The sequence below is a fragment of the Streptomyces sp. NPDC111606 genome, assembly GCF_055656945.1.
Genome location: NZ_JBVKBY010000003.1, coordinates 398587 through 622113, shown reverse-complemented (window position 1 = coordinate 622113; position 223527 = coordinate 398587). Strand labels below are relative to the sequence as shown.

The window sequence follows — 223527 nt, the reverse complement described above, 5'->3', positions numbered from 1 at the left end:
GTATCGCTCGTCCTTGGTGAGGGTGTCGCCCTCGCGGCCCTGCTCGTGGTCATTGCCGCCGGTGATGAAGTGCACGGTCAGCCGGCCTTCGCTGATCCGGTCGAGGGTGGCGAACGTCTTGGCGGCGAAGGTCGGATACGAGACGTTGGGCCGGTGCGCCAGCAGGATCTGCAGGCGGTCCAGCCGGCTCGCGATGTACGCGGCGGCCGGTGCGGGGTCCGGCGATCCGGAGCCGTACGCGAACAGCACCCGGTCCCAGCCGTGGTCCTCGTGTGCCCGGGCCAGGCGGAGGGTGTAGTCCTTGTCGAAGGCGGCGCCGGAGCGCGGCGTGGTTTCGGAGCCGTTGTTGGTGGCGGCTATACCGAGGAACTCCACCGGCATGGGTATGACCTCTCGGAAACGCGCACACGGACAGGCGTGACCGAACTGCTTGTGCGCAAAGGTGAATGGGCGACTGAATTCAATGCGAGCGTGACGACGCGAAGCGTCGAAAGACGGTGCTACGGCAGCGCGCGAAAAAGGAGAACTCGGCCCGCGACGGGGTCACCGAGGGAGGGAAGGGCCGGTCAGAGGGCCCGCTGCCGAATCAGGCGCAACACGCCGCGGACCACACTCGACCGAAGTCGATGTGATCGCGCGAGACCAAGCGCAGCTGGGCAGTCATGCGACTAATTGAGCAGTACATCGTGCTCCCCGTCAAGCAGATCCCGGATGACGGAACACGTGGACAGCCGTCTCAAAGCTTGCTGTTGACACATCGATGGCGTGGGCACATACGATCGACGGCGGACCGGCTGCGCGTTGTGCGGCAGCCTCTCCGGCCGCGTTGAGGGACGCGGCGAGCGTGTCGACGCCGATCCCCGGCCGCACCGAGTGCCCCTGGGGTCACCCACGCCTGCGTTCCCTCCCCGGAGAGCCTCCCCATGGTCACGTCGCCCGATCTCACGTCCGGCCCCGCAACGAAGAGTCACCCGGTACTCGCCACCGACCTGCCGCGGATCGTCCCGCGCCGGCACGTCGGCCGGTGGCTGACCGCCGCCGCCGCGCTGTTGCTCTTCGCGATGGTGCTCAATTCCGTGGTCCGCAACGACGCCTTCCAATGGGACGTGGTGGGCCGGTACTTCACCACGGCCGCCGTGCTCGACGGGCTGCTGCTCTCGCTGTGGCTGACCGCCGTGGTGATGGTGCTCGGCTTTCTGTTCGGCACCGTGCTCGCGGTGATGCGGCTCTCCCCCAACCCTGTGCTACGCACGCTGAGTTGGGGTTATGTGTGGGTCTTCCGATCCACACCCCTGCTGGTGCAGCTGCTGTTCTGGTTCAACATCGGCGCCCTGTATCCGACGCTCGGCCTCGGCATCCCGTTCGGCCCGGAGTTCCTCACCTTCAAGACGGTCAACCTGCTCGGTCCCACTCTCACCGCCGTCATCGGCCTGACCCTGCACGAGACCGCCTACGCGGCCGAGGTGGTGCGCGGCGGCATCCTCGCCGTGGACGCGGGGCAGACCGAGGCCGCCCAGGCACTGGGGCTGAGCAGACGCCGCACCCTGCGCCGGATCGTCGTACCGCAGGCCATGCGTTCGATCGTGCCGACGGCCGGGAACATGCTGATCGGCACCCTCAAGGGCACCAGCATCGTCAGTGTGCTGGCCGTCCACGACCTGCTGTACTCGGTGCAGTTGATCTACAACCAGACGTACCAGATCATCCCGCTGCTGATGGTCGCCACCCTGTGGTACATCGCGGTCACCACGGTGCTGAGCGCGGGCCAGTTCTACGTCGAGCGGTACTACGCGCGCGGCAACTCACGCACCCTGCCGCCCACTCCGCTCCAGCGGCTGCGCGGCCACCTGACCGCCGTACGCCTTCGGCTGCGGGCGGCGACGGCAGCCGACGCCCGCCCGGCGATCGGCGGTGACCGGTGAGCGCCGGCTCTTCCGCGGCGGTCCTGGTCGTCGTGGGCGCGGGTCCGCGTGCCACGGGCCTGCTGGAGCGCATCGGCGCCAACGCCCCCGAACTGTGGGACGGGGAAAGTGAGTTGCGCATCCACCTGATCGACCCGCACTCGCCCGGCCCGGGCCGGATCTGGCGGGACGAGCAGTCCGCGCTGCTGCGGATGAACTCGATGGCGGAGGACGTCACGATGTTCACCGACGAGTCGTCCACCATCGACGGTCCGGTACGCCCCGGGCCCTCGCTCGCCGAGTGGGCGGCCCAGTTCTCCGGCCGGGGCCCACGCCACGCGCCCCACGCCGAGCCCGCCGACCCGGAGGTGCTCGCCGAACTGCGCTCGCTCGCCGGGACGGACTTCCCCACCCGCCGGGCCCAGAGCGCCTATCTGGACTGGGTGTTCCGCAGGGCGCTGGCCCAGCTGCCGCCCACCGTGACGGTCGAGTGGCACCGCACGACCGCGACCGCGGTCACCGGTCCCCCGGACGGCCCGCAGTACGTTCACCTGGCCGACCGCGCCACCCCCCTCACCGCCGACCTGGTGGTCCTGGCGCAGGGGCACATCGGCTCCACCCCCGCCGCCGAGCACCGCGACCACGCCGCCTTCGCGCGCCGCCACGGCCGCTTCCATCTGTCACCGGAGTTCTCCGCCGACGCCGACCTGTCCGCGCTGCAACCCGGCGAGCATGTCGTCCTGCGCGGCTTCGGGCTGGCCTTCATCGACCTGATGGCGCTGCTCACCGAGGGCCGCGGCGGCACCTACCGCACCGAGGCCGACGGCAGCCTCACCTACCTGCCGTCCGGCCGCGAGCCCGTCCTGCACGTCGGATCGCGGCGGGGAGTGCCGTACCACTCCAAGACCCGCTACCGGCTCCAGGGCCCCCGGCCGCCGCTGCCCCGGCACTTCGGTCCCGATGCGGTCGACGCGCTGCTCGCCGAGGGGCGCCCGCTGGATCTGCGGCGCGATGTGTGGCCGCTGATGGCCAAGGAGATCGGCTTCGGCCACTACCACGAGCTCTTCCATGCCCACCCCGAGCGCACCGCCCTCCCCTGGCCGGACTTCATCGCCGCCTACGACCGTCTGGACTGGTACGCCGACGCCATGGCCGACCTCGTAGCCGCGGCCGTACCCGACCCGGCGGACCGGCTGGACTTCGAGGCCCTGGACCACCCCCTGGACGGTCTCGCGTTCCCGGCCCCGGACGCCTTCCAGGAGCACCTGCGGGACCGGATCGCCGGGGACGTCGCCCGCCGCGAGGACCCGGAGTTCAGTGCCGACCTCGGGGCGTTCCTCGCGCTGCTCTCCATCTACGGGCAGCTGCCCCGCCTGGTGGCCGGCGGACGGCTGACCGCTCGGTCCGTCGCCGAGCAGCTCGACGGCTGGTGGCACGGATTCTTCAGCTTCCTGGCCTCCGGGCCGCCCGGCTTCCGGCTGCGCCAGCTGCTCGCCCTGTCCCGGGCCGGAGTCGTCCGCTTCCTGGGCGCCGGCATCCGGATCGGCACCGACGAGACGACCGGCACCTTCACCGCGGCCGGCCCCACCCTCCCCGGCCACACGCTCCACGCGACCGCCCTGATCGAGGCGTATCTGCCCCGCCACTCCCTGGACCGCACCGAGGACCCCGTCCTGCGTGACCTGCACCGGGCCGGCGCCCTCACCGAGGAGGTCATCGCCGACCCCACGCACACCCACCGCTCCGGCCTGCTGGCCGTCTCCGCCGCGGACGGCCATGTCCTCGACCCGTCCCTCGGCGGCACGCACCCACGCCGCGTCGCCCTCGGCGCCCCCACCAACAGCCGGGCCGTCGCCGCGTTCGCCCGCCCCCGCACGAACGCCCCCGCCTTCCGCCAGAACGACGCGGTGGCCCGTGCGCTGCTGTGTGCCCTGAGCTCACAGTTCCCAAAGGGAGAGATGGCAACGTCCACTATGTGAAATCCCTCTTGGGGTGAGCGCCACCTTCTGCCACGATCCCCATCAACCAGGTAGGAAAACTAGGAATCGGTGGGGTGGGGTGGCCATGAGTTCGCGCGAGCACGCACGCCTCGTCCCGCCCCTTCTGACCTCGCGTCGCCACATCGACTTCGCGCGTACGTCAAGCGCCATCTGTCGGCTCGTCTGAAGCCGTTCGCGGAGCCTGCCCGCGCTCCGCACCAGCGCCACTGTTCTCCGACGTACTTCCGCGCTCCCCTGTCACTCATCTCCGAGAGGACACCTCCGTGTCTGCCGCAAGACCGCTCAACACCCTGCGCACCCTCGCCGTCATAGCGGCGCTCCCCCTGCTGCTGACCGCTTGCGGCTACGGCGCCGACTCCACCGACGACGGCAAGCAGGCCGAGGTCGCGGCGGACGCCAAGAAGCTCTCCGTCGACGACGTGAAGATCGGCTACTTCCCCAACCTGACGCACGCCACCGCTCTGGTGGGCGTCCAGGAGGGCCTGTTCCAGAAGGAGCTCGGCGGCACCACGATCAAGCCGTCGACGTTCAACGCCGGCCCGTCGGAGATCGAGGCGCTGAACTCCGGCTCCATCGACATCGGCTGGATCGGCCCGTCCCCCGCGATCAACGGCTACACCAAGGCGGCCGGGAAGAACCTGCGGATCATCTCGGGGTCGGCCTCGGGCGGGGTGAAGCTCGTCGTCAACCCGGAGAAGGTCAAGTCCCTGAAGGACGTCAAGGGCAAGAAGATCGCCACGCCGCAGCACGGCAACACACAGGACGTGGCGCTGCTCAACTGGATCTCCGAGCAGGGCTGGAAGGTCGACGCGGAGAGCGGCAAGGGTGACGTCTCGGTCGTCCGCACCGACAACAAGATCACCCCGGACGCCTACAAGTCCGGCTCGATCGACGGTGCCTGGGTGCCGGAGCCGACCGCGTCCAAGCTGGTCGCCGAGGGCGGCAAGGTGCTGCTCGACGAGGCCGACCTGTGGCCCGACAAGAAGTTCGTGATCACGAACATCATCGTCCGGCAGGAGTTCCTCAAGGAGCACCCGGACGTCGTCGAGGCCGTGCTGCGCGGTTCGGTGAAGACCAACGAATGGATCAACGCCAACCCGGACAAGGCCAAGGCCTCCGCGAACAAGGCCCTGGAGGAGCTCTCCGGCAAGGCCCTGCCCGCCGAGGTCATCGACCCGGCGTGGAAGTCGATCACCTTCCTCGACGACCCGCTGGCCGCGACCCTCGACACCGAGGCGGAGCACGCCGTGAAGGCCGGCCTGCTGGAGGAGCCCGACCTGAACGGCATCTACGACCTCACGCCGCTCAACAAGGTCCTCAAGGCCGACGGCAAGGACGAGGTCGACGACGCCGGTCTCGGCGTCAAGTAACCACCGCATCCGCTCAGTTCCCAGGAGGTGACGACCATGGCCACCCCGACGGCCACGACCGCGAAGGTCGCCGAGGACGCCGCGGCGGTGACGTATGCCGCGCGCGTCGAGCATGTCTCGAAGTCCTTCGCCGGCCCGACCGGGCAGCAGCTCGTCCTCGACGACATCACGCTCGATGTCGCACCCGGCGAGTTCGTCACCCTCCTGGGGGCCTCCGGCTGCGGCAAGTCGACGCTGCTGAACCTGGTCGCGGGGCTGGACCTGCCGTCCACCGGTTCGATCGGCACGGACGGCCGGCCCGCCCTGATGTTCCAGGAGCACGCACTGTTCCCCTGGCTGACCGCCGGCAAGAACGTCGAGCTCGCGCTCAAGCTGCGCGGGGTCGCCAAGGCGGAGCGCCGCCCCGAGGCGGAGCGGCTGCTGGAACTCGTCCGGCTGCAGGGGGCGTACGGCAAGCGGGTGCACGAGCTGTCGGGCGGCATGCGGCAGCGGGTCGCCCTTGCCCGCGCGCTGGCGCAGGACAGCCGGCTGCTGCTGATGGACGAGCCGTTCGCGGCGCTGGACGCGATCACGCGTGACGTGCTGCACGACGAACTGACCCGTATCTGGCGGGAGACGGGGCTGTCGGTGCTGTTCGTGACGCACAACGTCCGCGAGGCGGTGCGGCTGGCCCAGCGTGTGGTGCTGCTGTCCTCGCGGCCCGGCCGGATCGCGCGGGAGTGGACGGTCGACCTCGCCCATCCGCGCCGTATCGAGGACACCGCGGTCGCCGAGCTGTCCGTCGAGATCACCGAAGAACTGCGTGGGGAGATCCGCCGCCATGGCCGGCACTGACAACCGCGTCGACACCAAGGTCGACGTCACCAAGGACGGTTCCACGACGGCCGGGGCGCCGCAGGATCCCAACGATCTGGCGGGACTCGAGGCCGGGCTCGACGCGCTGGACTCGGTGCAGGTGAGCCGTACACCGTTGCGCGAGACCCTGGTCCGCAAGGTGTTGCCGCCCGTCTCCGCGGTCGCGTTGGTGCTGGTCGTCTGGCAGTTGCTGGTGTGGGCCGAGGTCGCACCCGACTACAAGCTGGCCTCGCCGTCCGACGTATGGGGCGAGGTGCGCGAGGCCTGGCTCCAGGGCACGCTGCTCGACTACATCTGGACGTCCGTCTCACGCGGCCTGCTCGGCTTCCTGCTGGCGCTCGCCATCGGCACGCCGCTCGGCCTGCTGGTCGCCCGGGTGCGGTTCGTCCGGGCGGCCATCGGCCCCATCCTGTCCGGCCTCCAGTCGCTGCCGTCGGTGGCCTGGGTGCCGCCTGCCGTGCTGTGGCTGGGCCTCAACAACTCGATGATGTACGCCGTGATCCTGCTCGGCGCGGTCCCGTCCATCGCCAACGGCCTCGTCGCGGGCATCGACCAGATCCCCCCGCTGTTCCTGCGCGCCGGGCGGACCCTGGGCGCGACCGGGCTGCGCGAGGCATGGCACATCGTGATGCCGGGTGCGCTCCCGGGCTATCTCGCCGGCCTGAAGCAGGGCTGGGCGTTCTCCTGGCGCTCACTGATGGCCGCCGAGATCATCGCCTCCTCCCCCGATCTCGGCGTCGGCCTCGGCCAGTTGCTGGAGAACGGCCGCAACAACAGCAGCATGCCGCAGGTGTTCCTGGCCATCTTCCTGATCCTCCTCGTCGGAATCGCCATCGACCTGCTGATCTTCAGCCCGCTGGAGCGGCGGGTGCTGCGGGGGCGGGGTCTGCTGGTCACCCGCTGAGAGGCGGGTCCACGACCGGCCCGGGCGTCGGACACCCAGCGGGTCCGCGGACGGTGGCGGACCCGCTGGGCAGAACCGTCGGCCCGGCGGGTCACGGTCGCTTCGGTGGCTGGATCCACCCCAGCGACCGCTCGACGGCCCGCTTCCAGCACTCGTACTCCCAGTCCCGCCGCTCGTCGTCCATGTCCGGCAGCCACTGCGCGGCGCGGTGCCAGTTGCGGCGCAGGACCTGGAGGTCCGGCCAGTAGCCGGCCGCCAGACCGGCCGCGTAGGCGGCACCCAGGGACACCGTCTCGGCGACGAGGGGCCGTACGACGGGAACGTCGAGCACATCGGCCAGGATCTGCATGAGCAGATGGTCAGACGTCATTCCTCCGTCGACCTTGAGCTGCTTCAGGGCGAGCGCGGAGTCGGCGTTCATGGCGTCGACGACCTCCCGGGTCTGCCAGCCGGTGGCCTCCAGGACGGCGCGGGCCAGATGGCCCTTGGTGATGTACGACGTGAGTCCGACGATCACGCCGCGGGCGTCGCTGCGCCAGTGCGGCGCGAACAGACCCGAGAACGCGGGGACGATGTAGCAGCCGCCGTTGTCCTCGACGGTGCGGGCCAGCGTCTCGATCTCGGGGGCGCTGTGGATCAGGCCCAGCCGGTCGCGGAACCACTGCACCAGCGACCCGGTGACGGCGATCGGGCCCTCCAGCGCGTAGATGGTGGGCTGGTCCCCGATCTTGTACGCGACGGTCGTCAGCAGCCCGTGTTCGGAGCGGACGACGTCGGTGCCGGTGTTCATCACCAGGAAGCTGCCGGTTCCGTAGGTGCACTTCGCCTCGCCCGGCGAGAAGCAGGTCTGCCCGAACAGGGCCGCCTGCTGATCGCCGAGGGCCGCCGTGATCCGCACGCCGGGGAGCAGGGCGCTCGCCTCGCCGTAGCTCTCCGCCGAGGACCGGATCTTTGGCAGCATCGCGCGTGGCACGCCGAAGAAGGCCATGAGCTCCGCGTCCCAGGTCAGCGTGCGGATGTCCATGAGCATGGTGCGGCTGGCGTTGGTGGCGTCGGTGATGTGCAGGCCGCCGTCGGGGCCGCCGGTGAGGTTCCAGATCAGCCAGCTCTCGATGGTGCCGAACAGCACCTCGCCGTCGCGGGCGCGCTGCTCCAGCCCGTCGACGTTGTCGAACAGCCAGCGGATCCGGGGCGCGGAGAAGTACGTCGACGGGGGCAGCCGGCAGCGGTCGAGGAAGAAGTCGTCGCCCGGGTCGCTCCTCAGCTCGTCGACGAGCGGGGCGGTTCGGGTGTCCTGCCAGACGATCGCCCGGACCAGCGGGATGCCGGTCCGCGGGTCCCAGAGCACGGTCGTCTCGCGCTGGTTGGCGATCCCGATGGCCGAGATCTGGCTCGCCTCGATCCCGGCGTTCGACAGTGTCTCGGGGACGATCCGCTGGAGGTTGCGCCAGATCTCGACAGCGTCGTGCTCGACCCAGCCGGGCCGGGGGAAGAACTGCTGGTGCTCCCGCTGGGCGACCGACACCAGCCGCCCGCCGTGGTCGAACAGGATGCAGCGGGTGGACGTGGTGCCCTGGTCGATGGACATCACATACCGTTCAACCATGATCGGCCCTCCCTTCCGATGTGTCGCGGAGGTGCTGGGGGCCTACCAGCGAGCCGCGCCCAGGTCTCTGGAGATCGCGCGTGCCGCCTCCCTCAGCACGGTGATCAGGGCCGGCAGCGGCCGGCCTTTGGAGTCGCAGATCCGCTCCACGGCCCCGGACACGCCTATCGCGCCCACCACGAGACCGCCCTGTCCCCGGATCGGCGCGGCAATCCCGGCTTCGCCCATGCTCATCTCCTGTACTTCGGCGCCCCAGCCGAGGTCCCGTATCTCCGCGAGCGCCCGGTTCAGCTCCGAGGGGTGGACCAGGGTGTGCCGGGTGTATCCCTCCGGTTCGTCCTCCAGCAGCGGCTCCACCGGGGTCGCTCCGAAGGCCAGCAGAACCTTGCCGAGCGAGGAGGCGTGCAGGGGCAGCAGCGCGCCGACATCCAGGGTCTGGAGGGTGTCGTCCGGCCGGAAGACGTGGTGGATGACGAGCACCTTGCCCTCCAGGGGCGTGCCCAGGCGTACGGCCTCCCCGCTGCGGGCGGCCAGGGCGTCGGCCCAGTTGATGGAGCGCGAGCGCAGTTCGTTGACGTCGAGGTAGCTGGTGCCGAGGTGCAGCAGGGCCGCCCCGAGCTGGTATCTTCCGGTCGCCGGGTCCTGCTCGACGAAGTCCACGTGCTGCAGGGTCCGCAGGATTCCGTGGGCGGTGCCCTTGGCCAGCCCCAGCGACGAGGCCACCTCCCCCAGCCCCAGTCGGCGGGATCCGCCGGCGAGCAGTCGCAGGATCGCCGCCGCCCGCTCGATGGACTGGACTGGGCCGGCCATGAGGCGATGGTAGTCCCAGTTTTTCCGTTTTGGGACTGTCGTTCGGTAATGCCGACCCAGGTTCGTTGACCGGTGGATTCTCCTTGTTTAGCGTTCCATGACGCCTACGCCCCGACCTGGGGCCGGCAGGGACCGCCCGAGGAGGACAGATGACTACAGCGCAGCTCGCCGCCGCGCCTCGTGGGGAGGTCGAGCACGTCTTCTCCCTGCCGCACGTCCCGGGGGCGGTCGCCGGCATGCGGCGACGTGTCCGTGCGGTGCTGTCCGACTGGAATCTGACGGCCGACTGCGCCGCCGACGTCCTGCTGGTGGTCTCGGAGCTTCTCACCAACGCCATCGTCCACGCCGTGCCGCCGGCGACGCTGCGGCTCTCGCGGAGCCCGCTGGAGGGATGCGGAACGGTACGCGTCGAGGTGACCGACCTGGGCCCCGCCGCACCGGCGGTGGACCCGACCTCCACGATCGACCCGGACGAACACGGCCGCGGCCTCGACATCGTCAACGCACTGGCGTCCCGCTGCGGCGTCCACGTCCACACGGGCGGAACCAGCCGCTGGGCCGAACTCCCCTCGACCTGAGACTGATGGAGGCAGTGGGCGTGCGCCGGGTCCGTCTGCACGACGCACGACATGTCCGCCTGTCCTGGATGGCGACCAACGACGTGCCCCATACCCTCGTCTCAGCCCGGGCTGGGCTGGGCTGGCGCAACGATCTGTCCTTCACCAAGCGGGTCTACGTCCACCCGTGGAAACTTACGAGACGACACTCCAGAAACGGTCAAGGGCCTCGTCCCACCGAAGTGAAACAAGGCCCTGACCTGCGACTACATGGTGCTGTAGTAGTCGGGACGACAGGATTTGAACCTGCGACCCCTTGACCCCCAGTCAAGTGCGCTACCAAGCTGCGCCACGTCCCGATGCCTGTCGCGCGACGAACCGCGTGATCATGCAGGTCAACCCTACCTCACGGGTACCTCGACCCAGCCGGTCCGGCCCCTTGACCCATTATTGCTGTCGCCTATGATTGCTTAACTCAAGGAGGGTCGGTCCGCTGCCGGGCAGGCCCACGGGCCGCGATCGAACGGATGCCACATGTCCCTCCTGACCCGGCCCGCGGTGGCCGGCCTTGTCGCCAAGGTCATGCAGCGGGTGACCGTCATGGCGGACCGGCGTTCCGGCGGCCGGGGTTCCGCCGCCGCCTCGCACGCGCGCTTTCCCGAATTCCCGCGCAGGGTACGCGAGTTGACGATTCCCACGTCGATCGCCCCCGCCCGGGCCACGGTGTATCTGCCCGCCCGTACCGAGCCATCCCCGCCGGTGCACGTCAACTTCCACGGCGGCGGATACGTCATGACGCTGACCGAGCTGGACGACCCCCTGTGCAGGTTCCTCGCCGCGGAGACGGGGGCCGTCGTGATCAATGTGGACTATGTCGTCGCGCCGCAGCATCCGTTCCCGGCGCCGACCCGGCAGGCGTACGAGATCGTTCGGTGGGTCGCGGCACACGGCGCCGAGGAGGGGTGGGACGGCGGGCGGCTCACCGTGGGCGGGCAGAGCGCCGGCGGCGGGCTCGCGGCGGCCGTGGCGCGGCAGGCCTTCGAGAAGGGCGGGCCCTCGATCGCGCTGCAGGTGCTGCACTATCCCCCGCTCGACCTGGCGACGGGCGTCCGGAACAAGCGCGCCGCCATTGCCAAGCCGATGCTGCGGCCCTGGATGGGCGACGTCTTCGACACGTCGTACGTCCCGGATGTGCGGCGGCGTCTCGATCCGCTCGTCTCCCCCGCGCACCCTTCGGACACCGCGGATCTGAAAGGCATCGCCCCTGCCCTGGTGATCACCGCCGAACACGACCTGCTCCGGGCCGAGGGCGAGCGTTACGCGGAGCGACTCCGGGGCGCCGGTGCACTGGTCGACCACCATGAGGTGCGCGGCGCCGATCACGGGTACGACGGGACCGACGACGACAAGGCGCTGGACGTTTACGCGATCATCGCCCGGCGACTCCGGGAGGCCGTGGAGGCCTGATGGGGCCGTCCGGAGGCGGGCCTGGGTGATTGGGCCTGGGCGACGGGCCTAAGAACCCAGCCCGCTCTGCCCGTTGGCGACCGCGGGCTGCCTCTCGCCGGTCACGCGGGCCCCGGCGCTCGCCACGGGCACGCGGTACTCGTCCGGGGACGGGACGCGCACCTGCACCGGGACCACCGGCACCACCGGCACGACGACCGAACTCCGGTCGGCCGAAGGCCAGATGGGCTGAGCAGCCGGGCCGCCGGACGTCGGGGTGGCCCGGCAGCCTCGCCAGGGCCCCCCGGACCTCCCTGCGCCGAATCCCGACATCAGCAGGGCCACGGCCACGACCACCCACCACGGCAGGCCCGCCTTGGCCATGAACGCGACGACGGCTGCCAGCGCGAGAAGTGCCGTCACGTCCTGCTCCCCCTTTACGGAATAACTCACCAGCCCCGGGCGCACCGAAAGGCGCCCTCCATCACTACGGGCATATGACGCAACAATACGCGAGACCGTCGTATAACCCAGTTCGGCTCATCTGTACATATGGCTCGTCAGTACATATGACGGGCGGTCAGTGTGCTCCTACGAGTTTCTGCTCGCTGTCGCTCCCGGCGGTCCGTTTCGAGCCGCGCAGTGCCGCGATCCCGATGAAGACCATGGACGACAGGCCGGCCAGGGCGAACGCGGTGAAGCCCCAGTTGCCCTTGTCGGCGGCGAGCAACTGGCCGCCCAGCCAGGGCCCGAACACGGCGCCGAAGCGGCCGATGCCGGAGGTCCAGCCGACGGCGGTGGCGCGGTTCTCGGGGCGGGAGCGGATCGAGACGGTCGCGTAGATCATGGTCTGCGCACTGTTCAGGAACACCCCGGTCAGGAACACCACCGCGAAGGTGAGCACCAGCGGCATGTGGACGCTGAGCAGGAAGACACCGGCGGCGGTCAGCGCGAACCAGATCGCCGAGATCCGCGGGGCGCCGAACCGGTCGGAGGCGCGGCCGGCGACCAGCATGCCGACGATGCCGCCGAGGTTGAACAGGACCACGAAGGTCAGTGCGGAGCCGAGGTTGTAGCCCTCACCCCGCATCAGGGTGGGCAGCCAGGTGGCGACGCCGTAGACGAGCAGGAGCCCGCCGAAGGAGGCCGGCCAGTACAGCAGGGTCTGGCTCCACTCACCGCCGCGGAACAGGCTGACGAGGGAGTTCCAGCGGCCGGCTGTGGCCTGCTCGTCTGCGGGGGCGGCCGGCAGTGCGACCTCGTAGCGCCGGGCCAGCTCGCCGGCCTCCTCGCTGCGGCCCTTGGCGACCAGGAAGCTCAGCGACTCGGGCAGGAACTTGGCCAGGACCGGCACGAACAGCAGCGGGAGCACGCAGAACCAGAACGCGGCCCGCCAGCCCAGGGGTTCGACGATCCACAGGGCGACATACGCGGAGAGGATGCCGCCCGCGTGGTGGGCGGTCATCAGCATGCCGATGGTGAGAGCGGCGCGGCCGCGCGGGGCGTAGTCGGAGACCATGCTGATCGCGGTGGGCAGCAGACCGCCGAGGCCGATCCCGGCGAGCGTGCGGCCGAGGCCGAACACCCCGACGCTGCCCGCCATCGCGCACAGCCCGGAGGCCAGCGAGAACAGCGCGACGCAGGCGACCATCAGCTTCTTGCGGCCGATCCGGTCGGCGACCGTGCCCGCGGTCAGGGCGCCGACCAGCATGCCGAAGGTGGCGTAACCGCCCAGGTCACCGGCCTGGTCCGGGGTGAGGCCGAGGGCCTTCTGCGCCAGCATGTGGGGCAGCACCGAGCCGTAGATGAACATGTCCAGGCCGTCGAAGAGGACGGCCAGCCAGCACAGGCCGACGGCGAGCACGGCCAGTCTGCCGACGCGAGCGGTTGGGGAGGGGGAGGAGGACATCCTTGTTTTCCTCTCGTGCGTTGTGCGCCAGACGCTAAGGAGCCGGAGGCCGAAGAGTCAACGTTTTTGTCAACAATCTCAGCGACAATCCAGCGCGCCTGGAAAAGCCTGAATGACCCGAACAACTCGAAAGCCCCGAAGGGCGCGCCTTCTCAGAGGACCGGCGGAGTCCCGTGCGTGTGGAAGGACTCGATCGTCTTCAGGCCCCATGCCTGCCCCTTGGCCCGTTCGGCCTCGGTCCAGGTGATCAGCGGCCAGTCCGGGGCCAGCACCAGCCGCGTGAGCGGGTTGCACAGCTCGATGCGATTACCGCCGGGCTCGTAGACGTACAGGAAGAACGTCTGCTGGATGGCGTGCTTGTGCGGGCCGGTCTCGATGAACACGCCGGTGTCGATGGCGAGGTCGGCGGCGCGCAGGATGTCCTCGCGGGTGTCGGCCGCGAAGGCGATGTGGTGCAGCCGGCCTGCGGAGCCGGTCCAGTCTGAGGTGTAGACGACGTCGTACGACTTGTCGGTGAAGGTCAGCCAACGCGCCGCGATCTTCCCGGAGTCGAGCCGGATCTGCTCGGTGGGCCGGGCGCCCAGCACCTGTTCCTGGAACTCGGCGTTGGCGAGCACGTCGGCGGCGAGGAAGTTGACGTGGTCCAGCCGCCGTACGCCCACGCCCCGGTTGGGCTTGGCCTGCGGCTGGTTCTTCAGCGCGGGCTTCAGCTCCGCCGGTGCCCGGTGGTACTCGCTCTCCCAGTAGAGGGCGTGTTCGTGCCCGTCGGGGTCGGTGGTCAGGTACAGCCTGCCGATGCCGGGCTCGTCCTCGACCCACTTGCCGGAGCCGCCCGCCGCCTCGATCGCCTTGATACGGCGGTGCAGTGCCTCCTCGCTGGAGGTGCGCAGAGCGAGCCGGCCGAGGCCCGGCTGTTCGCGGGCGGTGAGGACCAGGCTGTGGTGCTCGTAGTCGTCGAAGGTCCTCAGGTAGGCGGTGTCGCCGTCCTGCCCGTTGACGGTGAGGCCCAGGAAGTCGGCGAAGAAGGCGACGCTGGCGTCCAGGTCCGGGGTGAACAGCTGGGCGTGGCCGATGTGGGCGATGTCGCCGAGCGGCGGGGTCATCGGGAGCCTCCGGGGGTGGGTGCGGGCAGTGGAGCCGTCTCGGCGGACCGGGGGAAGACGGTGCCGTCGAAGATCTTGCGGGCGGTGCGGACGACAGCCGTACGGCGGGCTGCGGGCAGGCCTGCGGCGTCGGTGCCGAGGCTGCTTTCGATGTCCAGGAATCCCGAGGGGTGTTCGATGCGGACCCGGTCGCCTTCGGGAGGCAGTTCCGCGAGATCCACGCCTACGCCCCCTTCGACGCGCAGGCCGGCGGCGACACCGGCCGCCCCGAGCACGCCGATCGACGTGTGGCAGCGGACCGGGATGAAGGTGCGGGTGGTGATCGCGCCGCCGTGACGGGGCGGGGCGAGGAGTGTGAGCTTGGGGACGGTGGCGTCCGAGACGTCACCGAGGCCCATCAACTCCCCGGCCAGCGAATGGAGTTCGCTCAGACGCTCGGCGAGCGCCAGATCCGCTTCCAGCTCCTTGGGCGTCTCGTGGCCGGTGACCTTGAGCGCGGCGGCCTGCACGAGGACGGTCGGCATGCCGTTGTCCACGCAGGTCACCGGGATGCCGGCGATCTCGTCGCGGACGTTGCCGGTGGGCAGCAGCTTCCCTGCACCGGGCGGGAATTCGATCACCACGGGGGCTGCCGTGCCGGGTACGCCCGAGATCTCGGCGTGCCCCGTGTAGTCGACGCGACCGCCCGGGGTGGGGAAGGCAGCCGTGGCGAAGTCGCCGGTGTTGACCATGCGGATGCGTACGGAGGTCCGTTCCTCCCCCGCCGGGACGAGACCGCGCTCGACGGCGAACGGCCCGATGCCCGCGAGGATGTTCCCGCAGTTCTGACGAGCGCTCACCTCGGGTCTGTCGACGGCCACTTGAAGAAACACGTAGTCGACATCCGCCCTCGGGTCCGATGACGGCGAGACCACGGCGACCTTGCTCGTGAGCGGGTGCGCGCCGCCCAGGCCGTCGATCTGCCGCTCGTCGGGGCTGCCCATCATGCGCAGCAGCAGCGCGTCGCGTGCTCCGGGGCCGGCGGGCAGGTCCGTGGCCAGGAAGTAGGCGCCCTTGGAGGTGCCGCCGCGCATCAGCATGCAGCGGACCTCCGTCGGCCCGGTCACGGCTGCGCCTCCTCACGGACGTACTCGTCGTAGGACTTGTACGTCACACCGAGCCGTACGAGGGTCTCCCGCAACCCGTAGCGGTCCAGGCCGAGTTGGCCGTCGAGGAAGGCGGCGCGGGTCGCGGCCTCCTTGGCCTCGCGGGCCTCGGCCTTCGCCACTGTCCCCCGGGCGCGCTCGCGGGGCACGACCACGACACCGTCGTCGTCGGCGAGGATCACGTCGCCGGGGCGCACGACCTGGCCGTCGATGGCGATCGGCACGTTCACGGAGCCGCCGGTGGCCTTGACCGTGCCCTGCGAGGACACCGCCCGCGACCAGGCGGCGAAGCCCATGTCGCGCAGCTCCTGGGTGTCGCGGATGCCCGTGTTGAGCACGACACCGCGCGCACCGCGCTGCTGGAGGGCGGTCGCGAACAGCTCCCCGAACAGACCGTCCGTGCAGGGCGAGGTGGTGGTGACGACCAGGATGTCGGCCTCGCCGCACTGCTCCACGGCGGCGTGGATCATGAGGTTGTCGCCGGGCCGGCTGAGCACTGTGACGGCCGTACCCGCGACCCGTACGCCCTGCTGGACGGGACGAATCGACGTCCCCAGCAAGCCGGTTCGGCCCATGGCCTCGCTCACCGTCGCCACGCCGAAGCCGGCCAGCGCGTCGACGTCCTTCAGCTCCGCCTTGGGCGGGTTGGTGACGATCACGCCGCTCATGCCAGCTCCTTCGCGATCTGCGGGAAGGGACGCATGTACGCCTCGGCCATGGTCCTGTGGGCCAGACCCAGGTTGGGTCCGGCGTTGCGCTTGAGCTGGACGCCGCGGCGGACGGCGAGGTCGGTGTAGTAGTCCCACAGGTGCTGCTGGGCGCCGAGGCACTCCATGGCCGCGCGCTTGGTCTCCCACACCTCGGTGATGTCGAGCAGGACCTCGGGCCGGAAGCCGCTCATCTCGGGCTGGTGCGGCTCGAAGTAGAAGACCGGCGGGGCGCCGATGATGTCGCCGACGCCCGGGTAGCCGATGGCCTGCGCGAGGATCCGGGCCTCGAGGGCCATGCGGTTGGCGGCCGGGTGGTCGCCGTTGTACGGGTCCTCGGCCGGGTGGGTGAGCACCACGTCGGGCTGGGTCTCGCGGTGCACGGCGACGAGTTGGTCGGTCAGCTCGGCGGTGGCGATCAGCGGATAGTCGCCGGCGTCGAAGAAGCGGACCTCGGCGCCGAGGGTGGCGGCGGCACGCTCGGCCTCGCCCTGGCGTATCGCCTTGATCTCCTCCAGCTTCCTGCCCTCGCGCCAGGCTTTGGCGGACTCGCCGCGTTCGCCGAAGGTCAGGCAGGCGATGGTCACCTTCTCGCCCCGGGCGGCGGCCAGGGCGATGGCTCCACCCGCCCGCCACACGAAGTCGCCGGCGTGCGCGGTGATGACGAGGGTCGAGCGGGGTGGGGATGGGGGTCCCCCCGCGCGAGGTTGTTCGAGCGAGGGGGAGGGCGCATCGGCGTGCGTCATTGCGGGTCTTCTCCTTGGGTGACAGGTGTGCGCCCGCCCTCTGACGCGCCGTCACGCGGCGACGTGCACGACTCAGTCGCGCAGCGCCTCGATCACGCTGCTGAGGTGGGCGCGGACGGCCTCCTCGGCCGCCTGCGGGTCCCTGGCCCGGATCGCCTCGATCATGGCCAGGTGCTCGTTCAGGGAGTGCTGCGGACGTCCCGGCCTGAGCGCCAACTGGAAGCGGTGGCGCACCAGTTGTGCGTTGAGCCGCTCCAGCAGCTCCACGGCCGTGCGCTGGCCGGAGAACTCCCGGATTCTGGCGTGCAGTTCCTGGTTCAGCTCCGAGTACGTCATCGGCTCGCCGTCGGCCACGGCCTTGGTCATCGCCGCACCGAGGTCCGCCAGCCGGCTCAGCTGCTCGTCGTCGGCCGCGACGGCTGCCTTGGCCGCGCACAGTCCCTCCAGGACCATGCGGCACTCGGTGATGGCGACCGCTTCCTCCACGGTCACCACCCGCACCCGCGAACCGCGGTTGCGGATCCGCTCGACCAGTCCCTGCGCCTCCAGATCGATGAGTGCCGCGCGGATGCTGGCCCGTGTCACACCGAACTGCTCGGCGAGTTCGTTCTCCACCAGCCGCTGAGCCGGTGCCATCTCGCCGTGCAGGATCGCCTGCCGCAGCTGCGCGAGCGCATGCTGCTTGGCCTGCTCTCCGGTGCTCGGACGGGCTTCCTTCGGCATGTGCCCTCCCTGAGTGAGTGCCTGTCGAACGTAAATCTAGCCAAACAGAATTGTCAACAATTTTGTCTGCCGTATTGAGCGCAAGGCCGGGCCGCGCACGGTCCCGGGGCACGCGGTGACGACGGAGTGTCCGCTAGGCGCCGCCGACACCCCACACCTTGTCCACGCCCCCGCCCCGCTCACCCCGGCTAGGGTCGCCGCATGACGCACAGCTTCGTACTGCACATCCCCGACGCCGAGCTCGAACCCGAGCCCCTCGACCCCGAGCAGATCGTCTCCGGCACACCCGAGGTGACCGGCAAGGTGGTCTGGGAGTCGGAGGACGGGCGTCAGGTGCGGGGCATCTGGCAGATCACGCCCGGCGTGGTCACCGACACGGAGGCCGACGAATTGTTCGTCGTCATCAGCGGGTCGGCCACCATCGAGTTCGAGGGCGGGCCGACGCTGACGGTGGGGCCGGGCGACATGGCCGTACTGCGCGAGGGCGACCGTACGACGTGGACGGTGCACGAGACGCTGCGCAAGGCGTACGCGATCAACCAGTGAGCGGGGGAGCCGTCGAGCCCCGGACCTCCAACGTCGGTGCCGAGAGGCGGACTTCACCCGCTCCCCCACCGCCGTCGAACCGTTCGAGCAGACAGCGGGCCGCGCGCCGGCCGACCTCATGGCTGGCGTTGTCGACGCTGGTGAGCCAGACGTGCCGCAGGCGGGCGATGCTCGTGTTGTCGTAGCCGACGACGGACAGGTCGCGCGGCACCCGCAGCCCCGACTCGTCGGCCGCGGACAGCGCGCCGATGGCGGCGATGTCGTTGACGGCGAACACAGCCGTCGGCCGGTCCGCCCGGCTCAGCAGGCGGACCGTCGTGCGGTAGCCGCCCTCCTCGGTCATGTCGCTCGGCTCGACGACCGTCTCGGCCGCGAGGCCGTGCTCGCGCATGGTCGCCTCGAAGCTGCTCCGGCGCAGTTCACCGACCGCGCCGTACCCCGCGATGTGCGCGATGCGCCGGTGCCCGAGGCCGATGAGGTGCTCGGTGACCAGGCGGGCGCCCCGCTCGTCGTCGTTGGCGACGACGTCCACGCCGGGCAGCCGCGGCTCACGCGCGCCCGCCACCACCACCGGGAGGCGCTCGGCGACCGCCCCGAGCGCGGCAGGGTCCGGCAGCGTGCCGACGACGATCAGACCGTCGACCCCGAGGTCCAGGAAGGGGCCGGCCGGGTCCTGTCCGGTACGGCGGTTGAGCCGGGCGTCGGCCAGGAGCATGTGCAGGCCGTTGTCGTGCAGGAGCGAGTTCAGACCGTCGAGCATGTCGACGAACCAGGGGTTGCGCAGGTCGTTCAGGAGGACACCGACCGTTCGGGTGCGCTGCTCGCTGAGGCTGCGCGCGGCGGCGTTCGGGCGGTAGCCGAGCTCGCGCACGGCCCGCAGGACGGCCTCCCGCTTCTCCGGGCGCACCTGGTCCGAGCCGCGCAGCACCAGCGAGACCAGCGACTTGGAGACGCCGGCCCGGTCGGCCACATCACGGATCGTCGGCGCTCTCATGGACATGGACCGTTCCATGCGGTGCTCACCTTGTCAAAGGGGCCGGGAAAGGGTTGACACCGGTGCCAGGCCGCACCCAAGGTGAATTGGACAGGAGATGGACCGGTCCAAACAGACTTCAGAGTCCGCGAAGGCGGGCGCGAAAGAGAAGGGCTGCCATGGTGGATACGCTCGGTGTCGCCGTCGTCGGATTCGGCTGGATGGGGCGGGTGCACACCCAGGCGTACGCCCGTGTCCCGCACCATTACCCGCAGCTGGCCCTGCGTCCGCAGCTCGTGACGGTCGCCGAGGAGGTGCCCGGCCGGGCCGAGGAGGCCGCCGCACAGTTCGGGTTCGCCTCGACCACCCGTGACTGGCGCGAGGTGGCCGCCGACCCGCGTGTGCGGGCGGTCAGCATCACCGCGCCGAACTTCCTGCACCGCGAGATCGGCGTCGCGATGGCCGAGGCCGGCAAGCACATCTGGATCGAGAAGCCGGTGGGCCTGACGGCCGCGGACGCCCAGGCGGTCGCCGCCGCCGTCGCCAAGGCCGGCGTCCAGGGCGCGGTCGGCTTCAACTACCGCAACGCACCCGCCGTGGAGGCGGCCCGCGCCCTCATCGCCGCCGGCGAGATCGGCACCGTCACCCACGTGCGCGTCCGCCTCTTCAGCGACTACGCCGCCCACCCCGACGGCGCCCTGACCTGGCGGTACGAGAGGGAGCGCGGCGGCAGCGGGGTACTGGGCGACCTGGCCTCGCACGGCGCCGACCTGGCCCGCCATCTGCTCGGCGACATCGCCTCCCTGACCGCCGACACAGCGATCTTCCTCCCGGAGCGGGCCCGCCCCACCGGCGCCACGGCGGGCCACAGCCGCGCCACGGGGGGCGAACTCGGTCCCGTCGAGAACGAGGACTACGTCAACTGCCTGCTGCGCTTCGCCTCCGGCGCCCGCGGCGTGCTGGAGGCCTGCCGGGTCTCGGTCGGCGAGCAGAACAACTACGGCTTCGAGGTGCACGGCACCAAGGGCGCGGTCTTCTGGGACTTCCGCCGGATGAACGAACTCGGCATCAGCCGCGGCACGACCTACCAGGACCAGCCGGTCAGCACGGTGTACGTCGGCCCGGGCGACGGCGAGTTCGGCGCCTTCCAGCCGGGCGCGGCGAACGCCATGGGCTACGACGACCTCAAGGTCATCGAGGCGTCCCGCTTCCTGCGCTCGGTCGCCGAGGGCGTCCCGCACGGGGCCACCCTGCTGGACGCGGTGCACAGCGCCGCCGTACTGGACGCTATGGCGCGCTCGGCCGAGAGCCGCGCGTGGGTGAGCGTGGACGCGTAGCCGGGGCGGTCAGGAATCGGCGCGCGGGCGGGCGCGCAGGCCGAGGGAGACCTTCAGCGGAACCAGGACGAGCCACCACCAGACGGCGGCGGCCCCGGCGACCAGCGTCAGCGGGATGGTGAGGAGGAACACCGTCACCGTCACGGCGAGATCGAGGGCGTACAGCCCGAAGCCGCCCACGGGAGTCACGTCGCCGCGCAGCCACGGGCGCCGGGCCAGTACGGCGACCAGGGCGAGGTGGGCGGCGCCGAGTGCCGCGACCGACGCGGCGTAGATCGCAACCGAGACGGGGTCGCGGCCGTACTCGGAGATCAGCCTGGTGGGGAACGGCAGCAGTGCCGCGATGCCCAGGCCGAAGACGGACAGGGTGATGATCTGTCCGTCGATCACGCGGACGGTGCGGAAGATGTTGCGGTGGTCGCGCCAGAAGCTGCCCAGCACCACCACGCTGAGGGCGTAGGCGCCGAAGTCCGGGACCAGATCGCGCAGCGCGTCGTGGTACTGCCGCTCGGTCAGCTCCCGCGGCACGTTGATGTCCAGGACGAGCAGGGTGATGGCGATGGCGAACACGCCGTCGGCGAGCGCCACCAGCCGTTCGGGCCCACCTTCCGGGTTCGATTTCCACATGCGCACGACGGTAGGGAGCCGGGGCGCGGCGAGCGGGCGTACACGCCCGGGACACGGCCGCGATCGTCACCCGATGGGCGCGGGCATGTTGTACGGGGTCACCACCTGGATCGCCGACGGCAGCGTGGGTCCCGCGGGCGGCAGCGCGCCGTGGGCCCGCATGACGATGTGGCAGGCCTCGCGCATGTCCTGGCGCAGGTCGTGATGGAGGACCGCGGACAGCCGGTGCTCGCGCAGCAGGCGGGTGTTGTCCTGGTCGAGGTCGTGCGCGACGAACACCGCGCACGGACGTCCGAGGTCCTCGAAGGCCCGCAGCGTGGCGATGTTGCCGCCGCCGATCGAGTAGACCGCGCGGATCTCCGGGTCGCGCTCCAGGGCGGCCCTCACCAGGTCGTACTGGGTGGCGTCCAAGCCCTGCCCCTCGGCGAGTTCGACCAGTGTGCGCTCGGGGTGCCGGGCGCGCATGGCGCTGCGGAAGCCCATCTCGCGCTCCTCCTCGTTGCGGAAGAAGCCGCTGCTGAGGCTGGTGAGGACATGGCCGGGCCGGTTTCCGAGCCACTGGCCCATGAGGTACGCGGCGGTCGCGCCGGCGGCCCGGTTGTCGATGCCGACGTAGGCGAGGCGCGGTGTGGCCGGCAGGTCCGTCACGAGGGTCACCACGGGAATGCCGGACTCCGCGAGCCGTGCGACGGCGGCGGTGATCTCGGGGACGTCCGGGGCCTTCAGGATCACGCCCTGCGAACCGCGCCGACCGATCCGGTCCAGTGTCCTCGTGAGCTCCTCCACCGGGCCCGTCTCGCGGAAGTGGAAGCGCGAGCGCACGACGGCCGGATGCAGGGCCGGCAGCTCGGCCTCCAGGGCGGCCCGTACGGCCGTGGAGAACCGCTCCGGCGTCTGCATCACTATGTCGATCATGAAGGTACGGCCCACCAGCCGGACCTGTGTGCGCTGCCGGTCCAGGTCGGCTATCGCCTGGCGGACCTCGCGCGCGGTGCTCTCACGCACCCCGCCCCGCCCGTTCAGAACCCGGTCGACCGTGGCCTCGCTCAGGCCCGCCTGACGTGCGATCTCCCGGATCGGGAACGGGTGACCCATGCGACGGCTCCTTGAGGGGTTTTTGATGGTCGTCTGCTGGTTGTTCGACGGGATTGTCATGACAAGAATGGCAGCGCTGAGTCGCCCCTGTCACCGAGAGGACGCCGATGTCCTTCACCCCCGTACACCGCCGGGCCTGGCTGTCCGAGCACGACTGCGACCTCGCCGACTTCCGTGAGGTGGTCGAGCGGACCACGGACCTCGCCGACTACCCGTACGCCTCCTTGGTGGAGCGCAACGTCCTGATCTACGACAGCGACCGCCTCCGCAAGGCCGAGGACGGCAGGGCGGTGCGGGCCGAGCTGGTGCGCGCCCTCACCGAGGGGCCGGGGATCGTGGTCTTCCAGGGCGCCTTCACGGACCCCGAGATCGTCGACCGGCTCAGTGCCGTGTTCGACGCCCTGATCGCCGAGCAGCGCGCCTCGGGCGCGAGCGCCGGGGACCACTTCGCCAGGCCGGGCGCCAACGACCGGGTCTGGAACGCGTTGGAGAAGGCAGCCCTCTACGACCCCGAGGCGTTCGCCGACTACTACGCCAACGACATCCTCGCGCTGGTCTCCCGCGCCTGGCTCGGCCCCGGCTACCAGGTGACCTCGCAGGTGAACGTGGTCAACCCGGGCGGCGCGGCGCAGACCGTGCACCGCGACTACCACCTGGGCTTCCTCTCCAACGAGGTCGCGGCCGCCTACCCGGCCCATGTCCACGTCCTCTCCCCCGTGCTCACCCTCCAGGGCGCCGTCGCGCACTGCGACATGCCGGTGCAGTCCGGGCCGACGATGTACCTGCCGTACTCGCAGACGTACGAGCCGGGCTACCTGGCCTGGCGACTGCCCGAGTTCCAGGAGTACTTCGAGGCGCACCACGTCCAACTCCCCCTCGCCAAGGGCGATGCGGCCTTCTTCAACCCGGCGTTGTTCCACGCGGCCGGCACCAACCGGTCGGCGGACATCCGCCGCATGGCGAACCTCCTGCAGGTGTCCTCCGCGTTCGGACGGGCGATGGAGACGGTCGACCGCGAGGCCGTCACGAACGCCGTCTATCCGGTGCTGCTGGCCCGCGCGGGCGTGGACGAGGCATGGACGGCGAACGTGATCGCCGCGAGCGCCGAGGGCTACCCCTTCCCCACGAACCTCGACAGCGATCCGCCGGTCGACGGCCTGGCCCCGCCCTCCCAGGCGGATGTCGTACGGCGTGCGCTGCGCGAGGCATGGACTCCCGAGGCTCTGCGGGACGAGCTACGGGCCGGCGCCGAGCGGCGCCAGAGCTGAAAGGACCCGGAAAGACATGGGACTTCTCGACGACAAGGTCGTCCTCGTCAACGGCGGCAGCCAGGGCGTCGGCGCCGCCATCGCGCGGGCCGCCGTGCGCGAGGGAGCGGTCGTGGCCGTCACCGGGCGGCGCACCGAACCCGGTGAGGCCCTGGTGGCCGAGCTGGCCGCCGCCGGGGGCAAGGCCCTGTTCGTGCGGGCCGACCTGTCGGACGCCGAGCAGGCGAAGGCCTCCGTCGCCGAGGTCGTCGACGCGTACGGCCGGATCGACTGCCTGGTCAACTCGGCGGGGCTGACCTCCCGGGGCACGCTGCTCGACACCACGCCCGAGCTGTTCGACCAGCACATCGCGATCAATCTCAGGGCACCGTTCTTCGCCATGCAGGCCGCCGTCTCGGACATGGTCGCCCGCCAGGCGCCCGGCACGATCGTCAACATCATCACGTCCTCGGCACACGGCGGGCAGCCGTTCCTCGCGCCGTACGTCTCCGCCAAGGCCGGCCTGATCGGCCTCACCCGCAACGCCGCGCACGCCCACCGCTGGGACCGGGTCCGCATCAATGGCCTCAACATCGGCTGGACGGCCACCGAGGGCGAGGACGCCACGCAGAAGGCCTTCCACGGTGCCGACGACGGCTGGCGCGAGTCGGCTGCCGCCGGGCTGCCGATGGGGAAGCTCGGGCAACCGGACGAAATCGCGGACTTCGCGGTGTTCCTGCTGTCGGACCGGTCCGGGGTGGTGACGGGATCGGTGATCGACTGGGACCAGAACGTCCTGGGCGGCCTGGACTGAAGCAGGTGAGCCCGTCCGGCGATTGAGGACGAGCGCGAAAGGCGACCGGGGCCCGGGGCGGAGCCCCGGCAACGAACAGCAACCACACACCAAGAAAGCAGCAGAGCTCATGCGTATCGGAATCCTCGGCCTCGGCCGCATCGGCGCCTTCCACGCCGAGACCCTCTCCGGACTCGACGCGGTCGATTCCCTCGTCGTCACCGACCCGTTCGCGGACGCCGCCAAGGCCGCCGCGGAGCGGTTCGGCGCCGAGGTCGTGGACTCGCCCGAGGCCCTGCTGGCCGCCGGCGTGGACGGCATCGTCGTCGCGGCGGCGACGGACGCCCACCCCGCGCTGATCCTGGCCGGCGTCGAGGCCGGCATCCCCGTCTTCTGCGAGAAGCCCGTCGCCAGGACCATGGCCGAGGGCGTCGAGGTACTGAAGGCAGTCCAGGGCAAGGACGTGCCGATCCAGATCGGCTACAACCGCCGCTTCGACACCGGCTTCGTCAACGCCCGCGCCGCCGTGCAGAGCGGCGAGCTCGGGAAGCTGCACACGGTCCGCTCGACCACCCTGGACCCGGCGCCGCCGCCCGCCGCGTACATCGCCGCCTCCGGTGGCATCTTCCGGGACTGCTCGGTGCACGACTTCGACATCATCCGCTGGGTGACCGGCCGCGAGGTGACCGAGGTGTACGCCGTCGGCGGCAACAGGGGCGCCGACTACATCAAGGAGGCGGGCGACGCCGACACCACCGGCGCGATCCTCACCCTGGACGACGGCACGATCGCGGTCGTCTCCAACTCCCGCCACAACGCCCGCGGTCACGACGTCCGTATGGAGATCCACGGCTTCACGGACTCCATCGCGGTCGGCCTGGAGGACAAGCTGCCGCTGCGCTCGGTCGAGCCGGGCGTGACCTTCCCGGCGGGCACCCCGCACGACTTCTTCATGGACCGCTTCACCGCCGCCTACCGCGCCGAACTCACCGCGTTCACCGAGGTCGTCGCGGGTACCCGGCCCTCACCGTGCACGATCGAGGACGCCCTGGAGGCGGGCTGGATCGCCGACGCCTGCACACTGTCGCTGCACGAGCACCGTCCGGTGACGATCGAGGAGGTACGGCAGGGATGAACGATTCGGGCCGGGAACCGCTGCGCATCGGGGTACTGGGCGCGGCACGCATCACCGAGCTCTCCCTCGTCGGCCCGGCCCGGACGACCGGCCACCGCCTCGTGGCGGTGGCCGCGCGCGACCGGGCCCGCGCCGCGGCGTTCGCCGACGAGCACGACGTGGAGCGGGTGGTGGACTCCTACGCCGACCTGCTCGCCGACCCCGAGGTCGAGGTCGTCTACAACCCGCTCGCCAACGGCCTGCACGGGCCCTGGAACCTCGCCGCGCTCGCGGCCGGCAAGCACGTCCTGACGGAGAAGCCGTCGGCGAGCAACGCCGAGGAGGCGGCCGAGGTGGGGGAGGCGGTCGCGAAGTCCGGAAGCGTCTTCATGGAGGCGTTCCACTACCTCTTCCACCCGGTCACCCGGCGCCTGCACGAGATCGTGGAGAGCGGTGAACTGGGCGAGTTGCAGCGGGTGGAGACGCTCGTCGCGATCCCGGCCCCCGGCGACCTGGACCCGCGCTGGTCGCTGCCTCTAGCGGGCGGCGCCGTGATGGACCTCGGCTGCTACAGCCTGCACGCGGTGCGGATGCTCGCGCCCTGGGGCGGCGGTGCGCCGCGCCTCACCTCCGCGCGGGGCGGGGAGCGGGCCGGGGCTCCGGGCGTCGACGAGTGGCTGGACGCCGAGCTGGAGTTCCCCGGCGGGGCGACGGCGTCCGCGCGCTGTCACATGGCGTACGGCGAGCTGGAGATGAGCTGCCGGATCGTCGGCTCGCGGGGCGAGGCGTTCGCGCCGAACTTCGTGCTGCCGCACCGCGACGACCGGGTCGTGGTGCGTACGGCGCAGGGCGAGCGGACGGAGCGGCTGGGCACACGCTCGTCGTACACCTACCAACTGGAGGCGCTCGCCGCGCACATACGCCGGGACGCCCCGCTGGCGCTGGACGCGGACGACGCGCTGGCGACGATGTCGCTGATCGACGAGGCCTACCGGGCGGCGGGGTTCGAGCCGCGGCCGTGCACGACAGTAGGTTGACGCCCGAACCGCGGGGATCCCACCGTGCTCGCAGTGTTCAGCCGCCCTGGGGTGTCGCCGTGCGCAGGGGCGCCGCCGGGCCGGCGGTGAGCCCGATCAGGCGCAGTGTGAGGAGGACGGCTGTCGGACCGGCCACGGCTCTTCCTCCCGTGTGCGGGAACGGTGCCGGACGGGGCAGGTCGAGCGGGCAACGGCCCTCCGTAAGCGGCATCGGCCGGGACCACGGTCACGGCACCGTGGCCGGTGCCCGCTCGCGCACGAACGAGCACGACAGCTCAGCTCTCCCGCTCATGCGGGATCGACCGCACGCTATGGGCGAGCGGTTAAGGGAGCGCAAACGCCGGATAAGAAGACGCCGTGCGGGGCCCGACCGGGTGGGAGGACGTCAGGGCCGGTCGGGGCCCTGACGGTCAGTGGACGGACGAGGTCATCCCGGAGGCCTCGAGCCGCTCCGGGTCCGCCCGCAGGATGGCCTCCTGGGCGAGCCTCAGTGCCGGCCCGGGCTCGACCCCGAGTTCCTCCTTGAGCACCCTGCGCGCGCGGCGGTACACCTGCAGCGCGTCTCCCTGGCGGCCCGCCCGGTACAGGGCGACCATCAGCTGACGGTAGAAGGGCTCCCGCATGGGGTGCTGCACGAGCAGGCCCTTCAGCTGCTCGCACACCTCATGATGCCGGTCGAGTGCCAGCGAGGAATCGATGCTCAGCTCGGTGCAGTTCAGCCGCTTCTCCTCCTGCACGGCCGCGAACGATTCTATGTCCAGCGACCCTGGAATACCCTCCAGAACAGGTCCTCGCCACAGGGACAGTGCCCTGTGCAGGAGCTCGGATGCGTGCTGGAAATCGGCCGCCAAGTACCGTTCCCGGCCACGACTGTAGAGCGTTTCGAATTCATGAGAATCGGTCACCGCGCCGCTCAGATCAAGAATGTACCCGGGCGGGGTCGTGACGATCGGGGATGCTTGCTGATCGCCATTCAGCAATTTCCGCAGCTGTGAGACGTACACGCGCAGGCTGGTAGACGCGCAGCGCGGCGGCTCCCGCTCCCACAGTTCCGCCATCAGCTTTTCCCCCGGCACCGTCTCACCCGCCCTGACCAGCAGAAGGGCGAGGAGTTTGGCGAGCTTGGGCGGCTCGGGTGTGAGATCGGCGCCGCCGCGGGACACCCGCAGCCGCCCCAGCAGCGCATAGTGCAGAGTGTGGTCAGGCACTAAAGGGGACAGGGACACGACAAACCCCCCGAATGCGTGGAACGCATTCAACTAATCTTCGGATCCCCCGTCCGCCCCTGGTCTGGGGGCGGCACAATGATCAGCGATTTCGTCGCTATGGCGTGCAGCATATGCGAGGTTGTTCTTCGGTACCAGTCTCGCTCGTTACACGGCCATTAAGGAGAATGAAATTCGGCGGTCCGACGACATGCAGCCGGAAAGAAATCGGCCGCCTCCCACGAACCGCCGGACGGCTCTGAGCCGAGCAGCCCGGCCCGCGGGGAGCGGGCCGGGCTGTTTCGAGCTGGATGTGCCGCGGACCGGCCGCCGCCGGTCAGATCGCCGCCGGCCGGTCCGCCCCGAGAGTCTCCAGCAGCCAGGAGAAGAGCCGGTCGTGGAACAGGCGCATGGCACCGGAGTGGCAGTGCGCCCCGCCGCCCTCGTCAGCCGTGAAGACGTGCAGCGTCTTGGGCGAGTTCAGCCCCGTGTACACCTTCTTCGCGTGCTCCAGCCCGGTGAAGAACAGGTCCTCCTCCGCGTCGAGGACGAGCACGGGACAACGCACCTGGCCGATCACGTCGGACAGGGCGAACGCCGGTAACCGGCGCAGCAGTTGGGCCGGGGTCTCGGCGTCGAAGGTCCACAGGGCTTGCCGCAGCATCCAGCGGGTGAAGGTCTGCTGCGCGGCAATTCCCCACATCACCGGGTTGGCGAAGTCGTCGTGCCCCTGCTCGACCCACTCCAGCACGAACGGCGGCAGCGCCACGACATCACCCAGCTGCCAGACGGCGTCGTGGGCGACGCAGCCGGCCAGCCGGTGCTCGAACGCGGCGGCGCGCACGGCGAGCAGGCCGCCGAGGCTGGTCCCGACCAGGACCAGGCGGTCGGGGTCCACACCCGGCAGGGACAGCGCGTGGTTCACGACCGGCGTGACCACGTTCTCCCAGTCGGCCCTGAAGGCCAGCCCTTGGTCGCGAAGGACCGAGCCCTGGCCCGGCCCTTCGAAGCACAGACAGTCGTAGCCGTGGGCGATTGCCGCGGCCGCCACGAAGAAGTAGCCCTCCTCGAGGGTGGAGTCGAGGCCGCCGTGATGGATGACCATCGGCCGCGGCTCGTCGGAGTCATCCGCCCGGTACAGGTAGCCGGGCAGCGAGGTGTCCTCATAGGGGATGCGCACGAACTCCGGTGGCCGGTCCATGAGTTGGGCGGCGTCGGCGAAGGTCTCCCGGGACAGCCGCATCAGCCGCAGGGCCTCCAGGTCCCGTGCGTTGTCGCGCTGGAAGAACTCGGCGGTCCGGTAGTAGTTGTGTGCCCGCAGCAGTGCGGCGCGCGCGTCGTCGCGGCGGCCCTCGCCCAGTGCGGCGGCGCCCAGCCGGTGGGCCCGTTCGGCGAGGGAGGCCCATTGGTGCCGCCAGGCTTCGGTGTCGCCGTTCGGGATGCGCGAGGCGACCGCGACGACCTCGCCCAGCTGCGCACCGCCGTAATCGGCGTAACCGGCGGTGCGCAGCGCCTGGTAGTCGAAGGCGGGGTCGTCGAAGAGGAATTTCATGGCTGCGGCTCCTGTGGTGGTGGGGAGTGCTCCGGTGCTGTACCGGGTCCCGCTCCGGCACAGGTCGTGCGGGTTCCGTTCAGGAACGTGTCGACGATCGTCTCGGCGAACGCACTCGATTCCACGGTGCGTTGACGCAGGATCAGCCGGGCGGCCATCGGTCCGGTCAGGATCTCGACCGCATCCTCCAGATCGAGGTCGGCGAGCAGCTCACCGCTGTCGACGCCGTCGCGCAGCGTCGCCAGCAGGGCCTCACGCCGGGCGGCGGTGACGGTCTGTTCGAATCGCTCCACCAGTTGCGGGCGGCGCACCGCCTCACCGAGCAGGCTGCCGATCAGCCGGTGCAGCGGGGTGTCCTGGCCACGGTGGCGCAGCTGGTCCACGAGGGTCACCAGCTTGTCCCGCAGGCTGAGTCCGGTCAGCGGCGGCACGGGAAGGTCAAGGGTGCTCAGCGCGGCGAGCACCAGTTCCTCCTTGTTGCGCCAGCGGCGGTAGATGGTGGCGCGGGCCACCCCGGCTCGCTGGGCGACCAGGTCCATGGACAGGTCGCCGAAGCTGCACCCTTCGCTGAGCAGGGCGAGGGTGCCGTCCAGGATCGCCCGGTCGGCGGCGGGATCGCGCTGGCGGCCGCCCCGGGCCGTGCGTCCCGGGGCGGCTGCCGATCGGTCGAGGTGTGGCGGCATACGGGTTCATACCTCCGCGGTGTGGGGTTCTTCGGCGGTCGCCTCCTCGGCGCCGGGCGTGCCGGCGGCTGTACGGGAGGGCAGGAGCAGCAGGGCGGCGAGGGCACCGACGAGCGTGACGCCCGCGGCGACGAGGGACGTGAGGTGCATGGCCGAGACGAACGCGTCGACCGCGCGGTCCTCGATGGCGGCGCCGCCCGGGCCCAGTTCCCGCGCGGCGGTGAGGGTGGCGGCGACGGACTCCTCCGCCGGGTCGCGGATCGCCGCGGGCAGCAGCGCCAGGTGGTCCTCGATCCGGGAGCGGTAGGCCACGGAGAGCACCGAGCCCAGGACCGCGACGCCGAGGGCGCCGCCCACCTGCCGAAAGGTGGTGCTGACCGCCGCTCCGGTGCCGGACCGGCCCGGGCCGACGGCGGACATGGCGGCAGAGGTCGCCGGGGGCATCACACAGGCGATGCCGACGCCCATCGCGAACAGGACGGACTCCAGGACCCAGACCTCGGTCCGCTCGTCGACGGTCGCGACCGCGAGGAAGCCGAGCGAGGTGAGCAGCATCCCGCCGGCGCACACCGGCCGGTCCCCGATCCGCTTGGCGGCGAGCGTCGCGGCCGGTGCGAACGTCAGCTGGGCCACCGCCAGGGGCAGCAGCAGGAGGCCGGCCTCCAGGGGCGTCCAGCCGCGCACGCTCTGGAGGTAGAAGACCAGGAAGAAGGTGGCGCCGAGCAGGCTGAAGAAGACCAGCCCGATGACGGCCACGGCGGCGCTGAAGCGACGGTCGGTGAACAGGGCGAGGTCCAGCGCGGGGCACCGACTGTGGTGTTCCCAGACGGCGAACAGGCCCAGGACGGCGAGGCCGCAGAGCATCGGCACCCAGACGGCGGTGTCCGCCCAGTCGCCGGACTCGCCCCCCTTGATCACGCCGTACACCAGGACGGTCAGGCCGGCGACGGACAGGGCGACGCCGAGCGGGTCGAGGCCGCCGCGCCCGGGGTCGCGGGACTCGGGTACGACGAACAGCGCGGCTACGGCGCCGATCAGCACGATGGGCAGGTTGATCAGAAACACCGAGCCCCACCAGAAGTGCTCCAGCAGCACGCCACCGGTGACGGGGCCCAGCGCCACAGCGAGTCCGGCGGCGCCTGCCCAGACACCGATGGCCTTGGCCCGTTCGGCGGGTGGGAAGACGGCCATGATGATCGCCAGAGTGGCGGGCAGCACGAGCGCGCCGCCGACGCCCAGCCCTGCCCTGGCGACGACGAGTTCGCCGGCGCTGTCCGCGTGGGCGGACCACAGGGAACAGCCACCGAAGACGACGAGCCCGGCCAGCAGCGTCCGCTTGCGTCCCCAGCGGTCGGCGAGCACACCGGTGGTGAAGAGCAGGGCGGCGAAGACGAGCGTGTAGGAGTCGATCGACCACTGCAACTCGCTCTGCGTGGCCCCCAGGCCGACGGGTGCCGGCTCGGCGAGGGTCTTCAGGGCCACGTTCAGGATCGACGTGTCCAGGACGACGAGCAGGAGGCTGACCAGCAGTACCGCCAGCACGCGCCACCTGTGCGGGTGCGCGGCCGACGGGATTTGCTCGGCAGGCTTGAGGTGAGGCTGAGAAGTCACGGATTCCGCTCCTCGTAAAGAGGGGGTGCGTGAGCTGAGTGCCGTTCTCGTGCCGTGTACTGCCGACGCTAGACCTGGCAACCAATCGAGTCAACGGTGTATCGAAACATCCGTGACTCGATTGCCGGTTGCTGTGCATCCACCGGAACTCGGCTTGACGAAAGGGCGGTTACAGACCGTCAGGACCCAGCGCCGCGGCAACGAGGAACCGCCCCGCCACTCGGTCACAGCGCAGTCGCCAACCCGGCGCCGCCTCAAGGGACCACCAGCCGTCGCCGTGCGGTCCGGGGCGAGGGCGCAGTCGTGCGAAGTCCCACGCCAGTCCGACGCCGTGCGCCTTCGTATAGGCCTCCTTGAGCGTCCACAGACGCACCAGCCTCTGATTCCGCTCGGCCGGCGGCAGCCCGGAGAGCTCCGCCAGCTCCCGCGGATGACAGAACCTATCGGCCAGTCCTGGCGTCAGCAGCGGGCGGTCCGACACCTCCACGTCCACTCCGATCAGGCGGCCGCGGGCGGCCCCCACCACCAGCTTTCCGGCCGTGTGGCTGATGGCCACGTCCAGCCCGGGAGGCTCGTGGAGGACGGGCCGCCCACTGCGGTCGCGGCCCAGCACGACCCGGTCCGGCTCCACGCCGGCCACGGCGGCAACGGTGTGGCGCAGCAGCAGCCGCGAGCCCAGCAGCCGCGCCCGCACGCGGGGTTCGCGTGCCGCGCAGTACCGCGACCAGTCCGGCCCGAGGAGTTCGCGCGCGCCGGGGCCGGGATGTCGCCCCCAGTCCACCGGCCGGCCGTGGCAGACGGCGTAGCCGTGCCGCCGCGCGGCCTCCTGGACCGCACGCCAACCCACCGCGGGCAGCGGACCGACGGGGAGGGGTTCGCCCCTCACAGGAAGAGCGTCCTGTTCGACCATGACAACCCCTTCTGTCACCCCGTGACCGGCACCCGGTGACCGGCACCCCGTGCCAGGACTGAATGTGCCACTCCGTGCACACACCGTTGTACCGGCTCCCGACGGCGTCGTCCGCTGAACCCCAAACCCTTGACGTGCGCGCCAATTTCCGCTTTACGCCGGCTTTTCACGGCGCATCGAGGCTGAGAGACGCCGGATGGCACTCGGTGCCTCCCGGACGTTCCACACCACACCGGTCACCGACCGCCGAAAGGAATGCCTGTGGCTCACCAGCTTCAGCACCGAACGTTGACCGACGCCGTACGCGCCGGCGTGGACCGCCATCCCGAACGTGCCGCGTTCGTGTATCTGCACGAGGACGGCCAGGCCATGCGATCCGAAGAGATCGGCTACGCGGAACTGGACCGGCGGGCGCGTCTCGTCGCCGCCCGGCTGCACCACGCGTCCAAGGGCGACCCCTCCCGCCCGGTCCTGTTGCTCTATCCGCCGACCCTGGACTTCGTGACGGCCTTCCTCGGCTGCTTCTACGCCGGGCGTACCGCGATTCCCGCGCCCCTGCCCGACGAGCCGGGCGAGCGGCTGGCACGGGTCAGCGGCATCCTGCGGGACGCCGGGGTCGGGGCGGTGCTGACGCTCCCCGAGTTCCGGCAGGCCATCGGGGCCTGGCTGGCCGCCGCCGGAGAGCGGGACGTGGTGTGTCTGTCGACCGGCCCGGACGACCAGGACGGAGCCGATCCCGACCTGTGGGTACCGCCCGTCGTGCGCGACACCGACGTGGCCTTCCTCCAGTACAGCTCGGGCTCCACCAGCGAACCCAAGGGCGTCATGGTCACGCACGCCAACCTGGCCGCCAACGAGGAGGCCATCCGCACCGCGATGCGGACCCCGGAGGGTGTCGTGGCGGGCAGCTGGCTGCCGCTCTATCACGACATGGGGCTCATAGGGATGACCCTCCAGCCACTGTGGGTGGGCGGTACCAGCGTGCAGATGTCACCGGTCTCCTTCATCAAGCAGCCACACCGCTGGCTCCGTATGATCCACGACTATCGCGTCGAGGGCACCGCCTCGCCCAACTTCGGCTACGACCTGTGCGTCCGGCGCGTCACCGAGGAGCAGTCGGCGGGGCTGGACCTGTCCAGCCTGCGGGTGGCGCTCAACGGGGCCGAGCCGGTGCGCGCCGACACCCTGCGCGCCTTCGTCCGGCGCTTCGCCGGCAACGGTCTGCGCGCCGAGTCCCTGCTGCCCTGCTACGGCCTGGCCGAGAACACCCTGCTGGTCTCCGGCGGCGACACCGAGGCGCCGCACCTCGAACTCACCGTCGACGCCGTCGCGTTGGAGCAGGACGAGCTGCGGCCCGTGCGCAGCGACCGCCCGGCCCGGACCCTCGTGGGCTGCGGCCGGCCGAAGGACACCGAGATCCTGATCGTGGACCCGATGACCCGTCAGGCGCTGCCCGGCGGCCGGATCGGCGAGATCTGGCTGCGCGGCCCCTCGGTGGCCGCCGGCTACTGGAACCGGCGCGAGCTCACCACCGAGACGTTCCAGGCGGTCACGGCCGACGGCCGGGCCGGCTACTTCCGCACCGGCGACCTCGGCGCCCTGCTCCACGAGGAGCTCTACGTCACCGGCCGGATCAAGGAGATGCTCATCCAGCACGGCCGCAATCTCTACCCGCAGGACATCGAGCAGGCCGTCCAGGAGTCCGGGGAGGCCTTCCGGCGCGGCGGCGGCGCGGTGTTCACCGTCACCGACGAGGCGTCCGACCGCTCGCACGTGGTCGTGGTGCAGGAGCTCACGGCCCGCGCGGGCGGCAGCGAGGCGGACCTGATCCGCCTCGCAGCCGACGTCCAGGCGCTGCTCAGCCGGCAGTTGCAGCTGCCCGGCGTGAGCGTGGTGCTTGTCCGCCCCGGGGTGATCCGCAAGACGACCAGCGGGAAGACGCAGCGCACGCTCATGCGGCAGTTGTTCCTCGACGGCGCCCTGCCCGTGCTGCACCAGCGCCTCCAGGAACCGGTCGCCGCCCTGTTCCCCGCCCCGGACCCGGCGCCCGAACCCACCGCCGCCGTGTCCTCCAGCAGCTGAGATCCGGAAGAGAGATGCACGCCATGAGCATCACCGACCAGTCCCTCACCCCCGTCGGCACCGCCCCCGTGGACCAGCCGTCGCCGCACCCCGGCGCCCCGGACCTCGAAGGGTGGCTGACCGAGCGGGTGGCCTTCCATCTGCGCCGGGCCTCCGAGGAGATCGACCCGGACACCCCGCTCGCCGACTACGGCATCGACTCGGTCGCGGCGATCAGCATCTGCGGCGAGATCGAGGCGCACGTCCGGCTCGCGGTCTCCCCCACCATCACCTACGACTTCCCGACCGTCCACGCGATCAGTGAGCACCTCGCCGAGCGCCTGGCCTCCGGGGACCCGTCATGACCGAGCGCGAACCGATCGCCGTCGTCGGCCTGGACTGCCGCTTCCCCGGCGCCCGCGACGCCCGCGAGTACTGGTCGCTCCTCATGGACGGACGCGACGGCACCGACCGGGTTCCCGGCCAGCGCTGGGACGCCGACCGCTACCACGCCGCCTCGTCGACCGCGCCGCAGAGCGCCTCCGAAGCCCGGCCGCCGGGCCGCAGCAACACCGTGCGCGGCGGGTTCATCCAGGACCCCGACGCGTTCGACCCGGGCTTCTTCGGGATCTCTCCGCGGGAGGCCGCGGCCATGGACCCGCAGCAGCGGCTGCTGCTGCAGTGCTCGTGGCGGGCCATCGAGGACGCAGCCGTCGCCCCGCAGGACCTGGCCGGCACCGACACCGGCGTGTTCGTCGGGGTGATGGCCAACGAGTGGGCGTATCTCCAGCTCGCCGACTACGACAGGATCACCGCCCGGTACGGCTCCGGCAATGGCTACTTCATGGGCGCGAACCGGGTTTCGTACCACCTCGACCTCAAGGGCCCCAGTCTCGCCGTGGACACCGCCTGCTCCTCCTCGCTCTACGCCGTCCACCTCGCGATGGGCTCACTGCGCTCCGGGGAGTGCGACTACGCGCTGGCGGCCGGGACCAACCTGATCATGACGCCGGTCATCAACATCTTCTACACCCAGGCCGGCCTCTCGGCGCCCGACGGTCGCTGCAAGCCGTTCAGCGCCTCGGCCGACGGCATCGGACGGGCCGAGGGCGTGGCGGTGCTGGTGCTGCGCAGGCTCAGCGACGCCCTGACGGACCGTCAGCCCGTGTACGCCGTGCTGAAGGAGACCGGGATCAACCAGGACGGGCGCAGCAACGGCATCACCGCGCCCAACCGCTGGGCGCAGCAACGGCTGATCGAGTCCGTCTGGCAGCGGGCCGGCGTCACCGCCGACGACATCCGGTTCGTCGAGGCGCACGGCACCGGCACCCTGCTGGGCGACCTCATCGAGGCGCAAGCGCTCGGCGAGCTGACCAGCGGCCGCAGCGGCGGCAGCGTGGGACTGGGCTCGGTCAAGAGCAACTTCGGGCACGCCGAGGGGGCGGCCGGGATCGCCGGGCTGATCAAGACCGTGCTGGCGCTCCACCACCGCACGGTGCCGCCCAGCCGGTTCGCGGCCGACGCGAACCCGAGGCTGGACCTGCCCGGGCGCCGGCTCTCCCTGCTCAAGGCACCGCTCAGGCTGCCGTCCGGCACCGTGCACGCCGCGGTCAGCAGCTTCGGCATGGGCGGCAGCAACGCCCACGCCGTGCTCGCCTCCGCCCCCCGAGCGGTGCATCGCGGCCGCGACCGGGCGCCCGGGGTGTTCACGGTCTCCGCCCGGTCCCCCGAACGGCTGCGTGCCAATCTGCTGGCGCAGGCCGACGCCCTGTCACGCCGCCCGGAGAACCAGCTGGCGCAGCTGTGCTGGACCAGCAATCGCGTCAAGTCCCGCCTGCCGTACCGGGCTGCCGTCGCCGCCGCCGATCTGCCCACGCTGGCCGCCGAGTTGCGCAAGGCCGCGGAGCACGTCGAGGAGGCCGCCCGGGTGGACGGCGGGCGGCGCGCGGCGGCGTCGGTGGCGTTCGCCTTCACCGGGCAGGGCGCCCAGCACCCCCGCATGGCCGCGTCCTGGTACCGGTCGTTCCCCGCCTACGCACGGCATTTCGACGAGATCGACAAAGTACTCGCCCCGCACACCGGACGGTCGGTGCGCGACCTGGTCCTCGACGGCGATCCGGAGGTCCACCGGGCGCGCTCGGCCCAGCCGGCGCTGTTCGCCGTGGGGTACGCGATGGCCGCCGCCCTCGTCGAGTCCGGGATCGCGCCGTCGTACGTCCTCGGGCACAGCATCGGTGAGTTCGCCGCCGCCTGCCTGGCCGGTGCGCTGGACGTGGCGGACGCCGCCCGGCTGGTCGCCCGGCGCGGAGCGCTGATGGAGGCGCTGCCCGGGGACGGCGGGATGCTCGCGGTGAGCATGGGTGCCGCGGAGGTCGAGTCGCTGCTGGTGAGGCGGCGGCGGCTCGGCCTGGCCGCCGTCAACGGACCGGGCAGCACGGTGGTCGCCGGGGACCTCGGTGAACTGGCCGCACTGGAAGAGCAGTTGGCCAAGCGTGGGGTGGCCGCCCGGCGGCTCACCGTCTCCCATGCCTTCCACTCGCCGCTGATGGAACCCGTGGTCGAGGACTTCCGCCGGGAGTGCGCGGACGTGCCCGCCCGGGGACCACGAATTCCGCTCTTCTCCACGGTGAACGGCCATCAACTCACCGGCGGGGAAACCATGGACGCCGACTACTGGGCCCGGCAGATCACCGCGCCGGTGCGGTTCGCCGATGCCGCGAGCGCTCTGCTGGCCGCAGGCGTGACCCACGTGGTGGAGATCGGCCCGCGGGCGGTGCTGACCCCGCTGCTGGCCCGGCTCAAGCCGGACGCCGGTCACCCGGTGCGCCTGCACGCCGCCCACCCGGGCGAGCATGCCTCGGACCACCGGCCCCAGCAGCTGTTCGGTGAGCTGTGGTGCGCCGGGCTCGCGCCGGAGTGGGACGTGCTGTACGCCGAGGCCGACCGGGTGCCCCGCCGACTGCCGCCGTACGTGTTCGACGACTCGTTCCGCGCCTGGCGCACCGGCACCGCCCCGGGCCTCCCGGAACTGTCCGCGCCTGACGTCCCCCCTGGCGCGGACACCGCGGTCCGTGGGGGTGCGGACCGCGGCGAATCGTGCCCGCCGGCCCCGGCGGCTGACCTGCCGGACACTCTCAGCGTCCTGACACGCCAACTGGTGTGCCGGGTCGGCGGGCACGACCCCGAGCAGGTGCACGACCACGACCGGCTCCACGAGGACCTGGGCTTCGACTCGATCCGGGTGATGGAGCTCAAGGCCCGGATCGAGGACGCGCTCCCACGACTGGGCACTCTCCCGATCGAAGACCTGCTCGCCGGCCTGCGCACCGTGGGTGACCTCGTCGGGTTCCTGCGCGAGAGGCACGTCGCCGAGGGCACCGCGGCTCCTTTACCCACAACCCCGGAAGGAACCCGCTGATGACCGCACCCACCGTCCATCTGGCCTCGGTCGGCACCTGTCTGCCCGGTGACCCCGTGGACAACGCGACCCTGGCCAAACTCGTCGGTGTCGACGAGACCTGGGCCGAGATGTTCATCGGCAACGCCACCCGGCACTTCACCGTCGACCTCCCGACCGGAGAGGTACGGCACACACTGGCCGACATCGCCGCGACCGCCGCCGACCGGGCGCTGACTCAGGCCGGTCTGGAGCCGTACGACATCGACTGCGTCGTCATGGGCACGGCCACGCCGGACCAGCTGATGCCGGCCACGGTGAACCTGGTGGCTGACCGGCTCGGCATCGACAACGTCCCCACCTACCAGCTGCAGTCCGGCTGCGCCGGCGCCGTGCAGGCCCTCGACGTGGCCCGCACGCTGCTGCTCGCCGAGCGCTGCGGCACGGTGCTGGTGATCGGCGGCGACGTGTGCGCCAAGCACCTGGAGACGGATTTCGACCTGGGATCGCGCACATCGGCCGAGCTGGTCAACTACGTGCTCTTCGGCGACGGCGCCGGCGCGGCCGTGCTCAGCAATGAAGCGCTCGGGCAGCGCGTCGTGATCCGTCAGGTGCTCAACCGGCTGGTGGGGCTGGGCCGGGAGCCGGGCCAGGTCGTCGACTGGTTCGGGCTCGGCGACCGGCACACCGACCGCACCGCCGTCTTCGAGGACTACAAGGCGATCGAGGAGGCGGTGCCCGCGCTGGCCCAGCAGACGTTCTGGGAGCTCATGGAGGACCTGGGCTGGGGCACGCACGAGCTGGACTTCCTGCTGCCCCCGCAGCTGTCCGGCCGGATGAGCGACCGCATCTCCGACGGCATGCCCGCCCCGAACGCCCGCCGCGTCAACGTGGTGCGCCACGTCGGCAACAACGGCAACGCGCTGCCGTTCCTCCAGCTGGAGGAGCTGCTGCGGCAGTGGGACGGCCCCGGGCGCGCCCTCGCCGTCGCCATCGAGTCCAGCAAGTGGATCAAGTCCGGTGTCGCACTGGAGCGTTCATGACCGCGACCAGGAAGCACCGCACACCCGACCCGGCGGCCACCTGGCACGACCCCGAGGCGTTGAGCGCGCTGCGCGCCCTGCACCGCGCGGGCAGGCTCCCGGCGGAGTACGGCTCGGTACGGTCCCTGCTGTCGCGCATGCCGGTGGCCGACCTCCCGGCCGCGGGCCAGCTGCTGGCCCGGCTCGATCCCGAGGAGGTGTGCCGCCACGCGGAGGTGCCGGTGGTCACCGCCACCGTCACCGGCCACTCGACGGTGGCTGGGCTGGTGGCTCCCCTCACCTCCGAACTGGCCCGGCACGGGCTGCTGCTGGAGGCGAAGGTCTCGCCGTACGGCGCCTACCTCCAGGATCTGATGCGCCCGGCCACGGCCGTCGAGGACCAGCCACAACTCACACTCTGCGTGCTCGACGCGCACACCGTCTTCGACGACGTCACGGTGCCGTGGCGAGCCGAGGACGTGGAGGCCGCCGCACGGGCCAGGCTCTCGCTCCTGACCGGCGCCGTGCGCACCCACCAGCAGGCCGGCCGGGGCCTGCTCGTTCTCAACACCGTGCCGCTGCACCGCCGTTACACCCACCAGCTGGTCGACCTGCGCTCGCGGGCCCGGCTCGGCGCGGTGTGGCGGGAGTTCAACGGCGGGCTGCTGACCCTGGCCGAGCAGTACCCGGGCGTGGTCACCGTGGACCTCGACCCGCTGGTCGCCGAGGGCGTACCGGCGTGCGAACCGCGCATCGCGCAGTACGCCCGGGCCCGGCTCTCCGACGCGCTGCTGGCCGCCTATGCCCGGGAGACCGCCCACGTCGTACGCGCCCGCCTCGGCCGCACCCGCAAGTGCCTGGTGCTGGACCTGGACGGCACGCTGTGGGGCGGGGTGCTCGGCGAGGCCGGGCCCGGTGGCATCGAGCTCGGCGCGGGCCTGCGCGGTGAGGCCTTCCAGGAGTTCCAGCGGACGGTGCAGCAGCTCGGCGCGCAGGGCGTACTGCTCGCGGTCAGCAGCAAGAACGACGCCGAGCTGGTCCGCGCGACGCTGCGCACCCACCCGGGCATGCTGCTGCGCGAGGACGACTTCGTCCGCGTCAACGCCAACTGGAAGGCAAAGCACGACAATCTCCGCGACATCGCGGACAGGCTCGGGCTCGGCCTGGACAGCTTCGTCTTCGTCGACGACAGCACCTTCGAGTGCGGGCTGGTCGGCGAGCAGCTGCCCGAGGTCGCCGTGGTCCGCGTCGACGAGGAGCCCGCGCTGCATCCCGCGGCGCTGCTGGCCGACGGCTGGTTCGACATGTTCGAGCTGACCGAGGCCGACCTGGAGCGGGCCGGCCGCTACCGCACCGAGACGCTGCGGCAGGAGTTCCGTGAGGACGTCGGCTCCTACGAGGACTATCTCGACGGGCTCGGCCTGGAGGTCGACCTGCGGCCGCCGGACGAGTCCGAGATCGCTCGGGTGTCCCAGCTGACCCTGCGCACCAACCAGTTCCACCTGGCCACCGAACGTCTGCAGGCGGCCCAGGTGTCGGCGCAGGTGGACCGCCCGGGGCACCACGTGCCCGCCGTACGCGCGCGTGACCGGTTCGGTGACCACGGTCTGGTCGGCGCGCTGTTCCTGCGGCGTGAGGGAGAGGTGCTGCGCATCGACAACTTCGTCCTGAGCTGCCGGGTGTTCTCCCGCGGCATCGAGAGCGCCTGTGTGGCGGCGGTGCTGCGCTTCGCCCGCGACACCGGAGCGAGCGCGGTGACGGGCCGCTACCTTCCCTCGCCCCGCAACGCGGCCTTCGCCTCCTTCTACGCCAGCCACGGTTTCGCCCCGGTCGGCACCGACCCGGACGATCCCGAGGCCGTCTTCTTCCGGCACGACCTGACCGATATCGCGCCCGCCCCTGCCCATCTGCGGCTGCACGCCGCGTTCGGGCCGTTCGACGGAGACCCGACATGACCACCGCCCTCGCCGACATCGCGGAGTTCCGCCTGCTGCTGGAGGAGGAACTCGGCCTGCACGTCCGGGCCGACGACCTCGATCGCCCGCTGGACGACTTCCCCGACTGGGACTCGGTGCTGCTGCTCAGGCTCGTGACCGTCGTGGAGGACGTCGTCGGCCGACGCGTCCCGGTGGCCGACGTGCTCCAGGCACGCACGTTCCGCCAGATGTTCGAGGTGGTGGCCGGCCCGTGACCACCCCTCGGCCCGACGCCGCGCCCGACGCCCCCGACACCTGCCTGCACTTCCACGCCTTGTTCCTCGACACCCAGCTCGACGTGTTCCTCTCCCCCGGCCTCGGCAGGCAGGTGCGGGCCGGTCTCGCCCGCTTCCTCACCGGCCGCGGGAACAGCCGGGCGACCGACGGCACGCCCGATGCCCCGGAACGGATCCCGGAAGAGAAAGGAGCGGCCCGATGATTCCTCTCGCGGAGCTGCGGAGGTTCGCCCTGCCCCACGCGCACGCCCAGGGCATCCCCGCAGATGTCATCGACCGGGTGATGCGGAGCCTCAGCACGGACGTCGGGGACGAGGGCCCCGACGCCTGGGTGCACGAGTGGTCGTCGCTCGGCATCGCGGCCGAGGCCCGCGGCCGCGACCTGGACGCCGTCCGCTGCTACGCGATGGCCCGTTTCCCCTACGTCGACGGGCCGTTCCGGCAGGCGGCGCAGAGCGCCTGCGTCGAGGCCTTCGACCGCTGGCGCAAACGAGTACGCGGCATCTCCCGGCTCGACCTGCCCTACGGGGAGAAAGGCTTCGCCTGCTGGGCCGCCGGCCTGTCCACCCAGAACAGGCTCCCGCTCATCATCGTCCTGGGCGGCATCACCGGCACCAAGGAGCAGTGGGCCCCGGTGCTCGCCGGAGCCGACCGGCTCGGCGCGGCCGTAGTGGTCACGGAACTGCCCGGCGTCGGCGAGAACACCCTCACCTACGGAACGGACAGCACACGCATGCTCACTTACCTCCTCGACCTGCTCGGCCGCGCCGCCGACGCCTCCCGCACCTGCGTCGTGGGCCTGAGCTTCGGCGGGCATCTCGCGCTGCGCCAGGCCCTGGAGGACGACCGTATCCGGGGGCTGGCCACCGTCGGGGCTCCGGTACGGGACTTCTTCGTCCGCGCCGCGGACCACACGCCGCTGCCGCGCCTGGTGAACCTGACCCTCTCCCACGTCATGCGCACACCGGTGGACCGGCTTCCGGCCGCCCTGGCCGACTGGGAGCTGGACGAGGAGCGGCTCACCCGGCTGCGCACGCCGGTCGCCTACGCGGCGAGCCGCGCCGACGAGATCGCGCCCCCCTCGGACGTCGAGCTGCTGGAGCGTACCGTGCCGCACCTGCGCCTGGTGGAGAACGACGTCCTCGGCGGCCGGCCCGACCGGGCGGCCGAGACCCGGCTGTGGCTGCTGTCGCAGGCGCTGCGCATGACCGGCACGGCGGGTACCGTACGCCGGGCCGCCTCGGCCCGCGCCCGCGTCCTGCGCGCCCGCCACCGCCTCGCCCGTACGTCGGCCGGAGACCCCGCATGACGACGAGCGCCTCGGTCTCCTGCCTGAGCCGGGCGCCCCGTCCGGACGCCCGGCTGCGGCTGTTCTGCTTTCACCACGCCGGCGGCGGGGCCTCGTTCTTCAGTTCCTGGGACCGGCGCGTGTCGTCGGACGTCGACGTCCTGCCGGTGCAGCTGCCGGGCCGCGAGGCGCGCTACCGCGAGCCGCGGTACCAGGACGCCGGGGAGGTGGTCGACGCCCTCGGGCGTGACCTCGCTCCCTGTCTCGATGCGGGACCGTGGGCCGCGTACGGCCACAGCATGGGCGCCCTGCTGTCCTTCGCGCTGGCTGCGGCCCGGCTGCGCGCGGGCGGGCGCGGTCCGGATGCGCTGTTCCTGGGAGCTTACGCGGCCCCGCACTGTACGCCGACGCTGCCGCCGCCCGACCGGTACGAGGACGGCGAACTGGCCCGCCTGCTCGTGGACTTCGGCGGGCTGGACCCGCGGTTCCTGGGGCGGGCGGACTGGCTGCGGGTGCTGCTGCCGATCCTCCGCGACGATCTGCGGATCTGCGCGAGCCACCAGCGGGCGGGGCTGCCGGACCCGGACGACGAGCGGGCCCGGCTGCCGCTGACCGTCGAGGCGTTCGCCGGCACCGACGACCCGCTCGTCGACCCGGCCGCCGTGCGGGCCTGGGGGCGGTATGTGCACCGCTTCCGACTGACTCCGGTCCCCGGCGGCCACTTCTTCCCGCGCGAGGCGCCCGACGCGTTCTTCGACCGGCTCAACCGTTCGCTGGCCCGGCTTCTCGCGGAGCCGGGGGCACCACCCGGGGCACCCGGCTGATCCGCCGCCGGACGTCCTCGGCATTCTTCTCGTACAGCGTGCGCTGCTCCTGGATGCCGGGCATGACCCACAGCGGCCGCGCGGAGGCGTCGGCGAACGCGAGGCCGTGGTCGTCGGGCCGCAGCCCGGTCAGGGTGAGCTCGAACGACTCCAGGTAGTCGATGTCACCGGCCGCGGTGAGCCGGAACGGCCGGTCGTGGCCCGGGTAGATCAGATCGGACACCGTCAGGACCCGCTCGATGCTGTGGGCGGCCTGGTCGGCGTCCCAGAACACCAGGGGGTTGCGCCTGGTGCGGGCGACGTACGCGAAGTGCAGGGCGTCACCGGTGATGGCGGCGCGGCCGTACTCGGTCTGCACGATCACGCCGATGCTGCCGGGCGAGTGGCCGGGCAGGCCGATGACGCCGACCCCCGGGATGATCTCCTCCCCGTCCGTGACCTCGCGGACGGGGAGCTGTTCCAGCAACAACCCCGTCCAGGCGGGCGTGGCCCAGTCGTTGGCGTGCGGGAGGTGCGCGTACCGGCGTTCGTCGGGGTGCAGGACGAGGGTGGCCCGCGGGAACAGGTCGACGTTCTGGACGTGGTCCCAGTGGGCGTGGGTGAGGACGACGGTGTCGATGTCCTCGGCGGTGAGGCCGTGTCGGGCGAGCGCGTTCCGGAGGAAGGGGCGGCGGCCGACGTGGGCGGCGTCGATGATGATGTTCCTCTCCCGTCCGGCCGCGTCCGGACCGCGGACCAGGAACACCCCGCAGAAGGCGGGATAGCCCTGGTCCGTGTCGATGGCGAAGCCGGGCAGGAGGATGTCGATCGTCGGCATGGAACTCCCTTGGGTGGTGGGCGTGTCGGGCTGTGGACGTCTGGTCCGCCTGCATGGGTGCCGGGACGGGTGGCCCGCCTGAACGGGTCCTGACTTCACTGCTCGTGCAGGGCGGCACGGATCGCGTCGAGGCAGGCCGGGTTGACGAGTGTGGACAGGTCGCCGGGTGCCTCGCCGGTGACGAGGCCGCGGACGAGCCGCCGCATCACCTTGCCGTTGCGGGTCCTGGGCAGCTCCGGCACGGCGACCACCCGGGCGGGGCGGAACGCGGCGCCGAGCGCACCGGCCACCCGCCCGCGAATCCGCTCGGCCTCCGTCTCGCCCAGCGACCGGCCGTCGGCCGGGACCGCGAAGCACCACAGGGCCTCCCCCTTGACAGGGTGCGGGATGCCGACCGCGGCCGCCTCGGCGACAGCCGGGTCGCCGACGACGGCGTCCTCGACCTCGGTGGGCCCGAGCCGTTTGCCGGCCAGCTTGATGACATCGTCGAGCCGCCCGTGGACGAACCACTCGTCGCCGGTGCGTGAGACGAGGTCGCCGTGGGACCAACGCCCCGGCCTGGGGCCGAAGTAGGTCTGGGCGAAGCGTTCGCGTGCCCGCCACAGCCCCCGGGTCATGCCCGGCCAGGAGCGCTCGACGACCAGCTCGCCGAGCTGCCCCTCCGGTGGCTGCGCGCCGGAGTCGTCCTCGACAACCGCGGCGATGCCCAGGCAGGGGCCCGCGAAGCCGCACGGCGACTGGGGCAGGGTGGGCGCGGAGGCGAGCAGGGATCCGCCGGCCTCGGTGCCGCCGCAGATATTGATCACGGGGCAGCGTTTGCCGCCGAACTCGGCGAAGTACCAGCGCCAGGCGTCCTCGGTCCACGGCTCCCCGGTCGAGCCGAGGAGCCGTAGCCGGGAGGGCACGACCGGGTCGCGCGGCTCACGGCCCATCAGCATGCGGGCCAGGCTGGGCGAACTGCCGAAGACGGTGACCTCGTGGTCGTCGAGCAGGTGCCGCAGGCGGGTGACGTCCGGGTGGTCGATCGCGCCCTCGTAGGCCAGGACGCAGGCGCCTGCGAGGGTGCCGCCCAAGGCGATGAGCGGGAACATGATCCAGCCGGGGTCGGTCACCCAGAAGACCACGTCGTCCGGCCGCAGGTCGAGGTTGTACCGGGTCTCGCTGCCGACCTGTGCCGGGAAGCCGCCGTGGGTGTGGACCGCGCCTTTCGGGCGGCCGGTGGTGCCGGAGGTGTGCAACAGGAGGAACGGGGCAGTGACGGGCACCGAGACGACCGGGACAGGTTCGGCGGCGGCCAGCCGGTGCCAGTCCGTCGTCGCGAGCCCGACGCGGTCGTGGCCGCCGGGCCCTGAGGGCACCGTTCGCCCCTCCTGCTCGCCGCCTGCGGGGGAGGGCCTCTCGGATGTCTCCGGCTCACCACGCTCGCCACCCACCGAAGGTGGCCCGCTCGGCTCCCGCACGACGACGAGATGGCGTACGCACGTGGCGCTCTCCAGTGACGTGCGGGCCACCGCCGCCATGTCCTGCCGACGCCCCCGCCGGACGGCGTCCCCGGCGGTCACCAGGACCCGGACGTCGGCATCGACGAGCCGGATCGCGATGGCCTCGGCGCCGAACCCCGAGAACAGCGGAACCAGTACGGCACCGATGCGCGCGCAGGCGAAGAGCAGGACGAAAGCCTCGGGACCGGGAGGCAGGTAGCCGGCCACGCGGTCCCCGGACATGACACCGAGCCCGCGCAGCCCGCCGGCCACCCGGGCGCTGTACGCGGCCGCTTCACCGTAGGTCAGCACCCCGCGCGAGCCGTCCTCCCGCTCCCAGCGCAGTGCCGGAGCCTGCCCGCTCCCCTGCCGCACCCGGCGCTCCAGACAGGAGTCCACGAGGTTGGTGTACGCGCCCGGGAACCAGCGCGTGAACGCGATGCCTCCGGATTCGTCGCACACGCACAGCGGCGGCCGGTGCCAGACTATGCCGATGTCCTGCACGGCCCGCTCCCAGAACCACTCGGGGTCGGCCGCGGACCTGGCCTGGAGCGCGCGGTAGCCGCCGTCGACGCCGTGCCTGCGGCAGAACGCCGTGATGTTGCTCCGCTCGGTGAACTCCCGCGTCGGATACCAGGCGTACGCGCTCATCGGGCCGCGCTCGGATTCTCGATCAGTGCGGCGATGCCCTGGCCGCCGCCGATGCACAGGGCGACCACGGCCAGCCGGCCGCCGGTGCGGCGCAGTTCGTGCGCCGCCTTGAGCAGCAGGACGCATCCGGTGGCGCCGATGGGATGGCCCAGGGCGATCGCCCCACCGTTCGGGTTGACCCGGTCCGGTTCGAGCTTGAGGAGGTCCATGACGGCCAGGACCTGGGCTGCGAACGCCTCGTTGAGTTCGATCACGTCGATCTCGTCCAGGGTGAGGTCGTTGCGGCGCAGCAGGGTGCGGATCGCCTCCGCGGGGGCGACGCCCATGATCTCCGGCTCCAGCGCCGTGACGGCGGCGTCACGCAGTCGGCACAGTGGTGCGATGCCGGAGTCGAGGTCGGCCGCGCGCATCAGGAGCACGGCGGCGGCACCGTCGTTGATGCCGGCCGAGTTCCCGGCGGTGATCGTGCCGTGCTCCGCGAAGACGGGGCGCAGGCCCCCGAGTTTCTCCTCCGTCGTACCGGGCCGGGGGTGTTCGTCCCGCTCGACGATGCCGTGCGCGGTGGCCACGGGCACGATCTGTTCCTGAAACCGTCCCTCCTCCACGGCGATGGAGGCGCGCCGCTGGCTCTCGGCGGCCCATCGGTCCTGGCGCCGCCGCGAGATGCCGTACCGGTCGGCCACCGCCTCGCCCGTCATGCCCATGGGGTAGTCCCCGAAGGGGTCGGTGACCAGGGAGACCGTGCCGTCGATGGTCGTTCCTTCGGTCAGCTCGTCGGGGGCCCGTTCGCCGTAGTCGAGCAGCGGCTGACGGGTCATCGACTCGTTTCCGCCCGCCACGGCGACATCGGTCGCGCCGAGGGTGAGGCTCTGCGCGGCCGACCAGACCGCCTGGAGACCTGATCCGCACAGCCTGTTGACGTTGTACGCGGTGGTCCGCACGGGAAGCCCGGCACGCAGTGCCGCGCGCCGGGCGTTGAACGCGTCGGGGCCGACCAGACCGACACAGCCCAGGACGACTTCGTCCACGGCGCCGGGTTCCAGTCCGCCGCGCAGGACCGCCTCCCGGATCACTACGGCTCCCAGCTGGTGGGCGGGCACCGAACTCAGATCGCCTTTGTACCGGCCGATCGGGGTGCGGGCCCCGTGGACGACGGCGATGTCTACGGGCATCGGGGTCACTCCTTCACTGAGGGCTCCGCGTCCGTGCCGAACGCGGGGGACGCCACCGGGGGTTCGGGCAGCAGGGCGAGGGCGTCCCGGTCCGGACGGATCAGGAACACCGAGAGGACGGCACCGGTGATCAGCAGGCCGGCGGTCAGGTCGAAGGCCCGGCCGTAGCCGACGGCCTCGGTGGGCGCGGCGTCGATGATGCGGCCGGTGACGTAGGGGGCGAGCAGGCTGGAGAGGGCGGCGAGGGCGTAGGACAGTCCCAGAGCCGCGCTGCGTCGTCCGGGCGGGCAGATGTCCGCGATCGCCGCGTTGGTCAGCGGGGTCTGTCCGTTGCCGGCGGAGAACGCGAGTACGAGCAGCGGCAGCAGGACGACGGGGCCGACCCGGGTCGTCAGGAGCAGGCAGACACCAGCCAGGAGCGGAAGTGACGCGCCCATCAGCCCCTGCGCGACCCGGGCGGTCACCCCTCGCCGCAGTAACCGGTGCGCGACGGCTCCCGCGGTGAGGACGAGCACGGCCATCGACAGGGCGGGCAGGCCGACGATCCCGCTGACCTCCGCGTCGCTGAAGCCGGCCTGTTCCTCCAGGAACAGCGGGAGCCAGGCGAAGCCCAGGGCGAGCGTCCACATGACCGCGAACGCCGAGAACGTCGCCCCCAGCCAGGTGCCGGTGGTGACGACGCGCCAGAACGGCACGGACGGCTGCTCCTTTGCCGCCCTGGACGGTTCGTCCTGGGCGGGGCCGAGGCGTGCGGTGTACGGGCCGCCGCCGCCGAGCCTGAGCCAGACGACGGCCCACACCACCCCGACGGCCCCGAGCAGGCCGAACGCGGCCCGCCAGCCGAGGCTGTTACTGACCAGGACGACCAGCGGGGCGGCCAGGACGGTGCCGCCGGCGGCACCCGCGACCACGACGGCCGAGGGAAGGGCACGCCGCTTCTCCGGGAACCAGGTGAAGGCCGTGTAGTTGGCCAGGGGGTACCCCGGCCCCTCACCCGCACCGAGCGCCACCCGGGTGGCGACGAGCGCCGCGAATCCTGTGGCGGGGAGGAGGATCGGCAGCTGGGCCGCCGCCCAGACCAGGGCGAGCACGGCGAGCAGGGGCCGGGGACGGATGCGGTCGCCGAGAAAGCCGACGGAGACCGCCGAGAGGCTGAACAACAGGTAGAAGCTGCTGGCGATGGTGCCGAACTCGGTGGCCGTGAGGTCGAGATCGTCCTTGATGGGGCCCGCGGTCAGACCGAGCACGGCCTTGTCGGCGGCGTTGATCACGATGAACAGCGCGAGCAGGGTCAGTACGGTGCGCCTGCGGCGCCGGGTGTCGTCCGCGGCGGCCGGCCGGGTGTCCGCTTCGACGGTCATGCCAGGGACAGCCGTTCGTCGAGCCAGTCGAACGTACGCTGGTGGAAGCGGAGCGCCGCGCCCTCCTGGCAGTGCTCACCGGCCCCTTCGGCGTCGGTGAACATCGTGAACTCCTTCGGGCAGCGCAGCGCGCCGTGCACCCGCCTGGCCTCACCGTGGCAGATCACGTCGTTCTCCGCGTCGAGGACCAGGGTCGGGCAGGTGACATGCTCGGCCGCGCCGTCGAGGTTGTACGGCGCGCAGGCGCGCAGCGCCTCGGGGGGCGTCTTTGCCCCGAAGACCCACATGCCGTGCCGCAGGAACCAGCGCACTCGCGTGCTCTGCACCATGCTGACGTCCAGAGCGGGCCCGGCCACGTCGTCGCGGCCCTCCGCCACCCACTCGGCGAGGTAGGGCGGGATGCCGCGGAGCGGGAGCTCGTAGAAGTCGTAGATCCCGTTGTGCAGGACGCACGCGGCGAGGCGGTCCTCGAACGCGGCCGCGCGGGCGGCCAGCAGCCCCCCGAAGCTGGTGCCCCACAACACGAGCCTCTCAGGGTCCACTTCCCGACGGGTCAGGGCGTGGTCGACCACAGGGCCGACCACGTGTTCCCAGTCCGGCCGGAAGACGAGTCCCTGCTCCCGGCGGACGGACTGCTGGCCGGGTCCTTCGAAGGCGAGCACGTGGTAACCGCGGCGCAACGCGCCGCCCGCCACCATGAAGTACAGCTCCTCCAGGGTCGAGTCGTAGCCGCCGTGGTGGATCACGGTGGGCAGTCGGCGGGCCGCATCGCCGGCTCCGTCGGCGCGGAACAGGTATCCCGGCAGGGTGGTGTCCTCGTAAGGGATCTCCAGGCGCAGCGCGGGCACGTCGAAGAGTTCGGCCGCCCGTGCGAAGGTCTGCCGCGAGCACCGGGCGAGCCGGTCCGACTCGGTGTCGGCGTCGCGGTTCTCGACGCGGAAGAAGTCCGCGGTCCGGTAGTAGTTCGAGGCCCGCAGCAGTGCCTCACGGGCGCTGACCCTGTGGCCTGCGGCCAGCGCCTCGTCGCCGATGCGGTGGAGGCGTTCGGCGAGCGCGGTCCACTCGCGGTACCAGGCCTGCTCGTCGCCGTCCGGGATGTTCCGGCAGGTGACGAGGACCTCGCCGAGGTCCGCGCCGGCGTAGGCGGCGTGCCCGGCGGTGCGCAGAGCCTGGAAGGAGAACGCCACATCGTCGAAGAGGAACTTCATCGTGACCCCCTTTCCCGGACTTCTCCGGGGCGGAACGGAACGGACCCGTTCCGTCTCGCCGCGGAACGTACACCCGGCCTCGGCGGAACGCAACCGTTCCGTTCGGTGTTAATCTCGCGCGGTGGACTCCACCAGCAGGAACACGTTCGACCGCAGGCCCAGCGGCTCGGCGGTGCTACGGGAATCCGTGACCGAGACGATCAGGCGGGCGGTCTTCGAGGAACTGGCCGAGACCGGGTACGCCCGGATGTCCATGGAGGCCGTGACCCGCCGGGCCCGTGTCGGCAAGGCGGCCCTCTACCGCCGCTGGCCCGCCAAGGAGGCCATGGTGGTGGAGTTGGTCTCGGAGGCCGCCGCCGCACACCTGCCCGCGACGGCCGACTCCGGGGCGCTGCACGACGACGTCGAGCGCTTCATCCGGCACACCATGGCCGACCTGCGGCATCCCCTCGCCGGCCGGATCATCCCCGACCTCGTGGCCGAGTCGGCCCGCAACCCTTCCCTGCGCGAGGCGCTGCACGAGGCGGTCCTCGGTCCCCGGCGCGCGGCTGTGGCGACGCTCCTGCGCCAGGCGGTGGACCGCGGCGAGTTGCCCGGCGACATCGACATGGGCCTGGCCGTCGACATTTTCGGAGCTCCGCTGTACTTCAGGATGCTCACGGTCGGTGGCCCCACCGACGACGCCTACGTCACCCGCCTCACACACGCCGTCCTCGCGGCGCTCGCCGCCAGCCGCTGAACGCTTCTGCGCAGCGCCGAGGGGCCGTGGGCCGGAGCCATCGGCGTGAAGCGATGCCCTTCCGCGTCAAACTGGTCGGCGACAGTGGCCCGTTGGGTCCGGCCACCGGGTCCGGTGATCTCGACGCGGTCACCGATCCGGGACTGCCGGATTCGTGCCGAGGCCGCCTCGCAGCGCACGCTGAACCGGATCTCGATCCCGGCTCCCCCACCGGGGCGCCGACCGGCCATGGGTTTCTGGGGGTCCCGGCCGCAGCCTTGTTCCGCGGGTCCCTGGCCGCACAGGCCGGTTCGCGGCAGCCCGGCGGCGCAGGGACGCGGTCCTGGCATTCCGGGACGGCACCTCCCCGTCCAGGGCCACCGCCGGCCGGACCGGCAGCACACGCCACAGGCCCTGGCCGGTCCCCGGCAGGCGCCGGCCCGTTACCGGCGGACGCCGATCCCGTCTCGACCGGGGTGGCACCTGCACCCTCACTGGTACAGCGCGGGCCTGTCGACGAGTTCCACAGCGACCCGGCCGCCCTCCTCCAGCGCCCGTACGGCCGCCTCGCACACCGCGGCCACGGCGTACCCGTCCCACGCCGTGGGGCCGGTGACCTCGCCGCGCCGGGTGGCGTCGACCCAGGCCTGCACCTCACGGTCGTAGGCGTCGGCGAACCGCTCGATGTAGTCCTGGGCGATGATGCCGCCCCAGCGGCCGGCCGCGTTGGTGACCATGGCGTGGCCGTCGCCGACGCGGGCGGTGCCGCGTTCGCAGACGACCTCGGCCTGGACCTGGTAGCCGAAGCCGCAGTTGACGAAGATCTCGACGTCGACGATCGCCCCGCCGTCGGTTTCGAAGACGACGAACTGCGGGTCGCGGATGCCGTCCGGCGCGTTCGCGGACGGGGTCGGGGCGAGCACGGTGACGGCCGTGATCTCGTGGCCGAGCAGCCAGCGGGTCACGTCCATCTCGTGCGTCACCGAGTCGTTGATGAGCATCTCGGACGTCCAGCCGGGCGGGCTGGCGACGTTGCGGTGCCGGTTGTGGAGCATCAGGGGACGGCCCAACTGGCCTGTCTCCAGCAGGGCCTTGAGCTTCGTGTACTCGGCGTCGTAGCGCCGCATGAAGCCGACCTGGACCCGGCGCCGGCCCAGCTTCTGCTCGGCCTGCAGGACGCGCAGCGCGGACGCCGCGTCGGGGGTGAGGGGTTTCTCGCACAGCACCGGCAGATCGTGCTCGAAGGCCGTGAGGAGTGCCGCCTCGTGGGCGGGCCCCGGCGAGGCGATGATCACCGCGTCGACGTCGGCAGACGCCATCGCGGCCGCCGGGTCGGTGTGGGCGGAGCAGCCGTCGACGCGGGCGGCCACCGATTTGGCGCGTTCCGCGTCGACGTCCACGACGGCGGTCACCCGTGCCCCGCTGATGACCTCCTGGACACGGCGGACGTGGTCCGCTCCCATCTTTCCGGTACCGATGACTGCGACTCCGAGCGTGTGCGGACGCTGGGTCATGGTGATCGGCCGTCCTTTCGGGTCGTCAGGCGCCGCAGGACCTCAGGAACTTGCGGGTACGGACCGCGATGGGCAGGGGCCTGTCCGGCTCGCAGGGGTACATGTCCTGCTCGACGATCGCGAACAGGTCCACGTTCAGCTTCTGCGCGGCCGTCAGGACCGGCCCCAACTCCGGTACGCCCGCCGGGGGTTCGCACATCACGCCGCGCTGGACGGCGGGTCCGAACGGGATCTCGTTCTTCACCACGTCCGCGAGGATCTCCGGGTCGACCTGCTTGAGGTGCAGATAGCCGATGCGCTCGCCGTAGGTCTCTATCAGCTTGACGCTGTCACCACCGCAGTAGGCGTAGTGGCCGGTGTCCAGGCAGAGGTTGACCAGGTCGGAGTCGGTCGAGTCGAGGAAGCGCTCGACGTGGGCCTCGGTGTCGATGTGGGTGTCGGCGTGCGGGTGCACGACGATGTCGAGGCCGAACTGCTCCTTCACCTCGTGACCGAGCCGCTCCATGCCCTTGGTCAGATGGGCCCACTGCTCGCCGGTGAGCTCCGGCGGCTCCAGGATCTCGGCGGTCTTGTCGTCGCGCCAGAAGGACGGGATGACGACCAGGTGCTTGGCGCCCATGGCCTGGGTGAGACCGGCGACCTGGCTGACGTGCTCCCAGGTGGACTCCCAGACGGCGGGGCCGCGGTGCAGGCCGGTGAAGATCGTGCCCGCGGACACCTTCAGGTTGCGCCGGTTCACCTCGTCCGTGAGCCGGGCCGGGTCGGTCGGCAGATAGCCGTACGGGCCGAGTTCGATCCACTCGTAGCCCGCTTCGGTGACCTCGTCGAGGAAGCGTTCCCAGGGCACCTGGACGGGGTCGTCGGGGAACCAGACGCCCCAGGAGTCGGGGGCCGAGCCGACCCGGATGCGGTCCAGCACAGGGGGCATGTCAGGACTTCCCTTCGGAGGATGCCACGGGTGCGGTGAGGTCGGCGGCTTCGGGGAGTTCTTCGACGTCGACGCCGCGGACCTGGGCCAGTTCGTGCTTGAGGGCGGCGAGTTCGGTGCCGCCGGCCATGTGGTTGGTGAGTTCTTCGAGGCTGACCTCGTCGCGGGAGGCGTTGAGTTCCATGGTGCCAAGGCGCAGGACGCTGAAGTGGTCGCCGACCATGTAGGCGTGGTGGGGGTTGTGGGTGATGAAGATGACGCCGAGTCCGCGGTCGCGGGCGGCGGCGATGTACTTCAGCACGACGCCGGACTGCTTGACGCCGAGGGCGGCGGTGGGCTCGTCCAGGATGAGGACGCGGGCGCCGAAGTAGACGGCGCGGGCGATGGCCACGCACTGGCGCTGGCCGCCGGACAGGGTGCCGATGGGCTGTTCCAGGTCGTCCAGGACGATGCCCATGTTGCGCAGTTCCTCGTCGGCGGTCTTCTTCATCGTGTCGATGTCGAGACGGCGTACGGGCCAGGGGCCCTTGGTGATCTCGGAGCCGAGGAAGAAGTTGCGCCACACCGGCATCAGGGGGACGACAGCGAGGTCCTGGTAGACCGTCGCGATGCCCTTGTCCAACGCCTCGCGGGGGGTGGAGAAGCGCACCGGTTCGCCGTCGACGAGGAACTCGCCCTCGGTGTGCTGGTGCAGCCCGGAGATGATTTTGATGAGGGTCGACTTGCCCGCGCCGTTGTCACCGAGAACACAGGTGACCTGGCTCGGGAACACCTTCAGGTCGACGCCGTGCAGGGCACGGATGTTGCCGTAGGACTTGCCTGCGTTGCGCAGATCGACGACCGGGGCGTCCTTCTGCGGGGTCTTGTCCTGCAGGACGGCACCGTGGGTGCCGGTTTCGTTGCTTGTCATTCGGGTCACCTCCGGGTCGCCGTGCGCTGGACCCACAGATTGATGAGGACGGCGCCGAGGAGCATCACGCCGAGGAAGGCCTTGAACCAGTCAGGGTTCCAGCCGGCGTAGACGATGCCCTGCTGCACCAGGCCGAACATGAACGCGCCGAAGACCGGCCCGATCGCGGAACCGGCGCCACCGGTCAGCAGACAGCCACCGATCACCGCGGCCGCGATGTAGATGAGCTCCTGACCGACACCCTCACCGGACTGGACGGTGTTGAACGAGAACAGCTGGTGCATGCCGACGAACCAGGCGCCGAAGCCGACCAGCATGAACAGTGAGATCTTCGTGAACGTCACCGGCACACCGACGGCCCGCGAGGACTCCTTGTTGCCGCCGACCGCGAAGATCCAGTTGCCGTACTTGGTACGCAGCAGCACCCACGTGGCGAGCGCAGCGAAGACCAGCCACCACACGACGGTGATCTTCACCTGGACACCGCCGACGTCGAAGGACGAGGCGAAGATCGCCTTGGCCTGGTCGAAGCCGTCCATGTCGCTGATGTCGTCGGTGGCGACGTTGCCGGTGATCAGCTTGGTGACCGCGAGGTTCACGCCCTGGAGGATCAGGAACGTGCCGAGGGTGACCAGGAAGCTCGGCAGACCGGTCTTGACCAGCAGCCAGCCGTTGAACAGACCGACCGCGAGGGACACGATCAGGGCGACGATCACACCGACCCAGACGTTCATGCTGAGCTGGTAGGCGACCATGCTCGCGGTCAGGGCCGAGGTGATCACGGCGACGCCGGCGGACAGGTCGAACTCGCCGCCGATCATCAGCAGCGCGACCGGCAGGGCCATGATCCCGATCGTCGACGACTGATACAGGATGTTCGCCATCGAGCTGCCGTCACGCACGGCCGGGGCCGTGATGAGGAAGAAGATCAGCACCGCGACGGCGCCGAGGAAGACACCGACTTCGGGACGGGCGAGGAGGCGCAGCGCCAGGGGGCGCTCCTTGGTCCGCCCGTCGGATTCCTTGCCGGGGCCGGAGGCCGGCGGTGTGGTCACCGCCGGCTCAGCCTGTCGGGTCATGCTCATCACCGGGTGCCCTTCGCGGCGAACTTGTCGATCACGTCGACGTTCGTCTTGTCGACGAAGGCCGGCCCGGTCAGCACCGGGGCCTCGCCGCCGCCCATGTAGTTGCCGTTGTTCTTGTAGAGCCACAGGGAGTCGATCGCCAGGTAGCCCTGGAGGTAGGGCTGCTGGTCGACGGCGAACTCGATGTCGCCCTTGCTGATCGCTCCGGTCAGCTGCTTGTTGAGGTCGAACGTGGCGACCTTCGCCTTGCTGCCCGTCTCGTCGACCGACTGTGCGGCCGTCAGCGCGAACGGGGCGCCGAGGGCGACGACGTAGTCGATGTCGCTGTCCGTCTTGAGCTTGGCGGTGATCGTGGACTTCACGGACGGCATGTCCGTGCCGTTGACGTTCAGGGTCTCGGTCGTGCCCTCGAACGTCTTCTTCACACCGTCACAGCGCTGGGTGAGGCCGATGTTGCCCTGTTCCTGGATGACACAGACGGCCTTCTTGGCGCCCTCCTCGTTCAGGCGCTTGCCGAGCGCCTCGCCGGCCACGGTCTCGTCCTGGCCGAAGAACTCCATCAGGCCGAGCTTCTGCCAGTCGCTCACACCGGAGTTGAGACCGACGACAGGGATGTTCGCCGCCTTCGCCTTGCTGACGACGTCCTTCATCGCGTCCGGCTTGGCGAGCGTGATCGCGATGCCGTCGACCTTCTGGTCGATCGCGTTCTGCACCAGGTTGGCCTGGTTGCCCGCGTTCGGGTCGGCGGAGTAGACCAGCTTGATGTTGTCCTTCGCGGCGGCCGCTTCGGCGCCCTTGCGGACGATGTCCCAGAAGGTGTCACCGGGCGCCTGGTGCGTCACCAGGGCGACGGTCATACGGGGAGTGGTGGCCTTGCCCGCAGAAGCGTTTTCCCCACCCTCCTCGGCCTGCTTGCCACCGGAGCTGCTGGAGCAGCCTGCGAGGGTCAGCGCAGCCGCGGCAGCCAGAGCCACCATGGGGGCCAGCTTGCGGGAGCGGGGGTAGTAGCGGTCCATCTTTCCAGCACCTCACTGTGCGACGGGTGTGCGACGGGGGGAAAGGGATGATCACTGGATCCGAGACCCGGACCCTTGGGAAGTCCGGGTCGTATGTCGTGGAACACGGCGGGTTCGCTGACACGGGATCCAATCCCTGGATGCGCCCGCTGTCAATACTTTGTTAAGACATCATTTCACGCTCAGGTCCGAATGTAAGTACAAACTATTGACAGCGTCGGCCTCCACGACCTACACCTTGGGGGCGGCAGGCCCGATGGGACCCGCACCCCCAGTCCAGCTGTAGGAGCGTCGCGCATGGCCGAGTCAGCCAAGTCCTTCGACTTGATCACGATGGGAAGGATAGGAGTCGATCTCTACCCCCTGCAGTCTGGCCTACCTCTGACGCAGGTGGAGACGTTCGGCAAATTCCTCGGAGGCTCGGCCGCGAACGTCGCGGTGGCCGCCGCTCGGCTCGGTCGCGACACCGCCGTGATCACGCGCACCGGCGACGACCCGTTCGGCGCGTACCTGCACGAGGCCCTGAAGGACTTCGGCGTCGACGACCGCTGGGTGACGCCCGTCGCGGCGTATCCGACGCCGGTGACGTTCTGCGAGATCTTCCCGCCGGACGACTTCCCGCTGTATTTCTACCGGCAGCCTAAGGCCCCTGACCTGGAGATACACTCCGACGAACTCGACTACTGGGCCATCCGCTCGGCCCGGGTGTTCTGGATCACCGGCACCGGCCTGAGCGAGGAACCGAGCCGCTCGGCCACCCTCGCCGCCCTCAAGGCCCGCGACAAGGCGGGCACGACGGTCTTCGACCTCGACTGGCGGCCGATGTTCTGGCGCGACCCGGACGAGGCCCGCCTGTACTACGCCGAGGCACTTCGGCACACGACGGTCGCGGTCGGCAACCTCGACGAGTGCGAGATCGCCACCGGCGTCCGCGAGCCGCGCGCCTGCGCCGAGGCTCTGCTGGCGGCCGGCGTGGAACTCGCGGTCGTCAAGCAGGGGCCCAAGGGCGTGCTGGCGGTCCACCGCGACGGCACGGAGGCCGAGGTGCCACCGGTGCCGGTCGAGGTGACCAACGGCCTCGGCGCGGGCGACGCCTTCGGCGGCTCGCTGGTCCACGGGCTGCTGTCCGGGTGGGACCTGGCCGAAACCATGCGGTACGCCAACGCCGCCGGCGCCCTCGTCGCGTCCCGCCTCGCCTGCTCCTCCGCGATGCCCACCGAGTCCGAGGTCGAGAGCCTCCTCGCCCAGGCGTCATGACGGCCGACCGAGCCACCCCTGAACGGAGCTTTCCTTGAGCATCAGCATCCCCGACCTCACCGCGGTCAGAGCCCGGCACCCCGAGGCGATCGCGGAGGCAGCGGCAAGCCGGGTGCGCCGCCCGCTGGTCGGCGACAGCGGCCGCATGATGATCGTGGCCGCCGACCATCCGGCACGCGGCGCGCTGGGCGTCGGTGACCACCGGCTCGCGATGGCCAACCGGGCCGATCTGCTGGAACGTCTCTGCACCGCGCTGTCCCGGCCCGGCGTGGACGGGGTGCTGGCCACCGCCGACATCCTGGAGGATCTGCTGCTGCTCGGCGTCCTCGACGACAAGGTTGTCATGGGCTCCATGAACCGCGGTGGCCTGGCCGGAGCGTCCTTCGAGATGGACGACCGCTTCACCGGCCACCGCGCCGAGGACATCGCCCGGCTGCGCTTCGACGCGGGCAAGCTGCTGGTCCGTATCGACTACGACGACCCGGGCTCGCTCACCACCCTGGAGTCCACGGCTCGCGCCGTCGACGCCATGGCCGCGCTCCAACTGCCGTTGTTCGTCGAGCCGTTCATATCCCGGCGGGTCGAGGGCAAAGTACGCAACGACCTCTCCGCCGAGGCCGTCACCAAGTCGATCGCCATCGCGTCGGGCCTGGGCGGCACCTCGGCGTACACATGGCTGAAACTGCCCGTCACCCATGACCCCGACGACATGGCCGAAGTTCTGGAGACGTCCACACTGCCCGTCGTCCTGCTGGGCGGCGAGGTCGGGGACGACCAGGAGGGGGCATACGAGCGCTGGCGCAAGGCGCTCCGGCTCCCGACCGTCCAGGGCATGGTCGTCGGCCGCTCGCTGCTCTACCCGGCCGAGGGCAGCGTGGAGACGGCGGTGGACACGGCCGTCGGCCTGTTGTGACCCGGAGGAACAGATGACGTATCACCTTCCCGCGGGAAAGGCGCTCGGCGGCCCGTACGTCGTGGACGTCACGCCCGAGAAGGCCGGCTGGGGCTACTCCAGCCTGCGGATCCTGGAGCTGCCGCCCGGCGGCTCGCACAGCTTCGACACCGGCGACAGCGAGTGGATCGTGCTGTCGCTGAACGGTGGCTGCACGGTCGAGGCCACCGACGACTTCGGCCATGACACGTTTCAACTCACCGGCCGTGACAGCGTGTTCACCGCCGTCAGTGACTTCGCCTATGTGCCGCGCGACGCCCGTACGACCGTCTCGTCGCCAAGCGGCGGACGGTTCGCGCTGACCGGCGCACGGTGCTCGCGACGGCTGCCCGCCCGGTACGGACCGGCGTCGTCGGTGCCGGTGGAGCTGCGCGGCACCGGCAACAGCAGCCGTCAGGTGAACAACTTCGGCGCGGCCGGGGTCTTCGAGTGCGACAAGCTCATCGCGGTCGAGGTCATCACGCCGGGCGGCAACTGGTCGTCCTTCCCGCCGCACAAGCACGACGAGCACCGCCCCGGCGAGGAGTCGGTCCTCGAAGAGGTCTACTACTTCGAGTTCGCCGACCACGAGGGCACCCCCGGCCTCGGCTACCAGCGCGTCTCCCCGTCCGGGCACGGCCGTGACACCGATGTGCTGGCCGAGGTGCGCGGCGGCGACGTCGTGCTCATCCCTGACGGCTGGCACGGGCCGTCCATGGCCGTGCCCGGTCACCACATGTACTACCTCAACGTCATGGCGGGCCCCGAGGCCGAGCGCGCCTGGCTGATCTGCGACCACCCCGACCACGCCTGGATCCGCGACACCTGGCCGGACCAGCCCGTCGACCCCCGTCTGCCCCTCTACACCGCTGAGTCCCAGTGAGGTCCCCCGAGATGAGCCAGCCCACGATCCGCCTGACCGTCGCTCAGGCGCTGGTGCGGTTCCTGTCCGTGCAGTACACCGAGCGCGACGGCGTCCGGCGACGGCTGATCGCCGGCACCTGGGGCATCTTCGGCCACGGCAACGTGGCCGGCGTCGGGCAGGCCCTCCTCCAGGCGGGCGAGGACGTCATGCCGTACCACCAGGGCCGCAACGAGCAGTCCATGGTGCACGCGGCCGTCGGCTACGCCCGCCAGCTCAACCGGCTCTCCGCGCAGGCAGTGACGACGTCGATCGGACCGGGCGCGACGAACCTGGTGACGGGTGCGGCCCTGGCGACGATCAACCGGCTCCCGGTCCTCCTGCTCCCCGGCGACTACTTCGCCTCGCACGCCCCCGACCCGCTGCTCCAGCAGCTGGAGCACCCGACCGAGGCGGACGTGTCGGTCAACGACACCCTGCGCCCGGTCTCCCGCTACTTCGACCGGATCACCCGCCCCGAGGCGCTGATCCCGTCCGCGCTGAAGGCCATGCGCGTGCTCGCCGACCCGGCCGAGACCGGCGCGGTCACGCTGGCCCTCCCTCAGGACGTCCAGGCGGAGGCGTACGACTGGCCGCAGGAGTTCTTCGCCGATCGCGTCTGGTACGTACGGCGTCCCGCGCCCGACCCGGTCGAGCTGGCGGCGGCCGTCGAGGCGATCCGTGCCGCCGAGCGCCCGCTGATCGTCGCGGGCGGCGGCGTCCACCACAGCGAGGCCGAGGCGGCGCTGAAGGCCTTCGTCGAGGCCACCGGCATCCCGGTCTCCTCCACCCAGGCCGGCAAGGGCTCACTGCGCCACGACCACCCCGCCGACCTCGGCGGCATCGGCCACACCGGCACCTCGGTCAGCGACGACATCGCCCGCGGCGCCGACCTGGTGATCGGCGTGGGCACGAGATACACCGACTTCACCACCGCCTCCGGCACACTTTTCCAGAACCCGGACGTGCGGTTCCTGAACCTCAACATCACCGGCTTCGACGCGCACAAGCTGGCCGCGCGGACCCTGGTCTGCGACGCGCGGGCCGGGCTCACGGCCCTGACGGCGGCGCTTTCCGGCCATCGCGTGGAGGCCGCCCACGAGGCCGAGTACCGCGCCGGCAAGGAGCGTTGGGACGCGGTCGTCGAGGCCGCCTACCGCGCCGACGACGAGACGGCCGTACCGACGCAGACACAGATCCTCGGCGCGCTGGACGCGATCGTCGGCGACGACGACGTGGTCATCAACGCGGCCGGTTCCCTCCCGGGCGACCTGCACAAGCTGTGGCGGGCGCGTTCGCCGCGCCAGTACCACCTGGAGTACGGCTACTCCTGCATGGGCTACGAGATCCCGGCCGGGATCGGCATCCAGCAGGCCGCCCCGGACGTCGCCGTGTGGTCGCTGGTCGGCGACGGCACCTACCTGATGATGCCGACGGAGATCGTGACCGCGGTCCAGGAGGGCCTGCCGGTCAACATCGTCCTGATCCAGAACCACGGCTACGCCTCCATCGGCGGGCTCTCGGCCGAGACCGGCGGCGAGCGCTTCGGCACCGACTACCGCTACCGGGCCGCCGACGGCACCTTCACCGGCGCCCCGCTCCCGGTCGACCTCGCCGCCAACGCGGCCAGCCTCGGCATGGACGTGCTGCGCGCCAAGACGGTGGGCGAGCTGCGCCAGGCGCTGGCCAGGGCCCGTGCCTCGGACCGGCCGACCTGTGTGTACGTCGAGACCGACATCACGAACCCGACCGCGCCGGGCGCCGAGGCGTGGTGGGACGTGCCCGTGGCCGAGGTCGCCTCCCGCGAGGCCGCCGTCGAAGCCCGCGCACGGTACGACCAGCACGTCACCGACCGTCGCCACCACCTCTGAACTCCCCGCACCCGCCCCGCACCCGAAAGGCCCTTGCGCACCATGAAGACCATCACCCACTGGATCGACGGCAAGCCCGTGGAGGGCGGCTCCGGCCGCTTCGCCCCCGTCTACAACCCGGCCACCGGCGCCCAGGAGAAGCAGGTCGCCTTCGCGACCGTGGACGAGGTGGACGCCGCCGTCGCCTCCGCCAAGGCCGCGTTCGAGAGCTGGGGTCAGTCCTCCCTGGCCAAGCGCACCGGGATCCTTTTCAAGTACCGCGAGCTGCTGGACGCCCACCGCGACGAGATCGCCGAGCTGATCACCGCCGAGCACGGCAAGGTGCACTCCGACGCGCTCGGCGAGGTCGCGCGCGGCATGGAGATCGTGGAGCTGGCCTGCGGGATCAGCGTGCAGTTGAAGGGCGAGCTGTCGACGCAGGTGTCGTCCCGCGTGGACGTGGCCTCGATCCGCCAGCCGCTGGGTGTGGTCGCCGGCATCACGCCGTTCAACTTCCCCGCCATGGTGCCGATGTGGATGTTCCCGCTGGCCATCGCGTGCGGCAACACCTTCGTGCTGAAGCCGAGCGAGAAGGACCCGTCGGCGTCCTTCCGACTGGCCGAACTGGCCTCCGAGGCCGGGCTGCCCGAGGGTGTGCTGAACGTGGTGCAGGGCGACAAGGTGGCCGTGGACCGGCTGCTCGAGCACCCGGACGTCGAGGCGGTGTCCTTCGTCGGCTCGACGCCGATCGCGAAGTACATCCAGCTCAAGGCGGTTGAGCACGGCAAGCGCGTACAGGCCCTGGGTGGCGCCAAGAACCACATGCTCGTGCTCCCCGACGCCGACCTGGACTTCGCGGCCGACCAGGCGATCAACGCCGCCTACGGCTCGGCGGGCGAACGCTGCATGGCCGTGTCCGTCGTCGTCGCGGTCGGCGACACGGGCGACGAGCTGGTCGGCAAGATCGCCGAGCGGGCGAAGAACCTGCGCATCGGCCCCGGCAACGACCCGGCGAGCGAGATGGGCCCGCTCATCACGCGCGAGCACCGCGACAAGGTGGCGTCCTATGTCGCTTCGGCCGCCGAGCAGGGTGCCGAGGTCGTCGTCGACGGCACCGGCTACTCGGTCGAGGGCCACGAGGACGGCTTCTTCCTCGGTGTCTCGCTGCTGGACCGGGTGCCGCTGACGGCGGACGCGTACCGGGAGGAGATCTTCGGCCCCGTGCTGGCCGTGGTGCGTGCGGAGACGTACGAAGAGGCCATCAAGCTGATCAACGACTCCCGCTGGGGCAACGGCACCGCGATCTTCACCCGGGACGGCGGCGCCGCCCGCCGCTTCCAGCTGGAGGTGAAGGCGGGCATGGTCGGTGTGAACGTGCCGATCCCGGTGCCGGTCGGCTACCACTCCTTCGGTGGCTGGAAGGACTCGCTCTTCGGCGATCTGCACGTCTACGGCAACGACGGCATCGCCTTCTACACCCAGGGCAAGGTCATCACCACGCGCTGGCCGGACCCGTCCGACGGCGGCATCAACCTCGGTTTCCCCAGCAACTCCTGACAGCCTGACAGGGAGGTCGTCCCATGGCGAAGACCCGCGGCTCCGCACGTGCCGGGTCCGGCTCCGCGCTGGCCTCGCTGGACTTCGCCCTGGACCGGGGCAGTCCCGTGCCGCTGTACTACCAGCTCGCCCAGCAGCTGGAGGCGGCGATCGAGCACGGGGCCCTCGCCCCGGGCAACCTCCTGGGCAACGAGGTCGACCTGTCGGTGCGGCTGGGCCTGTCCCGGCCCACCGTCCGGCAGGCCATCCAGTCGCTCGTCGACAAGGGGCTGCTGGTCCGGCGGCGCGGGGTGGGTACCCAGGTGGTGCACAGCCAGGTGAAGCGCCCGCTGGAGCTCAGCAGCCTCTACGACGACCTGGAGGCTGCCGGGCAGGGTCCGACCACGCAGGTCGTCCGCAAGGAGCGTGTCCCTGCGGCCGCCGATGTCGCCGCCGCGCTCGGCATCGCGGAGGGCGCCGAGGTCACGTTCCTGGAGCGGCTGCGCTGCACGCACGGCCAGCCCGTCGCGATCCTCTGCAACTACCTGCCCGCGAGCCTGCTCGACCTCGACACGGCCCGGCTGGAGTCGACCGGCCTGTACCGGATGATGCGGGCCGTCGGCATCACCCTGCACAGCGCCCGCCAGACCATCGGCGCCCGCAGCGCAACCGCCGGAGAGGCCGAACGGCTACACGAGAAGGAGGGCGCCGCGCTGCTGACCATGCAGCGCACGGCGTACGACGACACGGGCCGGGCGGTCGAGTACGGGACGCACATCTACCGCGCGTCCCGGTACGCGTTCGACTTCCAGCTACTGGTCAGGGCTTGAGGCTCGCGGTGAACGGAGTGACCGGCCGCTCCAGCCGTTCGCCGTCCACGGTGATCTCCACCGCCTCGTTGTAGAAGGCCAGGAGCCCCTTGACGGGAGCCACCGCGGCCAGCGGCTCGGCGTAACTCCAGACGATGTTCCGCGGGATCTCGCCTTCGCCGCGCCAGTTCCAGTACTGGGCCGTGCCCTTGTACGGGCACCCGGTGCTGTGGTCGGTGGGTTCGAACAGGTCGAGCCGGACGTCCTCGCGGGGCACGTAGTACCGCGTCGGCAGGCTGGTCTCGAACAGCAGCACCGGGCGGTGTGTGTCCGCGACGACCGTGCCGCCGATCTCGACCTGGACATGGCGGCCGCTGGGCATGGCGTCCACCCGTTTGTGCGGGTCACGGGGGTGGATGAAGATCTCTTCCTGCTCCTCGTACCAGTGGTCGAGGCCGGTCCCCCAGCGCAGGAACCACTCGAAGGCGATGTGGCCGGCGAGGTCGGCGGCGGGGAAGGTCCACGCCGCGTTCTCCACCAGCTCGCCGTCGACCTCGAGGTCGTAGAAGATCTGCGAGCCCGTGTGCTTGCCCGGCTGCGGGTTCTTGGCGGGGCGGAGCAGGTCCGTGCGGACCTCCTCGCGTGGGAACGCGTAGCCCGGCACGGGCAGATCGGGTTCCCAGACCAGGACGGGATGCCGGCTGTCGACGACGGTGACATCGCCCTTGACGCCCCGCACCCAACGCTCGCTGGGCTCCCACAGGAGGCCTTCGGGGGTCGTACGAACGTTCTGCTCGGTGGGGAACAGAGGCATGGCCACTCTCCTTCGGCTCCTCTTCGGAGCGTACTCCGGGAGGGGTCAGTGGGCCGCGTCGAGCCGGGCCCGCTGGTCGGCGGTCAGCTCCAGGTCCACGGCGGCCAGGCTCTCCTCCAGCTGGGCCACGCAGGACGCTCCGACCAGCGGGAGGACCGGCAGTTCGGCGCCGATCTGCCAGGCCAGGACGACCTGGTTGACGGTGGCCCCGGTCTGCTGGGCGACCTCGCGGAGCACCTTCAGGCGGGCCGGGGTGCCCGGGTGGTCGAAGTCGCCGGGCAGGGCGACGTCCGGGCGGGTGTAGGCGCCCTTCAGCAGCGGCGAGTAGGCGACCAGGGTGAGACCGGGCTCGGCGCGCAGGTAGCTGAGCAGGTCGGGGCCGACGTGGCCGAGGCTGCCGTCGGGGAACAGGCCCTCGGGGATGTCGAGGCGGGGCCGCAGGTGGCTGTGGGCGTACTGGAGCACCTCGTACCCGGGCAGGCCCGCCGCGGCGGCGAGGGCGCGGGCCCGCTCGACGCGCCACGTGGCGTGGTTGCTGACGCCGAGGAGCCCGACCGTGCCCTCGGCGACCAGTTCGGCGAACCCCTCGACGGTCTCCTGGAGGGGGACCCGCTGGTCCTCGATGTGGGCGTAGAGCAGGTCCAGCCTGGCCACGCCGAGCCGGTCGCGGCTGCGTTCGGCGGACTCGCGGATCACCTTCGCCGACAGGCCCTCCGCGTTGTCGATATAGCCGGTGCCGGGGGCCAGCGGGCGGGCGCCGAGCTTGGTGGCGATGACGATCTCGTCGCCGACGCCTCGGCTGCGGCGCCACCGGCCGAGCAGTTCCTCGCTCTGTCCGCCCTGACCGCCGTCCTCCCAGAAGGCGTAGTTGTCGGACGTGTCGATGAAGGTTCCGCCCGCCTCGACATAGCGGTCGAGGACGGCGAAGGAGGTCTCCTCGTCGGTCCGGGAGCCGAACAGCATGGCGCCGAGCGCGAGGACGCTGACCTCGCGGCGGGTGTTCGGGGCGGTGCCTATGGTGCGGTACTTCATGGATGACTTCCCTCCCGTTAGTGCACCCGCTCCGGGGGCACGAACGGGAGTCTTCATCTTGAAGCGCACTTCAAGTCAAGGGCGGAGGCGCCTACTTGGCGAACGGGCCGTCCAGTGCCGCCCATTGCAGCAGCATGATCGTCTTGGCGTCCGCGATCTCGCCGCTGCGGATCATCTCCAGGGCCCGGCGGAAGGGCAGCTCGACGATCTCGATGTCCTCGCCCTCCTCGTCCAGGCCACCGCCCTCGTGGGTGCGGGTCGATTGTCCGTAGGCGGCGGCGTAGAAACTGACGCGTTCGGTGACCGAGCCGGGGCTCATGTAGACGTCGAAGACGTGCCGGACCTCGCCGATGGTGTGCCCGGTCTCCTCCACCACCTCGCGCCGCACCGCGATCTCCGGGTGCTCGTCATCGTCGTCGAGCAGCCCGCCCGGCGTTTCGACCAGCATGCCGTCGGGGTGGCCGTTGACGTACACCGGGAATCGGAACTGGCGGGTCAGCAGGACGGTTTCGCGTTCGGCGTCGTACAGCAGCATGGTCGCGCCGTTGCCGCGGTCGTGCGTCTCGCGCTGCTGGGTGCTCCAGGTGCCGTCGGCGTGCTGGAAGTCGAAGGTCGTCGCGCGCTCGACGTACCAGTGGCTGGACAGGAGCCGCACCTCCCGCACCTTGATGCGGGGATTGCCGGTCAGGTCCCGGCCCGCCTGGTCGAGTCCGGTGCGGCCACGGTGATCGGGGGTGTCGATGCCGGCGGTCATCGGGCACCGGCCGGGTGGATGAGCGAGTTGGTCATGGCCCGCTTCTACCACCCCGGCATGGCGTACGTCGCGCGGGAAGGTGAGGAGTGAGGGGGTGCGGGGCATCCGGGCGTCAGCCCGCGACGTCCGCCTTGTCCAGGACCTGCGCAGACGCCGGAGGCCGGACGTCCACCGGTTCGTCGAAGGCGCTGAACGACGTGGTGGTGACGTTCCCGCCGCCCTTGTAGACGGTCTTGAGCAGGTGGGGCTCGCCCTCGGTGGCCACGTAGAAGGTGTACGTCCCTTCCTTGTCCGCCTTGTCCGTGACGTGCAGCGCGAGCGCTTCGCGGTCGCCGACGCGGGTGACCTCGCCCTTCTTCGCCTTGCCGAACGACTCGAAGGGCCAGGTGCACGCGGCCAGTCCGTCGCCCGGCTGCGCCTCGTCGGCGGGGACCTTCACCCACTGCTTCGGCCGTACGTCGGCGTTCGGCCTGCCGCGCCACTTCTCGAGGTACGTCTCGTCCGGGCGGACGTAGTCCGTCCCACCGATCCTGATCTGTTCGAGGCTGCCGTTGTCGCCCCAGGTGGTCTTCGCCGTGCACCGGTCCTTCAGGTCGGTCCTCAGGCGTGTCGTCACCTTGCCGCCGTCCGCGGTGTTGGTCATCTCGACGGTGACGTAACGCAAGTCGCGCATCATGTCGTTGGCCTCGTCGAGCAGATCGGCCGCCGACTTCTCCGAACCGCCGTCACCGGCCCCGCACCCGGTGAGCGCGGCTCCGGTGAACAGACACAGCAGCGCCGCCGTCATGGGAATCGTCCGCATCGAGCCCCCGCTCCGTCCCCGCTACCCCGTTTCCCGATCATCGACATGACCATGCCCATGATCGGGAGCGGGAGCCTACCAGCCCCGGGCAGGGCGTCCAGAGCCCTGGCTCCGGCGCTGTCAGGCCCCCGGCGGCACGGCCTGTTCGAAGCCGAGTTCGCGCAGGGCGGTGCGGAGTTTGTCGGCCGGCTCGTCCAGCGCCGACATGTCCTCCTCCGGCTTGGCGTGGGCGAAGTTCAGATCGCCCAGGCCCCACATGGGCGCCACATGAATGTGCAGGTGGGGCACCTCGAAACCGGCGATGAGCAGCCCGGCCCGCGGAGCGTCCCACGCCCGCTGCACGCCCTGGCCGACGGCCTGGGCGACCTGCATGCAGTGGGACAGCAGTTCACCGTCGACCTGCGTCCACTGGTCGACCTCACGCCGGGGCACGACGAGAGTGTGGCCGGGCGTCAGCGGTGCGATGGACAGGAACGCCGTCGCGTGCGGGTCCTGCCAGACGAACCGGGCGGGAAGCTCTCCGTCGATGATGCGGGAGAAGACGGTGGTCATGTCGGGCCCCTTCGCTGCGGAAGATCTCTCGGCGCGAGCCTACGTCCCGAACAGCGCGTGAATCCGGCCCCGTTGGCCTTGACCGGCCGCATGAGAAAGGGCCCCCGCAGGCTCTCACCTGCGAAGACCCTTCGCACCGTCGGGACGACAGGATTTGAACCTGCGACCCCTTGACCCCCAGTCAAGTGCGCTACCAAGCTGCGCCACGTCCCGGTGCCTCTCGCGCGGTGAACCGCGTGATCGCGCGGACAGCACTTTACCGTACGGGGACGAGTGCGCCGAAGGGGGGCATCCGGCGAGGAGCCGGACGATGGACAATCGGTGTATGGGCAGCACATCGTCAGGACGCCAGGCCGCCGCGCGGGACCGGGACAGCGAGGGGCGGGCACGCAGCGCCCGGCCCCGGGACGGCCTCGGGCGCCCCCTGCCGTACGACGCGGACGGCGTCGACCGCCAGCCCGAGGGCGTCGTACGCACGCCGGGGCAGACCGTCGCCGAGGCGCAGGAGCTGCTGGACGCCGGGAAGCCGTTCCATGCGCATGAGGTGTTCGAGGACGCGTGGAAGGCGGGGCCGGAGGGGGAGCGGGCGTTGTGGCGGGGGCTCGCGCAGCTTGCCGTGGGGCTCACGCACTCGGCGCGGGGGAACGTGACGGGCGGGCCGCGGCTGCTGCGGCGCGGGGCGGGGGCCGTGGAGGAGTGGGCGTCCGCTGCCGGGGAGCGACGGCCGTACGGGATGGATCTCGCGGGGCTGAGCGCATGGGCGCGGGAACTGGCGGGGGTCGTGGAGGAGAGCGGGGAGGCCGTGGACGCGCGGGGGCGGGCGCCCAGGTTGAGGGGCGGGGCGTAGGGGCGAGGCGGGGTCGGCGGGCCTGAGCACGGGCGGGGTGGACGCGGTGTCCTCGGTGTCGGTGGCGTGGGGCAGACTCGGGGTGTGCGAAAGATTCATGTCATCGGTATCGGCGCGGGCGACCCTGAGCAGCTGACGTTGCAGGCGGTCAGGGCGCTGCGGAGTACGGACGTGTTCTTCATCCTCGACAAGGGCGAGGTGAAGTCGGACCTCACGCAGGTGCGCCGGGACATGCTGGACGCGCACATAGCGGAGGGGACGTACCGGGTGGTCGAGGCCCGGGACCCCGAGCGGGACCGGTCCGCCGGCGGTACCGCCTACTCCCCCGCCGTCGGGGACTGGCGCAGTGCGCGCGCCGGGATCTACGAGCGGCTGATCGCCGAGGAACTGGGCGAGGACGAGACCGGAGCGTTCCTGGTGTGGGGCGACCCCGCGCTGTACGACAGCACGCTCGGGATCCTGGAGGAGGTACTGGACAAGGGCGACGTGACCTTCGAGTACGACGTCGTACCCGGCATCAGCAGCGTCTCCGCCCTCGTCGCCCGCCACCGGACGGGACTCAACCGGGTCGCCCGCCCCGTGCAGATCACCACCGGCCGCCGACTGGCCGAAGGCTTCCCGGACGGCGTGGACGACGTCGTCGTGATGCTCGACGCCCACCAGACCTTCCAGAAGTACGCCGACCAGGACATCGACATCTACTGGGGCGCCTACATCGGCACCCCCGACGAGATCCTCGCCTCGGGCCCGATCGCCGAGACCGCCCCACGCATCGAGACCCTGCGCGCGGAGGCACGGGAGCGCAAGGGTTGGATCATGGACACGTATCTGCTGCGACGGAATCCGAAGGAGCAGTAGGCGGTACGCCCGCTGGGCCACCGGGACTGCGGCCGGCCGGCGAGCTGAGCGCCGCGCCGAAATGCCGGTGCGGCGTGCGGCAGTCCGCCGTGATACTTGCCGTATGTCCGCACCGGTGCGTTTCCGCGACCCCCTCACCGAGCTGTACGAGTTCACCGATTCGGTCCTGGTGCGCTGCCCTCGCTGCGAGGGAATCGCTCACTACACGCGTCGGTCGACCGTCGCTGCGGACGCGGACGGTGCGACGTACCCGCAGCGCCGTCTGGTGTGCCGGTCCTGTGGCCTGGCCCGGCACTCGTCACGTGCCGACGGGCGGTGTGCCCGGCCGGATCTGTGGCTGCAGACCGAGACCAGGCACGGGGTGGTGTGGGCCTACAACCTCGAACATCTGGACCTGCTCAGGCGTTTCGTGGCGGCATCGCTGCGGGAGCGGGCGCCCTGGTACGAGCACGGGCGGAAGATGACCTACATCGGACGGCTGCCTGCCTGGATCAAGCAGGCGAAGAACCGCGACGAGATCCTGCGCGCCATCGACCGCCTCCGTGCCTCCGTCGTCACAGGCTGAGGCCGAGCCGCTCCAGCACCCCCGCCACCTCCGACACCGCCTCCACGCCCCCCGGCAGCGGCGGGCGGCGTACGAGCACGACGGGTAGGGCGAGTTGGCGGGCGGCCGTGAGCTTGGCCGCGGTTGCCGTGCCGCCGCTGTCCTTCGTGACGAGGGTGTCGATGCGGTGTTCCTGCAGAAGGGCCGACTCTTCGGGGAGGGTGAACGGGCCGCGGGACAGGAGTACTTCGGTGTGTGGGGGCATCGGCGGCTCGGGCGGGTCGACGGAGCGTACGACGAAGTGCAGGTCCGTGAGGTGGGCGAAGGACGCGAGGCCCAGGCGGCCGGTGGTCAGGAAGACGCGGTGGGCGAGGCTGGGCAGCAGGGCCGCGGCCTCGTCGAGCGAAGCGACCTCGTGCCAGCGGTCCCCGGGGCCGGGGCGCCAGCTGGGCCGGCGCAGGACCACCGCCGCCACCCCGGTCGCCGTCGCGGCGCGGACCGCGTTCGCCGTGATCGACTCGGCGAAGGGGTGCGTGGCGTCGACGACCGTGTCGACATGCTCGGCGCGCAGCCAGTCGGCCAGGCCCTCCGCCCCGCCGAAACCCCCGATGCGTATGTCCCCGGCGACCGCGCCCGGCCGTGCCACGCGCCCCGCGAGCGAGGTGGTGACGCGGACGCCGGGGTGCGCCGCCAGCGCGGCGGCGAGTTCGCGGGCCTCGGTGGTGCCGCCGAGGATCAGGACGTGGCGGGGGGACATGGGGCGAGCGTACGTCGTGCCGCCCGCTGCGATGCCGCCGCCCTGAACACCGCGAACACTATGAACACAACGATCGGACCCGTGGTTCCTCGCCCCGCCGCTCCCTAGCATCGCGGCGCACGGCTCGACGACGCGCCGAAGAGGAACGAGGAGCAGCGTCTTGGACTGGACGAGAACCCACGCAGTGATCCGCAGATCTGTCCCATGGACCCCTCACCGGCGCACGACGCTGACCGCCCTGCTGGCCGGCGCCCTCGCCGCCGGCCTTCTCGTCGGCGCGTCGAACGCCCGGGGAGAGACCGGCGAGACGGCGGGCCCGGCTCCGGCCGAATGCCCCGCCGCCGTCGCCGACAAGGCGACCTGCTACACCGGCCTCGACCCCAACGGCGCCTACTACGCGATAGCCGTGCCCAACGACTGGAACGGCTCCCTCGTCGTCCACGCCCACGGCGGCCCCGACCTCGGTGCGGAGTCCGACCCCGGCCGCAGTCTCGAAGATCTGGGGCGCTGGTCGGTGATGGTGAAGGAGGGCTACGCCTGGGCGGGTTCGTCGTACCGCCGGGGCGGCTACGGGACGCGGATGGCCGCCGCGGACACGGAGAGCGTGCGCCGACTGTTCGTCGGTGAGTTCGGCAAGCCCCGGCGGACGTATGTGCACGGCCAGTCGTGGGGCGGGAACGTCGCCGCGAAGGTCGTGGAGACGTACGGCAACCGGCGGGGGGCGTACGACGGGGCGCTGCTCACCAACGGCGTCCTCGGCGGGGGCTCGCGCGGCTACGACTACCGCGTCGACCTGCGCGTCGTCTACCAGTACTACTGCGGCAACCACCCCCGCCCGACCGAGCCGCAGTACCCGCTGTGGCAGGGCCTGCGCGCCGGCTCGACCATGACCAGCGCCGGGCTGCGCGCCCGGCTGCAGGAGTGCACGGGCCACGCGTCGGCGCCACAGGAGCGGACCGCGCTCCAGCAGCGCAACCTCGACGACATCCTCGCCGTCACGCGGATCCCGGAGCGCACGCTGGAGTCGCATCTGCGGTTCGCCACCTTCACGTTCCGGGACATCGTGCACGACCGCCTCGGGGACCGGAACCCGTTCGGCAACCAAGGCGTCCGGTACTCCGGGTCGCATGACGACGAGGCGCTCAACGCCGGTGTCGAGCGTTTCGCCCCCGACCCGACGGCCGTACGCGATCTGTCCTACGACAGCGATCTCACCGGCAAGGTCTCGATCCCGGTGCTGACGATGCACGCGATCGATGACCCGACGGCGTTCGTCGAGCACGAGGCCGCCTACCGGGCCACGCTGCACGGGGCCCGGCGGGACGGGCACCTGTTGCAGACATTCACTCGGGAGGCCGAGCACAGCGAGCTGAGCGACGCCGAGTACGCCAACTCCATTGCCGCCCTCGACAAGTGGGTGCGCAGCGGTAAGAAGCCGACGGCCGGGTCGGTCGCGGCGTCGTGCGCGGCGTTCGACGGCACGTACGGCACGGGCTGCTTCTACGACCCGGCGTTCCGCCCGGCCCCGTACGCCACGCGCGTCGAGCCACGACCGGGCGGGCTGCGGTGGCCCGCCATGACGTCGGCTCAGGAGCGGGCGTGGAGCAGGATCGAGGGTGTCGGGATAGCGTCCTGACCTGTGCCGGGTGGATCGATGGTTAGGGTCCTGGCATGGAATCCGTACGTGGCATGGAATCCCTGCGTGCCGTCCTGATCGACATCGACGGGGTGCTCACCGTCTCGTGGCAGCCGCTGCCCGGTGCCGTTGAGGCGCTGCGGGAGATCCGCGAGTCCGGGCTCGGTGTCGCGCTGGTCACGAACACGACCTCGCGGACCCGGGCGTCGATCGCGCGGACGCTGGCGGACGCCGGGTTCCCGGTGTCCGCCGAGGACATCCTGACCGCGCCCGCCGTCACCGCCGCGTATCTGGCGGAGCACTGTCCAAGGGCGCGGTGTGTGCTGCTGAACAGCGGGGACATCACGGAGGACCTGGGCGGAGTCACCGTCGTGAGAGATGACGAGGACGGTGACGAGGGCGCGGGCGACCGGGCCGTTCCGGACGTCGTGGTCGTCGGGGGTGCCGGGCCCGAGTTCGGCTACGCGGCGCTGAACCGGGCCTTCGGGCATCTGCAGCGCGGGGCGCGTCTGGTGGCCATGCACCGGAATCTGTACTGGCGTACCGATGCCGGGTTGCAGCTGGACACCGGCGCGTTCCTCGTCGGCCTGGAGAAGGCGGCGCGGGTCGAGGCGGAGATCACGGGGAAGCCGTCGGCCGCGTTCTTCGAGGCGGCCCTGGCGCATGTGGGAGCCGGCGCGGGCGAGGCGGTGATGGTCGGGGACGACGTCGAGTCCGATGTGCTGGCTGCGCAGCGGGCCGGGGTGCGGGGCGTGCTGGTCAGGACCGGGAAGTATCTGCCTCAGACGCACCGGGCCGCGAGCGGCACGCCCGACCATGTGATCGACTCCTTCGCCGATCTGCCCGCCCTGCTGAGGGAACTGCGGGGGTCGGCGCAGGGGTAGGGGTCAGCGCAGGAGTAGCTGGAGGCCGCCGACGATCGTCGCCGCGATCACCAGCTGCTCGAACAGCCGCTGGTTGATCCGGTTCACCGCCCATTTGCCGAGGATCGCACCGGGCACGACGAAGAGCACGAGCGCCGCGTCGAGCAGGAGCGAAGGGCCGTCGATCAGGCCGAGTCCGGCGCTGAAGGGCACCTTGGAGACGTTGACGATCAGGAAGAAGAAGGCGGACGTTCCGAGGAAGCCGAGCTTGCGGAAGCCGGCCGACAGCAGGTACATCGACATCACCGGGCCGCCCGCGTTGGCGACCATGGTGGTGAAGCCGCCGAGGACGCCGTACGAGCGGGCCTTGACCCGGCCGGCCCGGCTGGTGACCGAGTCCGGCTCCGCCTCCTGCTCGGCGGTACGGCGGCGCCACACCGTCACGCCCGCCATCATCAGCAGGATCGCGCCGATCGACGTGCGGACGATGCCGTCGTCGGCCCACACGAGGAACAGCGTGCCGAAGACGACGCCGGCCGCGACCGCGGGGAACAGCCGCCACAGCGTGGGCCAGTGGGCGTGCCGTCGGTAGGTGAGGACGGCGAGGACGTCCCCGGCGATCAGGATCGGCAGCAGCACACCGGTGGAGGCGCGGGCGGGGAGGACGGCGGCGAAGATCGCGAGGCTGACCGTGTTGGCCCCGCTCACGGCCGTTTTCGAGAAGCCGACGAGCAGGGCCGCGAAGGCGAGCGTGGCGAACTCCCAGCCTGTTATGTGCCAGAGCGTCATCGTGTCCATGCGGAGACCGATGGTATGTGCAGACAACAGGTACTGGTAAGGACCGTCTCGCCAGTTGGGAGATTGCTAGTGCCGCTCCACCAGCACCGCACTCCCCTGCCCGACACCCACACACATGGTCGCCAGCCCCCGCTCGGCCCCCGTGCGCCGCATCCGGTGCAGCAGCGTCGTGAGGATCCGCGCACCCGAGGAGCCCAGCGGATGTCCCAGCGCGATCGCGCCGCCGCTCGCGTTGACCAGCTCGGGATCGATGCCGAGCTCGTCGACGCAGGCGAGGGCCTGCGCCGCGAACGCCTCGTTGAACTCGGCCTCCTGGATGTCGCCGATCGTCCAGTCGGCGCGGGCGAGGACCTTGCGGGTGGCGGGGACCGGGCCGATGCCCATCACGTCGGGGTGGACGCCGGCCGAACCGCCGGCGACATAGCGGCCCAGGGACTCCAGGCCGAGTTCGTTGAGGGCTTCCTCGCTGACGAGGAGCAGTGCTGCCGCGCCGTCGTTCATCGGTGAGGCGTTGCCCGCGGTGACCGTGCCACCCTGCCGGAAGACCGGCTTCAGGCGGGCCAGCTTCTCGTACGACGTGTCCTCGCGGATGCACTCGTCGCTGTCGACCAGCACGCCGTCCGGGCGCTCGACCGGCAGGAGTTCGTCGTCGAAGTGGCCGTTCTTGCGGGCCTCGGCGGCCCGTTGGTGGCTGCGCAGGGCGAAGTCGTCCTGTCGCTCGCGCGGGATGCCGTAGCGCTCGGCGACCTCCTCGGCCGTCTCGCCCATGGACAGCAGGCCGTGCAGCTCCTTCATCGCCGGGTTGACCAGACGCCAGCCGAGCCGGGTGTCGACGGTCTCGATGCGGTGCGGCAGGGCCTCGTCGGGGCGGGGCAGGACGAAGGGGGCGCGGCTCATCGACTCGGAGCCGCCGGCGAGCACGATGTCGGCCTCGCCGGCCGCGATGGTGCGGGCGGCCGACGTCACGGCCTCCAGTCCGGACGCGCACAGGCGGTTGACCGTGGCGCCGGGGACCGACTCGGGCAGCCCCGCGAGGAGCGCGGCCATGCGGGCGATGTTGCGGTTGTCCTCGCCTGCCTGGTTGGCGGCGCCCCAGTAGACGTCGTCGATGCGCGCCGGGTCGAGTGCGGGCACCTCGGCGACGAGGCCTCGGATCACGGTCGCGGCGAGGTCGTCGGGCCGTACCGACGACAGCGCTCCGCGCAGCTTGCCGATGGGGGTGCGGCGGGCGGCCGCGAAGTGGACGGGACGCACGACAGGACTCCTGACCGGGCCGTATGAATCGGCACCCAATTAATTAGCACCGCTAGTTTTGGACTATAGACCGCCTCGCCGCCCCCTGGGAAGATCCTCCGGGAACCCTGCACCGACGCAGCCGGAGGAACCATGGCCGACGCCCGCGAGCACGCACTCGACGGAAGCCGGGGATCGATCGTCGTACGCGAGTGGCCGAGCCGCGACCGGCCCCGCTACCTCGCCCTCGTGATCCACGGCTACGGCGAGCACGTCGGCCGGTACGGCGAGGTGGCGGACGTCCTGGTCAGGCACGGTGCTGCCGTGTTCGGGCCCGATCACGTCGGGCACGGCAGGTCGGCGGGTGAGCGCGTGCTGATCGAGGACTTCGAGGACCTGGTCGCCGATGTGCACGCGGTCGCCGGGCTGGCCCGGGCCGCGTATCCGGATGTGCCGGTCGTCATGGTCGGGCACTCCATGGGCGGCCTGATCGCGGCCCGCTACGCCCAGCTCCACGGCGACGGGCTCGCCGCCCTGGTGCTGTCCGGGCCCGTGATCGGCGACTGGGAGCTGCCCCGCCGGCTGCTCGCCCTCGACGAGATCCCCGACACGCCCATCAGCCCGGCCGCGCTCTCCCGCGATCCCGGGGTGGGCGCGGCGTACGTGGCGGATCCGCTGGTCTGGCACGGGCCGATGAAGCGGCCGACGGTCGAGGCGTTCGTGCGGATGCTGGACACCGTGTCCAAGGGCGGCGACCTCGGACGCCTGCCGCTGCTGTGGCTGCACGGCGACAACGACCGGCTGGTCCCACTCACCGGCAGCCGTGTCGGCGTCGAGGAGCTGCGCGGGGGCGAGCCGTCCGAGCACGTCCATGACGAGCACATCCATGGCGAGCACATCTATCCGGAAGCCCGGCACGAGGTGTTCAACGAGACGAACAAGGCGGACGTCTTCGCGGACCTGCTCCACTTCCTGGACGGTGTGTTCGCACACTGAGACACCTCGCGTTTTGCACCGGTTCGCCCTGGGCACCCGCGCCCGCACGGGGCGGTACCAGCGTCGCACCGGCGTCGCACCGCTCCGTACTGGCCCGACCACGCCAGAAATGGAGGAGCGCGAAATGACTGTCGTCAAGAGCACGCTTCCCGAACCGGCCCGCCGCGTCGCCGGCGAGGCGCTGCAGAGCACTCTCGTCGATCTTCTGGGACTCTCGCTGATCGGAAAACAGGTGCACTGGAACATCGTGGGCCCACGGTTCCGCTCGATCCATCTGCAGCTCGACGAGGTCGTCTCGGTGGCCCGCTCGTTCTCCGACACGGTCGCCGAACGCTCCGCCGCACTCGGCCTGCCGCCCGACGGCCGGCCGGAGACCATCGCCGCGGCCTACACGCTGCCCGGCCCCAAGGAGGGCTGGGTCCGCGACAACGAGGTCGTCCAGCTCGTCGTGGACTCCCTGACGGCGGCCATAGAGCGGCTGCGCGCGCGCATCGACGCGACCGCCGAGCCGGACCCGGTGACGCAGGACCTGCTGATCGGCATCACGAGCGAGCTGGAGAAGCAGCGCTGGATGTTCGACGCCGAGAACTGGCCGCGCGACGAGTGACACCGACACCCACACCGACACCGCGATACGCCGTACACGCAGAGCCGTACCCGGAAAGAAGGGGCACATCGTGACCGACGCCCTCGAACTCGACGCACTGTGGCAGGAGTTCCACCGCGTCGTGAACATGACCTCGCAGGAGCTGGCCACCTGGCTGCGGGTCAGTGACGCGGACGAGGAGACCGAGCCGCTGCCGGACCAGGCCGGGACGCCGACCGGGCAGCACGTCCTCGCGATCCTCCAGAAGCGGCGCACGGACCTCACGGACGCCGACGTCCAGATCATGTACGACGTCGTCGACACCGTCACCGACCAGGCGGACCTCGAGAACGAGCCCGAGCCCGAACAGACACGCCGTCGGCATCAGCTGATGACGATCGGCCACGACCCGCTGAGGCCATGAGCAACGACAAGCAGGTCGTACGGGAACTCGTCCGCGCGCACGGGCGCGATCCGCGCCGGGTGGCCGACGCCGACTGGCAGGAACGGGTCGCCGCGCCGGGCCGGGGCGGCTAGCGGCGCCACGACGAGCGTACGGCCACCCAACTCGGCGAAGGCGCCGCCATCTTCCTGCATGAGGCCCAGCGGGTCCGGCCGGAAGTGGCGCCCTACCTGGGCACCAAGGCGCTCACGGGCGCCGAGCGGCTCGGCCTGCCCAAGGAGCCGGAAGGGGTGACCGGCATCGCCGGGAACACCGAACCGGCCGTGCCGGCCGCGGCGTTGGTGCGGGCCTCGCTCGACAAGGAGGTGGCCGAAGACAGTCTCCGCCGGGCCGCATGATCGTGGAAGACTGCTCGCAGCACACCGTTGTCGAGCACAGGAGGCCTGCGTGGCGGGGACCGAGTCGGGAACCGAGTCGGCGAACCGGTCGGCCGTATCCCGTATCGACACGAGCAGACCGCATCCGGCCCGGGTGTACGACTGGTTCCTCGGCGGCAAGGACAACTACCCGGTCGACGAGGAGCTCGGCCGCCGGATCACGGCGATGCAGGGCGACGCTCCGCGGCACGCGCGGGCCAACCGCCGGTTCATGCAGCGGGCCACCCGGGCGGTCGTCCAGGAGACGGGGATCCGGCAGTTCCTCGACATCGGCTCCGGCATCCCGACCGAGCCCAACCTGCACCAGATCGCCCAGTCCGTCGTCCCGGACGCACGGGTGGTCTACGTCGACAACGACCCGATCGTGCTCGCTCACGCGGAGGCCCTGCTGCGCGGCACTCCGGAAGGCGTGACGGAGTATGTGCAGGCCGACGCGCGTGAGCCGGAGCGGATTCTCGAACAGGCAGCGTCGGTCCTCGACCTGGACCGGCCCGTCGCCCTGTCCCTGATCGCACTGCTGCACTTCATCGCGGACGACGACGGCGCCCACCGGCTGGTGGACACGCTGGTCGGCGCGCTGGCGCCGGGCAGTTGCCTGGTGCTGTCGGCGATGACGGCGGACTTCGAACCGGAGAACGTCCGCCGGGGTATCGCAGCCTACAACGCGAGCGGCGTGACGCTCGTGGCCCGTTCGCACACCGAAATGGGCCGCCTCTTCAGGGGACTTGAGCTGCTGGAGCCTGGGATCGTCTCCCTGTCGGACTGGCGGCCGGGCGAGGGCGAGCTCGGGGCGAACGAAATTCCCGTGTCGCTGTACGGCGCGGTCGGCCTGAAGCCCTGAGGCCCTGAGGCCTGACCCAGCCCGCGGCTCGAAGCCGCTCACCCGAGCAACCACCCTCCGTCCACCGCGAGTTCGACCGCGTTGACCGACCGGTTGCGCAGCAGGAAGTCCACCGCGTCCACGACGTCGGCCATCGTGGCGAGCTGCCCGGTGGGGGTTCTGGCGCGCAGCCCCGCCAGCACCTCGCCGGGCTTGGCCAGCCAGTAGGGGCTGTCCCCCACGACCCCGGGATGCACGGCATTGACCCGTACCGGCGCCAGCTCGACGGCGAGGGTGTTCACCAGCCCGCCCACGCCCGCGTTGACGGTCGCCACCGTCGTGGCGCCGACGTACGGGCGCTCCTTGGCCTGCCCGCCGAACAGCACGATCGCGCTGTCGTCGTGCAGCCGTGGACGCAGGGCGTGCACGACCTCGGTGTAGCCGACGAGCTTGAGCGTGACGAGACGCAGGGCGGCGTCGATGTCGTACTCGGTGACCCGGTTGTCGTCCCGGGAGACGCCCGCGATCACCAGGTGGTCCAGACGCCCGACGCCGGCCAGTGCGGCGGCGATCTCCCGGGGCTGCGACAGATCCAGCGCGAGGCCCTGAGCAGCGCCGATCTCCTTGGCCACCGTGTCGGCGCGATGGGCGTCGCGGCCGGTGAGGACCACTTCGTCACCCCGCCGCGCGCGGAAGCGGGCGAACTCGCGGCCGATCCCGGAGGTACCGCCCACGACGAGCACACTGCTCATGACCCCAGCGCCTCCCTCAGATACTCCCAGTCCCGCGTGAACCGGTAGGAGTGCTGCGGCGGCGGCTGCGGCGCCTGGGTCTCCAGCCAGCGCAGCGGCCCCTCCCCCGCGTTGGCGAACCCGTGCACACAACCGGCGCCCGCCCACGCGAGGTCGCCGGGGCCGAGCCGGTACCGCTCTCCGTCGAAGGTCGCGTCCACGGTCCCCTCCAGGAACAGGTACGTCTCCTCGAAGGGATGGTCGTGCGTACCGGCCACCCCGTCCGGCGCGTACTGCACCATGAACATGGTCGAGGCGACGGCGCCGAGATCGCTGTCGACCATCATCTTCACGGTGATCCCGCTGTACACGAGCAACGCGGTCCGCATGCTCGCCGACACCGCGAGCAGGTCCTGCGCCTGCTTGCCGGGATCCATCTGCGCGGCCTCGAAGTGACCGAAGGACCGGGTGCGCGGGTCGCGGACGTCGATGCGGACGGGGGCACGGGCCGGCAGCGCGGGCACCGCCTGGGTGTCGTGGCCGTAGCGGGCCCGCGGCACCGGCGCGAGCATGTCGGCCCAGCGCCCGACGGTGTCCCCGGCGCCGCGCCAGGCGTGCGAGACGCCCGTCGGGAGGAGGCCGTAGTCGCCCTCCTCGAGGAGGTACGACCCCTCGGGCACATCGAGGATCACGGCCCCGTCGAGGACGTGGAAGCTCTCCTCGTACGAGTGCACATGCGCGCCGACCCGGCCGTCGGACCGTATCTCGCACACACCGAAGCCGGTGTGCACGCTGCCGTCGCCCTCGCCGACCAACTCCCGCCGCCGATGGCCGAGTTCGTCGTAGGGCGGCTCCGGGACGTCGGCGGCCCGGCGCACCAGGTGTCGGGTCATGCGGCGCTCTTCGCCTCCTTTGCGGCCAGGAGACGGTCGCGGGAATCCTGGACCAGCCGGCGGGCCCGGTCGACGTCGGCCACGAGCCGGCCGTCACGCTTGCGGATCACGCCGTCGACGACGACCGTGTCGACGTTGGAGACATCCGCCGACAGCGTCACCGCGGCGGCCGCGTCGTGCACCGGGGCGACATTCAGTGCGGTGGCGTCGATCGCGACGACGTCGGCGCGCTTGCCGGGGGTCAGGGAGCCGGTGCGGTCCTCGACGCCCGCGACGTGGGCGCCGTTGCGTGTCGCGATCTCCAGCATCTGACGTGCCGTCAACATCGTTGCGGGGACGGGCAGATTGGCCTTCCAGCAGTCGGCGTTGACGCGGGCGCGCTCGGCGCCGAAGGCCGCGCGGATCTGGGTGAACATGTCGCCGGGCACGGTGGTGACGACATCGATGCTCAAAGAGGGCCGCAGTCCGAACTCGATGGCCTTCATGACGGGCGGCCAGCCGTGCCCCATCTGCTCCTCGACCTGCGGTGCGATCGAGACCGTGCCGCCGCTGTCGGCGACCATCTGCCACTCCTCCTCGCTGAAGTAGCAGCAGTGGACGTAGGTGGTGTCGGGGCCGAGCAGCCCCAGGCCCTGGAGCTGCTTGACCATGCCGAAGCGGCCCGCCAGGCGGCCCATCGCGACGTGCACGGTGATCGGGATGCCCAGGTCGCGGGCGAGGGCCCACTCGGCGGTGACGACGTCGTTCGTGCAGAAGCCGGGGCCGCGGGTGGCCAGACCCATGGTCAGCAGACCGTCGTCGGAGGAGAAGTGGGCGCTGCGGATGCGTCGTACGTCGTCGCCCGGGATCGCGATCTTGCTGTCGAACCAGTAGTCGGCCAGTGAGGTGTTGGCGCTGCCGTACGCGTACTGGGCGCGGATGCCGGTCTCCGTGAGCGCCTGGATCGCGGCGTCGGGATGCTCGGGTGTGTTGTTGATGTGGGACCAGTCGACGAGGGTCGTGATGCCCGCGTTGAGGCACTCCAGCGATCCCGCGAGGTTGGCCGCGTACACGTCCTCGGGGGTGTAGAGCGGCGCGAAGGAGTCGAGGATGTCGACGAAGTAGTCGTCCAGGGTGGCGTCGGGGGCGACGTTGCGGATCGACGCCTCCCAGGTGTGGCGGTGGGTGTCGACGAAGCCGGGGATCACGATACGGCCGGTCATGTCGAGCACGTCCGCGTCGGCGCTGATGTCCGGCTCCACCGCCGCGATCTTCCCGTCCTCGATGAGGACGTCCCCCTGGGGGAGGTCCCCGACAGCGGGGTCCATCGACAGCACGTGACCGGCTCGCAGGAGTATCCGATCGGGCATCGCTCTTCCTCCCATGCGGTGTTTCGGACGGGACGTTCAATAGGCGGTGAGGGTCCTCACGGCCGTGACGACCTTGTCGACGGTGGGGATCACCCGTTCCTCCAGCGCGTCGGCGAACGGCAGCGGTACGCACTCCCCCGCCACCCGCCTGACCGGCGCGTCCAGCAGGCCGAACCCCTCGTCCGCGACGACGGAGACGACCGTCGCGCCCCAGCCGCCCTGGTACGGGTTCTCCTCGACGGTGACGAGCCGCGAGGTCCGCCCGAGCGACGCGAGCACGGTGCTCATGTCCAGCGGCACCAGACAGCGCAGGTCGACGACCTCCGCCTCGATGCCCTCACCGGACAGCAGGTCGGCGGCCTGCAGCGCCAGCGGCACCATCGAGGCGAGGGCGACGAGGGTGACGTCGGCGCCCTCGCGGACGACTGCGGCCCGGCCCAGCTCGACGACATGGTCCGGCGGTGCGGGCGCGCCCTTGGAGGCGAGCAGCGCCTTGTGCTCGAAGAAGACGACCGGGTCGTCGCTGCGGATCGCCGCGGCCATCATGCCGATCACGTCGGCGGGAGTCGCCGGTGCGGCGATCTTCAGGCCGGGCACGGTGAGCGCCCAGTTCTCGGTCGCCTGGGAGTGCTGCGCGCCGAAGCCGAGCCCGCCGCCGTTGGCGGTGCGCACCACGAGCGGGACGGTGACCTGGCCGCCCGTCATGTACCGCACCTTGGGGATCTCGTTGGCGAGATAGTCCCAGCAGCAGGCCAGGAAGTCGGAGAACATGATCTCGGCGACGGGCCGCATCCCGGTCATCGCGGCGCCCATGGCGGCCCCCACGATGGCCTGTTCGGAGATCGGCGTGTCCCAGATGCGCTCGGGCCCGAACTCCTTGAACAGCCCGACGGTCGTCTTGAACACCCCGCCCGCCTCACCGATGTCCTCACCCAGGCACACGACGGACGGATCGCGCCGCATCTCCCGCGCGATGCCCTCGGCGACCGCCTCCCGATAACTGATCACGTCCGCCACGCCGCGCCTCCGTCCGCCCAAACGTCGGTGAGCGCCTCGTCCGGATCGGGAGCAGGTGCCGCCTTCGCGGCCTCGACCGCCTTCTGGACGAGGGAGGTTGCCCGGTCGTCCGCCTCGCCGATCACCGCCTCCGGCACCCCCATCTCGACGAGCCTGCCCCGCGCCAGGTCCAACGGGTCGTGCTTCAGCCAGCGTTCGACCTCCTCGGCCGGGCGGTAGGTGGCCGGATCGGAGCGGCTGTGCCCGAAGTGGCGGTAGGTCAGCGCCTCCAGCAGCGCGGGCCCGTCTCCTGCCCGGGCCCGAGCCGCGAACCGGGCCACCGCCTCCTCGACCGCGAGGACGTCGTTGCCGTCCACCACCTCGCCCGGGATGTCGTAGGCGGGCGCCCGGTCGGCGGCCGGACGAGGCACCGCCGTGACGTCGGCGATCGGCGTGTACTCCATGTAGAGGTTGTTCTCGCAGACGAACAGCACGGGCAGCTTCCATACGGCGGCCAGGTTGAGTGCCTCGTGGAAGGCGCCGATGTTGGTGGCGCCGTCGCCGAAGAAGGCGACCGCGATCTGGTCGGTGCCGCGCAGCCGGGCCGACCAGGCGGCGCCGGCCGCCATCGGAAGGTGGGAGCCGACGATGGCGTACGAGCCGAGCATGCCGGTGGCCGCCTTGGTCAGGTGCATGGAGCCGCCCTTGGCCCCGCACAACCCCGTGGCCCGACTCATGAGTTCGGCGAGGCACTCCTCGGGGGTGGCGCCGCGTGCCAGCGCGTGATGGTGTCCCCGGTAGGTGGCGAAGACGTAGTCGTCGGGGCGCAGGGCGGCACTCGCGCCGACGGCGATGGCCTCGTGTCCGGCCGCGAGGTGAGTGGTGCCCTTGACGAGACCCTGCAGGAAGAGGTCGTGGGCGGCCTTCTCCGTACGGCGGATGACGGTCATCTGCTCGTAGGCGGCGAGGAGTTCGGCCGGTTCCATCAGCGGGACCCCTCGTCACGGGAGGTGCTGCGGGAGGGGTTCAGGGGTGTGCTGCGGGACGTGTTGAGGTGGGACTGCGACTCGCGCCGGGTGTTCAGCTCGCCGCCGACCGTCCAGTACTTGCGGCCCGCCACGAGCAGTTCCTCCGCCGGGAACTTGGTGATGACCTCGCAACCGTCGGCGGTGACGACGACTTCCTCCTCGATGCGGGCGGCGGACCAGCCGTCGGCGGCGGGCCAGTAGGTCTCCAGCGCGAACACCATGCCCTCTTCCAGGACCTCGGGGTGGTCGAGGGAGACCAGCCGGCTGAAGATCGGCTTCTCCCAGATCGACAGGCCGACGCCGTGGCCGTACTGGAGGGCGAACGCGGCGGTCTCGTCGGCGAAGCCGAACTCCTCGGCGCGCGGCCAGACCTGCACGATGTCGGCGGTGGTGGCGCCCGGGCGGACGAGGTCGATGGCCTGGTCCATGTACTCGCGGCAGCGGACGTAGGCGTCGCGCTGGGCGCGGGAGGCGCTGCCGACGGCGAAGGTGCGGTAGTAGCAGGTGCGGTAGCCGAGGTGGCTGTGCAGGATGTCGAAGAAGGCGGGGTCGCCGGGACGGATCAGACGGTCGCTGTAGACGTGCGGATGGGGTGAACAACGCTCGCCGGAGATCGCGTTGACGCCCTCGACGTATTCGCTGCCGAGGTCGTACAGCACCTTGCTGACCACCCCGACACACTCGTTCTCGCGCACGCCGGGACGCAGATAGCCGTACAGCTCCTCGTACGCGGCGTCGACCATCGCGCAGGCCTGGGTGAGCAGGGAGATCTCGTCCGGTGTCTTGATGCGGCGGGCCTCCAGGAAGACCTGCTGTCCGTCGACGACCTCGATGCCCTCGGCGCGCAGGGCGGTGAGGACCGGCATCTCGACGACGTCGATGCCGAGCGGCTCGTCGGCCAGGCCGTGTGCGCGCAGTTCGGTGACGATCTTCGCGGCGACGTCCGCGGCGATCCCGGCCTGCGGGTGGAAGGCGCCGCGCAGTGTGGAGATCCCGGCGCGGGCGCCGGTGGGCGGGCCGTCTTCCTTGCCGTCGCTGTAGTCGAGCCACGGGTTGTACAGCTGGTGGTGGCGGGCCGCGGAGCCGAAGTCCCAGACGATCGGCTCGCCGCCGCGCACCAGCAGGGCGAAGCGGATCAGCTTGTCCATCGCCCAGGTGCCGATGTGCGTGGCCGTCATGTAGCGGATGTTGGCGAAGTCGAAGCTGAGCACCGCGCCGAGATCGGAGCGGTTCAGGGTCTCGTTGAGACGGGCCAGCCGCTGTTTGCGCAGCCGGTCCAGGTCGACGCGCTCTTCCCAGTCGACGGCATTGGGTCCGAAAGTGCGGATCGCCATGGCGACCACCCCCGCTTGGGAGTCAACGACTGTACGCGGTGAGTGTCAAGTCTCACTGAACAACACTGGACACGAACCAGATGCCTGTAGCCGGTACGTCACCATCATTGCGGTAGCGGTGCGGGGTCGTCGACTCGAAGCAGACGGAGTCGCCGGGACGCAGCGTGTACTCGTCGAAGCCGAGGGTGAGGATCAGCTCGCCCGAGGTCAGGCAGCCGTATTCGGTGCCGGTGTGGCGCATGAGGCCACCGGAGCTGGAGGAGGCCCCGCCGGGCCGGTACGTCACGAGCAGGAAGTCGACGTCGGTGCCGGGAACGTGGCCGAGACGCTCCCACACCACACCCGAGTCCAGCTCCAGCACTTCCCGCTCCTCCGGCGTGACCAGCGGGCCGATGCGGCGACCGGGGTCGGCGGCGAAAGCGGCGAGGGCGTGCAGGACGGTGCCGGGGGCTGCCGCCGCCAGGGAGGCCGTTGCAGCTTCGCCCGCCTCGAAGAGGACCTCGATGGAGATGCCGAGGGCTGTGGTGATGGCGTAGAGGGTGCTGACCGAGGGCTGGCTCTTGCCGTTCTCGATCTGCGAGATGAGGCTCGCCGATACGCCGACCTCCCGGGCGAGCGCCCGCAGGCTCGTCCCGCGCGCCAGGCGGGCCTGCCGGATGCGGGTGCCTACCGGCGGGACGGCGGCGGAGGGCATGGGTGGCTCCTCTCGGCGGGACAGGACGGACTGTTCGCTCCCATTGAACAGCGAGCGGAGCACGCGCGGTACTGCAACGACGAGGCCGAAGCCACGGCCGTGGGCGGCCGCCGGCAGCTGGACGCCGCCTCGGCCGTCGTCCGCGACCGACACCTCCAGACGCCCGGCGTCGTCGCTCAGGCGGACCTCGATGTGCGCGGCGTCGGCCGCGTGCCGGCGCGTTCGATGCCGGCCAGGACGGGGTCGAGTTCCTGCGCTGGGTCCGCGCCATCGCTGGTCTCGCCGTCGGTCCCCGTCCGCCTGCTGAGTCACGTCACCGCCCCGCAGGCCGTCGCCGTTGCCCCGGTCCGGCCGGCGCCGCCCACGGAGCCCCTCACTGACCGCGAACTCGACGTGGTCCGCCGGGTCGCCCTCGGTCGTACGAACGCCGAGATCGCCGCCGAGCTGTACGTCTCCCTGTCCACGGTCAAGACGCATCTGTCCAGCGTCCAGCTGAAACTGTCCGCCCGGAACCGCGTCGAGATCGCGGCGTGGGCCTGGCAGCACGGATACGGGCAGCCGGGCGGCTGAGGCGTCGGCGCGGCGTCGGCGCGCTCCCCGGGGGTGGTCACTCGAACGGGCCGGTGCCGGTGGTGGGCCGTTGGTTCCGGTGGTGCGCTGAGGGCACTCGTCACGTTCTCAGGAGGCACCTCGATGACCCGTCGTACGTCCCGACTCGTCCGCGTCCTCTCCTCGGCCCTGGCGGCAGGCACGCTGTTGGCCACCGCCGCCTGCTCGGACGACGGCGACAAAGACGGCTCGCGGGCCTCCGGCGTCACCGCGTCCCCGGCCGCCAGGAAGCAGCCGACCGGCTCCCCCACCACGACCGGCTCTCCCACCGGGGCCACCCTCACCGAGTCCGGCGCACAGACCGCGCTGATCACCGAGGCGGACATCGAGGACGACTGGACCCAGGTCAAGGACACCGAGGCCGAGAACTGGCACGACAGCCTGCTCATCGGCACCGTGGACGTCTCGGACTTCCTCACCGCCAAGGCCGACGCCGCCGACTGCCAGCGGCTCATGGACTCGCTCTACGACGACGACCTGCTGGGCAAGCCGTCGGGAGCGAACGCGCTGCGCGGCTTCACGCAGGACGACTCGCGGCTGCTCTACCAGGTCGCGGCCTACGACCGCAGCGATCCGCAGGACTCCCTGAACTGGATGGCGAAGCTGCCCGACGAGTGCGACCAGTTCACGATGACCGAGAACGGCGAGGAGCGCACCGTCCAGGTCATCGAGACCTCGCTGCCCGACGTGGGCGACGCCCACGAGGGCCTGCGTGTGACGGTGCAGGGCACGACCGGCGGCGAGCAGGCCACGCTCACCCTCGACGTCGCCGCCGTACGTGTGGGCAACGACGCGATCACCGTCACGGCGGGCGGCCTCGACGGGGACGAGCACGACTCCGTGGAGCAGGCGGTCAAGCTCGGTACCCAGCGCCTCCAGGACGTCCTGGCCGGGAAGTCGCCCGCCTCGACGCCCAGCGAGATCGAGTAGCACGGCCGGGCGGTTCCCTCTCCCTCTCGCCCTCCCGCCGCACTCCGAGCCGGCGCCGTCCAACAGCCTCCAACAGCCCTCCCGGCTCTGCCGATTCCCGGGACAGCGTGATCAACGGAGCGGCACAATGGCGGCGATGGCCGGTTTCGGTCGTTCGTGCGAGGAGAGGACGAGTCGTGAGTGATGGCCACACCCCGTCGGGCGGGTCGGCGAAGCTGAACACCGGTGTGGCGCACAACGCGCGCGTGTGGAACTACTGGATCGGCGGCAAGGACAACTACGAGGTCGACCAGCAGGTCGGCGAGCATGTCGCGGGGATGTTCCCGATCATCCGGGACATCGCCCGCGCCGACCGCGACTTCCTCGGCCGGGCGGTGCGTTGCGTGGCCGAGGAGCAGGGCGTGCGGCAGTTCCTCGACATCGGCACCGGACTGCCGACGGCGGACAACACCCATGAGATCGCCCAGCGCGTCGCCCCCGACTCACGGATCGTGTACGTCGACAACGACCCGATCGTGCTCGTGCACGCCCGCACGCTGCTGACCGGCACCCACGAGGGCGTCACCGCCTACATCGACGCCGATGTGCACGACCCCGACGCCATCGTCGAACGCGCCGCGCAGACCCTGGACTTCACGAAGCCGGTCGCGGTGATGATGCTGGGCATCCTCAACTTCGTCCTGGACTACGACGAGGCCCGCGAGATCGTGCGGCGCGTCCTGGCCGCGGTTCCCTCCGGCAGCCACCTGGTCCTGACGCACCCGACGTTCGACTCCGAGCTGGGCGGCGAGGGCCAGATCCCGGCGATGAAGTTCTGGAACGAGAACGCCACGCCGCCGATCACGGCCCGCAGCGGCACGGACATCGCGGCCTTCTTCGAGGGCCTGGAGCTGCTGGAGCCGGGCATGGTGTCCTGCTCGCAGTGGCGCGCCCCCGACTCTCCCGTTGCGGTACCGCAGTACGGCGCGGTCGCCGTGAAACCCTGACGCCCAGCAGGGACCACACGTGCCGGCCCGGACCGGCAGGGACCGGAACCCACCGGCCGAGCTCGTCGAGGAGACCGTATGACCACCCTTGCCGATCCCGTCCCGGGCGGGCGTCCCGGTGACGTCGAGCGGGCGGGCGCGCTGAGCGGCGAGTTGTCCGGGCGGGGCGTGCACGGGATCGTCCTGGCCTACGTCGACACGGCGGGCATCGCCCGGGTGAAGACGATCCCGACGGCGAAGCTCGCCTCCGCGGCGGCCTGGGGCATCGGGATGTCCCCGGTGTTCGACACCTTCCTTGCGGGCGACTCCATCGTCACCACGGATGTCCTCGGCTCCCCGGACGGCGACCTGCGCCTCTACCCCGACCTCGACCTCCTGGTGGAGCTGTCCGCGCAGCCCGGCTGGGCGTGGGCGCCGGTCGACCGGATCACCCAGGAGGGCGAGCGGCATCCCGGGTGCAGCCGTACGTTCCTGCGGCGGACGGTCCTTGAGGCGGCCGAGCGGCACGACGTCACCTTCAAGGCGAGCATCGAGATCGAGTGGGCCGTCGCCCAACCCCCTGGTCCCGAGGGTGAGTTCGTGCCGGCGGTCGCAGGGCCGGCATACGGCGCCGCCCGCCAGGTCGAGTTGAGCGACTGCGCCGCCGAGCTGCTGGCGGCGCTCGCGCGGCAGGGGGTGGAGGTCGACCAGTTCCATCCGGAGTACGCGGCCGGGCAGTTCGAGCTGTCGGTGGCCGCGCTCGATCCGGTGGCGGCGGCCGACCGCAGCGTGCTGGTGCGGCAGACGATCCGGGCGGTGGCGCAGCGCCACGGGCTCGCGGTGTCCTTCGCCCCGGCGGTCCTCGGTCAGGGCGTCGGCAACGGCGGCCATGTCCACCTCTCCGCCTGGCGCGAGGGAGTCAATCTGCACGCGGGCGGTGACCGCCGGCACGGCATGCGGGCCGAGGCCGAGTCCTTCGCGGCCGGCATCCTCGCCCACCTCCCCGCCCTCACGGCCGTGACCGCGCCGAGCCCGGCGAGCCATCTGCGGCTCAGACCCTCGCAGTGGGCAGGGGTGTTCACCGCATGGGGCCGGGAGACACGGGAGGCCGGGCTGCGTGTCGTCACGGGTACGGCAGGCCATCGCGCCGAGGCGGCCAACCTGGAGGTCAAACCGGTGGACCTGGCCGCCAACCCGTACCTCGCCCTCGGCTGCCTGATCGCCGCCGGGCTGGACGGACTGGTGTCGGGCGCGCGGCTGCCGGAGGAGATCACCGGCGATCCGGCGCACCTCGACGCGCGGGCCGCGGCGTCCCGAGGCGTCCGCCGGCTGCCGACCTCGCTCGCCGAGGCCGTGGAGGAGTTCCGTGCGAACGAGCCGCTGCGTGCCGCGCTGGGCCCCGTCCTCGCCGACGCCGTGATCGCCGTACGGCAGGGCGAGGCCGACGCCGTCGCCGGGCTGGACGACGATCAGGTCGCGGCGGCGTACCGCTGGAAGTACTGACGTGGGCGCCACCGGGCCGGTCCACGAGGCGCTCGCGGCGCTGCCGCTGGTGGACCACCACTGCCACGGGGTCGTCACCTCCGACCTGGGCAGGGACGGCTTCGAGTCGCTGCTCACCGAGGGCGAGCCCTGGACCGGCATCTCGTCCTTCGACACCCCGGTCGGCGTGGCCGTACGCCGCCACTGCGCACCCCTGCTGGATCTGCCGCGGCACGCCCCCGCCGACGCGTATCTGGCCCGCCGTGCGGAGCTGGGCCGGCGCGAGGTGGACCGCCGGCTGCTCGCCGCCGCCGGAACGGAGGTGTTCTGCGTGGACACCGGCTACACCCCACAGCGCCTCACGACACCCCAGGAGCTGGCGGAGACCGCCGATGCGACCGCGTACGAGGTCGTACGGCTGGAGGCGGTCGCCGAGGCACTGGCGGCACAGGGGGTCGAACCGGACGCGTACGCCGCCGCCTTCCGCACGGCCGCCGAGGAGGCCGTGCGGCGTGCGGGCGTGGTGGCCGTGAAGTCGGTGGCCGCCTACCGGACCGGCTTCGACCTGAACCCGGCGCGCCCCTCGGACGCGCTGGTCACCGCGGCGGCCCGGCAGTGGCTGGCGAACGGCGGCCCCCTGACCGACCCGGTCCTGGTACGTCATCTCCTGTGGACGGCGGTCGATCTGGGGCTTCCCCTCCAACTCCACACCGGGTTCGGCGACAGCGACATCCGACTGCACCGCGTGGACCCGACCCACCTGACGGACTGGCTGCACCTCATCAAGGGCACGATTCCGGTGCTGCTCCTGCACTGCTGGCCCTATCAGCGCCAGGCCGCCTATCTGGCGGCGGTCTTCGAGGAGGTGTATCTCGACGTCGGCCTCACCCTGCACCACGTCGGCCCCGCCCGGTCCCGGGCGATCCTGGCGGAGGCGATGGAGATCACTCCGTTCCGCAAGCTGCTGTACGCCTCCGACGCGTATGGTCTGGCGGAGTTCTACCAGCTCGGCGCACTGGCGTTCCGCCGCGGCCTGGGCGAACTGCTCCAGGACCGGGTGGACGCCGACGAACTGGATCTGCCTGACGCGCTGCGGATCGCGGCGTGGGCGGCCGGCGACAACGCCCGCCGTCTCTACGGACTTCCCGCCCCCGAACCCGACTCCGCCCTCGAGCCCCGCCCGCCTCGCGACTGAGCGTTCGCAATTCCCGGAAAGTATGATCAAGCAATGTCTGACATGACCGAGACCACGCCCGGCTGGCTGTCCTCCGACGAACTGGAGATGGCACGCGCGCGCATGCCGATCCTGTACGTCGAGGCCGTGCCGGTGCGGGTCGACGACAGCGGCGAGGTCACCAGCATCGGCCTGCTGCTGCGCATCGGACCGGACGGAACGGTCAGCCGGACCCTGGTCTCCGGCCGTGTGCTGCACCACGAGCGCGTCCGCGACGCCCTCCTGCGGCACCTGGAGAAGGACCTCGGCCCGGTGGCGCTCCCCCGGGTCCCGACGTCCCTCCAGCCCTTCACCGTCGCGGAGTACTTCCCGACGCAGGGCATCACGGCGTACCACGACCCGCGCCAGCACGCGGTCTCGCTCGCCTACGTCGTCCCGGTCACCGGCGACTGCCGACCCCGCCAGGACGCCCTCGACCTGGTCTGGTTCAGCCCGCAGGAGGCCCTGTCCCCGGCGGTGCAGAGCGAGATGCCGGGCGGCCACGGGGTGCTGCTGAAGCAGGCGCTGGCGCACGTGGGCTGCGTGATCTGACCGCCGGCGGGCCACGAGAACCGGGCTACGAGGACCGGGCGACAAAAGACGAAGGGCAAGGAGGTCACTCACTCCTTGCCACTCTCAACGTATAGCGCACTGGGGGTCTTGCGACAAGGCCCCCTTCGTACCGCAGAATCTCCGGCCGAAGCCAGTACCTGCGGAAATGAGTGTTGTGATGATCGACGTGATCATTGTGGGCGGCGGACCGACCGGCATGATGCTGGCCGGCGAGCTGCGGCTGCACGACGTGCATGTGCGCGTGCTGGAGAAGGAACCGGAGCCGACCAAGGTGGTCCGCTCGCTCGGCCTGCACATGCGCAGCATCGAGGTGATGGACCAGCGGGGTCTGCTGGAGCGGTTCCTCGCGCACGGTAAGCAGTACCAGGTCGGCGGCTTCTTCGCCGGCATCGACAAGCCCTGGCCCGACCGGCTGGACACCGCACATCCCTACACCCTCGGCATCCCCCAGACCCTCACCGACCGCCTGCTCGCCGAGCACGCCACCGAGGCCGGCGCCGAGATCCGGCGCGGCTGCGAGCTGGTCGGTCTGAGCCAGGACGACGACGGGGTGACCGCCGAGCTGGCTGACGGCACACGGCTGCGCTCGCGCTACCTCGTCGGCTGCGACGGCGGCCGCAGCACGGTGCGCAAGCTGCTCGGCGTCGGCTTCCCCGGCGAGCCCGCCACGGTGGAGACGCTGCTGGGCGAGATGGAGGTGGCCGTACCCCAGGAAACGCTGGTCGCCGCGATGACCGAAGTCCGCAAGACCCAGAAGCGGTTCGGCTTCATGTCTCTCGGAGACGGGGTGTACCGCGTCGTCGTGCCTGCCGAGGGGCTGACCGAGGACCGCGCCGTCCCGCCGGCCTTCGAGGAGGTCCGGCAGCAGCTGCGGGCGACCGCCGGCACCGACTTCGGCGTCCACTCACCTCGCTGGCTGTCCCGCTTCGGCGACGCCACCCGGCAGGCCGAGCGCTACCGGTCCGGCCGGGTGCTGCTGGCCGGCGACGCGGCGCACATCCACCCGCCGACCGGCGGCCAGGGGCTCAACCTCGGCATCCAGGACGCGTTCAACCTGGGCTGGAAACTGGCCGCCGAGCTGGGCGGCCGGGCACCGGACGGGCTGCTGGACAGCTACGAGAGCGAACGGCACCCGGTGGCGGCCGACGTGCTGGACAACACCCGCGCGCAGATGTACCTGATGGCCACCGAACCGGGTCCGCAGTCGGTGCGTCGGCTGGTGTCGCAACTGATGGACTTCGAGGACGTGAACCGCTACCTGATCGAGAAGATCACCGCCATCGGGGTCCACTACGACTTCGGCGAGGGCCACGAACTGCTCGGCCGACGGCTGCGGGACGTGAAGCTGAAGCAGGGCCGCCTCTACGAGCTGATGCGCGGCGGCCGCGGACTGCTGCTCGACGGGACGGGCCGGCTCTCGGTGGCGGGCTGGTCGGACCGGGTCGACCATGTCGTCGACGCGAGCGAGGAACTGGACGTGCCCGCGGTGCTGCTGCGGCCGGACGGTCATGTGGCCTGGGCCGGCGAGGATCAGCAGGAGCTGCTCGGCCATCTGCCGCGGTGGTTCGGAGCCGCCGGCTGAGTATCCGGTCGGCACCGGGAACCCAAGCGAAAAAGGGCCCTCACAGGCTCTCGCCTGCGAAGACCCTTCGCACCGTCGGGACGACAGGATTTGAACCTGCGACCCCTTGACCCCCAGTCAAGTGCGCTACCAAGCTGCGCCACGTCCCGGTGCCGTCTGACCTGGGGTTTCCCCCGGCCGAACGCGCATGGAAACAATACCGCACTCGGGTCGGTGGTCGCGCACTCGTTTCCGCGTGCCCGGCCGCTTCAGGTCCGCTCGGGGCACATGCCCTCGCCTGCCGCGGCCGGAGACGGGGCCGGTCCCAGTGTCGTCGGGGTGTCGGCCCGCACCAGGTCCCGGATCGGACGCACCGAGAGCAGCGCAGCCACGACGACGAGGCTCATGCCTGCGGCGACCAGGAGCACGTGGTCCGTGCCCATGGCCGCCGCGGCCGGGCCCGCGAGCGCCTGGCCGACCGGCATCATCGCCAGGGAGCCCGCCACGTCGTACGCGTGGATGCGGTTGAGGACATCGGCCGGGACCTGCGTCTGGACGCTGGTCGCCCACATCACGCTCCAGAAGGCCATGCCCGCCCCGGCGACAGCGGCTCCGGCCGCCATGGCCAAAACGTCGAGGCCGGCGCCGACCGTCATGGGGAAGCCCGCGAAGGCGAAGAGCGCGATCGCGCCGGCGCGGAGCATGCGGCGCGAGCGCAGCCGCAGCGCCAGCAGACCGCCCACGACGGTGCCCGCGCCGAGCGCGGAGTTGATCAGGCCGTACGCGCGCGGTCCGTGCTGCTGGACCACCTCCGTCGCCACGAGCGGGACGGTCGGGCCCCACACGGCAATCATGTAGACGCACCAGATGGCTATGACGCCCCAGAGCCAGGTGCGAGCCCTGAACTCCCGCCAGCCTTCCGCCAGATCGGCCCGGAAGGCCCTGGTCCCGCGGACCGCGCGGTCGCCGGGCGGGGGGACCGGTGGGGGCAGGCGGAGCAGCAGGAGGCACAGGGCGCTCACCGCGTAGGTGGTCGCGTGTGCCGCGAACACGCCGCCGGGTGACGCGAATCCGACGAGCACTCCGGCGAGGGCCGGGCCCGCGAGTTGGGCCACGGCCTCGGCGACGCGTATGGCGCCGTTCGCGCCCTGGACGTCGGCGGCGAGCCGGGGCACCGTGCCGGCGACGCCGGGCTGGAACACGGCGCCCGCCGCACCGTTGACGAAGCCGATCGCGCAGATCTGCCACAGCAGACATGCCCGGAGAAGAAGAGCACGGCGGCCAGGGACTGGGTGCCGAGGCGGACCAGGTCGGCGCCGATCATCAGCTTGCGCGTGCTGAAGCGGTCCGCGATGACCCCGCCGAAGACGATGAGCCCGGCGAAGGCGGCGGACGTCGCGGCCAGGGCGAGGCCGACGGCTCCGGCGCCGTACCCGTGCTGCAGCAGGCCCGTGGCGAGGGCCACCGGCAGCATGGTGTCGCCGAGTTGGGCGACGGCCCGGGCAACGAAGAACAGGCCGAAGTCACGCGACCACACCGGGTGTGATCCGGTCTCACTCACGCGTCGGCAGCCCCACCTCCGGATGCGCCTCCAGCAGGCTCGACGGTGCTGCCTGGCGCCAGGAGTCGGCGAGGATGTCGCGCAGTTCGTCCTCGTCTTCCAGGGCGGAGAGCCAAGCCCTCACCCAGGCGAACTGCGCCTCGTGGTCGGCGATCCAGAACTTGTCCGGCTCGGCCAGCACCAGTTCGTCGCGCTCCTCCTTGGGACAGCGCACGGCGATGGAGGTCTCGTCCTCGGGCAGCGTGGCGAACATCTTGCCCGCGACCCGGAACGTGGGCATGCTCCAGGCGATCTTCTCCGTCGTATCCGGCAGGGACAGGGCGATACGGCGTACGTCTTCGGCATCCGGCATGACAGGCACGGTAGCGGCTGCCACTGACAACCACCTGGTGAGCGGGGTCGGCCCGACGTATGGGAGGCCCTCTAGAAGCTGAAGGTCATGAACGCTCCGAGGCCGCGGTCGGCCGCCGCGCCGAAGAACTCGACGAGCTCCTCGTACGCCCCCTCCAGCCACTCCAGCTCCCCCTCGGGGTCGAACCGCCACATGTTGGGGTACACATCCTTCTCCCCCATCCGCTCCGCGTCGTAGTGGGCCGCCAGCCGCTCCCACGGGGTCGCCCGCAGCTCCCGGGCCACGCTGTCGATCTGTTCCGCGGCCCACCCGAAGAGGGTGCCGTCGTCCCGGATCTGGAAACCGTCCATGACGAACTCGAGTGATATCTCGGCCTCGTCGAACAGGAACTGAAGGCCGCCGAACGCCTTGTCCGGGCCGCCGTAGGGACGGTCCGGCATCGGGTAGTCCTTGCCGTACAGCTCGGAGAGGTGGTCATCGGCCCAATTCGGGTCCTTCTCCGCCCTGTCCAGCTCCTCCGCGGTCGCACCGACGAACGAAATGGTCACGCCCATGACTGCCAATCCCCCTGTGTGTACTGCCTCTTCGACCGCCGGGTCGAAGTCTTGGTCGATCAACGTCGGAGAGTGTTCCACGCGGCACTGACAAGGGGCCGATCGGTCACAGGCGCTTGAAGTAGATCGTCGTCGGCCGTAGCGCTCCGTCCGGGTTCGCCGCGTAGTCCGGGATCACCCCGGCCCGGGTCCAGCCGGCCGCCCCGTACAGCCGCTCGGCGAAGCTGTCGGTCTCGGTGTCGAGGTGGAGGAGGGTGACTCCGGCCCGGATCGCCGCCTCTTCCGCGGTCGTCAGGAGTCTGCGGCCGAGGCCTTGTCCCCGCGTGTCCCGGTGCACCATCAGCTTGACCAGCTCGGCCCGGTGGCGGCTGTTCGGCTTGGCGGGGAAGTCCAGGCTGACCGTGCCCACGGTTCGCTCGCCCTCGCGCGCCACCCACACCGCCCACTGCCCGGTGGCCACGGCCGCCGCGCGCTCCTGCCACCAGGCCATGGCCGCCGTACGGTCAAGTGGGGCCAGGAACCCGACGGATGCCCCGTCCTCCACGGTGTCCACCAGCAGGGCGGCCAAGTCCGCCGCCTGGCCCAGCAGTTGGTCTTCGTCCAGGCGCGTCACGATCACGGCAGCACCACCGCCAGCACATACCGCACCGCTCCGGGCCCTGCGCACCGGAAGCGCGTGGGACCCCACACCCGCATCCGCAGGCAGTCCCCCGCGCCGAGATGGTGCTCGGCCTCCTGAACCGTCACGTCGAGCGCCCCCTCCAGCACCCAGATGTGCTGCTCCAGTCCCGGCACGGGTGGCCGGTCGTACACGATGTCGGCGCCCTCGGTGAGCCGCCCCTCGACGATTTCCGCGCGCAGCCCGGCGTGCGGCGGTGACACGGACCGTCGTACGAACCCGGAGGAACGGTCTTCCCACACCGGCTGCTCGGCCGCCCGCACCAGCAGCGCGGGCTCGGACTCGACCTCGCTGAGCAACTGGGACATGGTCCGGCCGTGGACGTGGCACAGGCGGTTCAGCAGCGAGGCGGTGGGGCTGATCTCCGCCCGCTCGGCGCGGGACAGGGTCGAGCGGCTGATGCCGCTGCGCTCCGCCAACTCGCCGAGGGACCAGCCACGTTCGGCCCGCAGCTCGGCCAGGCGGGCACCGAGGCGGGCGTCGACCGTGTCCGGAGTTTCGGCATCACCTTCGGCTTGTTTCATATCCGGGACGCTATCCCAGATATGAAACACCGGTGTTACGGGAGCCTCACTCCCCCGCCACCTCGCCCAGCGCGTCCAGCACCGGCCGGATCAACGGGTGCTCCTCCGCGCCCCGGCGCACTGCCGCGAACACCCGGCGAGTGGGGGCCACCCCGTCCACGGGCCGTACGACGACCCCCGCGAGGTCCATGCCGCGCAGCGCCGAGCGCGGCACGAGCGCCACGCCCGCGTCGGCCGACGCCAGGGCGACGACCGCGCGGAAGTCGTCCGAGGAGTGTTCGAGGCGGGGCTGGAAGCCGGCGTTCTCGCAGGCCAGGACAACCACGTCGTGGCAGGGGTTGCCGGGGTACTGACCGATCCACGAGTCCTTCGCCAGTTCCGCGAGCGGGACCTCGGCCGCGTCCGCCAACCGGTGGCTCACGGGGACGACCGCGTCGAAGGGCTCGGCGTACAGCGGTACGTGCGCGAGGCGGGGGTCGTCGGCGGGCGGCGCCCCCCGGTACTCGACGGCCACCGCGATGTCGACCTGCCGGTCCAGCACCATCGGCAGGCTGGCGTCGCCCTCGGCGTCCTGGACGCGGATGCGGATACCGGGGGCGGTTCCGGCGAGACGGGCCACCGCGGGCGCGACGACCAGGGCGATGCCGGTCGCGAAGGAGGCGACCGTGACCGTGCCGGCCGCGCCCGAGCTGTACGCCGCGAGCTCGGCCTCCGCGCGCTCCAGCTGGGCGAGGACGGCGTTGGTGTGGCTGAGCAGGATCTCACCGGCCGGGGTCAGCCGTACGCCCTTCGCGCCGCGCTCCACCAGACGGTGCCCCGTCTCCTGCTCCAGGGCCGCGAGCTGCTGGGAGACCGCGGAGGGCGTGAGATACAGCGCGGCGGCAGCCGCCGTCACGGTGCGGTGGTCGGCCACCGCACGGAGGATGTGGAGCCGCCGCGCTTCGATCATGAGATCGATTATCGCAAGGTCCGGCGTGGGCCGGACGTCAGCCTTCCAGTTCGGCGCGGGCCGAGACGAAGGCGTCCACGGCACGGTTGACGTCGTCCGTCGAGTGCGCGGCGGACAGCTGGACGCGGATGCGGGCCTGGCCCTGGGGCACGACCGGGTACGAGAAACCGATCACGTACACGCCGCGCTCCAGCAGCAGCTCCGCCAGCCGGCCGGCCTTGGACGCGTCGCCGATCATCACGGGCGCGATGGCGTGGTCGCCGGGGAGGATCTCGAAACCCTCCTCCGTCATCCGGCGGCGGAACAGCTCCGTGTTCTCGGTGAGCCGGACCCGCAGGTCGTCCGCGGACTCCAGCAGGTCGAGGACCTTCAGGGAGGCGGCCGCGATCACCGGGGCCAGGGTGTTGGAGAAGAGGTACGGCCGGGAGCGCTGGCGCAGCAGGGCGACGATCTCGGCACGGGCCGCGACGTAGCCGCCGGACGCCCCGCCGAGGGCCTTGCCGAGGGTGCCGGTGATGATGTCGACGCGGTCCATGACGCCGTGCAGCTCGGGGGTGCCGCGGCCGCCGGGGCCGACGAAGCCGACGGCGTGCGAGTCGTCGACCATGACCATGGCGTCGTAGCGGTCGGCGAGGTCGCAGATCTCGCGCAGCGGGGCCACGTAGCCGTCCATGGAGAAGACGCCGTCGGTGACGATCAGCCGGCGCCGCGCGTCCGACGCGTCCTTCAACTGCCGCTCGAGGTCGGCCAGATCACGGTTGGCGTACCGGAAGCGGCGGGCCTTGGACAGCCGGATTCCGTCGATGATCGACGCGTGGTTGAGAGCGTCGGAGATCACCGCGTCCTCAGGGCCGAGGATCGTCTCGAAGACGCCGCCGTTGGCGTCGAAGCAGGAGGAGTACAGGATGGTGTCCTCCTGGCCGAGGAACGCGGAGAGCCTGGCCTCCAGTTCCTTGTGCACCTCCTGCGTGCCGCAGATGAAGCGCACCGAGGCCATGCCGTAGCCCCAGCGGTCGAGGGCCTCGTGGGCGGCGGCGATCACCTCGGGGTGGTCGGCGAGGCCGAGGTAGTTGTTGGCGCAGAAGTTGAGGACCTCGCCGGGACGGCCGCCCGCGGCGACGTTCACGGTCGCGGACTGCGGGGTGTCGATGACGCGCTCGGGCTTGTGCAGACCGGCGGCGCGGATCTCGTCGAGGGTGGCGCGCAGGTCGTCGCGCACGGAGTCGAACATCTCAAAGCTCCTAGAAAGGCAGATGACTTACGCGGGTGACTTACGCGGTCCAGTCGAGGATGACCTTGCCGCCACGGCCGCTCGCCGCGTCGGCGAACGCCGCCTCGAAGTCGCGGTAGCCGTACCGGCCGGTGATCACGGGGGTGAGGTCGAGGCCGCCCTCCAGGAGCACCGACATCGCGTACCAGGTCTCGAACATCTCACGGCCGTAGATGCCCTTGATGGTGATCATCGAGGTGACGATCCGGGCCCAGTCGACCGGGAACTCCTGCGCCGGCAGGCCGAGCATGGCGATCCGGCCGCCGTGCGTCATGTTGGCGATCATGTCGCGCATGGCCTCGGGGCGGCCGGACATCTCGAGGCCGATGTCGAAGCCTTCGCGCAGCCCGAGTTCGCGCTGGCCGTCGGCGATGCTCGCCTCGGACACGTTCAGCGCGAGGCTCGCGCCCACCTTGCGGGCCAGCTCGAGCCGTTCCTCGCTCACGTCGGTGATCACGACGTTGCGGGCGCCCGCGTGCCGGGCGACGGCCGCCGCCATCAGACCGATGGGGCCCGCGCCGGTGATCAGGACGTCCTCGCCGACCAGCGGGAACGACAGCGCGGTGTGCACCGCGTTGCCGAACGGGTCGAAGATCGCGGCCACGTCGAGGTCGACGGGCGCACGGTGCACCCACACGTTGGCGGCGGGCAGGGCGACGTATTCGGCGAAGGCGCCGTCGCGTCCGACGCCGAGGCCTATGGTGGCCCGGCACAGATGACGGCGGCCTGCCAGACAGTTGCGGCACTTGCCGCACACCAGATGGCCCTCACCGCTGACCCGGTCGCCGGCGGCGATGTCGGTGACGTCACGCCCGGTCTCGACGACCTCGCCGACGAACTCGTGCCCGAGCACGAGCGGGGTGCGGATCGCCTGCTGCGCCCAGCCGTCCCAGGACCGGATGTGCAGGTCGGTTCCGCAGATGCCGGTGCGCAGCACCTTGATCAGTACGTCGCCCGGTCCGACGGCCGGCTCCGGGACGTCCGCGAGCCACAGCCCGGGCTCCGCCTTCTCCTTGACCAGCGCCTTCACGCAACGGCTCCTGACGGTGAGTCCCGGCCTCGGGCATGCCGAAGGCGCCCGCGGCCGGGGAGGGGGGTGGAATCGCCTAGCAATCTGCCGTACGGCGGCGCCGCGGTCCATCGAGGATTTCTTAAGCAGCGCCACAGCTTTCCTTCACGCCCTCCACTCGCGCCCCCTCACACCCTCCGGGCGGCGACAATCGAGGTAGAGCCCCCGGGACCGCCGTCGCGGCCGGTCCCGGTGCTCCCGCCCCGTACTCGGCCGACTGACCTGGAGTCGCTCATGAACACCGCACGTGACCTCGCGATCGTCGCGCTGGACATGGCACCCGACCGCCCCGTGGGGCAGGGCGAACTGTCGCTCGCGCTCGCGGCGGCCGAAGTTTTCGACCTCATCGAGGCCGGGGCCCTCGTCCTCGACGACGAACGCATCACGCCGAGCGCACAGGCTCCGACGGGCGACCGGCTGCTGGACGAGGCCGCCTCGTCACTCGTACGGCAGGAGCCCTACGAGTCGGTCGAGGACTGGCTGTGGCGCCGGGGGCGCGGACTGTCCTCGGCCTATGTCGCGGATCTGGAGAGCATGGGGCTCACGGCCCGGCCGCGGGCCCACCGGATCTCGCTGCGGGCCGGGCGGTCGGTGCCGGTCGACTCGACGGCCCGGCAGCAGGCCGAGGAGCGCTGGGCGTCGGGCGAGCCCGTCCTCGCGGCCCTGGCTGCCGCCGCCGGGTTGCGCGACATGACCGACGACTCCCCTGACGACCTCACCGACGACCTCACCGACGACACGGTCACGACCGTCCTCGCCGCCGTCGGCAACGCGGTCGTGGAGCTGGAGGCCGTAAGGCAACGGCGGGCGATCGAGGACGCCGCGTTCGACAACGTGTGGCGCGGTTTCTAGCCGCCGCTCCCGGACCCGGAGCAGTCACAGCAGGGGGAGCCCGTCGGCCTCCCGCCGCTCCAGCCGGATGACGAGGTCCGCCGCCGACGCCTTGATGGTCTCCAGTCCGGCTCTCCCCCACGGCCGCGGCTCCACGTCCACGACGCACACAGTGCCGATCACCATCCCCGTGCTGTCGATGAGCGGTGCGCCCAGATAGGAGCGGATGCCGAACTCGTCCACGATCGGGTTCCCGGCGAACCGCGGATAGTCGCGGACGTCCTCCAGGACCAGCGCCTTGCGTCGGACGACCACATGGGGGCAGAACCCATGGTCGCGCTCCATATGACGGCCCAGCTGGGGCTTGCTGTCGTCGGCGCGGGCGAGGTTCACGGCAGGCCGCACATGCAGGCCGGCGAAGAACTGACGGTTCTCGCCGATGAAGTTGACCATGGCGTACGGCGCCCCGGTGTGCTCGGCCAGATGGTCCGCGAAGACGTCAAGGGCCGGGTCGGGGTGTTCCCCCAGGCCCATGCGAAGCAACCGCTGCGCACGGGCAGGGGCCTCCTTGTCCTCGGGGGTGAGCAGCAGGCGAGCGACCGGATGGGGTGGGCCGTGGCTCATGGGCGGATTCCGTCGCTGTGGGCGTACGTCATATGCGGCTCCGTGCTGGTGTGTGCGTCTGTCACATGTGGGCGCCGTGGCTCGGCGCGGGTGCCGGCGCGTGAGCGATGAGGTGCCGGACCAGGGTCAGCAGGGTCTGAACACCTGAGCTGGAGATCCGGGCGTCGCAACGGACGACGGGGACCTGCGGGTCGAGGTCGATCGCGGCTCGGACCTCCTCCGGGTCGTACCGGAAGCCCCCGTCGAACTCGTTGATCGCCACGATGAATCCGAGGCCCCGCTGTTCGAAGAAGTCGACGGCGGCAAAGCATTCCTCCAGTCGCCGGGTGTCGGCGAGGATGACCGCGCCGAGCGCACCCTCGGAGAGTTCGTCCCACATGAACCAGAAACGCTCCTGTCCGGGCGTGCCGAACAGGTACAGGACGTGTTCCGGATCGAGTGTGATGCGGCCGAAGTCCATGGCCACCGTCGTCTCGACCTTGTTCTCGATCCCTTCGAGGCTGTCGGTCGCGGCGCTGACCGTGGTGAGCAGCTCCTCCGTACTGAGCGGCGCGATCTCGCTCACCGCGCCGACGAAGGTCGTCTTGCCTACCCCGAACCCTCCCGCCACCAAGATCTTCAGCGCGGTGGGGAAGGGATCAGAGCTGTCGTCGTAGTCCATCGAGCACTGCCTCCAGAAGGGCCCGGTCAGTCGGGTTGTGGTGGAACTCGGGGGGCTTGGTGGTGACCGCCCCGCAGTCGACGAGGTCCGACAGCAGCACCTTGGTGACCACCGCCGGCAGCTTGAGATGGGCGGCGACCTCGGCGACCGACACCGGGCCGCGGCACAGGTCGAGCGCCTGCTCGTGCTCGGGGCCGAGGTAGCCGAGGGGGGTCGCCCCGGTGGCCATGACCTGCGACATGAGGTCGAGCGCGATGGTGGGCCGGGTACGGCCGTTGCTGACCGTGAAAGGGCGCACCAGCCGTCCGGCCGCGTCGTCGAGCCAGGGCCCATCGCCGGCCGCCGTCACGTTCAAGGCCTCAGCGCCGAGGGTTCGACGGAGTGCTGCCGGGGAGCGGTGACCAGGTAGGGGCGGACGCTCTTGACGAGCATCGCCATCTCGTAGCCGAGCACCGCCGCATCGGCCTCACGGCCGGCCAGGACGGCCAGACAGGTGCCGGAGCCGGCCGTGGTCACGAAGAGCAGGGTCGAGTCGAGTTCGACGACGACCTGGCGCACCTCTCCGCCGTCACCGAAGCGGACGCCGGCGCTCCGGCCGAGGGAGTACAGACCTGAGGCCAGGGCGGCCATGTGGTCGGCGCTGTCCGGGTCGAGGCCGTGAACCGACTTCACGAGCCCGTCGCAGGAGAGGAGGACCGCACTGGTGGTGTGCGGTACGCGCTGCACGAGGCCGCTCATCAGCCAGTCGAGATCGGACACATGGGCGGTCTGCGCTTCGCTCGCCATGATGGATCGACTCCTTGAGGTACGAAGGTCAGCGGGAGCGCTGGGGGTGGGGGTGGACTTCCAGGCGGATGTCGAACTGGTCATGAACGTGGTCATCCGGCTGGTGCGCTCCCGTCGTGCCAGGGGGTGTGGTCGGCGCCGGGCGCGGACCCGGGCTGCCTCTCGGTGGTGTGGACCGGGTCCATGGGCGATACGTCCATGGAGGGACGGGTGGTCATGGGGGTCACGTCTGTGTGCAGTCCGTCCAGGGCCGTCGGGCGCAGGAGTGGGGGCACCGGGTGCCGCGTGTCGAGGCTCGTCGACTCCAGGTGGGTCTGCACCGGGCGCACGGACTCCAGACGGGTGGGCTCGGGGGACGTGTGGCCCAGGCCTGTGGGGTCCGGGTCGCCCGACGTCGTGTCGGAGGCCTGGTGCGGGGAGGAGGTGTAGGCGGAAGTGGTCCCCTGCGTGGTGGCGGTGTGCGCCGCCTCCATGTGCGGCGACTCCACGTGTGCCGACTCCATGTGCTGCTGTGTCTCCGCGAGCCCGACACCCCGTTGGAATGCCGCCATCAGCCCCGGGTCGTGCCCGGCAAGCTGGTCGGACTCCTGACGCGGTGTGGGGCCGTCACGCAGCTGCGGGGCGATGTGTTCCTGGGCGCGGCGCCGGGGCAGTTGGGGCTTGCCCATGGTGCCGCGGACGGTGCCGGTGCGCGGGGCCAGCGGTGCGGCGGTGTTCTCCTCGACGCGGCCACGTTCGTCGGGCCTGATGCCGGGCACGGCCTCCGCGGGGTTGGCCCGCTCGTCGTGGGCGCCGCGCACGGGCAGCGGTGCCGGTCCGGTGCCGTTCGCTCCGGGGGCCGCGCCCATCCCGCCGGCCGGCGGCTGCTGCCGACGCGGCGCGCCCGTGGACGCCTCGGCCGCACCTCGGTGCCCGCCCTCCGACGCGGCCGACGCATGCTGCCCGTACTGCTGCGGTGGCACCGGCGTCTGTGGCGGACGCGGTTGCTGCGGGCGTGCCGGCGACGGGACGTGCGGCTGTACGGGCGTGCCCGCCCCCCTGTGCGGCTCCTGCGCGCCCTCCGCGCCTGCGCGAGCTCCAGGTTCCGTCCCCAACAACCCCTGCGGCACGACGAGTACGGCCTGGACTCCGCCGTAGATGTTGGTCTGCAGGCGCACATGGATGCCGTGCCGCTTGGCGAGCTGCGAGACGACGAACAGCCCGATGCGCCCGTCCGCCAGCAGGCTGGCGACGTTGACCTGGTCGGGGTCGGCGAGCAGGGCGTTCATGCGGTTCTGCTCGCCCACCGGCATGCCGAGGCCGCGGTCCTCGACCTCGACGGCCAGCCCCGAGGTCACGAGGTTGGCGCGGAGCAGCACTTGGGTGTGCGGGGCGGAGAACACCGTGGCGTTCTCGACCAGTTCGGCCAGCAGATGGATGACGTCGGCGACGGCGTGCCCGCGCAGGGTGCCGTCGATCGGAGGCACGAGCTTGACCCGCGAGTACTGCTCCACCTCGGCGATGGCGGAGCGCAGCACCTCGGTCATGGAGACCGGGTTGCTCCACTGCCGACGGGAGACGGCGCCGCCGAGCACGGCGAGGTTCTCGGCGTGACGGCGGATGCGGGTGGCGAGGTGGTCCACGTGGAAGAGGCCCTTGAGCAGATCGGGGTCCTCCATCTCGTTTTCCAGCTCGTCGAGGATGGAGATCTCGCGGTGCACGAGCGACTGAAGGCGCCGGGCGAGGTTGACGAAGACCTCGAGCTTCTGTTCGCTGCCCGCCTGGCTGGAGAGCTGGGAGGCCTGGACGACGGCGGTGACGGCCCCGTCCTGCGCGCGGGCCAGATCGGCAGCGAGCAGTTCGAAGTCGTCGGCGCCGTCGGGCGGACCGCTGCGCTGCCTGCGCTTCGGCGGCGCCTCGCCGCGCCGCAGGGTCTCGACGAGGGCCCGCAGATCGGCCTCGCCGCGTGCGCTCCTGCGGCGCAGTGCGCCCATACGGTCGCTCACGGACCTGGCGGTGCGGTTGGCGGCCACCGCGGCGATCAGGATGCCCGCCAGGGTCACCGAGACCGCGCCGGCGAGCACGCCCCACAGGGGGAGGCTCGGCCGTACTCCGGTGGACCGCACGACGAACAGCACGGCCGCGAAGGCACTGAGGGTCACCGCGACCGGCGGCAGCACGGCCAGACGCAGCAGTTGGGGCCGTATGTGGGTCTCGGGCAGCGCGGTAGCGGTGCGGACGGCCGGGCGCCCGTGCCGCCCGCCCTCACGGCGGTCAGCACGTGCGGCCGGGGCGCGGAGATGAGACATCGGGGTCCTCGTACTGGTCCGTCGGTCGGGGCCTGGGATGCGCGCGGTCTGCGCGGCCCGGGGCGTGCGCCATAGCGATGTCGGTCGGCAGAACCGACGAATTCGGCTCCGCGTCGCCCGACGGACACTGACAGTAGTCGCCTCCGCATCAAGTGCGGTGGGCAGTTGACAAAGTCCCGCAGGCAGCATCCCGCTCTGGTATGAGGCCTCGTACGACAGACCGATAACCCGCCCCACCGTTCACACACAAGCGGAAATCGAACGATCAGAGCTGGTCAGAAGTGGTCATGATCAAAGGTCGGGTTACGAGGCACTTCGCATGCCGCACGCCGCGCCGACTCCTGGTTCCCATGCCCTTGCCCACCCTGGCCGGGACGATTCAGCACCCGCACGCCCGCCCCTCCATCCCCCAAAGCGTCACGGGCCGTAACGGCGCGCACAGTCCCGTGGGCGCCCCGCCACACTCACGCACGCCCCGCGCGAACGGTCCCGCAAGGGCGCACGGAACCATTGACCGGCCACACTGTCTCGCCGGACGCCACTCCGGCACCCGGCCCTGCGGCGGGCGCAGCCCTGCGCCGGCCGCGGCATTGGGGCGGGCGCAGCATTGGGGGCCCTGTAGATGGGGCGACCGCTGCGCTGGGGCAGGCGCCGCACACGGGGCGACCTCTGCACTGGGGCAGTGGCCGCACGGGGGCGGGCCCTGTAAATGAGGCGGCCGCTGCACGGGGGCCGCTGCACTCGGACAGGCGCTGTGGATGGGGCCCGCTGCACTGGGGCCGGCGCCATTCATGGGACGGCCGCTGCACTGGGCGGGCGCTGCACTCGGGCAGGCGCAGCAAGTGGGGGCGACCGCCGCACTGGGGCAGTGGCCGCACGGGGCGGGGCCCTGTAAATGGGACGGCCGCTGCACTGGGCGGACGCTGCACTCGGGCAGGCGCAGCAAGTGGGGCGGCAGCTGCACTGGGGCAGGCACTCAATACAGCAACCGGCCCCGTACAGAACCCTCGCTAGACGACCGCCGCCCCGTCCGGCCCCGACGCGACCGGCGGCCAGGTCGGCCATCCCTCGGCGGGCGTCTCGGCCACTTCACGCCACCACGGCGTCAGGGGCGGCATCGAGGCAGGTTCGAAGGGCTCGCCGCAGCGCGGGGCCGCCATCGTGGCCCCGGCCTTGTGCGTGGCGCGCATCGTCCACTCCCCCGGCTCCGCCCACGCATGCGGCGCCAGGTTGAAGGTGCCCCAGTGGATCGGCAGCATGACGCCCGCGGTCGGGTCCCCGCCCTGAAGGTCGAGGTGGGCGCGGACGCCCTCGTCCGGCGTCATGTGGATGTCGGGCCAGAAGTCCGAGTAGGCGCCGATCTGGATCATCGTCGCGTCGAAGGGGCCGTGGTCGGCGCCGATGTCCGTGAAGCCGTCGAAGTAGCCGGTGTCCCCGCTGTGGTAGATCCGGTGCTCGTCGGAAGCGACGACCCAGGACGCCCAGAGCGTGTGCTGGGTGTTGCGCAGCCCCCGGCCGCAGAAGTGGCGGGCGGGGGTGGCCGTCAGGCTGAGGCCGCCGACCTTCGTCGTCTCGTGCCAGTCCAGCTCGCGCACCCGGTCGGCCGAGACGCCCCAGTGTTCCAGGTGGGCGCCGACGCCGAGCGGTACGGCGAAGAGCGTGTCCGTGCCGACCAGTGCCTTGATCGTGGGCAGGTCGAGGTGGTCGTAGTGGTCGTGCGAGATGACCACGACGTCGACCGGGCCGAGCTGGGCGAGCGGCAGCGGCACGGGGTGCAGCCGCTTGGGCCCGACGAAGGGGAAGGGGGAGCAGCGCTCGCCCCACACGGGGTCGAAGAGCACGCGGTGGCCGTCGATCTCCGCGAGGACGCTGGAGTGCCCCATCCAGGTCAGGCGCAGCCCGCTGACAGGCGGTTTCGCCAGGTCGGCGTAGGTGGTGGGGTGCACCGGCACGGTGCCCTTCGGGACACGGTGGGGCCGGGTGTCCCGGTCGAAGAAGACCTTGGCGAACTCCAGCATCGATCCGGAAGGTCTGGTCCGCGCGGTACCCCCGGGGTTCTGGAAGACCCCGTCCCGGAAGTGCGGTGATCTGCGGATGCGCGCCATGCGCTCACCGCTCGGGTCCACGCCGAAAGCCTCGGGCCGCAGGGCACGCAGCCCGGAGCTCGGAAGACGGAAACCGGCCACGGTACCTCCAGGTGGAGTCGGTGAGGCATTCCATTATGGTCGGCCCCTCCGACAACCCCGGACGCCCCCCGGTCCCACGCCCCCTGCCCCCCGGCCGGTGGTCCTGAATCGCCTCGGCAAGTCACCCCGCCCCTGGAGATCCAGGCCAATCATTGACATGTCCCCGCCCTCCCTCCGATACTGACCCATCGTTCAGTAGCCGCGCGCGGCACGCGGCCCTCGCTCACCCTCCCCTCTCCCCTCCCTCACCCCGGAGACCCCATGGCCACGCCCCTGCTGTCGCTCACCTGGACCGACCACGTCACCGGCCGCCAGGGCTTCCTGGTCGTCGACCGGCTGGTACGGGGCGTGTCCAGCGGCGGGCTGCGCATGCGTCCGGGCTGCACGCTCGACGAGGTCACCGGGCTCGCCCGCGGCATGAGCATGAAGGAAGCCCTGCACTACGACCCCGAGGCCAGGTACATCCCCCTGGGCGGCGCCAAGGGCGGCATCGACTGCGACCCCCGCGATCCGGAGGCGTACGGGGTCCTCGTGCGCTATCTGCGGACCATGCGGCCCTACATCGAGAACCTCTGGACCACGGGCGAGGACCTCGGGCTCTCCCAGGACGTGGTCGAGCGGGCCGCCGCCGAGGCGGGGCTCGTCTCGTCCGTCCAGGCCGTGTATCCGCTGCTCGACGACGAGGCCGGCGCCCGCACCCGGCTCGCGGACGCTTTCGCGGTCGAGGTGGACGGCATCGGGCTCGACGAGCTGGTCGGCGGCTGCGGGGTCGCCGAGTCGGTGCTCACCGCCCTGGACAGGGCCGGTGTGCCGTACTGGAGGACGCGCGCCGCCGTGCAGGGGCTCGGGACCATGGGCGGGGCCACGGCGCGCTTCCTCACGCGCGCGGGGCTCACCGTCGTGGCCGTCGCCGACATCAAGGGCACGATCGCCAACCCGGCGGGCCTCGACATCGAGACCCTGCTGGCGGCACGGGACGCGTACGGCACGGTCGACCGGGCGGCGCTGCGGCCCGGCGACCGCGAACTGCCGGGTGACGCCTGGCTGTCGGCCGAGACGGAGGTGCTGGTTCCGGCAGCCGTCTCCTATGTGATCGATGCCGCCAATCAGGGGCGGATCACCGCCCGCTGGATCGCCGAGGCGGCCAACATGCCGGTACGGCCGGAGGCGGAGGAGCTGCTGGCCGCGCGGGGCGTGACCGTGCTGCCGGACGTCGTGGTCAACTCGGCCACGAACGCCTGGTGGTGGTGGACGCTGTTCGGCGACGTGGGTCCGGACGCGGACGAGGCGTTCGCCCACACCCGGCGCTCGATGCGCGCCCTGACCGACCTCACCCTGGCCCGGGCCGAGACCGACGGGACGACGCCCCGGGCCGCCGCGCACGCGATCGCGGAGGACCGGTTGCCGGTGATCGCCGAGCGGTTCGGTCAACTCCGGTGACCGCAAAGGCCCCGGGCCCCGACTCGACCGCGGCCCGGGAACGGCCCGCTGCAAGCCTTAGGGTGGCCGAGTGGCAAGAGTGCGGTTGAGCGTGGCGGAGCGGCGTGAGGAGTTGCTGCGTGCCGCCGTGGAGCAGATAGAGGCGCGGGGCGTGGCGGCGGTCAGGATCGCCGACGTGGCCGCGGCGCTCGGGGTGAGCAACGCGCTGGTGCTCTATCACTTCGCCACGAAGGAGAAGCTGGTCGCCGCCGCGTTCACGTACGCGGCCCAGGGCGACCTGGCCCGTCTGCGACGGGTCCTCGGGCGTCGTACGACGGCACTGCGCCGGCTGCGCGCGGCAGTGCGCTGGTACGCGCCGACCGGCCAGGCCAAGGGCTGGCGACTGTGGATCGAGGGCTGGGCGGCGGCGCTGCGCGAACCCGCGCTGCAGGAGGTCACGCGGGACCTGGACCGGCAGTGGAAGGCCGCCATCGCCGAGGTCATCGCGGAGGGCGTGGCCGCGGACGAGTTCCGCTGCCCGGATCCCATGGGCGCAGCCCTGCGCCTGACGGCCCTCCTGGACGGGCTCGCCGTGCAGATGACGTCGTACCGCGGCGCGGTCTCACGCGCGCGTGCCCAGGAGTGGGTGGACGAGGCGCTCGCCCGGGAACTGGGGCTGGAGCGGGAGGCGTTGACGGCGTCGTCGCGCTGACGCCGGCGCATGTGTGGGCCGTACCGATCACACGTCGGCACGGCCCACACCTGCACGTCACCCGCGAAGCCGATCGCGGGTCGGTCGCGAACCGCTCTCAAGCCACCGATTCGATCCGCATCTTGATGTCGTCCGGGGACAACGCGCCCTTGGCCGTGACGTGGTCCCCCGAGGACTCGCCGCGCAGGCGCCGCCCGATCCAGGGCACCAGGTACTCGCGGGCCCATTGGACGTCGTCGCGGCGGATGTCGAGGGTGCCACGGGGCGGGAGCGGCGGCCAGGGCTGGTCCGGGTCGGCCGGGACCTCCAGACCGAGGACCTGGCCCGCGCGCAGCGCCACGCGCGTGTGCCCCTCGGGAGACAGGTGGAGCCGGTCGTGGTCCCAGGCCCGGCGGTCCTGAACGGTCTTCAGGGACCACAGGTCGAGCACCGGACATCCGTACCGGTCGGCGATGGCCCGTACATGACCGTTGTAGGTGGCGATCTTGCCGCGCAGATGTCTCAGCACGGGCACGCCACGGGTGTCGAAACCGGTCGTCACCATGACGGCGCCGACCTCGGAGGTGAGCCGGGCAATCGCCCGCTCGAAGCGCTCGGCGACCTCGTCGGGATCGGTGCCGGGCCGGATGATGTCGTTGCCGCCCGCGCAGAACGAGACCAGGTCCGGGGCCAGTTCGACGGCCTTCGGAAGCTGGTCCTCGACGATCTGGTCGAGCAGTTTGCCGCGCACGGCGAGGTTCGTGTAGTTGAAGTCGCCCTCGGGTCGTCGGTCCGCGAGCAGGACCGCGAACCGGTCGGCCCAACCGACGAACGCCCCGTCGGGGCCGGGGTCGCCGACGCCCTCGGTGAAGCTGTCCCCCACCGCAACGTACGACCCGATCACTGATCTGCTGTCACTCTTCGAATCGTCTGCCACATCGGCCCATGATTCACCTTCGAATGTGACCTACGCGACCGTAGGACGGGGTTGACGATCGGTGAGATAAGCCACTCCTAAAGTGTTCACCAAACGTGGAATAACCCTCTGATCAGGGGTGTTGTGGGCGCAACCGCCACACAGCCCTCCGCACGCAGACCGAAGGCCGGACCCGGGGATCGGGGTCCGGCCTTCGGCAGCGTGTCAGGCAGGTGGCTTCGCGGCAGGCGTCAGCCGACGGAGACGCCCTTCGAGCGGAGGTAGGCGACCGGGTCCAGGTCCGAGCCGTAGTCCGGGGTGGTGCGGATCTCGAAGTGGAGGTGCGGGCCGGTGACATTGCCGGTCGCGCCGGAGAGCCCGACCTGCTGGCCCGCCGTCACGGACTGGCCGCTGGAGACGGACAGCGAGGACAGGTGGGCGTACTGGGCGTAGTGGCCGTCGGCGAGCTGGATGACGACCTGGTTGCCGTACGCGCCGCCCCAGCCGGCCGAGACGACGGTGCCCGCACCAACTGCCTTCAGCGGGGTGCCGGTCGGGGCGGAGAAGTCGACACCGGTGTGGTAGCCGCTGGACCACATGCTGCCCGCCACCTTGTAGGCGGTGCCGAGGGTGGCGCCGTCGAGGGGGGCGGAGAAGCCGCTGGAGGCGCTGGTGTTCTCGGCGCTCTGGGCGGTCGTGGTGGTCTTCGACGCGGCAGCCTTGGACGCCGAGGACTTCGAGGCGGTCGTGTCCGAGGACGACTTCGAAGGCGCGGAGGAGGAAGACGAGGGCGCGGACGAGGACTTGGGGGCGCTCGTCTCGGCCTTCTTGCCGCCGATGGTGAGCTTCAGACCCGGGTGGATCAGCGCCGGGTCCGCGCCGACGGCCTCACGGTTGTCGGCGTAGAGCTTCTTCCAGCCACCGCTGACGTTCTGGTCGTCGGCGATCTTCGCAAGGTAGTCGCCGACCTTGACCGAATAGGTCCGCGCGTTCGCCTTCTTGTCGGTGGCCTTCTTCTCGGCCTTCTTCTCGGCGACCGGAGCGGACTGAACGGCCTTTTCCGAAACGGACTGAGAAGGAGCGGCGTGGGCGCCGGTGGCTCCGATGAGCGGGAGAGCCAGAGCAGCGCCACCGGTTCCGGCGACGGCGATGGAGCGGGTGAAGCGCAGGGACTTCGGGCGGCGATGCTTACCCTTCGCGGGCATGGCGAATTCCTCTCCGGCGCCTGCGAGGTGAGCTGTCGGGTGCGGGCTGGAGATGCCCGGTCGCGTCGGGACGCGACTTGACCCCAAGCCGTTCCGGAGACCGGAACAGGCGGTTGTACCTGTGGGTCCCCCGCTCCTGCCGGGTACGGGTGAGTTAGCGCGGGATCCGGTCGGCGGCAGGATTAGGCGTCCGTCCGGATTGGTGTGGAACGTAAGCGAGAAAGACGCACGGGAACAAGTGAGGGGTTCCGTCCGAATGCGTTCCTGTTGATCCCTTGTGGGAATTACCGGTCACACTCCGTAAATTGTCGGGACGTCGCCCGACTCAAAACCCCTCGAAAAGCACGTGAATTACGTGAACATGACGAGCGACGCACGGTCACGAATATGACGCTCCTCACGTGACACTTCTCCAGCTCCCTTTACTCCAGAGCGAGTTGGAATGAAGGTGCCAATTCGGACAGAACTCCTAGATGCGACGCAGTCGGATAACCGTCGCATCAAGGTCGCCACGCAGGTCGGTGCGAAGTCCGTGATGCACCAATACCGCCCCTCGGTGAACTTCGCCCGTTTCAAGGCATTCGTACGATGCTGTCGGGTCGAGGACACGCAGTCGCAGCGCCGGGGCGGGCTCGCCAAAACTCTGGGCCTGGAGCCAGGCCAGGACGACCGTCTCGTCACCGAGCACGTACTGCTCCGCACTGAGGCCGCCCGCCGGAGGCCGCAGCCGATAGAGGTCGCCGCGCTGCACCACGGGCCGGATCTGCTTGTAAAGCGTCACCCACTCCCGCGCTTCGGCGAGCTCCTCCTCGGTCCACCGGGTCAGGTCGCCGCCGCCGCCGAGCACGCCGGCCATGGCGCTCACGAACCGGAAGCGCAGGGAGGCGGCCCGGTGGTTGAGCATGGCGTTCGGGCTGTCGGTGACCCAGGCGGCCGTGGCCCTCGCCGGATGGATCTGGCTGAAGCCGTGCTGGATCGCGAGCCGGTCGAGAGGGTCGGTGTTGTCCGAGGTCCACACCTGGTCGGTACGGCTGAGCACGCCGAGGTCGATCCGTCCGCCGCCGCCCGAGCAGGACTCGAAGGCGACGCCGGGGTGAGCGGCGCGCAGCCGGTCCAGCAGGTCGTAGAGCGCGCGCACATGGTCGAGCCACAGGCGCTGCGGGTACGCCTCACCGGGCCAGCCGGCGTCGGTGAAGCAGCGATTGAAGTCCCACTTCACATAGTCGATCGGGGCGCAGGAGAGGAGTCCGTCGAGCTGCCCCCACAGGTATTCCTGAACGTCGTCGCGCGCGAGATTCAGTACGAGCTGATTACGGAGCTCCGTCCGCTTTCGTCCCATTTGATGCTGAATCCATTCTGGATGCGCGCGATACAAGTCACTGTCCGGATTGACCATTTCTGGTTCGACCCAGATGCCGAACTGCATGCCGAGCGCGTGCACGTACTCGGCGAGCGGCTTGAGCCCGGACGGGAAGCGGTCGGGGTTGGGTGTCCAGTCTCCGAGTCCGGCGCGGTCGCTGGTGCGCTTCCCGAACCAGCCGTCGTCGACGACGAACAGCTCCACGCCGATGGCCGCGGCACGCCGCGCGAGCAGGCTCTGCTGCTCCTCGGAGATGTCGAACTCCGTTGCCTCCCAGGAGTTGAACAGCACCGGCCGGTCCCGGTCCGCGTCCGGGATCACGTACGCGCGCTGGTACGCATGCCAGGCGCGACTGGCCCCGCCGAAGCCACCGTCGCTCCACAGGCCGGCGAAGACGGGCGTCGTGAAGGACTCCCCCGTCGCGAGGCGCAGCAGGCCCGAGTCGTCGTATCCGGCACCACCGGTGATCTGGACGCGCGCGTCTGGGAGGTGCGCCACGGCGATACGCCAGGACCCCGACCAGCCGAGAGCGCAGCCGTAGACCTCGCCGCGCTCCTCGGTGGCGTCCGTGTCGAGCGCGACCCAGGGCAGATGCTGATGCCCGGTGTGTCCGCGACGGCTGCCGATGACCTTCTCCCCATAGGTGAGGGGGGCCTGCGTGAGCCGGGACTCGGCGCCCCACCGTCCGTGCAGCTGGGACAACCGCCGGCCGTCCCGGTCGGGCAGCGTCCAGGTGGCCGAGTCCGCGCGCAGCAGCTCCAGGACGGGTCCCTGGTTGTCCAGGGTCACCCAGCGCTCCACGACGTCCGCGCGCATCCGGTAGTGCAGGGTGACGTCCAGCCCGCCGTCACGAAAGCGCAACCGCAGCTCGTCGCCCTCGGTCTCGTACCGCTCGAACGCCCACTCGGTGCCACGCCGCTCGTCGGTGCGAACGGACAAGGCGGGTCGTACGAAGCGGGGGCCGCCCTCGACCGGGTACTCCTCACGGCCATCGAGCGGGGACTCGAAGGGCCAGTACTCCGGCAGCGGGCGTACGGCGAGGGCCTCTGCGTCGGCGAGGGCGATGCGCGGGCCCCAGTGCAGGTGCAGGAGCTCGTCGGCGTCCGTCAGATGGACGGCATAACTGCTGGTCGGCCCGGAGAGGAGCCACGTACGGCCGTTGTCGGAGATCTCCAGCATCAAGCCCTCACAGATCTGAAACAGATACGAACAGGTACCACCAAGTACCAACATCATCAAGGGTCCGGCGATCCCGAGGCAACGCCTGTGGACAACTCATTGGCCCAGGAAGCCATGTCGTATCGTCGAGTGCGCACCCCGTCGACCGCATCGCCGAGCCGCGTCGACGGGGCCGACTGGGAGGAGCCCCCGTGACGCAGCAGATCCCGTCGACCGAGCCCGAGCTGGCCGGAGTTCGCAATTTTCGTGATGTGGGCGGACTGCCGACCATGAACGGACGGCGGGTGCGACACGGGGTTCTGTTCCGCAGCGGCCACCTCGCGCACGCGACCGAGGACGACGCGGCCTTCCTCGACACCCTTGGGCTGCACACGATCTTCGACTTCCGCAACGCGGCCGACCAGAAGCTCGAAGGCGCCGACGTGGAGCTGCGGGGCGTACGCAATGTGAACCTGCCGCTGTCCGACCCCGCGGACGGTGCCGAGTTCTGGAAGATGGTCCGGGACGGCAACCTCGACCAGCTTCGCGAGATCCTGGCCGACGGCAAGGGCGCCGGCCGGATGATCGCTTCCTACCGCATGATCATCAAGGAGCGCACCGCCGAGCACTCCCAGGTGCTGCACTCCCTCGCGCAGGACAGCGTCCCCGCCCTGATGCACTGCGCGGCCGGCAAGGACCGCGCAGGCCTGTCCATCGCCGTGACACTGCTCGCCCTCGGCGTCGAGCGCGAGGCGATCGTCGCCGACTATTTGGAGTCGAACGCCAAGCACCGCCGCTACAAGGTGCGCCGCAGCGGCAGCGACGCCTCGGCCTACTCGCCCGAGGTCATGGAGTTGCTCAGCCCCCTGTTCGACGCGCGGGCCGAGTACCTGACGGCGGCCTTCGACACGATCGACGAGGCTTGGGGCGGCGTCGAAACGTACCTGGAGCAGGGCCTGCGGCTCACCCCGGAGACCCGGGAGCGGCTGCGGGAGCGACTGCTCGACTGACGCCGAGCGGCCCCCTCCCGGCTACTGCTGTGCGCCCATCTCGAACAGCAGGTAGATGAACGCCGCGAAGAGGTGCCCCACCGCGATGTAGATGATGAGCCGCACCCACAGGGCGCGAGGGAACTTCTCCTCCATGTTGCTCATGGCGTCTCTCCAGGGGTGGGGCCCAGGCACAGCGTGGCCGTGGGGCTCTGCAGCAGGGTGTGGACGAACAGGAGCTCGACCCCGTCCTGATCCAGGGCGGCGATCCGGTGCGGGGTGAGCGAGTCGAAGTGCGCGCTGTCGCCGGGCGCGAGCCGGTGCGTGGCGTCCCCGAGGCGCAGCCGCAGCCGCCCCTCGAGGACGTGGAGCCACTCCTCGCCGGGATGCACGCGCACGATGTCGCCCTGCGAGCCGTACGGCACGTGCACGCGCAGGGCCTGCATGCCACGCCCGGACGCGCCCGCCTGCCAGTACGTCCAGCCGCCGGCCGCGATCGGCTCCATGTCGGCGGCACGCACCACGGCGTCCCGGTCGGCGACCGTCTCGCCGAGCAGCTCGGAGACGGTCGTACCGTAGATGCGTGCGAGCGCGAGCAGCATCGGCAGCGAGGGCTGGCGCTGCCCGGTCTCCAGGCGGGACAGATGCGCGGGCGACAGCCCGGCGGCGCGGGCCGCGGCCTCCAGGGTGAGGGAGGCACGGCGGCGCAGCGCGCGGAGCTGGGGCGCGACGGCCGGCAGGGCATCGACCGGCCCGGACGCGTCAGTCTCCGCCCCGAGTCCCGGCTCGGTCTCGGTCTCGGGTTCTGGCTCGGTCTCGGGAGAGCTCATGCTCTCCATTCAGCCGGATACTTGCCTCTGCGGCAAATTTCTTGCCTCAGAGGCAAAAGCTGCTCACGGCCCCGGATGTCAGCGGTTGGCGACCGCCTGCTTGATCAGCGTCTTGCCGAAGTCCCACATCAGCCCGCCCCCACTGTGGGCATCATCCATCACGTCCGTGAAGGCGTCGACGAACCGGTCCACCTCGCGCTCGCCGATGATGAGCGGCGGGATCAGCTTGATCACCTCCAGGTGGTCCCCGGAGACCTGGGTGAGGATCCGGTGCCGCCGCAGCAGCGGTACGACGACCATCTGCGCGAACAGGCCCTTGCGCGCGGCCTGCAGCATGGTCCAACGGCTCCGCAGCTTCAGCGAGTCGGGCCTGCCGAACTCGATGCCGATCATCAGGCCCCGGCCGCGGACGTCGGCGAGCAGCTCGTACTTGTCGGTCAGCGCCGCGAGCCGCGACCTCAGCTGCTCCCCCGTCGCCCGCGCGTTCGCGACGATCTGTTCGTCCTCGATGACGGACAGCACGGCGAGCCCCGCGGCCATGGCCTGTGCGTTGGATCCGAAGCTCGCCGAGTGGACCAGCACGCGGTCCATGGACGAGTAGACCTTCTTGAAGATCCAGTCCTTGCCGAGGGTGGCGCCCACCGGCACATATCCGCCGGAGAGCGCCTTGGCCACACACACCAGGTCCGGCTCCACACCGTCCTCGTGCTGGTAGGCGTAGAAGTCCCCGGTGCGGCCCAGTCCCGTCTGCACCTCGTCGGCGATGAGCAGTGCCTTGTGCTTGTGCAGCATGTCCTGGGCGGCCCGCAGGTAGCCGCTCGGGGCCTCGTGCACGCCCTTGCCCTGGATCGGCTCGACGATCAGGGCGGCGACGTCGCCCTTCTTCAACTCCCTTGCCAGGGCGTCGAGATCGCCGAGCGGTACGGCCGTGTCGGGCAGCAGCGGGGCGAAGCCGTCCCGGAAGCCGGACTCGCCGTTGACCGACAGCGAGCCGGTGGTCAGCCCGTGGAAGGCGTGGTCGCAGTACAGGATCCGCGGCCTGCCGGTGACGAACCGCGCGAACTTCAGCGCGGTCTCCACCGCCTCCGTACCGCTGTTGCCGAAGAAGACGCGGTCCAGGTGCGGGCTGTGTGCGAGCAGCTTCTCGGCCAGCAGACCGGGCAGCGGCTGGCAGTCGAAGCGGGTGAGGTCGGCGAGCTGGGCGTCGAGGACGTCGTGCAGCGCCTTGCGGACGACGGGGTGGTGGCGCCCCAGGCCCATCACCCCGAACCCGGCGAGCATGTCCAGGTAGTCGTCGCCGTCCGCGTCCCAGAAGTAGGCGCCCTCGGCCCGCTCGTAGACCTTGTCGAAGCCGATGGTGTGCAGCATGCGCGGCAGCTGGTGGTTGAGGTGCCTGGTGTGCAGCTCGTAGCGCTCGGCTCCGCGCTCGGCGAGGAGTCTGCCGAGGTCGAACTCCGTGGTCATTCGGCTTTCTCCTTGAGGGCTTTCTCCTTGACGGCCTTCTTCTTGACCGGCACGACGGCACGACCTTCATGGCCGCCGGCACGACCCTGATCGCGGCCGGTACGACCGTCGTGGCCGCCCTCCGCCTCCTTCAGGGCGAGGCTCGCGCTGATCCGTCCGGCGACCTCCACGGGCGTGAGCCCGATGTCGGCGAGCACCTCGCCCCGCTTGGCGTGTCCGAGGAACTGCTCCGGGATGCCGAACCGCCGTACGGGTACGTCGACTTCGGCATCGCCCAGCGCGAGCGCCACGGCGGAGCCGACCCCGGACGCCCGGCTGTTGTCCTCGACGACGGCCACCAGCCGGTGTTCGGCGGCGAGCGGCGCGAGCGCGGGGTCGACCGGCTTGACCCACCGTGGGTCGACGACGGTGCAGTTGATGCCGCGCGCCTGGAGCAGTTCGGCGGCCTGGAGGCACACCGGCGCCATCACGCCGACCGCGACCAGGAGGACCTCCGGCTCGCCCGCGTCCCGGTGCAGCACGTCCAGGCCGCCCACCCGGTCCACCGCCGGGATCGACGGTCCGACCGACTCCTTGGGGAACCGCACCAGAGTGGGCGCGTCGTCGACGGCCACCGCCTCCCGCAGCTGCGCCCGCAGCTGGTCGGCGTCGCGCGGCGCGGCGATCCTGAGGCCAGGCACGACCTGGAGGATCGACAGGTCCCACATGCCGTTGTGGGAGGGCCCGTCGGCGCCCGTGACGCCGGCCCGGTCCAGCACGAAGGTCACCCCGCACCCGTGCAGCGCGACGTCCATCAGCAACTGGTCGAAGGCACGGTTGAGGAAGGTGGCGTAGATGGCGACGACCGGATGCACCCCGCCCGTCGCGAGCCCCGCCGCCGACACGGCCGCGTGCTGCTCGGCGATCCCGACGTCCCAGACCCGGTCCGGGAACCGCTCCGCGAACTTGCCGAGCCCCACGGGATGCAGCATGGCCGCCGTGATCGCCACGACGTCCTCGCGTTCCTCGCCGATCCGCACGATCTCGTCGCCGAACACCGACGTCCAGGACGGGCCGTTGGACGGCGCGAGCGGCTCGCAGGTCAGCGGGTCCATCACGCCGACGGTGTGGAAGTGGTCCTCCTCGTGGGCGAGGGCGGGTTCATAGCCGCGCCCCTTCTCCGTGAGGCAGTGGATCAGCACCGGCCCGTGAAAGCGCTTGGCCCGCCGCAGCGCGGACTCGACGGCGCCGATGTCGTGCCCGTCGATCGGGCCGACGTACTTCAGACCCAGGTCCTCGAACATGCCCTGCGGCGCAAAGGCGTCCTTGAAGCCCTTCTTCGCGCCGTGCAGCGACTCGTAGACCGTGGGGCCCACCAGCGGTGTCCGCAGCAGTACGTCCTTGCCCCAGGCCAGGACCCTCTCGTAGCTGTCGGTCGTGCGCAGGGTGGCCAGGTGGTTGGCCAGGCCTCCGATGGTGGGCGCGTACGAGCGCTCGTTGTCGTTGACGACGATGATCAGGGGCCGGTCCTTGGCGGCCGCGATGTTGTTGAGCGCCTCCCAGGCCATGCCGCCGGTCAGCGCACCGTCGCCGATCACCGCGACGACGTGTCCCTTCTCGCCCTGGACCTGGCGCGCCTTGGCGAGCCCGTCGGCCCAGCCGAGCGCGGTGGAGGCGTGACTGTTCTCGACGATGTCGTGCTCGGACTCCTCCCGCGACGGGTAGCCGGACAGGCCGCCCTTGCCGCGCAGCTTGGAGAAGTCCTGGCGCCCCGTCAAAAGCTTGTGTACGTAGCTCTGATGACCGGTGTCCCAGACAATGCGGTCGACCGGCGACTCGAAGACCCGGTGGAGCGCGATGGAGAGTTCCACCACCCCCAGATTGGGTCCGAGATGTCCACCGGTCCTGGCGACCGCGTGCACCAGGAACTCCCTGATCTCGTCGGACAGTTCACCGAGTTCCGCCTCGGACAGCGCCTTCAGGTCGCGTGGTCCCCGGATGCTCTCCAAAATCGTCACGCTCGGGCCCCCTCTCGGTCCGTGCCTGGTTTCAGCTCACAGTCACTTCTGGTTTCCCCGTGACGATGGAGGCGCCCGTGGCGTCCCCGTCCTGCTCCATCTGCTCGGCGATCTTCATCGCCTCTTCGATCAGGGTCTCGACGATCCTGGACTCGGGGACGGTCTTGATGACCTCGCCCTTGACGAAGATCTGGCCCTTGCCGTTGCCGGAGGCAACCCCCAGGTCCGCCTCCCGCGCCTCACCGGGGCCGTTCACCACACACCCCATGACGGCGACACGCAACGGCACCTCCATGCCCTCCAGGCCCGCCGTGACCTCGTCGGCCAGCTTGTAGACATCGACCTGGGCGCGGCCGCAGGACGGGCAGGAGACGATCTCCAGGCGCCGCTGCCTGAGATTCAGGGACTCCAGGATCTGGATGCCCACCTTGACCTCCTCGGCCGGCGGGGCCGACAAGGAGACCCGGATGGTGTCCCCGATGCCCTGGGACAACAGCGCGCCGAAGGCGACGGCCGACTTGATCGTGCCCTGGAACGCCGGGCCCGCCTCCGTCACACCGAGGTGGAGGGGGTAGTCGCACCGGGCGGCGAGCTGCTTGTAGGCCTCGACCATCACGACCGGGTCGTTGTGCTTGACCGAGATCTTGATGTCCCGGAAATCGTGCTCCTCGAAGAGCGACGCCTCCCACAGCGCCGACTCGACCAGGGCCTCCGGCGTCGCCTTGCCGTACTTCTGCAGCAGCCGCTTGTCGAGCGACCCGGCGTTCACGCCGATGCGGATCGGCGTGCCGTGGTCCTTGGCCGCTCGCGCGATCTCCTTGACCTTGTCGTCGAACTGCTTGATGTTGCCGGGATTGACCCGTACGGCCGCGCAGCCGGCCTCGATCGCGGCGAACACGTACTTCGGCTGGAAGTGGATGTCCGCGATCACCGGGATCTGGGACTTGCGGGCGATCGTCGCGAGCGCGTCCGCGTCGTCCTGCGTCGGACACGCCACGCGCACGATCTGGCAGCCGGAGGCCGTGAGCTCCGCGATCTGCTGGAGAGTGGCGCCGATGTCCGACGTACGCGTCGTCGTCATCGACTGCACCGACACAGGGGCACCGCCCCCGACCGCCACCGGACCGACCTGGATCTGCCGCGACACACGCCGCTCGGCGATCGGCCGGAGGGGTACCTCGGGGACGCCCAAGGAGATGGCGGTCATGGCGTCACTCCCGGTTTCCGGAGACCGTCTCGCGCATGGCGCGCAGCGACTCCTTGAGCGAGCCCATGGTGGCGAGGACGGCGGTGGGCTCGTAGCCGCAGTGCGCCATGCAGTTGGCGCAGCGCGGGTCCTTGCCTCGGCCGTACTTGTCCCAGTCGGTCTCCTCGATCAGCTCGCGGTACGTCGGGACGTACCCGTCGCTCATCAGGTAGCAGGGGCGCTGCCAGCCGAACAGCGAGTAGTTCGGGATCGCCCAGGCGGTGCACGGGAAGTCGACCTTGCCCTCGAGGAAGTCGAGGAACAGCGGCGAGTGGTTCAGCCGCCACTTGCGGCGGTTGCCGCCCGCGAAGGCCTTCTTGAACAGCTCACGGGTCTGCTCGACGCCCAGGAAGTGTTCCTGGTCGGGGGCCTTCTCGTAGGCGTAGGCGGGCGAGATCATCATCTCGTCGACCTTGAGGTCGTCGTTGAGGAAGTTGAGCACCTCGATGATGGTCTGCGGGGTGTCGGTGTTGAAGAAGGTCGAGTTGGTGGTGACCCGGAAGCCGCGCCGCTTGGCCTCCTTGATCGCCTCCACCGCCTCGTCGAACACACCCTCCTTCGCCACGGACTCGTCGTGGCGCTCGCGCAGGCCGTCGATGTGCACGGCGAAGGCGAAGAAGGGGGAGGGCTTGAACTTTTCCATCTTCTTGCGCATCAGCAAGGCGTTGGTGCACAGGAAGACGTACTTCCGCTTGGCCACCAGCTGCCGCACGATCTCGTCGATCTGCGGATGCATCAGGGGCTCACCGCCCGCGATGGACACCATCGGCGCACCGGACTCGAGCACCGCTCCCACGGCCTGGGCCACCGGCATGCGCTGCTTGAGAACGCCGGCCGGGTGCTGGATCTTGCCGCAGCCCTCGCACTTGAGGTTGCAGGCGAAGAGCGGTTCCAGCTCGACGATCAGCGGAAACTTGTCCCGCCTGCGGAGCTTCTGTTCGGCCAAGTAAGTAGCGACCTTGATGGATTGACGCAGCGGCATGGCCATCTGGCTCACCTCCTGGGGAGCAACAAAGAACGGTGCCATTCAAAGAATGCGGGTAGAACGGAACGAAGGACGCGGAAAGCTGATATTCCACCGCGCAACGTGCCGATCCGGACGAGTTCATGTTCTGGAGCGTCCACGACCACCCGGACGGCCGCAACTGGGCGCTCGCCCGCGCGCACCGCGCCCAGCAGCGTGGCCGCCGATTCCATGTCGACCGCGATTGCGCCGGTCGAGAGCAGATCGGACCGTTCCTGACCACGGATGATGTGATCGGATCCGGTGAGGGGTCCGGTGTGGACGGTGCGGCCGGGAATGGTCCGCGCGAGCTCTTTGACGAGTAGGTCGGTCCCGACGCACGGAATGGTTCCACCCGGATCCCGGGTCTCCTCGGCGACGACCAGATCGCCGGGATGCATTCCGGGCGCGAGCCCCGCGCAGAACCCCGTGGCGAGCACGGCGGCACCGCTGAGGGCCGGGTCACGCAGGATCCGGGTGACGGAGCGCTCCGCCGCCCGAGGGCCCATGCCGGTCCGCAGTACGGTGACCGGCCCGCCCGCTCCGCCGCGATCGCTCGTGCGCAGGGCGAAGTGCTCGATGCCGAGCGCGCAGGCGATCAGCAGCGGGGCCGGGGCGGGCTGTGGGCTCATCAGCTCACCTTGGCCCCGGCGAGGGAAGGCTCGGACTTGTCGGCGAAGGGCTCCCCGTGGACGTACCGGCCGAGTGCGGTGAGCGGGAAGACCTGCCGGTAGAGGTGGTAGTTGATCGAGAAGTCCCAGGGGAAGCCGGTGCCGGTGAAGTACGGCTCGTCCCAGGAGCCGTCCTCGCGCTGGGTCGCCGCGAGCCACTCGACGCCGCGCTCGACGGCCTTGGAGTCCTTCTCCCCCGCCGCCAGCAGCGCCATCAGCGCCCATGCGGTCTGCGAGGCCGTGGAGGCGCCCTTGCCGCTCCACTCCTTGACGTACCTGTAGGAGCGCAGGTCCTCGCCCCAGCCGCCGTCGTCGTTCTGGACGGACTCCAGCCAGCTCACCGCGCGGCGGATCGCCGGGTGCGAGCCCGGGAAGCCGGCCGCCACCAGGGCGGGTACGACGGATCCGGTGCCGTAGACGTAGTTCACGCCCCAGCGCCCGAACCACGAGCCGTCCGGCTCCTGCTCGGCTAGCAGCCACTGGATGCCGCGCCGGGTGCGCGGGTCGTGGGCGAGACCCTCGACGGCCAGCATCTCCACCACGTGGGCCGTGACGTCCGCCGACGGCGGGTCGATGACCTCGCCGAAGTCGCAGAACGGCAGCCGGTTGGGGAACGGGCTGGTGTTGTCGACGTCGAAGGCGCCCCACGCCCCGTTCCTCGACTGCATCCCGAGGTTCCAGCGCACCCCGCGGCCGATCGCCCGCTCCATCCGTTCCGGGTCGTGGTGTCTGACCCGGCGCAGCGCGAGGACCACTTCCGCGGTGTCGTCGATGTCGGGGTAGTTGTCGTTGTGGAACTCGAACGCCCAGCCGCCCGGAGGCAGTTGGGGCCGCTTGACCGCCCAGTCACCGGGCCGGACGATCTCCTCGCCCAGCATCCAGTCGGCGGCCTTGACGAGCTGCGGATGGTCGGCGGCCACACCCGCGTCGACCAGCGCGATGGTCGCGAGGCAGGTGTCCCAGACCGGCGACTGGCAGGCCTCGATCATCCGGGCCCCGTCCTCGCGCCAGACGGCGAAGCGGTCCAGCGACGCCAACCCCTCCCGCATCACGGGGTGCTGGAGGTCGTAGCCGAGCAGGTACAGGGCGATGATCGAGTACACCGCCGGCGGCTGGATGCCTCCCCAGCAGCCGTCGTTCTCCTGCCGCTCGATGATCCAGCGGGCGGCGCTGTTCATGGCGGCTCTGCGCAGCCTGCGCGGGGCGACCTTGCGCAGCTGGTGCAGTGCTTTGTCGAGTCGCTGGAAGGCGCCGTCCCAACTGGCCGCCGAAGCAAGGGGCTTGGGCGGGTTGGGGCGGGCCGGATCGGTGTGCAGCTCGTCGAGCGGGAAGGGCGCGGGCCGTACCGGGCGCTTGGCGGAGACGACCGTCAGCGGGACGATGGTCTGCCGGGCCCAGCAGCCGAAGTCGTAGATGTTGAGCGGGACCCACTTGGGGAAGTAGATGAGCTCCGGCGGGAGTTCGGGCAGGTCCTCCCACTTCCACCAGCCGAACAGGGCCAGCCAGATCCGGGTGAACACACGGGAGGCGGCGATGCCGCCCTGCTCGCGGATCCAGGCGGACGCTGTCGCCATGTGCGGGGCGTCGGGCGCGTCGCCGGCCAGGCGGAGGGCGACGTAGGCCTCGATGGTGGCGGAGAGTTCGCCGGGCGCGCCGTAGAAGGTGCCCCAGGTGCCGTCCTCACGCTGCTCGCCCCGGATGAAGAGCGCGGCGGCCTGCGTGGTCTTCTCGTCGCGGATGCCCAGGAACTGACGGAGCAGCAGGTCCTCGGCGTCCATGGTGACGTTCGTCTCGAGGTCGCCCTTCCACCAGCCCTGGGCGTCCTGCTGCGCCAGCAGGAAGTCGGTGGCGCGCCGGGCGGCGCGTACGGCGGCTTCGTGGACCCCGGCCGCCACGGGGATTTCGCTGTCGGTGTCGCTGGCCGCGGCTGCCCGGGGTGGCAGTGCCCCGGTGCTTCCGTCGGTCGTCGCTGTCATGGCTTCCCCTTCGTGCAGTGCTACTGATAGTGCGTCTGCTGTGGGTCCGCCGTCGGCCGGTGCGCTGGTTCACGCTGCACCGGCCGGCGACTAAGCGAGGGTTATTCGACCGATACTGATCATCTCTTTTCGCCCGGTGGTGATCATCTCTTTCGTACGACGACGAAGTCGGCGAGTGCCGTGAACTGGTCCCGCACCCGGTCGGGCATGTCGACGGCATCGAGGGCCTCGACGGCGATGGCGTGCTGACGGCGCGCCTCGTCGGCGGTCCACTCGCGGCCGCCCGCCTCCTCGATGAGGGCGGCGCGGGCGGCGAACTCTTCCTCGGAGAAGTTCTCGAAGTCGCTGCTCTTGGCGTCGGCGGCGAGGATCTCGCCGAGTTGCTCGGAGGCGGAGCCGCCCGCCGCGAGTGCGGCCACGACCGGCAGGGACTTCTTGCGCTGGCGCAGGTCGCTCCAGGTCTGCTTGCCGGTGGAGACGGGGTCGCCCCAGATGCCGAGGAGGTCGTCGACGGCCTGGAAGGCGAGGCCCAGGTGGTAGCCGTACTTCTCCAGGATGTCGGCGGTGCGGTCGTCCGCGCCGCCGAGCACGGCGCCGATGGAACTGGCGCAGGCGAGCAGGGCGCCGGTCTTGTTGCCCTCCATCTCCAGGCACTCCTCGACGCTGACGCGGTCGCGGTGCTCGTAGGAGATGTCCTGCGCCTGGCCGTCGATGAGGGCGCGGGTGGCGGTGGTAAGGCGGCGGGTGGCGCGGCCGGCCTCGACGGTGCCGAGCTCCAGCAGGACCTCGTTGGCGAGCGCGAACATGGCGTCGCCGACGAGGATGGCCTGCGCGGGCCCGTGCACCTTCCAGACGGTGTCGCGGTGGCGGCGCTGTTCGTCGCCGTCCATCAGGTCGTCGTGCAGCAGCGAGAAGTTGTGGACCAGCTCGACTGCGACGGCGCCGGGGATGCCGGCCTCGGGCGCGGCGCCCGTGACCTCGGCGGAGAGCACCGCGAGGGCCGGGCGTACGGCCTTGCCGCCGTCGCCGGCCGTGGGGTTGCCGTCGGCGTCGATCCAGCCGAAGTGGTAGGCGGAAACGGTGTCCATGGGAGGGGCCAGGCGGTCGATCGCCGCCCGCAGTACCGGCGTGGCCAGGGTCCTACCGCGCTCCAGGAGCGCGGTCACGTCGACCGCGGTCTCTCGAGCGGCCTTCGAGGCCGGGGGCACAGTGGGCACGTTCTCTCCTCTTGTTGCGGTACCGGGGATGCGGGGGCCTGCCGCCCTGTGCTGGTTCAGCATCACGCCGCCTCCTCTACGTCGAAGAGGTGGCTGGGGCGGGGCCGGCCCAGGGCGCTCAGCGCGGCGCCGGCCGCACTCACGCCACTGCGGACCGCACTCTCCATGGTCGCGGGCCACCCTGTGGCGGTCCACGCTCCGGCCAGATACAGACCGGGTGCCTTGGTACGAGCGCCGGGCCGCAGCCGCCCGACGCCTGGAGCGGGAGCGAACGTCGCCGTGCGCTCCCTGGTCACGAAGAAGTCCTTCACCTGCGCGCCCCGCGCCTTGGGCAACAGCCGCTCCAGCTCGGGCAGATACCGCTCGCGCAGCGCGGCGACGGGTGCGTCGATCTCGTCCTGCGCGGCCGACTGGGACAGGGCGAGGTACTGGCCGCCGCGCAGCCCGGAGGCAGCGGTGCGGTCGAACACCCATTGCACCGGGGTGCCGAGCGCCGCGAAGAAGGGCCGGCTGAGCACCTGGCGGTCGTACACGACATGCACGTTCAGGATCGGTGCGGTGTCGATCTCCAGCAGCCGTTCGGGAGCGTCGAGGGCACCCTCGGGCAGCAGGTCGTAGGCCTCACGCTGGGCAACGGCGAGCACGACGGTGTCCGCCCGCAGGGTCTCGCCGGGAACCTGAACGCTCCAACGTCCGTTCTCGTCAGTGGAGATGGAGGTGACTCGTGTACGGACCTCGGTACGAACGCCCGCGGAGTCGAGCGCCTTGCGGGCCAGCCGGTCGTGCAGTTCGCCCAGCGGGACATGCGCCCATCCGATGTCGGCCGCGCCCGGGTCGGACAGCAGACCGGTCTTGAACACCATCGCGGCGAGCCCCAGCGAGGAGTCGCCCGCGACCGCGTTGAGCGTGGCGACCCCGACCAGGTCCCACAGGGCCTCGACGGCACGCGCCGACTGACCGTGCGAGGTCAGCCAGCTGCCGAAGTCCTGGGTGTCCAGGGTCGGATCCGCGAGGTCGAGCCCCTTGAGCGCGAGCGCGGCGCGCCCGACCTTGGCGCGATCGGCGAGCGACAGATGCGGATACGTCGCCAGGCTCCGGCCCAGGTGCAGGGGTACGGGCAGCGCGTCGCGCCGCAGCCTGCCCAGGCGCCGTCCCTCGGGCCGCGCGACGTCTACGACGGGCACGTCGAGGCGGTCCTGCAGCGGTGCCAGCGCCGTGCCCTCGATCCGGTCGAGGAACCAGCGGTAGGCGGTGCAGCAGCGCAGATATACGTGCTGTCCGTTGTCGACGACCAGGTCGCCGCGCTGGAAGGAGAAGGCCAGGCCACCGAGTCTCGGCCTGCCCTCGATCAGGGTGACGCGCACTCCGGCGTCGGCGAGGGCGAGCGCGGCGGTGATACCGGCGAGCCCACCGCCGATCACGACGGCGTCCTTCCCGGACCCTGACGGGACGTCGGCGAGCGACCCTTGTGGCGGCGTGCCGTCGGTCATCGTGCACCCTCCCCTGACCGACCGCCGTGCAAGTGCTTGAACGGTGCACGGCCGGTCGTCTCAGTCAGGGACGCGCCTCGGCAGCGGAGGGTTGCCCGCCACTTTTCGCCGGTGGCATCACCTTGGACCGGAATGTCCATCAGGCGCGCCTCCTGACGGCACGGCTGACGGTTCGGCGGGTCGCATGCCGGGCGTCCAGACCGGACAGACCCCGCACGGCGACGTAGGCCTTCTCGCGGCCGGGCAGTGAGACCCGGCCGCGCAGCACGGCCTCCGGGTCGCGCTCGATGCGGTCGAGGAGGCGCAGGTAGATGCCGGCCATCGCGGCGACGCAGGCGCCGCTGCGCCGGTCCAGCATGGGGAGCAGCCGGTAGCCCTCGGCGAACAGGGCGCGGGCCCGACGCACCTCGAAGTGCACGAGGCCCGCGAAGTCGGAGCCCTCCGGCGGGGTCGGCCCGCTGAAGCCGGCCGAGCAGCCGAACTTCGCGAGATCGTCGGAGGGCAGATAGGTGCGTCCGCCCTCGGCGTCCTCGCGGACGTCCCGCAGGATGTTGGTGAGCTGGAGGGCCAGCCCGAGCGTGTCGGCGTACTCGGGGGCGCGCTCGGCGCCGCGCGCGCCGGGCCCGGTGCCAAACACGCCGAGCGAGAGCCGTCCGATGGCGCCCGCCACGCAGCGGCAGTAGACCTTCAGGTCGTCCCAGGTCTCGTAGGTCTCGCCGCGTACGTCCATCAGGACGCCGTCGATGAGCTCGTCCAGGCCGCCGAGCGGAATCGGGAAGGCGCCGGCGGCGTGGGCGAGAGCGACGGCAACGGGGTCGGTGTCGTCCTCGGCGACCGCTCCGTCGCGGATGCGGGTCAGCAGCTTCCGGGTGTCCTCGAGCCTGGCGATCTTGACCTCGCCCCTCAGGGCGCCGTCGCCGATGTCGTCGACGCGGCGCGAGAACGCGTACAGCGCCGACATCGCGCGGCGCTTGGACGTGGGCAGCAGCCTGATGCCATAGGCGAAGTTCCGGGCCTGCTGCCCTGTGACGGCCTCGCAGTAGCTGTAGGCGGCGAGTACCGGTGCGGACGCGTGTGGTGCAGACTCCACGGTCCGGATCACCCCTCTCCTCGCAGAGTCACGCCCACCTCGCGCAGCAGCTGGAGCTTGCTGGCCTTGGGCGGGCCGGGAAGTACGTCGTATTCGGCGGCGGCGATCGCACGGATCGCCGCCCTCCCCCCGGCCACGAAACCCGCCAGCAGCAGCTTGAGTCTGCCGTGGACGCTACCCACCAGGGGGGTGCCTTCATTCAGGAGGTCCAGAGCACGTTCGGCTTCGTATGCAACCAGTGCGCGCACCGATGCGCCCGCTGTTTTTGCCGCCAGATCGGTTTCCTGGACGTGAAAACGCTTCATGTCCTGCGCGGGCAGATAAATCCGGTCACGGCCGAGGTCCTCGGCGACGTCCTGGATGTGCTCGACGATCTGCAGCGCCGTGCACACCGCGTCGGAACGGCGGATCCGCTCGGGCGTCCCGGTGCCGGTGACGGCGAGGACGAGCCGGCCGACGGGGTTGGCGGACAGTTCGCAGTAGGCAAGGAGATCGTCGTAGGTCTCGTACCGGCCGACGAGCTGGTCCTGGCGGTTGGCGGCGATCAGGCCGAGGAACGGCTCGGGGGTCAGCGAGCAGCGGCGGACGGTGTACTGCAGGCGGCGCAGCAGGGGGTGGCCGGGGGTGCCGTCGAAGACCCGGCGCAGGTCGGCCTCGAAGGCGTCGAGGAACGCAAGGCGGTCCTCGGCCTCCTCGGGCGACACGCCGAGGAGACGGGCGTCGGCACCGCCGGGGGCGAGATCGCCGTCGCCGATGTCGTCCACGAGGCGGGCGAAGCCGTAGACGGCCATGAGGTCGGTCCGCCAGGCCCTGGGCAGGAAGAACGGCGCCACGGGGAAGTTCTCCGCGGCGGCCTTGTCGAGTGTGTCGCGCTCCGGTTCACCTGGGCGCGCGGACTTTCCCGTCACCGTGGACTGCCCGGCGCAAGGACGGCACATGCTGCGTGGAGCTGGGGAGTTTCCGTAGCCATTGCCGTCACATCTCCCGTTCTACACCGCAGACCCAATGCACACTATTTCGGACACGCCGCCCGGACGTCCGCGCCGCAGCCCGGAGAGAGGGGTGTCGTGCCTTATCGCCCTACTTGCCGCGTTTCGGTACCGGTACAGCTTACGTTGTACAACGATGCGGGGCCCGTGGGGGTGTCCTGCACATCACAACAACACACCGATTGGCGTCAAGCTTCCCAGGACCAGGCGAAGTTGACGTTTCCTTTGCAGACGCGGGGCCCCGCCGGGGCAGTTCCGGCGGGGCCCGGTCAAGCCTGCTGGGCCGCTCGGCCCATGTCGGGGTGGACTACTTGCCCGTGAACTTCTCGTACTCCTTGAGGACCTCGTCCGTCGGTCCGTCCATGCGCAGCTCGCCACGTTCCAGCCACAGGACGCGGTTGCAGGTGTCGCGGATCGACTTGTTGTTGTGACTGACGAGGAACACGGTGCCGGCTTCCTTGCGCAGCTCACGGATGCGTTCCTCGGAGCGCTTCTGGAACTTGCGGTCGCCGGTGGCCAGCGCCTCGTCGATCATGAGGACGTCGTGGTCCTTGGCCGCGGCGATGGAGAACCGCAGCCGGGCCGCCATGCCGGAGGAGTAGGTGCGCATCGGCAGGGTGATGAAGTCGCCCTTCTCGTTGATGCCCGAGAAGTCGACGATCTCCTGGTAGCGCTCCTTGATCTGCTCGCGGGACATGCCCATGGCGAGCCCGCCCAATATGACGTTGCGCTCGCCGGTGAGGTCGTTCATCAGCGCCGCGTTCACGCCCAGCAGCGAGGGCTGGCCGTCGGTGTAGACCTTGCCCGTCTCGGGCGGGAGCAGTCCGGCGATGGCGCGCAGCAGGGTGGACTTGCCGGAGCCGTTGGAGCCGATCAGGCCGATGGCCTCGCCGCGGTAGGCGACGAAGGAGACGCCGCGGACCGCGTGCACCTTGCGCACGCCCCGCTCCTCGCCACGCTTGAGAATGCGGCTCAGCGCGGCGGTGGCGCTGCCCTTGCCGGTCTTGGCGCCGTTGACGCGGTAGACAATGTGCAGCTCGTCCGCGATGACGGTGGGGATGTGGGAATCCGTCCTCTGCTCAGCCACGGCCGTACCTCTCCTCCGCCTTCCAGAAGTACACGAAGCCGCCGACGGCCACCAGCAGGGACCAGCCGAGCGCGACCGCCCAGACGTGGTCGGGCAGGTTCGAGGAGCCGTAGCCGTCGATGAGGGCGAAGCGCATCAGGTCCATGTAGACGGCGGCCGGGTTCCACTGCAGGACGGTCGCGATCCACTCCGGCTTGCCCTCGAGCATGATCGGGATGGAGAACATCACGCCGGACGCGTACATCCACGTACGCATCACGAACGGCATGAGCTGCGCCAGGTCCGGCGTCTTGGAACCCGCCCGGGCCATGATCATCGCCAGGCCGGTGTTGAAGAGGAACTGCAGGACGAGCACCGGAACGATCAGCAGCCAGGACATCGCCGGGTAGCTGCCGAAGGCCAGGGCCACGGCGAACAGCACGATCATCGAGAACAGCAGCTGCTGGAGCTGCTGGAGCGCGAAGGAGATCGGCAGTGAGGCGCGCGGGAAGTGCAGGGCACGGACCAGGCCGAGGTTGCCGGAGATCGCGCGTACGCCCGCCATCACCGAGCTCTGCGTGAAGGTGAAGACGAAGACGCCGGTGACCAGGAACGGGATGTACACCTCGCGGGACATGCCGCGGTCGGCCTGGAGGATCAGGCCGAAGATGAAGAAGTACACGGCCGCGTTCAGCAGCGGGGTGGCCACCTGCCAGAGCTGGCCGAGCTTCGCCTGGCTGTACTGGGCGGTCAGCTTCGCCCGCGAGAACGCGAGGATGAAGTGCCGCCGGTCCCAGAGCTGACGGACGTACTCGAACAGCGAGGGGCGGGCGCCGCTCACGGACAGCCCGTACTTGGCGGCCAGCTCGGCCGCCGTGAGTCCCTCGTCGGGCGACGGAGGCGCGCTCACCGCGACTGAGCCGTCGTGCGTTGTCTCACTCACCAGTTGAAACTTTCGTCTTCGAGATGCGCAGCCTGTGCGGGCATGGCATGAACCTGGGGCCGGGGTACGGTCCGGTGGCTGCTCTCAGGGTCGAGCTTGTCAGATGACGGGAGGTCGGCCCAGTCGGGTCAGCCGCCACACCGTACGCCACTTCATGGGCCTGCGGGGACCGCATGAAGTGGTCCAGCCTTCCCGGAATCCGCCGAACCATGCCCGCAGGGCGGGGCGGGAGGGACGGCGGGCGAGGGTGAGCAGCATCCAGACGCCCAGATAGACCGGGACAAGGGGGGCGGGAAGGTTGCGGCGGGCGAGCCAGACGCGGTTGCGGGCGACCATGCGGTGGTAGACCGCGTGCCGCGAGGGCGCGGTCGTGGGGTGGTACAGCACCATGTCGGACCGGTAGTCGATCATCCAGCCCGCGTCGAGGGCCCGCCATGCCAGGTCGGTTTCCTCGTGCGCGTAGAAAAATTCGTCCGGCAGCCCGCCGACTTCGGCGAAGACCTGGGTACGGACGGCGTTGGCGCCGCCGAGGAACGTGGTGACCCGGGAGGAGCGCATCGGGTCGGAGGCGCGCAGCCGGGGGACGTGCCGGCGCTGGGTGACGCCGTTGTCCGGGTCGGCGATGCGGAAGCTGATGATGCCGAGCTGCGGGTCGGCAGCGAAGGCCGCGCGGCACAGCTCGGCGGTGTCGTGGTGGGCGAGGAGACCGTCGTCGTCGAGAAAGAGCAATATGTCGACTTCGTGACCGCTGGGGCCGAAGGCCTCGATGCCGACGTTGCGGCCGCCGGGGATACCGAGGTTCTCCGGCAGCTCGACCGTCCGGACGCCTTCGGGGACGTCCGGGACCGGCGAGCCGTTGCCGACGACGACGACCTCGACCCGGTCGCCGTCCTGCTTGGCGACGGAGTCGAGGAGGGCGCGCAGTTCGTCGGGGCGGTTGCCCATCGTGATGATCACCGCGCCGACCTTCATCGGCGCGCTCACTTCAGCCTGCTCGACGCGAGGATGGACACCAGGTGCAGCACGGTCTGCAGCAGCGCGATGCCGGCCAGCACCGCGACGCCGAGCCGGGAGAAGAAGAGGTCGCCGCGGATCTGGTCGGCGATCGCCAGGACCAGGATCAGCAGGGACGCCTCGATGCCGAGGACGAGGCGGTGGAACTTGAGGGCACCGGCGGCCTTGCGGGCCAGCGCCATGCCGGAGGAGCGCATCTCGGACGCGGCCTCCTGGACCGGCGGCTTCCCGGCCTGGTGCCGGGCGACCCCGACGAGGTCGGTCTCGGCCTTGATCAGGATGGCACCGAGGGCGGCCAGGGTGCCGAGGAAGGCCCACAGCCAGTCGATACGGCCGCTGCCCCACAGGTCCGCCGCGCGCAGGCCGAAGCCGACGAGCACCGCGGCGTCGGTGAGGTAGGCACCGACGCGGTCGAGGTAGACCCCGCCCAGGGAGTACTGCTTCTTCCAGCGCGCGACCTCGCCGTCGACGCAGTCCAGCAGCAGGTAGAGCTGGACCATGACCACGCCGAGCACGGCCCCCGGGATCCCCGGCACGAGAAGTGCCGGGGCCGCGAGTACGCCGCATACGGTCATCAGGTATGTGAGCTGGTTGGGCGTGACCCTGGTGTTCACCAGGTAGCGGTCGACCCGCAGGGACACCTCGCGCATGTAGAGGCGTCCCATCCAGTGCTCACCGCTGCGCCTGTCCTTCACCCCCGCGGGGTGGACGACGGGGCGGAGTTCAGCTACCGATGGCCTTGACATAGTCGGCGTAGATGTCCTTGATCTGGTCGGTTGTCAGGTCGAGGTGTTCGAGGATCGTGTAGCGGCCGGGCCTGGTCTGCGGAGCGAACTCGACGGCGCGGACGAATTCGTCGTCCGTGAAGCCGATCTCCTCCGGCAGTACCGGCAGCCCGTGCCGACGCAGCACCTCGGCCATGTAGGCCGACTCCTCGTGAGCTCCGCGCAGGTACATCGCGAAGGCCGCGCCCAGTCCGCACTGCTCGCCGTGGGCGGCGGCGCGCCTCGGGAACAGCAGGTCGAAGGCGTGGTTGATCTCGTGGCACGCGCCGGACGACGGCCGGGAGTCACCCGACACCGACATGGCGATACCGCTGAGCACCAGCGCCTCGGCCAGCACCTGGAGGAAGTCGGTGTCCCCGATGCCGCCGGGGTGGCGCAGCACCGCCTCGCCGGCCTGCCGGGCGATCGCCGCCGCGAGGCCGTCGATCTTCTCGCCCTTGACGCGGTTCGCCAGCTCCCAGTCCGCGATCGCGGAGATGTTGGAGACGGCGTCGCCGATGCCGGCCCGCACGAAGCGCACCGGGGCGTCGCGGATGACGTCCAGGTCGATGACGACCGCGATCGGGTTCGGCACACCGTAGGAGCCGCGCCCGGCGTCGTTGTCGAGGGTGGCGACCGGCGAGCACAGCCCGTCGTGCGCCAGGTTCGTCGGTACGGCGACCAGCGGCAGACCGACGCGCGCCGCGGCGAACTTGGCGCAGTCGATGATCTTGCCTCCGCCGAGCCCGACGACCGCGTCGAAGTGGCCGGCCCTTATGGCACCGGCCAGCTGGACCGCGTCGTCGAGGGTGCCGCCGCCGACCTCGTACCAGGTGGCGCCGGGCAGCGCGGGAGCGAGCCGCTCCTTCAGCCGGACACCGGAACCGCCGCTGACCGCGACGGCCAGCTTGCCGGAGTGCGAGATGCGCTCGTCGGCGAGCACGCAGGCCAGGTCGTCGAGGGCACCCGGGCGGATGTCCACGACCACCGGCGAGGGAATCAGCCGGGTCAGTACTGGCACGCGATCTCCCGTCCGCGGGCGAGATCGTCGTGGTTGTCGATCTCCACCCACTTGACGTCGCCGATCGGCGCCACATCGATGCGGAAGCCGCGGTTCACGAGCTCCTGGTAGCCGTGCTCGTAGAACTGCTGCGGGTCGGTCTCCCACACCGCCTTGAGGGCGTCGGCCAGCTCGGGGGCGGCGTCGCCCTCGATGAGGGTCACGCCGATGTACTCACCGGTCGCCTCGGCGGGGTCCATCAGCTTGGTGATCTTCGTCATGCCCTTCTCGGGGTCGACGACGACCTTCATCTCCTCGTCGGCCAGGCTCTTCACCGTGTCCAGGGCGAGGATGATCTTCTTGCCGTCGCCGCGGGCGGCGAGCAGCGTCTTCTCGACGGAGACCGGGTGCACGGTGTCGCCGTTGGCGAGGATCACGCCGTCCTTGAGGGCGTCACGGCCGCACCACAGGGAGTAGGCGTTGTTCCACTCCTCGGCCTTGTCGTTGTCGATGAGGGTGAGCTTGAGGCCGTACTTCTGCTCAAGGGCTTCCTTGCGCGCGTACACGGCCTCCTTGCGGTAGCCGACGATGATCGCGACCTCGGTCAGACCGATCTCGGCGAAGTTGCCGAGAGTCAGGTCGAGAACCGTGGGTTCGCCCTCTATGCCCGCGGGCCCCACCGGCACCAGAGCCTTGGGAAGGCTGTCGGTGTAGGGGCGCAGACGCCGTCCGGCGCCGGCCGCCAGCACGAGGCCGATCATGCGGGTTCTCCTTCATCGTGTACGGCGGGTGCCCCGGAGGACACCCAGAAGCGGATGCTCTCGACGAGCACCACGAGGGCCACGGCCACGGCGAGCACCGTGAGCGCGACACTGAACTGCGACGCGGAGAGCACCGCGGCGAGGACGGTGACGAGCAGCGTCCGTCCTTCGTGCCCCCCGATGGCGCGCACCAGCCAGGCCGGGGGCGCTCCGGCGTTGCCGCGGATGCGGTACACCGTGTCGTAGTGATGGTAGGCGACAGCGGCCACCAGGCCGAAAGCCGCAGGAAGGGCTCCGTTCACCTCGGCTTTGGCTGCGAGCAGCAGCACGAGGCTGTATTCGGCGGCCCGGAAGAAGGGCGGGACGAGCCAGTCGAGCGCGCCCTTGAGGGGGCGGGCGACAGCCAGGGCCGAGGTGACGGCGTAGACGACGGCTCCGATGACCGCCCACGGACCGCCGAAGCCGGGCTGTGCGGCCAGGCCGAGGAGGGCGAGACCGCCGAGGAGGGCCAGGGCGGGGGCGGCGATGCCGGGCAGTCGGCCCGCGGCGTTCTTGAAGACCCCGGCCAGGCCCTGCGCGAGCGGCCCCGAGTCCGCGAGGTCGGCCAGTGCCTGCGCGGCCCGGTCGGTGCGGCGCGCCTTGCGGGTCAGCGACCGCAGCACCCGCCCCGCCGTGGTGTACGTCGCCGCGAAGGCACAGCCCACGAGCAGGACGTAGAAGGTGATACGGGGCGTCGTGACGGCCGTGAGCACCGCGATCATCGCCCAGCGCTCGCCGATCGGCAGGACGATCATCCGGCGCACCCACACCGTCCAGCCGACGCTGTCGAGCTTGTCGGAGAGCGCGGCGGTGGGGCTGGTGTTCGCGGTGGCGTCGTGGTTGGCCTCGTTGAAGGAGAAGTCGACGACGTGCCGGCAGGTCTGGAGGACCATCGCGCCGAGGGCGAGGGCCCATACGTCGTCCCCGCCGCGGGCGGCTCCCAGTGCGAGGCCGGCGTAGTAGGCGTACTCCTTGGCCCGGTCGAAGGTGGCGTCGAGCCAGGCGCCGAGCGTGGAGTACTGCAGGGAGTAGCGGGCGAGCTGGCCGTCCGTGCAGTCCAGGACGAAGGACGCGATCAGCAGGACGCCGGCCGCGATGAACCCGCCCCGGGTGCCGGTGGCCGCGCAGCCCGCCGCGATGAGCGCGGTGATGAGGGAGGCGGTGGTGACCTGGTTGGGGGTCAGGCCCCGGCGGGCGCACCAGCGGGCGATGTAGCGGGAGTACGGGCTGATGCAGAAGGTCGTGAAGAAGCCGTCCCGGGACTTCACGGCTGACTTCAGACGTACGGCCTCGTCGTCGACGGCGGCGACGGCCTGCCGTGCCTCGTTGCGGGCCTGCGGGTCGGCCGGTACGGCGGCGACCAGGCTGCCGAGCTCGGGGCGGTGCACGTCGGTGCCGTCGTGGTCGAGGGCGGTGACGATGCGGTCGGCGAGGCTGTCGACGGCGACGGCCGTACCGCCGCCCGCGGAGTTCTCGCGAGCCATCACCCGGGTCAGCGCCTGGCGTCCGGCCGGCTGGGCCGTGACGGCGCCCGGGATCGCGGCGAGCGGGAAGCGGGGGTCGGTCAGGCCGAGGCGCAGCGCGTGCAGGTGGCCGACGAAGCCGGCGTCGACCACGGCGACCCGCTGGTCGCCGGGCACCTGGGCGAGCAGGGTCTCGGCGTCGGCGGTGTCGGCGGCGACCCGCACGTCATAGCCGAGGGACCGCAGATCGCCCTCGATCGACGATCCGGGCACCGGCTGACCGGTGAGGATGGCGGTCGACAACCGAACTCACTCCCTGGATACCGGCATTCGCGCCGGTCATGTACATGGTGGCGGCGCCCCCGCCGGTGTCGGCCGGGCGGCGTGTCGGCAGAGGCTATCGGATGATTGGAAGCCAGCGTTCACCGGCCGTTTGGCGGAGCGATCAACGTGGTTTGCCCTGAGCTTTGCCGCGATCATCATCACGGATCGCGGGGTCCGCCCACAAACTCGCGCTCGCAGACCGGGGCATCGGGGACATTGCATGCCCCGCCGGGGACCCGTCATAGGGTGGGCGACCATGACATGGCTGATCACAGGCGGAGCCGGCTACATCGGAGCACATGTGGCGCGGGCCATGACGGACGCCGGGGAGCGGGTTCTCGTACTGGACGACCTCTCGGCCGGGTATCCCGCACGGCTCCCTGCGGACATCCCGCTCGTCCAGGGCTCGTCGCTGGACGGTGACCTACTGAAGCGGGTGTTCGCGGAGCACGCGGTGACGGGTGTGGTGCATCTCGCCGCACGCAAGCAGGTCGGCGAGTCCGTGGCGCAGCCGACCCGCTACTACAGGGAGAACGTGGGCGGCCTCGCCACGCTCCTGGAGGCGGTCGCCGAGGCGGGGATCAAGCGGTTCCTGTTCTCGTCGTCCGCGGCGGTCTACGGCAACCCGGATGTGGACCTCATCACGGAGGACACTGCTTGCGCGCCGGTGAACCCGTACGGCGAGACCAAGCTCACCGGGGAGTGGCTGGTGCGGGCGGCGGGCCGGGCGCACGGCATCTCGACCGTGTGCCTGCGCTACTTCAACGTCGCCGGCGCCGCGTCGCCCGAACTGGCCGACACGGGCGTCTTCAACATCGTCCCCATGGTCTTCGACCGGCTCACCCGTGACGAGGCCCCGCGGATCTTCGGCGACGACTATCCGACGCCCGACGGCACCTGCGTGCGCGACTACATCCATGTCGCCGACCTCGCCGAGGCGCACCTGGCGGCGGCCCGGCGTCTCACCGAAGCGGACACGGACGGCGATCTGACGGTCAACATCGGTCGCGGCGAGGGCGTCTCCGTGCGTGAGCTGATCACTGTGATCGGAGAAGTCACCGGCGACGCCCGCCCCGCCCTCGTCGAGGCCCGGCGCCCCGGAGACGCCCCGCGCGCGGTCGCGTCGGCCGCGCTGGCCGCCGAGGAGCTCGGCTGGACGGCTCGGCGCGGGGTACCCGAGATGGTCGAGTCGGCGTGGCAGGGGTGGCTGCTGCACCACGGCGACCGAGCGGCCGACTGATCATGTGAAGCGCCCTGACCTGCGGATCGTTTCCGCAGGTCAGGGCACATGACAACGGTGTTCAGTGCCGCGTTGCCGGATACCCCCCACCCGTAGTTCACTGTGATCCCGGACGGAATTCCGATCGGACATTCCGATCGTCGACGGACCGCGGAAGGGCGGCTTTCTCATGGGGGCTGGGCACGATCACGGGCACGGGCATGCGCACGCGCCGACGACCGGCACAGCGGCAGCCGCGTACCGCGGAAGACTGCGCGTCGCGCTGTCGATCACCCTCGGCGTCATGGTGGTCCAGATCGTCGGCGGTGTGGCCGCGGACTCGCTCGCCCTGATCGCGGACGCGGCCCACATGGCAACGGACGCGGTGGGCCTGGCCATGGCCCTGCTCGCCATCCATTTCGCGAACCGCCCGCCGAGCGAGAAGCGCACCTTCGGCCTCGCCCGCGCGGAGATCCTCGCAGCCCTCGCCAACTGTCTGCTCCTGCTGGGCGTCGGCGGCTATGTCCTGTACGAGGCGATCGAGCGGTTCCTCACGCCGGCCGAGACCAACGGCGGCCTGATGATCGTGTTCGGCGCGGTCGGCCTGGTCGCGAACATGATCTCGCTCACGCTGCTGGTGCAGGGCCAGAAGGAGAGCCTGAACGTGCGCGGCGCGTTCCTGGAGGTGGCCGCGGACGCGCTGGGCTCGCTCGCGGTGCTGATCTCCGCGGCGGTGATCCTGACCACCGGCTGGCAGGCCGCCGACCCGATCGCCTCGCTCGTCATCGGCCTGATGATCGTGCCGCGCACCGTGAAGCTGCTGCGCGAGACCCTCGACGTCCTGTTGGAGTCGGCTCCCAAGGACGTCGACATGGCTGAGGTGCGGGCCCACATACTCGCCCTGGACGGTGTCGAGGACATCCACGACCTGCACGCCTGGACGATCACGTCCGGCATGCCGGTGCTGTCGGCCCATGTGGTGGTCCGCTCCGACGCACTGAACGCGATCGGCCACGAGAAGATGCTGCACGAGCTCCAGGGCTGCCTCGGCGACCACTTCGACGTGGAGCACTGCACCTTCCAGCTGGAGCCGGTCGGGCACGCCGAGCACGAGGCCCGACTCTGTCACTGAAACAACCGTACGGTCCGATAAGACGTCAGTACGGACGGAATGCAGCGATCCGGTGGTAGGCCGCGTCCTCATGCTCACAGCGCCCCCGCCGACGGTTCCGTGCCCGCCGCGCCGGGCACGATCAACTGCCGGGAGTGCCGGATTCGTACGGCACACTTGGGGCGCAAGACCGAAGTGAAGGATGGGTATGCCGATCACACCTGCCACCGCGACGCACAGTCCGTCGAACGGCGCCGCAGACGCGATTTTGCTGGAACTGGTCGACGAGAACGGTGTGACGATCGGCACCGCGGAGAAGCTCGCCGCCCATCAGCCTCCCGGGCAGCTGCACCGCGCCTTCTCCGTGTTCCTCTTCGACGAGCACGGCCGGCTGCTGCTCCAGCAGCGCGCACTCGGCAAATACCACTCCCCCGGTGTCTGGTCCAACACCTGCTGCGGCCACCCCTACCCCGGCGAGGCGCCCTTCGCCGCCGCGGCCCGGCGCACCCATGAGGAACTCGGCGTCTCCCCGTCGCTGCTCGCCGAGGCGGGCACGGTCCGCTACAACCACCCGGACCCGGACTCGGGCCTGGTGGAGCAGGAGTACAACCACCTCTTCGTCGGACTTGTGCAGTCCCCGCTGCGGCCGGACCCGGAGGAGGTCGGCGAGACGGCCTTCGTGACGCCGGCCGAGCTGGCGGAGCGCCACGCGAAGGACACCTTCTCGTCCTGGTTCATGACCGTGCTCGACGCGGCTCGCCCCGCGGTCAAGGAGCTGACGGGTCCGTCGGCCGGCTGGTGACGAGGGCCGGGGCCGGTCCGGCAGGCCCTAGGGCACGCGCGCGGGCTTGAGCGGCACGGCGGCCCAGATCACCTTGCCCCCGCTCGCCGTGTGCTCGACGTCGCACACACCGCCCGCCTCCCGGGTCACCTCGCGCACCAGCAGCAGCCCGCGGCCACCTGTCTGGCCGTGATCGGCCTCCAGGGCGGTCGGGCGGTAGGGGTGGTTGTCCTCCACCGACACCCGCAGCCACTCGGCACCGACGGCGACCTCCACGGCGAGCGTCGGCGACAGCAACGCCGCATGCCGGACGGCGTTCGTGACCAGCTCCGACACGATCAGCAACACCCCCTGGACCAGATCGTCGGGGACCGGCACGCCCTGGCGGTACAGCAGGTCCCGTACGGCGTGCCGGGCCTGCGGGACCGAGGCGTCGACGGCGGGGGCGGTGAACCGCCAGACGCCCTCGTACGGCAGTGGACTCGGCGGCCGCTGGACGAGGGGCTCGTCCGCGCCGCCTGCTGGGCGTGGGCCGGACCCGCGCCCGTGGTTCTCCATCGTCCGGTCGCCACCCTCGCGCTCGATTGTCACCACACGTCGAGTGTTGATAACGCGCAGGTCCGCGCCGTAGGACTGAACAGAAGTCAGCAGATATCGAGCGTTTCTGATCGTTGGCGTATGACACGGTCAGTTGTGGGACCGCTCCGGCGCCGCTTGGTGCCGACTTCACGAACTATTCGGGTTGTACGGGTTTGGCGGCGTCCTTCTCCGTGACCATCCCGACGATCCGGCGGCCGCCGTAGCCCGTGGCGATCAGGCCGAGCCCGTCGAAGAGCAGGGCGAGGGAGAAAAGGGTACCGATGACGTACCTGCTGCTGGGCCAGGTGCTGAGCACCAGGATGCCGAGGAACAGGTCGAACGCGCCCTGCAGCAGGGTCCAGCCGAACTGCGGACCGCGCACCACCAGGCTCCCGACCAGCCGGAACAGCCCGCCCGTGAGGAACAGCAGGGCGGCGAACATGGCCAGCGCCTCGGCCGCCGCCTCCGGTCTGCGGATCACCACCACGCCGGCCGCGATGTTCAGCGCGGCGACGACCACACCGAGCCAGAAGAAGTTGGTGCCGCGCGCCTGGACCGCGTGCAACAGGCCTACGACGCCGCCGATCAGCAGCAGCCAGCCGAACAGCAGCATCGAGGTCAGCGTGGCGAAGGCGGTGTAGAGCAGGCCGATCACTCCCCCGACGACCAGCAGCACGCCGAGGGCGGCGAGCAGGCCGAAGCCGCGCTGCAGTTTCGCGGCCTCACCCGTGGGTTTGCTGGACCTGGCCATCAGCGCCTCCTCGGCCGACACTCTTCCTTTACTTCACTTTGCACCTTCTGTCGTAATCGGCCGCGCGACCCTTCCTGATCGGCCGTTCGGCGCAAGCGGATAGCATCCGCCGCATGGAGCCCCAGCTGCTGCACAGCGTCACCGACTCGGTCGCCACCGTCGTCATCCACCATCCGGCCAAGCGCAACGCCATGACGGCCGCGATGTGGGGGGCGCTGCCGCCGCTGCTCGGCACCCTGGCCGCCGATCCGGGCGTTCGGGCGCTGGTGCTCACCGGTGAGGGCGGGACGTTCTGCGCGGGCGCCGACATCTCCACGCTCCAGGGCTCGCCGCAGGAGGCTCAGCGGCTGGCGGTGGCCGCCGAGGAGGCACTGGCGGCCTTTCCGAAGCCGACGCTGGCGGCGGTCCGGGGGCACTGTGTGGGCGGCGGGTCGCAGCTGGCGGCGGCGTGCGACCTGCGGTTCGCCGAGGAGGGGTCGCTGTTCGGGGTGACACCGGCGAAGCTCGGGATCGTGTATCCGGCTTCCTCCACGCGCCGGTTGGCGTCGCTGGTGGGCCCGGCCACCACCAAGTACCTGCTGTTCTCGGGTGAGTTGATCGAGACGGAGCGGGCCCTGCGCACGGGCCTGGTGGACGAGGTGCTGCCCGAGGGTGAACTCGGCAAGCGGGTGCTGGAGTTCACTCGGATCCTCGCCTCCCGCTCGCAGCTGACGCAGGCCGCGGCGAAGGAGTTCGCGGACGGGCGCACCGACCGCGACGAGCACTGGGCGGAGCAGGCGCGCGGAAGCGGCGACACCGCGGAGGGCGTCGCCGCGTTCCTGGAGCGCAGGCAGCCCCGCTTCACCTGGAACGTGCCTACACCAGGCTGAAGCGGCTGTTCGTGCGGAACTCCTCGACGAGGTGCGCGGGCGCCTTCTGCGGGGAGCCGGCGTCGTAGGGCGGCTGGGGGTCGTACTCGGTCAGCAGCTGGACCGCCTGGGCGTGTTCGTCACCGGCGATCTTCCCGACCAGGGTCAGGGCCATGTCGATGCCGGAGGAGACACCGGCCGCGGTGATGTATTTGCCATCGGGTACGACGCGCTCGCCCGTGGGCTCGGCACCGTACTGCGGCAGGAAGTCCAGGGTGAGCCAGTGGGACGTGGCGCGGCGGCCCTGAAGGAGGCCTGCGGCGCCGAGCAGCAGCGAGCCGGAGCAGACGGAGGTCGTCCAGGTGCTCGTGGCGTCGGCGGCCCTGAGCCACTCCAGCAGGGCCTCGTTCTCGATCTCGGCAAACGTCCCGGGTCCGCCCGGCACCACGACGACATCGGGGTGCGGTACGTCGGCCAGGGCCTTGTCGGCGGTGAGGGCGAGGAACCCCGTGTCGGCACGCACCGGTCCCGCGGACTCGGCGACGAAGTCGACCCGAGCGTCCGGGAGGCGGCTCAACGCCTCGTACGGTCCCACGATGTCGAGGGCGGTGAAGCGGTCGTACAGGACCATCGCGATCTGCATGGTTCGTCCCTTCGGAAGGAAAGTCAGCCGGCTGGAACCGGGCGGAACCGGCGGCGGTACTCGATCGGGGCGGCCCCGAGCGTCTTGATGAAGGCGCGACGCATGGCTTCGGGCGTGCCGTAGCCACTGGCCCGGGAGATCTCCTCGATGCCGTCGCTCGTGTCCTCCAGGAGGCGCCGGGCGTGTTCGAGACGGACCCGGTCCACATAGCGGCCGGGGGTCATGCCGGTCTCGGTCCGGAAGGCGCGTGCGAAGTGGCGCGCGGAGAGGCTGGCGCGGGCGGCGAGCGTCTCGACGGTCAGGTCGGCGTCGGGGTGCTCGGTGATCCAGCGCTGGACCTCCCGGAGGGGTTCGCGCTGGGCGGTCTGGGCGGCGAGCTGGGCGCTGAACTGCGCCTGGTTTCCGGGCCGGCGCAGGAAGACCACCAGGTGGCGGGCGATACCGAGGGCCACGTCCCGGCCCAGATCCTCCTCGACCAGCGCGAGCGCGAGGTCGATGCCGGAGGTGACGCCGGCGGAGGTGGCGACGTGCCCGTCCCGTACGTAGATGGGGTCCGGGTCGACCTCCACGCCCGGGTGGTCACGGGCGAGCTTGTCGCAGTACGCCCAGTGGGTCGTGGCGCGGCGGCCGTCCAGCAGGCCGGCCGCGGCGAGCAGGATCGCGCCGGTGCAGACGGACACCAGGCGCTCGGCGCGGGGTCCGTGCTCGCGCAGCCAGTCGGTCAGCCCGGGCTGCGGATCACGCGTGCCTTCACCGCCCGGGACGAGGAGTGTGTGCGGCTCGCAGACGTCGGTGAGGGATTCGTCCGGTACGACGGTCAGGTTGCTGGAGGTGCGGACGGGGGCGCCGTCCAGGGATGCCGTGCGGATGCGGTAGGTGCCCGCGCGATGCTTCTCGGCCCCCGCGAAGACCTCGAGCGGGCCGGTCACGTCGAGACTCTGTACGCCGTCGAAGAGGACGAAGAGAACGGTTCGCTGCGCCATGTCATCGATTCTTGGAGAGCGACCGCATGACCGCAATGACGAGGACCCCACCTTTCCTGCCACGATCCGCATCGACCCGAGCCACGTACCAAGCGGTTGGTAACGTGCCGACCATGACTACTTCCGCCCTGGAACCGCGTGCCGCCCGCCGCTGCCACAACATGCTCAACTCCCTGCACTCCACGTCCTACTTCGCCCCCGAAACGGGGAAGGAGCTGGGCGCCCTAGGGATCACGCACCCCAGGGCGGTCAACTTCGCGGTCAGGGCGGCCGCGCTGGGCCCGGTCGGCGCGGGCGCGGTGACGGCGACGTTCTACAACTACAAGTACGACCTGGTGGCCCGGCACGTACCGGCGGTCTGGACGATCGCGTCCCCGCAGGACGTACTGGCGGCACGCACGCGTGCGGTCGACGCGGCCCTACGGCGGCTGCTGGGCGAGGAGGCGGTGACGTCCCCGGAGATGGCGGAGGCCGCGCACCTGGCGCTCCAGGCCACAGAGGCGTGTTCCCGCAGCGCCCGCCCCCTGTACTCGGCGCACGCGGACCTGCCGGTCCCCGAGGAGACCCACCTGGCCTACTTCCACGCCACGACGCTGCTGCGCGAGCACCGGGGCGACGGGCACCTCGCCGTACTGATGTCCGAGGGGCTCGACGGCCTCGAGGCGGTGGTGACCCACACCGCGACCGGCAAGGGCATGACTCCGAAGTGGGTGTGCAGCACGCGTGGCTGGACCCGGGAGGACTGGGACGCGGCGTCCGACCGCCTGCGCGAGCGCGGCCTCCTGGACGACACCGGTGACCTCACCCCGGCCGGCGTCGCCCTGCGCGAACGCATCGAGTCCGCAACGGACCGCCTCGACCGAGCACCGTACGAACATCTCGGCGCGGAGCGGGTCGCACGTCTCACGGAACTCGCCACGGGGTTCACGCGCGCGGCGGTGGCGGCGGGGGCCTTCCCCCAGGACCTCCTCGGCAAGTCCTGATCCCCGGCGCCAGCCGGGCCGGGACGACCGGCTGCAACAGGCATTCGGATCACGCTGCATAGCAAGCCGGTGGCGCGGTACTCGGGATCCCCAACCACAAGTAAAGGGTGATCACGTGTTCCGTGCCATCGCAGACGTACTGCGCCAGATCGGTGGCGCCATCGCCACTGTCGTCACGCTGCCGTTCCGCGCTCTCGCTCGGCTCTTCGGCGGAGCCTCCAGCAGCACGCGCAGCCGCAGGGTCTGATTGCCTCCCGCCATCGGGCCCGCGACCCGCCACGACCGGCCGGGTCGCCGCCCTGATCCCCGGTTGTCGGTGCCACCTGCCACAATTGCCGCGCAACCTCAGTGAGAAGGCGGGACGGGATCGTGACGACACCCCTCGTAGGGTCCATCGAAGACAGGATCGCCGCGGAGCTCGGCGTACGAGAGCGGCAGGTGAAGGCCGCCGTGGAGCTGCTCGACGGCGGTTCGACGGTGCCCTTCATCGCCCGCTACCGCAAGGAAGCGACGGAGATGCTCGACGATGCGCAGCTGCGCACGCTCGAGGAGCGGCTGCGCTATCTGCGGGAGCTGGAGGAGCGGCGCACCGCGATCCTCGAGTCGGTGCGTGAGCAGGGCAAGCTGACCGAGGAGTTGGAGGCCCGGATCCGCGCCGCCGAGACGAAGGCGCGGCTCGAGGACATCTACCTGCCGTACAAGCCGAAGCGCAGAACCAAGGCACAGATCGCCCGCGAGGCCGGCCTCGAGCCGCTCGCCGAGGGTCTGCTCGGCGACCCGGCGGTCGACCCCCTCGCGGCCGCCGCGGCGTTCGTGGACGCCGACAAGGGCGTGCCCGATCCGCAGGCCGCCCTGGACGGCGCCCGGGCGATCCTCACGGAGCGGTTCTCGGAGGACGCCGACCTGATCGGCGAGCTGCGCGAGCGCATGTGGGGGCGCGGCCGGCTGGCCGCCAAGGTGCGGGAGGGCAAGGAGGAGGCCGGCGCGAAGTTCGCGGACTACTTCGACTTCGCCGAGCCGTTCACCGAGCTGCCCTCGCACCGCATCCTGGCGATGCTGCGCGGCGAGAAGGAGGAGGTCCTCGACCTCGTCCTGGAGCCGGAGGAGCCCACCGAGGGGCCCTCGTCGTACGAGGGCATCGTCGCCCACAAGTTCGCGATCGCCGACCGCGGCCGCCCCGGCGACAAGTGGCTGAAGGACACGGTCCGCTGGGCCTGGCGGACCCGCATCCTCGTCCACCTCGGCATCGACCTGCGGCTGCGCCTGCGCACCGCCGCCGAGGACGAGGCCGTGGGCGTGTTCGCGGCCAACCTCCGCGACCTGCTGCTCGCCGCCCCCGCCGGCACGCGCGCGACGCTGGGCCTGGACCCCGGCTTCCGTACGGGCGTGAAGGTCGCCGTCGTCGACGCCACCGGCAAGGTGGTGGCCACGGACGTGATCCATCCGCACGTCCCGGCGAACAAGTGGGACGAGGCGATCGCCAAGCTCGCCCGCCTGGCGAAGGAGCACGCGGTCGAGCTGGTCGCGATCGGCAACGGCACGGCGTCGCGCGAGACGGACAAGCTCGCCGGTGAACTGATCACCAAGCACCCGGAGTTGCAGCTCACCAAGGTGATGGTGTCCGAGGCCGGCGCCTCGGTGTACTCGGCCTCCGCGTTCGCGTCCCAGGAGCTGCCCGACATGGACGTGTCGCTGCGCGGCGCGGTCTCCATCGCGCGCCGGCTCCAGGACCCGCTCGCCGAGCTGGTGAAGATCGACCCGAAGTCGATCGGCGTCGGCCAGTACCAGCACGACCTGTCCGAGGTGAAGCTGTCGCGCTCGCTGGACGCGGTGGTGGAGGACTGTGTGAACGGCGTCGGCGTCGACGTCAACACCGCCTCCGCACCCCTGCTCGCGCGCGTCTCCGGCATCACCTCCGGACTCGCCGAGAACATCGTGTCCCACCGCGACGCGAACGGCCCGTTCAAGTCCCGCTCGCAGCTGAAGAACGTGGCACGGCTCGGCCCGAAGGCGTACGAGCAGTGTGCGGGCTTCCTGCGCATCCGCGGCGGCGACGACCCGCTGGACGCGTCCAGCGTGCACCCCGAGGCGTACCCCGTGGTCCGGCGGATGGTGAAGACGTCGGGTCAGCAGGTCGCCGCACTCGTCGGCAACACGAGCGTGCTGCGGTCGCTGAAGGCGAACGACTACGTGGACGAGACGTTCGGTCTGCCGACCGTCACGGACATCCTCAAGGAGCTGGAGAAGCCCGGGCGCGACCCGCGTCCCGCCTTCAAGACGGCCACCTTCAAGGAAGGCGTCGAGAAGATCTCCGACCTGGCCTCCGGGATGGTCCTGGAGGGTGTCGTGACGAACGTGGCGGCCTTCGGGGCGTTCGTGGACGTCGGTGTCCACCAGGACGGGCTGGTGCATGTCTCCGCGATGTCGAAGACGTTCGTCAAGGACCCGCGGGACGTGGTCAAGCCCGGTGACATCGTCAAGGTGAAGGTCCTCGACGTCGACATCCCGCGCAAGCGGGTCTCCCTGACCCTGCGCCTCGACGACGAGGCCGCTCCCGAGCGTCAGCAGGGCGGGGGCGGGGGCGGCGGCGAGCGCCGGCAGCGGGGTGGCCGGCCGCCCCAGCAGCGCCAGAGCCGCGGCGGCGGAGGTGGAGGCGGTGGCGGTGGCGGCTCGCGCCAGGCACCGCCTCCGGCGAACAGCGCGATGGCCGACGCCCTGCGCCGCGCCGGCCTGGTCGACCCGAAGGGCAAGCGCTGAGGCGACAGGCGGGCCCGGACTCTCCGAGCGACACGGAAGTGACACGGAGGGTCCGGGCCCGTTCGCACCTAGGGTGACAGCATGCCGAAGTCGCGTGTCATCACCTGGGCAGTGTCGGGGAGCAAGGGCATCGAGACCGCGTGGACCGAGCTCGGCGAGGATGCCCTGCGAGCCCGCGGCCGGGCGGTCGGGACGACGCCGGAGCCGTACTGGATCACGTACGAACTCGACACGGCCGACGGCTTCGTGACGCGTCGGCTGCGCGTCACCGCCGAGTCCGCGGTCGGCACGCGCACGCTCGACCTGCGGCACGACGGAGCGGGCCGGTGGACGGCCGGCGGCGAGCACGTACCCGCAGTCGACGACGCCCTCGACTGCGACCTGGGCCTGTGCCCGCTCACCAATACGATGCCGGTGCTGCGGCACAGGCTCCGTCTGGCGCCCGGGGAACGGGAGTTCCTGATGGCGTGGGTGTCGGTGCCCGACCTGGCCGTCGTCCCGTCCCGCCAGACCTACACGCACCTGGGGCACAACCGGATTCGCTTCGCCTCCGGCGACTTCCGCAGCGACATCGAGTTCGACGACGACGGGTTCGTCGTCGACTACCCGGAGCTGGCCGGCCGGCTCGCCTGAGCCGGCGGCGGAGCTCCTCGCTAGCGCTCGGTCACCTTGCCGTCGGCGACCTCCAGGCGGCGCGTGACATGGACCGCGTCGAGCATCCGGCGGTCGTGGGTGACCAGGAGCAGCGTGCCCTCATAGGCGTCCAGGGCCGATTCCAGTTGCTCGATGGCCGGCAGGTCGAGGTGGTTGGTCGGCTCGTCGAGGACCAGGAGGTTGACGCCCCGGCCCTGCAGCAGCGCCAGCGCGGCCCGGGTGCGTTCACCCGGGGAGAGGGTGGCCGCCGAGCGCAGGACGTGCTCCGACTTCAGTCCGAACTTGGCCAGGAGGGTGCGCACTTCCACCGGTTCGGTGTCCGGCACCGCGGCGCAGAAGGCGTCCAGGAGCGACTCCTCGCCGTGGAACAGCTTGCGGGCCTGGTCGACCTCGCCGATCAGGACACCGGAGCCGAGCGCCGACTGTCCGCCGGTGAGAGGGATACGGCCCAGTAGGGCACCCAGCAGCGTCGACTTGCCCGCGCCGTTGGCGCCCGTGACGGCCACCCGGTCCGCCCAGTCGATCTGCAGGGACACCGGGCCGAGGCTGAAGTCGCCGCGTCGTACCTCGGCGTCGCGCAGGGTCGCGACCACCGCGCCCGAACGCGGTGCCGAGGCGATCTCCATGCGCAGGTCCCACTCCTTGCGCGGCTCGTCGACGACCTCCAGGCGCTCGATCATGCGCTGGGTCTGGCGGGCCTTCGCGGCCTGCTTCTCACTGGCCTCGCTGCGGAACTTGCGGCCGATCTTGTCGTTGTCGTTGCTCGCCTTGCGCCGCGCGTTCTTCACGCCCTTGTCCATCCAGGCGCGCTGGGTCTGCGCACGGTCCTGGAGGGCGGCCTTCTTGTCGGCGTACTCCTCGTAGTCGTCGCGGGCGTGGCGGCGGGCCACGTCGCGCTCCTCCAGGTAGGCCTGGTAGCCGCCGCCGTAGAGGTTGATCTGCTGCTGGGCGAGGTCGAGTTCGAGGACCTTGGTGACCGTGCGGGTGAGGAACTCGCGGTCGTGGCTGACGACCACGGTGCCGGCGCGCAGGCCCCCGACGAAGCGCTCCAGGCGCTCCAGGCCGTCGAGGTCCAGGTCGTTCGTCGGCTCGTCGAGCAGGAAGACGTCGTAGCGCGACAGGAGCAGCGAGGCGAGGCCGGCCCGTGCCGCCTGGCCGCCGGACAGGGAGGTCATCGGCTGGTCCAGGTCCACGGCCAGGCCCAGCGAGTCGGCGGTCTCCTCCGCCCGCTCGTCCAGGTCGGCGCCGCCCAGGTCGAGCCAGCGCTCCAGGCTGGTGGCGTACGCGTCGTCCGCGCCGGGCGCCCCGTCGACGAGGGCCTGTGTCGCCTCGTCCATGGTCCGCTGGGCCTCGGCGACTCCGGTGCGCCGGGCCAGGAACTCGCGTACGGTCTCGCCCGGCCGCCGCTCCGGCTCCTGCGGGAGGTGACCGACGGTCGCGGTCGGCGGGGACAGCCGCAGCTCGCCCTCCTCCGGTGCGGTCAGCCCGGCGAGCAGGCGCAGCAGCGTGGACTTGCCCGCGCCGTTGGCCCCTACCAGGCCGATCACGTCTCCGGGCGCCACGACGAGGTCGAGCCCGCTGAACAGGGAACGGTCGCCGTGACCGGCGGCGAGGTTCTTGGCGACGAGGGTGGCACTCACAGAGCGCGATCCTAGTCGCCGCGCAGGGCCGCGAGCACCTTCGTTTCAGCGCGCCATCGCCTCCACCAGCACACCCCCCGAGGTCCGCGCCACCACGAACGACTCCCCCTTCACTGCCTTCGCGTCCAGCGCGATGCGGTGGCGGCCCGCTTCCAGGACGCCGTCGAAGACCTCGTGGGTGTGGGTGCGGTAGAGGCGGTCGAGGCGGTACGCGGTGAGCTGGACGCGGCACGGCGAGGTGACCTCGACGCCCGCCTCACCGTCGGCGGCCACCAGACGGGTCAGGCGCCGCTGTTCGACCGGGCTGCGGTCCAGGGCGTGTTCGATCTGCGCGACCAGCAACGGCACGATCGGCGCGAGGCCGTCGACGTACGCCACGTCGACTCCGGCCTCCATGAAGGCGCGGCGTGCTGCGGCGCGCTTTTCCTCGCCGATGCCACGGCCGAAGGCGACGGCGCCGTAGGTGCGCAGTTCGTCGACGGCGACGCCGCTCACGTCGTGGGTGATCTCGACGCCGATGCCGATGGTGCGCAGGGCGGCGGCGAGCTTGGCCAGGAGGGCGACGCGGGCGCCGATGAGCAGGACCCGGCGGCGGGGCGCCTCGGAGTCGCCGTCGAGCAGGGAGCCCAGCGCCGAGCGGTACTCGGCGGCGTGGAAGCGGAAGGGCCCGATGCCGTGGTAGCCGTTGAGCTCCAGGTCGGCGTGTTCGTCGGTCTGCCAGGCGAAGTCCCGCCAGACGTAGTCGTCGCCCACCTTGTCGATGAGCGCGGTGACCGCTCCGCATGCGAGGTCCTCGCATTCGGGGCAGCCGTAGATGACGTAGCGGCCGCCTGGAAGCGGGGCCTCCGCCTCCAGCAGCAGGCTGCGGACCTGTGCGGTGAAGATGGCGGGCGGGACGTCGGAGGCGAGAGGGGAGACGGCGTCGAGGTCGGAGAGCTGGAACAGCAGCGGGCGTCCGTCGACGATGAAGTCCACGAAATCCCGGTGCACCTGGTAGTCACCGTTGGCGAGGACGCCACCGGCACGCATTGCCGGTGCCAGGCCGAAGGTCGCGTACTCGGCAGACATGCTGTGAGTATCCCCAGAGCGGGACCGATATGAGCGCGGCATGACATATTCCGCATACGCCCCCGGACGACTGCGAACGGCTGGCCGAAGGAACGCGTCGGCCGCGCGGGGGGTGTGGCACGCGGAGGAGGCGGCTCTGCGGCTCGCCCCCTCCCGCGTGCGTGCGTGCCGCTCAGCCGTGGTCGTGGCCCAGCGGGTCGCCCTCCGTCTCGGTGCCGGCGCCCGGGCCGACCCTGATCTCGAAGTCTCCGTCATACTTCTTGTGGCCCTCGATCACGGCGAGTTCGACAGCCTCCGAGCCCATCTCGGTGCGCACGATGATCGGGTCCCGGCGCAGATCGCGCATGAGTGCGACGCACATGCCGATCATCACGAGGACGAACGGCGCGGCTGCCAGGATCGTGAGGTTCTGCAGGCCGGTGAGCGCATCGCCCTGACCGCTTCCGACGAGCAGCATGATGGCGGCGACGGCTCCGGTCACCACGCCCCAGAACACGACGACGAACCGGCCGGGTTCCAGTGCCCCCTTCTGGGACAGCGTGCCCATCACGATGGACGCGGCGTCGGCGCCCGAGACGAAGAAGATGCCGACCAGGATCATCACCAGCAGGCTGGTGGCGGTCGCGATCGGGAACTCCTGCAGCACGGCGAAGAGTTGCCCCTCGGGGGTGTCCTCACCGGCGAGTGCGCCGCCTTCCCTCAGCTTCATCGCCGTACCGCCGAAGATCGCGAACCAGATGAGGCTGACGGTGCTGGGCACGAGGATGACGCCGCCGACGAACTGCCGGATGGTGCGCCCGCGGCTGATGCGTGCGATGAACATGCCCACGAACGGCGTCCAGGAGATCCACCAGGCCCAGTAGAAGACGGTCCAGCTGCCGAGCCAGTCGGCGACCCCTTCGCCGCCGCTGGCCTCGGTGCGGCCGGCGAGCTGGGGCAGGTCGCCCAGGTAGGCGAAGATCGAGGTGGGCAGCAGGTCGAGCACGATGATCGTGGGGCCCGCGATGAACACGAAGACCGCGAGGATCAGGGCGAGCACCATGTTGGTGTTGGACAGCCACTGGATGCCCCGCTCGATGCCGGAGACGGCCGAGAGGACGAAGGCCAGGGTCAGTACGGCGATGATGGCGACGAGCAGGCCCTCGCTGACGTCGTCCATCCAGTCCAACTCCTGGAAGCCGGAGCCGATCTGGAGCGCGCCGAGGCCGAGGGAGGCCGCGGAGCCGAAGACGGTGGCGATGATCGCGAGGATGTCGATCACCCGTCCCCCGGCGCCGTTGGCGTGCTTCTCACCGATCAGCGGGGTGAACACCGCGCTGATGGTCTGGCGCCGGCGCTTGCGGAAGGTGCTGTAGGCGATGGCGAGGCCGACCACCGCGTAGATCGCCCAGGGGTGCAGCGTCCAGTGGAAGAGGGTGGTGGCCATCGCCGTCTCCATGCGCTCTGCGGAGTCGGCAGGGTTGGTGCCGGGCGGTGGGGCGTTGTAGTGCGAGAGCGGCTCGCTCACGCCGTAGAACATCAGCCCGATGCCCATGCCCGCGCTGAACATCATCGCGACCCAGGACACGGTCTTGAACTCGGGTTTCTCGCCCTCGGCGCCGAGGTGGATGCGGCCGTAGCGGCTGATCGCCAGCCACAGGGCGAAGACCACGAAGCCCGAGGCGGCCAGGATGAAGGCCCAGCCGGCGTTGTGGATCAGGCCGTCGAGCATCTTCGTGGACACGCTCTCCAGCGAGTCCGTGGCGGCCCAGCCCCAGATCACGAAGGCCAGGGTGATGACGGCGGTGACGCCGAACACCACTCGGTCGGTGCTGCGGTGGCCGGGATCGTCCGGAGGGCCTTCCCGGCCACCTCTCTTCTTAAGATCGTCAGTCATCAGCGGCACCTTCCCCGGGAAACCGTGGATACGCCGTCTCCACGTCGTCTCCCAGGACCTACCACAGATTCCGCCAATCGCAGCCGTTTCAGCAGTCGGTGTCGGGCTCACCAGCGGCGAGGTGATACGGAGCGCGCTCATCCAGGAGGAGCGGAACAAGGGCACGCAAGGACTGCCGAAGCGGCACAAAAGCCCCCGTAGCGGTCGATTTCGCCTTCACTCCGTGCAGCGTGAGCTCGTCCTTGGTCTGCGCGTACTGGTCGGTGGTGAGCCGGTATCCGCAGGGCGGGTCCGCGATCACCTCGGCGGGTTCGGCCGGGTCGTTGTCGGCGCCGCCGACGTAGACGGGCCCGGTGTCGGCGAAGCCCGCGAGCCTGGCCAGGCCGGTCGCCGCCTCGACCTGTCCGCGACGGGCGTCGGTGAAGTCGAACAGGCCGTCCAGCGCCGCGACCTGGGAGTACACCCGGCGCCGGTTGTTGAGCGACTCGTCGGCCTTCTCCTCCTCGGTCAGCGGATCGACGCGGCTCTCGATCAGCAGGCCCACCGAATGCTTGACGCCGGACATGTTCCGCAGGATGCGTTCCTGCCCGTCACCGGCGACCTGCTTGATCGGATCACCCGTCTCGGGGTCGGTCCAGATCCCGTACGTGCCGGTCGAGTAACCGGCGCCGGACGCGGCGGGGCGCACGTACGACCCGGAGAGGGCCTGGGCCTCGTCGTGGACGCGGGCGTCCGTGTTGAGGTTGCGCGGCCACAGGTCGAACAGGTCCTTGTCGTAGTACGGGGGTGTGGCGCCGTACTCGTGCAGGTCGTAGATCACGTCGGGGCGCTGGTCGCGGATGACCGCGGCCAGGGCGCGTCCCTCGGCGGTCTGGAGTGCGAGGTGGTCGCGGTTGACGTCCACGCCGTCGCTGTTGCCGCGGGTGTCGGCGGCCCGGCCGTCGGGGTTGGCCGTGGGCACCACCAGCAGGGTGGTGCGCTCCAGGAAGCGCCGGGTCTGCCGGTCCTTCGCGTAGGCCAGGTCGCGGACGGTGGACAGGCAGGCCTCGCGGCCGGAGGGTTCGTCGCCGTGCTGGCTGCAGATCAGCAGCACCTTGTTCGGGGTGGGGTGGGTGCCGATCCGGACGAGCTGGAGCGGGCGGTCCTGCTTCGTCGTGCCGATCCGGCTGACGGAGACCCGCTTGCTCGCCCTGTCGACGGCCGCGAGGAAGTCCTGCTCCTCGGGCTGGCTGGTCCAGCGGGCGCCGTTCGACTTCTCGAAGCCGGTGCGGGGCGTGGAGTCGGCGGCGTGGGCCGGTACGGCGACGATGGATGCGGCGAGGGCCGCGGCGACCAGGGTGACTGCTCGGGTGCGGGTCACTGGCCTCCCTCCGGGATGCGGTGAGTGGTGGTGCGGGGCGCGGCGGTCAAGCCGTCGAGGGGCGCGGCCTCGGGAGCCGCGGCGGAGACGGAGCCCGCCGTGGCGCGTGCGAAGGCGTGGGCGCCGCCGACCAGCGGGACGCGGGCCTTCGTACGGGAGAGATCGAGGGTGAGCGTCGGCTTGGTCGACGGAGGGTCGATCAGGTCCTTGTCCGTGCCCGCGACGATCAGGGCGAGGCGGTGGCCGGTCGGCACCACGTGGTCGGTGGCCGCCAGGTCGAGGGTGATCGTGTACGCCTTGCCCGGGGTGAGCGGTGCGCCCTTCAGGTCGGAGGCGTGGTTGCCCAGGTCGGCCCAGCCGCGGCTGACGACGGTGTGGCCGACGTCGGCCGTCCGGGCCCGCGTCTCCTTGAAGCAGGAGCTGTCGCCGGTGGTGCTCGCGCCCCAGCAGGTGCGGTCGGTGAGGGTGGTGATGCCTTCGCCGCTCGACGCGTAGTCGCGGATGGTGTCGGGGCCGAGGTCCACGAGGACGGCGGAGAGGTGGGCCGTCGAGGTGGTCGGGGTCGCGGTGACCGTGACCTCGGAGGAGCCGGACAGGCGCAGGTCGCGGGTGAGCGGCATGGTGACGAAGCCCGCCTTGTCCGGGGTGGCCCGGTCGATGTTCGCGGCCCAGTCGGTCTCGCTGTGCTGCGGGTCGTCGGTGAAGGTCTCGGTGCCCTTGCCCTTGCGCAGGCCGAGGCTGCCGACGCCGGCCTCGGTGCCCTTGGCGGGGCGCAGGGTGGTCGCGTCGGTGCCGCGCGGCGGCCAAGTCTTGGAGGTGCTCCACTGGTCGGGGTGGCGCTCGATGTCGGCCATCGGCTCACGGTCGATGCCGTTGTCGTAGCCGAGGAGTTCGTGGTCGAACCAGCGGTGCAGGGTCTCGACCCACTCGGCGCGGCGGAAGTCGAAGGGGTCGACGTGGCCGGTCTGGGAGAGCCAGATCTTGCGCTCGACGCCGTGCTTGGCCAGGGCGTCCCACCACTGGCCGACGTGCTTCATACGGACGTTGAGGTCCTGCATGCCGTGGATCAGGAAGACGCTCGCCCTGACCTTGCGCGCGTCCTTCACGTAGTCACGCTCGGTCCACAGCGGCGTCCAGTCGCCGGTGCGCGGGGCCCCGTCGACGAGCTTCTGCTGGACTGCGCCGCACTTGGCTCGGGCGTCGGGGCTGTTGACGTAGTCGGAGAGCCACTCGGGGCCGGAGTCGTACAGCGGGGCGCCCTGCTGGAAGTAGTAGTCGTACCAGGAGGAGATGGCGCTGATCGGGACGATGGTCCTCAGGCCCTCGACGCCGGTTGCGGCGACGCCGTTGGCGATGGTGCCGTCCCAGCTCTTGCCGATCATGCCGGTGCGGCCGTTGGTCCAGGTCGCCTTGGCCTTGGTCGTGCCGGTGCGGGTCGTGTACGCCTTGCCGCGGCCGTTCAGCCAGTCGACGACGGCCTTCGCGGAGAGGATGTCGGAGCGGCCGCCGACGTCCACGCAGCCGTCGGAGCGGTTGGTGCCGGCGAGGTCGACGCCGACGAAGGCGTAGCCGCGGGGCACGAAGTAGTTGTCGTAGAACAGCGGCATTTGGACGACGTCGCCGTCGGCGTCGTACGTCTTCTTCTGGCTCTCGTTGCCGCGCCCGCAACAGGAGTAGTACGGGCTGGCGTCCATGATGACGGGGATCCTGCGGCCCTGTGCCGCCGCCTCCCGGGGGCGGACGACGTCGACGGCGACGCGGTCGGTCTTTCCGTCGCGGTCGTCGTCGAGTCCGGTGTCCACCCATACGGCCTCGCGGATGGCGTTCTCGTACGAGTACACGGGCTTGCTCTCCCGCGGGGCGGCTTGCGCCGTCGCGGGTGAGAGGAACGTGGCCGTCAGCGCGGCTGCGGCCACCGTCGCGAGCGGTCTCCAGATCGTGAAGCGCATGCGTTTCGGCATGCGCGGACGGTACATCGGTCAACTCTCGTGCAGAAGGGGGCGACTGATGGCATGTGAGGTCACGTGTGGCCGATAAACGTCTGCCGGACGAGTGGACTCATGTCGGCCGAATGGCGATCGTGTGACAGCGGTGGTCATGGACACACCCGTGACACAGGGGGTGAATAGGCTCCGGACAGACTTCGGGCCCCTACGACTTGGAGCTTTCGTGCACCGCAGATTCATGGCGCCGGGCGCACTGGCGACCGCCTCGCTGATGCTGGCGATCCCGGCGTCGGCCGCGAGCCACTCCCCCGGCGCTCCGGGCATCGGCGATCCCTACTACCCGGCCTACGGCAACGGCGGATACGACGTCTCCCACTACGACCTCCGGCTGAAGTACCAGCCGGCCACGGACGAGCTGGAGGGGACGGCGACCCTGCTGGCGAGGACCACGCAGGATCTGTCCCGGTTCAACCTTGACTTCCTGCTGGACGTCAGCGAGGTCCGGGTCAACGGCGCGAAGGCGTCGTTCGCGACCTCGGGCGAGCACGAGCTGGAGATCACGCCGAAGAAGCCGCTGGCCAAGGGCACGGACGTCACGGTGGTCGTGCGCTACCGCGGCGTGCCGTCGTCGAAGGAGGCGTACGGCTTCACCAACTGGCACCGCACCGCGGACGGCGGAGTCGCGGCGAACGAGCCCGAGGCCGCCTGGTGGTGGTTCCCCAGCAACGACCACCCGCTCGACAAGGCGACGTACGACGTCTCGGTGCTGGTCCCGGACGGCACGCAGGCCATCTCCAACGGCACGCTGCAGTCGACGAGTTCACGCCTGGGCTGGACCCGCTACAACTGGCGCTCCGACAAACCGCAGGCGACATATCTGGCCACGCTCGCGGTCGGCCGGTTCGACGTGACGACGGGGACGAGCGAGAGCGGCATTCCGGTCATCAACGCGTACAGCAAGGACCTGGGCGCCAACTCCGGCGCGGCGCGGGCGAGTATCGAGCGGACCGGGGAGATCGCCGACTGGCTGAGCGGGTACTTCGGGCCGTACCCCTACAACGCGCTCGGCGGCTATGTGCCGAACACGAAGACCGGGTACGCGCTGGAGACGCAGACCCGGCCGTTCTACAGCCCGTCGAACTTCGCGAACGGGACGAACACTTCTGTCGTGGTCCATGAGATCGCCCACCAGTGGTACGGCGACCTGGTGTCCGTGAAGGACTGGAAGGACATCTGGATCAACGAGGGGTTCGCCCGCTACGCACAGTGGCTGTGGTCGGAGCACGAGGGTGAGGGGACGGCGCAGGAGATCGCCGACTACGTGTACGCCTCGCGTGCGGCCGGCGATGCCTTCTGGACGGTCAAGCCCGGGGATCCGGGGCCGGAGAAGCAGTTCCACATCGCGGTCTACGACCGGGGTGCGCTGACCCTGCAGGCGCTGCGCAACGAGATCGGGGACGAGGCGTTCTTCGCCATCCTCAAGGGCTGGACGCAGAAGTACGCCTACGGCAACGCGTCGGTGGCCGACTTCCGTCGGTACGCCGAGGAGGTGTCCGGGCAGCCGCTGGCAGCGCTCTTCGACACCTGGCTGTTCGAGCCGTCGAAGCCGGCCGCGCCGGCCGCACGCGCGGCGTCCATCGCCAGGTCGGACACGGATCCGGTGCAGCCGAAGTCCTGGAAGAAGATCGCGGCGACGAATGGCGTGCACGAGCACTGACGTCGACGGGCGCCCTATGAACCCTCGAATGTGGCTGCGCGCTCGATGAGTTCGTCCCTGCCTATCGGTGCCGTCCGCGTCGACGGCACCGTGCAGGCATGGGCGCCGGCCACCGCGCCGTACAGAGCGCAGCGGTGCGGTGGCTCGCCGGTGAGCCTGCCGTGGAGGAAGGCGGCCGCGAAGGCGTCACCGGCGCCGTTGGAGTCGACCACGGGGGCCGCGGGCCGGACCGGCGGGACGTGACTCAACTCGCCGTCGGTCAGCAGGTAGGCGCCCTCGGCTCCGGCCGTGGCCACGACCACCTCGGCCCTCCCCCGCTCGGCGATGCGGCGCATGGTCCGCTCGGGGTCGTCCAGGGCGGCCGTCGACAGGAACACGACGTCCGCCGCGTGGGCGAAGGGCTCGTGGTACGGGTTCTCGCCGTCCCAGTTGTGGAGGTCGGTGGAGAGCGTGACACCGGCCTCGAGGAGGGTCGGCAGGGCGTGGGCGCACGGTTGGGTGATGGAGACGTGGGCATGTCGGCTCGCGGCGGCGAGAGCCCGGACCGTCTCTTCCGGCAAGCGGTCCTCGGCGTATCCGCGGCTTGTGTCGTACAGGGACAGCCGCCGTCCGTCCGGCCCGACCAGGTTGACCGCGCGCTTGGTGCCGGCGGGCTGCGGGATCGCGGTGAGGGCGATGCCGTGCTCCCGGTGCAGGGCGCGCACGAGGTCGCCCTCGGGGTCCTCGCCGAGGAAGTCGACGTGGTGGGTACGCAGACCGAGGCTGCTCAGACCGACGGCCACGAAGTCCCCGGTCTGCCCGGCGCGGGTGCGGATCCCTGAGTCGATCATGTAGCTGTCGGCGTACGGGAGCGGCAGCTCGGGGACGTACACGATGATGTCCACGCCGGCGCCGCCCAGCACCAGAACGTCGGTGTCGCGGCTCAACTCCGGTCCTCCCCGTGGTCGTAGACCGTGACGGTGATCCCCCGTCGGACCAGCCGCTCGGTGATCAGCGGCTCGACATGGGACCACTTGCCACCGGCCAGACCGCAGCCTATCCGCGGCATGTGTATGGACGCGCCGAGTTCCGTCGTCCTGTCGGCCAGCCGCTCCAGCGCCGCGTCGATCGCCTCGTAGCGCACGGGTACGCCCTTGCTGCCGGTGCGGATTCCGCGCTGCCCGACCATGTTGGCCACCCAGACGTACGGCTCGACCTGGACGAACTGGACCGCGCCGAGCCCGAAGTCGTTCGAGGCGCGCTCGCGGTGCCATACGCGGTAGGACTTCTCCGGTTCCGGCCAGCGGCGCGACAGGGCCAGGACGAAGCCCTTTCCCCATCCCCCGATGTCGTTGCAGACATGGGCGATCACCTTGACGCCCTTGCCCGACGCAACGGTGGCGTCACCCCGGACATACGTGATCTCCGACATGACGCCACCGTAGAGGCCGCCTCTGACAACGGCCTTCGAATTACTTCGTGAGCTCGGTCAGCTCCTGGTCCTCCGCGCGGTTCGCCCTGCGGCGGATCGCGTACCAGCCTGCGACCAGCATCGCGGCGATCACCGGGATGAGGAGGAGGGTCTTGCGGCCGACCTCGGGGTCGTTCCACATCATGGCGAGGCAGGCGAGCAGGAAGACGATCGTGGCGATCTCCGTGACCGGGCTGCCGGGGAGGCGGAAGTGCGGTCGGTCCACCAGGCCCGCCTCGGCGCGGCGGACGAAGATGAGGTGGCAGACCATGATGATCACCCAGGTCGAGATGATGCCGAGAGAAGCGACGTTCAGCACGATCTCGAAGGCCTGGCTGGGCATGAGGTAGTTCAGGCCGACGCCGAGGACGCACACCGCACAGGTGAGCAGGATGCCGCCGTACGGCACCTGGCTGCGGTTCATGCGCGCCGTGAACTTCGGGGCGGAGCCCGCCATCGCCATCGAGCGCAGGATGCGGCCCGTCGAGTAGAGACCGGAGTTGAGGGAGGACATCGCCGCCGTCAGGACCACCAGGTTCATCACGTCGTCGGCAGCCGGGACGCCGATCTTCGACAGGACCGTGACGAACGGGCTCTGGTCGGCAGAGTAGACCGAGCCGGGCAGGAGGAGGGCCAGCAGGACGACCGAGCCGACGTAGAACAGGCCGACACGCCACATGATCGAGTTCACCGCGCGCGGGACGACCTTCTCCGGCTCGGCGGTCTCGCCCGCCGCGACACCGACCAGCTCCAGGGCGGCGTACGCGAAGATCACACCCTGCATGACCAGGACGACGGGCATCAGGCCGTGCGGGAAGACACCGCCGTTGTCGGTGATGACGCTCAGGCCGGGCGTCGTACCGCCCACCTCGTGCTGAGTGGCGAGCAGGAAGATGCCGACGAACATGAAGGCCACCAGGGTGGCGACCTTGATGATCGCGAACCAGAACTCCATCTCGCCGAAGATCTTCACCGAGATCAGGTTCACCGCGAGGACCACCGCCAGGGCGATCAGGGCCAGTACCCACTGCGGGATGTCGGTGAACAGGCTCCAGTAGTGCGTGTAGAGCGCGATCGCGGTGATGTCGGCGATGCCGGTCGTCGACCAGTTCAGGAAGTACATCCAGCCGGCGACGTAGGCGCCCTTCTCACCGAGGAACTCGCGCGCGTACGACACGAAGGAGCCCGAGGAGGGGCGGTAGAGCACGAGCTCGCCGAGGGCCCTCACCACGAAGAAGGCGAAGATGCCGCAGACCAGGTAGGCAATTGCCAGCGCCGGGCCCGCGTTGTGGAGGCGGCCGCCGGCGCCGAGGAAGAGGCCGGTGCCGATGGCCCCGCCGATGGCGATCATGTTGACGTGGCGGGCCTTGAGGTCCTTGCTGTAACCGGCGTCGCCCGCATCCGCGGGCACCTGGGCCGCGTCGGTGCGAGGTGCGGCCACTGCCGTGTTCACGGCGTCCTTGCTCACGGGTGGTACCACTCTCTGGTGCGCCCGAGCGGATTGCGCTCGGGTGGCCGGACGTACGTATGGCCTGTGCGCTTGATAAGTGCACAGACCAAGGGGTCACCTTCCCCCGGAAAACCAGGCTCACGCGGTGGCGGACGTCACACAGCGTTACTTCTCACACGGTGGTGCCGCCCCGCCCCACGAGTCGCCGGAGGTGTCACAGCACCGGTGAGACAGCGATACTGCTGCACATGACGACCGGCACCGAGGAGACGACCCTCACGATCGACGAGCTGGCCGCGCGGGCGGGCATGACGGTCCGCACGGTGCGGTTCTACGGCACCAAAGGGCTGCTGCCGCCTCCGGTGCTGGGTCCGCGCAGAGTGGGCCACTACGGGCGCGAGCACCTGGCCCGGCTGGCGCTCATCGAGGAGTTGCAGCAACAGGGCATGACGCTCGCGGCGATCGAGCGGTATGTGCAGCAGCTGCCGCCGGATCTGGACGCCCATGACCTCGCCATTCACCGGGCCGTGGTGGCCTCCTGGGCGCCGGACGCCGTGGAGACGGTGACGCGGCCGGAGCTGGAGCGGCGGGCGGGGCGGGCGCTCGGCGACGACGACGTGGAGCGGCTGGTCGCGATGGGTGTGGTGAAGCCGGACGACGGCGGCGACGGCTACCGCGTCGACCTCGGACTGCTGCGGCTGGGTGTCGGGCTGCTGGACGTACCGCTGTCGCAGGAGGCGATCCTCGCGGCGCGCAGGGTGCTCATCGGACACTCACGGTCCGCCGCGCACGAGTTGGCGCAGCTCTTTCGTGGTGAGGTTTCGCAACGCGCCACGCAGGACGTGAAGTCACTGTCCGCGCACATGCAACCCCTGGTGGTGCAGGCTCTGTTGACGACCTTTCAGCGGTCCCTGCGCGAGGAGCTGCGGGATTGGCTGGGCGGCGTCTCAGAGGAAGGCCGATCCGCCTGACACGTTGAGCGTCTGCCCGGTCAGGAAGCCGCTGCCCTCGTCCACGACGTACAGCAGCGTCGACACCAGGTCGGACGGTGCCTGCGCCTTCGGCACCGCCCGCCGGTCGCGGACGTGCTCGAAGCCGCCGTCCGCGCCGGCCCCGCGCTCGATGGGCGCTATGGCGTTGACCGTGATGTCGTACGGCGCGAGGGCCGCGGCGAGCGAGCGTGTGAAGCCGATCAGGCCCATCTTCGAGGCGACGTACGGGACCATCGTGGGCGGTGCGGTGAGCACGGCCGCCGAGGCGATGTTGACGACGCGGCCCCAGCCGGCCGCCTTCAGATACGGCAGCGCGGCACGGGTCACCAGGAACGGCGCCTCCAGGTTGACGCGCATGATCCGGCGCCACTCCTCGACCGACGTCTCCTCGAAGAGGTTCGCGGGATGGACGTCGGCACTGTTGACCACGACGTGCAGCGTGCCGAACCGGTCGATGACGCGCTCCAGCCCCTGGCACACCTGGGCCTCGTCGGTGACGTCGGCCGTCAACTCCACATAGTCCAGGACCTTTCCGGCGGTCTCCGGCTGCGGGACGAGGTCGAGACCGGCGACCCGGTACCCCCGCCCGGCGAGCGCGACGGCGAACTCCTGCCCGAGGCCCTGTGCCGCTCCGGTCACCAGGGCGGTACGCGTCTCCATGAGGCGAGTGTGATGAGCCGTCAGGAACCGGGCAAGGGGGCCTGTGCTCCCCAACGGGCTTTACGGAAGGGGCAGATCGGCCCCCGGAGCGGGGCCGGCAGGGGCAGCGGAAGCGAAGAACTCCCCCGCCGCCCCTGGTGTCACGCGTCCCCGAAGCGCTCCCCCTTGTCCGCCTTCTCCACCAGCAGCGCCGGCGGCGCGAACCGGTCGCCGTACTGCTCCGCCAGCTCACGCGCGCGGGCAGTGAAACCGGCGACGCCGCCCTCGTAGCCGTTGATGTACTGCAGGACACCGCCGGTCCAGCCGGGGAAGCCGATGCCGAAGATGGAGCCGATGTTGGCGTCGGCGACCGACGTCAGGACGCCTTCCTCCAGGAGCCGGACCGTGTCCAGGGCCTCGGAGAACAGCATGCGTTCCTGCATGTCCCGGAAGGGGATCTGCGTGCCCTCGCGGGTGAAGTGCTCGCGCAGGCCCGGCCAGAGGCCTGTCCGCTTGCCGCCCTCGTCGTAGTCGTAGAAGCCCGCTCCCCCGCTGCGGCCCTCGCGGCCGAACTCGTCGACCATGCGGTCGATGACGGCCTCGGCGGGGTGGGACGCCCAGACGCCGCCCGCCTCCTCCACGGCCCGCTTCGACTCGTTGCGGATCTTCCGCGGGAGGGTGAGCGTCAGCTCGTCCATCAGGGACAGGACCTTGGCCGGATAGCCCGCCTGGGCCGCCGCCTGCTCCACCGACGCGGGCTCGATGCCCTCGCCGACCATCGCCACGCCCTCGTTGATGAAGTGGCCGATGACGCGGGAGGTGAAGAAGCCGCGGGAGTCGTTGACGACGATCGGCGTCTTGTTGATCTGCCGGACCAGGTCGAAGGCGCGGGCCAGCGCCTCGTCGCCGGTCCGCTCGCCCTTGATGATCTCGACGAGCGGCATCTTGTCGACGGGCGAGAAGAAGTGCAGTCCGACGAAGTCGGCCTGGCGGTCCACGCCCTCGGCCAGCACCGTGATCGGCAGGGTCGAGGTGTTGGAGCACAGCAGCGCGTCCGGCTCGACGATGCCCTGGATCTCCTGGAAGACCTTGTGCTTGAGCTCGGGGTTCTCGAAGACGGCCTCGATCACCGCGTCGCAGCCGGCCACGTCCTGCGGATCGGCCGTCGGCGTGATGCGGGCCAGCAGCGCGTCGGCCTTCTCCTGCGTCGTACGGCCCCGGGAGACCGCCTTGGCGCACAGCTTCTCGGAGTAGCCCTTGCCCTTGACTGCGGCTTCCAGCGCCACGTCCTTGAGGACCACGTCGATGCCCGCGCGGGCGCACGAGTAGGCGATGCCGGCGCCCATCATCCCGGCGCCGAGGACGGCGACCTTGCGGACCTTGCGGGGCTCGATGCCCCCCGGCCGGTTGGCGCCGGAGTTGACGGCCTGGAGGTCGAAGAAGAACGCCTGGATCATGTTCTTCGACGTCTGGCCCGCCGCCAGCTCCACGAAGTAGCGCGCCTCGATGGCCTGCGCGGTCTCGAAGTCGACCTGGGAGCCCTCGACGGCGGCCGCGAGGATGTTGCGCGGGGCCGGGTAGGGGGCGCCATTGGTCTGCTTGCGCAGGTTGGCCGGGAAGGCGGGCAGGTTCGCCGCGAACTTGGGGTTGGCCGGTGTACCGCCGGGGATCTTGTAGCCCGGCCGGTCCCAGGGCTGCTGCGACTCGGGGTGGGCCTCGATGAAGGCGCGGGCCTTGGCGAGCAGTTCCTCCTGGGTGGCGGCCACGTCGTCGATCAGGCCGTTCTGCAGGGCGCGCTGCGGGTTGTACTGGGTGCCCTGGAGGAGGACCTTCAGCAGGGCGTCGGCGATGCCGAGGAGTCGGACGGTGCGGACGACGCCGCCGCCGCCCGGGAGCAGGCCGAGGGTGACCTCGGGGCAGCCGATCTTGGAGCCGGGCGCGTCCAGGGCGATGCGGTGGTGGCAGGCGAGCGCGATCTCGTAACCGCCGCCCAGGGCCGCGCCGTTCATCGCGGCGACGACCGGCTTGCCGAGGGTCTCGATGCGCCGCAGCTGGCGCTTGATCGCCATGCCGCCCTCGAAGAGGTCCTGCGCGGTGTCCGGCGTGACGCGGATCAGGTCGCGCAGGTCGCCGCCGGCGAAGAAGGTCTTCTTGGCGGAGGTGATGATGACACCGCGGATGGTGTCCTTCTCGGCCTCCAGCCGGTCGGTGATGACGGCGAGGGAGTCGCGGAACGCCTGGTTCATGGTGTTCGCGGACTGGTTGGGGTCGTCGAGGACGAGCGTGACGACGCCGGCGCGGTCCTGTTCCCAGCGGATGGTGGTGGACTCAGTGCTCATGTGGAGGTGCTCCGTGTGATCCGTCGGGAGGGGGTCAGATGCGCTCGACGATCGTGGCGATGCCCATGCCGCCGCCGACGCACAGCGTGGCGAGGCCGTACCGCTTGTCCTGGCGCTCCAGTTCGTCGACGAGCGAGCCGAGGATCATCGCGCCGGTCGCGCCGAGCGGGTGGCCGAGGGCGATGGCGCCGCCGTTGACGTTGACCTTGTCCAGGGACAGGCCCATGTCCTTCACGAAGCGCAGGACGACGGCCGCGAAGGCTTCGTTGATCTCGACGAGGTCGATGTCGTCGATGGTCAGCCCGGCCTTGGCGAGCGCCTTGCGGGTCGCGGGCGCGGGGCCGGTGAGCATGATGGTGGGCTCGGAGCCGGAGACGGCGGCGGAGATGATGCGGGCGCGCGGGGTGAGGCCGTAGCGCTCGCCGACCTCCTTGTTGCCGATCGCGACGAGCGAGGCGCCGTCGACGATGCCGGAGGAGTTGCCCGCGTGGTGGACGTGGTCGATCTTCTCGACCCAGTGGTACTTCTGCAGGGCGACGGCGTCGAAGCCGCCCAGGTCGCCGATGTCCGCGAAGGACGCCTTCAGCTTGGCGAGCGAGTCGGCGGTGGTGCCCGGGCGCAGGTGCTCGTCGTGGTCGAGGACGACGAGGCCGCTGCGGTCCTTGACCGGGACGACGGAGCGGTCGAAGCGCCCCTCCTTCCAGGCCGTCGCCGCCCGCTCCTGGGACAGCGCCGCGTACTCGTCGACGTCGCGGCGGGAGAAGCCCTCGATGGTGGCGATCAGGTCGGCGCCGATGCCCTGCGGCACGAAGTTCACGGAGAGGTTGGTCATCGGGTCGTTGAACCAGGCGCCGCCGTCGGAGGCCATCGGCACCCGGGACATGGACTCGACGCCGCCCGCGAGGACGAGGTCCTCGAAGCCCGAACGGACCTTGGCGGCGGCCATGTTCACGGCCTCCAGGCCCGACGCACAGAAGCGGTTCTCCTGCACGCCCGCGACCGTGTCCGGCAGTCCGGCGGCGATCGCGGCGATGCGGGCGATGTCGGAGCCCTGGTCGCCGACCGGGCCGACGACGCCGAGCACGATGTCGTCGATCGCGGCCGGGTCCAGGGTCGGGAAGCGGTCGCGGAGCTCGTGGATGAGGCCGACGACCAGGTCGATCGGCTTGGTGCCGTGCAGGGCGCCGCTCGCCTTGCCGCGGCCGCGCGGGGTGCGGATCGCGTCGTACACGTACGCTTCGGTGCTCACTGGGAAGCCTTTCGGGGATGAGGGTCAGCCGAGCAGGAAAGAGCCTTAGCCCAGCAGGGAACGGCCGATGATTTCCTTCATGATCTCGGTCGTCCCGCCGTAGATGGTCTGGATACGGCCGTCGGTGAAGGCCCGGGCGACCGGGAATTCGCTCATGTAGCCGTAGCCGCCGTGCAGTTGCAGGCAGCGGTCGGCGACGCGCTTTTGCAGCTCGGTCGCCCACCACTTGGCCATGGAGGCGTGCACGGCGTCGAGCTCGCCGTTGTCGTGGTCCGCTATGCAGCGGTCGAGGAAGGTGCGGGTGACGGCACACTCGGTGGCCATCTCCGCGATCTCGAACCGGACGTGCTGCTTGGTGGCCAGCGGCCGGCCGAAGGCCTCGCGTTCCTTGACGTACTCAGTGGTGATCTCCAGCAGGTGCTCGGCGGCGGCGATCGCCGAGACCGCGATGCTCAGCCGCTCCTGCGCGAGGTTCGTCATCAGGTGGACGAAGGCGCCGTCGAGGTCCCCGAGGAGGTTCTCCTTGGGCACGCGGACGTCGTGGAAGAACAGCTCGGCCGTGTCCTGCGCCTTCTGGCCGATCTTGTCGAGGTTGCGGCCGCGCTCGAAGCCCTCCGTGCCGCGCTCGACGACCAGCAGCGACAGCCCGCGCGCGCCGCCCTCGGGGGTCGTCTTCGCCACCACGATCACCAGGTCGGCGAGGATGCCGTTGGAGATGAACGTCTTGGAGCCGTTGAGGACCCAGTGGTCGCCGCGGTCCTCGGCGTGGGTGCGGATGCCCTGGAGGTCGGAGCCGGCGCCGGGTTCGGTCATGGCGATGGCCGTGATCAGCGTGCCGTCGCAGAAGCCTGGCAGCCAGCGCCGCTTCTGCTCGTCGGTGGCGAGCGAGGTGAGGTAGGGACCGATGATGTCGTTGTGCAGGCCGAGCGCGAGGCCCGGGGCGCCCGCGCGCGTGAACTCCTCGGCGAGGACGGCGCTGTAGCGGAAGTCGGGGGTGCCGCCGCCTCCGTACTCCTCGGGCACGGCGAAGCCGAGCAGGCCCTGCTTTCCGGCCGCGCGCCAGGCGTCACGGGAGACGATGCCGTCCTTCTCCCACTGCTCGTAGTACGGCAGCACCTCCCTGGCCAGGAAGCTGCGCACGGTCGCGCGGAACGCGTCGTGCTCGGGGGCGAAGATCTGCCGCTTCATTCGAGGCCCTTCATACCGGCGTCCTCCACATCGAGGCGCTTCGTCAGGTCGGGTACGTCCCAGTCGCGCGCCACGCCCGCGGTGTCGGCACCCGGCTGGGCGGGTCCGGTGCGTACGGCGGTGGGGGTCGCGGAGAAGCGGGGCGCGGGAGCTGGCTGGGTGATGCCGCCGTGGTCGGTGAACGTGCCGCGGGCCGCCAGGTGCGGGTGCCGCGGAGCCTCGTGCAGGGACAGTACGGGCGCCACGCACGCGTCGGACCCCTCGAAGACGGCCGTCCACTCGTCCCGGGTACGGGCCTTGAAGCGGGCCGCGACGGCCTCGCGCAGCTCGCCCCAGCGGGCCCAGTCCTTGCGCGCGCCGGCGTGTTCGGGGATCTCCAGAAGGGTCACGAACTCGTCGTAGAACTGCGGCTCCAGGGCGCCCACGGCCATGTACCGCCCGTCGGCGGTCTCGTAGGTGCCGTAGTACGGGCAGCCGCCGTCCAGGAGGTTCGCGCCGCGCCGGTCCTGCCAGCCGCCGGCGGCGAGCATTCCGTGGATCATCGCGGCGAGGTGGGAGGTGCCGTCGACGATGGCGGCGTCGACGACCTGGCCGGTGCCGGTCGCGCGCGCGTGGTGGAGGGCGGCGAGGACGCCGACGACGAGGTAGAGGGAGCCGCCGGCGTAGTCACCGACCAGGTTGGCGGGGATTGCCGGGGGTTCGTCGGGGTTGCCGATCATGCCGAGGGTGCCGGTGAGCGCGATGTACGCGATGTCGTGTCCGGCGCGCTGGGCGAGCGGCCCCTCCTGGCCCCAGCCGGTCATGCGGCCGTAGACGAGGCGGGGGTTGCGGGCGTGGCAGGCTTCGGGGCCGACGCCGAGGCGCTCGGCGACACCGGGACGGTTGCCCTCGATAAGGATGTCGGCGCGGGCGGCGAGGTCCAGGACGCGGGCCGCGCCGTCGGGGGACTTCAGGTCGACGATCACGGAGCGCTTGTTGCGGTTGGTGATGTCGTACTCGGTGTTGATGGCGAGCCCGGTGCCGCCGGGCCGGTCCACGCGGACGACGTCGGCGCCCAGGTCGGCCAGGAGCATGGCGGCGAAGGGGCCGGGTCCGATTCCGGCCAGCTCGACCACGCGCACGCCGGTGAGCGGGCCGTGCCCGGGCGTCGGTGCCGTTGTCATCCTGCCCCCATTGGCGTGACACAACTGATGTAACACCAGTGATGCTAAGAACGTGTTCCAGCGGACACAAGACCTGACGAGCAAGCGCTTAGCCAATTTACCGGCCGGTCACCCGGCCGGTCACCGTCCGGTCGGGTCAGTCGCGCCCGTCCAGGTCGGCTATCAGCCGTTTCGGCGCGATCACCCGGTAGCTCTCCTCCACCCAGTCGCACAGCAGCTCCGCCGCCGGGGCGCCCTTCTGCTCCAGCGGGATGCTCACCCAGCCCGCCTTGCCCAGGCCGTATCCGGCGGGCTCGGCGCCCGGGCAGGTCAGTGCGTGGGCGTGGGCCGACTCGTCCTTGAGCTTCACGGTGACGCCCATCGGATAGCTGCCGTCGGCGACGCCGAGGAAGACGAACACCTTCTTGTTGACCTTCGCGACCGTCTCGCCCCACGGGAACTCCTCGACGGCGCCCGGCATCCCGAGGGCGAACTCGCGTACTTTTTCCCACTTCTTCAGGGCAGTCCTGGGAACGGCCACCGCTAACCTCCGGGCTCGTCGTCGGGCTCCGCACCCCTCACGCTAGCCTCGGCCACCGACAACGGCGCGTGCTGCGAGACCGAGGGGTGTCATGACCAGGCTGGACAGGACGGATCGCCCGTACGACATCGTGCTCTTCGGAGCGACGGGATTCGTCGGGATTCTCACCGCGGAGTACCTGGCCGCGCATGGACCCGAGGGGTTGCGCTGGGCGATCGCCGGTCGGAGCAAGGAGAAGCTGGAGCGGCTGCGCGACCGGCTGCCGGACGGCGGCAATGGGGTCGGGCTGCTGGAGGCGGACGTCTCCGATCCGGCCTCGATGCGCCGGCTCGCCGAGCACGCGCGTGTGGTGGCCACGACGGTCGGCCCCTACGTGACGTACGGCGAGGACCTCGTGGCGGCCTGCGCGGACACCGGCACCGACTATCTCGATCTGTCCGGTGAGCCGGAGTTCGTGGACCGGACGTACGTCCGGCACGACGCACGCGCGCGTGAGACGGGTGCGCGGCTGGTGCACGCCTGCGGTTTCGACTCCGTCCCGCACGATCTGGGGGCGTACTTCACCGTCCAGCAGCTGCCGGAGGGCGTGCCGCTGACGGTGGACGGGTTCGTGACCGTCGATGCCACCTTCTCGGGCGGCACGTTCGCGTCGGCGCTCAACCAGTTCGCGCGCGGGCGTCAGATGCTGGCCGCCGCGCGTGACCGTGCCCGGCACGAGCCGCGGCTGATGGGGCGACGGGCCCAGGCGCCGACGGGCGCGCCCCGGTTCGCCAAGGAGGTCGGCGCGTGGGCGGTGCCGCTGCCGACGATCGACCCGCAGGTCGTCAAGCGGTCCGCGCGGGCCCTCGATGTCTACGGCCCCGACTTCCGCTACCGCCACTACGCCGCCGTACGGCATCTGCCGATCGCGCTCGGCGGTGTCGCGGCGATGGGCGGGCTCTTCACGGCCGCCCAACTTCCGCCCGCGCGGCGCTGGTTGTCCGACCGGCTCAAGCCGGGCGAGGGGCCCGGCCCGGAGAAGCGCGCGAAGAGCTGGTTCTCCGTCCGCTTCGTGGGTGCGGGCGGCGGCCGGCGGGTCTTCACCGAGGTGTCGGGCGGGGACCCGGGGTACGGGGAGACGGCGAAGATGTTCGCGGAGGGGGCCCTGTCCCTCGCCTTCGACGACCTGCCGCCGACGGCCGGGCAGGTCACGACAGCCGTGGCGATGGGAGACGCCCTGATCGAGCGGCTGCGGTCGGCGGGGATCACCTTCCGGGTGGCCGCCACCCGCTGAACCGTTCCTGCAGCGGCACCCCGGGGTGGCCCCTAGAGCGGCCACCCCGCGATCGTGTAGATCATCCCGACGATCCAGCCGAGCCCGGCCAGCGTGGCGAGAACCAGCACGGCCGTCACGGCACGCTCGACGGGGCGGTCGGGGTCGGCGAGGGGCTTGGGGGAGCGGTGCGTCGTCATGCGACTCAGCCTGCCGACCACCCCAAGGGGCTGACATCCGTACGGGTACTCAGACGAGGTACTCAGCCCGCGGCGCGGGTCGTCGTCAGGCGGGGGCCGGGAGGTTTTTCGCCCCCGCCGCCCGTATCCGTCCCGTACCTGGGGGCTGCCGCCCCCAGACCCCCGCTGTCGGCCTGAACGGCCTCGTCCTCAAACGCCGGACGGGCTGAGATGCACCGGCCGCCGTTGAGAGGCCGTCGACCCAGGCCCCGGCCCTCCCCTTGCCCTAAGTCCTCGTACCGGTCGCCTCCTTCAAGGCCCGTCGGCACAGGGCGTCCGCCCTGCGCGTCGTCTCCGGCAGGCGGTACTCGGGGGTCAGTGCGAGGGTGTGGGCGCAGGCGTTGGGGAGGGTTGCGCGGTGGCCCGCCGAGACGAAGACCGGCTTGACGGTGTCCCGGGTTCGGAGGGCTCGGCCCACCTCCTCGACGCCTGCCAGGAGGGGTGCGGACGATCCGCGCGTGGGGGCGGGGTCGTCGTACGTGAAGGTGAACGGGTTCTTGGCGACGCCGATCGTGGGCAGGCCGGTGAGGACGCCGAGGTGGCTGGCGAGGCCGAAGCGGCGGGGGTGGGCGAGCCCGTAGCCGTCGCAGACGACCAGGCCGGGCGGGCAGGGCAGGGCGTCGAGGGCGGCCAGCAGCGTCGGGATCTCGCGGAAGGCGAGCAGGCCGGGGACGTACGGGAAGGAGATCCGGCCGACGGCCGTGGACTCGACGACGACCTCCAGGGTCGCGGCGTCCAGCACGACGGCCGCTGCCGCCACCACGTCACGCTCGTCGTCGTAGGCCACATCGACGCCGGTCACATGCCCGGATCCGGGCGGTGGCCCCGGCTCGTCGAGCACCACCCTTGCCCGCAGCTCGTCCTGGACGGCGCGGGCCTCTTCCTCGGTCGCGGGCCAGCCCGCGGGGATGTGTACGGTCGTCATGGTGGGCACGAGCGTACGGCGAGGGGGCCGGCCGCCGCGGCCCCAGGGGTAGGCTCGCGATCATGTTCGTGCTGGAGCTGACGTACACCGCACCGATCGAGGCCGTCGACGCCGTGCTGGAGGCACATGTGGCGTGGCTCGACGAGCAATACGCGAGGGGGCATTTCCTGGCGTCCGGGCGCAAGAACCCCCGCGACGGCGGGGTGATCCTCGCCGTCGCGGGGGACCGGGCCCTGATCGAGGAGCTCGCCGCGACCGATCCGTTCGTGGTGGCCGGGGTCTGTGCCTACCGGATCACCGAGTTCTGCGCGACCAAGACGGCGCCGGAACTCGAGCGGTACCGCGAGACGCCGGACTGAGCCTCACTTGTTGCCCAGCGCCTGCTTGAGCTGGGTCTTGTTCATGTCCGAACGACCCCTGATGTTGCGCTGCCTGGCCTCCTCGTAGAGCTGGTCGTAGGTGGGCCCCTGGGAGCCCTTGCCCGACCGTTGGCCGCCCCGCTTGCCGGAGGACATGTCCTGGGTGGACGTGCGGCTGGCGGTCTTCGACTCGCCGGACCGGGCGCGCTCCTTGTTCACCGTCCGTGCCGCGATCTCCTCGGCCCGCCCGGCGCTCTCGCCCCGGTCCTGGGCGCTCTGCTTGATGTGCTCGTACTGGCGTTCCCGCTTGGGGCTCGAACCGCGTGGCATGGGGTCGCTCCTCTCGCCGTCCGCGCCCGAGTACCCACCATGCGCCGTCAGCTCTCCAGCCGTGCGACCCGGCCCTTCTCCCCCGCCGCCCAGCACCCCAGGTCCGGCGTGCAGTCCACGGTGTCGTACGACCCGGTGTCGACGGTCCGCCAGGTGCGCCCGCCGTCGGTCGTCAGGTCGGTGCCGGTGGGGCCGACGGCGAGGGCGGCTGTGCGGCTGTGCGGGAGCCAGGCGACGCCGGAGCGGTAGGCCTGCACCGGCAGCGCGGCGGGCTGCCAGCCGGCGCCCCCGTCGCCGCTACGGGCGGCGGCCCGCGGGGAGGTCTGGTCGGGGCGGTAGTCGCCGCCGACCGCGAGGCCGTGCGTGCGGTCGCGGAAGGCGAGGGCGAAGACGCCGCGGGCCGGATCGCCCGCGGGGATCGGCGAGTCGGCGGCCGTCCAGGTCAGTCCCCGGTCGCGGGAGTGCAGCACCCGCGCGCGTGCGGCCCCGCCGGTGGCCAGCCAGACGTCCTTCGGCCCGGAGCTCACCAGACACTGCCCGCTCGCCGCGAAGCCGGCCTCGCCCTCCTGCGCCGCGGGCATGCCGGCGCTGGGCAGCACCTTCCAGGAGCGGCCGCCGTCGCTGGTCGACAGGATGCGGAACCTGCCCTCCACCGGGTCACTCATCGCCAGGCCGTGGCGACGGTCGAAGAACGTCATGCAGTCGTAGAAGGCCCGCGCGTCGGTGTTGCGGAAGGACTCTGTCCAGGTCGCGCCACCGTCGTCCGTGCGGTACACGCGGGAGGCTTCCCCCTCCCCGATGGCCAGCACCACCGCGCGGCGCGCGTCGAACGCCTCGATGTCCCGGAACTGCAGCTCAGCCGCGCCCGGCGGCGAGACGTTCCGCCAGCTCGCGCCGCCGTCGGTGGTGCGCACAACAGTGCCCCCGGTTCCGGCCAGCCACGCGGTGTTCCGGCTGACGGCGGACAGTCCCCGGAATCGCACCTCGGGTGTGCCGCTGTCCTTGACTTCCCAGTGCGGCGCCCGGCTCTGCGGCCCGTGCGCCTGTGCCGGCACGGCCGTCAGTGCGGCAAGCGCCACCCCGCAGGCCAGCCCCGCGGCCACTGTCCGAAATGTACGCCCAACCCGTCGCGTGCTCCCCGAACGCCTCATGGCGGGCGAAGCTAGCCGACCGTCACGGCGCCGTCCAGATGGCCACGTCCACCACAGAGACCACATGTGACTTTCCCGGCACAGCAGGGCGAACGCACCACTCCCGCGCATGAAGGCGGTGACAGAGGTCACTCGACATTCGTGTGCACGGATTGGCTGATTCCGTCGTCTCTACCAGTGCCCGTCTCGTCCGCCCGGAAGTTCGTCCAGCCGTCACAAGGGAGCAAGGCGTTGTCCACCGTAATCGAGCAGCCCGTCGAGGCCCGTCTCGTCGCCGCCGCGCCGCGGATGCCGAGCATTCCGGCCACCCTTCACTACGACCGCCGCGACCCGTTCGCCGTGCGCATGACCTTCCCGGCCCCGGCCACCCTGGAGGGCGTGGAGGTCTGCTGGACCTTCAGCCGCGAGCTGCTCCTGGCCGGCCTGGAGGCACCCGAGGGCCACGGCGACGTCCGCGTGCGGCCGTACGGCTACGACCGTACGGTCCTGGAGTTCCACGCCCCCGAGGGCACCGCCGTCGTGCACATCCGCTCCGGCGAGATCCGCCGCTTCCTGCAGTCCACGAGCGAACTGGTGCCGCTCGGCCTGGAGCACCTCCAGCTGGACATGGACCACGACCTGGCGGAGCTGATGCGGGACGCCTGCTGAGGCGTACGCACCACCGGGCGTTCCCCTCCGAACGCGCCGCCCGGCCTGCGGCGCGTTAATTGCGTTGACACCCTCCCCGTCCCCTCCTAGCGTTTACAGCGGTCCTGTTGCCGTCGATTGGAGAAGGACGTTGCTCGTCTGAGGTCCTGAGACACCGCGTCACACACCTGAGGTGTGTGCGCAGCGTGCGACCTCGGCATTCGAGCCGTCCTCCGGAAACAGGGCTTTTCTCATGCCCTCCCGAGGCCTCCCCGCCGGTCGCCGGTGTCTCGAAACGCGTTTGCCCTTGATCGCTTCGAGCATCCGCGGAGGCCCGCATGTCTACTTCCATCACCTGTACGTCCCTTTCCTTCACCTGGCCCGACGGCAGCCCCGTCTTCGAGGGCCTCGACGTCGCGTTCGGCCCCGGCCGGACCGGGCTCGTCGGCATCAACGGGTCAGGGAAATCAACCCTGTTGAAGCTGATCGCCGGTGAGCTCACCCCTGCCGACGGCGCCGTCCGCGTTGCCGGCGAGGTCGGCTGTCTCCCGCAGAACGTCACCCTCGACACCGGCCTGAAGGTCGAAGAGGCCCTCGGCATCGCGGACCGGCGGGCCGCACTGCACGCCATCGAGGCGGGCGACGTGGCCGAGAAGCACTTCGAGACCGTCGGCGACGACTGGGACGTCGAGGAGCGCGCCCTCGCCACCCTCGGCGAACTCGGGCTCGGACACGTCGAGTTGGACCGCACCATCGGCGAGGTGTCGGGCGGCGAGTCGGTGCTGCTGCGGCTGGCCGCGCTGCTGCTGCGCCGCCCGGACGTCCTGCTGCTGGACGAGCCCACCAACAACCTCGACCTGTACGCGCGCAGGCGGCTGTACGCGGCCGTCGCGTCCTGGCCGGGGGTGATGGTGGTCGTCAGCCACGACCGTGAACTCCTGGAACTCGTCGACCAGATCGCCGATCTGCGCTCCGGCGAGGTCACCTGGTTCGGCGGCAACTACTCGGCGTACGAGGAGGCGATCGCCACCGAACAGGAGGCGGCCGAGCGCATGGTGCGCGTCGCCGAGGCCGACCTGAAGAAGCAGAAGCGCGAACTCGTGGACGCTCAGGTCAAGTTGGCCCGGCGCAGGCGGTACGGGCAGAAGATGTGGGACCAGAAGCGCGAGCCGAAGATCGTCATGGGGGCGCGCAAGCGGGCGGCACAGGAGTCCGCCGGCAAGCACCGCATCATGCACGAGGAGCGGCTCGCCGAGGCCAAGGACCGGCTCGACGACGCGGTGGACGCCGTGCGGGACGACGACGAGATCCGCGTCGACCTGCCGTACACGGCCGTACCGCCGGGCCGTACCGTGCTCACGCTGATGGACCTGGAGCTCGCGTACGGCGCGCGCGTCGCCGGTGGCTTCGATCTGCGCGGACCGGAGCGGATCGCGCTGATCGGGCGCAACGGCTCGGGCAAGACGACGCTGCTGCGGACGATCGCCGGGGAGCTGGAGCCGGTTGCCGGTGAGGCGAAGGCCCATGTGCCCCTGCGGTTCCTGCCGCAGCGGCTCGATGTGCTGGACGAGGAGCTGAGCGTCGCCGAGAACGTGGCCCGGTTCGCGCCGGGCGCCACCAACAACCGGGTCCGGGCGCGGCTGGCCCGCTTCCTGTTCCGGGGCGCCCGGGCCGACCAGAAGGCGGCGACGCTGTCCGGCGGCGAACGCTTCCGGGCGGCGCTGGCCGCGCTGATGCTCGCCGAGCCCGCACCCCAGCTGCTGATGCTGGACGAGCCGACGAACAACCTGGACATGGCGAGCGTTCGGCAGCTCACCTCGGCCCTGGAGTCGTACGAGGGGGCGCTGATCGTGGCCAGTCACGACCTGCCGTTCCTGGAGTCGATCGGCATCACGCGCTGGCTGATGGTGGAGGACGGAGAACTGAAGGAAATCACGCCAGAAGCTGTCGGGTATCCCGCCTAGCTTCGACTGCATGGCCGACTTCATGCCCGATTTCATCACCATCACCGGAGCAAGGGAGAACAACCTCAAGGACGTCGCTCTCCGCATCCCGAAAGGCCGGCTGACCGTGTTCACCGGCGTTTCGGGATCGGGGAAGTCGTCGATCGTCTTCGACACGATCGCGGTCGAGTCGCAGCGCCAGCTGAACGAGACCTTCACGTGGTTCGTGCGCAACCGGCTGCCCAAGTACGAGCGGCCGCACGCGGAGGCACTGGAGGACCTCTCGCCCGCGATCGTCGTCGACCAGCGCCCGATCGGGGGCCACTCCCGGTCCACGGTCGGCACGATGACCGACATCTACTCGGTGATCCGGGTGCTGTTCTCCCGGCACGGCACCCCGAGCGCAGGTCCTGCGACCGCGTACTCGTTCAACGACCCCTCCGGCATGTGCCCCGAGTGCGACGGCCTGGGCCGGACCGTACGGCCGGACTGGGACCGCATTCTCGACCCGGCCCGCTCGCTGGCCGACGGGGCGGTCCGCTTCCCGCCGTTCGCGGCGGGCACCTGGCAGGGGCAGGCGTACACCAACAGCGCCGACCTCGACCCGAGCAAGCCCGTCAAGCGCTTCACCGCCGCCGAGCGGGAGTTCCTGATGCACGGCCGCCCCGGCAGCAAGGTCACCGTCAACGGCACGGGCGGCACCTGGACCACCGAATACGAGGGGCTGGCCACCCGCTTCGAGCGGCTGTACCTGAAGCGGGATCTGTCCGCGATGAGCCAGAAGACGCGCGATCTGGTGCGGGAGTTCCTGGCCGAGGGGACCTGCCCGGTCTGCGACGGGGCCCGCCTGAACGCGGCGGCGCTCGCGACCCGGATCAACGGCATGAACATCGCCGAGTGCGCGAGCATGCAGGTCAGCGACCTGATCGCCGTACTGAAGGACATCGCCGACCCGGTCGCCGGACCGATCGCCCGGGCCGCCGTCGGCGCTCTCGAACGCATCGACGCCATCGGCCTCGGCTACCTCAGCCTCGACCGCGAGACGTCCACGCTCTCCGGCGGCGAGGGTCAGCGCCTGAAGACCGTACGGCACCTGGGCTCCAGCCTCACCGGCATGACGTACATCTTCGACGAGCCCAGCGTCGGTCTGCATCCGCGCGATGTCGGCCGGCTCGGCGATCTGCTGCTGCGGCTGCGCGACAAGGGCAACACCGTGCTGGTCGTCGAGCACGACCGGGACGTCATCGCGCTCGCCGATCACGTCGTCGACATGGGGCCGACGGCCGGCGCGGGAGGCGGAGAGGTCGTGTTCGAGGGGGCGCCGGGCGAGCTGGCCGGGTCGGGCACGGTGACCGGGCGGTGCCTGGGCCGCCGTACCTCGCTCAAGGAGGACGTGCGCACGGCGGACGGTGGGCGCTGGGTGAAGGGTGCCGGCCGGCACAACCTGCGGGACGTGACGGTGGAGTTCCCGAGCGGGGTGCTCACCGTGGTGACCGGGGTCGCCGGGTCCGGAAAGAGCACACTGGTCGCGGAGTTCACCGATGCGCATGGCGACGCCGTGGTCGTGGACCAGTCGTCGATCGGGATCTCCGGGCGGTCGACGCCGGCGACGTATCTGGGAATCATGGACACGGTACGGAAGATCTTCGCGCGCGAGACGGGCGCGGAGCCCGGGTTCTTCAGCTTCAACTCGACCGGCGCGTGCGGCACCTGTGAGGGCCGCGGGATCATCTACACCGACCTCGCCTTCATGGACCCGGTGACGACGACGTGCCACAACTGCGAGGGGCGGCGCTTCAAGGACGAGGTGCTGCGGCTGACCGTCGACGGCAACTCCGTCGCGGACGTCCTGGGGATGACGGCCGACCAGGCACTGGAGTTCTTCCAGGACGCGGGCGTGCGGCGCAGGCTGCGCGCCCTGCGGGACGTGGGGCTGACGTACCTCACGCTCGGCCAGCCGCTGTCCACGCTCTCCGGCGGCGAGCGGCAGCGCATCAAGCTGGCGACGCGGCTGCACAAGGAGCCGGAGGGGCGCAACAGGAACAGCACCGGAGCGGTGTACGTCCTCGACGAGCCGACGACCGGGCTGCACATGTCGGACGTCGACGGGCTGCTCGGCCTGCTGGACCGGCTGGTCGACACGGGCAGCACCGTGGTGGTCGTCGAGCACAACCTGGACGTCGTGGCGCACGCCGACTGGATCATCGACCTGGGTCCGGACGGCGGCCGGGACGGCGGCCGGGTGATCTTCGAGGGAACCCCGCAGCAGCTCCTCAAGGCCCACGACTCCTTCACGGCCGAGCATCTCAGGAGGGCCACAGCCTGACCGCGAGGGTTTTGTACGGGCGGGTAGGCCCTGCATGATGGCGGATCGGTGCCCCATGCATCAGGGCGCCGAACCTGCCATCGATCCGGAGATCCCGTCGTGCCCAGCAAGAAGGCCCTCGTACGCCGCCCGAGCCCACGCCTCGCCGAAGGGCTGGTCACGCACATCGAGCGCGAGAAGGTCGACTTCGATCTCGCGGTCGAGCAGTGGGAGGCGTACGTCGAGGCCCTGCACACGCACGGCTGGGAGACGGTCGAGGTGGACCCGGCCGACGACTGCCCCGACTCGGTGTTCGTCGAGGACACCGTCGTCATGTACAAGAACGTCGCGCTCATCACCCGGCCCGGCGCCGAGTCCCGGCGCGACGAGACCCTCGGCGTCGAGGAGGCCGTGGCCTCGCTCGGCTGCTCCGTGAACTGGATCTGGGAGCCGGGCACGCTGGACGGCGGCGACGTGCTGAAGGTCGGCGACACGATCTACGTCGGCCGGGGCGGCCGCACCAACGCGGCCGGCGTCCAGCAGCTGCGGGCCGCGTTCGAGCCGCTGGGGGCGCGCGTCGTCGCCGTGCCGGTGAGCAAGGTGCTGCATCTGAAGTCGGCGATCACGGCGCTGCCCGACGGCACGATTCTGGGCCGCATCCCCCAGCTGGACGCGCCGTCCCTCTTCCCCCGCTTCCTGCCGGTGCCCGAGGAGTCCGGGGCGCATGTGGTGCTGCTCGGCGGCGAGAAGCTGCTGATGGCCGCCAGTGCGCCGAAGACGGCGGAACTGCTCGCCGACCTCGGCCATGAGCCCGTTCTGGTCGATATCGGCGAGTTCGAGAAGCTCGAAGGATGTGTGACATGTCTCTCGGTCCGGATGCGGGATCTGTACGCCTGACCGGCTGAGTGCTGCACTCGTTCAGCCCCGGGACCTGCGGGCCCCGGGGCATTTCGCACACCCGTGACCTCTCAACGGAACGGGGCTGATCAGCGGTCTTTACGTCGCCCTTAACCTACGGCTACGTAACCTACGGTTTCGTAGCCTACGATTCCGTAGGTTCCGGCAACCGCTCGCCGGTCCTCTTTTCCTGTGTTGTGCGTCCCCCTGGAGTTCCCGTGACGATCACTTCCCCTCACCTTGGCAGCCCTGCCGTCTGGACCGACGCCCGTCTGCTGTACGCGTTGGAGGAAGTTGTCGAGACCGAACTCAACCGGCATCTGAAGGTCGCCAAGGACTGGATGCCGCACGAGTACGTGCCGTGGACCGACGGCCGCAACTTCCCCGGCCTCTTCGAGGACGGCGAGGCCTGGGAGAAGGAGCACTCCAAGGTCACCGAGATCGGCCGCATCGCCCTGGTCGTGAACCTCCTGACCGAGGACAACCTCCCCAGCTACCACCACGAGATCGCCTCGCTCTTCGGCCGCGACGGCGCCTGGGGTACCTGGGTGCACCGCTGGACCGCCGAGGAGGGGCGCCACGGCATCGTGATGCGCGACTACCTGCTCACCTCGCGCGCGGTGGACCCGGACAAGCTGGAGCAGTTCCGGATGTCGCACATGAGCGAGGGCTTCGAGTCGGACAACCGGCACTCGATGCTGCACTCCGTCGCCTACGTCGCCTTCCAGGAGCTCGCCACCCGCATCTCGCACCGCAACACCGGCCACCAGTCGGGTGACCCGGTCTGCGACCGCATGCTGGCGCGCATCGCGACCGACGAGAACCTGCACATGATCTTCTACCGGAACCTGCTGAAGGCGGCCTTCGAGCTCGCGCCCGACCTGACGATGCAGGCGGTGCGGGACGTGGTCGTGAACTTCCGCATGCCCGGCCACGGCATCCCCGGCTTCGAGCGCGCAGCTGCCCAGATGGCCATCGGCGAGGTCTACAACCTGCGCATCCACCACGACGACGTCCTGCAGCCCGTCCTCCGCTTCCTGAAGATCATGGAGATCGACGGCCTCGGCCCCGAGGGCCAGAAGGCGCAGGAGGAGGTCGGTCTCTACATGGGCGGCCTGGACGCGGAGGCCCTGAAGTTCGACGAGAAGCTGGCGGCCCGCAAGGCCCGCATGGCGGCTCGCGCCGGGGCCTGACGGAACCTGGCTGAGGCCGTCTGGCCGAGCCGCGGGCGGCTACGGTCACCGCGGCGGGGCCGGCTGACAGCACGGGCTGCTGAGCCGGCCTTCAGCGTGCCGTACGCCTGAGCTCAAGGCGTTCCTTCTCCGAGAGGCCGCCCCAGACGCCGAAGCGTTCGTCGTTGTCGAGGGCCCACTCCAGGCAGGCGGAGCGGATCGGGCACATGCCACAGATCCGCTTCGCCTCGCGTACGGAGCTGCCCGGCTCGGGGAAGAAGAAGTCCGCCCCGGTCTGCGCGCACAACGCCTCCTGCTGCCAGTCCAGGTCGGCCGAGGTGATCGTTGTGATCGTGTCGATGAGCATGCGCAGGATCGTGCCGGGCGGCGAAAAACGTTCGATCAACGCGGGATCAACGCCGCGCCGCAAGGCCCCCGGCCGACCGATGGTCTCCCTCCGCACGCGGCGACGCACGGCGGCGCGCGCGGAAACGGGTGAAAACCAAGAGACCCACACGGTCACCCCCGGTAGCCGCACGGGTCGCCCGGAACGACGGCAGCACTCCGGCAGCGATTGTCAGTGGGCGGTGCAAGACTCGGCAGAGCAGACAACGGGACCCTTCCGAGGAGGGCGATGATGCTCACCACCCGTTATGTCACCGGCGCGCCGAACTGGATCGACGTCGGCACCCCCGACATCGAGGGCGCCAGTTCCTTCTACGGCGGCCTGTTCGGCTGGCGTTTCCAGCCGGGCGGGCCCGAGACCGGCGGCTACGGCCTCTTCCAGCTCGACGGCCGGACGACGGCCGGCGGCATGCAGACCACCGAGGAGCAAGGCCCGCCGTCCTGGACGGTGTACTTCCAGACACCGGACGCGGACGCCACGGCCAAGGCAGCCGAGCAGGCGCACGGCGCGGTGCTGGTGCAGCCCATGGATGTGCTGGACATGGGCCGCATGGCCATCCTCGCCGACAAGGCGGGCGTGGGCTTCGGCCTCTGGCAGCCGGGGACCAACAAGGGCCTCGACGTCTTGAACGAGCCCGGGACGCTGTGCTGGCTGGAGCTGTACACCACGGACGTACCGGCCGCGGCGGGCTTCTACAACACCACGCTCGGCATGGAGACCTTCGCCCTCGACTTCTACGGCGGCACCTACACGACGTTCAGCCCCGCGGGCCAAGGGGAGGACGCCATGTTCGGCGGGGTCGTCGACAAGGCCGACGACCCGGCGGAGGCGGACGCCCCGGCGTACTGGCTGCCGTACTTCGAGGTCACCGACACGGACGCCACGGCCGCCAGGGCGCAGGAGCTGGGCGGCACGGTCCGCATGCCCGCCACGGACCTCCCGGACGTCGGCCGCATCGCCAAGCTCACCGACCCGTACGGCGCCCGCTTCGCGGTGATCAAGAGCGCACCGGTGCCGGGCTGAGCCCGACCGACCGCTAGGCGGATGCGCGCCGGACCAGCGTCGTCGGCAGGACGACGCTGGACGGCGTGCCTCCCACCTGCTCACCGGTGCGGCGGTCGAGGCCGCGCAGCAGCAGCCGGGCCATCAGCCGGCCCATCTCCTCGATGTCCTGACGGACCGTCGTGAGCGGCGGATCGGTCTGGTCCGCCATCGGCTGCATGTCGTCGAACCCGACCACGGCGACATCGTCCGGCACCCGCCGCCCCGACTCGCGCAGCACCCGCAGCGCACCCGCCGCGGTCAGGTCGTTCGCGGCGAACACGGCGTCCAGGTCGGGGCAGCGTTCGAGCAGCTCGCGCATCGCCCGTTCGCCGCCGGCCGGTGTGAAGTCGCCCTCGACGATCAGCCGTGGATCGGCGTCGACCATGACATCCCGGTATCCGTCGAGCCGGTCCACCGCCGACGTCTGGTCGAGGGCGCCGGTGATGTGCGCGACGCGGCTGCGGCCGAGGCCGACGAGATGCCGTACGGCGTCACGGGCGCCGCCGCGGTTGTCGGTGTCGACGTACACCACGCCACGCTGGTCGCCGCTCCACCCGGGCCGCCCGCCGAACACGGTGGGGACCCCGGCGTGCTGGATCAGTACGGGCAGCGGGTCGTCGAGGTGCAGCGAGAAGACGAGCGCCCCGTCGACATGGCCGCCGGCGAGGTAGCGGCCGACGCGGGCGTGGTCGTCGCGGCCCTCCGTCAGGAGCAGCACCAACTGGTTGTCGTGTGCTGTCAGCTCCTTGCTGATGCCGCGCAGTTGCAGCGCGAAGAAGGGGTCGGCGAAGACGCGCGTCTCCGGTTCGGCGACGACGACGGCTATGGCGTCATGGCGCCGGGTCACGAGACTGCGGGCGGCCTGATTGGGCACGTACCCGAGTTCCTCCACCGCCGCGCGGACCCGCTCGACGAGCGGCTCCCGGACCCCGTCCCCGCCGTTGACGACGCGGGACACGGTGGCCCTGGAGACCCCGGCCCGGGCGGCCACGGCCTCCAGGGTGGGACGCGGTGCGGTTTCGGTCACTGCGGGGCTCCTCATCGGCGGTTGCGGATCAGGATAGCCGTGGTGGAGGCGGAGGTGAGAGCGCTCTCGGATGATCCAAACCGCTTGTGGAACCCCCTGGCACCCACGAGGCCCTCACGCCAGCAGATCCACCCGCCGCCCGATGCCCTCCCGCCGCGCCGCCCGATACGCCAGCCAGCTCAACGCCAGGTCCTGCCAGGGCAGTCCGACCGGGGCGTAGACGGTACGGCTCCCGGCGCTCGCGCGTCCCGGGTGTTCACCCCGCACCACCTCGCCCAAGGTCGCGTCGGCGGTCCCGCCCTGCGCCAAGGCGCCCATGGTCGCGGCGAGTTCACGGTCGTCGACCACGACCGTCGCGGCCTCCAGCAGATCGACCGCCAGCTCCGCCTTGCCCGGCTCGTCGGCTCCCAGGCTCGTGAAGTGCTGGCCCCTTCTGGCGTCCGCCAGGTGCAGCAGCGGCTCCCTCGACCAGGTGGCCGACAGGACGACGTCGGCAGCGGCGGCGACCTCCGCCGGGGAGGACAGCACGCGCCCGCCGTGCCGCCCTGCGAACGCCGCGGCGCGGTCGGCGGAGGTGTCGTGGACGACCAGGGCGCTGCGAGGCCGTAGCGCGGCGAGTCCGCGTACCACCAACTCGGCCTGGGCCCCGGCCCCGATCACCCCGACCATCTCACCCGGACCGGCGAGGAGATCCGTCCCCAGCGCCGCCGCCAGCCCCGTACGCCACGCCGTCACCGTGGCCGAGTCCAGCAGCGCCAGCAACTCGCCGTCCTGCCCGCTGTGCAGGCAGATCACTCCGCGCAACGCCGGTTGCGCACCGGGGAACTTGGCGTTGACCTTCACCGTGTACGCCTCGATGCCCGGCAGCAGGCCGGGGATCAGCGCGGTGGCCGTGCCGGGGAACGGCAGGTCGGTCCGTACCCGTTGCCCGGCGACGGGCACGGCGTCCGCGGTCCGGAACCCCTCCCGCAGGACGCCCAGACAGGCCTCCGGTTCCAGGACGGACTCCAGGTCACCACGTGTCAGTACAAGTGTCACCCATCCATGATGCGTCAGTGCTCGTGCGCGGACCCGGAGGCCGGCTCATGACCGTGATCGTGCGGGTCGTACCCCGGGATCGTCCCGTCCGTCTTCTTCACCAGGAACAGTCCCACCATCCCCATGTCCGAATGACTCTGGACATGGCAGTGGTACATCCACGCGCCCGCGCCGACCCCCTCCCCCGCGATCACCTGGAAACCGAAGGAGTCCGCCGGGCCCACGATCTTGTTGTCGATGACCTGGCTGGGGTCGTCCGGGCCGGTGAGCATGCCCGTGCGGTTGTCCGCCCAGCGGTGACCGTGCATGTGGAAGGTGTGGTAGTACTCGCCGTGCGTGATCATCACGAACTCGACGCGATCACCCACCGTGGCCTCGAAGTTGGGGCCGCTGTGCGCGGGCTTGTTGTTGATGAGCATGTCGTTGAAGACGACCGTGTGGGTCGCGTCGGGCAGGACGTCCCCCTTGCGCCGGACGATCACCGGCCCGTACAGCCCCTTGCGGATGCCGCCGGTGCCGTGCTCCGTGCCGACGACGTGGTCGTGGTAGTGCCAGTAACCGGCGCTGCCCGCCCGCCAGGTGCCGTCCTTGCGGCGGCCGGGGGCGTGGGTGCGCCAGGTGTAGGTACGGGTGCCGCCGGGCTCCACGTCGCTCTTGTTGAGCTTCGTGCCGTCGCTGGTGATCTCGTAGTCGAGGCCATGGACGTGCAGGCTCACCGGCACGTCCATCGTGTTCTCGAACTCGATGTGCGCGGTGTCGCCCTCGTTGAGCTCGATCAGCGGGCCGGGGATGGTCGCCTTGCCCTTCTCGAAGCCGTAGCCCATCTGCCCGTCGGCGAGTTTCTCGGCGTACAGCTTGAGGTGCCTGACCTCGCCGCCGGCCGGGGCGGTTTTCGCCGGCGGGTCGGCGCTCGCGGCCTCGGGCACCTGCCCGAGCGACAACGATGTCGCGACGGTCGCGCCACCGAGCAGGACGCGTCTGTTGAAGGTGCGCCTGTCGAAGCCGCGTCTGATGAAGCTGCCTTCGCTCATGCCGAACTCCCCACGGCGTTACGGAAATTACGGGGGTGAACCGCTGAGACGGTACCGGCCGATCCCTCGTTTATCCACACTCAGGACAAAGTTGGCCCCAGTACGGCCGTAGGTATTGGCGAGTCGTTCAAAGGGGTCTAGCTTCCTTGTCGCTGTTGCTGTGACCGTGGAGGTGCCCATGCACTTGCGAGGGTTGAGCACGACCAGACAGACCTGGGTGGCCACTGTGACCGCCGGGATCGTCGCCGCCGGGCTGATGTCCGCCCCGGCAGCCGACGCACGCCCGGCCCCGGAGCCACCCCTGACAACGATGTCCATCAAGTCGCCCCCGGGCGGCGCGAATGTACGAGTGCTCATCTTCTATGGGTCCGCGGCCGGCGGCGAGGAGTCGCCCGTGGTGAACGCCGGCATCGGGGCGATCGAGAAGATCGGTCTGTCGGGCCCGGCCGACCGGCGCTTCAAGGTCGAGGCCACGAATGACGCCAATGTCTTCACCAATGAGACGAAGTTGGGCCGCTTCAACACGATCGTGTTTCTCACCGGCGGCGGTGACGTCCTCGACCCCGAGCAGGAGGCGGGCCTGGAGGCCTACATGGAGGCGGGCGGCGGTTTCGTCGGCATCCATGACGCGGCCCGCGCGGAACCGTACTCGGACTGGTTCACCGGCCTGGTCGGCGCCCGCCCGGCCGCCGGCGGCCCGACGAACGTGCAGCGGGCCGTGGTTGAGGTCGGTGACCGGCAGCACCCGGCCTCCAAGGAGCTGCCGGTGCAGTGGAAGCGGCCGGACAAGTGGCCGAACTGGGCGAAGAACCCGTCGGGCGCGGTGCACACGGTCGCCCGAGTCCGGGAGTCGTCGTACCAGCCGGGCACAGGCGCCAACGGCTGGGATCACCCGGTGAGTTGGTGCCGTGACTACGACGGCGGCCGCTCCTTCTACACGGGTATGGGCGGCACGGCGTCGTCGTACGACGAGACCGACTTCCGTACCCATCTGCGCGGTGCCCTGCTGTGGACGACGCGGCTGGTCCAGGCCGACTGCAAGGCCACGATCACCGGCAACTACAAGGCCGAGCGGCTCACCCAGCCCAACCAGGCCGGCCAGAACGACCAGATCGGCGAGCCGCACGGCCTGGTCACCGCTCCCGACGGCCGCGTGCTCTACATCGGCAGGGGCGGCGCCGACTCCTCCCAGCCGGTCGTCACCGACTGGAACAACCCGGAGATCGGCAAGGGCAAGGGCGAGATCCACGTCTACGACCCGAAGACCAAGAAGGTCACCCTGGCCGGGGCGCTCACGGTCTTCGGCAACAAGGGCGGCGGCGATGAGCTGATCAAGGTCGAGGAGGGGCTCCTCGGCATCGAGCTCGATCCCCGCTTCGAGGACAACGGCTGGGTGTATCTGCACTACACCCCGCACTCCCGGCTCAACCGCGACACACGGATGGCCGAGCGGTACGTCTCCCGCTTCACGCTCGACCTCGCCACGAACAAGCTGGACCTGGGCAGTGAGAAGGTCCTGCTCAAGTGGCCGGTGCAGGTGCACAGTTGCTGCCACTCGGGCGGTGGGATGGCCTGGGACTCCAAGGGCAACCTGTACATCGCGACCGGCGACAACAACTCCAGTCGCTTCAGCGACGGTTACTCGGGCAACAACCCCGAGCCCAACTACAAGGGCGTCTCCTTCGCCGACGCGCGCCGCACCGCCGGCAACACCAACAACCTCAACGGCAAGATCCTGCGCATCCACCCGGAGCCGGACGGCACGTACACACTGCCGGAGGGCAACCTGTTCACGGGCCGGGAGACCGACGAGGGCGGCGGCAAGACACGCGGGGAGATCTACGTGATGGGGGTCAGGAACCCTGCCCGCATCTCCGTCGACAAGCAGACGGACGTCCTGTACGCGGGCTGGGTCGGCCCCGACGCGGGTGCGCCCTCGACGACCTGGGGTCCGGCCAAGTACGACACCTTCGCCGTCATCACCAAGGCGAGCAACCGCGGCTGGCCGTACTGCATGGGCAACAAGCAGCCCTACCGTGACCGCAATCTGCCCGACCCGACGAAGCCGCTGGGCTGGTACGACTGCGACCACCCGAAGAACGAGTCGCCGAACAACGATGGCCTCGTCAACCTTCCGCCGGTCACCGGCAACAACATCTGGTACTCGCCCCAGGGCGGCGCGCCGGACTTCCCGCGTGACGCGAACGGCGTCCCGTCGTACAAGCAGGAGGAGTCCACCTACGCGCTGCCGTGGCTCAAGGGCGGTGGCCAGGCCGCGATGAACGGGCCGGTCTACCGGTACGACGCGGCGAGCGCCGGTGACACCAAGTGGCCGGCCTACTGGGACGGCAAGTGGTTCGTCGGCGACTTCTACGACGCCGACCAGCCGCGCAACGCGGTGATCACCGACCCGAAAACGCACGGTGACGGCGGTCTGCCGATCCACTCGGAGTCGCTGAAGAAGATCGTGCCGGTCGGCAACGACGGCATCAAGAACCTCATGGACTGGAAGTTCGGGCCGGACGGCGTGCTCTACGTGCTCGACTACGGCCGCGGCTTCTTCACATCGGACGCCAAGTCGGCGCTGTGGCGGGTCACTTACACGGGCGGCGCTCCGACTCCGGCCGCCGACCAGCTGGCGAGGGGAGCCCAGTGATGATGCGAAGCAGTCCACCTCGGCGAAGAGTCTGGGCGGCCCTGTTGGCCGTGCTGCTGGTGATACTGGGGCTGCAGTCCGTCCCCGCCGTCGGGCGGCCCGAGTCCCCGTCCGTGAACGCTGCCGCCGCCCAGACGCTCACCTGGACGGCCGGCGACGACATCACGAAGTACACGTCGGCGCCCGCGACGGCGGTCGCCGGTGCGACGACGATCGTCTTCGAGAACAGCACGGCGACCGGCAACACCACCGGGATGCCGCACACGTTGACGTTCGACACCTCCGACCCCGAGTTCAACAACGACGTCCAGCTCAACATCCTCGCCAACCCGAACGACGACCAGGGCGGCAAGCACACCGCCGAGGTCACGCTCACCCCCGGCCGCTACCGCTACTACTGCACGATCCCCGGTCACGGGCAGATGCAGGGCATCCTCGTGGTGACCGAGGGCAGCGGCGAGGACACGACGGCACCGCAGGCGTCGGCGCACGTCAGCGGGACGCAGAACGCGCAGGGCCAGTACGTCGGTTCGGCGAGCGTGGCGGTCCACGCCACCGACGAGGAGGGCGGCTCCGGGCTCGACCGCACCGAGTACGCGGTCGGCGACGCGGGCGCCTGGCAGCCGTACACCGCGCCGGTCGTCGTCGACCAGGTCGGCGACCACAAGATCCGCTACCGGGCCTTCGACAAGGCGGGGAACGTCTCGGCGGAGAAGAGCGCCCAGTTCACGGTCGTCCCGCCGCCGACCGACGACACGACGGCGCCTCAGACCTCGGCGACCGTCAGCGGCGAGCAGAACCCCGACGGCACATTCATCGACATGGCGACCGTCACCGTCTCCGCCTCCGACACCGGGTCCGGCGTCAACACCATCGAGTACGCGATCGGCGACGGCGCCTGGCAGCCGTACACCGCGCCCGTGATGGTGCACGAGGTCGGCGCTCATACGGTGCGCTACCGGGCCACCGACAAGGCGGGGAACGTCGCCGCCGAGAAGAATGTGCAGTTCACTGTCGTGGCGGCGCCCCAGCCGGACACGACGGCGCCGGTGACGGGCGTGACCGTCGAGGGCACGAAGAACTCCGACGGGGCGTACATCGGCAATGCCAAGGTGACCGTCACGGCGACCGACGAGCACCACGGCTCGGGTGTCGACCGGATCGAATACTCGATCGACGGCGGGCCGTACCTCGCGTACGGCGCCCCGGTGGTCGTCGACCGCGCCGGCACCCACACCCTCGGCTACCGGGCGACGGACAAGGCAGGTAACACCTCCACCGCCCGTACGGTGACCTTCACCGTGGTGGCCGGCCAGGTGCCCGCCCCCAACTGCCCGGAGTTCGACGAGCGGTTGACGGTGATCGTCGGCACGGTCGACTCGGGTGTACCGAATCGGCTCACCAACAGCCGGTGCCGGATCAACGAGTTGATCGAGGACGAGAAGGAGTGGACGTCGCACGCGCTGTTCCTCAAGCACGTGACGACGGTCCTGGACAAGCTCCTCAAGGAAGGCGTCCTCGACCAGCGCGAGTACAACGCCGTCCGCAAGGCGGCCCGGCAGTCCGGGATCGGCAAGCCCGGCCAGACCGAGGGCTACCGCACGATCCTCGACGGCAGCGCGGCGTCCTTCGCCAAGTGGCAGCAGGTGGGCGGTGGTTCGTTCGCGCAGAACGCCGACGGCTCGATCACCAGCGGCACGAGCAAGGCGGGCCTGGGCATGCTGTGGTTCCCCGAGCGGAAGTACGGTGACTTCTCGCTCAAGCTTCAGTGGCGCGACGACGCTCCGGGCACCGGCAACGCCAACTCCGGTGTCTTCGTCCGCTTCCCGTGGGTCCACGACCACTCCGAGGAGTCACGGCCGGAGTGGGTCGCCATCAAGTACGGCCACGAGGTGCAGGTGCTCGACCGTCCTGACGGCGACATGTACAAGTCGGGCTCGGTGTACGGCTTCGACCGGGTGGGGCTCGCCGGTGCCGGCGTCACCCAGAAGGGCACGTGGAACGACTACGAGATCCGCGTGGTCGACCAGCACTACTCGGTCTACCGCAACGGCGTGCTGATCAACGAGTTCGACAACACCGGCGGCCAGGACTTCGTCCCGCCGCGCTCGGACGACCCGGGCACGGACGGGCGCAGGTTCGCCTCCGGCTACATCGGGCTCCAGGTGCACGGCACCACGGATGTGGTCTCGTACCGGGACATCCGGATCAAGGAGCTGTAGACCGGCAAGCAGGAGATCAAGGAGCCGTGGGTTCTGAGGGAGGCTCCTCCGACGGGGGCGCCTCCTTCTTCGCCCGGCTCGGCTGCACTCTCTTCGGCTCGCCCGGCATCTTCGGATACTCGGGCGGGTACGGCAGATCGCCGAGTCCGTGGTCGCGTTCGTCCTTGTTGGCCAGCTCCAGCAGGGCGTCCAGCGAGAAGCGGTGGTCGTCCATGTCCGCGTGCACATCGCCGAGTTCGGCGAAGCGCGCGGGCATGGTCACGAGGTCGAAGTCCTGGGGGTGCGCCTCGCCGACCTCCTCCCAGTGCAGGGGCGCCGAGACCGGGGCGTGCGGGCGGGGCCGTACGGAATAGGCGGAGGCGATCGTGCGGTCGCGGGCCGTCTGGTTGTAGTCGATGAAGATGCGCTCGCCCCGCTCCTCCTTCCACCACTTGATCGTCACGTGCTCCGGCATCCGGCGCTCCATCTCCCGCCCGACCGCGATGGCGGCGCGCCGGACCTGGGTGAAGGTCCAGCGCGGCTCGATGGGCACGAAGACGTGCAGGCCGCGGCCGCCGGAGGTCTTGGGCCAGCCGCGCAGGCCGCCGAACTCGTCGAGTACGGCGCGCAGTTCATGGGCGGCGCGGGCGGCGTCGTCGAAGTCGGTGCCGGGCTGCGGGTCGAGGTCGATGCGCAGTTCGTCGGGGCTGTCGACGTCGTCGCGGCGGACCGGCCAGGGGTGGAAGGTGAGCGTGCCGTACTGGGCGGCCCACAGGACCGCGGCCTCCTCGGTGGGGCACATCTCGTCGGCGCTGCGGCCGCTGGGGAAGGTGATGTGGGCGGTGGGGATCCAGTCGGGCATGCTCTTGGGCGCCCGCTTCTGGTAGAACCACTCGCCGGTCACCCCGTCCGGGTAGCGCTCCAGGGTGGTGGGCCGGTTGCGCAGGGCGCGCAGGATGCCGGGACCGACGGCGATGTAGTAGCGGGCGAGGTCCAGCTTGGTGAAGCCGCGTTCGGGGAAGAAGATCTTGCCCGGGTTGGACAGGCGCACGGTCCGGCCGCCCGCTTCCAGTTCCACCGCTTCGCCCATGCGAGACACGGTAGGCGCACGGCGCATGCCGCGCACACCGGGCGACGGCAGCCGGATGCGAGCAGAATCGTCTGCATGGACCTGCCGGTGATGCCGCCCGTGAAGCCGATGCTCGCCAAGTCGGTGGCGAAGATTCCGCCTGGCATGCAGTACGAGGCGAAGTGGGACGGGTTCCGGGCGATCGTGTTCCGCGACGGGGACGAGGTCGAGCTGGGCAGCCGTACCGGCAAGCCGCTGACCAGGTACTTTCCCGAGCTGGTGGCGGCGCTGAAGGAGCGGTTGCCCCAGCGGTGCGTGCTGGACGGGGAGATCGTCATCGCGCGCGAGGGGCGGCTGGACTTCGACGCGCTCACCGAGCGCATCCACCCGGCCGACTCCCGGGTGCGGACGCTGGCCGAGCGGACGCCGGCGTCGTTCGTGGCCTTCGACCTGCTGGCGCTGGCGGACCAGTCGCTCCTCGAGGTGCCGCTCGCGGACCGGCGGGCGGCGCTCACCATGGCGTTGTCGGGGGTGACGGCGCCCGTGCATGTGGCGCCGGCCACGACCGACGTCGACACGGCCCAGGGGTGGTTCGAGCAGTACGAGGGGGCGGGCCTGGACGGGGTCATCGCGAAGCCCCTCACGCTGCGCTATCTCCAGAACGAGCGGGCCATGTTCAAGATCAAGCACGAGCGGACGGCGGACGTCGTCGTCGCGGGCTACCGCCTCCACAAGAGCGGCCCGGTCGTGGGCTCCCTGCTGCTCGGCCTCCACGACGACCGGGGCGCCCTCCAGCACGTGGGCGTGTCGGCCGCGTTCTCCATGAAGCGGCGTGCCGAGCTGATCGAAGAGCTGGAGCCGCTGCGCATGGCGGATGCCGCGGGGCATCCCTGGGCGGCCTGGGCCGACGAGGCGGCCCACGAGTCGGCGCGGCTGCCGGGCGCGCCGAGCCGCTGGTCGGGCAAGAAGGACCTGTCCTGGGTGCCGCTCAGGCCGGAGTGGGTGGCCGAGGTGGCGTACGACCACATGGAGAACGGTGCCCGCTTCCGGCACACGGCCCGCTTCCGCCGCTGGCGCCCGGACCGCACGCCCGAGAGCTGCACCTACGCGCAGCTGGAGGAGCCGGTCCGCTACGACCTGGCGGAGATCTTCGCGCCGCAGGCCTGACGAGCGGCGGGAGCGCGGATCACGGCTGCATCAGCACCTTGACCGCGCCGTCCTGCTTGCGCTGGAACATCTCGTACGCGTGCGGGGCCTCGCTCAGCGGCACGCGGTGGGTGGCGAAGTCGTCGACGCCGAGCGGGTCCTCGTCCGTCAGGTAGGGCATGATGTCGTCGCTCCAGCGGCGCACGTTGGCCTGGCCCATCCGGATCTGGACCTGCTTGTCGAACAGGGTGAGCAGCGGTATCGGGTCCGCGGTGCCGCCGTAGACGCCGGACAGGGAGATGGTCCCACCGCGCCGCACCAGGTCGATGGCCGTGTAGAGGGCGGCGAGCCGGTCGACGCTGAAGCGTTCGGCGAGCGGGGCGCTCAGCTTGCGGGGCAGCATCGCGGAGGCCTGCTGGGCCAGCCGGGCGGCGGCGCTGCCGTGCGCCTCGGTGCCGACCGCGTCGATGACGGCGTCGGGGCCACGGCCGTCGGTCTCGTCGCGGATGGCGGCGACGAGTTCCTTCTCGTCGTGGAAGCTCCTGAGGTCGAACGTCTCGACCCCGCGCTCGCGTACCCTGCGCAGCCGCTCGGGCACCAGGTCCACGCCGAACACCCGCCCGGCGCCCTGGACCTGGGCGACCCGGCAGGCCATGTCGCCGATGGGGCCGAGGCCGAGCACGGCGACGCTGCCGCCCTTCGGGACCTCGGCGTAGCGGACCGCCTGCCAGGCGGTGGGCAGCACGTCGGAGAGGTAGACGAACCGGTCGTCGGGCGGCCCCTCCGGGATCTTGATCGGACCGAACTGCGCCTGCGGGACCCGCAGATACTCGGCCTGGGCACCGGGCACCGCGCCGTACAGACGGGTGTAGCCGAACAGGGCGGCGCCCATGCCCTCGCCGCTGACCTGGGTGGTCTCGCACTGGGTCGGCAGACCGGTCAGGCACATCCAGCAGTCGCCGCAGGCGATCTGGAACGGCACCACGACGCGGTCCCCCGCCTGCAGGTCCGGCACCCCGGCCCCGACCTCCTGGACGATGCCCATCGGTTCGTGGCCGAGGATGTCCCCCGGTGTCATGAACGGCGTGAGCACCTCGTACAGGTGCAGGTCGGAGCCGCACAGCCCGGTGGACGTGATGCGGATGACCACGTCCGTGGGCTCCTGGATGCCCGGATCGGGCACGGTCTCCACGCGTACGTCCCGCTTGCCCTGCCAGGTCACTGCCCTCATCGCCCGCGCTCCCTCCGGAACAACTGCGCGTTCGCTCGTTCGGTGGCCGCCGGGTACCCCTGCGCTCCTTCGCCGAACCGTGCGGGCGGGCCGGTGATCCGTCCGCGAGCCGGCCGTGCGCTGTACGCCGGCCGGCTCGCCGCGCCAGGGCCGATCGGCGGATTGGCGCGGGCATTCCCAGCCGATCGGGTATGTCACCTATGAACAGATAAGCGCACTATTGATGACACAGGGTGGGTGGGTTGGGTGCGAGTGGAAACGGTGGGCAGACAACGAGGGGCGCGCTCCAGACGCGTCACGACCATGGCGGGGCTGCTGGCCGCCGCGCTGGGAGCATCCCTGGCGGCGGGATGCACGACGTCGGGCGAACCGGGCGACGACGGCCGCGGCCGGCCGCATGCGTCGACGCCGAGCGAGGGCGAGAGCCGGGCGAACGGCCCCTCGGTACTGGCCGTGAAGATCGACAACGCCCGCGCGGCCCGGCCCCACACCGGCCTGAACGCCGCGGACATCGTGTACGTCGAGCCGGTCGAGGGCGGACTGAGCCGCCTCATGGCGGTGTACGCGACGAAGCTGCCGAAGGCCGTCGGGCCGGTGCGCAGCGCACGCGAGTCCGATCTGGAGCTGCTGGCCCAGTTCAACAAGCCGACCCTCGCCTTCTCCGGGGCGCAGGGAAAGCTCATGCCGCTGATCGACAAGGCCTCCGTACAGGCGGAGCCACCCGAGAAGGCGGCCGGCGCCTACTTCCGCGGCAACGACCGGCCCGCGCCGCACAACCTCTTCCTACGACCCCAGCGGCTGATGCCCTCCGCGCCGGGCAGGGACGCCCTGACGACCGGCTTCCGCTTCGGCGCCGCCCCGGCGGGCGGCAAGGCCACGGCCTCGCAGACGGTGCGCTACAAGTTGGCCCAGTACACGTTCACCTGGTCCGGAAGCCAGAACCGCTGGTTGGTCGCCATGGACGGCAAAGCCGCCGTGGCGTCGGACGGCAAGCGGCTCGGGGCCCCGACGGTCGTCCTGCAGTACGTGAAGGTGCGCAAGTCCGACTTCCACGACACGCTGGGCCACTACACGCCGTACACCGAGACGGTCGGCTCCGGGAAGGCGCGGGTGCTGCGGGACGGGCGCGCCTACGACGTCAACTGGAACCGCCCCAAGGCCACGGACGGCACCACGTTCACGACCGGTGCCGGCAAGCGGATGACCTTCCCGGACGGCCAGGTGTGGGTGGTGTTCGCGAAGGCGCACTAAGCGTCCGAGTGCCCAGAAGTGCGGGATCAGGGGTGAGCGACGAGGGGTTCCGCCGGGTTGCGGAGCCCCTCCGCCGCGTCCGCGACGCGGCGGATCAGGTCGAAGAAGAGTGCCTGCTCGTCGGCGGAGAGCGGGGCCAGGAAGACCTGGTTCATCCGGGCCGTGCGCACGGTCAGCTTCTTGTGCGTGCGCAGCCCCTCGTCCGTGAGACGCAGCAGGAAGCGCCGGCCGTCCTGGGGGTCGCGGACCTTGTCGAGCAGCCCGCGGCGGCCGAGCCGGCTGATCACCTCGGCGATCGTGGACCGGTCGAGCCCGACCCGCTCCCCCACCGTCCGCTGGTCCAGGCCCGGCTCGGCGACGAGTGTGTTGAGGACGGCGAACTGGGGCGAGGTGATCTCCTCCGAGACCATGGTGTTCCAGAGCAGGTGGTGCGCCTGCTGGAGCCGCCGGGCCAGATGCCCGGGGTGGGTGGTGAGGTCCACGGCGGCCATGCGTGCTCCCCTGGTCGAAATCGTCGGTGCACTGAACAATACCGGAGCTCCACTCGCCTGTCCTCGCGCCCTCGACCCCATGACGTTCGCATTTGCCGAGCTCTTGACGGCTTCGCACTCCGGTGGCAGCGTGAGACGCAACCTCGCAGAAATACTCAGTGCGCTGACTAACTTGGTACTGAGCGCTCGGAAGAGATGGGGCTTCTCGGATGGACAAGGTGGTCGCCACGGCCCTGGGGGCGGTGGCCGATGTGGGTGACGGCGCGTCGCTCGCGGTGGGTGGCTTCGGGCTGAGCGGTGTGCCGAACGTGCTGATCCAGGCGCTGTACGAGCGCGGGGTGGGCGGGCTGTCGGTGGTCTCCAACAACTGCGGGGCGATGGAGTCGGGGCTTGCGGTGCTGCTGTCCGCGGGCCGGATCGCCCGGGTGACCGGCTCGTACATCGGCGCCAACAAGGAGTTCGCCCGCCAGTACCTGGGCGGTGAGCTGGAGGTCGAGATGATCCCGCAGGGCACGCTGGCCGAGCGGCTGCGGGCCGGCGGGGCCGGGATTCCCGCGTTCTACACGCCGGCCGGGGTGGGCACGCAGGTCGCCGACGGCGGGCTGCCGTGGCGCTACGACGACTCCGGCGGGGTCGCGCTCGCCTCGCCGCCGAAGGAGGTGCGGGAGTTCGACGGCACCGAGTACGTGCTGGAGCGCGGAATCCGTACCGACTTCGCCCTGGTGCGGGCGTGGAAGGGCGACCGGCACGGGAACCTGGTGTTCAACAAGTCGTCCCGGAACTTCAACCCGCTGGCCGCGATGGCCGGGCGGGTGACGATCGCCGAGGTGGAGGAACTCGTGGAGCCGGGCGAGATCGATCCGGACGCGGTGCATCTGCCGGGCATCTTCGTGCAGCGGGTCGTGGCGCTCGCGCCGGAGCAGGCGGCCGACAAGCAGATCGAGCGGCGCACGGTTTCCGCGCCCCTGGCGGACGGGACGGTGAGCTAGCCATGGCGTGGACGCGGGAAGAGATGGCCGCCCGGGCCGCTCGCGAGCTCCGGGACGGCCAGTACGTCAATCTCGGCATCGGCCTGCCGACCCTGATCCCGAACTATCTGCCGCCCGGCGTCGAGGTGATCCTCGAGTCCGAGAACGGCATCCTGGGCACAGGCCCCTACCCGACCGAGGAGCAGGTCGACCCGGACCTGATCAACGCCGGCAAGGAGACCGTGACGGTCCTGCCGGGTGCCTCCTTCTTCGACTCGGCGCTGTCGTTCTCGATGATCCGCGGCGGGCACATAGATGTCGCCGTGCTCGGCGCCATGCAGGTCTCGGCCACCGGTGACCTGGCGAACTGGGCGATCCCCGGCAAGATGATCACCGGCATCGGCGGTGCGATGGACCTCGTGCACGGGGCCCGCACCGTCATCGTGGTGATGACCCACACCGCCAAGGACGGCAGCCCCAAGATCCTCGCCGAGTGCGCGTTGCCGCTCACGGGCAAGGGCTGCGTGAACCGGATCATCACCGACCTCGGCGTGCTCGACGTGACAGCGGACGGTCTGCTCCTCGTCGAGACCGCGCCGGGTGTGGCCGTCGACGAGATCATCGCCGCCACCGACGCCGAACTCACCGTCGCGGAGGGTCTGCTGTGAACACCGTCTACCTCGTCGACGCGGTCCGCACCCCGATCGGCCGCTACAACGGCGCCCTCGCCTCGGTCCGCCCGGACGACCTGGCCGCCCACGTCATCCGTGAACTCATGGGCCGCACGCCCGACTTGGACCCGTCCCGGATCGAGGACGTGTACTTCGGCAACGCCAACGGCGCCGGAGAGGAGAACCGCAACGTCGGCCGCATGGCCGCGCTCCTGGCGGGCCTGCCCACCTCGGTGCCCGGTGTGACGGTCAACCGGCTGTGCGCGTCGGGCCTCGAAGCGGTCATCCAGGCGGCCCGCGCCATCGCCGCCGGGGACGCCTCGATCGTCGTGGCCGGTGGTGTGGAGTCGATGACCCGGGCACCCTACGTGCTGCCCAAGTCCGACAAGCCCTTCCCGGCAGCCCACACCGAACTGTTCTCCACCACCCTGGGCTGGCGCATGGTCAACCCGCGGATGGCGCCGCAGTGGACGATCCCGCTGGGCGAGTCGGCCGAACTCATCGCCGAGAAGCACAAGATCAGCAGAGCGCAGCAGGACGAGTTCGCCCTGCACAGCCACCAAAAGGCGGCCCGGGCGCAGTCCGAGGGCCTCTTCGACGCCGAGCTCGCGCCGGTGAGCATCCCGCAGCGCAAGGGCGACCCGGTCGTCTTCGGTGCCGACGAGTGCGTACGGCCGGATGCGTCCCTGGCGGCGATGGCGAAGCTCAAGCCGTCCTTCCGCACCGCGAGCGAAGCGAGTTGGGGGTCCCCCCGGCCGAAGGCTGGGGGAGGGACCGTCACCGCGGGCAACGCCTCCCCGCTGAACGACGGCGCCGCCGCGCTGCTCCTCGTCGACGAGGCGGGCCTGAGGGCCACCGGACGTGAGCCGCTCGCCCGGATCTCCGCGACCGGCGTCAACGCCCTCGACCCGGACTACTTCGGACTCGCCCCCGTCGAGGCCGTCAACCGCGCGCTCGCCAAGGCGGGCAAGGGTTTCGGCGACCTGTCCGTGCTGGAGCTGAACGAGGCCTTCGCCGCCCAGGTGCTGGGCTGTGTCGCCGAGTGGCCCGAGTTCGACCCGGCGATCCTCAACCCCCGGGGCGGCGCCATCGCCCTCGGCCACCCGCTGGGCGCGTCCGGCGCCCGTCTCGCCGGCACCGTCGCCCACCAGCTCGCCCGCAAGGGCGGCGGAGTCGGCGTCGCCACCCTCTGCATCGGCGTGGGCCAGGGCCTCGCCCTCGTCCTCGAACGTTAACGAAACGCAGGATCCCCATGACTCTCACCCAGCACGACATCGACCGGGAGATCGCGGCCGAGCACGCCGCGTACGAGAAGCGGATCGCCGACGGAGCCCCCGTCGAGCACCACCCGCGCCGCGACTACACCCCCTACCGCTCCTCCGTCCTGCGCCACCCGAAGCAGCCGCCGGTCACGATCGATGTCAGCAAGGACCCGGAGCTGGTGGAGCTGCACTCCCCCGCCTTCGGCGAGCGGGACATCACCGAGATCGACAACGACCTGACCCGGCAGCACACGGGAGAGCCGATCGGCGAGCGCATCACCGTCGAGGGCCGGCTCCTCGACCGTGACGGCCGCCCCATCCGCGGCCAGCTCGTCGAGGTCTGGCAGGCCAACTCGGCCGGCCGCTACGCCCACCAGCGCGAGCAGCACGACGCCCCGCTGGACCCGAACTTCACCGGCGTCGGCCGCACCCTGACCGACGACAGCGGCTTCTACCGCTTCACCACCGTCCAGCCGGGCCCGTATCCGTGGCGCCAGCACGTCAACGCCTGGCGGCCGGCCCACATCCACTTCTCGCTGTTCGGCACGGCGTTCACCCAGCGGCTGGTGACGCAGATGTACTTCCCGAGCGACCCGCTGTTCCCTTACGACCCCATCATCCAGTCGGTGACGGACGACACGGCCCGCCAGCGGCTGGTCGCCACCTACGACCACGGCCTGTCGGTGCCGGAGTTCTCGATGGGCTACCACTGGGACATCGTCCTCGACGGACCGAACGCCACCTGGACCGAAGAGGGACGCTGACCTGCCATGACGAAGATCGACACGAGCCGCCCGGAGACCGTGCTCCCCACCCCGTCGCACACCGTCGGCCCCTTCTACGGACACGCCCTGCCCTTCCCCGGCGGCGGCGACATCGCCCCGATCGGCCACCCGGACACGATCGCCCTCCAGGGCTACATCAGCGACGGCGAGGGCAATCCGCTGCCGGACGCGTTCGTGGAACTGTGGGGCGCCGACCCACACGGGAACGTCCCGCAGGTCGACGGCTCGATCCGGCGCGACCCGGCGAGCGGCGGCTATCTGGGCCGCAACGGCGTGGAGTTCACCGGCTGGGGCCGCATCCAGACCGACGCCAACGGGCACTGGACCGCGCGGACGCTACGGCCCGGCCCGCGCGGGCAGAGCGCGCCGTATCTCAGCGTGTGCGTCTTCGCGCGCGGCCTGCTGGTACACCTGTACACCCGCATCTATCTGCCGGGCGACGAGGCGGCCCTCGCCGCCGACCCGTTGCTCTCCCGGGTACCGGACGAGCGGCGCGACACGCTGATCGCACGGCAGCAGGGTGAGGGGACATACCGTTTCGACATACGCCTTCAGGGCGAAGGCGAGACGGTCTTCCTGGAGTACCAGTGACTTCTCCCGATGCCGAAACCGGCCTGCTCGCCCCCGGGTGGACGGGCTCCCCCGCCGCCTCCGCGACCGGCGACAGCGCCTATCGCCAGGCACTGCTGGACGCCGAGGCCGCGCTGACGCGGGCACAGGCCGCACTGGGGCAGGCCCCGGCCGACGCGGCTCGAGCGGTCACGGAGGCGGCCGAGGCGACGCGCTTCGACGCACGGTCCCTCGCCGAGCGGGCGCGCGCGGGCGGCAACCCGGTCATCCCACTGGTCGCCGACCTGACGCAGGCGGTCGGCGAGGAGTACGGCCCGTACGTCCACCGGGGCGCCACCAGCCAGGACATCCTGGACACGGCGACGATGCTGGTCGCGGCGCGCACGCTGGACCTAATGCTGGCCGACCTCGACCGCACCCAGCAGGCCCTGGCCGGGCTGGCCGCCGAGCACCGTGACACCGCGATGCCCGGGCGGACGCTCACCCAGCACGCCGTACCGACGACGTTCGGGCTCAAGGCGGCCGGCTGGCGGTCGCTGGTGCTGGACGCACGGGACCGGGTGACTGCCGTACGGGACTCACTGCCCGCCCAACTCGGCGGTGCCGCCGGGACATTGGCGGCCTTCGGGACGTACGGCGCGAGCGATCCGACCGCGCTGCCGGCAGCGTACGCCCGCGAACTCGGCCTGCGGGCGCCCGAGCTGCCCTGGCACACCCTGCGCACGCCCATCGCCGATCTCGCCGGGTGCCTCGCCTTCACGGCGGGGGCGCTCGGCAAGCTCGCCGTGGACGTCCTCACCCTCTCCCGCACCGAGATCGCCGAGGTCGCGGAGGGCAGCGGTGGGGGCTCGTCCGCCATGCCGCACAAGTCCAATCCCGTACGGTCCACCCTGATCGCGTCCGCCGCGCGGCGGGCGCCTCAGCTCGCGGCCACGCTGTACGGCTCGTTGGCGGCCGAGGACGAGCGGCCTGCCGGGGCCTGGCACGCCGAGTGGGAGCCGCTCAGGGACCTGCTGCGGCTGGTCGGCGGGGCCGCCCGGGATGCCGTCGAGCTGACCGGGGGACTGCGGGTCGCGGCCGACGTCATGCGCGAACACCTGGATCTCACCCACGGGTTGATCGTCTCGGAGCGGCTGTCCGCCGAGCTGGCTCCCGTGCTGGGGCGGGCCCGCGCGAAGGAACTCCTGACCCGGCTGGCGTCCGAGGGCCGCCCGCTGGGTGAGGCGCCGGAGCTGGCGGACGTCGACCTCGATCCCACCCACTACACCGGCTCCGCCGGAGCCCTCACCGACCGTGCTCTGGAGCGACGTTGACCGGCAAACTCCTCAACCACCGTGCCGAAGGTCCCACTTCCGCTCCCCCGCTGCTGCTGGGGCCCTCGCTCGGCACCTCGTACGCCCTGTGGGACAAGGTCGCGCCCGAGCTGTCGATCGGCCATCGGGTGGTCCGCTGGGATCTGCCGGGGCACGGGGGCTCGGCGGCCGGCCTCATCGGCGCGGGCGCGACCGTCGGTGACCTCGCCGGCCTGGTGCTCGCGCTCGCCGACTCACTCTGCGTCGGGCGGTTCGCGTACGCGGGAGTGTCGCTGGGTGGTGCGGTGGGGCTGCACCTGGCCGTGCACCATCCCGAACGGGTCTCCGCACTGGCCGTGATCTGTTCGTCGGCGCACTTCAACGGCTCCAGGCCGTGGGAGGAGCGGGCCGCGCTGGTGCGGCGCGAAGGGCTGGCGGGGCTCGCCGAGGGCGCGAACGCCCGCTGGTTCACGTCCGGGTTCACCGTGCCGGAGCTGGTGCGGGACCACCGGGACGCCGACCCGGATGCGTACGCCGCCTGCTGCGATGCGCTCGCCGCCTTCGACCTGCGGGACCGGCTGCCCGAGATCTACTCCCCCACCCTGCTGATCGCCGGGCGCGAGGACCCCGCGACCCCGCCGGCTCATCTGCGGGAGATCGCGGACGCCGTGCCCGGTGCCACGCTCGTGGAACTGCCGGGGGCCTCGCATCTGGCACCCGCGCAGTGCCCCGAGGCGGTGCTGACAGCGCTGCGGGCACACTTCGGCGGCGGTGCCAAGCGGGGCATGGAGGTACGGCGCGAAGTGCTCGGCGACGCGCACGTCGACCGCGCCCAGGCCCGGCAGACGCCTTTCACCGCCCGCTTCCAGGACTTCATCTCGCGCTACGCCTGGGGCGAGATCTGGACCGACCCGACGCTCAGCCGCCGCGAACGCAGCATGATCACCCTCACGGCGCTGGTCGCGCACGGCCACTACGACGAGCTGGCCATGCACGTCCGGGCGGCCCGGCGCAACGGGCTGACACCGGACGAGATCGGGGCCGTACTGCTGCAGACGGCCGTGTACTGCGGGGTTCCGGCGGCGAACTCGGCGTTCGCTGCGGCCCAGCGGGTGCTGGCCGAGGAGGCGGAGCCGGACGCGGGTACAGCACAGTGAGAGCAGGGTGACCCTGGCGGTCGTACCTCAGCGGCAGCTCGCACATGCCCGCGCGACGTGCCTACGGTGGAGACATGTCCACGGTTCTGATCACGGGCGCCACCTCGGGTCTCGGCCGCTACGTCGCCGCCGAGCTGGTCCGCTCCGGGCACCGTGTCCTCGCGCACGGACGGGACGCGGACCGTACGTACCGGCTTGTCGAGCAGTTGCGGGCCGACGGCGAGGCCGAGGGGTTTGTCGCGGATCTGGCCTCGCTGGGGCAGGTGCGTGAGCTGGCTGCCCATGTCGCCGGGGCCCATCCCGAGCTCGACGTACTGATCAACAACGCGGCGGTGGGCGCCGGGCCGCGCAGGTCGGAACGGGAAACCGGCGCGGACGGACACGAACTGCGGCTCGCGGTCAACTACTTGGCACCCGTCGCCCTGACCCGCGCCCTGCTCCCCGTGCTGCGCGCCAACGCGCCCGCGCGGATCGTGAACGTCGGCTCGGCCGGTCAGGAACCCGTCGACTTCGACGACCCCGAGCTGACCCGCGGCTACGACGGACTCTCGGCGTACTGCCGCAGCAAGTTCGCCCTCGCGGCCCACACGTTCACCCTCGCCGAGGAACTCGCCGGCACGGGTGTCTCGGTCAACGTGCTGCACCCGGCGACCCACATGGACACGGCGATGGTCCGCGACGGCGGCTTCACGCCCCGGCACACGGTCGCCGACGGCGCCCCGGGCGTCCTGGCCCTCGCCACCCGGGACCTGGGCACGGGCGGCTACTTCGACGGGACGTCCCGGGCGCGGGCACATGAGCGGACGTACGATCCGGACGTCCGCAAGCGGCTGGCGGCCGTCACCGATCAGCTGCTGAGCCTCTGAGCCGTCACACCACTCCCGCGGCCAGCGCCGCCTCCGCCTGCAGCACCAGTCCGTCCGCGCCGCACGACCGCGCCAGCGTCAGCCCGCGCCGCAGCTCCGCCGACGAGCGCGCGGCGAGGCCGAACTCGACCCGGGCGGCGGCGTGTTCGTACTGGCAGGGCGAGGCCTCCAGATAGGTGACGGCCTGTTCGGCGAGGCGTACCGCGCGCTGGCCGGTCTCCAGGGCGGCGGCGCAGCGCAGGGCCTCGCCGATGGCGGTGTCGGTGCCGAGGCGCTCGGCGTGCCGGCGGACGTCGATGGCCAGCCGGGCGGCGCGCTCCGGGTCCTCGTTGGCGAGGGCACGGGCCAGGTCGACCGCCCAGGGGACCAGGACCGGGTTGTTGTGGCCGCGTACGGCAGCCGCCTTCTCCGCGGCCTCCAGTTCGTTGATGCCGTCCTTCGTGCGGCCGACGGCGAGGAGCAGACGGCCGCGGACCGAGCGCGGGTCCGGCAGCACGATGGTGGTCGGGTACGGCGGGGCGAAGCCGTGCTGCTCGGCGAGCTCCCAGGCCTCCTGGACATGGCCGCGGGCGAGCAGCGTGTCGACAAGGTTGCAGGTCGCCGACCAGTACAGGGGCAGTCGACGGCCGACCCGCTCGGCGAGCGCCAGCGACTTGCGCAGGGACGCCTCGGCCTCGCGGAGCCGGCCCCGCCTGCGGTGTCCGACGCCGACGTAGGCGTGGGCCAGGGCGAGGTGGCCGCCGCTCCAGCCGGCGGACTCGTACGCCCGCAGGGCCTCGTTGTAGAGGGACTCCGCCCGGTCGAGGCGGTCGGTGAAGGCGTAGGAGTTGGCCAGCATCATCAGCAGTTCGAGGCCCCACTCCGGGTCGGTCCAGCCGAGTCCGGGGGCGAGGCGGCCGTTGACGAGGGCGCGGTCGCACAGTTCGGCGACCTCCTCCGCGTTCTCACCGCGGGCCATGGCGTCGAAGCCGCGCAGGATGAGCAGGGCGCGCTCGGAGTTGTCGCGGCCGGTGCAGGTGCCGGCGAGTTCGGCGAGGCGCGTGGAGCGCCCCGGGTAGGCCTCCTCGCCCGCGTGGATGCCCTCCCACATGAACTGCACCGCCTGCAGCCGCAGCCTGGCGGGGCCGGCCCGGTGCCGGGCGGCTTCCGCCTCGACGGTGCGGACGGCCTCCTCCAGCTGGTCGTTGTGGAGCAGGGCCTGGGAGAGGCGGTACACGGCGTCGACGCGTTCGTCGCCGTCGAGGCCGGGCATGGCCAGGGCGGTCTGGAGGTGGTGGATGGTGGTGGCGGGCGCGGTGAGGAGGGTCGCGCCGCCCAGTTCGTGGAGCACGCGCGCGTGGACCTCGGGCAGGGGCGGTTCCACCAGGGCCCGCTCCAGGCAGCGGCGGGCCGCGTCGGGGGCGCCGACGGCGAGGTGTTCGCGGGCGGCCTCGCGCAGCTGCTCGACGAGTTCCTCGTCGCTGTCCGGGTGGACCTCGAGCAGGTGGCGGGCGGCGACCGCGGCGCCGCGTCCGTTGTCGGTGACGACGCGGGCGGCGATGCCGTGCATCGCGGTGCGCAGGGCGTCGGGGATGGAGTTGTAGACGGCGGTGGCGATGAGGGGGTGGACGAACTCCAGCTCGCCGTCGTCCGGTTGGGCGCCCGCCGGATCGGGCTCGGTGAGAATGCGGGCGGTGCGCAGGAGGTCGGCACAGCGCACCGCGTCGTCGAGGCTCATGGTGGCGAGCTCGGCCACCAGGTCGACGGAGATGCCGGTGCCGAGGATGGCGGCCGCCCAGGCGAAACGGGTGGCTTCGATGCCGAGTGTCTCCAGGCGGGCGACGAGGCCGCCGCCGCGTGCCGCGCGGTTCAGGGCGCGCAGCTCGGCGGCCGCGGACTCGGTCGGCTCGAACTCGCTGTCCTGCACCTTGGCGAGGAGTTCGACGGTCTCGTACGGGTTGCCGCCGGTGACCGCCCAGACCTCGCGGCAGAACGGGGCGTCGGCGTGCGGGCCGAGGGTGGCCCGGGTGAGGCCGGCGGTCGCGTCCGGGGTGAGGGCGCTCAGGGTGGCGACGGAGCTCCCCGCGGCGGCGACGGCGTCGAGGTGCCGGGCGCTGTCGCCGCCGACCTCGCCGGGGCGGCGGGCCACCACGACCAGGACGTTCTGTTCGCCGAGGCGTCCGGCGAAGGCGGCGAGCCAGCGCAGGGTCTCCTGGTCGGCCCAGTGGGCGTCGTCGATCAGCAGCACCAGCGGCCAGTCGCGCCGGGCCAGCCGGCGTACGGCGGCGACCAGGCCGTCGCAGACACCCTGCGGGTCGGCCTGCCGTTCCCCGGGGTCCGTGATGCCGAGGGCGGGTCCGGCGATGTCGTACCAGTCGCCGAGGTACTCGCGCGCCTCCTCCGGCATCAGCGACAGCAGGGCGGGCTGCATCAGCTGCCGGACGACGTTGAAGGGGACCGAGCTCAGGGTCTCGCTGGCGCGGGCGGACCACACCGTGCAGCCGCGGGCCTCGGCGATGCGGCGGGTTTCGGCCAGCAACGCGGTCTTGCCGAGTCCCGCCTCGCCCCGGAGCACCAGGAGGCTGCCCGAGGAGGACTTTTCCATGCACAGGCTGTCGAGCGCCCCCTCGACGGCGGCGAGTTCCTCGTCGCGCTCCCACAGGGAGGCCGAGGCGACCTGTGTGGGCCGTACCTCCGTCATCCCGCTCCCTCCCCAAGTCGCCCGAACGACGTACAGACCTCGAGCGTAGCCGTCGGATTGCCTAAGTGGAGGCGGGTCCGGGCAGCTGTTGCCGTGAAGGGTGACAGGTGGTGCGCGCGGGCGACGCGAGCGGCCCGCGACCTGCCCCGGAAAAACTGACCGACAGTCAAAAATACGCCATCCCAACGACGTTCGAAGGGGCGGACATGACGCTGACTTCCTCCGACCGCGGCACGGTCCGGTCCCGCAGGGCCCTGGTCGCGGGTTCGGTGGGCAACTTCATCGAGTGGTACGAGTTCGGGGTCTACGGCTACTTCGCCACGATCATCGCGGCGCGCTTCTTCACGCCGGAGGGCGGCAGTGAGGTCGAGGCGCTGGTGCGGACGTACGCGTCGTTCGCGCTGGCGTTCTTCTTCCGGCCGGTCGGAGCGGCCCTGTTCGGGCGGCTCGGGGACCGGATCGGGCGACGACCGGTACTGATCCTGGTGATCACGCTGATGACCGGGGCGACGACGCTGATCGGCGCGCTGCCCACCTACGACACCGTCGGCGCCCTCGCCCCGTGGCTGCTGACGGTTCTGAGGGTGCTGCAAGGGCTGTCCGCGGGCGGGGAGTTCGGGGGCGCGGTGTCGGTGATGACCGAGTTCGCGCCACCCGGGCGGCGCGGTCTGTACGGGTCGTGGCAGTCGTTCACGGTGGCGCTGGGGCTGCTGGGCGGCGCGGGGGCGGCGGCGCTGCTGGCCACCGTGCTGACCGAGAGCCAACTGGGCGACTGGGGCTGGCGGTTGCCGTTCCTGATGACGCTGCCACTGGGGCTGGGTGCCCTGTGGCTGCGGTTGAGGCTGGACGAGACGCCTGCGTTCCGGGAGGAGCGGGAGGCCGGGCGGCCACCGGGGCGCGAGGTGGCGGGGGCGATCGCGCTGGGTGCCGGGCGGATCATGGGATGGGCGGCGGCCGGGTACACCTTCCTGGTCGTGCTGCCGTCGTACCTGCAGTCCACGCTGGACGCGACCTTCCAGCAGGCGCTGATCGCCACGGTGCTGGCCAACCTCGGTTTCGCGCTGACGATCGTGCCGGCGGGGTGGCTCAGCGACCGGTACGGGCGGCGGCCGGTGATGCTGGCGGGGGCGGTGCTGGTGGTGGTCCTCGCGGTGCCGCTGCTCAACCTTCTCCAGGACCCGGGCGTTTCCCTCACCGTGAAGGGTGCGGCGGTGTGCGGGGCGGGGGCCGTGGTGGGTCTGATGGCGGGGCCGGGCCCGGCGATGCTCGCGGAACTGTTCCCGACCAACGTGCGCTATACGGGGCTGGGACTCGCCTACGCCCTGTCCAATGCGGTGTTCTCGGGCTGCGCCGGGCTCATCATCACGGAGACGATCGAACGAACCGGCAACGTGGACATCCCGGCGTACTACGCTGCCGCGACCTGCGCGGTGAGTGTCCTCGCGCTGACCGCGACGCCGAAGGCCCGGACCCGGAAGCCGCAAGCCCCGGTCAGGGAACCGAGAGGAAAGGCGAGCTGAGCAATGCGAGTGATCGGCCTGATGTCGGGCACCTCCCACGACGCCATCGACGCCGCAGCCGCCGACCTGAACCTCGTCGGCGACAGCCTGGACCTCAAGACGCCGGGCCTGGTGAACGAGGCTCGTGCCGAAGGGTTGCGCCAGGCGCGCACGGCGATGGCTGCCCCGGCGGACCGCGAGCTGTCCGGCTGCCTGCCCGGTGAACGTCCTCGCACCGGCCAGGACATCCCAGCCGAAACGGAAGGCGAGCTGAGCGAATGCGAGTGATCGGCCTGATGTCGGGCACCTCCCACGACGCCATCGACGCCGCAGCCGCCGACCTGAACCTCGTCGGCGACAGCCTGGACCTCAAGACGCCGGGGCTGGTGAACGAGGCTCATGCCGAAGCGTTGCGCCGGGCGCGCACGGCGATGGCTGCCCCGGCGGACCGCGAGCTGTCCGGCTGCCTGCCCGGTGAACGTCCTCGCGCCGGCCAGGACATCCCAGCCGAAACGGAAGGCGAGCTGAGCGAATGCGAGTGATCGGCCTGATGTCGGGCACCTCCCACGACGCCATCGACGCCGCGGCCGCCGACCTGAACCTCGTCGGCGACAGCCTGGTTCTCAAGACGCTGGGGCTGGTGAGCGAGGCCTACGACGAGGCGTTGCGGGAGGTGATCGCGGAGGCACTGCCTCCGGGGGTGGTTTCGATGGCGGAGGTGTGTCGGCTGGATACGCGGATCGGGCAGGCCTTCGCCGGGGCGGCGGTGCGGGCGGATCGTGAACTGTGCGGTGGGCGAGCCGAGTTGGTCGCCTCGCACGGGCAGACCGTGTACCACTGGGCCGAGGACGGACAGGTGCACGGCACGCTGCAGCTCGGGCAGCCCGCGTGGATCGCCGAGGCGACCGGGCTGCCCGTGGTCGCCGACTTCCGGCCGCGCGACATCGCGGCGGGAGGACAGGGCGCACCGCTGGTCAGCCTCGTCGACCTGCTGTGGCTGCGGGGCCGGCCGGGCACGCCCGTCGCCCTCAATGTCGGCGGGATCGCCAACCTCACCGCGCCCGACGGCACCGCCTTCGACACCGGGCCGGGCTGCGCGCTGATCGACGCCGCGGCGCGGGGGTTCAGCGGGGGACGGCTGGCGTACGACGTGGACGGGGCGCTGGCCGGTCGCGGCAGCGTCCATGAACCGCTGCTGCTGCGACTGCTGGAGGAGCCGTACTACGCGCTGCCCGCACCCAAGACGACGGGTAAGGAGCTCTTCCACCTCGGCCACCTGCGGGACGCACTGGCCGGGTTCGGGACGCTGCCCGCCGAGGATGTCGTCGCCACGCTGACCATGCTCACGGCACGGACGGTCGCCGACGCCGTGCGGGCGATGGGCGCGACGGAGGTGATCGCCTCGGGCGGCGGGACGCGCAACCCCGTACTGATGAGGATGCTCGGGCAACGGCTGCCGGGGGTGGCCCTGCGCACGTCCGACGAGTTGGGGCTGCCGTCGGCCGCGAAGGAGGCGTACGCCTTCGCGGTGCTGGGGTTCCTGACCGCGCACGGACTGCCCGGCACCGTGCCGTCCGCCACCGGAGCCCGGCACGCGCGCGTGCTCGGTTCGATCACCCCGGGCCGGGACGGACTGCGGCTTCCGCCACCCGCGCAGGAGCGCCCGGTACGGCTGGTCCTGGAGTGATTCGGGCCGAAATCCGAGCCCGCCGGGGCCGGATCCTCTCATCCGGCTTTCACCGACACCTCATACGGTGGGCTCATGACGCAGGTGACTCCTCCCGGCTGGTACCCCGACCCCGGCCAGAAAAGTGACGGTCCGCCCACCGAGCGCTGGTGGGACGGCAAGGCATGGACGGACCAGGTCCGGCCCGCGGGGTCGGCCGACGTGTGGGGCCCTCCGGAGCAGTTGCCGACGGCGGGCACTTATCCGGCGTATCCGGCACATCCCGGTTATCCGGGCCAGTTGCAGTCGGGCGGGCGGCGCCGTCTGCGTACCGGCATAGCCGTGGGAGTGGCCGCCGTGGTCCTCGCGAGCATCGGTGTCGGCGTGTACGCGCTGACCGCCGACGACGGCTCGGGTGGCAGCAGCGCCAACTCCCCGCAGCAGGGGTCCGGCGGGCAGGGCGGACCCGGTGGCGGCCAGGGCGGCCCCTTCGGCGACTCCGGCGGCGGCAACGGCGGCGACGGCGGTTCGGGGGGCGGCGACGGCGGTTCCGGCGGGGAGTCGCCCGCACCCGAAGAGTCCGAGGCGCCGAAGGTGGACAGCGGTTCGGTGACCGACGCCGTGAACGGGATCAGCATCCCCATCCCGGACGGCTGGTACGGACAGGAGAGCGGCTGGGGCGCGAACGTCGCCTCGGACGAGACGTACAAGTGCCCCGCCGACACCTCCCAGAGCTGCCAGAAGGGTGGCGCGTACTCCGCTCCCGCCCTCGCGCACGGCACCAAGGGCGACACGGCCGAGGAGGTCGCCAAGGCGGACATCGAGGCGAACGCCGAGGAGTCCTACGGCAAGGGCTACGGAGAGATCACCTCGCACGAGGTGCTGGCCTCCAAGGCGGTGACCGTGGCCGGACAGAAGGGCTACCTGGTCCGCTGGAAGGCGATCACGAGCAAGGGCGTCGACGGCTACGTCGAGTCGCTCGCCTTCCCCTCGCCCGCGAGGGCGCAGCAGATGGTCGTGGTCCGCTTCGGCGTCGACGTCGGTGAGAAGCAGTCGCTGATCGATGAGATCACCAAGGGCATCAAGGTGTCCACCGGTGGCGGCAACGGCCAGGACGTCTGACACACCCCGACCGCTCCCCCCCGTGCCCCGCACATGATGCGGCCGGGTGGGGCGCCCCTCCGCTCAAGGGGAACCCCACCCGGCCGGGGGGTGCGCGCCGCCCCCGTCCCCACGGTGCGGCGCGAACAGGTCACCGTCCAGTCATCCCGTGGACGGCGGCCTGAGTCTCAGGTGAGGCCCAGTGCGGGCAGCACGGCGGCCTCCACGAAACGGACGAGGTAGTCGGGGTCGGCGTCCTCGCCCTCCAGCACGGGACGTGCCCGCAGCACGCCGAAGATCTGCGCGGGGACGTACTCCAGGGCCGGATGGCCGGCGGCGACCTCCCCGCGCTGGACCCCACGCCTCAGGATCTGCCTCAGCGCCTCGATCTCGGGGTCGATGAGTGCCTCACGCAGGGCGCATTTGAGTTCCGGGTCCTCCATCACGGCGTGCCCGAGCGCCTGGAACAGTCGCGTGTCCTTGGCCGACCACGCCCCCGCGGCCCGCGCGGCCTCGCGCAGGTCGTCGGCGAGCGTGCCGGTGTCGATGCCGTCGAAGCGCGTGAGCCGGCTGGAGCGCAGGGCCGCCGCCACGAACTGGGGCTTGGTCCCCCACTGCCGGTAGAGCGTGGACTTGCTGCACCGCGTGCTGGCGGCGACGCCCTCCATGGTGACGGCGTCGTAGCCGCAGGCGCGGATCTGTTCGAGCACGGCGTCGAAGAACTCCCGCTCACGCTCGGGCGTGATCTTGGAGCGGCGCGAGGCGGCGACCGTCTCCGGTCCGTCCGCGGCCTGCGACGTCATGGCTCTTCTCCTCGCTCGGGTGGGGCGGCCTCGCGGGGTGACGGAGGCCGCGTTTCCAGTGTGTCGCACGTCTATCGATACGCCACTGTACCGGAACGCGCCCGTATCGGTACAGTGGCGTATCGGTACAGTGGCGTTTCGGTACGTCGCCGTACCGATGAGTTCGCCGAGCCCCAGCAGTCATGAGCTCGAAAGCTCAGCCCAGCACCACCCAGCACCACCCACCGTCAGCGAAAGGGCCGGGGGAATGAATGCCCGCACCGAGCCTGCCCGGGCGGAGACCGACGCGATAGCGCGGCCTCCGCTCGTCCGTGAGCTCCTGCTTGTCGCAGGGCTCTTCCTCGTCTACAAGTTCGGCCGGCAGCTCGCCACGGGCCACACCGGCGAGGCCTTCCACAACGCGGACCGCGTATGGGACCTGGAACGAACCGTCCACCTGCCCGGCGAGGGCTCGGTGCAGAACCTGCTGCTGCACGGCGACACGCTCATACACGTCGCGAACACCTACTACGCGACCGTCCACTTCCCGGCCACCGCGGCCTTCCTGATCTGGCTCTACCTGCGGCGCCCCGCGCACTACGTCTGGGCCCGCCGCGTCCTCGCCGTCGTCACCGCCGCCGCCCTGGTGGTGCATCTGACGTTCCCGCTCGCCCCGCCGCGCATGCTGGCCGCGACCGGCCTGGTCGACACCGGGCAGCTGTACGGCCCCTCCGTGTACGGCTCGCCCGAGACCGACCACCTCTCGAACCAGTTCGCGGCGATGCCGTCGCTGCACTTCGGCTGGGCGCTGATGGTGGCGATCGGCCTGATCGTGGCGACCCGCTCGCGGTGGCGGTGGCTGTGGCTGCTGCACCCGCTGGTGACCCTGCTGGTCATCGTGGGCACGGCCAACCACTACTGGCTCGACGCGATCGTGGCCACCGCCATGCTCGGCATCGCGCTCGCGGTGACACAGCTGCCGCAGCGCACGGCGACGACGGCCGGACGCGGCGCGGACAGGCTCGTACCGGCGCCCCGCGGTGAGGAAGGCGCCGACGAGGAAGCCGTACTCGTGGGGGCGGGCCGATGAACGCCACCGTCCTCGCCGTCGTCCTGTCGCTGTTCTCCGCCGTCGCCTACGCCGCCGCGGCCGTGGCCCAGGAGCGGCTGGCCTCCCGCGCGGCGGGGTCGGGTCTGCTGCGGCTGCTGGGCTCCGGCGCCTGGTGGGGGTCGGTCCTGCTCAACGGCTCCGGCGCGCTGCTGCACGTAGTGGCCCTCAAGTACGGTCCGCTGACCCTGGTGCAGCCGCTGGGCGCGCTCACCCTCGTGGCCGCGGTGCCGCTGGGCGCGCGCCTCGCCGGGCGACGGGTCAGCGCGGTCGAGTGGCGCGGTACGGCGCTGACGCTCGCCGGCCTGGGCGCGATCCTCGTCACGGCGTCCGGGCCCGCGCCCGACGACGTACTGAGCACGTCCGAGGCGCTGGCGGTCGCCGCGGTGACCGTGATGCTGATCGGCATGCTGTCGCGGCCGGGCGCCCGGCCGGGACTGCGGCACGCGACCGCGTCCGGCTTCGCCTCCGGGGTGGCCTCGGCGCTCACGCAGACGGTCACGGTGGCCGCGACGGACCACTCGGCCCCGCTGCTCAGCCTTCAGGTGGTCGGGGTGGCGTTGCTGGTCGCGGCCCTTGCGGCAAGCGGGCTGCTGTTGTCGCAGACCGCCTACCGGGGCGGCCTCGGCGCCCCGCTCGCGGTGGTGACGCTGGCCAACCCGATGGCGGCCGCGGTCATCGGGCTGGTCCTGCTCGGCGAACGCCTGCAGGGCGGCGCGGCGGGCATCCTGCTCGCGCTGGCCGGGGCGGGACTGGCGTCCCGGGGTGTGGTGCTGCTCAGCCGGGCGACCCCCGAGCCCGCTTCCCCGGCGCCTGCCGCGCCCGGCCCCGCTGCGGACGACGACCACCCCGTCGCCGCCGTGCTGGCCCTGGAGGCTGAGAGGTCGGCGGCACTGTCACCGGCGCCGACGCCCGAGTCGCCTGCCCCGGCACCGGCGTTGGTGCCCCGGCAACCGGAGCCGGGGCACCTCACAGCACACTGAGCGGTACTGCGATCCGGACTAGTCCGTGATGATCGCCGGGTCACTCACACCCGGCCGCCCGTTCTCGACGTGCCCGGCGAAGCGCCGCAGGAACTTCGGGTCGGCGTCCGTGGTGACGGTCAGGTCGTACCAGCGCCGGCTCCCCTGCAGGTCGACGATGCGACGCGCGGTGTCGCCGGGCCGCACCGTCACCGTCGCGGGGCGGCCGCCGTACCCGTTGGCGATCTTCAGGCGCACGCTCGCCGTTCCCTTGTTGGTGAAGGTCAGCTCGATGTCGTCGCCCTTGTGCCGGGCGGTGACCTCGGGGCCGGCCGTCTTGTTCGAGCCCTTGAAGTAGCGCACGAAACCGTTGGGGCCGTGCACGGTCAGGTCGTACGAGCCGTTCGAGTACGCCGAGTTCCAGGTGTCCGCGATGCTCTTGCCGGCCTCTGTGGTGTACATCCAGGGGCCGTCGGTGCGGTTGCCGGAGGTGATGTGGAAGGCGGCACCGGCCTGGGCACCGGAGGCGAAGGTCAGCGTGAACTTGCCGGCCGCCGCGTCGACGGATCCGTCCACGTGCGGGGCGTACTTGAGCGGACGGGCCCGACGCAGACCGCGCTCCTGCTTCGGCATGTCCGGGTCGGCCGGCGGTGTCGGCTTGTAGTCGGGGTGACGCTCGCGGTCCGGCGGCTCGTACTCGTCCGTCTCCGGCAGCGCGGCCGGGCGGCTGTCCTTGCAGGAGAAGTCGAAGGCCGAGGTCAGGTCGCCGCAGATGGCGCGGCGCCAGGGCGAGATGTTGGTCTCCTTGACCCCGAAGCGGCGCTCCATGAACTGCAGGATCGAGGTGTGGTCGAGGGTCTCGGAGCAGACGTAACCGCCCTTGCTCCACGGCGAGACGACCAGCATCGGCACCCGCGGACCGAGGCCGTAGGGGCCGGCCGGACGCTTGCTGTCGCCCTTGTAGAGGTCGAGCGAGACGTCGACGGTGGACTTGCCCTTGGAGGCGTCCTTCGGCGGCAGCGGCGGCACCACGTGGTCGAAGAAGCCGTCGTTCTCGTCGAAGGTGATGAACAGGGCCGTCTTCGACCAGACCTCCGGGTTGGAGGTGAGGGCGTCCAGGACCTGGGCGATGTACCAGGCGCCGTAGTTCGAGGGCCAGTTGGAGTGCTCGGTGAAGGCCTCGGGGGCGGCGATCCAGGAGATCTGCGGCAGCTTGCCGGCCTTGACGTCGGCCTTCAACTGGTCGAAGTACCCGTCGCCGTTCTTGACGTCGGTGCCGGTGCGGGCCTTGTCGAACCAGGGGTCGCCGGGCTGGGCGTTCCGGTACTTGTTGAAGTACAGCAGCGAGTTGTCGCCGTAGTTGCCGCGGTAGGCGTCCTCGATCCAGCCCCAGGAGCCGGCTGCGTCCAGGCCGTCGCCGATGTCCTGGTAGATCTTCCAGGAGACGCCCGCCTGCTCCAGGCGCTCGGGGTAGGTGGTCCAGCCGTAGCCGAGCTCGTCGTTGCCGAGGACCGGTCCGCCGCCCGTGCCGTCGTTGCCCGTGTAGCCCGACCACATGTAGTAGCGGTTCGGGTCGGTGGAGCCGATGAACGAGCAGTGGTAGGCGTCGCAGATGGTGAAGGCGTCGGCGAGGGCGTAGTGGAAGGGGATGTCCTCGCGGTTCAGGTACGCCATGGTCGTGGTGCCCTTGGCGGGGATCCACTTGTCGTACTTGCCGCCGTTGTACGCCTGCTGACCGTCGTTCCAGCCGTGCGGCAGGCCCTCGAGGAACTGCATGCCGAGGTCGTCGGCGTCCGGGTGGAACGGCAGGACGTCCTTGCTGCCGTTCGACTGGTGCCAGATCGACTTTCCGCCGTCCTGCGCCACCGGGCGCGGGTCGCCGAAGCCGCGGACGCCGCGCAGCTGGCCGAAGTAGTGGTCGAAGGAACGGTTCTCCTGCATCAGGACGACGATGTGCTCGACGTCCTCGATCGACCCCGTGCGGTGGTTCGCCGGGAGGGCGGCGGCCCGCTGGATGCTGCTCGACAGAGCAGTGAACGCCGTGGTCGCGCCCGCGACTTGGAGGAATCTGCGGCGATTGACTTCGGGCATGGGTGAGGGACCTCTTCCCATAGGGGGTGATTTGACCGGACGGCATGTGACGGAATGCGCGCGGAAGGAGTGTTCCAGGAGCACCAAACGTCAGGGAAGGGTCCGGTGGCGCTCGTGTGAAAGTCGCGGGTACGTGAGGTGTGCCGGGACCGGGACGCGGGGATGGTCGCGATCATGACAGAGACGACGCGCACGGTATCCCCGCCGGCACAACGGCCCGTACGCCAGCTCCTCGCCGCCTCCGTCGGCAACGCCGTGGAGTGGTACGACTGGTACGCCTACACGTTCCTCGCCACCTACATCGCGGCCGAGGTCTTCCCGAAGAGCGCGGACAACTCCCTGGTGCCGCTGCTGTCGACGTTCGCGGTCTTCGCGGTGGGCTTCTTCATGCGGCCGGTGGGCGGGCTGGTGATGGGCGCGATCGCCGACCGCCGCGGGCGGCGCGCCGCGCTGACGGTCACCATCCTCCTGATGGGCGGCAGCAGCCTGCTGGTCGGTCTGACCCCGACCTACGAGACGGCAGGCGTCCTCGCTCCGGTGATCCTGGTCCTCGCCCGTCTCCTCCAAGGCCTGTCCGTGGGCGGCGAGTTCGCGGCGTCGACGACCTTCCTGGTGGAGTCGGCGGGACCGGGCCGCCGCGGGCTGTTCTCCAGCTTCCAGTACGTGTCGACGACGGCCGGGCAACTCGTGGCCTCGGGCATCGCGACGCTGCTGGTGAACACACTGAGCGACGGGCAGATGAACGGCTGGGGCTGGCGGGTGCCGTTCGTCCTCGGTGCCGTGCTCAGCCTGGTCGGCTTCTGGATCCGGCAGGGCGCGCAGGAGACGAGGAGCACCGAGCAGCAACGGGCCCCGCGCCCCGCCCTGTTCGAGGCGTTGCGCCGCCACCCTCGCCAGTCCCTGCTGATCTGCGGGATCACGGCGGGCGGCACGATCGCGTACTACACATGGACCTCGTACCTGCCGACGTACGCCGAACTCAACGCCGGCATCGAGAAGTCGGACGCGCTGCTGGCGGGCACGATCTCGCTCGCCTTCTTCGCCCTGCTCCAGCCCCTCGGCGGCCTCCTCTCCGACCGCTTCGGCCGCCGCCCCCTGCTGCTCTTCTTCGGCCTGGGCTTCGCCCTCCTCACGGTCCCGCTGCTGCACGCCCTGCGCGACTCGTTCGCGGTGCTGCTGCTCGTGCAGTGCGCGGGCATGGTGCTGCTGACCGGGTTCACCTCGATCAGTGCGGCCGTGAACGCCGAGGTGTTTCCGCCCCGGGTGCGGGCGGCGGGCATCGGGTTCCCGTACTCACTGACGGTCGCGATGTTCGGCGGTACGGCGCCGTACGTCGGCACGCTGTTCAAGGAGCTGGGTCACGCGGATCTGTTCCCCTGGTACGTCGCCGCCCTGTGCCTCGGCTCGTCGCTCGTGTACCTGCGCCTCCCGGAGACGGCCCACAAGCCTCTGGAGCGCTGAACTCCCCGGCATGGCACCGCAGTTGCGCGAGGCGCCGGGTCAGCGAGGCCCGGCGACGGCCCCCCGTACGCTGGACCGACTTCCTGTGGGCCCTCGCCGACATCGACCCGGACATGGCGGTGAACATCGAGCACGAGGACGCGGCGTACTCGCAGACGGAGGGGCTCGCCCTGGCGGCGAAGAACCTGCACAGTGCGGCTGGGGCGCTCTGAGCCCGGGCCGGGGTCGGTGACGGGCTGCCGGTGCAGCCCGTCGCCATGATCTCGGTCCTCGGGTGTGGTGAGGTGGGGATCATGACGACGAGTGACGCGATCGTGGTGCCCGAGCTGTACGTCGGCTACCCCGAGGTGGCCTTCGGCGGGTACGTCGCCGGTGTGCTGGCGGAGCAGTCCGGGGCACGGACGGTACGGGTGGACTTCCGAGGGCCGGTGCCGGTCGAGGTGCCCGTGCGGATCGCCGAAACGGCGGACGGCGGCGTGGAGTTGGGCGAGGCCGAGCGGCCCCTCGCCGCGGCACGCCCCGCCGAGCTGCCGGTCGACGCGCCTGCCGCGCCCTCCTGGGACGAGGCGGCCGCCGCGGCCGAGAGGTTCCGGGCTGCGCCGCCGTCGGGTGTGGTCGACTGCTTCGGCTGCGGGCTGCGTACCGCAGACCGCGGTCTGCGGGTGCACGGCACGCCGGTGCCGGACCTCGGCCTGGTGGCCTCCGCCTGGACCCCGTCCCCCGCCTTCGCCGACCCGGACGGCCGGCTCCCGGCCCCGCTGGTCTGGGGTGCCCTGGACTGCCCGGGACACTGGGCGGGCCGCTTCCTCGGCACCCTGCGCCCAGGAGCGGTCACCGCCTCGCTGACGGGCACGATTCTGCGGCCGGTCGCCGTCGGTGAGCCCTACATCTCGTACGCGTGGCTGCGGTCGGAGTCCGGACGCAAACACACCATGGGAGTGGCACTCGCGACGGCCGGGGGCGAACTGTGCGCCGTCTCAGAAGCGTTGTGGATCGACCCGAGGCCCGCCCCCTGAAAACGCCGCTGCCCGAGCTCGTCGTCCCGTGGCGTGCGAGGCGGAGGTGGCGCATGGTGGAGGTAGGGAGCGGATCCCCCCTGCGTTCCGCGGGCTGCGGGGCAGTCCGGCGTGCCCGGCTCCCGAACAGCCGGGAGGAGGACTTCCATGGTGTGTGTCACAGGTCCACTGCTCTACGGCGCCGCCGCCGGGGCCGCGGGGACGACGGCGCTCAACGTGGTCTCCTACGGCGACATGGTCCTACGGGGCCGGGCGGCCAGTTCGACGCCCGAGACGACCGTACGCAAGCTGGCGCAGAAGCTTCACGTGCGCGTCCCCGGCGAGGGTGAGGCCCAGGAGAACCGCACCACGGCTCTCGGCGCGCTGACCGGCCTGGCTGCCGGGACCGGTATGGGCGTGGTGCTGGGGCTGGGGCATGCGGCCGGTTGGCGTCCGGCTCGAAGTACCCAGTACGCGGTGGGCGTGGTGGGGGCGTTGGTGGCCACCAACGGGCCCATGACCGTACTGGGGGTGACCGATCCGCGGACCTGGGCCGCGACCGCCTGGGCCGCCGACATCGTTCCCCACCTCGCCTACGCGCTGGTGACGGTGAGCGTGTTCAACCGGCTCCTCGGCCTCCGGCCGACCGCAGCCCGGGTCAGGAGGACGTCACATCATGGCCGACACGGTTGCTGACCTGATCGTTTCCATGCTCAAGGCGTCCGGCGTACGACGGGTGTACGGCCTGCCCGGCGACTCCCTCAACGGCTTCACCGACGCTCTGCGCCGTGACGGCACCATCGCGTGGGGACATGTCCGGCACGAAGAGGCCGCGGCCTTCGCCGCCGCTGCCGAGGCAGGCGTGACGGGGCGCCTCGCGGTCGCGGCCGGCAGTTGCGGGCCAGGCAACCTGCACCTGATCAACGGCCTGTTCGACGCGCAGCGCAGCCGGGTGCCGGTGCTCGCGGTGGCCGCGCAGATTCCCCAGGAGCAGATCGGCAGCGAGTACTTCCAGGAGACGCATCCGCAGCTGCTGTTCCGTGAGTGCAGTGTGTACTGCGAACTGGCGAGCATGCCGGAACAGGTGCCCTGGCTCCTGGCAATGGCTGCGCGCGCCGCCCTCGAACGCAGCGGAGTGGCGGTGCTGGTCGTCCCCGGCGAACTGTTCCTGGCGCCGGCGCCCGACAAGCCCGCTCAGCACCCGGTGCTCAGGACGTCGTCCCACATCCGGCCGGACGACGCCGCACTGGCCCGAGCGGCGCAGGTCCTCAACGCGGCCGACCGGGTGACGATCCTCGCCGGGGCCGGCTGCCAAGGGGCGCACGACGAGGCCGTGGCACTGGCCGAGGCGCTGAAGGCGCCCATGGTGCACTCGCTGCGGGGCAAGGAGTTCCTGGAGTACGACAACCCCTACGACGTCGGACTGACCGGGTTGATCGGCTACAGCTCCGGCTACCGGGCGATGGAGCACTGCGACGCGCTGCTGATGCTGGGCACCGACTTCCCCTACCGCTCGTTCTATCCGCGCAAGGCGTCCGTCGTGCAGGTCGACGTGCGGGGTGAGCACATCGGCCGCCGTACGCCGGTGGAGGTACCTCTGGTCGGGACCGTCAAGGACACCGCCCAGGCGCTGCTTCCCCTCCTCGAACGTCGGGGTGACGACAGCTTCCTGAAGACGATGACGGGCCACTACCGGCGGGTGCGCTCCCGCCTGGACCGGCTGGCCGAGGCCAAGCCCACCGACTCCCCGCTGCACCCGCAGTACGTCGCCGCCGCCGTCGACCGGCTGGCTGCCGGTGACGCGGCCTTCACCGCGGATGTCGGCACACCCACCGTTTGGGCGGCGCGCTATCTGCGCATGAACGGGGCACGGCGGCTGATCGGCTCCTTCAACCACGGCTCGATGGCCAACGCCCTGCCGCACGCGATCGGGATTCAGGCCAGCCATCCGGGCCGCCAGGTGATCGCGCTCTCGGGCGACGGCGGCCTGGCGATGCTGCTCGGAGAGCTGAGCACACTGCGGCAGCTGGACCTCCCGGTGAAGGTCGTCGTCTTCAACAACTCGGCGCTGGGTTTCGTCGAGTTGGAGATGAAGGCGGCGGGCGTCGTCACCTACGGCACTGGTCTGGAGAATCCTGACTTCAGCGCCCTGGCCCGCGCGGCCGGGCTGCACGCGTCCCGTGTCCGACGCGCGGACGAACTGGAGGAGGCGTTGCAGGAGGCCTTCGCACACGACGGGCCCGCACTGGTCGACGTCCACACGGAGCGTCAGGAACTCTCGCTGCCTCCCAAACTCACGCTTGAGCAGATCAAGGGCTTCACGTTGTTCGCCACCCGCACCGTCCTGTCCGGGCGCGGTGACGAGGTCCTTGAGCTCACCAGGACCAATCTGCGTCAGCTGAGCCTTGAGTAGGGCCTGCCCTTCCGCCTGGCAGAAGTCGCCTTGCGCGGCGGTCGCGGCCGTCACGACCCTGATGCCAACCACGGCACGCGGGGCGACGGAGCCCCGCCGACAGGGACGGGAACCCCATGCCTCACACCACCGCCTTCGCCAGGAACCAGTGGTACGTCGCCGCCTACAGCCACGAGGTCGGACGCGAGCTCCTCGGTCGGACCGTTCTCGGAGAAACCCTCGTGCTCTACCGCACGCAGGAGGAGGGGTCCCCGGTCGTCCTGCACGACCGGTGTGTGCATCGCCGCTACCCGCTGTCCGAGGCGCCGACCCGGCTCGACGGGGACCGGATCGTGTGCGGGTACCACGGGTTCACGTACGACACCTCCGGGACGTGTGTGTATGTGCCTGGACAGAAACGCGTTCCGCGCACCGCGCGGGTCGCCTCGTACCCGGTGGTCGAGCAGGACTCGCTGATCTGGGTGTGGATCGGCGACCCGGCGCTCGCCGACCCGCAGAGCATCCCGCGGGCCGGGCACCTCGACTCCCCCGGCTGGGTCACCGTGCGCGGCATGGAGCCGATCGACTGCGACTACGGCCTGCTGGTCGACAACCTCCTCGACCTCTCCCACGAGACCTATCTCCACGGCGGCTACATCGGCACCCCCGAGGTGGCCGAGACGCCGATCACCACGGAGGTCGACGAGGGCGCCGGGATCGTCCGGGTGAGCCGGCACATGGACGACGCCGAGTGCCCGCCGTTCTACGCCAGGTCGACCGGGACAGAGGGCCGGATCACGCGCTGGCAGGACATCGAGTACCACGCCCCCTGCCTGTATCTGCTGCACAGCCGTATCGCCCCGGTCGGCGTGCTGCCCGAGGCTGACGGCAGCGACCCGAACGGCTTCCACACCGAGATCACGTACGCCATCACGCCGTCCGGCGACGGCAAGGTGTACGACTTCTGGGCGGTCTCGCGGGACTGGGCGACGGACGACGACGAGGTCACCGAGTTCCTGCGCGGCAACAACCACACCGTCGTCATGCAGGACGTCACCGCCCTCAACCTCCTCCAGCAGACCCTCGGCACCGAGCGCCACGGCTATCAGGAGCTGAGCATCAACATCGACACCGGTGGCCTGGCGGCCCGGCGCATCCTCGCCCGGCTGGTCGAGGAGGGCGCGAAGCCGATGGAGACGGAGAAGGTCCGGTGAGCGGTCCCACCGGTGAGATCTACCGCATCGACTGGCTGCCGGGCACCGACGTCCTGCACGGCACGTGTCACTGCGGCCGCGAGCACACCGCGCAGGATCCGGTGGAGATGTGGGAGTGGATGCTCGCCCACCCCCAGGGACACCGGCTCCAGGCACACGAGCCGCGAGGAACCAGTTCATGAGTGACGTGTACGAAGCCGAACTCGTCGTCGAGCACCGGGAGTTCGCGGCCGACGGCGTCCTCGCCCTCACCCTGCGCCACCCGCTGGGCGAGCAGCTCCCCGCCTGGGAGCCCGGCGCGCACATCGACGTCGTGCTCGGGCCGGAGCTGGAGCGCCAGTACTCGCTGTGCGGCGATCCGGCCGATCGCACGGCCTGGCGGATCGCCGTACTGCGGGAGCCGGACGGGCGCGGAGGATCCGCCCATGTGCACGAGCAGGTGGGGCAGGGTGACAAGGTACGGGTACGGGGGCCGCGCAATCACTTCCGGCTGGAGCCCGCTCCCCGCTATCTCTTCATCGCCGGCGGCATCGGCATCACCCCGATCCTGCCGATGCTGGCCGCGGCCGAGGCGGCGGGCGCCGCGTGGACGCTGCTGTACGGCGGGCGCACTCGTCAGTCCATGGCGTTCGCCGCGGAGTTGGGTCCGTACGGTGAACGGGTGACCGTCGCTCCGCAGGACGAGTCCGGGCTGCTGGACCTGGCCTCGGTGCTCGACGCCGTCCCGACCGGCACCCTCGTCTACTGCTGCGGTCCCGGTCCCCTGCTGGACGCCGTGGAGGCGCGCTGCCCGTCCGGGGTGCTGCGTGTCGAGCGGTTCCGGGCGAAGGAGCAACCGGTCGGTGAGGACGGGGAGTTCGACGTGGAGCTGGCGCAGAGCGGGCTGACGCTCACCGTCGCGCCGGGTGTGTCCGTCCTCGACACCGTGCGCGCCGCCGGCATCGAGCTGCTCTTCTCCTGCACCGAGGGCACCTGCGGCACCTGTGAGACCGATGTCCTCGACGGCGCTCCCGACCACCGGGACTCCGTCCTCACGCCGGAGGAGCAGGAGAGCGGCGAGACGATGATGATCTGTGTGTCCCGCTGCCGGGGAAAGCGGCTCGTCCTGGACCTGTGATGGTGAGGTCGCCCTCGATCCCGGCGACGGTCGCCAGCAAGTGCGGCAGCAGGTCGCTGCGCACGGAGTCGACCGAGTTGCGTCCGGCGTGCACGGCGATGTTGACGGCCGCGACCACCTCGCCGTCCCGGTCCCGCACCGGGGCGGCGACCGACCTGAGCCCCTCCTCCAGCTCCTGGTCGACGACGGCGTAGCCCTGCCGGCGCACGCGGCCCAGTTCCGCGCGCAGGGCGTCCGGCGAGGTGATGGTGCGCGCGGTCAGGGGCTTCAACTCGGCGTCCTGCAGGCGGAGTTCGACCTCCTCGTCCGGCAGATGGGCGAGGATCACCCGGCCCACGGACGTCACGTACGCGGGGAAGCGGGTCCCGACCGTGATCGACGCCGTCATGATGCGACGGGTCGGCACCCGCGCCACGTACACGATGTCGTCGCCGTCCAGGACGCACAGCGACGACGACTCCCGTACCCGGGCGACGAGTTGCTCGAGATGCGGCTCGGCGATCTGGGGCAGCGTGTAGCTGGAGAGGTAGGAGTAGCCGAGTTCCAGCACGCGCGGGGTGAGGCGGAAGAGCCGGCCGTCCTGGTGGACGTAGCCGAGGTCGGCGAGGGTCAGCAGCAGCCGGCGGGCGGCCGCGCGGGTCAGGTCGCAGGTATGGGCGACCTCGCTGAGCGTGCGGGCGGGGTGGTCGGCGTCGAAGCAGCGGATGACGGCGAGGCCACGCTCGAAGGACTTCACGAAGTGTGGTGCGCGGTCTGCCGGAAGCATCGCCACCTCCAATAGTGTCAACAATGTTGTCGGCGACGCCCCGTGCCAGCCTGCCGCGCCTCGCCCGTGCCCCGTCAATTGCCTTGTCTCCGTTGAGACTTCTACCTTCCCGCAGAGCGTTCCCGCGCACTACTGTGCGCCTTGCGCACAACCTGTCGGAACACCGCTGCACCGTTGTCTGTACAGGAGGAGCCATGCGTCGTCTGTCGGCCGGTCTCACCGCCGGCGCCCTGCTGCTCGTCGCGACGGCCTGTGGCTCGTCCGACGACGGTTCGCCGGACGCGGGCGCGTCGTCCGGCGGCGTCACCACCGTCAAGCTCGGAGTCATCCCGATCGTCGATGTCGCGCCGCTGTATCTCGGCCAGCAGAAGGGGCTGTTCGAAAAGCACGGCCTCAAGCTGGAGTTCACCGCCGCTCAGGGCGGCGCGGCGATCGTCCCCGGCGTGGCCAGCGGGCAGTTCCAGTTCGGGTTCAGCAACGTGACGTCTCTGATGGTCGCTCAGAGCAACGGCGTCCCCGTGAAGGCCGTCGCCAACGGCATCGCGTCGACCGGTGTGCGGGGAAAGGACTTCAACGGCCTCATGGTCAAGAAGGACAGCCCCGTCAAGTCGGCGAAGGAACTGGAGGGCAAGAAGGTCGCCATCAACACCCTGAAGAACATCAACGAGACCGCGGTGCGCCAGGCGGTGCGCGAGGCGGGCGGCGACCCGGACAAGGTGAACCTCGTCGAGATGCCCTTCGACCAGATGCCCGCCGCTCTCGACCAGGGCCAGATCGACGCCGCTTGCGTGGTCGAGCCGGCGACCGCCACCATCAGGAGCCAGGGCGGCCGCGAGATCGCCTCGCCCCTGATCGACGTCGCGCCGGAGCTCACCGTCGCGATGTACTTCACCTCCACGCAGTACGCGCAGCAGAACCCGGACGTGGTCAAGAAGTTCCAGGAGGCCACCGCCGAGTCCCTCGCCTACGCCGAGGCCCATCCGGACGAGGCGCGGCAGATCGTCACGACGTACACCAAGATCCCGGCGCCGGTGCTGGACCAGGTGATCCTGCCGAAGTGGCCCGCCGAGCCGAACCGTTCCTCCATCGAGGCCCTCATGAAGCTCGGCGAGGAGGACGGCCTGTTCAAGAAGACGCCCGACCTGGACGCCCTGCTGCCGTGAAGGGCGTGAACGTCGCACTCGGTGCGGCCGGCCTCGCGGCCTTCCTCGCCCTGGGCGAGGCGGTGCCGCGGCTCGGTCTGGTCAAGGAGGCCTACTTCCCGCCGACCAGCCGTATCGCGGGGGCGCTCGCGGACGAGGTCACCGACGCGGCCTTCTGGAGCGCCCTCGGCGACACGCTCAGCGGGTGGGCGCTGGGCCTGGCGATCGCGTCCTGCGCGGGCATCGTGGTGGGCGTGGTCGTCTCGGTCGTGCCGTATCTGCGCGAGGTGACGGCCTCCACGATCGAGTTCCTGCGCCCCATCCCGTCGGTGGCCCTGATCCCGCTCGCGGTGCTGCTGTACGGCACCGAACTGCGCTCGGTGCTGCTGCTCGTCGTCTACGCCTCGTTCTGGCAGGTGCTGATCCAGGTCCTGTACGGCGTCCAGGACGTCGACCCCGTCGCCGACGAGACGGCGCGGTCGTACGGCCTCGGCACCTGGGCGCGGATCCGGCATGTGCTGTGGCCGACCGCGCTGCCGTACGTCATGACCGGCGTGCGGCTGGCGGCGGCCGTCGCGCTGATCCTTGCCATCACCGCCGAACTCGTCATCGGTGCGCCGGGGTTGGGCAAGCTCATCGGGGTGGCGCAGGCCTCGCAGGCCGTGCCCGAGATGTACGCGCTGATCGTGGTGACCGGGCTGCTCGGGCTGCTGATCAACGTGGGCGCGCGGACGGTGGAGCGACGGGCGCTGGCCTGGCATCAGTCGGTGCGCGGGGAGGTGGCCGTGTGACGCGCGTACTGCTGCGGGTGGTGTTCGTGGGCGCGCTGCCGGCCGTCCTGGTCACGGTCTGGTGGGTGGCGTCGGCCGGCAGCAAGGACGTGTACTGGCCTCCCCTGCGGACGATCCTGGAGGCCTTCCCGGACGTATGGACGGCGGAGCGGCTGCGTGCGGACGTCCTGCCCAGCGTGCTGCGGCTGACGGGCGGCTACGTGTCGGCGGCCGTCGTGGGCGTGGCCCTCGGTACCGTCATCGGCTCCTACCGGCGGGTGCGGGCGGTGTGCGAGCCGGTCCTGGAGTTCCTGCGAGCGGTGCCGCCGCCGGTGCTGGTGCCGGTCATCATGCTGTTCGCGGGCATCGGCGACACCATGAAGGTCACGGTGATCGCGAGCGGCTGCGTGTGGCCGGTCCTGCTCAACACGGTCGAGGGCGTGCGGGCGGTGGACCCGGTGCTGGCGGAGACCGCACGGTCGTACGGCATCACGGGTGTGGCGCGGCTGCGGAAGGTGGTCCTGCGCTCGGCGAGCCCGCAGA

The 223527-nt window shown here is 70.9% G+C and carries 209 protein-coding genes, 3 tRNA genes, 3 pseudogenes and 1 riboswitch (2 of these 216 cut by a window edge); of the genes and pseudogenes, 98 read left to right on the top strand and 117 right to left on the bottom strand.

Annotation, left to right across the window (positions count from 1 at the left end):
• A protein-coding gene (locus tag ACZ7M7_RS14585; protein WP_472116277.1) for an LLM class flavin-dependent oxidoreductase crosses the window boundary here: on the bottom strand, nt 1-381 show its 5' end (the start). The gene continues 771 nt to the left of window position 1, outside the view; the window shows 381 of its 1152 coding nt (coding positions 1-381); the start codon lies at nt 379-381; the stop codon falls past the left edge of the window.
• A gap of 542 nt (nt 382-923) precedes the next feature.
• Here ACZ7M7_RS14585 and ACZ7M7_RS14580 point away from each other — a divergent pair.
• From ACZ7M7_RS14580 to ACZ7M7_RS14555, 6 genes are all read left to right on the top strand, one after another.
• Nucleotides 924-1922, top strand: a complete 999-nt coding sequence (locus tag ACZ7M7_RS14580; RefSeq protein ID WP_472116274.1) for an amino acid ABC transporter permease — start codon at nt 924-926, stop codon at nt 1920-1922.
• Nucleotides 1919-3880, top strand: a complete 1962-nt coding sequence (locus ACZ7M7_RS14575; RefSeq protein WP_472116271.1) for an FAD/NAD(P)-binding protein — start codon at nt 1919-1921, stop codon at nt 3878-3880. The genes ACZ7M7_RS14580 and ACZ7M7_RS14575 overlap by 4 nt, the downstream gene beginning before the upstream one ends.
• An 85-nt stretch (nt 3881-3965) precedes the next feature.
• Complete coding sequence (locus ACZ7M7_RS14570) at nt 3966-4067, top strand: putative leader peptide (RefSeq protein WP_369274863.1); 102 nt, start codon at nt 3966-3968, stop codon at nt 4065-4067.
• A 97-nt stretch (nt 4068-4164) separates the two neighbouring features.
• Nucleotides 4165-5271 (top strand): ABC transporter substrate-binding protein, encoded by a 1107-nt coding sequence (locus tag ACZ7M7_RS14565; protein WP_472116269.1) that lies wholly within the window; start codon nt 4165-4167, stop codon nt 5269-5271.
• A gap of 36 nt (nt 5272-5307) precedes the next feature.
• Nucleotides 5308-6105: an ABC transporter ATP-binding protein gene (locus ACZ7M7_RS14560; protein ID WP_472116266.1), complete on the top strand. Its 798-nt coding sequence runs from the start codon at nt 5308-5310 to the stop codon at nt 6103-6105.
• The gene (locus ACZ7M7_RS14555; RefSeq protein ID WP_472116263.1) at nt 6092-7030 is read left to right on the top strand and encodes an ABC transporter permease; all 939 of its coding nucleotides are present in this window, start codon (nt 6092-6094) and stop codon (nt 7028-7030) included. The genes ACZ7M7_RS14560 and ACZ7M7_RS14555 overlap by 14 nt, the downstream gene beginning before the upstream one ends.
• Before the next feature lie 91 nt (nt 7031-7121).
• On the opposite strand, the gene glpK is transcribed toward ACZ7M7_RS14555, so the two are convergent.
• Both glpK and ACZ7M7_RS14545 read right to left on the bottom strand, forming a co-directional pair.
• The gene (gene glpK / locus ACZ7M7_RS14550; RefSeq protein ID WP_472116260.1) at nt 7122-8636 is read right to left on the bottom strand and encodes a glycerol kinase GlpK; all 1515 of its coding nucleotides are present in this window, start codon (nt 8634-8636) and stop codon (nt 7122-7124) included.
• A 42-nt stretch (nt 8637-8678) separates the two neighbouring features.
• Nucleotides 8679-9446: an IclR family transcriptional regulator gene (locus tag ACZ7M7_RS14545; RefSeq protein ID WP_383600128.1), complete on the bottom strand. Its 768-nt coding sequence runs from the start codon at nt 9444-9446 to the stop codon at nt 8679-8681.
• Nucleotides 9447-9595: 149 nt separating this feature from the next.
• Between ACZ7M7_RS14545 and ACZ7M7_RS14540 the strand changes: the two genes are divergently transcribed.
• Complete coding sequence (locus tag ACZ7M7_RS14540; RefSeq protein WP_451170652.1) at nt 9596-10024, top strand: ATP-binding protein; 429 nt, start codon at nt 9596-9598, stop codon at nt 10022-10024.
• Between the two features lie 264 nt (nt 10025-10288).
• Here the strand turns inward: ACZ7M7_RS14540 and ACZ7M7_RS14535 are convergent.
• Nucleotides 10289-10362, bottom strand: a tRNA-Pro gene (locus ACZ7M7_RS14535).
• 175 nt (nt 10363-10537) lie between these two features.
• Here ACZ7M7_RS14535 and ACZ7M7_RS14530 point away from each other — a divergent pair.
• On the top strand, nt 10538-11470 hold the full coding sequence (locus tag ACZ7M7_RS14530) for an alpha/beta hydrolase (protein ID WP_472116256.1): 933 nt from the start codon (nt 10538-10540) through the stop codon (nt 11468-11470).
• A gap of 48 nt (nt 11471-11518) precedes the next feature.
• Here ACZ7M7_RS14530 and ACZ7M7_RS14525 read toward each other — a convergent pair whose 3' ends face one another.
• From ACZ7M7_RS14525 to ACZ7M7_RS14495, 7 genes are all read right to left on the bottom strand, one after another.
• Nucleotides 11519-11872, bottom strand: coding sequence for a hypothetical protein (locus tag ACZ7M7_RS14525; protein ID WP_383600136.1), 354 nt, complete (start codon nt 11870-11872; stop codon nt 11519-11521).
• A 157-nt stretch (nt 11873-12029) separates the two neighbouring features.
• Nucleotides 12030-13358, bottom strand: coding sequence for an MFS transporter (locus tag ACZ7M7_RS14520; protein WP_472116252.1), 1329 nt, complete (start codon nt 13356-13358; stop codon nt 12030-12032).
• A 152-nt stretch (nt 13359-13510) separates the two neighbouring features.
• Complete coding sequence (locus tag ACZ7M7_RS14515) at nt 13511-14461, bottom strand: VOC family protein (RefSeq protein ID WP_472116249.1); 951 nt, start codon at nt 14459-14461, stop codon at nt 13511-13513.
• Nucleotides 14458-15567, bottom strand: a complete 1110-nt coding sequence (locus ACZ7M7_RS14510) for a 4-oxalomesaconate tautomerase (protein WP_472116246.1) — start codon at nt 15565-15567, stop codon at nt 14458-14460. The genes ACZ7M7_RS14515 and ACZ7M7_RS14510 overlap by 4 nt, the downstream gene beginning before the upstream one ends.
• On the bottom strand, nt 15564-16274 hold the full coding sequence (locus tag ACZ7M7_RS14505; RefSeq protein ID WP_472116243.1) for a 4-carboxy-4-hydroxy-2-oxoadipate aldolase/oxaloacetate decarboxylase: 711 nt from the start codon (nt 16272-16274) through the stop codon (nt 15564-15566). The genes ACZ7M7_RS14510 and ACZ7M7_RS14505 overlap by 4 nt, the downstream gene beginning before the upstream one ends.
• Nucleotides 16271-17059, bottom strand: a complete 789-nt coding sequence (locus tag ACZ7M7_RS14500) for a PIG-L deacetylase family protein (RefSeq protein WP_472116240.1) — start codon at nt 17057-17059, stop codon at nt 16271-16273. Before ACZ7M7_RS14500 ends, ACZ7M7_RS14505 begins: the two co-directional genes overlap by 4 nt.
• Nucleotides 17060-17131: 72 nt before the next feature.
• Nucleotides 17132-17782, bottom strand: coding sequence for a GntR family transcriptional regulator (locus tag ACZ7M7_RS14495; RefSeq protein ID WP_472116237.1), 651 nt, complete (start codon nt 17780-17782; stop codon nt 17132-17134).
• A 201-nt stretch (nt 17783-17983) separates the two neighbouring features.
• Here ACZ7M7_RS14495 and ACZ7M7_RS14490 point away from each other — a divergent pair, with 201 nt between their 5' ends.
• Entirely contained in the window at nt 17984-18328 is a 345-nt protein-coding gene (locus ACZ7M7_RS14490) for a cupin domain-containing protein (protein ID WP_383600158.1), read from the top strand.
• Here the strand turns inward: ACZ7M7_RS14490 and ACZ7M7_RS14485 are convergent.
• On the bottom strand, nt 18318-19322 hold the full coding sequence (locus tag ACZ7M7_RS14485; RefSeq protein ID WP_472116671.1) for a LacI family DNA-binding transcriptional regulator: 1005 nt from the start codon (nt 19320-19322) through the stop codon (nt 18318-18320). The two genes, ACZ7M7_RS14490 and ACZ7M7_RS14485, sit on opposite strands and share 11 nt — an antisense overlap.
• A gap of 158 nt (nt 19323-19480) precedes the next feature.
• Between ACZ7M7_RS14485 and ACZ7M7_RS14480 the strand changes: the two genes are divergently transcribed.
• Entirely contained in the window at nt 19481-20638 is a 1158-nt protein-coding gene (locus ACZ7M7_RS14480; RefSeq protein WP_472116234.1) for a Gfo/Idh/MocA family protein, read from the top strand.
• Nucleotides 20639-20647: 9 nt separating this feature from the next.
• Here the strand turns inward: ACZ7M7_RS14480 and ACZ7M7_RS14475 are convergent, their stop codons facing one another.
• Nucleotides 20648-21265, bottom strand: a complete 618-nt coding sequence (locus ACZ7M7_RS14475; RefSeq protein ID WP_383600164.1) for a TMEM175 family protein — start codon at nt 21263-21265, stop codon at nt 20648-20650.
• A 66-nt stretch (nt 21266-21331) separates the two neighbouring features.
• Complete coding sequence (locus ACZ7M7_RS14470) at nt 21332-22360, bottom strand: LacI family DNA-binding transcriptional regulator (protein ID WP_472116231.1); 1029 nt, start codon at nt 22358-22360, stop codon at nt 21332-21334.
• A 107-nt stretch (nt 22361-22467) separates the two neighbouring features.
• Here ACZ7M7_RS14470 and ACZ7M7_RS14465 point away from each other — a divergent pair, with 107 nt between their 5' ends.
• The 4 genes from ACZ7M7_RS14465 (at nt 22468) to ACZ7M7_RS14450 (ending at nt 26551) form a co-directional block, all read left to right on the top strand.
• Nucleotides 22468-23628: a phytanoyl-CoA dioxygenase family protein gene (locus tag ACZ7M7_RS14465; protein WP_472116226.1), complete on the top strand. Its 1161-nt coding sequence runs from the start codon at nt 22468-22470 to the stop codon at nt 23626-23628.
• A gap of 16 nt (nt 23629-23644) precedes the next feature.
• Nucleotides 23645-24421 (top strand): SDR family oxidoreductase, encoded by a 777-nt coding sequence (locus ACZ7M7_RS14460; RefSeq protein ID WP_472116223.1) that lies wholly within the window; start codon nt 23645-23647, stop codon nt 24419-24421.
• A 109-nt stretch (nt 24422-24530) separates the two neighbouring features.
• A complete protein-coding gene (locus ACZ7M7_RS14455; protein WP_472116220.1) occupies nt 24531-25535 on the top strand; it encodes a Gfo/Idh/MocA family protein in 1005 nt (334 codons plus the stop codon).
• On the top strand, nt 25532-26551 hold the full coding sequence (locus ACZ7M7_RS14450; protein WP_472116217.1) for a Gfo/Idh/MocA family protein: 1020 nt from the start codon (nt 25532-25534) through the stop codon (nt 26549-26551). The genes ACZ7M7_RS14455 and ACZ7M7_RS14450 overlap by 4 nt, the downstream gene beginning before the upstream one ends.
• 410 nt (nt 26552-26961) lie before the next feature.
• On the opposite strand, the gene ACZ7M7_RS14445 is transcribed toward ACZ7M7_RS14450, so the two are convergent.
• The 5 genes from ACZ7M7_RS14445 to ACZ7M7_RS14425 form a co-directional block, all read right to left on the bottom strand.
• On the bottom strand, nt 26962-27777 hold the full coding sequence (locus ACZ7M7_RS14445) for an AfsR/SARP family transcriptional regulator (RefSeq protein WP_472116214.1): 816 nt from the start codon (nt 27775-27777) through the stop codon (nt 26962-26964).
• 316 nt (nt 27778-28093) lie between these two features.
• Entirely contained in the window at nt 28094-29308 is a 1215-nt protein-coding gene (locus ACZ7M7_RS14440; protein ID WP_472116211.1) for an alpha/beta hydrolase family protein, read from the bottom strand.
• Nucleotides 29305-29991, bottom strand: coding sequence for a TetR/AcrR family transcriptional regulator (locus ACZ7M7_RS14435; protein WP_427844104.1), 687 nt, complete (start codon nt 29989-29991; stop codon nt 29305-29307). Before ACZ7M7_RS14435 ends, ACZ7M7_RS14440 begins: the two co-directional genes overlap by 4 nt.
• A 6-nt stretch (nt 29992-29997) precedes the next feature.
• Nucleotides 29998-31602, bottom strand: a complete 1605-nt coding sequence (locus ACZ7M7_RS14430) for a DHA2 family efflux MFS transporter permease subunit (protein WP_472116208.1) — start codon at nt 31600-31602, stop codon at nt 29998-30000.
• A gap of 169 nt (nt 31603-31771) precedes the next feature.
• A complete protein-coding gene (locus ACZ7M7_RS14425; RefSeq protein WP_472116205.1) occupies nt 31772-32512 on the bottom strand; it encodes a 4'-phosphopantetheinyl transferase family protein in 741 nt (246 codons plus the stop codon).
• 261 nt (nt 32513-32773) lie between these two features.
• Here ACZ7M7_RS14425 and ACZ7M7_RS14420 point away from each other — a divergent pair, with 261 nt between their 5' ends.
• From ACZ7M7_RS14420 to ACZ7M7_RS14380, 9 genes are read left to right on the top strand one after another with little or no spacing between them, the layout of a single operon-like run.
• Nucleotides 32774-34594 carry a fatty acyl-AMP ligase gene (locus ACZ7M7_RS14420; protein ID WP_472116202.1) on the top strand — a complete coding sequence of 607 codons (1821 nt, stop codon included), beginning with the start codon at nt 32774-32776 and terminating at the stop codon, nt 34592-34594.
• 23 nt (nt 34595-34617) lie between these two features.
• Nucleotides 34618-34938 (top strand): acyl carrier protein, encoded by a 321-nt coding sequence (locus ACZ7M7_RS14415; RefSeq protein WP_383600198.1) that lies wholly within the window; start codon nt 34618-34620, stop codon nt 34936-34938.
• Nucleotides 34935-37991: a type I polyketide synthase gene (locus ACZ7M7_RS14410; protein WP_472116200.1), complete on the top strand. Its 3057-nt coding sequence runs from the start codon at nt 34935-34937 to the stop codon at nt 37989-37991. Before ACZ7M7_RS14415 ends, ACZ7M7_RS14410 begins: the two co-directional genes overlap by 4 nt.
• Nucleotides 37991-39013, top strand: a complete 1023-nt coding sequence (locus ACZ7M7_RS14405; protein ID WP_383600206.1) for a 3-oxoacyl-ACP synthase III family protein — start codon at nt 37991-37993, stop codon at nt 39011-39013. The genes ACZ7M7_RS14410 and ACZ7M7_RS14405 overlap by 1 nt, the downstream gene beginning before the upstream one ends.
• Nucleotides 39010-40947, top strand: a complete 1938-nt coding sequence (locus tag ACZ7M7_RS14400) for an HAD-IIIC family phosphatase (RefSeq protein WP_472116197.1) — start codon at nt 39010-39012, stop codon at nt 40945-40947. The genes ACZ7M7_RS14405 and ACZ7M7_RS14400 overlap by 4 nt, the downstream gene beginning before the upstream one ends.
• On the top strand, nt 40944-41183 hold the full coding sequence (locus ACZ7M7_RS14395) for a phosphopantetheine-binding protein (RefSeq protein WP_369274833.1): 240 nt from the start codon (nt 40944-40946) through the stop codon (nt 41181-41183). The genes ACZ7M7_RS14400 and ACZ7M7_RS14395 overlap by 4 nt, the downstream gene beginning before the upstream one ends.
• Nucleotides 41180-41407 carry a hypothetical protein gene (locus ACZ7M7_RS14390; RefSeq protein WP_383600213.1) on the top strand — a complete coding sequence of 76 codons (228 nt, stop codon included), beginning with the start codon at nt 41180-41182 and terminating at the stop codon, nt 41405-41407. Before ACZ7M7_RS14395 ends, ACZ7M7_RS14390 begins: the two co-directional genes overlap by 4 nt.
• Nucleotides 41404-42513, top strand: coding sequence for an alpha/beta fold hydrolase (locus tag ACZ7M7_RS14385; protein ID WP_472116194.1), 1110 nt, complete (start codon nt 41404-41406; stop codon nt 42511-42513). The genes ACZ7M7_RS14390 and ACZ7M7_RS14385 overlap by 4 nt, the downstream gene beginning before the upstream one ends.
• Nucleotides 42510-43316: a thioesterase II family protein gene (locus tag ACZ7M7_RS14380; RefSeq protein WP_472116191.1), complete on the top strand. Its 807-nt coding sequence runs from the start codon at nt 42510-42512 to the stop codon at nt 43314-43316. Before ACZ7M7_RS14385 ends, ACZ7M7_RS14380 begins: the two co-directional genes overlap by 4 nt.
• On the opposite strand, the gene ACZ7M7_RS14375 is transcribed toward ACZ7M7_RS14380, so the two are convergent.
• The 5 genes from ACZ7M7_RS14375 to ACZ7M7_RS14355 all read right to left on the bottom strand — a co-directional run bounded on the left by ACZ7M7_RS14375 (nt 43255) and on the right by ACZ7M7_RS14355 (nt 50006).
• Complete coding sequence (locus ACZ7M7_RS14375; RefSeq protein ID WP_472116188.1) at nt 43255-44133, bottom strand: MBL fold metallo-hydrolase; 879 nt, start codon at nt 44131-44133, stop codon at nt 43255-43257. The two genes, ACZ7M7_RS14380 and ACZ7M7_RS14375, sit on opposite strands and share 62 nt — an antisense overlap.
• Nucleotides 44134-44228: 95 nt before the next feature.
• A complete protein-coding gene (locus tag ACZ7M7_RS14370; RefSeq protein ID WP_472116185.1) occupies nt 44229-46265 on the bottom strand; it encodes an AMP-binding protein in 2037 nt (678 codons plus the stop codon).
• A complete protein-coding gene (locus ACZ7M7_RS14365) occupies nt 46262-47437 on the bottom strand; it encodes a thiolase family protein (RefSeq protein ID WP_472116183.1) in 1176 nt (391 codons plus the stop codon). The genes ACZ7M7_RS14370 and ACZ7M7_RS14365 overlap by 4 nt, the downstream gene beginning before the upstream one ends.
• A 5-nt stretch (nt 47438-47442) precedes the next feature.
• The gene (locus ACZ7M7_RS14360) at nt 47443-48798 is read right to left on the bottom strand and encodes an MFS transporter (RefSeq protein ID WP_472116181.1); all 1356 of its coding nucleotides are present in this window, start codon (nt 48796-48798) and stop codon (nt 47443-47445) included.
• Nucleotides 48795-50006 (bottom strand): alpha/beta hydrolase family protein, encoded by a 1212-nt coding sequence (locus ACZ7M7_RS14355; protein ID WP_472116178.1) that lies wholly within the window; start codon nt 50004-50006, stop codon nt 48795-48797. Before ACZ7M7_RS14355 ends, ACZ7M7_RS14360 begins: the two co-directional genes overlap by 4 nt.
• Before the next feature lie 121 nt (nt 50007-50127).
• Here ACZ7M7_RS14355 and ACZ7M7_RS14350 point away from each other — a divergent pair, with 121 nt between their 5' ends.
• Complete coding sequence (locus ACZ7M7_RS14350; protein ID WP_472116176.1) at nt 50128-50745, top strand: TetR/AcrR family transcriptional regulator; 618 nt, start codon at nt 50128-50130, stop codon at nt 50743-50745.
• On the opposite strand, the gene ACZ7M7_RS14345 is transcribed toward ACZ7M7_RS14350, so the two are convergent.
• From ACZ7M7_RS14345 to ACZ7M7_RS14320, 6 genes are all read right to left on the bottom strand, one after another.
• The gene (locus ACZ7M7_RS14345; RefSeq protein ID WP_472116174.1) at nt 50691-51074 is read right to left on the bottom strand and encodes a DUF2690 domain-containing protein; all 384 of its coding nucleotides are present in this window, start codon (nt 51072-51074) and stop codon (nt 50691-50693) included. The two genes, ACZ7M7_RS14350 and ACZ7M7_RS14345, sit on opposite strands and share 55 nt — an antisense overlap.
• A gap of 141 nt (nt 51075-51215) precedes the next feature.
• Nucleotides 51216-52238 (bottom strand): Gfo/Idh/MocA family protein, encoded by a 1023-nt coding sequence (locus ACZ7M7_RS14340; protein ID WP_383621913.1) that lies wholly within the window; start codon nt 52236-52238, stop codon nt 51216-51218.
• A gap of 25 nt (nt 52239-52263) precedes the next feature.
• Complete coding sequence (locus ACZ7M7_RS14335) at nt 52264-53166, bottom strand: sugar phosphate isomerase/epimerase family protein (protein ID WP_383600245.1); 903 nt, start codon at nt 53164-53166, stop codon at nt 52264-52266.
• 1 nt (nt 53167) lies between these two features.
• A complete protein-coding gene (locus ACZ7M7_RS14330) occupies nt 53168-54076 on the bottom strand; it encodes an ATP-binding cassette domain-containing protein (protein ID WP_472116171.1) in 909 nt (302 codons plus the stop codon).
• Nucleotides 54077-54081: 5 nt separating this feature from the next.
• Nucleotides 54082-55161, bottom strand: coding sequence for an ABC transporter permease (locus ACZ7M7_RS14325; RefSeq protein ID WP_383600251.1), 1080 nt, complete (start codon nt 55159-55161; stop codon nt 54082-54084).
• Nucleotides 55161-56177, bottom strand: a complete 1017-nt coding sequence (locus ACZ7M7_RS14320; RefSeq protein WP_383600254.1) for a sugar ABC transporter substrate-binding protein — start codon at nt 56175-56177, stop codon at nt 55161-55163. Before ACZ7M7_RS14320 ends, ACZ7M7_RS14325 begins: the two co-directional genes overlap by 1 nt.
• 297 nt (nt 56178-56474) lie before the next feature.
• Between ACZ7M7_RS14320 and iolC the strand changes: the two genes are divergently transcribed.
• From iolC to ACZ7M7_RS14290, 6 genes are read left to right on the top strand one after another with little or no spacing between them, the layout of a single operon-like run.
• Nucleotides 56475-57434 carry a 5-dehydro-2-deoxygluconokinase gene (gene iolC / locus ACZ7M7_RS14315; protein WP_472116167.1) on the top strand — a complete coding sequence of 320 codons (960 nt, stop codon included), beginning with the start codon at nt 56475-56477 and terminating at the stop codon, nt 57432-57434.
• Between the two features lie 34 nt (nt 57435-57468).
• Complete coding sequence (locus tag ACZ7M7_RS14310; protein WP_427844083.1) at nt 57469-58347, top strand: Cgl0159 family (beta/alpha)8-fold protein; 879 nt, start codon at nt 57469-57471, stop codon at nt 58345-58347.
• Nucleotides 58348-58360: 13 nt separating this feature from the next.
• The gene (gene iolB, locus ACZ7M7_RS14305; RefSeq protein WP_383600263.1) at nt 58361-59248 is read left to right on the top strand and encodes a 5-deoxy-glucuronate isomerase; all 888 of its coding nucleotides are present in this window, start codon (nt 58361-58363) and stop codon (nt 59246-59248) included.
• Nucleotides 59249-59259: 11 nt separating this feature from the next.
• Nucleotides 59260-61137 (top strand): 3D-(3,5/4)-trihydroxycyclohexane-1,2-dione acylhydrolase (decyclizing), encoded by a 1878-nt coding sequence (iolD, locus tag ACZ7M7_RS14300; protein WP_472116164.1) that lies wholly within the window; start codon nt 59260-59262, stop codon nt 61135-61137.
• 42 nt (nt 61138-61179) lie between these two features.
• The gene (locus ACZ7M7_RS14295; RefSeq protein ID WP_451170751.1) at nt 61180-62673 is read left to right on the top strand and encodes a CoA-acylating methylmalonate-semialdehyde dehydrogenase; all 1494 of its coding nucleotides are present in this window, start codon (nt 61180-61182) and stop codon (nt 62671-62673) included.
• Nucleotides 62674-62696: 23 nt separating this feature from the next.
• Nucleotides 62697-63482: a GntR family transcriptional regulator gene (locus ACZ7M7_RS14290; RefSeq protein WP_472116161.1), complete on the top strand. Its 786-nt coding sequence runs from the start codon at nt 62697-62699 to the stop codon at nt 63480-63482.
• On the opposite strand, the gene ACZ7M7_RS14285 is transcribed toward ACZ7M7_RS14290, so the two are convergent.
• The 6 genes from ACZ7M7_RS14285 to ACZ7M7_RS14260 form a co-directional block, all read right to left on the bottom strand.
• Nucleotides 63472-64275 carry a DUF427 domain-containing protein gene (locus ACZ7M7_RS14285; protein ID WP_472116158.1) on the bottom strand — a complete coding sequence of 268 codons (804 nt, stop codon included), beginning with the start codon at nt 64273-64275 and terminating at the stop codon, nt 63472-63474. The genes ACZ7M7_RS14290 and ACZ7M7_RS14285 overlap by 11 nt on opposite strands.
• A 45-nt stretch (nt 64276-64320) precedes the next feature.
• On the bottom strand, nt 64321-65307 hold the full coding sequence (locus ACZ7M7_RS14280) for an aldo/keto reductase (RefSeq protein ID WP_472116154.1): 987 nt from the start codon (nt 65305-65307) through the stop codon (nt 64321-64323).
• Nucleotides 65308-65398: 91 nt separating this feature from the next.
• On the bottom strand, nt 65399-66061 hold the full coding sequence (locus ACZ7M7_RS14275; RefSeq protein ID WP_472116151.1) for an NUDIX domain-containing protein: 663 nt from the start codon (nt 66059-66061) through the stop codon (nt 65399-65401).
• A 112-nt stretch (nt 66062-66173) separates the two neighbouring features.
• Nucleotides 66174-66863: a hypothetical protein gene (locus tag ACZ7M7_RS14270; protein WP_472116148.1), complete on the bottom strand. Its 690-nt coding sequence runs from the start codon at nt 66861-66863 to the stop codon at nt 66174-66176.
• 120 nt (nt 66864-66983) lie between these two features.
• Nucleotides 66984-67415 (bottom strand): HIT family protein, encoded by a 432-nt coding sequence (locus tag ACZ7M7_RS14265; RefSeq protein ID WP_472116146.1) that lies wholly within the window; start codon nt 67413-67415, stop codon nt 66984-66986.
• Nucleotides 67416-67554: 139 nt separating this feature from the next.
• Nucleotides 67555-67628: transfer RNA gene (locus ACZ7M7_RS14260), tRNA-Pro, on the bottom strand.
• A gap of 112 nt (nt 67629-67740) precedes the next feature.
• On the opposite strand from ACZ7M7_RS14260, the gene ACZ7M7_RS14255 reads away from it, so the two are divergent.
• The 3 genes from ACZ7M7_RS14255 to ACZ7M7_RS14245 all read left to right on the top strand — a co-directional run bounded on the left by ACZ7M7_RS14255 (nt 67741) and on the right by ACZ7M7_RS14245 (nt 69685).
• Entirely contained in the window at nt 67741-68262 is a 522-nt protein-coding gene (locus ACZ7M7_RS14255) for a DUF309 domain-containing protein (protein ID WP_472116143.1), read from the top strand.
• A gap of 84 nt (nt 68263-68346) precedes the next feature.
• Entirely contained in the window at nt 68347-69120 is a 774-nt protein-coding gene (gene cobF / locus ACZ7M7_RS14250; RefSeq protein ID WP_383600291.1) for a precorrin-6A synthase (deacetylating), read from the top strand.
• Nucleotides 69121-69223: 103 nt separating this feature from the next.
• The gene (locus ACZ7M7_RS14245) at nt 69224-69685 is read left to right on the top strand and encodes a hypothetical protein (protein ID WP_472116140.1); all 462 of its coding nucleotides are present in this window, start codon (nt 69224-69226) and stop codon (nt 69683-69685) included.
• Here ACZ7M7_RS14245 and ACZ7M7_RS14240 read toward each other — a convergent pair.
• Nucleotides 69675-70421 carry a cobalt-precorrin-6A reductase gene (locus ACZ7M7_RS14240; RefSeq protein WP_472116137.1) on the bottom strand — a complete coding sequence of 249 codons (747 nt, stop codon included), beginning with the start codon at nt 70419-70421 and terminating at the stop codon, nt 69675-69677. The genes ACZ7M7_RS14245 and ACZ7M7_RS14240 overlap by 11 nt on opposite strands.
• Nucleotides 70422-70605: 184 nt before the next feature.
• On the opposite strand from ACZ7M7_RS14240, the gene ACZ7M7_RS14235 reads away from it, so the two are divergent.
• Nucleotides 70606-72057 (top strand): hypothetical protein, encoded by a 1452-nt coding sequence (locus ACZ7M7_RS14235; RefSeq protein ID WP_472116668.1) that lies wholly within the window; start codon nt 70606-70608, stop codon nt 72055-72057.
• A 53-nt stretch (nt 72058-72110) separates the two neighbouring features.
• Complete coding sequence (locus tag ACZ7M7_RS14230; RefSeq protein WP_472116665.1) at nt 72111-72941, top strand: HAD-IIA family hydrolase; 831 nt, start codon at nt 72111-72113, stop codon at nt 72939-72941.
• 3 nt (nt 72942-72944) lie between these two features.
• Here ACZ7M7_RS14230 and ACZ7M7_RS14225 read toward each other — a convergent pair whose 3' ends face one another.
• Nucleotides 72945-73718, bottom strand: a complete 774-nt coding sequence (locus ACZ7M7_RS14225; RefSeq protein WP_472116134.1) for a sulfite exporter TauE/SafE family protein — start codon at nt 73716-73718, stop codon at nt 72945-72947.
• 66 nt (nt 73719-73784) lie between these two features.
• Nucleotides 73785-74972, bottom strand: coding sequence for a thiolase family protein (locus tag ACZ7M7_RS14220; protein ID WP_427844069.1), 1188 nt, complete (start codon nt 74970-74972; stop codon nt 73785-73787).
• Between the two features lie 132 nt (nt 74973-75104).
• Here ACZ7M7_RS14220 and ACZ7M7_RS14215 point away from each other — a divergent pair, with 132 nt between their 5' ends.
• The 5 genes and pseudogenes from ACZ7M7_RS14215 to ACZ7M7_RS14195 all read left to right on the top strand — a co-directional run bounded on the left by ACZ7M7_RS14215 (nt 75105) and on the right by ACZ7M7_RS14195 (nt 78214).
• Nucleotides 75105-75947, top strand: coding sequence for an alpha/beta hydrolase (locus tag ACZ7M7_RS14215; protein WP_472116131.1), 843 nt, complete (start codon nt 75105-75107; stop codon nt 75945-75947).
• A gap of 124 nt (nt 75948-76071) precedes the next feature.
• Nucleotides 76072-76554 carry a Dps family protein gene (locus ACZ7M7_RS14210; RefSeq protein ID WP_472116128.1) on the top strand — a complete coding sequence of 161 codons (483 nt, stop codon included), beginning with the start codon at nt 76072-76074 and terminating at the stop codon, nt 76552-76554.
• Between the two features lie 70 nt (nt 76555-76624).
• A complete protein-coding gene (locus tag ACZ7M7_RS14205; protein ID WP_383600307.1) occupies nt 76625-76957 on the top strand; it encodes a DUF3140 domain-containing protein in 333 nt (110 codons plus the stop codon).
• Between the two features lie 20 nt (nt 76958-76977).
• Nucleotides 76978-77334 (top strand): annotated as a pseudogene (locus ACZ7M7_RS14200) (endonuclease); the annotation flags it as partial.
• Nucleotides 77335-77383: 49 nt separating this feature from the next.
• Entirely contained in the window at nt 77384-78214 is an 831-nt protein-coding gene (locus ACZ7M7_RS14195; protein WP_472116125.1) for an SAM-dependent methyltransferase, read from the top strand.
• A 38-nt stretch (nt 78215-78252) separates the two neighbouring features.
• On the opposite strand, the gene ACZ7M7_RS14190 is transcribed toward ACZ7M7_RS14195, so the two are convergent.
• The 7 genes from ACZ7M7_RS14190 to ACZ7M7_RS14160 are packed head-to-tail and all read right to left on the bottom strand — an operon-like array spanning nt 78253 to nt 85218.
• Nucleotides 78253-78945 (bottom strand): SDR family oxidoreductase, encoded by a 693-nt coding sequence (locus ACZ7M7_RS14190; protein ID WP_472116123.1) that lies wholly within the window; start codon nt 78943-78945, stop codon nt 78253-78255.
• Nucleotides 78942-79817, bottom strand: coding sequence for a cupin domain-containing protein (locus ACZ7M7_RS14185; RefSeq protein WP_472116120.1), 876 nt, complete (start codon nt 79815-79817; stop codon nt 78942-78944). The genes ACZ7M7_RS14190 and ACZ7M7_RS14185 overlap by 4 nt, the downstream gene beginning before the upstream one ends.
• Nucleotides 79814-81166, bottom strand: coding sequence for an amidohydrolase family protein (locus tag ACZ7M7_RS14180; RefSeq protein ID WP_472116117.1), 1353 nt, complete (start codon nt 81164-81166; stop codon nt 79814-79816). The genes ACZ7M7_RS14185 and ACZ7M7_RS14180 overlap by 4 nt, the downstream gene beginning before the upstream one ends.
• A gap of 36 nt (nt 81167-81202) precedes the next feature.
• Nucleotides 81203-82183, bottom strand: coding sequence for an alpha-ketoacid dehydrogenase subunit beta (locus ACZ7M7_RS14175; RefSeq protein WP_383600322.1), 981 nt, complete (start codon nt 82181-82183; stop codon nt 81203-81205).
• Nucleotides 82171-83148 (bottom strand): thiamine pyrophosphate-dependent dehydrogenase E1 component subunit alpha, encoded by a 978-nt coding sequence (locus tag ACZ7M7_RS14170; protein ID WP_472116114.1) that lies wholly within the window; start codon nt 83146-83148, stop codon nt 82171-82173. The genes ACZ7M7_RS14175 and ACZ7M7_RS14170 overlap by 13 nt, the downstream gene beginning before the upstream one ends.
• On the bottom strand, nt 83148-84524 hold the full coding sequence (locus ACZ7M7_RS14165; protein WP_472116111.1) for a M24 family metallopeptidase: 1377 nt from the start codon (nt 84522-84524) through the stop codon (nt 83148-83150). Before ACZ7M7_RS14165 ends, ACZ7M7_RS14170 begins: the two co-directional genes overlap by 1 nt.
• Nucleotides 84525-84576: 52 nt before the next feature.
• Nucleotides 84577-85218 carry a helix-turn-helix domain-containing protein gene (locus ACZ7M7_RS14160; protein WP_383600331.1) on the bottom strand — a complete coding sequence of 214 codons (642 nt, stop codon included), beginning with the start codon at nt 85216-85218 and terminating at the stop codon, nt 84577-84579.
• Between the two features lie 255 nt (nt 85219-85473).
• On the opposite strand from ACZ7M7_RS14160, the pseudogene ACZ7M7_RS14155 reads away from it, so the two are divergent.
• From ACZ7M7_RS14155 to rox, 7 genes and pseudogenes are all read left to right on the top strand, one after another.
• Nucleotides 85474-85788, top strand: a pseudogene (locus tag ACZ7M7_RS14155) (response regulator transcription factor); the annotation flags it as partial.
• 123 nt (nt 85789-85911) lie between these two features.
• Entirely contained in the window at nt 85912-86757 is an 846-nt protein-coding gene (locus tag ACZ7M7_RS14150; RefSeq protein ID WP_472116108.1) for a hypothetical protein, read from the top strand.
• Between the two features lie 176 nt (nt 86758-86933).
• Nucleotides 86934-87743: an SAM-dependent methyltransferase gene (locus ACZ7M7_RS14145; protein WP_472116106.1), complete on the top strand. Its 810-nt coding sequence runs from the start codon at nt 86934-86936 to the stop codon at nt 87741-87743.
• Between the two features lie 78 nt (nt 87744-87821).
• The gene (locus ACZ7M7_RS14140) at nt 87822-89225 is read left to right on the top strand and encodes a type I glutamate--ammonia ligase (RefSeq protein WP_472116103.1); all 1404 of its coding nucleotides are present in this window, start codon (nt 87822-87824) and stop codon (nt 89223-89225) included.
• A 1-nt stretch (nt 89226) separates the two neighbouring features.
• Entirely contained in the window at nt 89227-90399 is a 1173-nt protein-coding gene (locus ACZ7M7_RS14135) for an amidohydrolase family protein (protein WP_472116100.1), read from the top strand.
• A 42-nt stretch (nt 90400-90441) separates the two neighbouring features.
• Nucleotides 90442-90969 carry an NUDIX hydrolase family protein gene (locus tag ACZ7M7_RS14130; RefSeq protein WP_383601182.1) on the top strand — a complete coding sequence of 176 codons (528 nt, stop codon included), beginning with the start codon at nt 90442-90444 and terminating at the stop codon, nt 90967-90969.
• A gap of 178 nt (nt 90970-91147) precedes the next feature.
• Entirely contained in the window at nt 91148-92572 is a 1425-nt protein-coding gene (gene rox, locus ACZ7M7_RS14125) for a rifampin monooxygenase (RefSeq protein WP_472116097.1), read from the top strand.
• Nucleotides 92573-92647: 75 nt separating this feature from the next.
• Here the strand turns inward: rox and ACZ7M7_RS14120 are convergent.
• From ACZ7M7_RS14120 to tdh, 9 genes and pseudogenes are all read right to left on the bottom strand, one after another.
• Nucleotides 92648-92721: transfer RNA gene (locus ACZ7M7_RS14120), tRNA-Pro, on the bottom strand.
• A 99-nt stretch (nt 92722-92820) separates the two neighbouring features.
• Nucleotides 92821-94136 (bottom strand): annotated as a pseudogene (locus ACZ7M7_RS14115) (MFS transporter).
• On the bottom strand, nt 94105-94464 hold the full coding sequence (locus ACZ7M7_RS14110; RefSeq protein ID WP_383600350.1) for an MmcQ/YjbR family DNA-binding protein: 360 nt from the start codon (nt 94462-94464) through the stop codon (nt 94105-94107). The pseudogene ACZ7M7_RS14115 and the gene ACZ7M7_RS14110 overlap by 32 nt, the downstream one beginning before the upstream one ends.
• Nucleotides 94465-94535: 71 nt before the next feature.
• On the bottom strand, nt 94536-95018 hold the full coding sequence (locus ACZ7M7_RS14105) for a DUF1877 family protein (protein ID WP_472116094.1): 483 nt from the start codon (nt 95016-95018) through the stop codon (nt 94536-94538).
• Nucleotides 95019-95124: 106 nt separating this feature from the next.
• Entirely contained in the window at nt 95125-95637 is a 513-nt protein-coding gene (locus ACZ7M7_RS14100) for a GNAT family N-acetyltransferase (RefSeq protein ID WP_472116091.1), read from the bottom strand.
• The gene (locus ACZ7M7_RS14095) at nt 95634-96221 is read right to left on the bottom strand and encodes a helix-turn-helix domain-containing protein (protein WP_472116087.1); all 588 of its coding nucleotides are present in this window, start codon (nt 96219-96221) and stop codon (nt 95634-95636) included. The genes ACZ7M7_RS14100 and ACZ7M7_RS14095 overlap by 4 nt, the downstream gene beginning before the upstream one ends.
• A 46-nt stretch (nt 96222-96267) precedes the next feature.
• Nucleotides 96268-97170, bottom strand: coding sequence for a LysR family transcriptional regulator (locus ACZ7M7_RS14090; RefSeq protein ID WP_369274779.1), 903 nt, complete (start codon nt 97168-97170; stop codon nt 96268-96270).
• 37 nt (nt 97171-97207) lie between these two features.
• Nucleotides 97208-98401 (bottom strand): glycine C-acetyltransferase, encoded by a 1194-nt coding sequence (locus ACZ7M7_RS14085; RefSeq protein WP_383600364.1) that lies wholly within the window; start codon nt 98399-98401, stop codon nt 97208-97210.
• 40 nt (nt 98402-98441) lie between these two features.
• Nucleotides 98442-99470, bottom strand: coding sequence for an L-threonine 3-dehydrogenase (gene tdh / locus ACZ7M7_RS14080; protein ID WP_472116084.1), 1029 nt, complete (start codon nt 99468-99470; stop codon nt 98442-98444).
• Nucleotides 99471-99743: 273 nt separating this feature from the next.
• Between tdh and ACZ7M7_RS14075 the strand changes: the two genes are divergently transcribed.
• The gene (locus ACZ7M7_RS14075) at nt 99744-100361 is read left to right on the top strand and encodes a GOLPH3/VPS74 family protein (RefSeq protein ID WP_472116081.1); all 618 of its coding nucleotides are present in this window, start codon (nt 99744-99746) and stop codon (nt 100359-100361) included.
• 24 nt (nt 100362-100385) lie between these two features.
• Here ACZ7M7_RS14075 and ACZ7M7_RS14070 read toward each other — a convergent pair whose 3' ends face one another.
• The 6 genes from ACZ7M7_RS14070 to ACZ7M7_RS14045 form a co-directional block, all read right to left on the bottom strand.
• Nucleotides 100386-100964, bottom strand: coding sequence for a GAF domain-containing protein (locus ACZ7M7_RS14070; protein WP_472116078.1), 579 nt, complete (start codon nt 100962-100964; stop codon nt 100386-100388).
• Nucleotides 100965-101025: 61 nt separating this feature from the next.
• Nucleotides 101026-101625: a GTP-binding protein gene (locus tag ACZ7M7_RS14065; RefSeq protein WP_383600375.1), complete on the bottom strand. Its 600-nt coding sequence runs from the start codon at nt 101623-101625 to the stop codon at nt 101026-101028.
• Nucleotides 101603-101974, bottom strand: coding sequence for a DUF742 domain-containing protein (locus ACZ7M7_RS14060; protein WP_328430358.1), 372 nt, complete (start codon nt 101972-101974; stop codon nt 101603-101605). The genes ACZ7M7_RS14065 and ACZ7M7_RS14060 overlap by 23 nt, the downstream gene beginning before the upstream one ends.
• Before the next feature lie 2 nt (nt 101975-101976).
• Nucleotides 101977-102411: a roadblock/LC7 domain-containing protein gene (locus tag ACZ7M7_RS14055; protein WP_328877892.1), complete on the bottom strand. Its 435-nt coding sequence runs from the start codon at nt 102409-102411 to the stop codon at nt 101977-101979.
• 92 nt (nt 102412-102503) lie between these two features.
• A complete protein-coding gene (locus ACZ7M7_RS14050; protein ID WP_472116075.1) occupies nt 102504-104699 on the bottom strand; it encodes a sensor histidine kinase in 2196 nt (731 codons plus the stop codon).
• Between the two features lie 1010 nt (nt 104700-105709).
• On the bottom strand, nt 105710-106885 hold the full coding sequence (locus ACZ7M7_RS14045; protein ID WP_383600383.1) for an MBL fold metallo-hydrolase: 1176 nt from the start codon (nt 106883-106885) through the stop codon (nt 105710-105712).
• Nucleotides 106886-107146: 261 nt separating this feature from the next.
• Between ACZ7M7_RS14045 and ACZ7M7_RS14040 the strand changes: the two genes are divergently transcribed.
• Nucleotides 107147-108325 (top strand): Glu/Leu/Phe/Val dehydrogenase dimerization domain-containing protein, encoded by a 1179-nt coding sequence (locus tag ACZ7M7_RS14040; RefSeq protein WP_383600386.1) that lies wholly within the window; start codon nt 107147-107149, stop codon nt 108323-108325.
• Between the two features lie 70 nt (nt 108326-108395).
• On the top strand, nt 108396-109016 hold the full coding sequence (locus ACZ7M7_RS14035; RefSeq protein WP_383600388.1) for a TetR/AcrR family transcriptional regulator: 621 nt from the start codon (nt 108396-108398) through the stop codon (nt 109014-109016).
• A gap of 97 nt (nt 109017-109113) precedes the next feature.
• Here ACZ7M7_RS14035 and ACZ7M7_RS14030 read toward each other — a convergent pair whose 3' ends face one another.
• The 3 genes from ACZ7M7_RS14030 to ACZ7M7_RS14020 all read right to left on the bottom strand — a co-directional run bounded on the left by ACZ7M7_RS14030 (nt 109114) and on the right by ACZ7M7_RS14020 (nt 113655).
• The gene (locus ACZ7M7_RS14030) at nt 109114-109899 is read right to left on the bottom strand and encodes an SGNH/GDSL hydrolase family protein (protein WP_383601185.1); all 786 of its coding nucleotides are present in this window, start codon (nt 109897-109899) and stop codon (nt 109114-109116) included.
• A gap of 263 nt (nt 109900-110162) precedes the next feature.
• On the bottom strand, nt 110163-111116 hold the full coding sequence (locus ACZ7M7_RS14025; RefSeq protein WP_472116072.1) for a LysM peptidoglycan-binding domain-containing M23 family metallopeptidase: 954 nt from the start codon (nt 111114-111116) through the stop codon (nt 110163-110165).
• A gap of 4 nt (nt 111117-111120) precedes the next feature.
• A riboswitch (cyclic di-AMP (ydaO/yuaA leader) is annotated at nt 111121-111278 on the bottom strand.
• 307 nt (nt 111279-111585) lie between these two features.
• Nucleotides 111586-113655: an alpha-galactosidase gene (locus ACZ7M7_RS14020; RefSeq protein ID WP_472116069.1), complete on the bottom strand. Its 2070-nt coding sequence runs from the start codon at nt 113653-113655 to the stop codon at nt 111586-111588.
• Nucleotides 113656-113846: 191 nt separating this feature from the next.
• On the opposite strand from ACZ7M7_RS14020, the gene ACZ7M7_RS14015 reads away from it, so the two are divergent.
• On the top strand, nt 113847-114644 hold the full coding sequence (locus tag ACZ7M7_RS14015) for a tyrosine-protein phosphatase (RefSeq protein ID WP_472116066.1): 798 nt from the start codon (nt 113847-113849) through the stop codon (nt 114642-114644).
• A gap of 21 nt (nt 114645-114665) precedes the next feature.
• Here the strand turns inward: ACZ7M7_RS14015 and ACZ7M7_RS14010 are convergent, their stop codons facing one another.
• From ACZ7M7_RS14010 to ACZ7M7_RS13915, 20 genes are all read right to left on the bottom strand, one after another.
• On the bottom strand, nt 114666-114788 hold the full coding sequence (locus ACZ7M7_RS14010) for a DUF6126 family protein (protein ID WP_383600400.1): 123 nt from the start codon (nt 114786-114788) through the stop codon (nt 114666-114668).
• Nucleotides 114785-115453 carry a helix-turn-helix domain-containing protein gene (locus ACZ7M7_RS14005; RefSeq protein ID WP_472116063.1) on the bottom strand — a complete coding sequence of 223 codons (669 nt, stop codon included), beginning with the start codon at nt 115451-115453 and terminating at the stop codon, nt 114785-114787. The genes ACZ7M7_RS14010 and ACZ7M7_RS14005 overlap by 4 nt, the downstream gene beginning before the upstream one ends.
• 78 nt (nt 115454-115531) lie before the next feature.
• Nucleotides 115532-116917: an aspartate aminotransferase family protein gene (locus tag ACZ7M7_RS14000; protein WP_472116060.1), complete on the bottom strand. Its 1386-nt coding sequence runs from the start codon at nt 116915-116917 to the stop codon at nt 115532-115534.
• The gene (gene dxs / locus ACZ7M7_RS13995) at nt 116914-118914 is read right to left on the bottom strand and encodes a 1-deoxy-D-xylulose-5-phosphate synthase (protein ID WP_472116057.1); all 2001 of its coding nucleotides are present in this window, start codon (nt 118912-118914) and stop codon (nt 116914-116916) included. The genes ACZ7M7_RS14000 and dxs overlap by 4 nt, the downstream gene beginning before the upstream one ends.
• 31 nt (nt 118915-118945) lie before the next feature.
• Nucleotides 118946-120121 carry a flavodoxin-dependent (E)-4-hydroxy-3-methylbut-2-enyl-diphosphate synthase gene (gene ispG / locus ACZ7M7_RS13990; RefSeq protein ID WP_383622007.1) on the bottom strand — a complete coding sequence of 392 codons (1176 nt, stop codon included), beginning with the start codon at nt 120119-120121 and terminating at the stop codon, nt 118946-118948.
• Nucleotides 120122-120125: 4 nt separating this feature from the next.
• The gene (hpnH, locus tag ACZ7M7_RS13985; protein WP_383600415.1) at nt 120126-121148 is read right to left on the bottom strand and encodes an adenosyl-hopene transferase HpnH; all 1023 of its coding nucleotides are present in this window, start codon (nt 121146-121148) and stop codon (nt 120126-120128) included.
• Between the two features lie 5 nt (nt 121149-121153).
• The gene (locus tag ACZ7M7_RS13980; RefSeq protein ID WP_472116053.1) at nt 121154-121795 is read right to left on the bottom strand and encodes a phosphorylase family protein; all 642 of its coding nucleotides are present in this window, start codon (nt 121793-121795) and stop codon (nt 121154-121156) included.
• Nucleotides 121795-123810, bottom strand: a complete 2016-nt coding sequence (shc, locus tag ACZ7M7_RS13975; protein ID WP_472116050.1) for a squalene--hopene cyclase — start codon at nt 123808-123810, stop codon at nt 121795-121797. Before shc ends, ACZ7M7_RS13980 begins: the two co-directional genes overlap by 1 nt.
• Nucleotides 123811-123953: 143 nt before the next feature.
• Complete coding sequence (locus ACZ7M7_RS13970) at nt 123954-125018, bottom strand: polyprenyl synthetase family protein (protein ID WP_383601188.1); 1065 nt, start codon at nt 125016-125018, stop codon at nt 123954-123956.
• A gap of 71 nt (nt 125019-125089) precedes the next feature.
• Nucleotides 125090-126517, bottom strand: coding sequence for a hydroxysqualene dehydroxylase HpnE (gene hpnE / locus ACZ7M7_RS13965; RefSeq protein ID WP_472116047.1), 1428 nt, complete (start codon nt 126515-126517; stop codon nt 125090-125092).
• Nucleotides 126514-126657 (bottom strand): DUF6380 family protein, encoded by a 144-nt coding sequence (locus ACZ7M7_RS13960; protein WP_383600427.1) that lies wholly within the window; start codon nt 126655-126657, stop codon nt 126514-126516. The genes hpnE and ACZ7M7_RS13960 overlap by 4 nt, the downstream gene beginning before the upstream one ends.
• Entirely contained in the window at nt 126657-127619 is a 963-nt protein-coding gene (gene hpnD / locus ACZ7M7_RS13955) for a presqualene diphosphate synthase HpnD (RefSeq protein ID WP_472116043.1), read from the bottom strand. Before hpnD ends, ACZ7M7_RS13960 begins: the two co-directional genes overlap by 1 nt.
• On the bottom strand, nt 127616-128545 hold the full coding sequence (gene hpnC, locus ACZ7M7_RS13950; RefSeq protein ID WP_472116040.1) for a squalene synthase HpnC: 930 nt from the start codon (nt 128543-128545) through the stop codon (nt 127616-127618). The genes hpnD and hpnC overlap by 4 nt, the downstream gene beginning before the upstream one ends.
• 358 nt (nt 128546-128903) lie before the next feature.
• Complete coding sequence (locus tag ACZ7M7_RS13945; protein WP_383600436.1) at nt 128904-129683, bottom strand: ABC transporter ATP-binding protein; 780 nt, start codon at nt 129681-129683, stop codon at nt 128904-128906.
• Nucleotides 129676-130605 carry an ABC transporter permease gene (locus tag ACZ7M7_RS13940; protein ID WP_383600438.1) on the bottom strand — a complete coding sequence of 310 codons (930 nt, stop codon included), beginning with the start codon at nt 130603-130605 and terminating at the stop codon, nt 129676-129678. The genes ACZ7M7_RS13945 and ACZ7M7_RS13940 overlap by 8 nt, the downstream gene beginning before the upstream one ends.
• A 99-nt stretch (nt 130606-130704) precedes the next feature.
• Nucleotides 130705-131577, bottom strand: coding sequence for a glycosyltransferase family 2 protein (locus tag ACZ7M7_RS13935; RefSeq protein WP_383601191.1), 873 nt, complete (start codon nt 131575-131577; stop codon nt 130705-130707).
• Nucleotides 131578-131585: 8 nt separating this feature from the next.
• Complete coding sequence (locus ACZ7M7_RS13930) at nt 131586-132365, bottom strand: CDP-alcohol phosphatidyltransferase family protein (protein ID WP_472116037.1); 780 nt, start codon at nt 132363-132365, stop codon at nt 131586-131588.
• Entirely contained in the window at nt 132343-133404 is a 1062-nt protein-coding gene (locus ACZ7M7_RS13925; protein WP_472116034.1) for an iron-containing alcohol dehydrogenase family protein, read from the bottom strand. The genes ACZ7M7_RS13930 and ACZ7M7_RS13925 overlap by 23 nt, the downstream gene beginning before the upstream one ends.
• Nucleotides 133392-134144, bottom strand: coding sequence for a phosphocholine cytidylyltransferase family protein (locus ACZ7M7_RS13920; RefSeq protein WP_369274749.1), 753 nt, complete (start codon nt 134142-134144; stop codon nt 133392-133394). The genes ACZ7M7_RS13925 and ACZ7M7_RS13920 overlap by 13 nt, the downstream gene beginning before the upstream one ends.
• Nucleotides 134141-135949, bottom strand: a complete 1809-nt coding sequence (locus tag ACZ7M7_RS13915; RefSeq protein WP_383622024.1) for a DUF5941 domain-containing protein — start codon at nt 135947-135949, stop codon at nt 134141-134143. Before ACZ7M7_RS13915 ends, ACZ7M7_RS13920 begins: the two co-directional genes overlap by 4 nt.
• Before the next feature lie 277 nt (nt 135950-136226).
• Here ACZ7M7_RS13915 and galE point away from each other — a divergent pair, with 277 nt between their 5' ends.
• From galE to idi, 3 genes are all read left to right on the top strand, one after another.
• Nucleotides 136227-137210 (top strand): UDP-glucose 4-epimerase GalE, encoded by a 984-nt coding sequence (galE, locus tag ACZ7M7_RS13910; protein ID WP_383600454.1) that lies wholly within the window; start codon nt 136227-136229, stop codon nt 137208-137210.
• 169 nt (nt 137211-137379) lie between these two features.
• Complete coding sequence (locus tag ACZ7M7_RS13905) at nt 137380-138321, top strand: cation diffusion facilitator family transporter (RefSeq protein ID WP_472116029.1); 942 nt, start codon at nt 137380-137382, stop codon at nt 138319-138321.
• A 187-nt stretch (nt 138322-138508) separates the two neighbouring features.
• A complete protein-coding gene (idi, locus tag ACZ7M7_RS13900; RefSeq protein ID WP_383600459.1) occupies nt 138509-139102 on the top strand; it encodes an isopentenyl-diphosphate Delta-isomerase in 594 nt (197 codons plus the stop codon).
• A gap of 27 nt (nt 139103-139129) precedes the next feature.
• Here idi and ACZ7M7_RS13895 read toward each other — a convergent pair whose 3' ends face one another.
• Nucleotides 139130-139639, bottom strand: coding sequence for an ATP-binding protein (locus ACZ7M7_RS13895; RefSeq protein ID WP_383601192.1), 510 nt, complete (start codon nt 139637-139639; stop codon nt 139130-139132).
• Between the two features lie 175 nt (nt 139640-139814).
• Nucleotides 139815-140411 carry an HdeD family acid-resistance protein gene (locus ACZ7M7_RS13890; protein WP_383600462.1) on the bottom strand — a complete coding sequence of 199 codons (597 nt, stop codon included), beginning with the start codon at nt 140409-140411 and terminating at the stop codon, nt 139815-139817.
• Between the two features lie 113 nt (nt 140412-140524).
• Between ACZ7M7_RS13890 and ACZ7M7_RS13885 the strand changes: the two genes are divergently transcribed.
• Complete coding sequence (locus ACZ7M7_RS13885; RefSeq protein ID WP_472116026.1) at nt 140525-141280, top strand: enoyl-CoA hydratase/isomerase family protein; 756 nt, start codon at nt 140525-140527, stop codon at nt 141278-141280.
• On the opposite strand, the gene ACZ7M7_RS13880 is transcribed toward ACZ7M7_RS13885, so the two are convergent.
• A complete protein-coding gene (locus ACZ7M7_RS13880) occupies nt 141267-141902 on the bottom strand; it encodes a DJ-1/PfpI family protein (protein WP_383600467.1) in 636 nt (211 codons plus the stop codon). The genes ACZ7M7_RS13885 and ACZ7M7_RS13880 overlap by 14 nt on opposite strands.
• Nucleotides 141903-141925: 23 nt before the next feature.
• Nucleotides 141926-142885, bottom strand: coding sequence for a GlxA family transcriptional regulator (locus tag ACZ7M7_RS13875; RefSeq protein ID WP_472116022.1), 960 nt, complete (start codon nt 142883-142885; stop codon nt 141926-141928).
• Between the two features lie 113 nt (nt 142886-142998).
• Between ACZ7M7_RS13875 and ACZ7M7_RS13870 the strand changes: the two genes are divergently transcribed.
• The 4 genes from ACZ7M7_RS13870 to ACZ7M7_RS13855 all read left to right on the top strand — a co-directional run bounded on the left by ACZ7M7_RS13870 (nt 142999) and on the right by ACZ7M7_RS13855 (nt 147258).
• Complete coding sequence (locus ACZ7M7_RS13870) at nt 142999-143868, top strand: SCO6745 family protein (protein WP_472116019.1); 870 nt, start codon at nt 142999-143001, stop codon at nt 143866-143868.
• A 115-nt stretch (nt 143869-143983) separates the two neighbouring features.
• A complete protein-coding gene (locus ACZ7M7_RS13865) occupies nt 143984-144115 on the top strand; it encodes an LPFR motif small protein (protein WP_010042827.1) in 132 nt (43 codons plus the stop codon).
• A gap of 122 nt (nt 144116-144237) precedes the next feature.
• A complete protein-coding gene (locus ACZ7M7_RS13860; RefSeq protein ID WP_472116016.1) occupies nt 144238-146625 on the top strand; it encodes a Tex family protein in 2388 nt (795 codons plus the stop codon).
• Nucleotides 146626-146706: 81 nt separating this feature from the next.
• A complete protein-coding gene (locus tag ACZ7M7_RS13855; protein ID WP_472116013.1) occupies nt 146707-147258 on the top strand; it encodes a putative glycolipid-binding domain-containing protein in 552 nt (183 codons plus the stop codon).
• 20 nt (nt 147259-147278) lie between these two features.
• On the opposite strand, the gene ACZ7M7_RS13850 is transcribed toward ACZ7M7_RS13855, so the two are convergent.
• From ACZ7M7_RS13850 to ACZ7M7_RS13830, 5 genes are all read right to left on the bottom strand, one after another.
• Nucleotides 147279-148919, bottom strand: a complete 1641-nt coding sequence (locus ACZ7M7_RS13850) for an ABC-F family ATP-binding cassette domain-containing protein (RefSeq protein ID WP_451176712.1) — start codon at nt 148917-148919, stop codon at nt 147279-147281.
• A 45-nt stretch (nt 148920-148964) separates the two neighbouring features.
• Nucleotides 148965-149987 (bottom strand): oxidoreductase, encoded by a 1023-nt coding sequence (locus ACZ7M7_RS13845; protein WP_472116010.1) that lies wholly within the window; start codon nt 149985-149987, stop codon nt 148965-148967.
• Between the two features lie 172 nt (nt 149988-150159).
• Entirely contained in the window at nt 150160-151863 is a 1704-nt protein-coding gene (locus ACZ7M7_RS13840) for a BCCT family transporter (RefSeq protein WP_472116007.1), read from the bottom strand.
• Nucleotides 151864-151951: 88 nt separating this feature from the next.
• On the bottom strand, nt 151952-153223 hold the full coding sequence (locus tag ACZ7M7_RS13835) for a M14 family metallopeptidase (RefSeq protein WP_472116005.1): 1272 nt from the start codon (nt 153221-153223) through the stop codon (nt 151952-151954).
• Nucleotides 153220-155184: a Xaa-Pro dipeptidyl-peptidase gene (locus ACZ7M7_RS13830; RefSeq protein WP_472116002.1), complete on the bottom strand. Its 1965-nt coding sequence runs from the start codon at nt 155182-155184 to the stop codon at nt 153220-153222. Before ACZ7M7_RS13830 ends, ACZ7M7_RS13835 begins: the two co-directional genes overlap by 4 nt.
• Nucleotides 155185-155392: 208 nt before the next feature.
• Here ACZ7M7_RS13830 and ACZ7M7_RS13825 point away from each other — a divergent pair, with 208 nt between their 5' ends.
• Entirely contained in the window at nt 155393-156886 is a 1494-nt protein-coding gene (locus tag ACZ7M7_RS13825; RefSeq protein ID WP_472115999.1) for a M1 family metallopeptidase, read from the top strand.
• A 14-nt stretch (nt 156887-156900) separates the two neighbouring features.
• Here ACZ7M7_RS13825 and ACZ7M7_RS13820 read toward each other — a convergent pair whose 3' ends face one another.
• From ACZ7M7_RS13820 to ACZ7M7_RS13810, 3 genes are read right to left on the bottom strand one after another with little or no spacing between them, the layout of a single operon-like run.
• On the bottom strand, nt 156901-157812 hold the full coding sequence (locus tag ACZ7M7_RS13820; RefSeq protein WP_472115996.1) for a PfkB family carbohydrate kinase: 912 nt from the start codon (nt 157810-157812) through the stop codon (nt 156901-156903).
• Nucleotides 157809-158297, bottom strand: a complete 489-nt coding sequence (locus ACZ7M7_RS13815; protein WP_383600503.1) for a macro domain-containing protein — start codon at nt 158295-158297, stop codon at nt 157809-157811. Before ACZ7M7_RS13815 ends, ACZ7M7_RS13820 begins: the two co-directional genes overlap by 4 nt.
• A gap of 40 nt (nt 158298-158337) precedes the next feature.
• Complete coding sequence (locus ACZ7M7_RS13810) at nt 158338-159804, bottom strand: amino acid permease (protein ID WP_472115993.1); 1467 nt, start codon at nt 159802-159804, stop codon at nt 158338-158340.
• A gap of 230 nt (nt 159805-160034) precedes the next feature.
• Between ACZ7M7_RS13810 and ACZ7M7_RS13805 the strand changes: the two genes are divergently transcribed.
• Nucleotides 160035-160757, top strand: a complete 723-nt coding sequence (locus tag ACZ7M7_RS13805) for a MerR family transcriptional regulator (protein ID WP_472115990.1) — start codon at nt 160035-160037, stop codon at nt 160755-160757.
• Here ACZ7M7_RS13805 and ACZ7M7_RS13800 read toward each other — a convergent pair.
• The 6 genes from ACZ7M7_RS13800 to ACZ7M7_RS13775 form a co-directional block, all read right to left on the bottom strand.
• On the bottom strand, nt 160734-161438 hold the full coding sequence (locus ACZ7M7_RS13800; protein ID WP_472115987.1) for an SDR family NAD(P)-dependent oxidoreductase: 705 nt from the start codon (nt 161436-161438) through the stop codon (nt 160734-160736). The genes ACZ7M7_RS13805 and ACZ7M7_RS13800 overlap by 24 nt on opposite strands.
• Before the next feature lie 140 nt (nt 161439-161578).
• Nucleotides 161579-163756 carry a 3-hydroxyacyl-CoA dehydrogenase NAD-binding domain-containing protein gene (locus tag ACZ7M7_RS13795; protein WP_472115984.1) on the bottom strand — a complete coding sequence of 726 codons (2178 nt, stop codon included), beginning with the start codon at nt 163754-163756 and terminating at the stop codon, nt 161579-161581.
• Between the two features lie 34 nt (nt 163757-163790).
• Complete coding sequence (locus ACZ7M7_RS13790) at nt 163791-165005, bottom strand: acetyl-CoA C-acetyltransferase (RefSeq protein ID WP_383600516.1); 1215 nt, start codon at nt 165003-165005, stop codon at nt 163791-163793.
• A 45-nt stretch (nt 165006-165050) separates the two neighbouring features.
• Entirely contained in the window at nt 165051-166193 is a 1143-nt protein-coding gene (locus ACZ7M7_RS13785) for an acyl-CoA dehydrogenase family protein (RefSeq protein ID WP_383622063.1), read from the bottom strand.
• The gene (locus ACZ7M7_RS13780; RefSeq protein ID WP_472115981.1) at nt 166190-167356 is read right to left on the bottom strand and encodes a CaiB/BaiF CoA transferase family protein; all 1167 of its coding nucleotides are present in this window, start codon (nt 167354-167356) and stop codon (nt 166190-166192) included. Before ACZ7M7_RS13780 ends, ACZ7M7_RS13785 begins: the two co-directional genes overlap by 4 nt.
• Before the next feature lie 136 nt (nt 167357-167492).
• On the bottom strand, nt 167493-167876 hold the full coding sequence (locus tag ACZ7M7_RS13775) for an MmcQ/YjbR family DNA-binding protein (RefSeq protein WP_472115978.1): 384 nt from the start codon (nt 167874-167876) through the stop codon (nt 167493-167495).
• Nucleotides 167877-167967: 91 nt separating this feature from the next.
• On the opposite strand from ACZ7M7_RS13775, the gene ACZ7M7_RS13770 reads away from it, so the two are divergent.
• The gene (locus ACZ7M7_RS13770; RefSeq protein WP_472115975.1) at nt 167968-169149 is read left to right on the top strand and encodes a saccharopine dehydrogenase family protein; all 1182 of its coding nucleotides are present in this window, start codon (nt 167968-167970) and stop codon (nt 169147-169149) included.
• Between the two features lie 32 nt (nt 169150-169181).
• Here ACZ7M7_RS13770 and mmpA read toward each other — a convergent pair whose 3' ends face one another.
• Complete coding sequence (gene mmpA, locus ACZ7M7_RS13765) at nt 169182-169328, bottom strand: morphogenic membrane protein MmpA (protein ID WP_383600528.1); 147 nt, start codon at nt 169326-169328, stop codon at nt 169182-169184.
• A gap of 265 nt (nt 169329-169593) precedes the next feature.
• The gene (locus ACZ7M7_RS13760) at nt 169594-170292 is read right to left on the bottom strand and encodes an endonuclease V (RefSeq protein WP_472115972.1); all 699 of its coding nucleotides are present in this window, start codon (nt 170290-170292) and stop codon (nt 169594-169596) included.
• A 62-nt stretch (nt 170293-170354) separates the two neighbouring features.
• Between ACZ7M7_RS13760 and ACZ7M7_RS13755 the strand changes: the two genes are divergently transcribed.
• Nucleotides 170355-170651 (top strand): YciI family protein, encoded by a 297-nt coding sequence (locus ACZ7M7_RS13755; protein WP_383600531.1) that lies wholly within the window; start codon nt 170355-170357, stop codon nt 170649-170651.
• Nucleotides 170652-170654: 3 nt separating this feature from the next.
• On the opposite strand, the gene ACZ7M7_RS13750 is transcribed toward ACZ7M7_RS13755, so the two are convergent.
• Nucleotides 170655-170981, bottom strand: coding sequence for a plasmid stabilization protein (locus ACZ7M7_RS13750; protein ID WP_383600534.1), 327 nt, complete (start codon nt 170979-170981; stop codon nt 170655-170657).
• A gap of 47 nt (nt 170982-171028) precedes the next feature.
• On the bottom strand, nt 171029-172132 hold the full coding sequence (locus ACZ7M7_RS13745; RefSeq protein ID WP_472115969.1) for a WD40/YVTN/BNR-like repeat-containing protein: 1104 nt from the start codon (nt 172130-172132) through the stop codon (nt 171029-171031).
• A 231-nt stretch (nt 172133-172363) separates the two neighbouring features.
• Between ACZ7M7_RS13745 and ssgD the strand changes: the two genes are divergently transcribed.
• The 5 genes from ssgD to ACZ7M7_RS13720 all read left to right on the top strand — a co-directional run bounded on the left by ssgD (nt 172364) and on the right by ACZ7M7_RS13720 (nt 179097).
• The gene (gene ssgD, locus ACZ7M7_RS13740) at nt 172364-172780 is read left to right on the top strand and encodes a spore wall synthesis regulator SsgD (RefSeq protein ID WP_383600540.1); all 417 of its coding nucleotides are present in this window, start codon (nt 172364-172366) and stop codon (nt 172778-172780) included.
• Nucleotides 172781-173097: 317 nt separating this feature from the next.
• On the top strand, nt 173098-174723 hold the full coding sequence (locus tag ACZ7M7_RS13735; protein ID WP_472115967.1) for an ABC-F family ATP-binding cassette domain-containing protein: 1626 nt from the start codon (nt 173098-173100) through the stop codon (nt 174721-174723).
• 22 nt (nt 174724-174745) lie between these two features.
• Nucleotides 174746-177028 carry an ATP-binding cassette domain-containing protein gene (locus ACZ7M7_RS13730; protein WP_472116660.1) on the top strand — a complete coding sequence of 761 codons (2283 nt, stop codon included), beginning with the start codon at nt 174746-174748 and terminating at the stop codon, nt 177026-177028.
• 99 nt (nt 177029-177127) lie between these two features.
• Entirely contained in the window at nt 177128-177904 is a 777-nt protein-coding gene (gene ddaH, locus ACZ7M7_RS13725; protein WP_383600545.1) for a dimethylargininase, read from the top strand.
• A 218-nt stretch (nt 177905-178122) separates the two neighbouring features.
• Entirely contained in the window at nt 178123-179097 is a 975-nt protein-coding gene (locus ACZ7M7_RS13720) for an acyl-ACP desaturase (RefSeq protein ID WP_383622078.1), read from the top strand.
• Nucleotides 179098-179188: 91 nt separating this feature from the next.
• On the opposite strand, the gene ACZ7M7_RS13715 is transcribed toward ACZ7M7_RS13720, so the two are convergent.
• Nucleotides 179189-179443, bottom strand: a complete 255-nt coding sequence (locus ACZ7M7_RS13715; RefSeq protein ID WP_383600551.1) for a WhiB family transcriptional regulator — start codon at nt 179441-179443, stop codon at nt 179189-179191.
• A gap of 270 nt (nt 179444-179713) precedes the next feature.
• On the opposite strand from ACZ7M7_RS13715, the gene ACZ7M7_RS13710 reads away from it, so the two are divergent.
• Nucleotides 179714-180505 carry a VOC family protein gene (locus ACZ7M7_RS13710; protein ID WP_472116657.1) on the top strand — a complete coding sequence of 264 codons (792 nt, stop codon included), beginning with the start codon at nt 179714-179716 and terminating at the stop codon, nt 180503-180505.
• 13 nt (nt 180506-180518) lie between these two features.
• On the opposite strand, the gene ACZ7M7_RS13705 is transcribed toward ACZ7M7_RS13710, so the two are convergent.
• From ACZ7M7_RS13705 to ACZ7M7_RS13695, 3 genes are all read right to left on the bottom strand, one after another.
• Nucleotides 180519-181553: a LacI family DNA-binding transcriptional regulator gene (locus ACZ7M7_RS13705; RefSeq protein WP_383622081.1), complete on the bottom strand. Its 1035-nt coding sequence runs from the start codon at nt 181551-181553 to the stop codon at nt 180519-180521.
• Between the two features lie 114 nt (nt 181554-181667).
• Nucleotides 181668-182591 (bottom strand): ornithine cyclodeaminase family protein, encoded by a 924-nt coding sequence (locus ACZ7M7_RS13700; protein ID WP_472115963.1) that lies wholly within the window; start codon nt 182589-182591, stop codon nt 181668-181670.
• Between the two features lie 14 nt (nt 182592-182605).
• A complete protein-coding gene (locus ACZ7M7_RS13695; protein WP_472115960.1) occupies nt 182606-183622 on the bottom strand; it encodes a multicopper oxidase domain-containing protein in 1017 nt (338 codons plus the stop codon).
• Between the two features lie 178 nt (nt 183623-183800).
• Here ACZ7M7_RS13695 and ACZ7M7_RS13690 point away from each other — a divergent pair, with 178 nt between their 5' ends.
• A complete protein-coding gene (locus tag ACZ7M7_RS13690; RefSeq protein ID WP_472115957.1) occupies nt 183801-186278 on the top strand; it encodes a ThuA domain-containing protein in 2478 nt (825 codons plus the stop codon).
• Complete coding sequence (locus ACZ7M7_RS13685; protein WP_472115954.1) at nt 186278-188500, top strand: OmpL47-type beta-barrel domain-containing protein; 2223 nt, start codon at nt 186278-186280, stop codon at nt 188498-188500. Before ACZ7M7_RS13690 ends, ACZ7M7_RS13685 begins: the two co-directional genes overlap by 1 nt.
• 16 nt (nt 188501-188516) lie before the next feature.
• On the opposite strand, the gene ligD is transcribed toward ACZ7M7_RS13685, so the two are convergent.
• A complete protein-coding gene (gene ligD / locus ACZ7M7_RS13680) occupies nt 188517-189569 on the bottom strand; it encodes a non-homologous end-joining DNA ligase (protein WP_472115951.1) in 1053 nt (350 codons plus the stop codon).
• Between the two features lie 75 nt (nt 189570-189644).
• On the opposite strand from ligD, the gene ACZ7M7_RS13675 reads away from it, so the two are divergent.
• A complete protein-coding gene (locus ACZ7M7_RS13675) occupies nt 189645-190715 on the top strand; it encodes an ATP-dependent DNA ligase (RefSeq protein WP_383600571.1) in 1071 nt (356 codons plus the stop codon).
• 19 nt (nt 190716-190734) lie between these two features.
• Here the strand turns inward: ACZ7M7_RS13675 and ACZ7M7_RS13670 are convergent, their stop codons facing one another.
• Nucleotides 190735-191925 (bottom strand): zinc-dependent alcohol dehydrogenase, encoded by a 1191-nt coding sequence (locus ACZ7M7_RS13670; protein WP_472115948.1) that lies wholly within the window; start codon nt 191923-191925, stop codon nt 190735-190737.
• A 303-nt stretch (nt 191926-192228) separates the two neighbouring features.
• Between ACZ7M7_RS13670 and ACZ7M7_RS13665 the strand changes: the two genes are divergently transcribed.
• Nucleotides 192229-193176: a DUF3048 domain-containing protein gene (locus ACZ7M7_RS13665; RefSeq protein WP_472116654.1), complete on the top strand. Its 948-nt coding sequence runs from the start codon at nt 192229-192231 to the stop codon at nt 193174-193176.
• A 26-nt stretch (nt 193177-193202) separates the two neighbouring features.
• Here ACZ7M7_RS13665 and ACZ7M7_RS13660 read toward each other — a convergent pair whose 3' ends face one another.
• Nucleotides 193203-193667: a MarR family winged helix-turn-helix transcriptional regulator gene (locus tag ACZ7M7_RS13660; RefSeq protein ID WP_451176648.1), complete on the bottom strand. Its 465-nt coding sequence runs from the start codon at nt 193665-193667 to the stop codon at nt 193203-193205.
• 209 nt (nt 193668-193876) lie between these two features.
• Between ACZ7M7_RS13660 and ACZ7M7_RS13655 the strand changes: the two genes are divergently transcribed.
• From ACZ7M7_RS13655 to ACZ7M7_RS13620, 8 genes are all read left to right on the top strand, one after another.
• Entirely contained in the window at nt 193877-194656 is a 780-nt protein-coding gene (locus ACZ7M7_RS13655; protein ID WP_472115944.1) for a CoA transferase subunit A, read from the top strand.
• 2 nt (nt 194657-194658) lie between these two features.
• Nucleotides 194659-195303: a CoA transferase subunit B gene (locus tag ACZ7M7_RS13650; RefSeq protein WP_383600583.1), complete on the top strand. Its 645-nt coding sequence runs from the start codon at nt 194659-194661 to the stop codon at nt 195301-195303.
• Nucleotides 195300-196541, top strand: a complete 1242-nt coding sequence (locus tag ACZ7M7_RS13645) for a thiolase family protein (protein WP_472115940.1) — start codon at nt 195300-195302, stop codon at nt 196539-196541. Before ACZ7M7_RS13650 ends, ACZ7M7_RS13645 begins: the two co-directional genes overlap by 4 nt.
• Before the next feature lie 17 nt (nt 196542-196558).
• Nucleotides 196559-197332, top strand: coding sequence for a protocatechuate 3,4-dioxygenase subunit beta (pcaH, locus tag ACZ7M7_RS13640; protein WP_472115937.1), 774 nt, complete (start codon nt 196559-196561; stop codon nt 197330-197332).
• 6 nt (nt 197333-197338) lie between these two features.
• Nucleotides 197339-197944, top strand: a complete 606-nt coding sequence (gene pcaG / locus ACZ7M7_RS13635) for a protocatechuate 3,4-dioxygenase subunit alpha (protein WP_472115934.1) — start codon at nt 197339-197341, stop codon at nt 197942-197944.
• Nucleotides 197941-199236, top strand: a complete 1296-nt coding sequence (gene pcaB, locus ACZ7M7_RS13630) for a 3-carboxy-cis,cis-muconate cycloisomerase (protein ID WP_472115931.1) — start codon at nt 197941-197943, stop codon at nt 199234-199236. Before pcaG ends, pcaB begins: the two co-directional genes overlap by 4 nt.
• The gene (gene pcaDC / locus ACZ7M7_RS13625) at nt 199233-200372 is read left to right on the top strand and encodes a bifunctional 3-oxoadipate enol-lactonase/4-carboxymuconolactone decarboxylase PcaDC (protein WP_472115928.1); all 1140 of its coding nucleotides are present in this window, start codon (nt 199233-199235) and stop codon (nt 200370-200372) included. The genes pcaB and pcaDC overlap by 4 nt, the downstream gene beginning before the upstream one ends.
• A 74-nt stretch (nt 200373-200446) precedes the next feature.
• Entirely contained in the window at nt 200447-201238 is a 792-nt protein-coding gene (locus tag ACZ7M7_RS13620) for an SDR family NAD(P)-dependent oxidoreductase (RefSeq protein ID WP_383622111.1), read from the top strand.
• Nucleotides 201239-201242: 4 nt separating this feature from the next.
• Here ACZ7M7_RS13620 and ACZ7M7_RS13615 read toward each other — a convergent pair whose 3' ends face one another.
• Nucleotides 201243-203918, bottom strand: a complete 2676-nt coding sequence (locus ACZ7M7_RS13615) for an ATP-binding protein (RefSeq protein ID WP_472115925.1) — start codon at nt 203916-203918, stop codon at nt 201243-201245.
• Between the two features lie 206 nt (nt 203919-204124).
• On the opposite strand from ACZ7M7_RS13615, the gene ACZ7M7_RS13610 reads away from it, so the two are divergent.
• The 5 genes from ACZ7M7_RS13610 (at nt 204125) to ACZ7M7_RS13590 (ending at nt 208205) form a co-directional block, all read left to right on the top strand.
• On the top strand, nt 204125-205438 hold the full coding sequence (locus ACZ7M7_RS13610; protein ID WP_472115922.1) for an MFS transporter: 1314 nt from the start codon (nt 204125-204127) through the stop codon (nt 205436-205438).
• A gap of 9 nt (nt 205439-205447) precedes the next feature.
• Entirely contained in the window at nt 205448-205705 is a 258-nt protein-coding gene (locus ACZ7M7_RS13605; RefSeq protein ID WP_472115920.1) for a hypothetical protein, read from the top strand.
• Nucleotides 205702-205959, top strand: coding sequence for a hypothetical protein (locus ACZ7M7_RS13600; RefSeq protein ID WP_472115917.1), 258 nt, complete (start codon nt 205702-205704; stop codon nt 205957-205959). The genes ACZ7M7_RS13605 and ACZ7M7_RS13600 overlap by 4 nt, the downstream gene beginning before the upstream one ends.
• On the top strand, nt 205950-207104 hold the full coding sequence (locus tag ACZ7M7_RS13595) for an anhydro-N-acetylmuramic acid kinase (protein WP_472115914.1): 1155 nt from the start codon (nt 205950-205952) through the stop codon (nt 207102-207104). Before ACZ7M7_RS13600 ends, ACZ7M7_RS13595 begins: the two co-directional genes overlap by 10 nt.
• Before the next feature lie 75 nt (nt 207105-207179).
• On the top strand, nt 207180-208205 hold the full coding sequence (locus ACZ7M7_RS13590) for a DUF2510 domain-containing protein (RefSeq protein ID WP_472115911.1): 1026 nt from the start codon (nt 207180-207182) through the stop codon (nt 208203-208205).
• 167 nt (nt 208206-208372) lie between these two features.
• Here the strand turns inward: ACZ7M7_RS13590 and ACZ7M7_RS13585 are convergent, their stop codons facing one another.
• Complete coding sequence (locus ACZ7M7_RS13585) at nt 208373-208987, bottom strand: TetR/AcrR family transcriptional regulator (protein ID WP_383600617.1); 615 nt, start codon at nt 208985-208987, stop codon at nt 208373-208375.
• A gap of 247 nt (nt 208988-209234) precedes the next feature.
• Here ACZ7M7_RS13585 and ACZ7M7_RS13580 point away from each other — a divergent pair, with 247 nt between their 5' ends.
• A complete protein-coding gene (locus ACZ7M7_RS13580; RefSeq protein WP_472115908.1) occupies nt 209235-210056 on the top strand; it encodes a phosphatase PAP2 family protein in 822 nt (273 codons plus the stop codon).
• Entirely contained in the window at nt 210053-211057 is a 1005-nt protein-coding gene (locus ACZ7M7_RS13575) for a DMT family transporter (protein ID WP_383622121.1), read from the top strand. The genes ACZ7M7_RS13580 and ACZ7M7_RS13575 overlap by 4 nt, the downstream gene beginning before the upstream one ends.
• A gap of 18 nt (nt 211058-211075) precedes the next feature.
• Here ACZ7M7_RS13575 and ACZ7M7_RS13570 read toward each other — a convergent pair whose 3' ends face one another.
• Nucleotides 211076-213127 (bottom strand): phosphocholine-specific phospholipase C, encoded by a 2052-nt coding sequence (locus ACZ7M7_RS13570; protein ID WP_472115904.1) that lies wholly within the window; start codon nt 213125-213127, stop codon nt 211076-211078.
• A 162-nt stretch (nt 213128-213289) separates the two neighbouring features.
• Between ACZ7M7_RS13570 and ACZ7M7_RS13565 the strand changes: the two genes are divergently transcribed.
• From ACZ7M7_RS13565 to ACZ7M7_RS13535, 7 genes are all read left to right on the top strand, one after another.
• Entirely contained in the window at nt 213290-214588 is a 1299-nt protein-coding gene (locus tag ACZ7M7_RS13565; RefSeq protein ID WP_383600628.1) for an MFS transporter, read from the top strand.
• Nucleotides 214589-214881: 293 nt separating this feature from the next.
• Nucleotides 214882-215604 (top strand): hotdog fold domain-containing protein, encoded by a 723-nt coding sequence (locus ACZ7M7_RS13560; protein ID WP_383600643.1) that lies wholly within the window; start codon nt 214882-214884, stop codon nt 215602-215604.
• Between the two features lie 147 nt (nt 215605-215751).
• A complete protein-coding gene (locus ACZ7M7_RS13555; RefSeq protein ID WP_472115901.1) occupies nt 215752-216279 on the top strand; it encodes a hypothetical protein in 528 nt (175 codons plus the stop codon).
• Nucleotides 216260-217996 carry a ubiquinone-dependent pyruvate dehydrogenase gene (gene poxB, locus ACZ7M7_RS13550; RefSeq protein WP_383600649.1) on the top strand — a complete coding sequence of 579 codons (1737 nt, stop codon included), beginning with the start codon at nt 216260-216262 and terminating at the stop codon, nt 217994-217996. Before ACZ7M7_RS13555 ends, poxB begins: the two co-directional genes overlap by 20 nt.
• A 116-nt stretch (nt 217997-218112) precedes the next feature.
• Complete coding sequence (locus tag ACZ7M7_RS13545) at nt 218113-219189, top strand: aromatic ring-hydroxylating dioxygenase subunit alpha (protein ID WP_383600652.1); 1077 nt, start codon at nt 218113-218115, stop codon at nt 219187-219189.
• Nucleotides 219186-219371: a hypothetical protein gene (locus ACZ7M7_RS13540; RefSeq protein ID WP_472115898.1), complete on the top strand. Its 186-nt coding sequence runs from the start codon at nt 219186-219188 to the stop codon at nt 219369-219371. The genes ACZ7M7_RS13545 and ACZ7M7_RS13540 overlap by 4 nt, the downstream gene beginning before the upstream one ends.
• On the top strand, nt 219368-220306 hold the full coding sequence (locus ACZ7M7_RS13535) for a PDR/VanB family oxidoreductase (protein WP_472115895.1): 939 nt from the start codon (nt 219368-219370) through the stop codon (nt 220304-220306). The genes ACZ7M7_RS13540 and ACZ7M7_RS13535 overlap by 4 nt, the downstream gene beginning before the upstream one ends.
• Here ACZ7M7_RS13535 and ACZ7M7_RS13530 read toward each other — a convergent pair.
• Nucleotides 220221-221072: an IclR family transcriptional regulator domain-containing protein gene (locus ACZ7M7_RS13530; protein WP_472115892.1), complete on the bottom strand. Its 852-nt coding sequence runs from the start codon at nt 221070-221072 to the stop codon at nt 220221-220223. The two genes, ACZ7M7_RS13535 and ACZ7M7_RS13530, sit on opposite strands and share 86 nt — an antisense overlap.
• Nucleotides 221073-221266: 194 nt before the next feature.
• On the opposite strand from ACZ7M7_RS13530, the gene ACZ7M7_RS13525 reads away from it, so the two are divergent.
• The 3 genes in view from ACZ7M7_RS13525 to ACZ7M7_RS13515 are tightly spaced (each overlapping or abutting the next) and all read left to right on the top strand, a layout consistent with a single transcriptional unit that may run on beyond the window.
• Nucleotides 221267-222235 carry an ABC transporter substrate-binding protein gene (locus tag ACZ7M7_RS13525; RefSeq protein WP_472115889.1) on the top strand — a complete coding sequence of 323 codons (969 nt, stop codon included), beginning with the start codon at nt 221267-221269 and terminating at the stop codon, nt 222233-222235.
• A complete protein-coding gene (locus tag ACZ7M7_RS13520; RefSeq protein ID WP_383622153.1) occupies nt 222232-223005 on the top strand; it encodes an ABC transporter permease in 774 nt (257 codons plus the stop codon). Before ACZ7M7_RS13525 ends, ACZ7M7_RS13520 begins: the two co-directional genes overlap by 4 nt.
• Nucleotides 223002-223527, top strand: partial view of an ABC transporter permease gene (locus tag ACZ7M7_RS13515; RefSeq protein ID WP_472115886.1) — the 5' portion only. 254 nt of this gene lie beyond the right edge of the window; the window shows 526 of its 780 coding nt (coding positions 1-526); it begins with the start codon at nt 223002-223004; the stop codon falls past the right edge of the window. Before ACZ7M7_RS13520 ends, ACZ7M7_RS13515 begins: the two co-directional genes overlap by 4 nt.

What these genes read in the sequence shown, in the direction of transcription:
- ACZ7M7_RS13935 (WP_383601191.1), bottom strand. Translation starts at nt 131,577, where the DNA reads ATGAAGGTCGGCGCGGTGATCATCACGATGGGCAACCGCCCCGACGAA.
- ACZ7M7_RS14540 (WP_451170652.1), top strand. Translation starts at nt 9,596, where the DNA reads ATGACTACAGCGCAGCTCGCCGCCGCGCCTCGTGGGGAGGTCGAGCAC.
- ACZ7M7_RS14335 (WP_383600245.1), bottom strand. Translation starts at nt 53,166, where the DNA reads ATGCCCCCTGTGCTGGACCGCATCCGGGTCGGCTCGGCCCCCGACTCC.
- ACZ7M7_RS14375 (WP_472116188.1), bottom strand. Translation starts at nt 44,133, where the DNA reads ATGCCGACGATCGACATCCTCCTGCCCGGCTTCGCCATCGACACGGAC.
- ACZ7M7_RS14325 (WP_383600251.1), bottom strand. Translation starts at nt 55,161, where the DNA reads ATGAGCATGACCCGACAGGCTGAGCCGGCGGTGACCACACCGCCGGCC.
- iolD (WP_472116164.1), top strand. Translation starts at nt 59,260, where the DNA reads ATGAGCCAGCCCACGATCCGCCTGACCGTCGCTCAGGCGCTGGTGCGG.
- ACZ7M7_RS14485 (WP_472116671.1), bottom strand. Translation starts at nt 19,322, where the DNA reads ATGAGAGCGCCGACGATCCGTGATGTGGCCGACCGGGCCGGCGTCTCC.
- ligD (WP_472115951.1), bottom strand. Translation starts at nt 189,569, where the DNA reads ATGGGCGAAGCGGTGGAACTGGAAGCGGGCGGCCGGACCGTGCGCCTG.
- ACZ7M7_RS14355 (WP_472116178.1), bottom strand. Translation starts at nt 50,006, where the DNA reads ATGAAGTTCCTCTTCGACGATGTGGCGTTCTCCTTCCAGGCTCTGCGC.
- ACZ7M7_RS14580 (WP_472116274.1), top strand. Translation starts at nt 924, where the DNA reads ATGGTCACGTCGCCCGATCTCACGTCCGGCCCCGCAACGAAGAGTCAC.
- ACZ7M7_RS13570 (WP_472115904.1), bottom strand. Translation starts at nt 213,127, where the DNA reads ATGCCCGAAGTCAATCGCCGCAGATTCCTCCAAGTCGCGGGCGCGACC.
- ACZ7M7_RS14130 (WP_383601182.1), top strand. Translation starts at nt 90,442, where the DNA reads ATGACCGAGACCACGCCCGGCTGGCTGTCCTCCGACGAACTGGAGATG.
- ACZ7M7_RS14095 (WP_472116087.1), bottom strand. Translation starts at nt 96,221, where the DNA reads ATGAAACAAGCCGAAGGTGATGCCGAAACTCCGGACACGGTCGACGCC.
- idi (WP_383600459.1), top strand. Translation starts at nt 138,509, where the DNA reads ATGCCGATCACACCTGCCACCGCGACGCACAGTCCGTCGAACGGCGCC.
- ACZ7M7_RS13960 (WP_383600427.1), bottom strand. Translation starts at nt 126,657, where the DNA reads ATGGACATTCCGGTCCAAGGTGATGCCACCGGCGAAAAGTGGCGGGCA.
- ACZ7M7_RS14400 (WP_472116197.1), top strand. Translation starts at nt 39,010, where the DNA reads ATGACCGCGACCAGGAAGCACCGCACACCCGACCCGGCGGCCACCTGG.
- ACZ7M7_RS13535 (WP_472115895.1), top strand. Translation starts at nt 219,368, where the DNA reads ATGAGTGACGTGTACGAAGCCGAACTCGTCGTCGAGCACCGGGAGTTC.
- ACZ7M7_RS14140 (WP_472116103.1), top strand. Translation starts at nt 87,822, where the DNA reads ATGACCACCCTTGCCGATCCCGTCCCGGGCGGGCGTCCCGGTGACGTC.
- ACZ7M7_RS13745 (WP_472115969.1), bottom strand. Translation starts at nt 172,132, where the DNA reads ATGAGGCGTTCGGGGAGCACGCGACGGGTTGGGCGTACATTTCGGACA.
- ACZ7M7_RS13530 (WP_472115892.1), bottom strand. Translation starts at nt 221,072, where the DNA reads ATGCTTCCGGCAGACCGCGCACCACACTTCGTGAAGTCCTTCGAGCGT.
- ACZ7M7_RS13615 (WP_472115925.1), bottom strand. Translation starts at nt 203,918, where the DNA reads ATGACGGAGGTACGGCCCACACAGGTCGCCTCGGCCTCCCTGTGGGAG.
- ACZ7M7_RS13660 (WP_451176648.1), bottom strand. Translation starts at nt 193,667, where the DNA reads ATGGCCGCCGTGGACCTCACCACCCACCCCGGGCATCTGGCCCGGCGG.
- ACZ7M7_RS14010 (WP_383600400.1), bottom strand. Translation starts at nt 114,788, where the DNA reads ATGAGCAACATGGAGGAGAAGTTCCCTCGCGCCCTGTGGGTGCGGCTC.
- ACZ7M7_RS13595 (WP_472115914.1), top strand. Translation starts at nt 205,950, where the DNA reads ATGCGAGTGATCGGCCTGATGTCGGGCACCTCCCACGACGCCATCGAC.
- ACZ7M7_RS13665 (WP_472116654.1), top strand. Translation starts at nt 192,229, where the DNA reads ATGGCGGGGCTGCTGGCCGCCGCGCTGGGAGCATCCCTGGCGGCGGGA.
- ACZ7M7_RS14285 (WP_472116158.1), bottom strand. Translation starts at nt 64,275, where the DNA reads ATGCCTCTGTTCCCCACCGAGCAGAACGTTCGTACGACCCCCGAAGGC.
- ACZ7M7_RS13800 (WP_472115987.1), bottom strand. Translation starts at nt 161,438, where the DNA reads ATGGAGACGCGTACCGCCCTGGTGACCGGAGCGGCACAGGGCCTCGGG.
- ACZ7M7_RS14545 (WP_383600128.1), bottom strand. Translation starts at nt 9,446, where the DNA reads ATGGCCGGCCCAGTCCAGTCCATCGAGCGGGCGGCGGCGATCCTGCGA.
- ACZ7M7_RS14225 (WP_472116134.1), bottom strand. Translation starts at nt 73,718, where the DNA reads ATGGACACGATGACGCTCTGGCACATAACAGGCTGGGAGTTCGCCACG.
- glpK (WP_472116260.1), bottom strand. Translation starts at nt 8,636, where the DNA reads ATGGTTGAACGGTATGTGATGTCCATCGACCAGGGCACCACGTCCACC.
- pcaH (WP_472115937.1), top strand. Translation starts at nt 196,559, where the DNA reads ATGACTCTCACCCAGCACGACATCGACCGGGAGATCGCGGCCGAGCAC.
- ACZ7M7_RS14455 (WP_472116220.1), top strand. Translation starts at nt 24,531, where the DNA reads ATGCGTATCGGAATCCTCGGCCTCGGCCGCATCGGCGCCTTCCACGCC.
- ACZ7M7_RS14210 (WP_472116128.1), top strand. Translation starts at nt 76,072, where the DNA reads ATGACTGTCGTCAAGAGCACGCTTCCCGAACCGGCCCGCCGCGTCGCC.
- ACZ7M7_RS13805 (WP_472115990.1), top strand. Translation starts at nt 160,035, where the DNA reads ATGACGACCGGCACCGAGGAGACGACCCTCACGATCGACGAGCTGGCC.
- ACZ7M7_RS13770 (WP_472115975.1), top strand. Translation starts at nt 167,968, where the DNA reads ATGACCAGGCTGGACAGGACGGATCGCCCGTACGACATCGTGCTCTTC.
- ACZ7M7_RS13675 (WP_383600571.1), top strand. Translation starts at nt 189,645, where the DNA reads ATGGACCTGCCGGTGATGCCGCCCGTGAAGCCGATGCTCGCCAAGTCG.
- ACZ7M7_RS14495 (WP_472116237.1), bottom strand. Translation starts at nt 17,782, where the DNA reads ATGCCGAAGGAAGCCCGTCCGAGCACCGGAGAGCAGGCCAAGCAGCAT.
- hpnH (WP_383600415.1), bottom strand. Translation starts at nt 121,148, where the DNA reads ATGGCCATGCCGCTGCGTCAATCCATCAAGGTCGCTACTTACTTGGCC.
- ACZ7M7_RS13755 (WP_383600531.1), top strand. Translation starts at nt 170,355, where the DNA reads ATGTTCGTGCTGGAGCTGACGTACACCGCACCGATCGAGGCCGTCGAC.
- ACZ7M7_RS13930 (WP_472116037.1), bottom strand. Translation starts at nt 132,365, where the DNA reads ATGTCAAGGCCATCGGTAGCTGAACTCCGCCCCGTCGTCCACCCCGCG.
- ACZ7M7_RS13880 (WP_383600467.1), bottom strand. Translation starts at nt 141,902, where the DNA reads ATGCAGATCGCGATGGTCCTGTACGACCGCTTCACCGCCCTCGACATC.
- ACZ7M7_RS14265 (WP_472116146.1), bottom strand. Translation starts at nt 67,415, where the DNA reads ATGACCACCGTCTTCTCCCGCATCATCGACGGAGAGCTTCCCGCCCGG.
- pcaG (WP_472115934.1), top strand. Translation starts at nt 197,339, where the DNA reads ATGACGAAGATCGACACGAGCCGCCCGGAGACCGTGCTCCCCACCCCG.
- ACZ7M7_RS14360 (WP_472116181.1), bottom strand. Translation starts at nt 48,798, where the DNA reads ATGACCGTCGAAGCGGACACCCGGCCGGCCGCCGCGGACGACACCCGG.
- ACZ7M7_RS13890 (WP_383600462.1), bottom strand. Translation starts at nt 140,411, where the DNA reads ATGGCCAGGTCCAGCAAACCCACGGGTGAGGCCGCGAAACTGCAGCGC.
- ACZ7M7_RS14190 (WP_472116123.1), bottom strand. Translation starts at nt 78,945, where the DNA reads ATGAGCAGTGTGCTCGTCGTGGGCGGTACCTCCGGGATCGGCCGCGAG.
- ACZ7M7_RS14075 (WP_472116081.1), top strand. Translation starts at nt 99,744, where the DNA reads ATGAACACCGCACGTGACCTCGCGATCGTCGCGCTGGACATGGCACCC.
- ACZ7M7_RS13575 (WP_383622121.1), top strand. Translation starts at nt 210,053, where the DNA reads ATGAACGCCACCGTCCTCGCCGTCGTCCTGTCGCTGTTCTCCGCCGTC.
- galE (WP_383600454.1), top strand. Translation starts at nt 136,227, where the DNA reads ATGACATGGCTGATCACAGGCGGAGCCGGCTACATCGGAGCACATGTG.
- ACZ7M7_RS13855 (WP_472116013.1), top strand. Translation starts at nt 146,707, where the DNA reads ATGCCGAAGTCGCGTGTCATCACCTGGGCAGTGTCGGGGAGCAAGGGC.
- ACZ7M7_RS14320 (WP_383600254.1), bottom strand. Translation starts at nt 56,177, where the DNA reads ATGGACCGCTACTACCCCCGCTCCCGCAAGCTGGCCCCCATGGTGGCT.
- ACZ7M7_RS14180 (WP_472116117.1), bottom strand. Translation starts at nt 81,166, where the DNA reads ATGCCCGATCGGATACTCCTGCGAGCCGGTCACGTGCTGTCGATGGAC.
- ACZ7M7_RS13525 (WP_472115889.1), top strand. Translation starts at nt 221,267, where the DNA reads ATGCGTCGTCTGTCGGCCGGTCTCACCGCCGGCGCCCTGCTGCTCGTC.
- ACZ7M7_RS13610 (WP_472115922.1), top strand. Translation starts at nt 204,125, where the DNA reads ATGACGCTGACTTCCTCCGACCGCGGCACGGTCCGGTCCCGCAGGGCC.
- ACZ7M7_RS13690 (WP_472115957.1), top strand. Translation starts at nt 183,801, where the DNA reads ATGCACTTGCGAGGGTTGAGCACGACCAGACAGACCTGGGTGGCCACT.
- ACZ7M7_RS14150 (WP_472116108.1), top strand. Translation starts at nt 85,912, where the DNA reads ATGACCCGTCGTACGTCCCGACTCGTCCGCGTCCTCTCCTCGGCCCTG.
- ACZ7M7_RS14160 (WP_383600331.1), bottom strand. Translation starts at nt 85,218, where the DNA reads ATGCCCTCCGCCGCCGTCCCGCCGGTAGGCACCCGCATCCGGCAGGCC.
- ACZ7M7_RS14380 (WP_472116191.1), top strand. Translation starts at nt 42,510, where the DNA reads ATGACGACGAGCGCCTCGGTCTCCTGCCTGAGCCGGGCGCCCCGTCCG.
- ACZ7M7_RS13845 (WP_472116010.1), bottom strand. Translation starts at nt 149,987, where the DNA reads ATGTCTGCCGAGTACGCGACCTTCGGCCTGGCACCGGCAATGCGTGCC.
- ACZ7M7_RS14340 (WP_383621913.1), bottom strand. Translation starts at nt 52,238, where the DNA reads ATGACCCAGCGTCCGCACACGCTCGGAGTCGCAGTCATCGGTACCGGA.
- ACZ7M7_RS14290 (WP_472116161.1), top strand. Translation starts at nt 62,697, where the DNA reads ATGGCGAAGACCCGCGGCTCCGCACGTGCCGGGTCCGGCTCCGCGCTG.
- ACZ7M7_RS14055 (WP_328877892.1), bottom strand. Translation starts at nt 102,411, where the DNA reads ATGGCGAGCGAAGCGCAGACCGCCCATGTGTCCGATCTCGACTGGCTG.
- ACZ7M7_RS14460 (WP_472116223.1), top strand. Translation starts at nt 23,645, where the DNA reads ATGGGACTTCTCGACGACAAGGTCGTCCTCGTCAACGGCGGCAGCCAG.
- ACZ7M7_RS14395 (WP_369274833.1), top strand. Translation starts at nt 40,944, where the DNA reads ATGACCACCGCCCTCGCCGACATCGCGGAGTTCCGCCTGCTGCTGGAG.
- ACZ7M7_RS14370 (WP_472116185.1), bottom strand. Translation starts at nt 46,265, where the DNA reads ATGAGCGCGTACGCCTGGTATCCGACGCGGGAGTTCACCGAGCGGAGC.
- ACZ7M7_RS13760 (WP_472115972.1), bottom strand. Translation starts at nt 170,292, where the DNA reads ATGACGACCGTACACATCCCCGCGGGCTGGCCCGCGACCGAGGAAGAG.
- ACZ7M7_RS13750 (WP_383600534.1), bottom strand. Translation starts at nt 170,981, where the DNA reads ATGCCACGCGGTTCGAGCCCCAAGCGGGAACGCCAGTACGAGCACATC.
- ACZ7M7_RS14440 (WP_472116211.1), bottom strand. Translation starts at nt 29,308, where the DNA reads ATGAAATTCCTCTTCGACGACCCCGCCTTCGACTACCAGGCGCTGCGC.
- mmpA (WP_383600528.1), bottom strand. Translation starts at nt 169,328, where the DNA reads ATGACGACGCACCGCTCCCCCAAGCCCCTCGCCGACCCCGACCGCCCC.
- ACZ7M7_RS14025 (WP_472116072.1), bottom strand. Translation starts at nt 111,116, where the DNA reads ATGCCCGCGAAGGGTAAGCATCGCCGCCCGAAGTCCCTGCGCTTCACC.
- ACZ7M7_RS14085 (WP_383600364.1), bottom strand. Translation starts at nt 98,401, where the DNA reads ATGTTCGACTCCGTGCGCGACGACCTGCGCGCCACCCTCGACGAGATC.
- ACZ7M7_RS14215 (WP_472116131.1), top strand. Translation starts at nt 75,105, where the DNA reads ATGGCCGACGCCCGCGAGCACGCACTCGACGGAAGCCGGGGATCGATC.
- ACZ7M7_RS14165 (WP_472116111.1), bottom strand. Translation starts at nt 84,524, where the DNA reads ATGGCGATCCGCACTTTCGGACCCAATGCCGTCGACTGGGAAGAGCGC.
- ACZ7M7_RS14020 (WP_472116069.1), bottom strand. Translation starts at nt 113,655, where the DNA reads ATGCTGGAGATCTCCGACAACGGCCGTACGTGGCTCCTCTCCGGGCCG.
- ACZ7M7_RS14255 (WP_472116143.1), top strand. Translation starts at nt 67,741, where the DNA reads ATGGGCAGCACATCGTCAGGACGCCAGGCCGCCGCGCGGGACCGGGAC.
- ACZ7M7_RS13590 (WP_472115911.1), top strand. Translation starts at nt 207,180, where the DNA reads ATGACGCAGGTGACTCCTCCCGGCTGGTACCCCGACCCCGGCCAGAAA.
- ACZ7M7_RS14410 (WP_472116200.1), top strand. Translation starts at nt 34,935, where the DNA reads ATGACCGAGCGCGAACCGATCGCCGTCGTCGGCCTGGACTGCCGCTTC.
- ACZ7M7_RS14555 (WP_472116263.1), top strand. Translation starts at nt 6,092, where the DNA reads ATGGCCGGCACTGACAACCGCGTCGACACCAAGGTCGACGTCACCAAG.
- ACZ7M7_RS13730 (WP_472116660.1), top strand. Translation starts at nt 174,746, where the DNA reads ATGCCCGATTTCATCACCATCACCGGAGCAAGGGAGAACAACCTCAAG.
- ACZ7M7_RS13920 (WP_369274749.1), bottom strand. Translation starts at nt 134,144, where the DNA reads ATGATCGGCCTCGTGCTGGCGGCCGGCGCCGGACGGCGTCTGCGCCCC.
- ACZ7M7_RS13555 (WP_472115901.1), top strand. Translation starts at nt 215,752, where the DNA reads ATGGTGTGTGTCACAGGTCCACTGCTCTACGGCGCCGCCGCCGGGGCC.
- ACZ7M7_RS13870 (WP_472116019.1), top strand. Translation starts at nt 142,999, where the DNA reads ATGACTACTTCCGCCCTGGAACCGCGTGCCGCCCGCCGCTGCCACAAC.
- ACZ7M7_RS13565 (WP_383600628.1), top strand. Translation starts at nt 213,290, where the DNA reads ATGGTCGCGATCATGACAGAGACGACGCGCACGGTATCCCCGCCGGCA.
- ACZ7M7_RS13560 (WP_383600643.1), top strand. Translation starts at nt 214,882, where the DNA reads ATGACGACGAGTGACGCGATCGTGGTGCCCGAGCTGTACGTCGGCTAC.
- ACZ7M7_RS14570 (WP_369274863.1), top strand. Translation starts at nt 3,966, where the DNA reads ATGAGTTCGCGCGAGCACGCACGCCTCGTCCCGCCCCTTCTGACCTCG.
- ACZ7M7_RS14280 (WP_472116154.1), bottom strand. Translation starts at nt 65,307, where the DNA reads ATGAAGTACCGCACCATAGGCACCGCCCCGAACACCCGCCGCGAGGTC.
- ACZ7M7_RS14005 (WP_472116063.1), bottom strand. Translation starts at nt 115,453, where the DNA reads ATGAGCTCTCCCGAGACCGAGCCAGAACCCGAGACCGAGACCGAGCCG.
- ACZ7M7_RS14425 (WP_472116205.1), bottom strand. Translation starts at nt 32,512, where the DNA reads ATGGTCGAACAGGACGCTCTTCCTGTGAGGGGCGAACCCCTCCCCGTC.
- ACZ7M7_RS13695 (WP_472115960.1), bottom strand. Translation starts at nt 183,622, where the DNA reads ATGAGCGAAGGCAGCTTCATCAGACGCGGCTTCGACAGGCGCACCTTC.
- ACZ7M7_RS14330 (WP_472116171.1), bottom strand. Translation starts at nt 54,076, where the DNA reads ATGACAAGCAACGAAACCGGCACCCACGGTGCCGTCCTGCAGGACAAG.
- ACZ7M7_RS14230 (WP_472116665.1), top strand. Translation starts at nt 72,111, where the DNA reads ATGGAATCCCTGCGTGCCGTCCTGATCGACATCGACGGGGTGCTCACC.
- ACZ7M7_RS13710 (WP_472116657.1), top strand. Translation starts at nt 179,714, where the DNA reads ATGCTCACCACCCGTTATGTCACCGGCGCGCCGAACTGGATCGACGTC.
- ACZ7M7_RS13715 (WP_383600551.1), bottom strand. Translation starts at nt 179,443, where the DNA reads ATGCTCATCGACACGATCACAACGATCACCTCGGCCGACCTGGACTGG.
- ACZ7M7_RS14295 (WP_451170751.1), top strand. Translation starts at nt 61,180, where the DNA reads ATGAAGACCATCACCCACTGGATCGACGGCAAGCCCGTGGAGGGCGGC.
- ACZ7M7_RS13580 (WP_472115908.1), top strand. Translation starts at nt 209,235, where the DNA reads ATGAATGCCCGCACCGAGCCTGCCCGGGCGGAGACCGACGCGATAGCG.
- ACZ7M7_RS13885 (WP_472116026.1), top strand. Translation starts at nt 140,525, where the DNA reads ATGGAGCCCCAGCTGCTGCACAGCGTCACCGACTCGGTCGCCACCGTC.
- ACZ7M7_RS14435 (WP_427844104.1), bottom strand. Translation starts at nt 29,991, where the DNA reads ATGCCGCCACACCTCGACCGATCGGCAGCCGCCCCGGGACGCACGGCC.
- ACZ7M7_RS13895 (WP_383601192.1), bottom strand. Translation starts at nt 139,639, where the DNA reads ATGGAGAACCACGGGCGCGGGTCCGGCCCACGCCCAGCAGGCGGCGCG.
- ACZ7M7_RS14050 (WP_472116075.1), bottom strand. Translation starts at nt 104,699, where the DNA reads ATGTCTCATCTCCGCGCCCCGGCCGCACGTGCTGACCGCCGTGAGGGC.
- ACZ7M7_RS14405 (WP_383600206.1), top strand. Translation starts at nt 37,991, where the DNA reads ATGACCGCACCCACCGTCCATCTGGCCTCGGTCGGCACCTGTCTGCCC.
- ACZ7M7_RS14470 (WP_472116231.1), bottom strand. Translation starts at nt 22,360, where the DNA reads ATGGGTCACCCGTTCCCGATCCGGGAGATCGCACGTCAGGCGGGCCTG.
- ACZ7M7_RS14185 (WP_472116120.1), bottom strand. Translation starts at nt 79,817, where the DNA reads ATGACCCGACACCTGGTGCGCCGGGCCGCCGACGTCCCGGAGCCGCCC.
- ACZ7M7_RS14240 (WP_472116137.1), bottom strand. Translation starts at nt 70,421, where the DNA reads ATGTCCCCCCGCCACGTCCTGATCCTCGGCGGCACCACCGAGGCCCGC.
- ACZ7M7_RS14480 (WP_472116234.1), top strand. Translation starts at nt 19,481, where the DNA reads ATGGTGGATACGCTCGGTGTCGCCGTCGTCGGATTCGGCTGGATGGGG.
- ACZ7M7_RS13545 (WP_383600652.1), top strand. Translation starts at nt 218,113, where the DNA reads ATGCCTCACACCACCGCCTTCGCCAGGAACCAGTGGTACGTCGCCGCC.
- ACZ7M7_RS14345 (WP_472116174.1), bottom strand. Translation starts at nt 51,074, where the DNA reads ATGCCAGGACCGCGTCCCTGCGCCGCCGGGCTGCCGCGAACCGGCCTG.
- ACZ7M7_RS14365 (WP_472116183.1), bottom strand. Translation starts at nt 47,437, where the DNA reads ATGCCCGTAGACATCGCCGTCGTCCACGGGGCCCGCACCCCGATCGGC.
- ACZ7M7_RS14450 (WP_472116217.1), top strand. Translation starts at nt 25,532, where the DNA reads ATGAACGATTCGGGCCGGGAACCGCTGCGCATCGGGGTACTGGGCGCG.
- ACZ7M7_RS13830 (WP_472116002.1), bottom strand. Translation starts at nt 155,184, where the DNA reads ATGCCGAAACGCATGCGCTTCACGATCTGGAGACCGCTCGCGACGGTG.
- shc (WP_472116050.1), bottom strand. Translation starts at nt 123,810, where the DNA reads ATGACAGCGACGACCGACGGAAGCACCGGGGCACTGCCACCCCGGGCA.
- ACZ7M7_RS13620 (WP_383622111.1), top strand. Translation starts at nt 200,447, where the DNA reads ATGTCCACGGTTCTGATCACGGGCGCCACCTCGGGTCTCGGCCGCTAC.
- ACZ7M7_RS13670 (WP_472115948.1), bottom strand. Translation starts at nt 191,925, where the DNA reads ATGAGGGCAGTGACCTGGCAGGGCAAGCGGGACGTACGCGTGGAGACC.
- ACZ7M7_RS14465 (WP_472116226.1), top strand. Translation starts at nt 22,468, where the DNA reads ATGTCCTTCACCCCCGTACACCGCCGGGCCTGGCTGTCCGAGCACGAC.
- ACZ7M7_RS13815 (WP_383600503.1), bottom strand. Translation starts at nt 158,297, where the DNA reads ATGTCGGAGATCACGTATGTCCGGGGTGACGCCACCGTTGCGTCGGGC.
- ACZ7M7_RS13875 (WP_472116022.1), bottom strand. Translation starts at nt 142,885, where the DNA reads ATGGCGCAGCGAACCGTTCTCTTCGTCCTCTTCGACGGCGTACAGAGT.
- iolB (WP_383600263.1), top strand. Translation starts at nt 58,361, where the DNA reads ATGACGTATCACCTTCCCGCGGGAAAGGCGCTCGGCGGCCCGTACGTC.
- ACZ7M7_RS13650 (WP_383600583.1), top strand. Translation starts at nt 194,659, where the DNA reads ATGGCGTGGACGCGGGAAGAGATGGCCGCCCGGGCCGCTCGCGAGCTC.
- ACZ7M7_RS14500 (WP_472116240.1), bottom strand. Translation starts at nt 17,059, where the DNA reads ATGACGCACGCCGATGCGCCCTCCCCCTCGCTCGAACAACCTCGCGCG.
- ACZ7M7_RS14245 (WP_472116140.1), top strand. Translation starts at nt 69,224, where the DNA reads ATGTCCGCACCGGTGCGTTTCCGCGACCCCCTCACCGAGCTGTACGAG.
- ACZ7M7_RS13905 (WP_472116029.1), top strand. Translation starts at nt 137,380, where the DNA reads ATGGGGGCTGGGCACGATCACGGGCACGGGCATGCGCACGCGCCGACG.
- poxB (WP_383600649.1), top strand. Translation starts at nt 216,260, where the DNA reads ATGGCCGACACGGTTGCTGACCTGATCGTTTCCATGCTCAAGGCGTCC.
- ACZ7M7_RS14560 (WP_472116266.1), top strand. Translation starts at nt 5,308, where the DNA reads ATGGCCACCCCGACGGCCACGACCGCGAAGGTCGCCGAGGACGCCGCG.
- ACZ7M7_RS14415 (WP_383600198.1), top strand. Translation starts at nt 34,618, where the DNA reads ATGAGCATCACCGACCAGTCCCTCACCCCCGTCGGCACCGCCCCCGTG.
- ACZ7M7_RS14170 (WP_472116114.1), bottom strand. Translation starts at nt 83,148, where the DNA reads ATGGAACCGGCCGAACTCCTCGCCGCCTACGAGCAGATGACCGTCATC.
- ACZ7M7_RS14520 (WP_472116252.1), bottom strand. Translation starts at nt 13,358, where the DNA reads ATGTCCTCCTCCCCCTCCCCAACCGCTCGCGTCGGCAGACTGGCCGTG.
- ACZ7M7_RS14515 (WP_472116249.1), bottom strand. Translation starts at nt 14,461, where the DNA reads ATGACCCCGCCGCTCGGCGACATCGCCCACATCGGCCACGCCCAGCTG.
- ACZ7M7_RS14070 (WP_472116078.1), bottom strand. Translation starts at nt 100,964, where the DNA reads ATGAGCCACGGCCCACCCCATCCGGTCGCTCGCCTGCTGCTCACCCCC.
- ACZ7M7_RS14000 (WP_472116060.1), bottom strand. Translation starts at nt 116,917, where the DNA reads ATGACCACGGAGTTCGACCTCGGCAGACTCCTCGCCGAGCGCGGAGCC.
- ACZ7M7_RS13735 (WP_472115967.1), top strand. Translation starts at nt 173,098, where the DNA reads ATGTCTACTTCCATCACCTGTACGTCCCTTTCCTTCACCTGGCCCGAC.
- rox (WP_472116097.1), top strand. Translation starts at nt 91,148, where the DNA reads ATGATCGACGTGATCATTGTGGGCGGCGGACCGACCGGCATGATGCTG.
- ACZ7M7_RS13655 (WP_472115944.1), top strand. Translation starts at nt 193,877, where the DNA reads ATGGACAAGGTGGTCGCCACGGCCCTGGGGGCGGTGGCCGATGTGGGT.
- ACZ7M7_RS13785 (WP_383622063.1), bottom strand. Translation starts at nt 166,193, where the DNA reads ATGAAGCGGCAGATCTTCGCCCCCGAGCACGACGCGTTCCGCGCGACC.
- ACZ7M7_RS13780 (WP_472115981.1), bottom strand. Translation starts at nt 167,356, where the DNA reads ATGACAACGGCACCGACGCCCGGGCACGGCCCGCTCACCGGCGTGCGC.
- ACZ7M7_RS14110 (WP_383600350.1), bottom strand. Translation starts at nt 94,464, where the DNA reads ATGCCGGATGCCGAAGACGTACGCCGTATCGCCCTGTCCCTGCCGGAT.
- iolC (WP_472116167.1), top strand. Translation starts at nt 56,475, where the DNA reads ATGGCCGAGTCAGCCAAGTCCTTCGACTTGATCACGATGGGAAGGATA.
- ACZ7M7_RS14385 (WP_472116194.1), top strand. Translation starts at nt 41,404, where the DNA reads ATGATTCCTCTCGCGGAGCTGCGGAGGTTCGCCCTGCCCCACGCGCAC.
- hpnE (WP_472116047.1), bottom strand. Translation starts at nt 126,517, where the DNA reads ATGACCGACGGCACGCCGCCACAAGGGTCGCTCGCCGACGTCCCGTCA.
- ACZ7M7_RS14275 (WP_472116151.1), bottom strand. Translation starts at nt 66,061, where the DNA reads ATGACCGCCGGCATCGACACCCCCGATCACCGTGGCCGCACCGGACTC.
- ACZ7M7_RS14065 (WP_383600375.1), bottom strand. Translation starts at nt 101,625, where the DNA reads ATGGACTACGACGACAGCTCTGATCCCTTCCCCACCGCGCTGAAGATC.
- ACZ7M7_RS14040 (WP_383600386.1), top strand. Translation starts at nt 107,147, where the DNA reads ATGGCCACGCCCCTGCTGTCGCTCACCTGGACCGACCACGTCACCGGC.
- ACZ7M7_RS14475 (WP_383600164.1), bottom strand. Translation starts at nt 21,265, where the DNA reads ATGTGGAAATCGAACCCGGAAGGTGGGCCCGAACGGCTGGTGGCGCTC.
- ACZ7M7_RS14105 (WP_472116094.1), bottom strand. Translation starts at nt 95,018, where the DNA reads ATGGGCGTGACCATTTCGTTCGTCGGTGCGACCGCGGAGGAGCTGGAC.
- hpnC (WP_472116040.1), bottom strand. Translation starts at nt 128,545, where the DNA reads ATGTGCCGTCCTTGCGCCGGGCAGTCCACGGTGACGGGAAAGTCCGCG.
- ACZ7M7_RS13980 (WP_472116053.1), bottom strand. Translation starts at nt 121,795, where the DNA reads ATGAGCCCACAGCCCGCCCCGGCCCCGCTGCTGATCGCCTGCGCGCTC.
- ACZ7M7_RS14530 (WP_472116256.1), top strand. Translation starts at nt 10,538, where the DNA reads ATGTCCCTCCTGACCCGGCCCGCGGTGGCCGGCCTTGTCGCCAAGGTC.
- ACZ7M7_RS13585 (WP_383600617.1), bottom strand. Translation starts at nt 208,987, where the DNA reads ATGACGTCGCAGGCCGCGGACGGACCGGAGACGGTCGCCGCCTCGCGC.
- ACZ7M7_RS14490 (WP_383600158.1), top strand. Translation starts at nt 17,984, where the DNA reads ATGACGCACAGCTTCGTACTGCACATCCCCGACGCCGAGCTCGAACCC.
- ACZ7M7_RS14505 (WP_472116243.1), bottom strand. Translation starts at nt 16,274, where the DNA reads ATGAGCGGCGTGATCGTCACCAACCCGCCCAAGGCGGAGCTGAAGGAC.
- ACZ7M7_RS13685 (WP_472115954.1), top strand. Translation starts at nt 186,278, where the DNA reads ATGATGCGAAGCAGTCCACCTCGGCGAAGAGTCTGGGCGGCCCTGTTG.
- ispG (WP_383622007.1), bottom strand. Translation starts at nt 120,121, where the DNA reads ATGACCGCCATCTCCTTGGGCGTCCCCGAGGTACCCCTCCGGCCGATC.
- ACZ7M7_RS14090 (WP_369274779.1), bottom strand. Translation starts at nt 97,170, where the DNA reads ATGATCGAAGCGCGGCGGCTCCACATCCTCCGTGCGGTGGCCGACCAC.
- ACZ7M7_RS13795 (WP_472115984.1), bottom strand. Translation starts at nt 163,756, where the DNA reads ATGAGCACTGAGTCCACCACCATCCGCTGGGAACAGGACCGCGCCGGC.
- ACZ7M7_RS14270 (WP_472116148.1), bottom strand. Translation starts at nt 66,863, where the DNA reads ATGCGGACGATTCCCATGACGGCGGCGCTGCTGTGTCTGTTCACCGGA.
- ACZ7M7_RS13840 (WP_472116007.1), bottom strand. Translation starts at nt 151,863, where the DNA reads ATGACTGACGATCTTAAGAAGAGAGGTGGCCGGGAAGGCCCTCCGGAC.